Annotated in this window: 215 protein-coding genes, 1 tRNA gene and 1 other RNA gene (2 of these 217 cut by a window edge); 143 read left to right on the top strand and 74 right to left on the bottom strand. The window is 62.7% G+C overall.

Annotation, left to right across the window (positions count from 1 at the left end; genetic code table 11):
• The 5 genes from AC6I97_RS22080 to AC6I97_RS22060 all read left to right on the top strand — a co-directional run.
• On the top strand, positions 1–1157 hold the 3' portion of the coding sequence (locus AC6I97_RS22080; RefSeq protein WP_497946793.1) for a hypothetical protein. 238 nt of this gene lie to the left of the window's left edge; the window shows 1157 of its 1395 coding nt (coding positions 239–1395); the start codon falls outside the window, past its left edge; the stop codon is at positions 1155–1157.
• Positions 1158–1234: 77 nt separating this feature from the next.
• Positions 1235–1921 (top strand): TrmH family RNA methyltransferase, encoded by a 687-nt coding sequence (locus AC6I97_RS22075; RefSeq protein ID WP_497946792.1) that lies wholly within the window; start codon positions 1235–1237, stop codon positions 1919–1921.
• A 132-nt stretch (positions 1922–2053) separates the two neighbouring features.
• Positions 2054–2986, top strand: a complete 933-nt coding sequence (locus AC6I97_RS22070) for a putative endonuclease domain-containing protein (RefSeq protein ID WP_497946791.1) — start codon at positions 2054–2056, stop codon at positions 2984–2986.
• Positions 2987–3164: 178 nt separating this feature from the next.
• Positions 3165–4184 carry a class II fructose-bisphosphate aldolase gene (gene fbaA / locus AC6I97_RS22065; protein ID WP_224166240.1) on the top strand — a complete coding sequence of 340 codons (1020 nt, stop codon included), beginning with the start codon at positions 3165–3167 and terminating at the stop codon, positions 4182–4184.
• Complete coding sequence (locus AC6I97_RS22060) at positions 4184–4606, top strand: DUF3151 domain-containing protein (protein ID WP_224094027.1); 423 nt, start codon at positions 4184–4186, stop codon at positions 4604–4606. The genes fbaA and AC6I97_RS22060 overlap by 1 nt, the downstream gene beginning before the upstream one ends.
• A gap of 170 nt (positions 4607–4776) precedes the next feature.
• On the opposite strand, the gene AC6I97_RS22055 is transcribed toward AC6I97_RS22060, so the two are convergent.
• Positions 4777–6066, bottom strand: coding sequence for a DDE-type integrase/transposase/recombinase (locus tag AC6I97_RS22055; RefSeq protein ID WP_497943955.1), 1290 nt, complete (start codon positions 6064–6066; stop codon positions 4777–4779).
• 369 nt (positions 6067–6435) lie between these two features.
• Complete coding sequence (locus AC6I97_RS22050) at positions 6436–7068, bottom strand: uracil-DNA glycosylase family protein (RefSeq protein ID WP_224094028.1); 633 nt, start codon at positions 7066–7068, stop codon at positions 6436–6438.
• Positions 7069–7452: 384 nt separating this feature from the next.
• Here AC6I97_RS22050 and AC6I97_RS22045 point away from each other — a divergent pair, with 384 nt between their 5' ends.
• The 7 genes from AC6I97_RS22045 to AC6I97_RS22015 all read left to right on the top strand — a co-directional run bounded on the left by AC6I97_RS22045 (position 7453) and on the right by AC6I97_RS22015 (position 13663).
• A complete protein-coding gene (locus AC6I97_RS22045; RefSeq protein ID WP_224094029.1) occupies positions 7453–8070 on the top strand; it encodes a SipW-dependent-type signal peptide-containing protein in 618 nt (205 codons plus the stop codon).
• 3 nt (positions 8071–8073) lie between these two features.
• Positions 8074–8733 (top strand): SipW-dependent-type signal peptide-containing protein, encoded by a 660-nt coding sequence (locus tag AC6I97_RS22040; RefSeq protein WP_497946790.1) that lies wholly within the window; start codon positions 8074–8076, stop codon positions 8731–8733.
• Positions 8730–9269, top strand: a complete 540-nt coding sequence (locus AC6I97_RS22035; RefSeq protein ID WP_224094031.1) for a signal peptidase I — start codon at positions 8730–8732, stop codon at positions 9267–9269. Before AC6I97_RS22040 ends, AC6I97_RS22035 begins: the two co-directional genes overlap by 4 nt.
• Positions 9256–9942 (top strand): hypothetical protein, encoded by a 687-nt coding sequence (locus tag AC6I97_RS22030; protein WP_497946789.1) that lies wholly within the window; start codon positions 9256–9258, stop codon positions 9940–9942. The genes AC6I97_RS22035 and AC6I97_RS22030 overlap by 14 nt, the downstream gene beginning before the upstream one ends.
• Positions 9939–10472, top strand: a complete 534-nt coding sequence (locus AC6I97_RS22025) for a hypothetical protein (RefSeq protein ID WP_224166244.1) — start codon at positions 9939–9941, stop codon at positions 10470–10472. Before AC6I97_RS22030 ends, AC6I97_RS22025 begins: the two co-directional genes overlap by 4 nt.
• Positions 10473–10698: 226 nt before the next feature.
• Entirely contained in the window at positions 10699–11988 is a 1290-nt protein-coding gene (locus tag AC6I97_RS22020; RefSeq protein WP_224094034.1) for an adenylosuccinate synthase, read from the top strand.
• Positions 11989–12268: 280 nt separating this feature from the next.
• A complete protein-coding gene (locus tag AC6I97_RS22015; RefSeq protein WP_309930241.1) occupies positions 12269–13663 on the top strand; it encodes an MFS transporter in 1395 nt (464 codons plus the stop codon).
• On the opposite strand, the gene AC6I97_RS22010 is transcribed toward AC6I97_RS22015, so the two are convergent.
• Both AC6I97_RS22010 and AC6I97_RS22005 read right to left on the bottom strand, forming a co-directional pair.
• Entirely contained in the window at positions 13660–14091 is a 432-nt protein-coding gene (locus tag AC6I97_RS22010) for a YybH family protein (protein ID WP_309929942.1), read from the bottom strand. The genes AC6I97_RS22015 and AC6I97_RS22010 overlap by 4 nt on opposite strands.
• Positions 14092–14287: 196 nt before the next feature.
• Positions 14288–15565, bottom strand: a complete 1278-nt coding sequence (locus tag AC6I97_RS22005) for an MFS transporter (RefSeq protein WP_309929944.1) — start codon at positions 15563–15565, stop codon at positions 14288–14290.
• Between the two features lie 98 nt (positions 15566–15663).
• Here AC6I97_RS22005 and AC6I97_RS22000 point away from each other — a divergent pair, with 98 nt between their 5' ends.
• From AC6I97_RS22000 to AC6I97_RS21985, 4 genes are all read left to right on the top strand, one after another.
• Positions 15664–16236, top strand: coding sequence for a TetR/AcrR family transcriptional regulator (locus AC6I97_RS22000; protein WP_309929946.1), 573 nt, complete (start codon positions 15664–15666; stop codon positions 16234–16236).
• A 51-nt stretch (positions 16237–16287) separates the two neighbouring features.
• Positions 16288–17211 carry an NADP-dependent oxidoreductase gene (locus AC6I97_RS21995; RefSeq protein WP_497946788.1) on the top strand — a complete coding sequence of 308 codons (924 nt, stop codon included), beginning with the start codon at positions 16288–16290 and terminating at the stop codon, positions 17209–17211.
• Between the two features lie 91 nt (positions 17212–17302).
• Positions 17303–18598, top strand: a complete 1296-nt coding sequence (locus AC6I97_RS21990; protein WP_497946787.1) for a C-glycoside deglycosidase beta subunit domain-containing protein — start codon at positions 17303–17305, stop codon at positions 18596–18598.
• A gap of 25 nt (positions 18599–18623) precedes the next feature.
• A complete protein-coding gene (locus tag AC6I97_RS21985; RefSeq protein ID WP_497946786.1) occupies positions 18624–20099 on the top strand; it encodes a C-glycoside deglycosidase beta subunit domain-containing protein in 1476 nt (491 codons plus the stop codon).
• A 42-nt stretch (positions 20100–20141) separates the two neighbouring features.
• On the opposite strand, the gene AC6I97_RS21980 is transcribed toward AC6I97_RS21985, so the two are convergent.
• Positions 20142–21083 (bottom strand): LysR family transcriptional regulator, encoded by a 942-nt coding sequence (locus AC6I97_RS21980; RefSeq protein WP_224094042.1) that lies wholly within the window; start codon positions 21081–21083, stop codon positions 20142–20144.
• A gap of 257 nt (positions 21084–21340) precedes the next feature.
• Here AC6I97_RS21980 and AC6I97_RS21975 point away from each other — a divergent pair, with 257 nt between their 5' ends.
• From AC6I97_RS21975 to AC6I97_RS21920, 12 genes are read left to right on the top strand one after another with little or no spacing between them, the layout of a single operon-like run.
• Positions 21341–22627, top strand: a complete 1287-nt coding sequence (locus tag AC6I97_RS21975; protein WP_224094043.1) for an ABC transporter substrate-binding protein — start codon at positions 21341–21343, stop codon at positions 22625–22627.
• Between the two features lie 58 nt (positions 22628–22685).
• Entirely contained in the window at positions 22686–23645 is a 960-nt protein-coding gene (locus tag AC6I97_RS21970) for a carbohydrate ABC transporter permease (protein WP_497946785.1), read from the top strand.
• A 2-nt stretch (positions 23646–23647) separates the two neighbouring features.
• Positions 23648–24484 (top strand): carbohydrate ABC transporter permease, encoded by an 837-nt coding sequence (locus AC6I97_RS21965; protein WP_224094046.1) that lies wholly within the window; start codon positions 23648–23650, stop codon positions 24482–24484.
• Between the two features lie 58 nt (positions 24485–24542).
• The gene (locus AC6I97_RS21960) at positions 24543–25319 is read left to right on the top strand and encodes a TIM barrel protein (RefSeq protein WP_224094047.1); all 777 of its coding nucleotides are present in this window, start codon (positions 24543–24545) and stop codon (positions 25317–25319) included.
• Entirely contained in the window at positions 25316–26911 is a 1596-nt protein-coding gene (gene carA, locus AC6I97_RS21955) for a c-glycoside 3-oxidase CarA (RefSeq protein ID WP_497946784.1), read from the top strand. Before AC6I97_RS21960 ends, carA begins: the two co-directional genes overlap by 4 nt.
• 52 nt (positions 26912–26963) lie before the next feature.
• The gene (locus AC6I97_RS21950; RefSeq protein ID WP_224094049.1) at positions 26964–27359 is read left to right on the top strand and encodes a C-glycoside deglycosidase beta subunit domain-containing protein; all 396 of its coding nucleotides are present in this window, start codon (positions 26964–26966) and stop codon (positions 27357–27359) included.
• The gene (locus AC6I97_RS21945; RefSeq protein WP_224166253.1) at positions 27356–28459 is read left to right on the top strand and encodes a sugar phosphate isomerase/epimerase family protein; all 1104 of its coding nucleotides are present in this window, start codon (positions 27356–27358) and stop codon (positions 28457–28459) included. Before AC6I97_RS21950 ends, AC6I97_RS21945 begins: the two co-directional genes overlap by 4 nt.
• Before the next feature lie 18 nt (positions 28460–28477).
• Positions 28478–29503, top strand: coding sequence for a sugar phosphate isomerase/epimerase family protein (locus AC6I97_RS21940; protein WP_497946783.1), 1026 nt, complete (start codon positions 28478–28480; stop codon positions 29501–29503).
• 10 nt (positions 29504–29513) lie between these two features.
• Complete coding sequence (locus tag AC6I97_RS21935) at positions 29514–30284, top strand: nuclear transport factor 2 family protein (RefSeq protein WP_224094053.1); 771 nt, start codon at positions 29514–29516, stop codon at positions 30282–30284.
• A gap of 8 nt (positions 30285–30292) precedes the next feature.
• Positions 30293–30691: a C-glycoside deglycosidase beta subunit domain-containing protein gene (locus AC6I97_RS21930; RefSeq protein ID WP_497946782.1), complete on the top strand. Its 399-nt coding sequence runs from the start codon at positions 30293–30295 to the stop codon at positions 30689–30691.
• Positions 30688–31872, top strand: a complete 1185-nt coding sequence (locus AC6I97_RS21925; RefSeq protein ID WP_497946781.1) for a Gfo/Idh/MocA family protein — start codon at positions 30688–30690, stop codon at positions 31870–31872. The genes AC6I97_RS21930 and AC6I97_RS21925 overlap by 4 nt, the downstream gene beginning before the upstream one ends.
• 27 nt (positions 31873–31899) lie before the next feature.
• Positions 31900–32904 (top strand): sugar phosphate isomerase/epimerase family protein, encoded by a 1005-nt coding sequence (locus AC6I97_RS21920; RefSeq protein WP_497946780.1) that lies wholly within the window; start codon positions 31900–31902, stop codon positions 32902–32904.
• 89 nt (positions 32905–32993) lie between these two features.
• On the opposite strand, the gene AC6I97_RS21915 is transcribed toward AC6I97_RS21920, so the two are convergent.
• Entirely contained in the window at positions 32994–34574 is a 1581-nt protein-coding gene (locus AC6I97_RS21915) for a sensor histidine kinase (RefSeq protein ID WP_497946779.1), read from the bottom strand.
• A gap of 251 nt (positions 34575–34825) precedes the next feature.
• On the opposite strand from AC6I97_RS21915, the gene AC6I97_RS21910 reads away from it, so the two are divergent.
• Together AC6I97_RS21910 and AC6I97_RS21905 are read left to right on the top strand one after the other, a co-directional pair.
• Positions 34826–35287 carry a helix-turn-helix domain-containing protein gene (locus tag AC6I97_RS21910; protein WP_497946778.1) on the top strand — a complete coding sequence of 154 codons (462 nt, stop codon included), beginning with the start codon at positions 34826–34828 and terminating at the stop codon, positions 35285–35287.
• A gap of 37 nt (positions 35288–35324) precedes the next feature.
• Positions 35325–35963 (top strand): PIN domain-containing protein, encoded by a 639-nt coding sequence (locus AC6I97_RS21905; protein WP_497946777.1) that lies wholly within the window; start codon positions 35325–35327, stop codon positions 35961–35963.
• Between the two features lie 36 nt (positions 35964–35999).
• Here the strand turns inward: AC6I97_RS21905 and AC6I97_RS21900 are convergent, their stop codons facing one another.
• Positions 36000–37070: an apurinic/apyrimidinic endonuclease family protein gene (locus AC6I97_RS21900; RefSeq protein WP_497946776.1), complete on the bottom strand. Its 1071-nt coding sequence runs from the start codon at positions 37068–37070 to the stop codon at positions 36000–36002.
• A gap of 66 nt (positions 37071–37136) precedes the next feature.
• Between AC6I97_RS21900 and AC6I97_RS21895 the strand changes: the two genes are divergently transcribed.
• Positions 37137–37565 (top strand): hypothetical protein, encoded by a 429-nt coding sequence (locus tag AC6I97_RS21895; protein ID WP_497946775.1) that lies wholly within the window; start codon positions 37137–37139, stop codon positions 37563–37565.
• A gap of 52 nt (positions 37566–37617) precedes the next feature.
• Here AC6I97_RS21895 and AC6I97_RS21890 read toward each other — a convergent pair whose 3' ends face one another.
• Both AC6I97_RS21890 and AC6I97_RS21885 read right to left on the bottom strand, forming a co-directional pair.
• Positions 37618–38490 carry a ThuA domain-containing protein gene (locus tag AC6I97_RS21890; protein ID WP_497946774.1) on the bottom strand — a complete coding sequence of 291 codons (873 nt, stop codon included), beginning with the start codon at positions 38488–38490 and terminating at the stop codon, positions 37618–37620.
• Positions 38491–38579: 89 nt separating this feature from the next.
• Entirely contained in the window at positions 38580–39845 is a 1266-nt protein-coding gene (locus AC6I97_RS21885) for an ROK family protein (protein ID WP_224094069.1), read from the bottom strand.
• Positions 39846–39950: 105 nt separating this feature from the next.
• On the opposite strand from AC6I97_RS21885, the gene AC6I97_RS21880 reads away from it, so the two are divergent.
• The 12 genes from AC6I97_RS21880 to AC6I97_RS21825 all read left to right on the top strand — a co-directional run bounded on the left by AC6I97_RS21880 (position 39951) and on the right by AC6I97_RS21825 (position 53288).
• Positions 39951–41009 (top strand): Gfo/Idh/MocA family protein, encoded by a 1059-nt coding sequence (locus AC6I97_RS21880; RefSeq protein ID WP_497946773.1) that lies wholly within the window; start codon positions 39951–39953, stop codon positions 41007–41009.
• Positions 41006–41788: a hypothetical protein gene (locus tag AC6I97_RS21875; protein ID WP_497946772.1), complete on the top strand. Its 783-nt coding sequence runs from the start codon at positions 41006–41008 to the stop codon at positions 41786–41788. The genes AC6I97_RS21880 and AC6I97_RS21875 overlap by 4 nt, the downstream gene beginning before the upstream one ends.
• Positions 41789–41886: 98 nt before the next feature.
• A complete protein-coding gene (locus AC6I97_RS21870; RefSeq protein ID WP_224094074.1) occupies positions 41887–42903 on the top strand; it encodes a VOC family protein in 1017 nt (338 codons plus the stop codon).
• Between the two features lie 133 nt (positions 42904–43036).
• Complete coding sequence (locus tag AC6I97_RS21865; RefSeq protein WP_497946771.1) at positions 43037–44038, top strand: fumarylacetoacetate hydrolase family protein; 1002 nt, start codon at positions 43037–43039, stop codon at positions 44036–44038.
• Positions 44039–44051: 13 nt separating this feature from the next.
• Positions 44052–45044: a cyclase family protein gene (locus AC6I97_RS21860; RefSeq protein ID WP_497946770.1), complete on the top strand. Its 993-nt coding sequence runs from the start codon at positions 44052–44054 to the stop codon at positions 45042–45044.
• A 29-nt stretch (positions 45045–45073) separates the two neighbouring features.
• On the top strand, positions 45074–46210 hold the full coding sequence (locus tag AC6I97_RS21855) for an FAD-dependent monooxygenase (RefSeq protein ID WP_497946769.1): 1137 nt from the start codon (positions 45074–45076) through the stop codon (positions 46208–46210).
• Entirely contained in the window at positions 46207–47211 is a 1005-nt protein-coding gene (locus AC6I97_RS21850; protein WP_497946768.1) for an amidohydrolase family protein, read from the top strand. Before AC6I97_RS21855 ends, AC6I97_RS21850 begins: the two co-directional genes overlap by 4 nt.
• On the top strand, positions 47208–48173 hold the full coding sequence (locus AC6I97_RS21845; RefSeq protein WP_497946767.1) for a fumarylacetoacetate hydrolase family protein: 966 nt from the start codon (positions 47208–47210) through the stop codon (positions 48171–48173). Before AC6I97_RS21850 ends, AC6I97_RS21845 begins: the two co-directional genes overlap by 4 nt.
• Before the next feature lie 150 nt (positions 48174–48323).
• Positions 48324–49820 carry an MDR family MFS transporter gene (locus tag AC6I97_RS21840; protein ID WP_497946766.1) on the top strand — a complete coding sequence of 499 codons (1497 nt, stop codon included), beginning with the start codon at positions 48324–48326 and terminating at the stop codon, positions 49818–49820.
• A 20-nt stretch (positions 49821–49840) separates the two neighbouring features.
• Positions 49841–51457, top strand: coding sequence for a GMC oxidoreductase (locus tag AC6I97_RS21835; RefSeq protein WP_497946765.1), 1617 nt, complete (start codon positions 49841–49843; stop codon positions 51455–51457).
• A gap of 191 nt (positions 51458–51648) precedes the next feature.
• Positions 51649–52023, top strand: a complete 375-nt coding sequence (locus AC6I97_RS21830) for a MarR family transcriptional regulator (RefSeq protein ID WP_224095110.1) — start codon at positions 51649–51651, stop codon at positions 52021–52023.
• The gene (locus tag AC6I97_RS21825; RefSeq protein ID WP_497946764.1) at positions 52020–53288 is read left to right on the top strand and encodes an MFS transporter; all 1269 of its coding nucleotides are present in this window, start codon (positions 52020–52022) and stop codon (positions 53286–53288) included. The genes AC6I97_RS21830 and AC6I97_RS21825 overlap by 4 nt, the downstream gene beginning before the upstream one ends.
• 55 nt (positions 53289–53343) lie before the next feature.
• On the opposite strand, the gene AC6I97_RS21820 is transcribed toward AC6I97_RS21825, so the two are convergent.
• Positions 53344–53931 (bottom strand): GntR family transcriptional regulator, encoded by a 588-nt coding sequence (locus tag AC6I97_RS21820; protein WP_263422280.1) that lies wholly within the window; start codon positions 53929–53931, stop codon positions 53344–53346.
• A 229-nt stretch (positions 53932–54160) separates the two neighbouring features.
• Here AC6I97_RS21820 and AC6I97_RS21815 point away from each other — a divergent pair, with 229 nt between their 5' ends.
• The 10 genes from AC6I97_RS21815 to AC6I97_RS21770 all read left to right on the top strand — a co-directional run bounded on the left by AC6I97_RS21815 (position 54161) and on the right by AC6I97_RS21770 (position 63422).
• Complete coding sequence (locus tag AC6I97_RS21815; RefSeq protein ID WP_497946763.1) at positions 54161–55114, top strand: succinylglutamate desuccinylase/aspartoacylase family protein; 954 nt, start codon at positions 54161–54163, stop codon at positions 55112–55114.
• A gap of 3 nt (positions 55115–55117) precedes the next feature.
• Positions 55118–56275: an N-methyl-L-tryptophan oxidase gene (gene solA, locus AC6I97_RS21810; RefSeq protein WP_497946762.1), complete on the top strand. Its 1158-nt coding sequence runs from the start codon at positions 55118–55120 to the stop codon at positions 56273–56275.
• A 107-nt stretch (positions 56276–56382) separates the two neighbouring features.
• Positions 56383–57306, top strand: a complete 924-nt coding sequence (locus tag AC6I97_RS21805; protein ID WP_497946761.1) for an ABC transporter substrate-binding protein — start codon at positions 56383–56385, stop codon at positions 57304–57306.
• Between the two features lie 11 nt (positions 57307–57317).
• Positions 57318–58250 carry an amino acid ABC transporter permease gene (locus tag AC6I97_RS21800; RefSeq protein WP_224166279.1) on the top strand — a complete coding sequence of 311 codons (933 nt, stop codon included), beginning with the start codon at positions 57318–57320 and terminating at the stop codon, positions 58248–58250.
• Positions 58247–59014 (top strand): amino acid ABC transporter ATP-binding protein, encoded by a 768-nt coding sequence (locus tag AC6I97_RS21795; protein WP_497946760.1) that lies wholly within the window; start codon positions 58247–58249, stop codon positions 59012–59014. Before AC6I97_RS21800 ends, AC6I97_RS21795 begins: the two co-directional genes overlap by 4 nt.
• 1 nt (position 59015) lies before the next feature.
• Positions 59016–60194, top strand: a complete 1179-nt coding sequence (locus AC6I97_RS21790; RefSeq protein WP_497946759.1) for an FAD-dependent oxidoreductase — start codon at positions 59016–59018, stop codon at positions 60192–60194.
• A gap of 13 nt (positions 60195–60207) precedes the next feature.
• Positions 60208–60720, top strand: coding sequence for a RidA family protein (locus AC6I97_RS21785; RefSeq protein WP_497946758.1), 513 nt, complete (start codon positions 60208–60210; stop codon positions 60718–60720).
• A 24-nt stretch (positions 60721–60744) separates the two neighbouring features.
• Complete coding sequence (locus AC6I97_RS21780; protein WP_497946757.1) at positions 60745–61086, top strand: hypothetical protein; 342 nt, start codon at positions 60745–60747, stop codon at positions 61084–61086.
• A 67-nt stretch (positions 61087–61153) separates the two neighbouring features.
• The gene (locus AC6I97_RS21775; protein WP_497946756.1) at positions 61154–61888 is read left to right on the top strand and encodes an SDR family NAD(P)-dependent oxidoreductase; all 735 of its coding nucleotides are present in this window, start codon (positions 61154–61156) and stop codon (positions 61886–61888) included.
• A gap of 73 nt (positions 61889–61961) precedes the next feature.
• Entirely contained in the window at positions 61962–63422 is a 1461-nt protein-coding gene (locus AC6I97_RS21770; protein WP_497946755.1) for an NAD-dependent succinate-semialdehyde dehydrogenase, read from the top strand.
• A 51-nt stretch (positions 63423–63473) separates the two neighbouring features.
• On the opposite strand, the gene AC6I97_RS21765 is transcribed toward AC6I97_RS21770, so the two are convergent.
• The 5 genes from AC6I97_RS21765 to AC6I97_RS21745 all read right to left on the bottom strand — a co-directional run bounded on the left by AC6I97_RS21765 (position 63474) and on the right by AC6I97_RS21745 (position 69196).
• On the bottom strand, positions 63474–64823 hold the full coding sequence (locus tag AC6I97_RS21765) for an MFS transporter (RefSeq protein WP_497946754.1): 1350 nt from the start codon (positions 64821–64823) through the stop codon (positions 63474–63476).
• Between the two features lie 307 nt (positions 64824–65130).
• Complete coding sequence (locus AC6I97_RS21760) at positions 65131–66090, bottom strand: carbohydrate kinase family protein (RefSeq protein ID WP_497946753.1); 960 nt, start codon at positions 66088–66090, stop codon at positions 65131–65133.
• Positions 66091–66227: 137 nt separating this feature from the next.
• Positions 66228–67022: an ATP-binding cassette domain-containing protein gene (locus AC6I97_RS21755; RefSeq protein ID WP_224166288.1), complete on the bottom strand. Its 795-nt coding sequence runs from the start codon at positions 67020–67022 to the stop codon at positions 66228–66230.
• Complete coding sequence (locus AC6I97_RS21750; protein ID WP_416418043.1) at positions 67019–68065, bottom strand: ABC transporter permease; 1047 nt, start codon at positions 68063–68065, stop codon at positions 67019–67021. Before AC6I97_RS21750 ends, AC6I97_RS21755 begins: the two co-directional genes overlap by 4 nt.
• Positions 68066–68083: 18 nt before the next feature.
• A complete protein-coding gene (locus AC6I97_RS21745; RefSeq protein ID WP_224094087.1) occupies positions 68084–69196 on the bottom strand; it encodes a substrate-binding domain-containing protein in 1113 nt (370 codons plus the stop codon).
• Positions 69197–69373: 177 nt separating this feature from the next.
• Here AC6I97_RS21745 and AC6I97_RS21740 point away from each other — a divergent pair, with 177 nt between their 5' ends.
• The 6 genes from AC6I97_RS21740 (at position 69374) to AC6I97_RS21715 (ending at position 74617) form a co-directional block, all read left to right on the top strand.
• Positions 69374–70372, top strand: a complete 999-nt coding sequence (locus AC6I97_RS21740) for a LacI family DNA-binding transcriptional regulator (RefSeq protein WP_497946752.1) — start codon at positions 69374–69376, stop codon at positions 70370–70372.
• Between the two features lie 33 nt (positions 70373–70405).
• On the top strand, positions 70406–70699 hold the full coding sequence (locus AC6I97_RS21735; RefSeq protein ID WP_497946751.1) for a putative quinol monooxygenase: 294 nt from the start codon (positions 70406–70408) through the stop codon (positions 70697–70699).
• Between the two features lie 30 nt (positions 70700–70729).
• A complete protein-coding gene (locus tag AC6I97_RS21730) occupies positions 70730–71854 on the top strand; it encodes an App1 family protein phosphatidate phosphatase (protein ID WP_497946750.1) in 1125 nt (374 codons plus the stop codon).
• A 67-nt stretch (positions 71855–71921) separates the two neighbouring features.
• Entirely contained in the window at positions 71922–73583 is a 1662-nt protein-coding gene (locus tag AC6I97_RS21725; RefSeq protein ID WP_497946749.1) for a helix-turn-helix transcriptional regulator, read from the top strand.
• Positions 73584–73659: 76 nt separating this feature from the next.
• Positions 73660–74208, top strand: coding sequence for a hypothetical protein (locus AC6I97_RS21720; RefSeq protein ID WP_497946748.1), 549 nt, complete (start codon positions 73660–73662; stop codon positions 74206–74208).
• Positions 74209–74239: 31 nt separating this feature from the next.
• Entirely contained in the window at positions 74240–74617 is a 378-nt protein-coding gene (locus tag AC6I97_RS21715; protein ID WP_497946747.1) for a cupin domain-containing protein, read from the top strand.
• A gap of 7 nt (positions 74618–74624) precedes the next feature.
• Here the strand turns inward: AC6I97_RS21715 and AC6I97_RS21710 are convergent, their stop codons facing one another.
• From AC6I97_RS21710 to AC6I97_RS21700, 3 genes are all read right to left on the bottom strand, one after another.
• Entirely contained in the window at positions 74625–75056 is a 432-nt protein-coding gene (locus AC6I97_RS21710; RefSeq protein ID WP_497946746.1) for an SRPBCC family protein, read from the bottom strand.
• 31 nt (positions 75057–75087) lie between these two features.
• Entirely contained in the window at positions 75088–75516 is a 429-nt protein-coding gene (locus AC6I97_RS21705) for a hypothetical protein (protein ID WP_497946745.1), read from the bottom strand.
• A gap of 68 nt (positions 75517–75584) precedes the next feature.
• A complete protein-coding gene (locus AC6I97_RS21700; protein WP_497946744.1) occupies positions 75585–76682 on the bottom strand; it encodes a LacI family DNA-binding transcriptional regulator in 1098 nt (365 codons plus the stop codon).
• A gap of 181 nt (positions 76683–76863) precedes the next feature.
• On the opposite strand from AC6I97_RS21700, the gene AC6I97_RS21695 reads away from it, so the two are divergent.
• The 5 genes from AC6I97_RS21695 to AC6I97_RS21675 all read left to right on the top strand — a co-directional run bounded on the left by AC6I97_RS21695 (position 76864) and on the right by AC6I97_RS21675 (position 81626).
• The gene (locus tag AC6I97_RS21695; RefSeq protein WP_224166297.1) at positions 76864–77730 is read left to right on the top strand and encodes an ABC transporter substrate-binding protein; all 867 of its coding nucleotides are present in this window, start codon (positions 76864–76866) and stop codon (positions 77728–77730) included.
• A gap of 91 nt (positions 77731–77821) precedes the next feature.
• Positions 77822–78610 (top strand): amino acid ABC transporter permease, encoded by a 789-nt coding sequence (locus AC6I97_RS21690; protein WP_224166298.1) that lies wholly within the window; start codon positions 77822–77824, stop codon positions 78608–78610.
• Entirely contained in the window at positions 78607–79404 is a 798-nt protein-coding gene (locus tag AC6I97_RS21685) for an amino acid ABC transporter ATP-binding protein (protein ID WP_497946743.1), read from the top strand. Before AC6I97_RS21690 ends, AC6I97_RS21685 begins: the two co-directional genes overlap by 4 nt.
• Complete coding sequence (locus AC6I97_RS21680; protein WP_497946742.1) at positions 79404–80465, top strand: Gfo/Idh/MocA family protein; 1062 nt, start codon at positions 79404–79406, stop codon at positions 80463–80465. The genes AC6I97_RS21685 and AC6I97_RS21680 overlap by 1 nt, the downstream gene beginning before the upstream one ends.
• A gap of 48 nt (positions 80466–80513) precedes the next feature.
• Positions 80514–81626: an NAD(P)/FAD-dependent oxidoreductase gene (locus AC6I97_RS21675; RefSeq protein ID WP_224166300.1), complete on the top strand. Its 1113-nt coding sequence runs from the start codon at positions 80514–80516 to the stop codon at positions 81624–81626.
• Between the two features lie 112 nt (positions 81627–81738).
• On the opposite strand, the gene AC6I97_RS21670 is transcribed toward AC6I97_RS21675, so the two are convergent.
• Entirely contained in the window at positions 81739–82344 is a 606-nt protein-coding gene (locus AC6I97_RS21670; RefSeq protein WP_224094101.1) for a TasA family protein, read from the bottom strand.
• Between the two features lie 250 nt (positions 82345–82594).
• On the opposite strand from AC6I97_RS21670, the gene AC6I97_RS21665 reads away from it, so the two are divergent.
• The 10 genes from AC6I97_RS21665 to AC6I97_RS21620 all read left to right on the top strand — a co-directional run bounded on the left by AC6I97_RS21665 (position 82595) and on the right by AC6I97_RS21620 (position 91175).
• The gene (locus tag AC6I97_RS21665) at positions 82595–83035 is read left to right on the top strand and encodes an iron chaperone (protein WP_224094103.1); all 441 of its coding nucleotides are present in this window, start codon (positions 82595–82597) and stop codon (positions 83033–83035) included.
• Between the two features lie 639 nt (positions 83036–83674).
• A complete protein-coding gene (locus tag AC6I97_RS21660) occupies positions 83675–84229 on the top strand; it encodes an RNA polymerase sigma factor (RefSeq protein WP_224167447.1) in 555 nt (184 codons plus the stop codon).
• Complete coding sequence (locus tag AC6I97_RS21655) at positions 84226–85074, top strand: hypothetical protein (protein WP_497946741.1); 849 nt, start codon at positions 84226–84228, stop codon at positions 85072–85074. Before AC6I97_RS21660 ends, AC6I97_RS21655 begins: the two co-directional genes overlap by 4 nt.
• Before the next feature lie 9 nt (positions 85075–85083).
• The gene (locus tag AC6I97_RS21650; protein WP_224166302.1) at positions 85084–85509 is read left to right on the top strand and encodes a CoA-binding protein; all 426 of its coding nucleotides are present in this window, start codon (positions 85084–85086) and stop codon (positions 85507–85509) included.
• 96 nt (positions 85510–85605) lie between these two features.
• Positions 85606–86499 carry a polysaccharide deacetylase family protein gene (locus tag AC6I97_RS21645; RefSeq protein ID WP_497946740.1) on the top strand — a complete coding sequence of 298 codons (894 nt, stop codon included), beginning with the start codon at positions 85606–85608 and terminating at the stop codon, positions 86497–86499.
• A gap of 20 nt (positions 86500–86519) precedes the next feature.
• Positions 86520–86930: an MmcQ/YjbR family DNA-binding protein gene (locus AC6I97_RS21640; protein ID WP_497946739.1), complete on the top strand. Its 411-nt coding sequence runs from the start codon at positions 86520–86522 to the stop codon at positions 86928–86930.
• A gap of 116 nt (positions 86931–87046) precedes the next feature.
• A complete protein-coding gene (locus tag AC6I97_RS21635) occupies positions 87047–87673 on the top strand; it encodes a hypothetical protein (protein ID WP_497946738.1) in 627 nt (208 codons plus the stop codon).
• A 177-nt stretch (positions 87674–87850) separates the two neighbouring features.
• Positions 87851–89260, top strand: coding sequence for an N-acetylglucosamine/diacetylchitobiose ABC transporter substrate-binding protein (gene ngcE / locus AC6I97_RS21630; RefSeq protein ID WP_497946737.1), 1410 nt, complete (start codon positions 87851–87853; stop codon positions 89258–89260).
• Positions 89257–90282, top strand: a complete 1026-nt coding sequence (locus tag AC6I97_RS21625) for a carbohydrate ABC transporter permease (protein ID WP_497946736.1) — start codon at positions 89257–89259, stop codon at positions 90280–90282. The genes ngcE and AC6I97_RS21625 overlap by 4 nt, the downstream gene beginning before the upstream one ends.
• Positions 90282–91175, top strand: a complete 894-nt coding sequence (locus tag AC6I97_RS21620; protein WP_216922004.1) for a carbohydrate ABC transporter permease — start codon at positions 90282–90284, stop codon at positions 91173–91175. The genes AC6I97_RS21625 and AC6I97_RS21620 overlap by 1 nt, the downstream gene beginning before the upstream one ends.
• Positions 91176–91268: 93 nt before the next feature.
• Here the strand turns inward: AC6I97_RS21620 and AC6I97_RS21615 are convergent, their stop codons facing one another.
• From AC6I97_RS21615 to AC6I97_RS21590, 6 genes are all read right to left on the bottom strand, one after another.
• A complete protein-coding gene (locus AC6I97_RS21615; protein WP_497946735.1) occupies positions 91269–91793 on the bottom strand; it encodes a flavin reductase family protein in 525 nt (174 codons plus the stop codon).
• Between the two features lies 1 nt (position 91794).
• A complete protein-coding gene (locus AC6I97_RS21610) occupies positions 91795–92166 on the bottom strand; it encodes a cupin domain-containing protein (RefSeq protein WP_224166308.1) in 372 nt (123 codons plus the stop codon).
• A 2-nt stretch (positions 92167–92168) separates the two neighbouring features.
• Positions 92169–93656, bottom strand: coding sequence for a 4-hydroxyphenylacetate 3-hydroxylase family protein (locus tag AC6I97_RS21605; RefSeq protein WP_497946734.1), 1488 nt, complete (start codon positions 93654–93656; stop codon positions 92169–92171).
• Positions 93653–94339 carry a DUF2848 family protein gene (locus AC6I97_RS21600; protein ID WP_497946733.1) on the bottom strand — a complete coding sequence of 229 codons (687 nt, stop codon included), beginning with the start codon at positions 94337–94339 and terminating at the stop codon, positions 93653–93655. Before AC6I97_RS21600 ends, AC6I97_RS21605 begins: the two co-directional genes overlap by 4 nt.
• A 51-nt stretch (positions 94340–94390) precedes the next feature.
• Positions 94391–95185, bottom strand: a complete 795-nt coding sequence (locus AC6I97_RS21595; RefSeq protein WP_497946732.1) for a carbon-nitrogen family hydrolase — start codon at positions 95183–95185, stop codon at positions 94391–94393.
• 88 nt (positions 95186–95273) lie between these two features.
• Positions 95274–96614, bottom strand: coding sequence for an MFS transporter (locus AC6I97_RS21590; protein WP_497946731.1), 1341 nt, complete (start codon positions 96612–96614; stop codon positions 95274–95276).
• A gap of 220 nt (positions 96615–96834) precedes the next feature.
• On the opposite strand from AC6I97_RS21590, the gene AC6I97_RS21585 reads away from it, so the two are divergent.
• On the top strand, positions 96835–97476 hold the full coding sequence (locus tag AC6I97_RS21585) for a GntR family transcriptional regulator (RefSeq protein WP_497946730.1): 642 nt from the start codon (positions 96835–96837) through the stop codon (positions 97474–97476).
• Positions 97477–97493: 17 nt separating this feature from the next.
• Here the strand turns inward: AC6I97_RS21585 and AC6I97_RS21580 are convergent, their stop codons facing one another.
• Positions 97494–97787: a DUF503 domain-containing protein gene (locus AC6I97_RS21580; protein ID WP_224094124.1), complete on the bottom strand. Its 294-nt coding sequence runs from the start codon at positions 97785–97787 to the stop codon at positions 97494–97496.
• A 129-nt stretch (positions 97788–97916) separates the two neighbouring features.
• Between AC6I97_RS21580 and AC6I97_RS21575 the strand changes: the two genes are divergently transcribed.
• Genes AC6I97_RS21575 through AC6I97_RS21560 form a run of 4 tightly spaced genes read left to right on the top strand, consistent with a single transcriptional unit; the run spans position 97917 to position 101515 of the window.
• Positions 97917–98351, top strand: a complete 435-nt coding sequence (locus AC6I97_RS21575; RefSeq protein ID WP_497946729.1) for a SipW-dependent-type signal peptide-containing protein — start codon at positions 97917–97919, stop codon at positions 98349–98351.
• A gap of 34 nt (positions 98352–98385) precedes the next feature.
• On the top strand, positions 98386–99564 hold the full coding sequence (locus tag AC6I97_RS21570) for a GGDEF domain-containing protein (RefSeq protein ID WP_497946728.1): 1179 nt from the start codon (positions 98386–98388) through the stop codon (positions 99562–99564).
• Positions 99561–100064, top strand: a complete 504-nt coding sequence (locus tag AC6I97_RS21565; protein WP_224094126.1) for a hypothetical protein — start codon at positions 99561–99563, stop codon at positions 100062–100064. Before AC6I97_RS21570 ends, AC6I97_RS21565 begins: the two co-directional genes overlap by 4 nt.
• Complete coding sequence (locus tag AC6I97_RS21560) at positions 100061–101515, top strand: putative bifunctional diguanylate cyclase/phosphodiesterase (RefSeq protein ID WP_497946727.1); 1455 nt, start codon at positions 100061–100063, stop codon at positions 101513–101515. Before AC6I97_RS21565 ends, AC6I97_RS21560 begins: the two co-directional genes overlap by 4 nt.
• Before the next feature lie 82 nt (positions 101516–101597).
• Here the strand turns inward: AC6I97_RS21560 and purL are convergent, their stop codons facing one another.
• The 3 genes from purL to purS are packed head-to-tail and all read right to left on the bottom strand — an operon-like array spanning position 101598 to position 104930.
• Positions 101598–103907, bottom strand: a complete 2310-nt coding sequence (purL, locus tag AC6I97_RS21555) for a phosphoribosylformylglycinamidine synthase subunit PurL (protein WP_224094127.1) — start codon at positions 103905–103907, stop codon at positions 101598–101600.
• Positions 103904–104677 (bottom strand): phosphoribosylformylglycinamidine synthase subunit PurQ, encoded by a 774-nt coding sequence (gene purQ / locus AC6I97_RS21550; protein WP_224166317.1) that lies wholly within the window; start codon positions 104675–104677, stop codon positions 103904–103906. The genes purL and purQ overlap by 4 nt, the downstream gene beginning before the upstream one ends.
• A 1-nt stretch (position 104678) precedes the next feature.
• Complete coding sequence (purS, locus tag AC6I97_RS21545; protein WP_011773385.1) at positions 104679–104930, bottom strand: phosphoribosylformylglycinamidine synthase subunit PurS; 252 nt, start codon at positions 104928–104930, stop codon at positions 104679–104681.
• Between the two features lie 256 nt (positions 104931–105186).
• Between purS and AC6I97_RS21540 the strand changes: the two genes are divergently transcribed.
• The 3 genes from AC6I97_RS21540 (at position 105187) to AC6I97_RS21530 (ending at position 107284) form a co-directional block, all read left to right on the top strand.
• Positions 105187–105372: a hypothetical protein gene (locus AC6I97_RS21540; protein WP_497946726.1), complete on the top strand. Its 186-nt coding sequence runs from the start codon at positions 105187–105189 to the stop codon at positions 105370–105372.
• Between the two features lie 124 nt (positions 105373–105496).
• On the top strand, positions 105497–105787 hold the full coding sequence (locus AC6I97_RS21535) for a DUF1540 domain-containing protein (RefSeq protein ID WP_223935708.1): 291 nt from the start codon (positions 105497–105499) through the stop codon (positions 105785–105787).
• A gap of 207 nt (positions 105788–105994) precedes the next feature.
• On the top strand, positions 105995–107284 hold the full coding sequence (locus tag AC6I97_RS21530; protein ID WP_497943955.1) for a DDE-type integrase/transposase/recombinase: 1290 nt from the start codon (positions 105995–105997) through the stop codon (positions 107282–107284).
• A 97-nt stretch (positions 107285–107381) separates the two neighbouring features.
• Here AC6I97_RS21530 and AC6I97_RS21525 read toward each other — a convergent pair whose 3' ends face one another.
• A complete protein-coding gene (locus tag AC6I97_RS21525) occupies positions 107382–108320 on the bottom strand; it encodes a phosphoglycerate dehydrogenase (protein ID WP_497946725.1) in 939 nt (312 codons plus the stop codon).
• 261 nt (positions 108321–108581) lie between these two features.
• Between AC6I97_RS21525 and AC6I97_RS21520 the strand changes: the two genes are divergently transcribed.
• Both AC6I97_RS21520 and AC6I97_RS21515 read left to right on the top strand, forming a co-directional pair.
• Positions 108582–111506 carry an exo-alpha-sialidase gene (locus AC6I97_RS21520; RefSeq protein WP_497946724.1) on the top strand — a complete coding sequence of 975 codons (2925 nt, stop codon included), beginning with the start codon at positions 108582–108584 and terminating at the stop codon, positions 111504–111506.
• A 259-nt stretch (positions 111507–111765) separates the two neighbouring features.
• Positions 111766–114933: a S8 family serine peptidase gene (locus tag AC6I97_RS21515; protein ID WP_497946723.1), complete on the top strand. Its 3168-nt coding sequence runs from the start codon at positions 111766–111768 to the stop codon at positions 114931–114933.
• Between the two features lie 68 nt (positions 114934–115001).
• Here AC6I97_RS21515 and AC6I97_RS21510 read toward each other — a convergent pair whose 3' ends face one another.
• Genes AC6I97_RS21510 through AC6I97_RS21495 form a run of 4 tightly spaced genes read right to left on the bottom strand, consistent with a single transcriptional unit; the run spans position 115002 to position 117251 of the window.
• A complete protein-coding gene (locus AC6I97_RS21510; protein WP_497946722.1) occupies positions 115002–115391 on the bottom strand; it encodes a serine protease inhibitor in 390 nt (129 codons plus the stop codon).
• 57 nt (positions 115392–115448) lie between these two features.
• The gene (locus AC6I97_RS21505) at positions 115449–116393 is read right to left on the bottom strand and encodes a 3-methyladenine DNA glycosylase (protein WP_497946721.1); all 945 of its coding nucleotides are present in this window, start codon (positions 116391–116393) and stop codon (positions 115449–115451) included.
• Positions 116350–116964 carry an SSI family serine proteinase inhibitor gene (locus AC6I97_RS21500; RefSeq protein ID WP_497946720.1) on the bottom strand — a complete coding sequence of 205 codons (615 nt, stop codon included), beginning with the start codon at positions 116962–116964 and terminating at the stop codon, positions 116350–116352. Before AC6I97_RS21500 ends, AC6I97_RS21505 begins: the two co-directional genes overlap by 44 nt.
• 20 nt (positions 116965–116984) lie before the next feature.
• The gene (locus AC6I97_RS21495) at positions 116985–117251 is read right to left on the bottom strand and encodes a helix-turn-helix domain-containing protein (protein ID WP_223947860.1); all 267 of its coding nucleotides are present in this window, start codon (positions 117249–117251) and stop codon (positions 116985–116987) included.
• Positions 117252–117316: 65 nt separating this feature from the next.
• Between AC6I97_RS21495 and map the strand changes: the two genes are divergently transcribed.
• Positions 117317–118087, top strand: a complete 771-nt coding sequence (map, locus tag AC6I97_RS21490) for a type I methionyl aminopeptidase (protein ID WP_497946719.1) — start codon at positions 117317–117319, stop codon at positions 118085–118087.
• Between the two features lie 28 nt (positions 118088–118115).
• Here the strand turns inward: map and AC6I97_RS21485 are convergent, their stop codons facing one another.
• Positions 118116–118604, bottom strand: coding sequence for a MarR family winged helix-turn-helix transcriptional regulator (locus AC6I97_RS21485; RefSeq protein ID WP_497946718.1), 489 nt, complete (start codon positions 118602–118604; stop codon positions 118116–118118).
• Between the two features lie 86 nt (positions 118605–118690).
• Here AC6I97_RS21485 and AC6I97_RS21480 point away from each other — a divergent pair, with 86 nt between their 5' ends.
• The 4 genes from AC6I97_RS21480 to AC6I97_RS21465 all read left to right on the top strand — a co-directional run bounded on the left by AC6I97_RS21480 (position 118691) and on the right by AC6I97_RS21465 (position 120055).
• Entirely contained in the window at positions 118691–118915 is a 225-nt protein-coding gene (locus AC6I97_RS21480) for a hypothetical protein (RefSeq protein WP_224094137.1), read from the top strand.
• A gap of 120 nt (positions 118916–119035) precedes the next feature.
• Positions 119036–119266, top strand: a complete 231-nt coding sequence (locus AC6I97_RS21475) for a hypothetical protein (protein WP_224094138.1) — start codon at positions 119036–119038, stop codon at positions 119264–119266.
• A 253-nt stretch (positions 119267–119519) separates the two neighbouring features.
• On the top strand, positions 119520–119879 hold the full coding sequence (locus AC6I97_RS21470; protein ID WP_497946717.1) for a LapA family protein: 360 nt from the start codon (positions 119520–119522) through the stop codon (positions 119877–119879).
• Complete coding sequence (locus tag AC6I97_RS21465; RefSeq protein WP_497946716.1) at positions 119876–120055, top strand: hypothetical protein; 180 nt, start codon at positions 119876–119878, stop codon at positions 120053–120055. The genes AC6I97_RS21470 and AC6I97_RS21465 overlap by 4 nt, the downstream gene beginning before the upstream one ends.
• A 101-nt stretch (positions 120056–120156) precedes the next feature.
• On the opposite strand, the gene AC6I97_RS21460 is transcribed toward AC6I97_RS21465, so the two are convergent.
• From AC6I97_RS21460 to AC6I97_RS21450, 3 genes are all read right to left on the bottom strand, one after another.
• Complete coding sequence (locus tag AC6I97_RS21460; protein WP_224094141.1) at positions 120157–120456, bottom strand: DUF4193 domain-containing protein; 300 nt, start codon at positions 120454–120456, stop codon at positions 120157–120159.
• Positions 120457–120612: 156 nt separating this feature from the next.
• Positions 120613–123111, bottom strand: a complete 2499-nt coding sequence (locus AC6I97_RS21455; RefSeq protein WP_497946715.1) for a beta-glucosidase family protein — start codon at positions 123109–123111, stop codon at positions 120613–120615.
• Between the two features lies 1 nt (position 123112).
• Positions 123113–124384, bottom strand: coding sequence for an MFS transporter (locus AC6I97_RS21450; protein ID WP_497946714.1), 1272 nt, complete (start codon positions 124382–124384; stop codon positions 123113–123115).
• 135 nt (positions 124385–124519) lie between these two features.
• Between AC6I97_RS21450 and AC6I97_RS21445 the strand changes: the two genes are divergently transcribed.
• Positions 124520–125134 (top strand): TetR/AcrR family transcriptional regulator, encoded by a 615-nt coding sequence (locus AC6I97_RS21445; protein ID WP_497946713.1) that lies wholly within the window; start codon positions 124520–124522, stop codon positions 125132–125134.
• Between the two features lie 238 nt (positions 125135–125372).
• Here the strand turns inward: AC6I97_RS21445 and AC6I97_RS21440 are convergent, their stop codons facing one another.
• Positions 125373–125996 carry a TetR/AcrR family transcriptional regulator gene (locus tag AC6I97_RS21440; protein ID WP_497946712.1) on the bottom strand — a complete coding sequence of 208 codons (624 nt, stop codon included), beginning with the start codon at positions 125994–125996 and terminating at the stop codon, positions 125373–125375.
• A 138-nt stretch (positions 125997–126134) separates the two neighbouring features.
• On the opposite strand from AC6I97_RS21440, the gene AC6I97_RS21435 reads away from it, so the two are divergent.
• The 5 genes from AC6I97_RS21435 (at position 126135) to AC6I97_RS21415 (ending at position 131423) form a co-directional block, all read left to right on the top strand.
• The gene (locus tag AC6I97_RS21435; protein WP_497946711.1) at positions 126135–126950 is read left to right on the top strand and encodes an oxidoreductase; all 816 of its coding nucleotides are present in this window, start codon (positions 126135–126137) and stop codon (positions 126948–126950) included.
• A gap of 58 nt (positions 126951–127008) precedes the next feature.
• Positions 127009–127911, top strand: coding sequence for an alpha/beta fold hydrolase (locus AC6I97_RS21430; RefSeq protein ID WP_497946710.1), 903 nt, complete (start codon positions 127009–127011; stop codon positions 127909–127911).
• Positions 127912–127918: 7 nt separating this feature from the next.
• On the top strand, positions 127919–128932 hold the full coding sequence (locus tag AC6I97_RS21425) for an NAD(P)/FAD-dependent oxidoreductase (protein ID WP_497946709.1): 1014 nt from the start codon (positions 127919–127921) through the stop codon (positions 128930–128932).
• A 163-nt stretch (positions 128933–129095) separates the two neighbouring features.
• Complete coding sequence (locus AC6I97_RS21420; protein ID WP_497946708.1) at positions 129096–130181, top strand: NAD(P)H-binding protein; 1086 nt, start codon at positions 129096–129098, stop codon at positions 130179–130181.
• Positions 130182–130193: 12 nt separating this feature from the next.
• Entirely contained in the window at positions 130194–131423 is a 1230-nt protein-coding gene (locus AC6I97_RS21415) for an FAD-dependent monooxygenase (RefSeq protein ID WP_497946707.1), read from the top strand.
• A 249-nt stretch (positions 131424–131672) separates the two neighbouring features.
• On the opposite strand, the gene AC6I97_RS21410 is transcribed toward AC6I97_RS21415, so the two are convergent.
• Positions 131673–133019 (bottom strand): aspartate kinase, encoded by a 1347-nt coding sequence (locus AC6I97_RS21410; protein ID WP_223935722.1) that lies wholly within the window; start codon positions 133017–133019, stop codon positions 131673–131675.
• A 199-nt stretch (positions 133020–133218) separates the two neighbouring features.
• Between AC6I97_RS21410 and AC6I97_RS21405 the strand changes: the two genes are divergently transcribed.
• Positions 133219–134343: a hypothetical protein gene (locus AC6I97_RS21405; protein ID WP_224166331.1), complete on the top strand. Its 1125-nt coding sequence runs from the start codon at positions 133219–133221 to the stop codon at positions 134341–134343.
• Here AC6I97_RS21405 and recR read toward each other — a convergent pair.
• The 6 genes from recR to AC6I97_RS21375 form a co-directional block, all read right to left on the bottom strand.
• Positions 134297–134896, bottom strand: coding sequence for a recombination mediator RecR (recR, locus tag AC6I97_RS21400; protein ID WP_216921891.1), 600 nt, complete (start codon positions 134894–134896; stop codon positions 134297–134299). The genes AC6I97_RS21405 and recR overlap by 47 nt on opposite strands.
• A gap of 33 nt (positions 134897–134929) precedes the next feature.
• A complete protein-coding gene (locus AC6I97_RS21395; RefSeq protein ID WP_497946706.1) occupies positions 134930–138028 on the bottom strand; it encodes a DNA polymerase III subunit gamma and tau in 3099 nt (1032 codons plus the stop codon).
• A 34-nt stretch (positions 138029–138062) separates the two neighbouring features.
• Positions 138063–138159, bottom strand: an RNA gene (gene ffs, locus AC6I97_RS21390) — signal recognition particle sRNA small type.
• Positions 138160–138256: 97 nt separating this feature from the next.
• Positions 138257–138922: a M15 family metallopeptidase gene (locus AC6I97_RS21385; RefSeq protein ID WP_497946705.1), complete on the bottom strand. Its 666-nt coding sequence runs from the start codon at positions 138920–138922 to the stop codon at positions 138257–138259.
• Between the two features lie 126 nt (positions 138923–139048).
• On the bottom strand, positions 139049–139963 hold the full coding sequence (locus AC6I97_RS21380) for a hypothetical protein (RefSeq protein ID WP_309930173.1): 915 nt from the start codon (positions 139961–139963) through the stop codon (positions 139049–139051).
• 9 nt (positions 139964–139972) lie between these two features.
• Positions 139973–140323 (bottom strand): YqfO family protein, encoded by a 351-nt coding sequence (locus AC6I97_RS21375; RefSeq protein WP_309930175.1) that lies wholly within the window; start codon positions 140321–140323, stop codon positions 139973–139975.
• Positions 140324–140629: 306 nt separating this feature from the next.
• On the opposite strand from AC6I97_RS21375, the gene AC6I97_RS21370 reads away from it, so the two are divergent.
• Positions 140630–140714, top strand: a tRNA-Ser gene (locus AC6I97_RS21370).
• A gap of 72 nt (positions 140715–140786) precedes the next feature.
• On the opposite strand, the gene AC6I97_RS21365 is transcribed toward AC6I97_RS21370, so the two are convergent.
• Positions 140787–141686: a LysR substrate-binding domain-containing protein gene (locus AC6I97_RS21365; RefSeq protein ID WP_497946704.1), complete on the bottom strand. Its 900-nt coding sequence runs from the start codon at positions 141684–141686 to the stop codon at positions 140787–140789.
• A 123-nt stretch (positions 141687–141809) separates the two neighbouring features.
• On the opposite strand from AC6I97_RS21365, the gene AC6I97_RS21360 reads away from it, so the two are divergent.
• The gene (locus tag AC6I97_RS21360) at positions 141810–145271 is read left to right on the top strand and encodes a bifunctional proline dehydrogenase/L-glutamate gamma-semialdehyde dehydrogenase (RefSeq protein ID WP_497946703.1); all 3462 of its coding nucleotides are present in this window, start codon (positions 141810–141812) and stop codon (positions 145269–145271) included.
• A gap of 83 nt (positions 145272–145354) precedes the next feature.
• Here AC6I97_RS21360 and AC6I97_RS21355 read toward each other — a convergent pair whose 3' ends face one another.
• From AC6I97_RS21355 to AC6I97_RS21330, 6 genes are all read right to left on the bottom strand, one after another.
• Entirely contained in the window at positions 145355–146476 is a 1122-nt protein-coding gene (locus AC6I97_RS21355) for an ABC transporter ATP-binding protein (protein ID WP_497946702.1), read from the bottom strand.
• 7 nt (positions 146477–146483) lie between these two features.
• Positions 146484–147311 carry an ABC transporter permease gene (locus AC6I97_RS21350; RefSeq protein ID WP_224094166.1) on the bottom strand — a complete coding sequence of 276 codons (828 nt, stop codon included), beginning with the start codon at positions 147309–147311 and terminating at the stop codon, positions 146484–146486.
• On the bottom strand, positions 147298–148185 hold the full coding sequence (locus tag AC6I97_RS21345) for an ABC transporter permease (RefSeq protein WP_497946701.1): 888 nt from the start codon (positions 148183–148185) through the stop codon (positions 147298–147300). The genes AC6I97_RS21350 and AC6I97_RS21345 overlap by 14 nt, the downstream gene beginning before the upstream one ends.
• A gap of 1 nt (position 148186) precedes the next feature.
• On the bottom strand, positions 148187–149281 hold the full coding sequence (locus AC6I97_RS21340) for an extracellular solute-binding protein (RefSeq protein ID WP_224094170.1): 1095 nt from the start codon (positions 149279–149281) through the stop codon (positions 148187–148189).
• A 317-nt stretch (positions 149282–149598) separates the two neighbouring features.
• On the bottom strand, positions 149599–150510 hold the full coding sequence (locus AC6I97_RS21335; protein WP_497946700.1) for an oxygenase MpaB family protein: 912 nt from the start codon (positions 150508–150510) through the stop codon (positions 149599–149601).
• 100 nt (positions 150511–150610) lie between these two features.
• Positions 150611–152050, bottom strand: a complete 1440-nt coding sequence (locus tag AC6I97_RS21330) for an MFS transporter (RefSeq protein WP_497946699.1) — start codon at positions 152048–152050, stop codon at positions 150611–150613.
• Between the two features lie 96 nt (positions 152051–152146).
• Here AC6I97_RS21330 and AC6I97_RS21325 point away from each other — a divergent pair, with 96 nt between their 5' ends.
• The 4 genes from AC6I97_RS21325 (at position 152147) to AC6I97_RS21310 (ending at position 155955) form a co-directional block, all read left to right on the top strand.
• The gene (locus AC6I97_RS21325; protein ID WP_224094175.1) at positions 152147–152524 is read left to right on the top strand and encodes a MarR family winged helix-turn-helix transcriptional regulator; all 378 of its coding nucleotides are present in this window, start codon (positions 152147–152149) and stop codon (positions 152522–152524) included.
• A 197-nt stretch (positions 152525–152721) separates the two neighbouring features.
• Entirely contained in the window at positions 152722–154278 is a 1557-nt protein-coding gene (locus tag AC6I97_RS21320) for a M23 family metallopeptidase (RefSeq protein ID WP_497946698.1), read from the top strand.
• 100 nt (positions 154279–154378) lie between these two features.
• A complete protein-coding gene (locus AC6I97_RS21315) occupies positions 154379–154861 on the top strand; it encodes a glutathione peroxidase (RefSeq protein WP_224094177.1) in 483 nt (160 codons plus the stop codon).
• A 140-nt stretch (positions 154862–155001) separates the two neighbouring features.
• On the top strand, positions 155002–155955 hold the full coding sequence (locus tag AC6I97_RS21310) for a phosphodiesterase (protein WP_497946697.1): 954 nt from the start codon (positions 155002–155004) through the stop codon (positions 155953–155955).
• Positions 155956–155965: 10 nt separating this feature from the next.
• Here AC6I97_RS21310 and AC6I97_RS21305 read toward each other — a convergent pair whose 3' ends face one another.
• Both AC6I97_RS21305 and AC6I97_RS21300 read right to left on the bottom strand, forming a co-directional pair.
• Positions 155966–157555: a stealth family protein gene (locus AC6I97_RS21305; RefSeq protein ID WP_396133557.1), complete on the bottom strand. Its 1590-nt coding sequence runs from the start codon at positions 157553–157555 to the stop codon at positions 155966–155968.
• Between the two features lie 47 nt (positions 157556–157602).
• A complete protein-coding gene (locus tag AC6I97_RS21300; RefSeq protein WP_224166344.1) occupies positions 157603–158523 on the bottom strand; it encodes a Cof-type HAD-IIB family hydrolase in 921 nt (306 codons plus the stop codon).
• 136 nt (positions 158524–158659) lie between these two features.
• Between AC6I97_RS21300 and AC6I97_RS21295 the strand changes: the two genes are divergently transcribed.
• Both AC6I97_RS21295 and AC6I97_RS21290 read left to right on the top strand, forming a co-directional pair.
• Positions 158660–158959: a type II toxin-antitoxin system VapB family antitoxin gene (locus AC6I97_RS21295; protein ID WP_062069994.1), complete on the top strand. Its 300-nt coding sequence runs from the start codon at positions 158660–158662 to the stop codon at positions 158957–158959.
• A 22-nt stretch (positions 158960–158981) separates the two neighbouring features.
• A complete protein-coding gene (locus AC6I97_RS21290) occupies positions 158982–159626 on the top strand; it encodes a LytR C-terminal domain-containing protein (protein WP_224166345.1) in 645 nt (214 codons plus the stop codon).
• Between the two features lie 16 nt (positions 159627–159642).
• On the opposite strand, the gene AC6I97_RS21285 is transcribed toward AC6I97_RS21290, so the two are convergent.
• Together AC6I97_RS21285 and AC6I97_RS21280 are read right to left on the bottom strand one after the other, a co-directional pair.
• The gene (locus tag AC6I97_RS21285; protein ID WP_224094180.1) at positions 159643–160314 is read right to left on the bottom strand and encodes a TetR/AcrR family transcriptional regulator; all 672 of its coding nucleotides are present in this window, start codon (positions 160312–160314) and stop codon (positions 159643–159645) included.
• A gap of 183 nt (positions 160315–160497) precedes the next feature.
• A complete protein-coding gene (locus tag AC6I97_RS21280) occupies positions 160498–161910 on the bottom strand; it encodes an MFS transporter (RefSeq protein WP_224166347.1) in 1413 nt (470 codons plus the stop codon).
• Between the two features lie 532 nt (positions 161911–162442).
• Between AC6I97_RS21280 and AC6I97_RS21275 the strand changes: the two genes are divergently transcribed.
• From AC6I97_RS21275 to arfA, 6 genes are all read left to right on the top strand, one after another.
• A complete protein-coding gene (locus AC6I97_RS21275; RefSeq protein WP_497946696.1) occupies positions 162443–162994 on the top strand; it encodes a hypothetical protein in 552 nt (183 codons plus the stop codon).
• A 209-nt stretch (positions 162995–163203) separates the two neighbouring features.
• Complete coding sequence (locus tag AC6I97_RS21270; protein WP_497946695.1) at positions 163204–164202, top strand: LacI family DNA-binding transcriptional regulator; 999 nt, start codon at positions 163204–163206, stop codon at positions 164200–164202.
• A 182-nt stretch (positions 164203–164384) separates the two neighbouring features.
• Positions 164385–165719 (top strand): extracellular solute-binding protein, encoded by a 1335-nt coding sequence (locus AC6I97_RS21265; protein ID WP_497946694.1) that lies wholly within the window; start codon positions 164385–164387, stop codon positions 165717–165719.
• A gap of 37 nt (positions 165720–165756) precedes the next feature.
• The gene (locus AC6I97_RS21260) at positions 165757–166704 is read left to right on the top strand and encodes a carbohydrate ABC transporter permease (protein ID WP_497946693.1); all 948 of its coding nucleotides are present in this window, start codon (positions 165757–165759) and stop codon (positions 166702–166704) included.
• 2 nt (positions 166705–166706) lie between these two features.
• Positions 166707–167603: a carbohydrate ABC transporter permease gene (locus tag AC6I97_RS21255; RefSeq protein ID WP_497946692.1), complete on the top strand. Its 897-nt coding sequence runs from the start codon at positions 166707–166709 to the stop codon at positions 167601–167603.
• Between the two features lie 48 nt (positions 167604–167651).
• On the top strand, positions 167652–169190 hold the full coding sequence (gene arfA, locus AC6I97_RS21250; protein WP_497946691.1) for an arabinosylfuranosidase ArfA: 1539 nt from the start codon (positions 167652–167654) through the stop codon (positions 169188–169190).
• A gap of 76 nt (positions 169191–169266) precedes the next feature.
• Here the strand turns inward: arfA and AC6I97_RS21245 are convergent, their stop codons facing one another.
• Positions 169267–169965: a DsbA family oxidoreductase gene (locus tag AC6I97_RS21245; RefSeq protein WP_497946690.1), complete on the bottom strand. Its 699-nt coding sequence runs from the start codon at positions 169963–169965 to the stop codon at positions 169267–169269.
• Positions 169966–170184: 219 nt separating this feature from the next.
• Here AC6I97_RS21245 and AC6I97_RS21240 point away from each other — a divergent pair, with 219 nt between their 5' ends.
• Positions 170185–171267 carry a glycosyltransferase family 4 protein gene (locus AC6I97_RS21240; protein WP_497946689.1) on the top strand — a complete coding sequence of 361 codons (1083 nt, stop codon included), beginning with the start codon at positions 170185–170187 and terminating at the stop codon, positions 171265–171267.
• Between the two features lie 40 nt (positions 171268–171307).
• A complete protein-coding gene (locus AC6I97_RS21235; RefSeq protein WP_497946688.1) occupies positions 171308–173443 on the top strand; it encodes an amylo-alpha-1,6-glucosidase in 2136 nt (711 codons plus the stop codon).
• Positions 173444–173492: 49 nt separating this feature from the next.
• Here the strand turns inward: AC6I97_RS21235 and AC6I97_RS21230 are convergent, their stop codons facing one another.
• The 5 genes from AC6I97_RS21230 to AC6I97_RS21210 all read right to left on the bottom strand — a co-directional run bounded on the left by AC6I97_RS21230 (position 173493) and on the right by AC6I97_RS21210 (position 177618).
• A complete protein-coding gene (locus tag AC6I97_RS21230; protein WP_224094193.1) occupies positions 173493–174023 on the bottom strand; it encodes a GNAT family N-acetyltransferase in 531 nt (176 codons plus the stop codon).
• Positions 174024–174108: 85 nt separating this feature from the next.
• Positions 174109–174501 (bottom strand): universal stress protein, encoded by a 393-nt coding sequence (locus tag AC6I97_RS21225; protein WP_224094195.1) that lies wholly within the window; start codon positions 174499–174501, stop codon positions 174109–174111.
• Positions 174498–176108: a tripartite tricarboxylate transporter permease gene (locus AC6I97_RS21220; RefSeq protein WP_224094196.1), complete on the bottom strand. Its 1611-nt coding sequence runs from the start codon at positions 176106–176108 to the stop codon at positions 174498–174500. Before AC6I97_RS21220 ends, AC6I97_RS21225 begins: the two co-directional genes overlap by 4 nt.
• On the bottom strand, positions 176108–176611 hold the full coding sequence (locus tag AC6I97_RS21215; protein WP_224166358.1) for a tripartite tricarboxylate transporter TctB family protein: 504 nt from the start codon (positions 176609–176611) through the stop codon (positions 176108–176110). Before AC6I97_RS21215 ends, AC6I97_RS21220 begins: the two co-directional genes overlap by 1 nt.
• Complete coding sequence (locus tag AC6I97_RS21210; RefSeq protein ID WP_224094198.1) at positions 176608–177618, bottom strand: Bug family tripartite tricarboxylate transporter substrate binding protein; 1011 nt, start codon at positions 177616–177618, stop codon at positions 176608–176610. Before AC6I97_RS21210 ends, AC6I97_RS21215 begins: the two co-directional genes overlap by 4 nt.
• A gap of 283 nt (positions 177619–177901) precedes the next feature.
• Between AC6I97_RS21210 and AC6I97_RS21205 the strand changes: the two genes are divergently transcribed.
• The 3 genes from AC6I97_RS21205 (at position 177902) to AC6I97_RS21195 (ending at position 180680) form a co-directional block, all read left to right on the top strand.
• Positions 177902–179497, top strand: coding sequence for a sensor histidine kinase (locus AC6I97_RS21205; protein ID WP_497947261.1), 1596 nt, complete (start codon positions 177902–177904; stop codon positions 179495–179497).
• Positions 179494–180162, top strand: a complete 669-nt coding sequence (locus AC6I97_RS21200) for a response regulator (RefSeq protein WP_497946687.1) — start codon at positions 179494–179496, stop codon at positions 180160–180162. The genes AC6I97_RS21205 and AC6I97_RS21200 overlap by 4 nt, the downstream gene beginning before the upstream one ends.
• Before the next feature lie 92 nt (positions 180163–180254).
• A complete protein-coding gene (locus AC6I97_RS21195; RefSeq protein ID WP_497947259.1) occupies positions 180255–180680 on the top strand; it encodes a ChaB family protein in 426 nt (141 codons plus the stop codon).
• An 89-nt stretch (positions 180681–180769) separates the two neighbouring features.
• On the opposite strand, the gene AC6I97_RS21190 is transcribed toward AC6I97_RS21195, so the two are convergent.
• Together AC6I97_RS21190 and AC6I97_RS21185 are read right to left on the bottom strand one after the other, a co-directional pair.
• Complete coding sequence (locus AC6I97_RS21190; protein WP_497946686.1) at positions 180770–181801, bottom strand: LLM class flavin-dependent oxidoreductase; 1032 nt, start codon at positions 181799–181801, stop codon at positions 180770–180772.
• A gap of 317 nt (positions 181802–182118) precedes the next feature.
• Positions 182119–182781, bottom strand: a complete 663-nt coding sequence (locus AC6I97_RS21185; RefSeq protein WP_224166361.1) for a TetR/AcrR family transcriptional regulator — start codon at positions 182779–182781, stop codon at positions 182119–182121.
• Positions 182782–182912: 131 nt separating this feature from the next.
• Between AC6I97_RS21185 and AC6I97_RS21180 the strand changes: the two genes are divergently transcribed.
• From AC6I97_RS21180 to AC6I97_RS21135, 10 genes are all read left to right on the top strand, one after another.
• On the top strand, positions 182913–183137 hold the full coding sequence (locus AC6I97_RS21180; RefSeq protein WP_224166362.1) for a hypothetical protein: 225 nt from the start codon (positions 182913–182915) through the stop codon (positions 183135–183137).
• 30 nt (positions 183138–183167) lie between these two features.
• The gene (locus AC6I97_RS21175; RefSeq protein ID WP_224166363.1) at positions 183168–184964 is read left to right on the top strand and encodes a sigma-54-dependent Fis family transcriptional regulator; all 1797 of its coding nucleotides are present in this window, start codon (positions 183168–183170) and stop codon (positions 184962–184964) included.
• A gap of 265 nt (positions 184965–185229) precedes the next feature.
• Positions 185230–186177, top strand: coding sequence for a C-terminal binding protein (locus AC6I97_RS21170; protein WP_224166364.1), 948 nt, complete (start codon positions 185230–185232; stop codon positions 186175–186177).
• 53 nt (positions 186178–186230) lie between these two features.
• On the top strand, positions 186231–187526 hold the full coding sequence (locus AC6I97_RS21165) for an aspartate aminotransferase family protein (RefSeq protein ID WP_497946685.1): 1296 nt from the start codon (positions 186231–186233) through the stop codon (positions 187524–187526).
• A 2-nt stretch (positions 187527–187528) separates the two neighbouring features.
• Positions 187529–188428, top strand: coding sequence for a fumarylacetoacetate hydrolase family protein (locus AC6I97_RS21160; protein ID WP_497946683.1), 900 nt, complete (start codon positions 187529–187531; stop codon positions 188426–188428).
• Between the two features lie 34 nt (positions 188429–188462).
• Positions 188463–190553 carry a hydantoinase/oxoprolinase family protein gene (locus AC6I97_RS21155; protein ID WP_497946682.1) on the top strand — a complete coding sequence of 697 codons (2091 nt, stop codon included), beginning with the start codon at positions 188463–188465 and terminating at the stop codon, positions 190551–190553.
• 2 nt (positions 190554–190555) lie between these two features.
• Positions 190556–192316, top strand: coding sequence for a hydantoinase B/oxoprolinase family protein (locus AC6I97_RS21150; RefSeq protein ID WP_309926645.1), 1761 nt, complete (start codon positions 190556–190558; stop codon positions 192314–192316).
• A gap of 102 nt (positions 192317–192418) precedes the next feature.
• The gene (locus AC6I97_RS21145) at positions 192419–193552 is read left to right on the top strand and encodes a Gfo/Idh/MocA family protein (protein ID WP_309926642.1); all 1134 of its coding nucleotides are present in this window, start codon (positions 192419–192421) and stop codon (positions 193550–193552) included.
• A gap of 184 nt (positions 193553–193736) precedes the next feature.
• Positions 193737–195698, top strand: coding sequence for a 3D-(3,5/4)-trihydroxycyclohexane-1,2-dione acylhydrolase (decyclizing) (gene iolD, locus AC6I97_RS21140; protein WP_309926640.1), 1962 nt, complete (start codon positions 193737–193739; stop codon positions 195696–195698).
• 78 nt (positions 195699–195776) lie between these two features.
• Complete coding sequence (locus tag AC6I97_RS21135) at positions 195777–197132, top strand: NAD-dependent succinate-semialdehyde dehydrogenase (protein ID WP_497946680.1); 1356 nt, start codon at positions 195777–195779, stop codon at positions 197130–197132.
• An 87-nt stretch (positions 197133–197219) separates the two neighbouring features.
• Here AC6I97_RS21135 and AC6I97_RS21130 read toward each other — a convergent pair whose 3' ends face one another.
• The gene (locus AC6I97_RS21130) at positions 197220–199016 is read right to left on the bottom strand and encodes a flavin-containing monooxygenase (RefSeq protein WP_497946679.1); all 1797 of its coding nucleotides are present in this window, start codon (positions 199014–199016) and stop codon (positions 197220–197222) included.
• A gap of 73 nt (positions 199017–199089) precedes the next feature.
• Positions 199090–199839: a glucose 1-dehydrogenase gene (locus AC6I97_RS21125; RefSeq protein WP_224094213.1), complete on the bottom strand. Its 750-nt coding sequence runs from the start codon at positions 199837–199839 to the stop codon at positions 199090–199092.
• A 238-nt stretch (positions 199840–200077) separates the two neighbouring features.
• Between AC6I97_RS21125 and AC6I97_RS21120 the strand changes: the two genes are divergently transcribed.
• The 4 genes from AC6I97_RS21120 (at position 200078) to AC6I97_RS21105 (ending at position 205642) form a co-directional block, all read left to right on the top strand.
• Positions 200078–200515, top strand: coding sequence for an SDR family oxidoreductase (locus tag AC6I97_RS21120; RefSeq protein WP_224094214.1), 438 nt, complete (start codon positions 200078–200080; stop codon positions 200513–200515).
• Positions 200516–200575: 60 nt separating this feature from the next.
• Complete coding sequence (locus tag AC6I97_RS21115) at positions 200576–202105, top strand: aldehyde dehydrogenase family protein (protein WP_497946678.1); 1530 nt, start codon at positions 200576–200578, stop codon at positions 202103–202105.
• 36 nt (positions 202106–202141) lie between these two features.
• A complete protein-coding gene (locus tag AC6I97_RS21110; RefSeq protein ID WP_497946676.1) occupies positions 202142–203971 on the top strand; it encodes a sigma-54-dependent Fis family transcriptional regulator in 1830 nt (609 codons plus the stop codon).
• 198 nt (positions 203972–204169) lie between these two features.
• Positions 204170–205642 (top strand): APC family permease, encoded by a 1473-nt coding sequence (locus AC6I97_RS21105; RefSeq protein ID WP_497946675.1) that lies wholly within the window; start codon positions 204170–204172, stop codon positions 205640–205642.
• An 88-nt stretch (positions 205643–205730) separates the two neighbouring features.
• Here the strand turns inward: AC6I97_RS21105 and AC6I97_RS21100 are convergent, their stop codons facing one another.
• A complete protein-coding gene (locus AC6I97_RS21100) occupies positions 205731–206915 on the bottom strand; it encodes a Gfo/Idh/MocA family protein (protein ID WP_497946674.1) in 1185 nt (394 codons plus the stop codon).
• Between the two features lie 186 nt (positions 206916–207101).
• Between AC6I97_RS21100 and AC6I97_RS21095 the strand changes: the two genes are divergently transcribed.
• The 14 genes from AC6I97_RS21095 to AC6I97_RS21030 all read left to right on the top strand — a co-directional run bounded on the left by AC6I97_RS21095 (position 207102) and on the right by AC6I97_RS21030 (position 222876).
• Positions 207102–207869, top strand: coding sequence for an SDR family NAD(P)-dependent oxidoreductase (locus AC6I97_RS21095; RefSeq protein WP_224094219.1), 768 nt, complete (start codon positions 207102–207104; stop codon positions 207867–207869).
• Positions 207870–207922: 53 nt separating this feature from the next.
• Positions 207923–209680, top strand: coding sequence for an IlvD/Edd family dehydratase (locus AC6I97_RS21090; RefSeq protein ID WP_224094220.1), 1758 nt, complete (start codon positions 207923–207925; stop codon positions 209678–209680).
• A 71-nt stretch (positions 209681–209751) separates the two neighbouring features.
• Positions 209752–210765: a D-2-hydroxyacid dehydrogenase gene (locus tag AC6I97_RS21085; protein WP_224094221.1), complete on the top strand. Its 1014-nt coding sequence runs from the start codon at positions 209752–209754 to the stop codon at positions 210763–210765.
• A 32-nt stretch (positions 210766–210797) separates the two neighbouring features.
• The gene (locus tag AC6I97_RS21080; protein ID WP_224094222.1) at positions 210798–212255 is read left to right on the top strand and encodes an APC family permease; all 1458 of its coding nucleotides are present in this window, start codon (positions 210798–210800) and stop codon (positions 212253–212255) included.
• 29 nt (positions 212256–212284) lie between these two features.
• Complete coding sequence (locus AC6I97_RS21075; RefSeq protein WP_224094223.1) at positions 212285–213295, top strand: Gfo/Idh/MocA family oxidoreductase; 1011 nt, start codon at positions 212285–212287, stop codon at positions 213293–213295.
• A gap of 314 nt (positions 213296–213609) precedes the next feature.
• Entirely contained in the window at positions 213610–214494 is an 885-nt protein-coding gene (locus AC6I97_RS21070) for an ATP-binding cassette domain-containing protein (RefSeq protein WP_224094224.1), read from the top strand.
• Complete coding sequence (locus AC6I97_RS21065) at positions 214491–215489, top strand: ABC transporter permease (RefSeq protein ID WP_224094225.1); 999 nt, start codon at positions 214491–214493, stop codon at positions 215487–215489. Before AC6I97_RS21070 ends, AC6I97_RS21065 begins: the two co-directional genes overlap by 4 nt.
• A gap of 66 nt (positions 215490–215555) precedes the next feature.
• Entirely contained in the window at positions 215556–216524 is a 969-nt protein-coding gene (locus AC6I97_RS21060; RefSeq protein WP_497946673.1) for a sugar ABC transporter substrate-binding protein, read from the top strand.
• 126 nt (positions 216525–216650) lie between these two features.
• The gene (locus AC6I97_RS21055) at positions 216651–219587 is read left to right on the top strand and encodes an FAD-binding and (Fe-S)-binding domain-containing protein (RefSeq protein ID WP_497946672.1); all 2937 of its coding nucleotides are present in this window, start codon (positions 216651–216653) and stop codon (positions 219585–219587) included.
• A 1-nt stretch (position 219588) separates the two neighbouring features.
• Positions 219589–219783 (top strand): hypothetical protein, encoded by a 195-nt coding sequence (locus tag AC6I97_RS21050; protein WP_224166381.1) that lies wholly within the window; start codon positions 219589–219591, stop codon positions 219781–219783.
• 97 nt (positions 219784–219880) lie between these two features.
• The gene (locus AC6I97_RS21045; RefSeq protein ID WP_224166382.1) at positions 219881–220078 is read left to right on the top strand and encodes a hypothetical protein; all 198 of its coding nucleotides are present in this window, start codon (positions 219881–219883) and stop codon (positions 220076–220078) included.
• Between the two features lie 107 nt (positions 220079–220185).
• Positions 220186–220623: a carboxyltransferase domain-containing protein gene (locus tag AC6I97_RS21040; RefSeq protein ID WP_224166383.1), complete on the top strand. Its 438-nt coding sequence runs from the start codon at positions 220186–220188 to the stop codon at positions 220621–220623.
• A gap of 37 nt (positions 220624–220660) precedes the next feature.
• Positions 220661–221326, top strand: a complete 666-nt coding sequence (locus AC6I97_RS21035; RefSeq protein WP_497946667.1) for a TetR/AcrR family transcriptional regulator — start codon at positions 220661–220663, stop codon at positions 221324–221326.
• Positions 221327–221412: 86 nt separating this feature from the next.
• Entirely contained in the window at positions 221413–222876 is a 1464-nt protein-coding gene (locus AC6I97_RS21030) for an APC family permease (RefSeq protein WP_224094235.1), read from the top strand.
• A 60-nt stretch (positions 222877–222936) separates the two neighbouring features.
• On the opposite strand, the gene AC6I97_RS21025 is transcribed toward AC6I97_RS21030, so the two are convergent.
• The 6 genes in view from AC6I97_RS21025 to AC6I97_RS21000 are tightly spaced (at most 18 nt apart) and all read right to left on the bottom strand, a layout consistent with a single transcriptional unit that may run on beyond the window.
• Positions 222937–223413: a heme-degrading domain-containing protein gene (locus AC6I97_RS21025; RefSeq protein ID WP_497946666.1), complete on the bottom strand. Its 477-nt coding sequence runs from the start codon at positions 223411–223413 to the stop codon at positions 222937–222939.
• Positions 223410–224444, bottom strand: coding sequence for a Gfo/Idh/MocA family protein (locus tag AC6I97_RS21020; RefSeq protein WP_497946664.1), 1035 nt, complete (start codon positions 224442–224444; stop codon positions 223410–223412). Before AC6I97_RS21020 ends, AC6I97_RS21025 begins: the two co-directional genes overlap by 4 nt.
• 4 nt (positions 224445–224448) lie before the next feature.
• Positions 224449–225348: a TolB family protein gene (locus tag AC6I97_RS21015; protein ID WP_497946663.1), complete on the bottom strand. Its 900-nt coding sequence runs from the start codon at positions 225346–225348 to the stop codon at positions 224449–224451.
• A gap of 12 nt (positions 225349–225360) precedes the next feature.
• The gene (locus AC6I97_RS21010; protein ID WP_497946662.1) at positions 225361–226362 is read right to left on the bottom strand and encodes a sugar phosphate isomerase/epimerase family protein; all 1002 of its coding nucleotides are present in this window, start codon (positions 226360–226362) and stop codon (positions 225361–225363) included.
• A 1-nt stretch (position 226363) separates the two neighbouring features.
• The gene (locus AC6I97_RS21005; protein WP_224166389.1) at positions 226364–227572 is read right to left on the bottom strand and encodes a Gfo/Idh/MocA family protein; all 1209 of its coding nucleotides are present in this window, start codon (positions 227570–227572) and stop codon (positions 226364–226366) included.
• Positions 227573–227590: 18 nt separating this feature from the next.
• Positions 227591–228710, bottom strand: the 3' portion of a protein-coding gene (locus AC6I97_RS21000; protein ID WP_497946661.1) for a Gfo/Idh/MocA family protein. The gene runs 20 nt beyond the window's last position; the window shows 1120 of its 1140 coding nt (coding positions 21–1140); its start codon lies off the right edge, out of view — the gene reads right to left on this strand; the stop codon is at positions 227591–227593.

Genomic DNA, 228710 nt, shown 5'->3' with positions numbered 1-228710 from the left:
TCCCAACCGAGCAGGGCCACCCTGACGGCGAGTTCGCCGAAACGGTGCACCGCTACCCACAGGCGCAGCAGGGTCAGCCCGGTTTCCCGCCGCCGGGCAGCGGATACCCTGGCCAGCCCGGATACCCGGACCAGCAAGCCAGCGGCCAGCCTGGCTACCCCGGTCAGCCCGGCTACCCGGACCAGCAAGCCAGCGGCCAGCCCGGCTACCCTGGTCAGCCCGGCTACCCGGACCAGCAAGCCAGCGGCCAGCCCGGCTACCCTGGTCAGCCCGGCGGACCCAGCCAGGGCCCGGGCGACCACAACAAGAAGGCGCTGTTCCTGATCCTCGGCGGGATCGCCGTCGTCGTGATCATTGCGCTGGTGGTCGTGTTCGCATGGTTGATTCCTTCGGTGACCAAACCTGTGGCCGTGGAGACGCCCGTGCCTTCCACCAGCGCCTCGGACGGAGCGTCCGACGCAGCGGCCGAGCCGTCCAATGACCCGTCCGACGAGCCTTCAGCCGACGCAACCGCCTCCTCGGAGATTCCGGAGGGTGCCATCCCGCTGCCCAGCGTGTGGGAAGACTTCGCCGGCCCAACCAATGTCCCCGCCGACGGCGACCCGCTGTTCAGCAAGTGGGTCACGGGCGAATCGTCCTTCCAGTACCTGGCCGAGTGGACCCACGACGAATCCTTCGGGATCACCAAGGACCCCACCACCGGTGAGGAGATCCAAAAGAAGGCCCAAGGCACGGTGGAGGCGGACGGCGACGGCATTGCCCTCGCTTACGCGTTCTTCGCCGAGTCCGACGAAGGCAAGTTCGGCAAGGATCCGAAAGAGATCAAGGCTGCGATCGAAGATATTGAGGCCCGCTACAAGGGCATGACGGCCACAGAGCTGCCCCAGAACCTGGTGGGCCACAAGTGCGCCTCGGATTTCAAGACCTCGATGCCCGAGATCCGCGAATTCCGTCGTGGCGCCGCCGTGGTCATCGGCTTCACCTGCACCAATGCGCGTGGGGAAGAAATCCAGGCAGTCAACCTGTTCTCGGTAACACCGTGGGGAACTCCGCAGATGCTGGGCGTTAGCGGGCACAAGACCTACTGGGATGCCCACCCTGGTCTGATGGAGCAGCTGGCCAACTCGTACCGCATCAACAAGTGGAAGATGGTCTAGGCGCCCGGGCCAAGAGGCGAAGAGGCAAAGAGACGCCGGGCAAAGAGGCACAGACCGGGCAGGGCTAAAGTTGAGGGGTGACTGACCTTCCCCCCAACACGGCCCTGCCCACTTCCGAGGTTCCCGCAGCGGACGGCGAGGCTGAAGCGAAACCGGAGGTCGGCGTCGGGCCGTGGGAAGGCGAGTGGCCGGTTGGCGAGCACTGGGATCCGGACCTGTTGAGGGATGGTGACCGCCGCAACGTGGTGGATCAATACAGGTACTGGAAGCACGAGGCGATCGTCGCGGACCTGGATTCCAAGCGGCACGAATTCCACATCGCGATCGAGAACTGGCAGCACGACCTCAATATCGGAACGGTTGTGCGCACAGCCAACGCGTTCCTCGCCAAAGAGGTCCACATCATTGGTCGACGCCGGTGGAACCGTCGCGGGGCCATGGTCACCGACCGCTACCAGCACGTCCGCCACCACCCCACTGTCGAGGACTTTGTCCAGTGGGCGCAGGGGGAGGGGCTTGCCGTGATCGGCATCGATATCTTCCCGGATTCCGTGCCGCTGGAGACCTACGACCTCCCGGAGAAGTGCGTCCTTGTGTTTGGCCAGGAAGGCCCGGGCCTCACACCCGAGGTCCATGAGGCCGCTGTTGCTACGTTGTCCATTGAGCAGTTCGGCTCCACGCGTTCCATGAATGCTGCATCGGCTGCGGCGATCGCGATGCACGCGTGGGTCCGCCGGCACGTGTTCCAGCAGCCGGTCTCGTAGCCTCCCGCCGAGATGGCATTTGATGACAATCCAAGCGCCGCGGATTGTCATCAAATGCCATCTCGCGGAGCGCGTGGGTAGCCAGCCTGTGGATAACCTCCCGGAGGCCGCTCAGGGGAGCCAAAATGGGGCATGCGCAGGGCGACACTTCCGGAACATCTGACCACGGGTTCCTTCTCTGTGCGTGCATCGGACAAAGCCGGCGTTACGCGGTCCCGGACACGTGCCAAGGACTTATTGGTGGTTTCCCGGGGAGTCCGTATGCCGGCCGGGTCCGAGGCTTCCGGGTCATTCGCCTTGAGGGCTTACACGGACCTGGACGATTCCTCCATCCTGGTTTCCTTGTCCGCCGCCCGGATCTGGGGTGTCCCCCTGCCAGGCAACCGCAGCGGGGATTGGCGCATTCATCTGGCCCGGCGTAGGGGGTTCAGTTTTCCGCGGCGGGTCAACGTGGCCGGACACCTCCTCACGCTTCTTCCGGAAGAAGTGGTCGAGTACGACGGCGTCAGGCTCACCTCGCCGGCGCGGACGTGGTTGGACTTGGCCGCGTTGCTGCCCTTGGAGGACCTGGTTGTGGCCGGTGACCACCTTGTGTGTTCGCATGGCCCCGATTTCCCGGTGCCCAAGGAAGCCCTGTGCAGCATCGAGGATCTGACGGAGATCGTCCGCCGCCATCCAGGCATGCGTGGCGTACGGACGGCCCGCGCAGCACTGGAACTCATCCGGGTGGGGGCGGATTCTGCCCCGGAGACGCTGATGCGCCTGGTCTTGGTCAATGCGAACCTGCCGGAACCCACACTCAACCACGTTGTCCGCGATGCCCTTGGCCGGCCAGTGCTGTGGCCGGATGCCGCCTACCGCGGGTTCAAGGTCTCCCTTCAATACGACGGCCAACATCATGGCGGCGCGGACCAGCACCTTAGGGACATCGAGCGCCAGGAAAGGTCCCTCGCGCATGGCTGGCTGGAGGTCCGGATCTCCAAGCACGACCTCCAAGGCGACAGACCCGCCGTCGTGCATAAGGTACGCCGTGCATTGGAGAGCCGTGGCTGGCGCGCGAGATGACACTTAATGCCAATGTCAGCGCGCAGGATTGTCATTAAATGCCAACTCGGCGGAAGTGTTAAGAGCCCCAGTGACCCGAAACACGGCGTCCCGGCGGATATCGCTAGGATGGGAGCTAGCCGTAAGCGGTCTACTCCAGGGTTACCAACCCACAGACGAATTCAGCATAGGAGTCACCATGCCCATTGCAACCCCAGAGATTTACTCCGAGATGATCGACCGCGCAAAGGCTGGCGGATTCGCTTTCCCCGCGGTCAACGTGACGTCGTCGCAGACTCTGAACGCTGCGATCCGCGGTTTCGCCGAGGCCGAATCCGACGGCATCATCCAGGTTTCCACCGGTGGCGCAGCCTACTGGTCCGGCGCTTCGGTCAAGGACATGGTTGCCGGTTCCCTCGGTTTCGCCGCGTTCGCCCGCGAAGTTGCCAAGAACTACAACGTCAACATCGCCCTGCACACGGACCACTGCCCGCAGGACAAGCTCGCAGACTTCGTTCTTCCGCTGCTCTCGGCTTCCGAGGAAGCCGTCAAGGCCGGCAAGGACCCCATCTTCAACTCGCACATGTGGGACGGCTCGCACGAGACCCTCTCCGAGAACCTGCGCATCGGCCGCGAACTGCTTGAGCGCGCAGCTGCCGCGAAGATCATCCTCGAGGTCGAAATCGGCACCGTCGGTGGCGAAGAAGACGGCGTTGAGAACGAAATCAACGAGAAGCTCTACACCACCACCGAAGACGCTCTCGCTACCATCGAGGCCCTGGGTGCCGGCGAAAACGGCCGTTACCTGACCGCCCTGACCTTCGGCAACGTGCACGGCGTATACAAGCCGGGCAACGTCAAGCTCCGCCCCGAGCTGCTCAAGCAGATCCAGTCCGAGGTTGGCGCCAAGATCGGCAAGGATAACCCGTTCGACCTCGTGTTCCACGGCGGCTCGGGCTCCACCGAGCAGGAAATTGCTGACGCCGTTTCCTACGGTGTGATCAAGATGAACATCGACACCGACACCCAGTACGCGTTCACCCGCCCGGTTGCCGGCCACATGTTCTCCAACTACGACGGCGTCCTGAAGGTCGACGGCGAAATGGGCAACAAGAAGACCTACGACCCCCGCGTCTGGGGCGCTTCCGCCGAAGCCGGCATGGCCGCGCGCATCGTTGAAGCAGCCCAGCAGCTCGGATCGGTCGGCAAGACTTTCTAATGTCCGACGAATTCCGCAAGAACCTGATGGGGCCGGAGCCCACGCTCCTGCCCGCCGAAACCGAGATTTACCAGCACCTGGCTCTCGGCAAGGAAGCGCTGGACCTCGTGGAGAAAAACCCCACGTCGTCTCTTCTGTGGGCAATCCTCGCTGAGGAAGCCTGGGCTGAGGGCCGCACCATCGACTCCTACGCTTACGCCCGCGTGGGCTATCACCGGGGACTGGACTCGCTGCGCCGCAACGGTTGGCGCGGCGTCGGACCGATCCCGTGGGAGCACGAGCCCAACCAGGGCTTCCTGCGCGCGCTCTACGCACTGGGTCGTGCCGCAGCTGCAATTGGCGAGGCCGAAGAGCCGGAGCGGATCGAGAAGTTCCTGAACGACTCAGACCCGAAGGCCAAGGCAGCGATCGAGGCCAGCTAACGCCTGCGCTACTAAAGCAAACGACGACGGCGGCCCTCACCGAAAAGGTGAGGGTCGCCGTCGTCGTTACCCACCCAAGTAAGTCGCATTTGTGCGCGTTTTAAGCCTTTGTGATGTCTCAGGACTTCGTAGACACTTCATGTCTCATGACACTGTGGACACTTCATGTCTCAGGACTTCGTGGACACTTCGTGGTTGAGCGGTTTCCGGCGGTCTTTTAGTGGCGGGTATTTGGTTCGTTTGCTTCGTGTGCCTCGAGGGTCAGCAGCGACTCCTGAGGGTTTGCCGTTGCCGACGTAGAGCGTGCCTTTGACGGGGATGGGGTGCGTGATGATCTCGGTGCCGTGGGCATCGAAGAACATCACCGTGGTGCTGTCGTAGATGATGTGCACGGCGGTGCCGGCTAGTTCCTTGCCCATGTTGAAGGCCGTCCCGAACACGGTGACACGGCCGCCCTTGGTGACGCGGCGTTGTTCGCTTTGACGTTGCTCATGGATGGTCACCGCAGGCTCGGGCAGGGCGGGAGCAGGAGTCTTCGGGGTCGCGTGCCAGGCTTCCTCCGGGGTCTGTTTCCCTGGCAGTGCCTGGTGTTCGCGTTCGGTGTTGTAGTACTGGTCGAAGGTGTCGATCTGGGCTTGCAGGATGGCCATGGTCGTGGCCGGTGGCTGCTTACGCAGGTAGCGGTGCAGGGTGAAGTGGAAGCGTTCGTTCTTGCCTTGGGTGGTCGGCTTCCCAGGTTTGCCGGTGATGGGTTCGACCCCATGGGATTTGAGGTATTCCACGAGCGCTCCGGTGCGTCCGCGGCGGGTTGGATTCAGCGCTGCACCGTTGTCGGAGAGGAATTTCTCCGGCACGCCGTGACGTTCGATGGCCAGGGACACGACGGCGATGGCGGCCTCGCTCGTTTCCCCGGTCGCGACCAGAGATGCCAAGGCCAAGCGGGAGTGGTCATCGATGAGTTGAAAGATCGCCACCTTCTTCCCGTTCGCGAGCGGCCACTCGGTTGCGTCGATCTGCCAGCATGCGTTCGGCTGCGGGTAGACGAACCGTTTCTGAGCGTTGTGTGGCTTCTTCCGCGGCTCGGGGATGACGACACCGGCGCGGCTGAAGATCCTGGCCACGGTCGCTCTGGATGGTGGCGCGAAGCCTTTGCGGGACAGGGTCGCGATCACCGACAAAGGGCCGTGATCGTAGCCTCCTTTTTCCAACGCTGCCCGTGTGGCCAAGAGGAGTTCGATCATCGCCGGGGCCGTCGCCGTGGGGCTCGTGAACGGAACTGGCCGCTTCGTTGCCAAGGCCTCCACCGGGCCCGCAATTTCGGCTTCTGCCCGGACTTTGTAAAACCAAGCCCGTGAGACCCCGTGCTTCTTGCAGAACTTGCTGACTTCACCCCGAGGGGCATCAGTCGGCCACAACGCGACTGCTTGACGGACGCTCAACTTCGGTGCGGGTTTGCTCATGAAACCGAGCAAACCCGCACCGAGTGTCTACGAAGTCCTGAGACACACTGTCCACGAAGTCATGAGACATAAGTGTCCATTAAGTCTTGAGACTTCACACGCGTTTTAAGCCTTCTAAACGCGCACAAATGCGACTCAGTTGGGTGCGAAGCGCGGGCGGCCCAGGGGAACCACCAGCGGCGTGTGCGGGGACCTGCGCAGCATGCTGGTCGGCTAACGCCTTCACCTTCCCAACACAAAGCACCCCAACGACGACGGCGGCCCTCACCAAAAGGTGGGGGCCGCCGTCGTTAGTGCGTAGTGGGGCCTGCTTTGCGTGCCTGGGCGTGTCCCAAGGGCGCAGAGCGGGCCCCGCAACGAAGGGGGAGACTAAGCCTTGCGCGGGATGCCCGTGCGCGCCATGGCCTCGGCGTAGGCGCCATGGATAGCGTCAAGGTATTCCTGCTGGCGGGCGGGTGTGCCTGCGAAGGAGCGGCCACCAAGGGAACGGACCTTGAAGGTCTTGAAGCCGCGGCGGGCGATGCTGGCAGGGGCGGCCTTCATCAGTTGGTCGGCAAGGCGGTGTGCCTCATTGCCGTGTGCCACAAGGGCTGAAGTACGCGGCAGGATCGCGAGCAAGCGAAGGAGTGGCTTGAGGCCTTCGGTGATGTTGGCCGGCGTCAGCTTGCCCGGTTCCTCGTTGGGCTCGATCCAGGGGTACGCGTTCCACGGCATCATGAGTTCGGGGCGGAGACCCAGCTGCCACTGCATGCCGAGCATCCGGGTGGTTGCTTCTTCGTCACCGGGGGTGATGAAACCCTCGCCCGTGTTGGTGCGCTGGTTGGAGAAAAGGCTGACGATGCGGCAGTCATCCATGCTGTGGGCGGGGTCGATGTAGAGGACCTCGCTGCCTGGCTTCTGTTCCTTCAGGGAATCGCACAGACCGTTGACCTCGGCGATGTGGGGTTCGTAGCGGCGGTTCCAGAGGAGTTCTTCGGGTGATTCAGTCGCCAGGTCTTGCATCAGGGGTTTGGTCTCCTAGGTGTTACTGCGCGCACCTTTCCAAGGGGCCGCGGGCATGCCGCTGCCGAACCTCAAAGGGTGCTGTTGGGGGCTAACTAACCTTACCGGACTATGAGCGCGGGAGCACCCTGTTTCGGCGCGCCCCCAAATGAGACGCGGCGTGTTGCCCGGCAGCGTGGCGAACGTCTCGACGACGGGAGGCGGATTCCGGGGCGTTGTCGAGCTTGAACATTAACCCATCTGTGCAGGTCAGGGTCGTTGACTTTGACCTGCACAGATGATGGGTTGGGGCTAATGGTTTTGGGGGACCCTTTCTGGAACCTCCGACGCCAGGTACGAGTCTTCGATCGAGCATCATTCGCATCATCTACCTCGGGGGTAAACGTGGTTGCAACAACAGAAGCGTCACCAGAATCAGGGCAGCGTCCCGGCAAGGCTCCAAAAGTCCGCGCGATCCTGGCGGGTGGTTTGGTCCTCGGAATTGGTGCGGCGATCACATTGGCCGCGTGGAACGACTCCGAATTCGCCAAAGGCACGTTTACGGCGGGCGCCTTCAATCTTCAGGGCAGCACGGATGGAACGGCGTTTGGCGAGAATCCTGTGACGGGCCCGGCAACTCTTGGCTTTACGGCAAGCCCCACCAATCTCTCGCCCGGAGACGTGGTCACCGCACCATTCGCCGTCCGCTTGGATGCTGCGTCCAGCTACGACGCCACTGTCACTGTCTCAACCAAAGCATCCACCGGTTCCCTGGCTGGCCTGACATATTCGCTCACCCAATCAGATGACTTCGGCTGTACTGAACCCGTCACGGCAACTTTGGTGACGGCCGGCCAAACGTTGGGTACGACGCCGGGCAGCATCACTTTCGCGCTTGCGCAGGGAGCGGGCACGGATCCTGGGGCGCCAGTAAATCTATGCTTCACGATTACCGCCGATGCGGGCCTTGTCCAATCCCAAACCGGCACAACCACGTGGGAATTCGCCGCCCAATCGCAGTGATCCATGGGCTATCGACGAGCAAAGACCAAGCGCGGTGTGGTCCTTCTTCGCATCCGTGCACTGCTTGCGGGAGGCCTGGCATTGGGACTTGGCAGCTCCGTGACCCTGGCTTCGTGGACGGACAGTGACTTCGCAAGCAGTTCATTCGGCGCAAGCGTCTTCCAGACTGAATCCAATGTCACCAGCCCTTATGACGCCTTGGGGACATGGAGCACCAACGACGTTTCACCCGGTGCCACTTTGGTGTTCAATGCCACCGCGATGAGCCCCGGCACGGTGTTCTATGCGCCGTTCGCTATCAGGACCAAAGCAAAGTCCGTGGCGGGGGAAGTGGTGCTCGGGATTCCCGTGGTGACCAGCAGCGGGACTGGAACAGCGGATCTGGGTGCGGCGCTGCGGTATCGGGTCGTGCGGTCAACCACGTGCCAGGCGTCGTCGTTCACTGGGAGCCCCGATTTCGTGGTTGGCAGCGACGGCGTCAAACCCTTGACCATGGGCCAGGCAGTCGGCGTCGTCAATCCGCTGGCGGCGGCCACTGCGACCCTGCCGGGGGAAGCCACGCACTTCTGCTTTGAAGTGTCGCTTCCGGCGGGGGCAAACAATGCGCTGCAGGGCCAGACAGCAACCGCGACCTGGCAGTTCACTGCCACCTCAAGCTCATGAGCCGGCCTGGCCGGTTTGAGCGCCGCTTGCGGGAGACGCTGCTGAACCTCGCTGCCGCGGGCGGCGCTGTCTGCCTTATCGCAGTGGTTCTCGCGGTGGCGTTCAACATCACCCTGATCCTGTTCAAAACCGGCTCCATGTCTCCCACTATCCCCGCAGGTTCGCTGGCCGTGGTCCGCGAGATTCCGGCTGCCGAGATCAAAACAGGTGACGTTGTTACGGTGGACCGGCCCGGAAAGCTGCCCATCACGCACAGGATCCAGAGCGTTGGGCCTGCGGAGGGAACTGCCCGCACTATCACCATGAAAGGCGACGCCAACGCCGAGGCTGATCCGGCGCCCTACGTCGTGGAGCGGGTCCGGATTGTGCTCTGGTCCGTCCCCGGTCTGGCGTATCCCTTGGCTGCAGCGGCCAACCCGGTGGTGTTGGGCGCAACCACGGTCTGCGTAGCGGCGCTGGTGAGTTGGGTGCTGTGGCCTCGAAACGGATCCCGGCGCGGCCAGCGCCGCAAAAGAGGGCAACATGCTGCTGCCTAGGTTGGGGGCCCTTACCGGGCTGCTCGCTCTCCTGTTGTGTGCTGCCGTACCAGCCAGCGCCCAGGAAGGACCTTCCGGTTGGTTGGAGCTCGACGCCGGTCCGACCGGGGAGGTGCACCGTCTCACCCCTGGTGGGACAGCGGATTGGGCGGTGGACGTGCATGCGCGGGGTGAGGGCGCCGGTTTGCTGGAAGTGTGGATCCAGCCGACCGAAACTGCAGGCCCGGATAGTGAATCCAGGGGGCTCCGCGACTACCTCAGCGTGCAATTGCGCTCCTGTGAACAGCCATGGAACGGCGCCATGTGCGCGAGCGGTGAACGGAGCTTGCTTGAGCCCACGGTCCTGCATCTCGCCGAGGGCTTGAGGATCGACCTCATGAAGGATGGCAGCACCTGGTCCAACGGGTCGCACATCCTTGTGAGCGCGGCGCTCGCGGAGGACGTTCCCGCAGAGTTCCAAGGTGGCCGCACACAGATTGTGCTGGGCGTTCTTGGTTCGGGTGACGCGGCTGGAGATCCCGTCCCCGGTGCGGTCACCGCACGTCCGGGCGGGCCGCCGTCGACCATTGGCTTGGCCGATACCGGTGCCAGGCTGGGTGGCGCAGCGATGCTGGGCCTGCTTGCGGTAGCCACAGGCTTCGCTCTTGCCCGCTTGCGGGGTGCTCAGGCATGAAGAAGCGGCCCGGTCGGCTCGGTTCCGTGGCAGTAGCCTTGTCCCTGCTGATCTTCCCGTCCCTGCTCATCTCCGCCTCAAGCCCGCCGCCCATGACCGATGCGTCCTGGCAGCGGAGCGAATTCGGCAGGGGCAGCTTTGGGACCATCACGATTCCCCCGGCTACGTTGAATGGGCCTTGCGAATATCACCCGACGCTCCTTGGCGCCGGCGCTTACGTCAGGGTCTTTTGGAAACCCCCGGCCACATACCCAAACCTGACGGACGCCGTCATTGATGTTCACCTGATCACGGCAGGATCCACCGTGACCACACTTCAGGGATATCCGGGAACTGCGAATACCACTGGCTCTTCAGCCGGCTACACCACGGACATTCCGGCCACACTCCTCGGCGGCATTCTTGGATTCAACACGCAGTTTCAAGTGGATATCTACATCTCAGCGGCCGGGTGGAAGTCCACGCCCGTGTCGGTCAGGGCCAATGCAGGCCTGGTCGCCGGCATCGGAGGATCCTGCACCAATCTCTGAATGGTCATCCCGGGTACTCCAAAACTTGGGCAAAACGTCCTCGGAAGGCTTCTTGACGCCAGAGTTTGAAGCCCCATCGGCTAAACTTGGCTGGTAAGAGCCCCGAAACTCTTGCGTACGCCGCCGCCCGCGGCAGGCTGCACCGGTAGGTCGGGGCATTCTCATGTACGGCGTCGAGTCCTGGCCATCCGGCTTGGTCTCGCCCGAAAGAATGGGGGAGGATCCCATGCCCGCTATCGTGATCGTCGGAGCCCAGTGGGGCGACGAAGGCAAAGGCAAAGCTACCGATCTGCTCGGTGGCCGTGTTGACTACGTGGTCAAGCCCAACGGCGGTAACAACGCCGGGCACACCGTGGTGGTTGGCGGTGAGAAGTATGAGCTGAAGCTCCTTCCCGCGGGCATTCTGAGCCCCAATGCCATTCCCATTATTGGCAACGGCTGTGTGGTGAACCTCGAGGCACTCTTCCAGGAAATTGACGGCCTTGAGGCCCGTGGCGCGGACACGTCCCGCCTGCGCGTTTCGGCCAACGCACACCTTGTGGCTCCATACCACCAGGTCCTGGACAAGGTCACGGAGCGCTTCCTCGGCAGCCGTGCCATCGGTACCACGGGTCGTGGCATTGGGCCGGCTTACATGGACAAGGTTGCCCGCCTGGGCATCCGCGTCCAGGACGTGTTCGACGAATCCATCCTCCGCCAGAAGGTGGAAGGTTCGCTGCGCCAGAAGAATGAACTCCTGGTCAAGGTCTACAACCGCCGCGACATCGTGGTGGATGAGATCGTTGAGTACTTCCTCTCCTTCGCTGAGCGCCTGCGCCCGCTGGTTATCGACAGCACGCTGGAGCTGAACAACGCGTTGGACGAGGGCAAGGTTGTACTCATGGAAGGTGGCCAGGCCACGTTCCTGGACGTTGACCACGGCACGTACCCGTTCGTCACCTCATCCAACCCGACGGCGGGCGGTGCTTCCGTTGGTTCGGGCATTGGTCCCACGCGGATTTCCCGTTCCATCGGCATCATCAAGGCCTACACCACACGCGTTGGTGCCGGCCCGTTCCCCACGGAACTCTTCGACGAGATGGGTGTGTACCTGCAGAAGACGGGTGGCGAATTCGGTGTGAACACCGGCCGTCCCCGCCGCTGCGGTTGGTACGACGCCGTGTTGGCCCGCCATGCTTCCCGCGTCAACGGCTTCACTGACTACTTCGTGACCAAGCTGGACGTCCTCACGGGCATCGAGCAGATCCCGGTTTGCGTTGCCTACGATGTTGACGGTGTCCGCCATGATGAAATGCCGATGACGCAGACCGAGTTCCACCACGCAGTTCCGATCTTCGAGTACTTCGACGGCTGGACCGAGGACATCACCGGCGCCCGCACGCTCGAAGACCTTCCGGAGAACGCCCGCAACTACGTGCTGGCCTTGGAAAAACTCTCCGGCACGCGCTTCTCGGCCATCGGCGTCGGCCCTGACCGGGACCAGACCATCGTGGTTCACGATCTGATCAACGACTAGATTTTTCTGAATTTACGACGACGGCGGGTCACCCCTGGTTCCACGTTGGAGCCAGCGGATGGCCCGCCGTCGTTATTGCCAGCCCTCCGCTGATCGACGGAGGGCGTTCCGGTTCGTGCCCCGGGACTATTTCGGCGGCCCTCGCGGTTACGCCATTCGGGGCCGAAAGCTATGTTCGCGAACACGCCGAGATGACGACGGGACGGGATAAGTGACTACAGAAACTACTGCCGACGGAGTCGGGTTCCGTTCCGGCCGGGGACCCATCCTCATTGCCCTAATGCTCTCGACCGGGCTGGTGGCCATTGATGCGACGATAGTTGCCACGGCGGTGCCGTCGATTGTGGATGACATCGGCGGTTTCACGTCTTTTCCCTGGCTCTTTTCGGCCTACCTGTTGGCGCAGGCCGTCTCCGTGCCCGTCTACGCCAAACTATCTGACGTGGTAGGCCGCAAGCCGATCATCCTCAGCGGGATCGGCCTGTTCCTCCTGGGTTCCATCTTGTGCGGGCTGGCTTGGAGCATGCCCGCCCTCATCGCTTTCCGTGTGCTTCAGGGCCTGGGCGCCGGAGCCGTGCAGCCGGTGTCGATCACTATCGCCGGGGATATTTACACACTCGCTGAGCGGGCGAAAGTCCAAGGCTACCTCGCGAGCGTCTGGGCCGTTTCTTCCGTGGTGGGACCGACGCTGGGTGGCATTTTTTCCTCGCTTGGCATCTGGCGCTGGATCTTCTTCATCAACATCCCGCTGTGTCTTCTGGCCGGATGGATGCTGGTCCGCACATTCCACGAGAACGTCGAGCGGACGAAACACCGGGTCGATTACCTGGGAGCAGGGCTCCTGACGGTCGCGTTGAGCCTGCTCATCCTGGGAGCGCTTGAGGGCGGCCAAGCCTGGCCTTGGAACTCCTCCATAAGCATCACGGTCTTTGCCGTCGGGGCCTTGGTGTTCGTCGCCTTCCTCTTCGTTGAAAGGAAGGCGGCTGAGCCTGTCCTCCCACCGTGGGTTGTTTCCCGCCGGCTACTGGTGACGACGGCGTTGATCTCCTTTGGCGTCGGCGCAGCCATGCTTGGTCTCACCTCATACGTCCCAACGTTCCTTGAAGGAGCGCTGGCGACTTCCCCGGTGTTTGCCGGACTCGCTTTGGCAGCCTTGACGATCGGCTGGCCAATCAGCGCGTCCCAGGCTGGCCGGTTCTACCTCCGGATCGGGTTCCGAAGGACGGCTTTGATCGGTATTTCCGTGACGGTCATCGGCGCTGCCGTGCTTGCCCTCACCGCCTCATCACCCAACGTGTTGTTGGTGGCCGTGGCCTGCTTCATTGTTGGCCTGGGACTCGGGTTGGTCGCGACGCCGAGCCTGATCGCGGCGCAGGCGAGCGTTGAATGGAACGAACGCGGGGTAGTTACCGGCACGAATCTTTTTGCCCGTTCCATCGGTAGTTCGATTGGTGTGGCCGTTTACGGTGCGATCGCCAATGCCATTTACGCAGGCGGCCCCAGCGGCGGCCCCGATCCGCAAACAACGGTGTCCGCTTCCACCGCTGTCTTCCTGGCCGTGCTGGTGAGTGCCGTGCTTACGGTCATTGCCGTCGTCGCCATGCCCTCCAAGGCGGACAGTTCCATCACGGCCCAGACAGCTGCCAAGACCGTCGTTGCGCCCTCGCAGGATTAGGACCGGCCGCTGGGCACCGTGTCTTCCGGGCTGACGAAGTCGGTGTGTTCGTGGATGACTTTCCATTCACCGTCCTCGCGTCGGAAGACGCTGGTGGCTCGAAGAGCGAACGGGCGGGGAGCGCTTCCGTCAATTGTGCCGGTGAAGCGGACTATGGCGGCGGTGTACGCCATGTCTCCCACGACGTCGAACGCCATAACGTCCAACGTGACGTCTCGGCCTCCTGCAAGCCGGGCTGCTACCCGCCGAAATGTCGGTTCCAGCTGGGTCCACCCTGCGGTGGAGACGCCCACTGCTCCAAACAGGCTTACTGGCTCCCGGTGGGACCACATTTCAATGCGGCGCGAGGGGTCCCCAGTGACAAGAGCGGCCTCCGCAGCATGCAGGGCAGGTTCAGCCCATGCAAGGAATTCCTCCCGGGGATCCATGGTTCCTCCTCCACAAGGGCGGGTTTCTCACAGCGTCCTCCCTGAGCAACGGCGAGTCAACGGAAACGGCCAGTCAACGGAAACGGACGGTCAACGGACGTGAAGCATCCGGTGTGGAACGCTCGACGGCGGCAGGCGGCGTTGCGCTGATGAGCGGCCGCCCGCCGTCGTACTCCCACAAAGTCGGCGGCAGGTATTAATCCGGCCGGCTGCTGGCCGTCACTGTGGATCGCGCCGGGGCAGGCTTGGGAGTGGACTCAGACTTCAACAGCACCGCTTGGATGACGATGCCCACGGCAGCGAAGGCAGAGAGGGTCACTCCGTATGCAAGCAAAGTTGGCACGAGGCCCCACACGGGTGCGAGTTGGCCGGCGATGATCACTGGCAGACTGAAGGCAAGGTAGGCGGCCGCGTAAATGCTGGCGAATACGCCGGCGCGCTGATGCGGCTGAATGTGCGGTGCGATCAGCCGGATCTGTCCACCGAACGATCCGCCGAACCCAATTCCGCCCAGTACTGCCCCAATCCAGACCGCGGGCAGCCAGGTTGCATTGATTCCGAAGAGGACCGCCAGGATCCCGAGCAGAATGAAGGAGACCCCGGCCAGTGAGCTGTGTCGGGCGGGATGGCGGCCAAATGCAAAGGTTGCCACCGCGGCTGAGAACGGGCCAAGGAAAGCGGTGAAACCCGCCACCAGGCCACCGTCCAGCGCAAAGTGGAGCCGGAGCAGCACTGGCGAGAGGCCAAGGAAGAAGGCTGGAAACATCCACCCGGCGATGTGAAGGGGGAGGCCTGCGGCGAACTCTCGGCGTATTTTGCCGGGAATGCTCAGGCGCGGGGTGAGGGAACGGACTGCACCTGGGCGTTTCACTGCCGTCTCGGAGGTGAAGCTGACAAAGACGATGCCGAGGATCATTACGCCGGTGAGAATGGCGAAAATGAGCAGGTTGGCGTCCGCTGTGAACTGAACCGCGGCGCCCGTTATGAGGGCTCCAATGCCAAGACCACCAGCCACCGACGCGCCCGCAAGGCCGCCAGCGAGCTTCTTAAGGTGGGACGGTGCCTGCTCGGCGATGGCTGCGTTGAATGCGCCGGTCGCAATGCCAGTGGCGATTCCTTGGAGGGCCCGGGCGATGATTACCCAGGTAATGGTGGATGCAACCATGAAGGCGATCATGGCACTCAGCTCGGTGTAGAGCGCAAGCAGCATGACGGGGCGCCTGCCAAGGTGATCCGAAAGTGAGCCTCCCACCAGCAGCGCTGCCAACAGGCCTATTGCGTAGATGGCGAAGGCAAGGCTAAGGGTGCCGGCCGAAAAGCCCCACTCCTGTTGGCGGAGCGAGAGCAATGGCGTGGGTGCCCCGGCCGCGAAAAAGAATGCGGCGAAGACCAACGCAAGCCCGGGGAAAGCCGCTTTGGCTGGAAAAGTGCGGGGCGGCCGCGAAGGGCGGGATGGCGACAATGTACGGGACAAGTGAAGACTCCTTAGACAGAACGGTCTAATGCCAGTTAGACAGGTCTGTGCAATAAAGTCAAGAACTTTTAGACAGATCTGTCTGATATGCTTTGTGCATGGCCTCCACCAAGCTTCCGGCTCGGCAGCGTCTCCTCGATGCCGCAGACAAGTTGTTTTATGCCGAGGGTGTCCACACCGTTGGCATTGACCGCCTCATCGAAGAGGCAGGCGTAGCCAAGGGCTCGCTCTTCTACAATTTTTCGGGCAAGGACGATCTTGTTGCCGCCTACCTGGAGGGCCGCGACCGTCAACGGCGCGAACGCATAGCCAGGCATCAGGCCGGGCTTGACGAGCCCACGGCGAAATTGCTGGCCATCTTTGACTCCCTTCACGAAGCGGTGACCTCGCCCGGATACAAAGGTTGTCCGTTTGCCAATGCCAACGCAGAAGCCCTTCCGGGAAGCGTCGAGGCTGAAGCCCTGAAAACGTTTCGCGGTTGGCTTTCCGACGCAATCCTCTCGCTCTGCGAAGAGGCTCGGTTTGCCGATCCGGCAGATGTCGCAGCGCGCATCCGCCTGCTCTATGACGGGGCGGTCTCTAATTCGCACCTGGACGCCCAGCCGGGGGCTGTCCGGTTGGCCAAGGAGCTGGCTTCCATGGTTCTGGAAAACGCACCCCGCGCCCTCTGACATTGGGCTCCGATAGGAATAGGCTCGCGGAGCAGGCAGTTGTCGCTAACCATGAAGGCAATTACCTATAGCGAGTACGGAAACCCGGACGTCCTGGAGCTGACTGATCAGCCGATGCCCAAAGTGGGTCCAGGTATGGTCCTGGTGAAGGTGAAGGCGGCGTCGGTAAATCCGGTCGACTGGAAGATCATGGCCGGCTACTTGGACTCCTTCATGGACCTTCAGTTCCCGGCCATTCCGGGCTGGGACGTGGCGGGCGTTGTGGAATCGGTGGGAATTGACGCCCCACAATTTCAGCCCGGGGATGAGGTCATTGCCTATGGCCGCAAGGACTACGTTCACGGCGGAAGTTTTGCTGAATACATTGCGCTCCCGGAGCGGCTTCTCGCCAGGAAGCCGGACTCCCTGGATTGGAACGAGTCGGCCGGACTTCCTTTGGCCGGGCTCACAGCTTTCCAGGTACTCAATCGTCTCGGGCTCAAAACAGGCGAGACGGTTTTGATCCATGGCGGTTCTGGCGGGGTCGGATCCCTCGGTGTTCAGATCGCCGCGGCGCTCGGCGCGAGGGTAATCGCGACAGCGTCCCCAAAGAACCACGACTTTCTCCGCTCGCTTGGCGCGGAACCTGTTGCGTACGGTGAAGGGCTTGTCGGGAGGGTGCGGGCCTTGCAGCCTGATGGTGTTGATGTCGTGGCGGACTTTGTGGGTGGAAACCTCGAGGCGACCCTGAAGGTCCTGTCCGAAGGAGGCCGGCATGCATCCATTGCAGACAGTGAGGTGGAGGCGCATGGTGGAACCTGGATGTGGGTGAATCCCGTCGGTGCCGAACTGCAGCAGCTCGCTGACCTGGTAGATGAACATGGGATCCGGGTAGAGGTGGCGGAGACGCTTCCCTTAGCCAAGGCTGCGGATGCCTTCCGGCTCAACATGGAGGGACATACACGCGGCAAGATCGTAGTAAGAGTGGGGTCTTAGTCCGCGAGTTCAGTTTGATCCAAGCTTACTTATGTTCAATTCATACCTAAGTAGGTTATGCTCTTCCTATCCCACCTAGGAAAGAGCAAAGATGCTTCTTGAACGAGACCTCCTTCAAGCCACTGGCTTCCGCAATGTCCACGAAGGTGACCGCGTTACTGGATTTCAGTTCAGGGTGCGCATGCCTTCCTATCGCGGCATGGCGGCCTCCCTCATCGACGGCATCTCCGTCAGGGTAGGAAACCATGTGGACGTACCTGCCGAGGTCCCGCTCTGGACCCTGGGCGGGAAGACATACACCCTCCGTGAACTCTGGGCGAGCGAAGGGGTGCGCTGGCAGCTGGAAGAAGCCGCAACGGTGACTGTGCCCTTGGAGGGAGGGCTCCCGCAAGGGGTCCATGATGTGCACATCGAGTTGAAGCTCCGCATGTCCTACATCCCGATCGAGCATCAGCCAACTGTGCACCGCGCTTCCCGGCACATCACACTGGCGCCGGAAGGCGGCGGAGGCGGCGTGTTCCAATATGGCGTATCCCTCTACAGCTTCATGCATGACTACGGAACGGTCCTGGACCTTGAAACCGCCTTGGCGGCGGTGGCAGATATCGGCGCCACCGGCGTCGAGATTTTGGGGGAGGGCCATGTGCCCAACTATCCGGAGCCCACGGCCGCCTGGATTGACCAGTGGTTCGCCTTGCTGGAGAAGTACTCGCTCGAGCCGACCAATTACGGCTCGTGGATCGATACGCGGCTACACCCCGGCCGGCACATGACTGCCCAGGAGGGTGCCGCCGCGTTGCAGCGTGACCTGAGGCTGGCCAACCGTCTGGGCTTTGGTTTCGTCCGTCCCAAGATCGGAGTTGTCTCCAGCGACCTGATCCCGGACCCCATCTGGACCGGGTCCGTGGAGCGTTCCCTGGATCTTGCCCATGAACTGGGGGTGGTTATCTGCCCCGAAATCCACTCGCCCACGCCCATCAAGCACCCGGTGGTGGACGATTACATTGCCCTCATCGAACGCACGGGAACCAAGAACTTTGGCCTGTTGATCGACACTGGAATCTTCCAGGACCGGCCCATCCCGTTGCGGGAGGGTGAGACCAGGGAAACCAGGCCTGCCTTCCTCGACGGCATCGGAGTGGATCCGGCAGACTTTGCCGACGTCGCGCAGTACGTCGTGTTTGTCCAAGCCAAGTTCCACGACATCGATGAACACCTGGAAGACCAGCAGATTCCGTGGCGTCCCGTCCTCAAGGCCCTGAACGACGCTGGATACAACGGCTACTTGTCCAGCGAGTACGAGGGCGAGAGGACCCCTTGGCGCTCCATTGAGCAGGTTCGCCGCCAGCATTCGCTGATCCGCAAGATCGCATCCGAACTCGCCTGACCACCCAAAGTAAGAGAAGAAACAAATGCCCAACGGACTGATTCAAGAAGACAGCCTGCGAGCCCACCCCGAAGGCCTCGCTTTGTCGCTGACCCTTCCCTGGTACCGGAGCCTCTGGCTCTCATCCGTCTCCACCATGAAGCTGACAGTGGACGGTGAGGAGGTTCCGCAGCAGGACCTCTCCTTCGAGCTTGGCGGAAAGACGTACGCCCTGGCGGAACTTCCGGCGCAAGCTGAAACCCTGTGGTTCCTGCAGGAGCACCCGCGGCTTATTGCGCGTCGGCCGGTACCTGTGGAACCGGGGGAGCAGCACACCATCCGAATCTTCGGTGAGCTGCGCCTTCCATACATGCAGATCGCGGCTGGACAGGATGGCGGGCCGGGTATGTACGTGCCCAACTTCGTCAGCCAGGCCCTTGAGCTGACAGTCGTGGACCGCGACGCACCCGCGCCTGAAACCACGACGCCGGTCACGCCACCACCGCCGAAAGCGGACGAGGATCCGTTCTCCTTGGGCTTGACCCTCTACTCGGCAAGTGCGGAGTTCCGGGCAGGATGGTACGACTTCGATGGGTTGCTGAACAGGGTGGCGGAGCTCGGAATCGGACCCGGCATCGAAATTGTCGCTTCCCAGGTGCTGCCCACTTACCCCACAGTGAGCGATGACTTCGCCAAGTCCTGGCATGCAGCCTTCGACAAACACGGTTTCGAGGCCAGCTCCTTCGGTGCCAACCTGGACATGGGCCGCCGTCGGGACCGCGATATGACCCCGGACGAAGAATACGAATTTACGGAGACGCTCTTCCGCGGGGCAAAGAAGCTGGGATTCCCGCTGGTCCGGATCCAGAGTGCCAAGCCGGAGCTGCTGCGCCGCCTACTCCCTCTTGCCGAACAATTGGAGCTCAAGCTGGCGTACGAGATACATGCTCCCTTGGGTCCGAATTCCCCCGAGATCATGAAAGTCCGGGACGTTTACGACGAATTGGATTCTCCTTTGCTGGGCTTCGTGGCCGATTTCTCGTCCACCATGCACAGCATGTCTCCAACATTGTTGCGGGCCGTTTCGCGGGCCGGACTCGATGAAGAAGCGCTGGAGCGCCTGCAGGCCATCTGGTCCACGGATGCCTCAATGCGGGAGCGCCAGGAAGAGTTCATCGGGTACCTCCGGAGCCGGGACTTTGATCCCGCCCGGCTCGGCTCCTTCGCGCACCTCGCTTTCAATATGCACGGACATGTCAGCCCGGGCGATTGGGCGGACATCATGCCGCAGATCATGCACGTGCACGCGAAGTTCTACGACATCGACGACGGCAACGAACCCGCCATCGATTACCCGGAACTCGTCCGCGTGTTCGTGGAAGGCGGGTACCGGGGGTATTGGTCCAGTGAATGGGAAGGGCATGCCTTCGCCGAGTTGGGTGAGGTGGATCCCTTACTGCTGGTTCGGAAGCAGCATGACCTCATCAGGCGCAGCATGCGTGCCGCGGTGGCCAAGGTCTGACGCACGAGCTCCCTGCAGCCCGGCCGGTTCTCCGGCCGGGCTCTACGCTTTGGGCTCGGTTTCGGCAGCGACGATCGCGGCGGCTTCTTCGAAGAGGCCGCGCATCCAAATGTGCTCGGAGTCGGCGTTGTGGACCGGATGCCACCACAGGGCGTTGACCAACGGTGTTGCCGGAAACGGCAGCGGCAGGATCCGGACGCCGCCCAAGCGACGGGCAATGGGGGCAAGGGCTGCCTGGATGAGCCCGATCCTGTTTGTTCCTGCGACGAAGTGGGGGAGTGCCTGGAAACTCTCCACCACTACTTCCACGCGCGGCTCAATGCCCAACTGCTGAATTTGGCGCTCGGCGGACGTGAATGCTGAGCGCGACTGATAGGTCATGACCCACGGCAAGTTGGCGATGTTGTCCATGGAGACCTCCTCGCCCACTTCCTGGTTGGTTTCTGAAACCACGGCAAGCCAATCGTCGCGCCACAAATCCACGAACGGGAGGCCCGTGAGGATCCCGTGGGGAATCACCATGCCGTCTGCCGCCCTCAAGCGGTTGGCAGCGTCCTCGACCACCACGGGATTGTGAAGCATGAACCGGAAGCGGACTCCCGGGGCACGCTCCGCTGCGAGTTCCGAAACAACCCGCCCAACCGTGGTGAAACCGTAGTCCGATCCATAGATGGAAAACTCCCGCGCCGATTCATTGGGTTCCCAGCTGGCTTGGCTCTCGAAGACGCGGCGGGCGGCGTCGAGGGCCAATGTGGTGTGCTCGGCCAGCCTTAGGGCGAACGGAGTTAGCTCGTAGGTGTTCCCCCGGCGGGCAAGGATCGGATCGCCAAAGTGGTTCCTGAGGCGGGCCAATGAAGCACTCAAGGCTGGCTGGCTCAAATGGAGGCGCTCGGCCGCACGGGTCACGCTGCGTTCGGTAATGAGGGCATCCAGGGACGTCAGCAGGTTGAGGTCGAGCCTGGAAAGCAGGGCGTGGTCCGTCACGACGGCAATCCTTTGAGTCGGGGCCTTGGGAAACAGAAGGCGTAGCAGGACCAGTGTATCCACGGCCCTGATGACGTTTCCGCTGTGGTCCTGAAGCGCCTCACAGAGATACGAGGGTCATGCCTTTACCCGAAACAGCCGTACTTATGTGCGGCATCCGAAATACTTATGTGTCTTTCTGGCAAATGCCGTGCATACTGATGAGTGACGGGGGTCACGGCGCTCCCGATAAGACAAAGAAGTCAGAAAGGCTGAAAATGACACAGCACCGCTTTCGAGGACTGAAGCTCGGCGTTCTCGTCATCCCAACCGCTGCTGCACTTGCACTGACAGGCTGCTCAGGCTCTACCACCGCCGGCAGCGCGGGAGGTTCCAAGGAGTTCTCCTTGACGTTCGCTACCTCCAACACCATTGAGAGCCCGTTCCAGAAGCTTGGCGAGCAGTACATGGCAGCGCACCCGGACGTGAAGATCACGTTCAATGCGCAGCCGAACGATTCCTACGACCAGACCGTCCGCACACAACTGCAAGCCGGCAACGCCTCGGACGTCATTGTGACGTCGCCCGGATCGGGAACAGGCCGAAGCATCCTTCCGCTGGTCGATGCAAACTTCCTGGAACCCCTGGATGATTCGGCCAAGAAGTTGGTTCCAGTGGGCAGTGAAGCCTTGTTCGGCAAGGATGGCAAGGTCTACGGGCAGGCTGCCGAAATGACCGTCGTCGGGCTGGTGACCAACGAGACCGCAGCCAAGGCCTCCGGTGTCTCCGATTTCCCCAGCGACTTCTCGTCCTTGGAAAAGCAGTGCTCCTCGCTGAGTTCTTCCGGCAAGTCATTCTTTGCCCTGGCCGGCTCAGCCGCACCCAACACCGGCCTGATGGCCATGTCCCTGGCGGCCTCCCGGGTTTACGCTGAGGATCCCAAGTGGAACGAAAAGCGTGTGAGTAAGGAAACCACCTTCGCCGACTCCCAAGGCTGGAAGGACGCGCTGCAGGCCGTCGTCAAGCTCAACGAAGCAGGTTGCTTCCAGAAGGGCGCAGCGGGCGCCGGCTTCGACGCCATCACCAAGGGCCTCGCGAGTGGCTCTTCCCTTGCCGGCTTCATCCCTGCTCCTTCGTGGAAGCAGCTCAAGACGGCAGCGGCTAATTCCGACTTTGCAGTCCGCGCGCTTCCGTCCGAGCAGAGCTCCGACAAGGGCTTCGTTTACGCCAGCGCGAACTACTCCTTCTCCATCAATGCCGCTTCCAAGAACAAGGATGCTGCCAAGGCCTTCCTTGATTGGGCTGCCGAACCTGAGCAGACCAAGGCGTTCGCGGAGATTGATGGCGCACTTCCCGTTAGCGGTTTGGACAGCTACGACTACGCATCCGGCGCTTACAAGAACGTCGGGGACCTCATCAAGGACGGCAAGTACGGTCCGCTTCCCAACAGCCAGTGGCCGAACTCCTCTGTCTACGATGCCCTCGCAACGGGTGTTCAGGGTCTCCTGACAGGCCAGAAGTCGGTTGACCAGGTGCTGCAGGCCATGGATGCGGCCTGGGGCTAAGACCAGATAAGAACCCCACCGAAGTTCCGACGACTCAAAGGGACGAGCAAGGATTACCATGACTGCGACGATGCAATCGAAAACCGAAGCAGCTGACGCTTCCCGGCGAGGCAGGCGAAACCCGGGAGCGGCCCGAAAGGTCCGTTCCCGGGGTGGGTCCCTGCAGTTCGGCCACTGGTGGTGGGCGCTCCCCGGGATCGCCCTCGTCATCGCCATCCACTACGTAGCCACCGGAATTGGCGGCTACTTCGCCTTCACCAACTGGACCGGTATCGGCTCCTTCAAAGTGGTTGGCCTGGCAAACTTCGAGGCAATCTTCAAGGATCCGACCAAGCTCGGGGCCTTGCTTAATACCCTCTTCCTGGCCTTTTCCTCCGTATTTATCAGCAACGTTGCCGGCCTCTTCATCGCCTTGGGCCTGAACCGGGTAATAAAGACACGGTACGTACTGCGTACGTTGTTCTTCATGCCCGTGGTCCTCAGCCCGCTGGCAACGGCCTACATCTGGAAGTACATCTTCGATTTCGACGGTCCCATCAATGTCTTCCTCGCCTCGATCGGCGCTGGTGACCTGGCCAAGCCGTGGTTGGCGGACCCGCAATGGGCCATCTGGACAGTACTGATTGTCCTGGTCTGGGGCAGCACCGGTTTCGCCATGGTGATCTTCATGGCAGGCCTGGCGGGCGTTCGCGTAGAAATCGAGGAGGCCGCAGCCATCGACGGCGCCAACATGTGGCAGCGCTTCTGGAACGTCACCCTTCCAGCTATCCGTCCGGCCGTAGCCATCGCATCAACCCTGGGCATTGTTCAGGGGCTCAGGGTCTTCGACCCCATCATGGCGCTCACCGGCGGAGGCCCGGCAGGCGCCACGGAAACCCTTGCCACGCAGGTCTACAAGCAGGCATTTGCGCTCGGCAACTTCGGCGGCGGCGCCGCCCTGGCCCTGGTGCTGGCCGTCATCATCCTGTTCTTCGCCGTAATCCAGCAGCGGCTGACGCGATCGAACCCCGAGGACTAACAATGTTCCGCTACACAAAACTCACCGTTCTCCGCGAAATCGGTCTGTGGGCATTGGCCCTCCTCTTTCTTTCCCCGTTCTACTTCCTGGTGACCACTGCACTGAAGTCCGATGGTGAGATCTACACGACCTCGCCGCTGGCACCGCCGTCGAGCCCTGACTTCAGCAACTTCACCGCCGTCCTGACGGCCCAAGGCAATTCAAATGTGGTGCTTGGCCTGGTGAACAGTGTCATCATCACCACCGGCAGCATCCTTGGCTTGATCGCCCTTGGGTCCATCACTGGGTACGTCATTTCACGGTCAACCCGCCGTTGGAGCAAGGGCGCCTACTACCTGTTCCTGATCGCCATCATCCTGCCAGGCCAGTTGGGGGCGGTTCCCCTGTACATGGGCGCGCGTTCCCTGGGTCTTACGGGCTCGGCCTGGGGCCTGATCGTCCTATACACGGGCATGCTCCTGCCCCTGTCCATCTTCCTGTACTCCAACTTCTTCCGCGGCCTGGGTACGGATTACGAAGAAGCAGCCACCATTGACGGCGCCAGCAAAACGCAGGTGTTCTCCAAAGTAGTTTTCCCGATGATGGCTCCGGCCACGGGCACTGTGACCATCTTCGCCGGACTGATCGTGTGGAACGACTTCTTCACTTCGCTGATCTTCCTGGGTGGCTCCAGCAACCAGACGCTGCCTGTGGCGATGTACTACTTCATCGGCTCCCTGGTCTCGCAGTGGAACTCCATCTTCGCAATCGTGATCGTGTCCATGATTCCCATCCTCGCGTTGTTCCTCTTCGCCCAGAAGCGCTTCATCCAAGGCTTCTCCGGCGGCCTGAAGGGCTAACGGACGCCGTCCACCACCCCATGTTTTAGAAAACACCCCTTACTTCCAGGAGATAACCATGTTTAAACTTGCGCCGAATATCGACCTTTTGTTCGCTGAAGCAGGCGAAAGTGCCGCTGATCGTGTGCGTGCGGCGGCAGCGGCGGGATTCGATGCCGTTGAGATGTGGGGTCCAACGGGCAAGGACATCCCCGCGCTCAAGGCCGCATTGGAGGAGACCGGAGTGCAGCTCACCGCCCAGCTGGCGGAGCCGCGGATGCAGTTCATGATCCCTCCCAAAAACCACGAACCCTTTTACGAGGGGCTCGATGCCGGCGTCGAGGTTGCGCGCCAGCTTGGCTGCCCACGCATTGTGGTTGGAAGCGGAACAGGCTTTGGCGGCCGCAAGCGACAGGACCAACTCGATGAGCTCATCGAGATCTTCACCAAGGGCGTGAACCACATCCAGGGGTCCGGCATCACCTTGGTCCTGGAGCCCGTCAACGTGCGCGTGGACCATCCCGGGGCCCTCCTGGACCGGACGTCGGAGGCAGTCTACATCGCGCGCGGCGTGAATTCGCCCGGGTTCGGAGTCCTGTACGACCTCTACCACTCCACCGTTGAAGGCGAGGATGTGGCCGCGGAACTGGCCAATGCGGGCGACCTCATCAAATACGTTCAAATCGCGGACGCGCCGGGCCGTGGCGAGCCGGGTTCCGGTTCGATCGATTGGAACGCGCGGCTGGGAGACCTGGAGGCCAGCGGTTACAGCGGGCCGATCGGACTCGAATACTACCCAACCATCGATTCCGCGAAGTCCGTCCGACGCATCCAGGAATTGGTGGCCGCCCGGTGAGTCAGCGGTCCTACCCCCCGGCGGTTGACGTTGTAATCGTCGGCAGCGGTCCTACGGCGTCCGCCTATGCGCGAATCCTGAGCGAGGAAGCGCCTGAGGCCACCATCGCAATGTTCGAGGTGGGCCCAACCGTCAGCAATCCTCCGGGCGCACATGTGAAGAACATCGCTGATGAGCATGTTCGCGCCGCCGCGCAGCTTGCTTCCGAAGGCCCGGGCGCGGGCGCGGCGACCGTGAACTCGCCAGGTGCCGTGAAAAGCGGCGAACGCAGGGCGCGGCCAGGAACCTACTTGCTCAGTGAGGGCTATGCCTTCCCCGGCGAGGACGGCATGCCCGTTGCCGCAATGTCCAGCAACGTCGGTGGTATGGGGGCGCACTGGACTGCGGCGTGCCCCCGCCCTTCAGGCAAGGAGCGCATCAGCTTCATTCAGGACATGGACGGATTGCTGGACGACGCCGAGCGTCTCCTGGGCGTCACGACCCACGCCTTTGACGGCGCTCCCTTCTCGGATCTCGTCCGCGGGCGGTTGGCGGCTGTTGTCGACGAGGGACGTGAGCCCGCCCTGCGCGTCCAGCCCATGCCCCTTGCGGTCCACCGCGAAGCCGACGGCCGACTCATGTGGTCAGGTGCCGACGTCGTCATGGGCGAGGCAACCCGGCAGAATCCGCGCTTTGAACTCTTCGACGAGTCGCTGGTCACCAAAGTAATGCTCGACGGCGGCAGGGTTGCGGGCGTCGAAGTCCAGGACCGCCGGACTGGCGGGAGCCATACGGTCGCGGCGCGCTTCGTGGTGGTTGCGGCGGATGCGCTGCGGACCCCTCAGCTGCTCTGGGCTTCGGGTATCCGGCCGAAGGCACTGGGCCGCTACCTCAATGATCAACCGCAGGTGGTATTTGCCAGTCGACTGGAAGGCGTCACGGCCCCAGCGCAGGAGGAAGCGCCGCGGGAGGAAGCGGCGCCGGAGGAAGCGGCGCAAGGCCGCGGCGGGCTCACGCAGCAAAGCGGCGTGGCCTGGGTTCCGTACACCGATGATGTCCCTTTCCACGGCCAGATTATGCAGTTGGATGCCTCGCCGGTGCCATTGGCTGACGACGATCCCGTGGTGCCCGGTTCGATCGTTGGCCTGGGGCTGTTCTGCGCCAAGGATCTACAGCGCGAGGATCGCGTGGCCTTTGATGATGACGTCCGGGACGCTTACGGAATGCCGGCCATGCGCATCCATTACCGCCTGACGGCGCGCGATCATGAGGTGATCGAGCGGGCAAAGGCGGAGATTGTGCGGCTTGGGAAGGCAGTGGGACGTCCCTTGGACGAACGTCCCTTCGCGCTGCCACCGGGCGCATCACTGCACTATCAGGGCTCGACGCGCATGGGCCGTGCAGACGACGGGGAAAGTGTTTGCTCTCCGGATAGCGAAGTCTGGGGAGCCGCGGGGCTTTTCGTTGCCGGCAACGGGGTTATTCCTACTGCGACGGCCTGTAATCCAACGCTGACCGCTGTCGCCCTTGCCGTGCGTGGAGCCCGCAAAATCGCAGAAGAGCTGGACAACTCTTTACTTATGTCAGAATCAGACAATAGAATTACTAAATAAGGAAGAAGTCGCTGCGGAAGCCTCAAGCCCCGCAGCAAGACAAGGAGATCCCATGATTGCCGACCGCATGATCGAGCAGGGAACGCTCACCACTGAAGGCGACCGAACCGCCGTCGAAGTCCGTATCCCGTGGTACCGGGCCCTGCCGGGTTCCTGCATTGCCGGGGCCGCGCTCACCATCGACGGTGTGGCCGCTCCCGAGGAGTCGTTGCGCTGGACCATGAACAACCGCACCTTCAGCTTTGGCGAGCTGGTGGAGGAGACGGATGAGTGGTGGTTTCCGCTGGATTCGGCAGTTCTTTCTGGCGAGCTGCCCCTGACGGATCCGGAGGCGGACCACGAAGTACGGGTGGACCTCAAGCTCTACATCCCCTACATCACCACTGACCACGGCGTGTTGCACATCGAAGAGAACGACACCAAGACCATGAAGGTAGGACAGCGATGACCGGCCTCGGCACTCCCATTCAGGGCGTTACCCTTTACAGCTTCACCCGCGCTTTCCATAGCCGGCAGTACGACCTTGACGGCCTGATCCGCAAGGTAGCTGCAGAGGGTTTTGGGCCAGGTCTTGAAATCATTGGATTCTCAAGCCTGCGGGGCTTCCCGGACCGGATCGATGACTCGTTCGTAGGCCGCTTCCGTGATCTCGTTTCCGAAGTGGAACTGCTTCCCACCTCACTGGCCGTCAACGTTGACACGGGCATCCGCAGGGACCGCCTCATGAACCACGACGAGCTTGTGGAGTACATGCGCAAGCAAATCGAGGTCGCCTCCAGGCTGGGCTTCCCGATCGCCCGCGTCCAAATCTCCCTGACGCCCGATGCCATGGAAAGCCTGTTGCCGGTGGCCGAAAAGTACGGTGTCACCCTGGCGCTTGAAGTCCACGCACACCAGCACGGTGCCCACGAACTGATCCTTGCGTTGCGCGACCGCTTCGACAAGTTGGGCTCCCCGCTCCTTGGCTTCACGGCCGACTGGGGTGCCACGGTCAGCGGCTTCGCGCCGTCGCTCCTTGAGGCCTACCGGCGCCGGGGCGCCTCCGAAGAGCTGCTCCAGCAGGTTGTGGCCATGTGGAACGGCTTCTACGCAGAAGGCCCACCCACCACCGAGAAGGCCCACGGCGAACGTTTCGGAGCCTTCATTGGCCTGGCCGCCCGCAACGGTCGTCCGGACCTGGGCATCGACTTCGCGATCAATGGAACCGGCCTCTTTGGCCCGGCCCCCATTGATACCTGGCTGGAAATCATGCCGTTCGTCCGCCACGTGCACGGCAAGTTCTTCGGCATCGACGAGAACGGCGAGGAACCTTCCGTTCCCGTCCGCGACCTCGTCCGCCTGCTCGTCGAGAACGGCTACTCCGGCGCGATTTCCAGCGAATACGAGGGGTGGCACTGGAACAACTGGCAGGACCCCTTCGAGATCATCCGTGGCGAACAGGCCATCCAGCGTTCAGCCGCTGCCAACGCCGGTTCGAGGATCATCACGGATCCTGCCGAAGCCCGCAGCATCCTCAACAGCCACCTCACCCAGCCGGTCCTCGGCTGATAAGAACGGATAACCACCATGTCTACAGGCATCGCAGGCTCGGGCATCGAGCTTGGCATCACCCTCTACTCACTGACCTCTGAATTTGCAGCAGGCCTTTACACTCCCGAGACGCTCATCAAGGCCGTGGCCGACGAAGGGCTCGGTCCCGGCGTCGAATTCAATATCGCGCAGATGCTGCGCACCTACCCTGATGTCGACGACGACTTCGTCAAGCTCTGGCGCGACAGCATGGACAGGTACGGGCTGACCCCCAGCGCTGTGGGAACCAACCTGGACATGGGCCGCCGCAAGGACCGGGACATGACTCCCGACGAGGAATTCGACTTCTTTGCGCGTCAGCTGAAGACCGCGAACACGCTCGGCTTCCACAGGATCGTCATCCGTTCGGCAGGCAAGGAACTGCTGCGCCGACTGCTGCCCCTCGCTGAGAAGTACGACCAGAAGCTCGGCTACGAAATCCACGCACCCCAGGGTCCGAACGATCCCAAGATCCTCCAGATCCGGGAGATGTACGACGAACTCGGCAGCGACCGCCTTGGTTTCACGGCTGACTTCAGTTCGACCATGCACAGCCTGTCGCCCACGCTGTTCCGGACGCTCACGCAAATGGGGCTGCCGGAAGAGCACTTCGCAGTCATGCAGGACATCTGGCGAAAGCCGCTGCCGATGCAGGAACGCAACCAGGAATTCGAGGACTACCTCCGCTCCAACAACTTCGATCCCGCAAACCTGGGGCCGTTCACCCGCCTGGCGTTCAACATGCATGGCCTGGTGGCACCCGAGGAATGGCTGGACATCATGCCGCAAATGTTCCACGTGCACGCCAAGTTCTACGACATTGACGAGAACGGCAATGAGCCGGCCATGGACATTCCGCGCATTGTCCGCCAGTTCGTCAAGGGCGGCTACAGAGGCTTCCTGTCCAGCGAATGGGAGGGCCACGCCTTTGCCGACCTCGGCGAATCGGACCCGATCGACCTTGTCAAGAAGCAGCACGCACTCATGCGGCGCGCCATTGAAGACTCCGTAGTACCGGCCTAGGGAGGCATCCATGCCAGCAATCGATACGGACCTCAGCGCGGAGATCCAGCAGCTCCGGATGGAACTGCAGGAAGCCCGGCGCTTGGCACGCCGCGCGAACGACCGCGGCGAGATCGAGAACCTCTTCAACCGCTACATGTACCTGCACAACGCATTCCAGGACGAGCAGATCATTCCCCTGTGGGTAAAGCCGGGAACTCCCGGAATCCGCGCCAGGTACACCAACGCGGGCCAGTACACGGACTACGAAAGTGTCATCCGCTACCACCGGAACCGCCCGAATCCCGTAGGAAAGCTGATCCTGCACTACACCACAACCCCGGTCATCGAAGTCGCGGGCGACGGCGAAACCGCCAAGGGCGTATGGATCATGACCGGCAACGAATCCGGGCTGACGGATCCCGAGGTGGCAAAGGAAAGTCCGGACTACATGTACTCGCCAGGCGAAGTACAAGGCAAGAAGGTCTGGGCCCACTGGGTTTGGTGCAAGTACGCCGTGGACTTCCTCCGCCAGGACGGTGAATGGAAGATCTGGAAGTTCCGCTGCTACGAACTCCTGCGGGCGCCCTTCGAAGAAAACTGGATCAGCTTCGCGGAAAAGAACCAGCACGCCTTCGCCCTGGACCTTATGTACTTCGGCGACGACGGCAAACCCGTTTTCATGCCGCCTGCGGACGAGCCGGTGCCAGCCGAGTACCACCCGTACAACCCATCGGCCAGGCAGACACTGGAGCCGCAGCCGCCCATACCCCACCCAACCTTCACCGAGACTTTTGAGTAAGGATCATCATGGCAACCCACAACTCCCTTTTCCAGGACGCTGACGTCCGCCGGCACCCCGAGGGTATCTCTGTCTCCGTGCAGTTGCCTTGGTACCGCAGCTTGTGGCTCTCCGCCGTCGACGACGTCGCAGCCACGGTCAACGGCGTGGAAATCCCCAAGTCTGCGCTGCGGTTCGAGCTGCAGGGACACTCATATTCGATCGAGGAACTCCCGGACCAGTGGGAGACCCTTTGGTTCGTCGCTGACAAGCCGGACATCATCATCCCCATGGATCGCGTGCCCGACTCCGGTGAGGAGATCGACGTCGAGGTTACCCTCACCCTGCGCCTGCTTTACATGCAGATCGCACCCATGCACTACGTGGGCAACCGCGTGGCGGTAGAGCGCAAGGTTGTGCTCGCATGACAAGCCTGCGGGTGGCCATGATCGGGTACGGGTTCATGGGAGCAGCCCACTCACAAGGCTGGCGAACGGCTCCCCGGGTTTTCGACCTTCCGGCCGACGCCGAGATGGCCGTGATCGTGGGCCGTGATGCCGCCGCCGTAGCAAAAGCCGCCAGTAAATGGGGCTGGGCCGAATCGGCAACGGACTGGCGCGAGGTCATCGCGCGCGACGACATCGACGTCGTGGACATCGTGACGCCCGGCGATTCACATGCGGAGATCGCCATTGCCGCGTTGGATGCAGGCAAGCATGTCCTGTGCGAGAAGCCCCTGGCCAACACCGTGGCCGAAGCAGAGACGATGGCTGCGGCTGCTGACCGTGCCGCTGCGCGGGGTGTGAAGGCCATGGTGGGTTTCACGTACCGTCGGGTTCCGGCCGTGACGTTCCTGCGTCAGCTCATCGCCGAGGGCGTGGTGGGCCGGATCGCGCACGTCCGTGCCTCGTACCGCCAGGACTGGCTGGTGGATCCGGACATGCCGTTGGCATGGCGGCTCCAGAAAGAGCACGCGGGTTCCGGCGCGTTGGGGGACATCGGAGCCCACGCCATTGACTTGGTGGAGTTCGTCACCGGCATGGACGTGGAACAGGTATCCGGTGTGCTGGACACGATCGTCAAACAGAGGCCGCTGCTTGGCAGCGGATCGGGGCTCTCCGGAAAGGCCGCTGCCGGCTACGGGCAAGTCACCGTGGATGACATCGCCATCTTCACGGGCCGCTTGGCGTCCGGGGCGCTTGCCTCCTTCGAGGCCACGCGTTTTGCGACCGGGCGAAAGAATGCGCTCGCGATTGAGATTTCCGGGGACAAGGGTGCTTTGGCTTTCGACCTCGAAGACCTGAACAGCATCCAGTTCTACGATCGGACCGCCCCTGCCGACCAGCAGGGATTCCGGAAGATTCTGGTCACCGAACCCGTGCACCCCTACGTGGCAGCCTGGTGGCCGGCCGGACACATGTTGGGCTACGAGCATGGCTTCTCACACCAGGTCAAGGACCTGGTGGAGGGCATTGTCCGGAACACGGACCCGCACCCCACATTTGCCGATGGCCTGCGGGTCCAGCGTGTACTGGACGCCGTGGAACGCAGCTCCAACAACGATTCTGCATGGACCCGCGTCGCCGCCGACGTTCCGGTCCAGGCGTAGGTCCCAGGCGTAGGAAGGACGAAAGACATGGCACGACCAATCACCCTGTTCACTGGGCAGTGGGCGGATTTGCCGTTCGAAGAGGTCGCCCGGCTCGCTGGAGAGTGGGGCTATGACGGGCTTGAAATCGCGTGCTGGGGCGACCACCTTGACCCGTGGCGATGGGACGACGACGCCTACGTCCAGGACAAGCTCGACATCCTGGAACGCAATGGCCTGAAGGTATGGACCATCGCCAACCATCTCAAGGGACAAGCGGTCTGCGACGATCCAATCGACCAGCGGCACCGGGACATCCTCCCGGATGTCGTGTGGGGCGACGGTGATCCTGAAGGCGTGCGACGCCGTGCTGCCGAGGAAATGAAGAACACGGCCCGGCTGGCCGCCAAGCTTGGCGTCAAGACGGTCACGGGTTTTACGGGCTCGTCTATTTGGAAGTACGTGGCCATGTTCCCGCCGGCCAGTGAAAAGATGATCGACGCCGGATACCAGGACTTCGCGGACAGGTGGAACCCCATCCTGGACGTCTTCGACGAGGTGGGTGTTCGCTTCGCCCATGAAGTGCATCCGTCCGAGATCGCCTACGACTACTGGACCACGCAGAGGACCTTGGAGGCGATCGGCCACCGGGAGTCCTTCGGCCTGAACTGGGACCCCAGCCACATGGTCTGGCAGGACATCGACCCCGTCGGATTCCTTTGGGACTTCCGCGATCGCGTCTACCACGTGCACTGCAAGGACACGAAGAAGCGCCTCGGCAACGGCCGGAATGGCCGGCTGTCCTCGCACCTGCCCTGGGCCGATCCTCGTCGGGGTTGGGATTTCATCTCAACAGGCCACGGAGATGTTCCCTGGGAGGACGCCTTCCGGATGCTGAACGCCATTGATTACAAAGGCCCGTTGTCCGTCGAATGGGAAGACGCCGGAATGGATCGCCTGGTCGGTGCCCCCGAGGCGCTGGGCTTCGTCAGGAAGCTCTCCTCCTATGAGCAGTCCGCTGCGGCTTTCGACGCCGCTTTCAGCACCAAGTAAGGGACCACCATGCGGTCGCGTGTGTGGCCGCGCAGCCCCAGGCAGGAGTGTGACCGTAAGGATCCCGGTGCGCGTATCACCGTGTTCACCTAGTGGGAGACGTTCAGGGTGACGGTGGTTCCCTTGCCCGGCCTGCTTTCCAGGTTTATTTTTCCGCCGTGTGCTTCAACGATGGCTTTGCTGATTGATAGTCCCAGGCCGGCGCCGGGGATGGCGGTCTTCATGGCTTGGTCGGATCGGAAGAATTTGGTGAATGCCTGCCGTTGTTCTTCTGCAGTCATGCCGATGCCTTGGTCGCTGATGGAACAGATGAATCCGCCGTTCTGCCTTCTCAGGGAAACCGTGACTTCACTGCCGTGCGGTGAGAATTTGATGGCGTTCGAGAGCAGTTGCTCGATGGCCCTGGTGAACTGCCCGGGATCAACCTCAGCCTCGAGGTCGGCGTCGATGTCGTCATGGATGATGATGCCCTTGGCCGATGCTTCCTGCTGTGCCGATCGGGCCGCTGCGCCCATCAAGTCGGAGAGGTTGGCCGGCCGGCGACGGATCTCAAGGTCCTCGGACGCCACCAGCAGGAGGTCGTTTATCAGGGTCAGCAGGCGTTGGGCGTTTCGCTCGATCACCTGTAGGTACCCCGGGTTCGGGTCATTTCCCAGAAGCTCAAGGAAGCCGAGCATGGATGTCAGAGGGGTTCGAAGTTCGTGGGAGACGGTTGCCACGAACTTGTCCTTCGATTCAAGCGCGGATACCAGCGTCGTGACGTCGGTGAAGGCCAGAACCGAACCCTTCAGCTGGCCATCGTCGTCATGAAATTGTCTTGCCGCGACCGAGAAGACCAGCTGCTCGTCTTCCTGGCCCACACGGATCAGCTTGTTGGTAAAACTGCGCCCGGACAGGGCAAGCCCTGCTGGGCTATCGGACAGTTGCGTTATGTCATCCGTAGCAGTGAATGGGTTGTGGCCGGGAATCTGTTGGGCGGCTTTCCGGTCCGCGCGAAGACGGTGATTGGTAAGGATGTCGTTGCCGCCGGCGTCGATCGCCCACACGCCGACGTTCACCGTTTCCAGGACGGCATCAAGAAGTTGCTGATGGTCCTGTGTGGCCTTGTGCAGGCGGACAAGCTCCCTGTCCTTCAGGTCTTGCATGTTCCTGTGCTTGACTACGACACCTGCCACCAGATGGGCTGTCACGGCGAACCCGGCCAGGATGACAGGAACAACAATCATCCGGATGAGTTCGGTTTGCTCCACCACGTGTCCAAGCACGTACGGGGAGGCGATGATTCCGCAGAAGGGACCGGCGATAGCCAGGACAAGGCGTGTCCGGCTCGCGCTTAGGGAAAGCCAAATGACCGGGAACACTATGAGCAGCGTTACGACACTCAGGACGGGGCCGCCGACCTCGCGGGTGAGTGCCAGAACGACGAAATCCACTAACGGTATGAGCACAAAAGTCCCGGGCGGAAGCCGGTTCCAGGGAACAGCAAGGCAGGCAACGAGCATCAGCAGATGAACCACCAGCATGAGCTGAAAGGCAGTGTCAGTCATCGTTTCGGGACTGAAAAGAATGGCGAAGACGACGATCAGGCCCATGGCCAGCGTCACCGGCAGTTGGCACAGGGCGACGGCCCTGCGTCGGCCGATTCTGTCGAAGAAGTCATCCAATGGCATAAAAACGGACGTGTCCTGCATAATCGCTAGCCCTCTCCCCAGAAGCCGCCCACAAGTACAGGCTTGATGTCGATAGCCACAGCATAGTCAGGAGATGTAGCGGCGGAAGCGGAAGTGCAGGATTCAGCGTGTAAACCGCTGCTTCAACCCGATGAAACTGCATGGCTAGGTGGTTCCCCCTTTCTTGCACTTATAAGTGCAAGTGGCTTAGTGTTAGGGAATATTAGGGAATGTACGCCGAGGGAGGCGAAATGTCCGCCTTATTGGATCGGACCGAGAAAACCGTCGTAACCACGACTAAGCAGGAGAGCGAACAAGCACGCCAGCTCACCGAAAGATTACGTTCTACCGCAACCCGGAAGTCAGTCAGATTTGCCGTAGAGGATACCGCGGGCGAGTCCGCACAGGTACCGCCGGAGCTTGCTGCTCTCCTTCGTAAGGTTGTCGAGGTGATCGGACGCGGTGGAACAGTAACCATCGGGACCCTGCCCAAGGAACTGACGACTACTACAGCCGCAAAGATGCTCGGCGTCTCGCGCCCCACGCTCATGCAGCTTGTGCGTAACAACGAATTGCCCTCCCACAAGGTTGGTTCGCATACGCGCATTCTCGCTGAGGACGTTCAGAAATACGTAGAAGCCAGGGCTAAAGTGCGCAGGCAAGGCCTTGATGAGCTTCGAGCATTCGAGGACGAGCTTGACCTGGAGGACTAAGCCGGAAGGGTGACCGTCGAGACTGTAGGGTTCAGTTATGAGCCCGGCGGTCACCATCGTCCTTCTGGACGCCAACATCCTCTACTCCAGAACCCTCCGTGATTGGATAGCCCTTCTTCAGATTGAAGCACCCGGCCTCTTCAGCGTGTCTTGGACGGAGGACATCATGGCTGAGACTCTCTACAACCTTCGTAAGAAGCATCCTTTATGGGCTGATGAGCAGATTGGCGGCATGCGCCGTCGGCTGGAGAAGACTTTCACCGGTGGGCAGATCGCCGGTTATGAGATCGACGCCACCTTGCACTATCCCGATGTTTGCGATGCCCACGTTCACGCAGCCGCCGTTCACGGTGGGGTCGATATTGTTGTCACTGCCAACGCAAAAGACTTTCCGGACAGCGACGATCTTCCATATGAGATCTACCATCCCGACGATTTCTTGGTCCTGGTAGATGACGGAGCGCCTACCGCCGTTCGATCAGTGACCGAGCAGCAGCTTGTCTACTTCCATGGAAGAGCTTCTGCTGGTGATGGTGTGGATCTGCCACATCGGCTCAAAAATGCTGATGCGCCGGAGTTTGCCACCCGCGTCCGGAAACATTTGCAGCGTATAAACATGAGCATTCTGAGTGCGTCGGATGCTGGTGAGGACTTAGTCAAAGCCCAAGGTCGCTAGAAGCACAGTCCGGAACGACTGGAGTTCCGTGTCCGTTCAGGATTCGGCCAGTGTATTGAGGCTGGTCATGAGATCGCGGTTCGCAGTCAGGGCGGCGTTCGCGGTCGCGGTGGCCGCGCCTGTGCCCAACGCGTCCTTGGCAAGCTCCAGATGCCGTCTGGTCATGACCGTGGGATCGTCCTGAAGCCATTCGTGACCTCCCCATTCGCTGGTGAGCGTGCCCGCAAAGCCTTCCTCACCCAGGAGCCGGCCGAGTTGCTGAAGCGGCCGGGACACCCGCCCGTCAGTATCCTGGAGGTCCCAGAATTTCAGGTGGAACGCGCCTACGAGCGGCAGGATTCCCTTGAGTTCCGATGCGTCACTGCGTCCAAAACGGATCACCAGGTTCATGAAGAGGGTGTGGATCGCGGGTGGAACCACATCTGAGCGCAGTGCCGTAACGACGGCGTCGTGGGTCGCCGGGTCTTTCCAATCGGTCTCCAGCCGTGCAAGTAGGTCCGCTGCCATACCGGCCTTTGCCAGTTCCTCTAGATAGGTCACCGGGAGCGCAGGCATCAACATGCTGATGTCCACCAGGACCCGGATCCGATCGTCGTCCAGGGACGAGATGTGGTCCAGGGCAGGCAGCACCTGGGGATTCCGCGGGTGCTGTTGGCCTTGGATTTCCTCGAAGAGAACAAGATCGAGGTCGTGCAGCAGTGGTTGGACCAGTTTGAGCAGTTCCGGTCCGGCCTGTCCGATCGGGAGCCGGACCCCTGTTGCCCCCACGCGCTGGGCTGCCTTGAGTTGGGGTACCAGGAACTCCAGCCGCTGGGCGGTGGTGCGGCGTACCGTCGTCGTCAAGTAGTCATCTAGACTGCAGCCGACGATGCTCACGCTGCCACCCGCTGCTTCCATGGCGCTGCGGAAGGCGCCGACTTCCTGGTCCTGTGGGGCAGGAAACGTCCGCCACAACAGCCCGGGTTCCAGTTCCACAACTGTGGCGATCCCTGCTTTGGCAATGCCGGTGACGATCTCGGCGCTGGTCTTTTCGGATGCGATGATTTCCGGCGTCCAGTTGAAGGCGCTGGCAGCCAACGTCCATCCCGAAGATAAGAGGGTTTCCATGGGGAGTCTTTCCATATAAGTATCTTAATGACAAACTTATGTCACTTTCAGACAAAGGAGCTTGTGATGTTGAAGAACGCCCTGCGCGAGGATGCCTTGAGCTTTGGTCCGGATGGATTTGAGCTTCGGTTGGGCCTTCCATGGATTCGTTCAATGCCGCTGTCCTCTATCCGGGGCCTTTCCGTCTCCGTGGATGGCTGGTCTCCGGCGGAAGGGGAGTTGCGGGTCAGGTTGGGTCAACGGGCCATCCCCGCGGATGCCTTGGCGGGAGAGTCTTGTTGGTGGTTCATTCAGGACCGCCTGGTGATCCTGTTCCCGGTCAACCGGTTCCGTGATCGCAGTGGCAACGTGCGGAAAGTGTCCGTGGACTTCGAGTTGATCGTTCCGTACCTGCGTGGTGGGGCAGATGGGCCGCTGGTCCTGCCCTTCCACTTGGAAGCGATGTTGCAGGCCTCGCAGGTGGTCCCGCGGGGAGTCTCGCTCGACGTCGCCTAGAAAGCGGATTTACGGGCGGGATGTGCAGGCTGGCACACCCCGCCGTTTCGTGTCACTTCTGCGTGGCGGGTTCTCCGGCCTCCACCCACTCCGTGAACATCTTGCGGACCATGGGTTCCAACGTTGTGGGCCACCAATCCCCGCCCTCCACGGCTTGTCCCAGGTCCTCGGGGGTTGGAACAGTGACTTCGCCTGTGGCTGCCCATTCCGCGCTGCGTGGGAAGAGTGCTCGGAAGGCGGGGTGGCTCATCGCCTGTACATTGTGGCCGATACCTATGGAGACGGAGCGGCCCGCACCGTATTCCACGGCCCACGCCACCGGATGCTCATCGCCCATGCCCGGCATGCTCCGCCACTGCGCGGGCACCTGCGTGTAGCGCAATGGGTTGTCCCAGCCCTTGAGCAGGATGGTCTTCCTGACGCCTTCGGGCCATTTAAGTCCCACGTAAAGGTCGTCGTTGTAATGCGGGAACTCGCTGGGCCACCCTTCCGTGATGGGGTGCGCTTCTGCGGTGTGGATAAGAAAATCGTTGTTGGGTGCCCGGCGCGAGGTATCCTCGCGCATCACACCGCCCAGAAGGCGTTCATACTCGGGATCCCAGCCCACCCCGCCGGCCAGCGTTGGATGGTAGGCAATGAGGCCTTTGCCGCCAGCCACGAAATCGAACAGGGCTTGTTCTGCCGCATGGCCAAACCGCTCCTCCGGCACGTCGCGCCAAGGATCATGGCGGCCGTAGTAATTCAGCACGACGAGGTCGTAGGGCTTGAGGGTGCCGGCCGTTGCTCCGCGGAATTCTTCGGTGACGCGCACCTCGAAACGGCCGGTTTCTTCCAATGCTGCCTTGAGCGCCGGGGTGGTCTGACGCCAGTCGTGGTGGACGTCGGTCATGCCGGTAATGATCAGCGTCTTAATGGTTCCGGGCATTCGTGGGACACTCCTTCGTGACTCGACTTATGATCCGAAGATACATGCTTAAGTCGGAATCAGGAAGAAGTTTTTCCGCCGTAAGTTGCCTAGCTCAACGTCAGGGTTTTGATTGGGCCTGGCTTACCTTGGGCAAACCAGCGCGGGAACGTGGCCTCAAAGAGTTGTTCGCGCGCCAGCTCAGCGCCGCCCCGCAGGGGTTCGCGTTCGTCGTTCACGGACAGAAGGATCCGCAGGTCCCTGGTGGCCAGTGGCAGGGACAGTTCGTAAACGCGTTGCCGCACTTCAGCGAGGTACACCTCGCCGGCGGATGCCATGGCCCCGCCGATCACAATGATCCCTGGGTTGAACATGTTGACCAGGGCTGCGATTGATTCACCCACAACCCGTGCCGAGCGCTGAAGCAGGCGCACTGCCAGCGCATCACCGCTGATGGCCGCCAGTGCGATGCCCTCGGGCGAGAGGGGCTGCCCCTTCTCGACGGATGTGGCAAGTGGGCCCGTGGCGCCTTCCTTGATGGCAAGTTCCGCATCACGGATCAATGCCCAGCCTCCGGCGACGGCTTCCAGGCAGCCGACCTTTCCGCACCGGCAGAGTGCGTCCGAGTCCGGCACCCGCACATGCCCGATGTCGCCGGCCGCACCGTTGGCACCCCGGTGAATTCGTCCCTGCGAGAGGAGTCCGGCGCCGATGCCCGACCCTATCTTGCAGTAGATGAGGTCGGCGTATGCGTCGCGCCTGCGCGCCCGTTCACCCAAGGCGAGCAGGTTGACGTCGTTGTCCACCCAGACCGGAGCATCAAAGCGTTCCTCGAAGGGGGTGCGGATGTCCGAACCGTTCCAGCCGGGCATGATCGGCGGCGCCACCGGCTGTCCGCTCTCGAAGTCAACGGGGCCGGGAACGCCCACAACCACAGACCAGACAGGCAGTTCCGCGGCGCTTCCAAGGAGGTCATCCAGGAGCTCCATGGCGGCCTTCAAGGTCTCCGCCGGTCCGCGCGCAATGTCCCACTCGCGGTGCCTCTGGTCGATGATGTCTCCGTCCAGCTCCGCGTAGCCCACCCTGATGTGCAGGGCGCCGAGGGCGCACACGATGATCCGTCCTTGCTCTGAGCGGAAGCGGAGCGTCCTGGGTGCGCGTCCTCCCGACGAAGCGCCGAACTCGCCGTCCCCGAGGAAGCCCATCTGGATCGCCTGGTCCACCCGTTGCGTCACCACGCCCCGGCCCAGGCCGGTAAGGCGGCCAATTTCGGGACGGGTTGTTGCTTCCCCCGTGCGCACAAGGTTGACGATGCGGAGCAAGCTCGTGACTTCGTCTGTCTGCGCACCGAACCGGAGTGTGGAATCTGTGGTCATAACTCAAAATTGTCCCACAAGAAGGTCACTAATGTGCGGAATTTGGTGCACTATAGCCAGAACTGAATGAACTTAGGAATGATGCTGACAAAAGGAGCACGCGTCATGACATGGAAAGTGGGTTTCCTGGGCGCCGGGCCTGGCGTCGCGGCCCTTCATCTGCCAACGTTGGGCCGCTTGGACGATAAATTCCGGGTGGCTCACGTTGCGGATGCCGGCAGCGGGCGTGCACGAACACTGGCTGAACCCCTGCATGCCAGCTGGTCAGCCGGGGACGGGGAGCTGCTGGCCGACCCGGACGTCGAGGTTGTGGCTATCTGCAGTCCGCCGGCGGAACATCAACGCCAGATCATCGCGGCGGTTGGGGCGGGCAAGAAAGCCATCTTCTGCGAAAAGCCTTTGGCCACCACCAAGGAGGCGGCGGAAGGTGTTGTGGCTGCCTGCCGCGCCGCCGGCACCGTCTTGATGGTCGGAACCAATCACGCCTACGATCCCGGGTGGCTGCTGGCACGTCACCTGCTTGAGGAGGAGCAGGAGGCGCCTGAGTCCATTGCGGTCACGCTGGCACTGCCGCCGAACGGCCGCTACCATCAGCTGGTCTCGGAGTATGCTTCCTCCCAGGCCCAGGCCCAGGCCCAGTCCCCGGCCCGGGAGCGGCCCGACACCGCAAATCCTGGCGTTGCCGCCCACATCGTGAAGCAGCTGCTGACCGGCCTTGCCGTCCACGACCTTCCCGCGCTCCGGCATTTCGCGGCGGACATCGAGGAAGTGCAATACGCCCGGTTCGTTCCGCCGATCGGATACGCGGTGGGGTATAAAGCCAGCGGCGTCAACGTCCAGTTGGCCCTGACCATGCTGCCCGCGGGCCCGGATGTCCTCTGGAGGGTCACGTTTTCCTCGCCGGAGCAGCGGTTGGATCTTGAGTACCCGCCTCCTTTCGTCCATGCAGGCAGCGGTCGTGTCATTGTGGCGCGGGCCGATGGGTCCAGGATGGAGCATCCGTCAGTGGAGCAGGATGGCTATGAGGCGGAGTGGCTGCACTTCGTGCACCTCCTCGAAGGCACCATTGCTGTGGACTACGACCAGATCCTGGCAGATGCCCTGTACCCGCTGGAGCTGGCCGATGCGGTCTTCGCCACCATGACCACAGGAGACGTGCAGTGAGTGGGGCTCCAGCCGTTGTGGCCACGGCGCGGAATTACCGGGCCGCCGTCGCAGAGCTTCGCGGGAGTGCACGTCACAGTGATCTCGTGCCGGGCGCCGTGGTGGTTATTCCCGGTGGAGGTCCGTGGTGGACATTGCTGTTGGAAGCGCAGGCAGCGGGGGCGGCGGCCGTCGTCGTCTCCAATCCTGGGCGCGTTCCTCCCGAGGCGGGGTCTGCGCTGTCGGCTGACGCTGTCACTCTTCCCGTGGTTGTGGAGAGGCCGTACGCGCGGGCGGACATCCTTGCCGATGCCCTCGACGCGCGCGCCGGAAGTGGTCCGACGATGGTGACGGTGGAATGCGCAGCGCCCGCTCCGGACGTGGGGGCGACCTTGCGTGACGGGTTGCGGTGGGCCGCTGTGCTGGCAGGTGGGCCGCTCAGCTACTGCGGCGGTGGGGACGGCACCTTCCTCCTCGAAGCAGCCGGTGTGTCCGGCCCGGTTCCTGTGACCGCCGGGGTGCGGCTGTTGACAGGGGACGCGTGTGATCCGCTGCTTCGGGTGATGGCCTTGGGGGAGGTCCGCTCGGAGATTGAGTCTGGAAGGGTTGGAGCGGCCGTTCGCCTTGAGACGGCCACCTTCAACGGGACAATCCAGGCTCCACTGCGGTACGAAACGCCGGCGCGCCTGGCACTCCGCAGGGCCTTGGATTCCTGCCGTTCGGGCGAGCGGCCCGACGATCTGGAACACCTCCTCAGCGATCACGACCTCGCTGCGCATCTCCTCGAACCGCATAAGTAACACTGATCTTCGGCATAGGTAATATCCCCTTCCCTGATGCGCTGCAGGGGCCAGAGACTTGATGTGGGCAGATTTACAGACCACTGAAAGGATCGAAGATGATCAAGCTTCTCTCCCACCTCTCCTACGTAGCAATTACCACTCCCGACGTCGAAGCCTCCGTTGATTTTTACGTCAACCAGGTGGGGCTCAAGGTTGTGGACCGCGTTGACGGCGCCGTCTACCTCCGGTGCTGGGGTGACTACTACCGCTACAGCGTGGTTGTTGTTCCGGGCGACGAGCCGGCACTGGTAACCATGGCATGGCGGACGTCCAGCGCCGAGGCACTGGACGAAGCGGTGCGACGCATCGAAGCGGCAGGGGTCAACGGCGAATGGACGGATATCCATGGCATTGGCCGTGGCTACCGCTTCGTGGGGCCGTGGGGCCACAGCATGACACTGCACTGGGACGTTACGCGATACCAGGGTGAGGGCCAGGATCTTTCAATCTACCCGGACCGCCCGGCGCGCCGCAGCAAGGTGGCAGGCGCACCCCGCCAGCTTGACCACGTGACCATCGCAACCAGTGACGTGGACGGGTTCGCCAAGTGGTACAACGATGTTCTTGGCTTCCGCATCATGGCCCGGACCGTCCTGGACGAGGCCCCCATCTCGGTGTTCTCCGTGCTGACCACCAACGAGAAGTCCCACGACCTCGGCGTGGTCCTGGACGGCTCCACGCGCGCTGGACGCATCAACCACTACGCCTTCTGGGTGGATACCCGCGAAGAACTCCTGATCGCCGCGGACACCCTGATGGAAAACGGCATTCCGATCGAATATGGCCCCTCCATCCATGGCATCGGCGAGCAGAACTTCCTCTACTACCGGGAGCCGTCATCCCTTCGCATCGAGCTCAATACGGGCGGCTACCGCAACTACGTTCCCGACTGGGAGCCGAACACGTGGACCCCGTCCATTGGTTCGAACAACATGTACCGGAACGGCGCCATGCCGATGTCCATGACGGAGTCCTTCCCTCCGGCAGACGGCCCCAGCGCCACCGAAGAGGGCGTTCCGGACGAGATCAAGGAAGCCCTGTTCAACCCCTACGCCCGCCAGGGCCAGGGCTAGAACCTTACGGTTATCACCGGCATGGGCATCCATGCCGGTGATAACCGCTATAACCACAAACTGATTTACTTATGTCGAATTCCGACATTAAATGAAAGTGGACCGAGGACGGTCCACGAGGGGAGTTACGTTCATGACGACGACGTCAGGCCAGTTGGAAGCACCGTTCGCACTCGCGCGTTACCGGGCCGGGGACGAGGTACGGCTGGGGCTCATTGCCGGTGACCGGATCCGGCCGCTGGGTCCCCAGGAGCTGGGTGCCCCCGGTCTCAACGCCTTCCTGGCCACGCCTGACTGGGACCGCCTGGAAAAGCTTGCCCAAGGCGAGGGTCCCTGGCTTCCGCTGGAAAGCGTTGTTCTCACGGCTCCTGTGGAACCCAGGCAAGTGCTGCAAACGGGTGCCAACTACAGGACGCACGTGATCGACCTCGTCGTCGCGGGCTTGGACAAGAACGACCCCCGCACACCGGAGGAAGCCCGCGAATGGGCCGGCAAGATGATGGACGACCGCCAGGCAAACGGTGAGCCCTATTTCTTCATCGGCCTTCCTGCGTGTGTTGTTGGTGACGACGTGCCGCTGGTTCTCCCAAGCTACAGCGAGAAGCACGACTGGGAGTTGGAGCTGGCTGTGGTCATTGGAAAAGAGGCCTTCAGGGTTGGCCGCGAAGAAGCGATGCAGCACGTTGCCGGGTACACGGTGGTCAATGACATCACTACGCGGGACCTGGTTTTCCGACGCGACATGAAGGAAATTGGCACGGACTGGTACCGCGGCAAGAACGCGCCTGGGTTCCTCCCGACAGGCCCGTTCCTTGTACCGGCGCAATTCGTGGATCCTGCCAAGCTGAAAGTACGGCTCGAACTCAATGGTGATGTCATGCAGGACGCAACTACCGATGACCTCCTCTTTGATATCCCGGCACTGGTCTCTGCCGCTTCGCAGAATATGCCGCTCCTGCCGGGGGACCTCCTGCTGACAGGAAGCCCGGCGGGCAACGGTGCCCACTGGGGAAGGCTGCTCCGGGACGGCGATGTCATGACAGGAAGTATCCAGGGCCTTGGAACGCAGGTAGTGCGCTGCGTCGCCGAGCCAGTCGCCGAGCCAGTCGCCGGCCAAGCAGCCGGGCAAGCCTAGGGTGGGCGGGGCAATGAACCTGGATAATCCCGACCTGCTGGATCGCACCGACCCCGAAGGTGAAATCTCCCGCCGTGGCAAGGCCTACCGGAACTGGGGGCGGTGGGGCGAAGACGATGTCCTCGGCACGCTGAACTTCATCGACGCTGCAAAGCGGAAACAAGCGGCCGCATTGGTGCGGGACGGCGACGTCACCTCGCTATCGCAGCCCTTCGATATGAATGGGCCACAAAAAGGCTGGCGTCGGCGTACCAACCCGGTGCACACCATGCTGGACACCGGAACGGATGCCGAGCGGGGCACGCAGGGCTTTCCCCACGGATTGGGCGGCGCGGATGATGTCATTTCCATGCCGCTTCAGTGCTCCACCCAATGGGACGGACTAGGTCACATCTTTGACCACGGTGCCGCCTGGAACGGGCGAAGGGCCGGCGACGTCGTCACGAGCGACGGCGATCTTGTCACCGGAATCGAGCACGCGGCGGCAGCTCCTGTTTCCCGTGGTGTCCTGCTGGATCTAGGCCGTCACCTGCATCCGGAAACGGGCGAGCTGCCGGACGGCTACGCCATCTCCACGGCAGATCTGGAGTCCTGCATCGAAGCCCAGGGAGCCAGCAGTGTTGTTGGCACGGGCGACATCGTGCTGGTGAGGACCGGACAGTTGACCCGCGCGAAGCGGGATGGCTGGGGCGATTATGCCGGAGGCCCAGCGCCTGGACTTTCCTTGACGACGGCCGGCTGGCTGCACAGAACCGAGATCGCGGCCATCGCCACTGACACGTGGGGCTTCGAAGTCCGTCCGAATGAGTTTGATGTTCCGGCCTTCCAACCACTTCACCAGGTGGTCATTCCCAACATGGGACTCACGGTAGGTGAGTTGTGGGACCTGGACGGCCTCGCGGAGAAGTGTCGTGAACGCGGCCGCTACGAATTCCTCCTGGTCGCGGCTCCTTTGCCGATTACAGGTGCCGTTGGTTCGCCCATCAATCCCATCGCGATCCTCTAATCAACCCGATAACAACCCAAGGGGTAATCATGACAGCAGTCCAGAAGGTAGCGATCGCCGGCAGCGGTGTTGCTGCCATGGCGGCCGCCATCCAGCTCGCAAAGGCGGGGGTCGCCGTCGACGTTTTTGAAGTAAAGCCGGAACTGAGTGCCCTGGGCTCGGGCATCACGCTGCAGGGCAATGCACTGCGCGTCTTCGACTCCCTGGGTGTCTGGGAAGACGTGCGTAAAAAGGGTATGGCTTTCGAAGGGCTGACCTTGCGGGCTCCCGGACCCGATGCGCCCGTCATCGCCCAACTCCCCGAGGTGAAGACAGGGGGACCGGACTACCCCGCGTGCATGGGAATGTACCGTCCGGACCTCGCCGGCATCCTGCTGAAGCACGCCGAAAAAGCCGGAGCGAAGGTCACCTTCGGAGCCAAGGTCACCGGATTTGATGTCCGTGATGACCAGAACGTGGAGGTCTTCGTCAACGAGGCCCCTGCGGGTAGCTACGACCTCCTGATTGGTGCGGACGGAGTTAATTCCTCTGTTCGGGGACTCATGGGCATCGACACCGCCCCCGAAACCACTGGTATGGGCATCTGGCGTGCCTTCGTCTCCCGCCCCAAGGAAGTGGAACACAGTGAGCTCTACTATGGCGGACCGGTATACATTGCCGGATACACGCCCACGGGCGAGGACACTATGTACGCGTTCCTGGTCGAGAAGGCGCAAGACCGTTTCGGGGTTTCTGATGAGGAAGCCGTAAACATCATGCGCGGGGAGTCCATGGCCTACGGCGGCCCGTGGGCTTCCATCCGCGAAGATCTGGGTTCGGCTGCGAAAGTCAACTACACGTGGTTCACCAAGCACCTGGTGCCCGGCCGCTGGAACCGGGGCCCGGTGGTGATCATCGGCGATGCCGCCCACAGCTGCCCGCCCACCATCGCGCAGGGTGCAGCACAAGCGCTCGAAGACGCTGTGGTTTTGGCTGAATTGCTGATTGGCTCGGATGCCCTCAATGACAAGCTCTGGGACAGCTTCCACGAGCGTCGGGTTCCGCGCGTCCAGGCTGTGGTGGATGCATCCGTTCAGCTGGGCCAGTGGCAGATCGAGGGTAAGAAGGATGCAGACGCCCCGGGCTTGCTTTTCGGCATTGCGCAGAAAATGGCGGTGCCGGCATGACGATCGATGTTCACGCCCATGTGCTCCTGCCCTCTCTTCAGGCTGAGGTTGAACGGCGTGCCCCTGAGGCCTTCAAAGCCGCGGCGGACCTGGAGGCGCGACGCAACGGACCCGAAAGTCTTGCTGCTTCCGGACGCATGATCGGCGAACGGTTCCCTCGGCTCACAGATGTGAAGGCCCGCCTGGCTGCCATGGATGCGCAAGGGGTGGACCATCAGTGGGTCAGTGCGTCCCCGAACCATTTCTATCCCTGGGCCGAAGAAGGTCTCGCCGTGTGGACCGCCACAGAGGCCAACCGCCTGGTTGCGGAGCACGTCGCCCAGGCACCGGAGCGGCTGACCGGCCTGGGTCTGGTGCCGCTGCAGCATCCGGAACGCATTGTGGAATGCGTGGATGACGCCATCCTCGGCAGGGGTCTTGCCGGCATCGAAATTTCCTCGTTTGCCGGCGACGTCGAGTTGTCCGATGAACGGCTGGAACCCTTGTGGTCGCGGGTGGAGGAGTTGGGTGTTGTGGTCTTCCTGCACCCTTTCGGCTGCAGCCTGGATGAGCGCCTGGATAAGTTCTACTTGTCCAACACCGTGGGCCAGCCAGCCGAAAACGCTGTAGCACTTTCGCACGTGATCTTCTCGGGAGTGCTGGACCGTCACCCCGGCCTGAAAATCCTCGCTGCCCACGGCGGTGGATATCTCCCCACGGCCATCGGCCGTTCCGACCACGCTTGGCGGGTACGTCCGGAAGCCCACGGTTGCAGTCATGAGCCATCGAGCTATTTGCGACGGATCTGGTTCGATACTGTGGTCCACGATCCATCGGCATTGCGCCACCTCGTGGAAGTCGCGGGGCCCTCCCAGGTCCTCATGGGTAGCGATTTCCCGTTCGATATGGGCCCGGAAGACCCTGTCGCCGAGGTCTGCGCCGCAGGGCTGCCGGATGATGTGATTGACAGGATCCTTTCCGGCAATGCCGAGGCATTGTTGGCGCAGCGGGTGCGGGCATGAAGATTGCGCGCTGGCAGGACGGCGCCGAAGTTGGCGAGGGCTTCATCATTGGGGACAAAGCAGTACCGTTTCCCAATGGCCTGCGGGTTGCCGAGGTCCTGGCCCGCGGTCTGGCAGGCGCCCGTGAACTGTTCGGTCGGGTGAACCACGACGGCGGACGGCCGCTGGACGCTGTCCAGCTCCTTGCGCCGTTGGTTCCGGCGGCGATCAGGGATTTCGTTGCCTTCGAGGAACATGTTGAAGGCGTCAGTGCTTCCGTTGACGGCAAGAGCGAAGTGGTGCCTGAGTGGTACGAGGCGCCAACGTTCTATTTCACGAATCCCCACACGGTGTTGGGGCCTGGTGAGCCTGTCATTCCGCCGGTGACGCAGCGACTCGACTTCGAACTGGAGATCGCTGCCGTGATTGGTGGCCCCGGAGGCGCCAACCTTTCCGGCGATGGGGCAGCCGAAGCTATTTTCGGCTACACAATCATGAACGACTGGTCCGCGAGGGACATCCAGTCGAGGGAAATGAAGGTCCGTCTGGGCCCTGCCAAGGGAAAGGACTTTGGCACCAGCCTTGGGCCGTGGATCGTCACGGCAGATGAGTTGGAACCGTACGTGGACGCTGATGGGTTCCTGGCACTGAGGGCAGAGGTCTTCGTCAATGGTGAACGGGTGGGGGAGGACCTGGTCTCCAATATGGGGTGGACCTTCCCCGAGCTCGTCTCCTACGCCTCGAGGAACTCGAGGGTGGTTTTTGCCGATGTCCTGGGCTCCGGCACCGTCGGCAATGGTGGGTGCCTGGGTGAACTATGGGGTCGCCGCGGCGAACTTAACCCTGCACCGCTCACTGCTGGTGACGAAGTGCGCATGGTGGTGGAAGGCATTGGTGAGTTGACAGGTATGGTGGGTGCCGCCGTCGAGGGCCCTCTTGTGCCTCGAGCGAGGAACCGAAACCGCGCCCGCTCCAGAGTCTAAGAAGAACAATCTTTTGTTGCTTTTAGACCAAAGTGTGATCTAAAATGAAAGTGGCGTCGGGATCCCCACCAGGATCCGTTCTCGGCAGTGAGGATGCTGCCGAGGCACAAACCGTCGCGTCGACAGCCCGATCGTTCGGGCAGAAACCCCATGCCACTTTCTACTTTGAGACTTCGGTTCCTCGTCGCCTCCCTTCTGAGCGTGTCCTTCCTGGGGGCACTGGACCACACGGTGGTCTCAACTTCACTTGCCACCATCGCCGGGGAACTCGGCGCCCTGGAGCTTATGAGCTGGGTTGTGGTGGGATACACGCTCGCCAGTACCGTCCTGTTGCCCGTGCTGGGAAAACTCGGGGACGTGCTCGGGCCGCGACGCGTCTTTCTCGCTTCCCTGGTGATCTTCCTGCTCGCATCCCTGGCCTGCGGATTCGCCCAGGACATCACCTGGCTGGTTGCATCCCGGGTGATTCAGGGAATGAGTTCAGCCGGGCTGCAGCTCATGTCGCAGACCATTGTTGCCAAGGTGACCACACCGCGTGAGCGTCCGCGATACCTGGCGGCCATCGGGGCGGCGTTTCCAATTGCGATCCTGGTAGGGCCCGTCCTCGGCGGAGCGATCACAGACTACTGGGGCTGGTCCTGGGTTTTCTGGATCAACATCCCCGTGGGCGTTGTTGCCTTGGTTTTGGCCTTTGTTGCGGTTCCCCGACTTGAGCGGGGCCAGATTCCGAGGCACTACGATGTGGCCGGTGCATGCGCCTTCACGCTGGGCCTGGTCTTCCTGGTCCTCGGCGTCACATGGACCGCCGAACGAAGCCTTGGTGCACAGGCCATCAGCGCCCTGGCCGTCAGTGTGGTGGCTTTGATGGCCTTCTTCATCATCGAGCGCCGCGCCCCCGAGCCAATCGTCCCTTTGCGGTTCTTCGCCAACAGGACCATAGCCGCCGGCACCGCGCTCTCCGCGATTATCGGCGTCGGGCTTTTCTCCATCACCGCGTACCTGCCCACCTATTTCCAGATGGCCTACCGGATCAGCGTCACAGTATCCGGGCTGGTGCCCATAGCCACGGTCCTGGGCATGCTGGTCAGCAACCTCCTCACCGGATGGCTTGCCAGCCGCACCGGCCGCTATCGGATCTTTCCCATTATTGGGACGTGCATGGGGGCGGCAGGGCTGTTTGTCATGGCCTGGCTGCCGATCGGACTTCCCCTGTGGGTGCCGATGATCGTCATGGGCTTCGTTGGAATGGGGACCGGATCGTTCATGAGCCTCATTGTTGCGGTAGTGCAAAGCGCCGCACCAGCCAACCAGACCGGAAGCATCACAGCAACGGTCAACCTCGTGCGGCAGGTTGGCTCCACCGTAGCCACTGCCATTATTGGCGGAACCATTGGTTCAGGCGTCGCAGCGCTGCTCCCCGCAGGAATGGACGCCGCAAACCTCACGCCCCACGCCGTTCACCAGGCTCCGCCTGAAACCCAGGACGTTGTCGCGGGAATCTATGGGGCTGTGTTCTCTCCGATCTTCCTCGCGCTCGCCGTTACCTATGCCATTGGGATCATCGCCGCCGTCCTGCTACCGCAAGGACGCTTGGCGGACGAACCACAAACCACCCGCCCAGAAGTCTCCGAAACCCTTTCGGCCTGACCTTGCACCAAGGAGAAACAATGTCCAAGAATCCGACCATTGCCATTGTTGGCAGCGGGCCGATCGGCTCAACGTACGCACGGTTGCTGGTTGAAGGCACCCCCGACGCCCACGTGATCATGTTTGAAGCCGGCCCGCAGTTGACCGGCCGGCCAGGCGAAAGCGTCCGCAACATTGCCGACCCCGATCAGAAGGCCAGGGCACGGGAGATGTCGCAGGGGCCGCAGTCCGGCGCGTTCCGGGAGTCGTTGGGTATTCCTGCCGGGACCGTGACTGAAGGCATGTTCACCGCCCGCCAAGGTACCCACCTCCTTGATTTCGGCGGACCGGGGTCGGCCCACGCCCAAACTTTCCCGGCCGCAGCGGCGGCGACCAACGTCGGTGGGCAGGGGGCGCACTGGACGTGCGCAACGCCGTCGCCGGCTTTTAGTGAGAAGATCCCGTTCATCGCCGACGACGAGTGGGAGAACCTCATCACCTCGGCGAAGGGCCTCCTCCATGTGCAGAGCGCAGCGTTCGCCGATTCGGGAGTCGGGGCCGCCATTCGGTCGCTCCTGGAAGAAGAGTTCGCCGGCGAGCTGCCGGAGGGTTATGGGGTGGGTACCCTGCCCGTCGCGGGCGATCCCCAGCCTGACGGTTCCATGCGATGGGCAGGTGCCGATGTTGTCCTCGGTCCACTCATCGATCCCGGGTCTCCGTTGTCCGGGCGCTTCGAACTCCGTGATCTCACCCTGGTACGCCGGGTGGAAACGGAGGGAAAACGGGCCACCGGTGTCACTGTGGAAAACCTTCGCACGGGAGAAACCACTTTTGTCCCGGCAGACGTAGTCGTGGTGGCCGCGGATGCTTTCCGGTCGCCGCAATTGCTGTGGGCTTCCGGCGTTCGGCCTGCCGCGCTGGGCCACTACCTCACGGAACATCCGGTGGTCATCTCCACAGTCGCCCTTGATCCGGAGAAGATGGAACGGTTTGCGAGCGAATCGGATCTGGAGGCCGAACTTGCACGGCGCGCCCAGAACCCAGCCGATCCCGTGGCTGCCGTCAACCGGATCCCCTTCTCGGAACCGGAGCATCCCTTCTCCGTCCAGGTCATGTATTCCGAAACGACACCGTTCCCCATGGCCCCTGATGCTCCTTACGCACGGAACCGCTGGGGCTACGTAAATATGGGCTATGGCATGCGCAAGCACCCGCGTTTTGAGGACGGCGTGACTTTTGACGACAACGAGCTGGACTATCGCGGTTTCCCGAACATGACCATCAGCTACGCCCTCACCGAGAGGGAGCACGTTGAAATCGAAGATGCCACCGCACGGCTGCTCCGGGCGGGCAAGGCGCTGGGGGTCTTCGTAGCAGAACCGCGGCTCATGCCAAACGGCTCCAGCCTCCACTACCAGGGGACCATGCGTATGGGCGCATCCGACGACGGTACGTCCGTTGCGGACCCATGGTCACGTGTATGGGGCTACGGAAATTTGGTGGTCGGTGGGAACGCGCTGATTCCGACGGCTACTGCCATGAACCCGACCCTGATGAGCGTGGCCATCGCAGTGCGCGGCGCCCGGAAGCTGGTGGAGGAGTTGGCCGCCGCCCCGGGCTCGTCGGTCAACGAAGAGGTGGTCCATAGCAGGGCGTGACTGTGGCATTGGCCTGATCACATTCCGTGGACAGGCCGCCGGGGGAGGATCATAATAGTTAGCGGAGCTAATTAGCACTGCTAACTATTATGCCAAACCTCAGGAGGCGTCTCCCTGTGAGCGCAGCTATCGACGACGGACCGGCGGAGATTCAAGCCGACGTCCTTGCCATTGATCTTCGAACCGCAGTGATGCGAACATCACGCAGGCTGCGAATCGAAGCGACCGGCGAGGTGATTACCCCTGGGCAGTACACGGTGCTCGCCCACCTCAACTCCGGTTCGCAGACGTTACGGGAACTGGCCGAGCTGGAGCACGTCCAGGCACCGTCGATGACCCGGATCGTGAACGCCCTGTCCGGGCAAGGTTTCGTGTCCCGGCAGGCCAACCCCGAAGACGGCCGGCAGGTCCACATCAGCATTACTCCGGCGGGCCAGGAAGTCCTGGCCGAGGCCCGCAGCCAGCGGACTGCCTGGCTGGCCCAGCGCGTAGCGGGACTCAGTGCGGAGGATCGGCTGACGCTCAGCCGGGCCGCGCGCATCATGCAGGAGATGAGCGCCAAGTGAGTGCCATGTTCCGTGCCCTCGAGAGCCCCAATTACCGGCTTTGGGCTGGTGGTGCGCTGGTGTCCAACGTCGGTACCTGGATGCAGCGGGTGGCACAGGACTGGCTGGTCCTGACGGTCCTCACGAATCACTCCGGAACCGCAGTGGGCATCACCACGGCGCTGCAATTCCTGCCCATGCTCCTTCTTGGGCCGTATGCGGGCGTCCTGGCCGACCGCTACCGCAAGCGCGTGATCCTCCTCTGGACCCAGACGGCCATGGGAATCTGCGGGCTGATCGTTGGCCTTCTGGTGGTAACGGGCGTGGCCCAGTTGTGGCACGTCTACCTCGCCGCCCTTGCCCTGGGACTGGCTGCCGCAATCGACGGACCGGCCCGGCAGGCGTTCGTGTCGGAACTTGTTGGCCCGGAGAAGCTCTCCAACGCCGTGGCGCTGAACTCTGCATCCTTCAACAGCGCCAGGCTGACCGGCCCTGCCATCGCCGGGGTGCTCATTGCATGGATCGGCACGGGTCCGGTGTTCCTTCTCAACGCAGCGAGCTTTGTGGCCGTCATCGTTTCCCTCTCCCGGGTTAAGGCCGCCGAGCTGGAGCCGGCAACGCCGGTGGCCCGCGGCAAGCACCAATTAACCGAAGGCCTGCAGTACGTGCGCCAACGCCCTGACCTGGTCCTCATTTTGCTGATGGTGGGGCTGTTGGGTGCCTTTGGCATGAACTTCCAAGTGACGAACTCCTTGATGTCCACGGCGGAGTTTGGCATGGGACCTGAAGAATTCGGCCTTCTTGGCTCCATCATGGCCGTGGGTACCCTCGCCGGTGCCCTGCTTGCGGCCCGCCGCTCGGGTCCACGACTGCGCTTCATGCTCGGGGGCGCGCTGTGCCTCGGTGTCTTCACCCTACTGGCCAGCATCTCGCCAACTTTCTGGATCTACGCGGCCGTCCTCGTCCCGGTGGGACTTGCTTCCATCACGTTCCTCAACAGCTGCAACACCACCATCCAACTGTCGGTCGAGCCCCAATTCCGGGGACGCGTCCTCGCGCTGTACTTGGCCATCCTGCAAGGCGGCACGGCAATCGGAGCACCCCTCATGGGCTGGATCGGCACAGAGTTCGGTGCCCGATGGGCCGTGGCTGTTGGTGGCGCAGCAGTCCTTGTCACCGGCGTTGCTGCAGTGATCTTGGTCAGCCGGCGTAGCCAGCGCACCATCCGCGAGCAGGTGCGCCGTGCATGGCTGCGGAGGCGGGCGACCCAAGCGTCGTCCAGCTAGCGGACCTCAAGCTGCCTCTTGTGAACCATGAGAGGCCGTTCGCTGTATCCAGATATCAGATCTGGTAGTAGTGCTCTTCGAGACCCTTGATGAGCAGTTCGGGCTCTCCGCTCATTGCCGCGTCGACCAGCAGGAGATGCCTGTCCGCCTGGCTGTCGGCGGTACCAACGCCGCGCCGCATTATCGGCACCATCATGACCGCGAGAAGCGACTCCAGACTCTGCCATGCCTCCACCAGTTTGGTCTTTGGCTGCTGATTCATCAGCGTTCCATGGAACTCACGGTCCAACCTCATGAGATCGTCTACGTCCTCCGGCAGACGAAGCCCCCGCATGCGCTCGGCGATGCGCCTTAGCTCTTTCTCAACCTCCACGGGCGGGGGAAGTACCGCGTGCATGGCCGCCCGCCCTTCGAGCGCTGCGAAGACTTCCCCGATCTCGGCGATGTCGCCATCGCTGAAGTATCGAACCCTATTACCCGAACCCGGCGAGAATTCGACCAGCCCGGTTGCGGCAAGGCGCGTCAGGGCCTCGCGGACTGTCCCGCGGCTTACGGACAGATCTTCGGCGAGCCTCTTTTCCACAAGATGCCGGCCAGGGTCGAGGGTCCCCAGGATGATTTCCCTCCTGATTCGGTGCGCCACTTGATCCACGAGTGTTGTTCGCTCCGCAACCCGAGGCGCGAGCGTTCTCGCGAGAGACGTCCTTGCTGGCTCGGAGGAAGGTTGACTCTCCATTGCGCTCACACCCCTATCGGCTAATGGCAGCCACCCGCACTTTGGAGTGGGCCTTGACACTAGATCACCAAACGATAGTATCAAACAATCATGTCGGACACGATTGTCCGACAGTTCGGTCGGATAGGACACCCAAATGCATGGTGGCTTCGGAAGCCAAGAGCCCGTGATTCGCGGCCACTTCCACATCCCTGCTCTCCCTGGCGGCGGTTTGGATGTGCCGTACATCGAGATCCATGGCCGGGAGACCGGGCCTCGGCTGACGGTTCTCGCAGGGGTCCATGGCTGTGAGTACGCGGCCATGGCTGCCCTGCGGGAGTTCGTTTCGGGGGTCAATCCTGCGGAACTGAGGGGGATCATCACCGCGGTTCCCGTGGTCAACGTCCCGGCTTACATGGGCCGAACGCCCTTCATCGTTCCAGTGGATGGCAAGAATCTGAACAGGTGCTTCCCCGGCGACCCGAAGGGCAGCTTTTCGGACGTGCTGGCACACCATGTGTTCGAGCGCTTCATCCGGGGAGCCGACTACGTCATAGACCTGCATTCCGGAGATCTGCCGGAAGCTATTGAGCCGGTAGTTATTTACGACGAGTCACCCGTTGGTGAGGCTGCGCGGCGGATCGCGGTGGCGTACGGGACCGAGCATGTGATCAGGCAGCCTGCCGATGCGCGGGTCACAACCGGCACCACGAGTTCTGCTGCCGCAGATGCCGGTATTCCGGCGATCACCGCTGAGGCAGGAGGCAGCGGGATCATCGACCCCAAGGCTGTCGCCATTCATGTCAGGGGCCTGCGGAATGTGGCTGCGACCCTGGGAATGCTCCCCTATGACGTAGAGCAGACCCGTGGCCAGACCGAGCACCAGCAAGGGTGGAGTTGGATTCGCTCGCCGGTGCGTGGTTGGTGGCAACCGACCGTCGAACTTGGCAAGCCTGTCTCCAAGGGCGGGCTTCTTGGACAGGTCAGTGACCTTTTCGGCGACGTCATCCACGAAGTAAGGGCGAATCAAGCCGGGATACCCATGATCATCACCACGAGTCCCGCGATCGCCGCTGACGGACTCGTGATGGTCCTAACCCAGGAGGTTTAAGAAATGAGCACCACCAAGAAGAGAGTGGCCGTCATCGGGCTCGGAACCGCGGGCAGCATGTCCGCTTGGCGCCTGGCTTCACAGGGCGTGGATGTAGTCGGGTACGAGCAGTTCGGAATTGCCCATGACCGTAGCGCCCATGCGGGCGAATCCCGTATCTTCCGCACCGCCTACTTCGAAGACCCTGAATACGTGCCACTGCTTCGAACTGCCAAGGCACTCTGGCAACAACTCGAGGGTGAAACAGGCACCAATCTGCTCACACTTGCCGGCAATCTCATGCTGGGGGAGTCCTCATCGCAGATGGCCAACGTCAGCAACTCCATCGATAAGTTCGGGGTCGACGCCTCCATCATTCCGCTCGACGAGGCACGCACCCGCTGGCCGCACCATCCGTTCCACGAGGGTGACGCCGTGGTCCTTGACCGTGAAGCAGGTTATCTTCGCCCTGAGCTTGCGGTGCTGAAGGCCGCCTACCGGGCCAAGTCGCTGGGCGCCCAACTACGCACCTACACCCCGGTCGAAGGGGTGGAAGTCAAAAACGGCGGGGTCTGGGTCAGCGCCCATGGACGAAACGAGCGATACGACCACGTTGTAGTCACTACCGGCCCCTGGGCGGCGAAGCTGCTTCCGGAACTCGCGCCACTCCTGCAGGTTCGCAAGGCGGTATCAGCGTGGTTCGTCACGAAGGAACGCGGGGCATTTGATCCGGCCAACTTCCCATGCTTCATACGCACAACGCCTGAAGAGTTCTATGGACTGCCGGCGATGGACGGAAACGGGCTGAAACTAGGCCTGTCCGGCACCGTCAACCGTCTGGTGGCTGACCCCGACGCCCTCGACCGGACAGTCCCCGTCGACGAAATAACGGCATTCAGGCAACTCGTCGCCGATTCCTTCCCGGCACTCTATCCAGATCCTGTCCGGGTCGCCGCCTACATGGAGGGCTACACCCAGGACGGCCACGGGATCGTTGGGCGGCTTGGTAGTGAGGACCGCATTACCGTCCTCACGGGCCTGTCCGGGCATGGGTTCAAGCTTGCACCTGCGCTCGGCGAAATCGCCGCGGACTACGCCCTTCAAGGCGCCAGTGACAACACGATCCCGCTCATAAGCCCTGACCGGTTCCTTGCGGTCCAGACCTCGACGGCGAACCCGTGAGGTGACGCAAGGCTCCGTCCCGTTCATTACCGCGTCCAGCGGGCACCACTGCACGCCTTTCCTGTAACCCCACCATCCCAACCCAAAGAAATTCCAAGGAAAACACGATGAAGACACGAAACAAGGTCCACGCCGCTGTGGCCGCACTGGCCCTCCTTATTGGCTTGAGCGCATGCGGCAACGCCGCCAGTAGTGAACCTTCGGCCAGCCCCACCGAACTTGGCCTGAGGGACATCTCGGAGGGTGTCCAGCCAGATCCGAAGGCTGTGAGCCTCCTGCCGAAGTCCTACAAGGACAAGGGCGAGCTCACGGTGGCCGCGGACCTGCACTACCCGCCGACCGTCTTCCTTGCCGAAGACAACAAAACCCCGATCGGCCTCAACCCGGACATCACCCGGCTTATTGCCAAGAAGCTTGGCGTAAAGGTGAAGTTCGAGGACACGAAGTTCGACACCATCATTCCGGGCCTTGACGGCGGACGCTTCGACTTCACGGTTTCGACCATGGCCAAGACCGAGGACCGGCTCAAGGTCGTGGACATGATCGACTACTTCAAGGCTGGCAGCTCCATCGGGGTGACCGCCGGAAACCCGCAGAAACTCACGAACGAGACCCTATGTGGGAAGAACATCGCCGTCACCCAGGGTTCCACCGGCCAACTGTTGCGCCTTCCGGCCCTGAACGAGATGACCTGCACCTCCAAGGGACAGCCCGCGATCAACGCTGTGACGCTGCCCAACATCCAGGAAGCCCTGGTACAGCTGCACTCCAAGCGGATCGACGGCATCCTCTACGACACCACGGCACTCGCCTGGGCACAGACGCAGCAGCCGGGCTCCTTCCAGATGCTAACCCCTCCCCTCAACGTCGGGGGAACCGGCATCACGGCAGTTGCGCTGAAGAAGGGCTCGCCGCTGACCCCGGCAATCCAGGCAGCAGTCCAATCGATCCTCGGGGACCCGGAGTACAAAGAGGCGCTCAAAACCTGGGGCCTCGAGTTTGGGGCCATCACCGACGCCAAGCTGAACTAGCAGGTGCCTGAATGACAACGGCAATCGACAAAGGAAACAAAGCTGCCATGGGAAGCATTGATGCAGCCCTCAAGCCACGGCTCCGGCTTCGGACCCGCTCCGAATATGCAGGGTGGATCCTTAGCATCCTCGTCGGCGTCGGGATTCTCACCTCCGTCCTGACAAACTCCAACTTCAAGTGGGAGATCGTTGGGAAGTACTTCTTCGCTGAGACGATCCTGCGCGGGCTCATGCTCACGATCTTCCTCACGGTTGCGAGCATGGCACTGGGAACCTTGCTCGGGCTTGCCCTTGCGATCATGCGGGCTTCGCATGTGAAGCCGGTCTCCATGACAGCCGGACTCTACATCACATTGTTCCGGGGTACCCCGGTCTTGGTGCAGCTGATCTTCTGGTTCAATATCTCCGCCCTTTACCCCAACCTGAGCATCGGGATCCCGTTCACTGACATCAGCACTGTCATCGACGTCAACACGATCATGGGCCCGATCACCGCAGCACTCGTGGGCCTTACCCTCAACCAGGCTGCCTACATGGCCGAGATCATCCGCGGCGGCTTCTCCGCGGTTGGCAAGGGCCAGCTCGAGGCCGCCGACTCGCTCGGAATGAGCGCATCCATGAGGATGCGCAAGGTCATCATCCCTCAGGCCATGCCGTCCATCATTCCGGCAACCGGCAATCAGTTCATCGGAATGTTCAAGGAAACGTCGTTGGTCAGCGTCCTCGGCGTGGCCGAGCTTTTGCAGAGCACCCAGTTGATCTACGCCCGCACCTTTGAGACCATCCCGCTGCTCATCGTGGCCAGCCTCTGGTACCTGGTCATGACCCTGCTGCTGAGCTACCCGCAGTCCAAGCTCGAACAGAAGTACTCCCGCGCAACCGCCCGGCTTCCCCGGAAGTCGAAACCCGCTGTCCTGACAGACCCGGAAGGTATCGCCCGATGAACACCGACGGCACTATCCTCGCCCAGAAAATCCGAAAGTCCTTTGGGCCCAAGACAGTCCTGAAGGACATCGACCTGGAGATCGCCAGCGGAGAGATCTGCTGCATCATCGGCCCCAGCGGCTCGGGAAAGTCCACTATCCTTCGCTGCATCAACGGTCTTGAGATCGTGGACTCCGGTGTCCTGAAGGTCAACGGCGAGGACTTCGGCTACTACGAAACCGATAAGGCCTACCACGCCCTGCCAGCGAAGAAGCTGGCCCAGCAGCGCACCAGGGTTGGAATGGTCTTCCAGTCCTTCAACCTGTTTCCGAACATGACCGCCCGGGAGAACGTCATGTCCGGACCGGTCCTGGTCAAGCGCGCGGACAAGAAGGAATCAGCCAAACGAGCCCAGGAACTATTGACAAGTGTCGGGCTCGGCGCGTTTGGTGACCGATACCCGGCCGAGCTCTCCGGTGGGCAGCAGCAACGCGTGGCGATCGCACGGTCCCTGGCCATGGACCCGGAGATCATGCTCTTTGATGAACCAACATCTGCACTGGACCCCGAAAAGGTCGGAGAAGTCCTGACAGTCATGAAAGAGCTGGCCAAGAAGGGCATGACCATGGTGGTGGTCACCCACGAGATGGGCTTCGCCCGCGAAGTGGCCGACTCCCTGATCTTCATGGACGACGGCTACGTCGTCGAACGCGGCGACGCCCGGGAAGTCCTCGCCAACCCGCAAGAGTCCCGCACCCAGTCCTTCCTCGAGAAAGTGCTCTGAAATGACAGATGGAAAATTGGCCGTCATCGGCCTCGGCACCATTGGCAGTATGGCCCTCTGGCAGGCCTCCCGGCTGTCCGATTCGGTGGTCGGCTTCGAAGCGCAGCTCCCTGCCCACGGACGCAGCGCCGTTGGCGGCGACACCCGCCTGTTCCGAATGCTCAACCTAAATCCGGGCTTCAACCCCATCCTGCACAGCTCCCAACGGCTCTGGGCCGAGCTTGAGGACGAAACCGGACAGGACATCCTTTTGCGCTGCGGTGGAATCTACATTGGCACGGCGAATGGCCCGTACATTCCACAGCTGCTCGAGTCGGCGCGGGTGACCGGAGTCGCGCACCAGATTCTCTCCCATGCCGAGATGGCCGAGCGGTACCCGCAGCACAACCTGCGTGCGGACGATATCGCTGTATTCGACCCCAACGGTGGCGCTCTAAGGACGGACCGGGCCGTCACGGCTGCGATCTCCGCAGCCGAGGCCAACGGTGCCAGAGTACTAACCAACACCCCGGTAGACGGGATCCGGGAAACCGTAGACGGCGTTGTGGTGACCTCCGGGGACAAGTCCTGGACGTTCGAGAATGTCATCGTCGCGTCCGGCGGCTGGTCACAGAAGCTCATGCCGGAGTCGCTCCAGGCACACACCCAACCCAACAGGGTCTTCCTCACGTGGTTCGTCGCGAAAAATCCCGCACTCTTCTCTCCAGAACGGTTCCCCGTCTTCGTGCGGCTCTCCGGAGACCGATCCATGTATGGTGCACCCGCAGTTGACGGGGTCACCGTCAAGGCAACGCTGAATTTCCGGCCAACGCCTACACGGAACCCGGATGCGGTTCCCAGGGAACTTACTCCGGCAGAGGTTGCGGAGACGACCGAGACGGTGAGTGAGTTCTTCCCCGGTCTGTATCCAAACATCGTCCGCTCGGATGCGTTCCCGGACCTCTTCACTACCGACCGAAACCCGCTGCTCGGGCGTTTGGACGCCGGTAGCCGGGTCTACTGCGCCACCGGGTTCTCCGGCGGGGGCTTCAAAATGGCCGCTGGATATGGCGAGATCGCCGCCCGGGAGGCACTCGGATTACAGACGTTCGACGGCCTGGATTTCGTACGTCCGGAACGGTTCATGAGCGTCCACAGTATGCAGGTTTCCCCGGCCGGACAGTCCTCTTCCCACAGCTAGTGAAAGCGTCGATATGAGTCTTCCCTTTACCCCGGCTGATTCTCGCATCGGGCTGGTCGCCAATGGCGTGTCCGGCTCGCCATATGACCGGTTGCGTGCTTTCGGCTTGAAATTGCCCAGCCTCGCTCACAACCCGTACTACCTTCAACACCGCTCGGTGGACTCCAGCATTTACATCTCAGGCCAACTGCCGTACAAAGACGGCGAACTTCTGGGCACCGGCATCGTCGGCCGCGAGGTTGAGCTTGAAACAGCCCAGGAGCTTGCCCGCCATGCAGCGCTCAACGCACTTGCTGCCGCCGTCCAAGCAGTGGGCGACCTGGACAAGGTCCGCATCGTGCAGATGCTTGTCTTTGTGGCCAGTACACCGGACTTCGGCCTGCAGTCGCAGGTCGCCAATGCAGCCAGTGACTTGCTCATCGGGGTGCTGGGTGAAAACGGACGGCACGCCCGTACTGCGATCGGTGTTGCCGGCCTGCCGCGCAGGAGCCCGGTCGAGATCCAGATGGTCTGCACGGAGGCATAGGACATGAAGAATAAGGAACACAGCGTGAACCGCATTCAGCAAGCTCTAGGGACGCTCGTAGATCGGATCGATACGCCCTCACCAATCGTGCTGTCCGACGTGATGCAGGACAACATCGACCGGATGCAGGCGTTCGCAACCCAGCAGAACCTCGACGTCAGACCACACGTCAAAACCCACAACGAGTACAACGGCTTCCTTCCTCTGCCCGGGGACGGATTCCATCCCCGCGTCGGGAGCGTGCTACCCGTGGTGCCAAACCACGTCTGCCCGGTGGTGGTCAATTTCGAGGAGTACATCGTCACCGACAGCACCGGAGCGCCACTGGAACGGTGGCCGGTGGACGCGCGCGGATTCCTCAATTAACCGCTGGGGGACGGGCCTTCGCCCCCAACCCACATCGAACAATCAACCTCACGATGGAGTGACTGACTTGAGATTAGACAAAACCACTGTCGTGGTGACAGGAGCCAGCAGTGGAATCGGTGAGGCGGTGAGTTCGCACTTCCGTCGCGAAGGTGCCCGTCTGCTGCTCACCGGCCGCAGGGAGCACCTCGATACCGCGCACACCGATGACCTGTACGTCCCGGGGGACCTTAACGACGAAGCCTTTGTCGAAAGCCTCGCCCGCCAGGCCGCCGAAGCGTTCGGCACGGTCGACGTCGTCGTCATTAACCACGGCTTGCAAGTCACCGGCCCGCTGACGGAGATGGACCATGACGATGCGAAGAATGTGCTCCACAGCAACCTGCTCAGCGCCTTCCTGGTAATGAAGCACTTCGCGCCACTGATGCCCGCGGCGGGAGGCTCCTTCGTCTTGGTCAGTTCACGGCTGGGCATGGTCGGAATGCCTGGCCAGGTCCTGTATTCCGCGGCCAAGGGCGGCCTGATCATGCTCGCCAAGGGCGCCGCGATCGAGTGGGCTCCACGGAACATCCGCGTCAACGTTGTCGCTCCGGGGCTAACCATTACTCCGGTCATCGAAGCATCAATCCAGCGCAGGCCCGACCCCGAGGCCTATCGCCGCCAGCGCGAGGGCCAAATTCCGCTCCAACGCCTCGCCACCCCCGAGGAGATCGCCGACGCCATCCTCTTCCTCGCATCCAAGGAAGCGTCCTACATCACCGGAGCGACGCTCCCGGTAGACGGCGGATACACCGCCTTCTAGGCCCCCCGCAGGGCCCGGCATCAGTCGGGCCCTGCGCCCCTTCCCAACAACGTCTGAAAGTGGAGCAATGCCCATGAGTACTGGAACGACTCTGAACCTCATTGAAACCCGGCTGCTAATCGGCGGGGAATGGATATCATCCGGCACAGGAGCCACGCTGCCGGTCATCAACCCCGCCACCGGCGAAACGGTGGCGCACGTTTCTGACGGCTCTATCCAGGACGGTGCGTTGGCACTGGATGCCGCCTGCGCTGCCCAGGATGCTTGGGCAGCAACACCGGCAAGGGACCGTGCCGACATCCTCGCGCGCACGTATCAGGGCATAGTCGCCCGCCGCGACGATTTCGCCCGCTTGATCGTGGACGAGATGGGCAAGCCCTGGGCCGAAGCCCAAGCCGAAGTAGACTACGGCGCAGGGTTCTTCCGCTGGTTCGCAGAATCCGCCGGACGGATCCACACCGAAGGCCAGTTCGGCGTCGAACCTGGCTCCAGTTACCACATGGCAGTGTCCAAACGCCCGGTCGGCCCCTCCCTGCTGATCACCCCGTGGAACTTCCCACTGGCCATGGGCGCCCGCAAGATCGCCCCGGCCTTGGCCGCTGGCTGCACCACCATCCTCAAGCCTGCCGCCCAAACCCCGCTTACCTCCCTGCTGCTTGCCCAGGTCCTCCAGGAAGCAGGTGTGCCCGCCGGTGTGGTGAACGTCGTCGTGACGAGCAACTCCCGCGATCTGATCAGCGCCATCATGAATGACGAACGGATCCGAAAAATCTCCTTCACCGGCTCCACCGAAGTCGGCCGGGTACTCCTGGCCCAAGCCGCGCAGAACGTCGTGAACACCTCCATGGAACTTGGCGGGAACGCACCACTGATCGTTTTCGACGACGCGGACCTCGATACTGCGATCGAAGGGGCCTACCTCGCCAAGCTCCGCAACGGTGGTCAGTCCTGCGTCGCAGCCAACCGGATCTATGTCCAGGCCGGCATTGCTCCCAAGTTCACCAAAGGCTTCACGGAGCGCCTCGCCGCCGTCAACGTCGGCAACGGCCACGAACCCGGCACCGGTCTAGGGCCACTGATCGATCACAAGCAACGCGCCGCCGTCCACAATCTCGTCGTGGACGCCCTCGCCAAGGGCGCAACCTGCCTCACTGGGGGCCAGATCATCGACGGCCCCGGCTACTACTACCAGCCCACCGTCCTAACCAACATTCCCGCCGACGCCAGCATCAGGGAAGAAGAAATCTTCGGCCCCGTCGCAGCGATCTACACCTTCGACACCGAAGAAGAAGCCGTCGTGGAAGCGAATGCCACTCCCTACGGCCTGGCTTCGTACATCTTCACCCAGGACCTGACCAGGGCACTGCGCGTTGCGGACGCGATTGATGCCGGCATGACAGGCATCAACCGTGGGCTCATCAGCAACCCGGCCGCACCGTTCGGCGGGACCAAACAATCAGGCCTCGGCCGTGAAGGGGGCATTGAAGGCCTTGAGGCCTACCAGGAAACCAAATACACCGGCATCCAACTCTGACCTGATCCGGGCCGCGTTGGCGGAGAAACCCTGCTTCCGGCGAAGCCAAGGCTAGCGGACCTCAAGGTCCTCGAGAGTCTTTCCCTTGGTGTCCGAAGACAACAGGGTGGCCAGCGCCGAGACGAGGCAGATGCCCAGAGTGGTCAGGCCGATGACCATGGGGATGTTCGCTGATCCGGGAGGAGCCATGGCCGTGAACAGGCTGGGGAAGAACGAGGCGATCATGAGGCCGATGTTTTGCGAGACTGCGAAGCCTGTCACCCGCATCCGCATGGGGAACTGCTCCTGGAAGAACGTGGCGAAGGTGGCGTTCCACATCTGGAACAGGATGCCCTGGACGATGACAACGCAGACGAAGATCAGCGGCAGGCTACCCTGTTCGATCGCCCACAGGTACACCATGGTCAACAAGCCACCGGCTATGCCGCCTGCAACCATGAGTGTCCGCCGGCCAATCCGGTCTGACAGTGCCCCGAACAAAGGGATAGTCAGCACTGCGGCCACGTTTGCTGCCATGGTTACCCAGAGGAATTCGCTGCTTGAGAAGCCGTTGCCATAGCTCTTCTGGGTGGCGAACGATACGCCGAAGATCAGGGTGGCCATGCCGATGACGTTCGTGAACGTCATTGCAACGCAGCGGACCAGGACCCACGGGTGGGTGCGCAGGAGGTCTGCGAGGGGGAACCGGCGTTTGGTGCCGGGCTCTTCCGACTGCGCCAGGTATGCGGGCGGCTCCTGCACGCGGCGGCGGATAATGTAGCCGGCCAAAATCACGACGGCGCTGAGGAGGAAGGGCAGCCGCCAGCCCCAGGAATGGAACTGGTCATCCGGCAACAGGGCGGCGAGCGGAATGAGGACAGCCGTGGCGAGGATGGATCCCACCTGCGTGCCCTGAAGGCTGAAGCTCGCGAAGAAGCCGCGCCTGGCATCGGGGGAGTGCTCTACGATCATCGCGCTGGCACCCCCGAGTTCGCCAGCAACGGCGAAGCCCTGGATCAAACGCAGGATTACCAGGAGGACGGGCGCCAGAAGCCCCACCTGGCCGTAGGTTGGCAGGAGTCCTACCGCGAAAGTAGCGAACCCCATGAGCAGCATTGCAAAGACCAGGACCTTCTTGCGCCCATGCCTGTCACCGTAAGCACCCAGGACCACTGCGCCAAGCGGGCGGGACACGTATCCCACGGCATAGGTGGCCAGGGAAGCGATGATGCCTACGGTGGGGTTCTCCGTGGGGAAAAAGATCGTTGGGAAAAGCAGCGTCGCGGCCAGGGAATAGAGCGCGAAGTCGTAGTACTCCAGCGCGCTTCCGATCCAGCCGCTCATTGCCGCTTTCTTCGGGTCCTTCCGGCCGATGGCCTCGTCCTGGGTGGAAGGGGTATCCCTCCGGTGCGTGACGGTCATTCGCTGAACTCCTTTGTCGTCGTTGGCAAGGAACAAAAACTCTTCCAATCCAGGACTGAACAATGCGGTGCTCATTCAGCATGGTGAAGGTTACATGTGGATCGACTTGAGTCTTGAATCGATTCATTAATCATACGATGTGACCTGCGATACGTCAAAGGTCCCTGTGAGGGGAAACGCACGACGGCGGCAGGTCGCCACGGTTCCCAGGGAACCGCTGGTTCCTCGGAACCGAAAGGGCGACCAGCCGCCGTCGTGATTCAGCCGTTTGATCGAAGAGTCAGGCCTATCGGGAGAATGACCGTGGTTACCGCGAAACAGAAAGCCTTGCGCTGGATGACATGTCCAGCCGTGCCTGCAGTTCCGAAACGGTGGGTGGGTTGGCTCCGGAGCGGCTGACCGTGATTGCTGCGGCCATCGAGGCAGTTCTTCCGATGGTTTCCAGTGCTCCCGGCGCAAATCCCTCTTCGCCCTCTGCCAAAAGGCCGAAGATGAGTGCGGACATATAGGAGTCGCCGGCGCCGATGGTGTCGGCAACCTCGGTTTTCACGGAAGGGATGCTGAACTTCGCACTCTCCGTGGCGAGGAGGGCGCCGTCAGCGCCGAGGGTGATGACGGCAAGGCGCGCACCATGTGCGAGCAGGCGGGACGTGACCTCGTCCGGAGACGATGTCGGGTAGAGCCAGTGGGCATCTTCGTCGCTGAGCTTTACGACGTCCGTGAGCGGGAGCAGGTCCTCGAAGACTCTCTTCGCTTCAGCATGGCTGCCAAGCAGGGCAGGGCGGATATTGGGGTCATACGTGACAAGGCACGACTTGTGTCCTTGCTCAAGAAGGGAGCGGACGGTGGAGGCTCCCGGGGCCAGGAAAGTGGCGATGGAGCCGGTGTGAAGGACTTTCGGGATCATGGCGGGCGCCACTGGAGCCAGCTCCCAGGCGATATCGAACTCGTAGCTGGCCGAGCCATCTGCCGCCAACGTGGCAGTAGCGGTGGCTGTGCGTTCAAGGGACGTTGAACCCGGAAGGAGCCGGACGCCTGCGCTCTGGAGATGGTTGGTGATGGCGTTCCCGTGGTCGTCTTCGCCGATTGCTGTGAGCAACCCCGTGGATACGCCGAGCCGGCCAAGGCCATAGGCGACATTCGCCGGGGATCCTCCTGGATAGCTGATGGTTCCTTCCGGGGTATTAACGATGTCGATCAGGGCTTCGCCGATCACAACAACATCCAGCTGGTCTTGGGCGGAGGGGCCGGGGGGAGGCTTGTGCATCTGGGTTCTTTCGTCGGTGCCGGCTGGTCGGCCGGGTGTGGATCCGTCCGCGGACCTGTGGGCAGGTCCGCGGACGGAGAAGGGGGTTCCGCTGGAGCGGATTGTGCGGTGCTGGAACGGAAGGTGGGCGGCGCCCGTCAGGCTTTGGCCGCACCTGTCATGATGGCGACGGCGTCGGTCATGGTGTGGGATTGCGGGGTGATGGTGGCCGCGCATTTGCCCAGGCGCTGGATGTGGATGCGGTCGGCGACATCGAACACGTGGGGCATGTTGTGGCTGATCAGGATGACAGGCAGGCCGCGGTCGCGGAGGTCGCGGACCAACTGCAGTACCTGGTTGGATTCACGGACGCCCAGTGCCGCCGTCGGTTCGTCAAGGACGACCACCTTGGATCCGAAGGCCGCGGCGCGGGCGACGGCGACTGCCTGGCGCTGGCCGCCGGAAAGGTTCTCTACCGGCACGGTGACGTCCTGCAGGGTGGAAATGCCCAGCCGGGTGAGTTCTTCCTTGGCCTTCCTGCGCATGCCCTTGGTGTCGAGGATCCGGAACAGGCTTCCCAGGGGCCCGGGAAGGCGTTCTTCACGGCCGAGGAACAGGTTCGAGGCGACATCCAGGGCCGGCGAGACGGCCAGGTTTTGGTAGACCGTTTCAATGCCGTGGAGCCGGGCGTCCTGTGGCCGTTTGAAGTGCACCTGCTGACCGGACACGAAGATTTCTCCTGTGTCCGGAACTTCGGCGCCGGTAAGGCATTTGATGAGCGTGGACTTGCCGGCACCGTTATCGCCGATGATGGCCAGGACTTCGCCGGGGTAGAGGTCAAGGTTGACACCGTCGAGGCCAACCACCCGGCCGAAGGTCTTCACGAGGTTCCTGGCTTTAAGGATGGGCTCGCGGGTTTCGGTCTGTGAGGCTGCAAATTCAGTCATGGTCATGACTTGACCTTTCGGATCCACTGATCGACGGACACGGCAATGATGATCAGGATGCCCACCGCGAGGGTCTGGTAGAGGACATCCAGGCCGGCCAGGGAGAGTCCGTTGCGGAAGACGCCCACGATCAGCGCCCCGAGCAGCGAACCCCAGATGGAGCCGCGGCCACCGAAGAGGCTGGTTCCGCCAATTACGACGGCGGTGATGGAGTCAAGGTTCAGATCGACGCCGGCGTTGGGGCTTGCGGCGTTGGTACGGCCGATCTGGATCCATGCGCCGACGGCAAGGACTGCGCCCGCGGCAAGGTAGACGCTCATGAGGACGCGGTTGACGGGAATACCGGCAAGGCGGGCTGCTTCCTTGTCATCTCCGACGGCGTAGACGTGCCGTCCCCAGGCGGTTTTGCCCAGGATGAAGGCGACGGCGATGTACAGCAGGAGCATCATGACGACGCCGGTGGAGATGCGGACCGGCCCGATCGGGAAGGTGCTTCCCAGCCAGGTGAGCACACCCGGCATCGCGGATCCGCGGACGGTGCTGCCGCCGGAGTAGAGCAGGGTCAGGGCGATGAAGATGTTCAGGGTTCCCAGCGTGACGATGAACGGCGGGAGCCGGAATCGTGTCACGAGGAAACCGTTCAGGGCGCCTGCAGCAAGTCCCACGATCAGCCCGGCGATGAGGGCCAGGGGACCCGGGACTCCGCTGCCGACGGCCATCTGCGCGATCACCATCGAGGACAGGATCATGACCGCGCCGACGGAGAGGTCGATTCCGGCGGTCAGGATGATGAGGGTCTGGGCGATGGCCAGGGTTCCGACGACGGCGACCTGCTGGGTGATCAGGGAAAGGTTCTCCACCCGCAGGAAGCGGTCGTTGAGGAGTCCGAAGACCACCACCGCGATCAGCAGGACAATGGCCGGGCTGAGGGCGGGGTAGCGGTGGAGGATGTTGCGGATTCTGCTGAGCGGCGTTTGGCGGTCAAGGAATTCCTCGGCCAGGTCAGCGTGCCCGGCGCTCGGGGGGCCGGCGGTCTGTTGCTGGGTCACTTTAGCTTGCTCCTGAACTTACTTGCCCCAGCAGATCTGGGAAGCGTCGGTGGTGGTGATGCTCTTCACGCCGTCCACGGGCTTGTCCGTGACGAGCTCCACTCCGGTGTTGAAGAAGTCCAGGCCCTCGGAGTTGGCGGGCTTCTTGCCGGTCTTTGCGAGGTCGACAATGGCCTTGACGCCAAGCTCGGCCATCTTCACCGGGTACTGCTGTGCCGTGGCGCCGATGACGCCGGACTTGACGTTGTTCACGCCTGAGCAGCCGCCGTCAACGGAGACGATCAGGGCGTCTTTTTCCTTGCCCGCGGATTTCAGTGCTTCGAAGGCACCGGCAGCTGCAGGCTCGTTGATCGTGTAGACGACGTTGATGTTGGGGTTCTTGGCCAGCAGGGTTTCCATGGCAGTACGTCCGCCGTCTTCGGCGCCCTGGGAAGCCTGGCTGCCGACGATTTCGTACTCGCCGCCCTTGCCGCCGGTGTACTTGCCCGTTTTGGCTTCGTCGCCGTTCTTCTTCTTGTCGGCGGTGTCGATGCCCATGCCGGTCAGGAAGCCCTGGTCACGGTTATAGTCAACGGACACAACCTTGTCATCGAAGAGGTCCACAAGTGCGATCACAGCTTTCTTGCCCGCCAGCTGCTGGGCAGTCCACTTGCCGATCAGCTCGCCGGCGGCAAAGTTGTCCGTGGCAAACGTGATGTCAGCGGCGTCGGCGGGGTCCGGCGGGGTATCCAGGGCAATGACGAACAAGCCGGCGTCCTTGGCCTTCTTCAGGGCATCCACGACGGACGGGCCGTTGGGGGTGATGAGAATTCCCTTATCGCCCTTGGAGATCGCGTTTTCGATGGCCTGGATCTGGGTGTCTTCGTCACCATCGGCCTTGCCTGCAGCAAGCTTGAGATCAACGCCGTCAGCTTCGGCAGCCTTCTTGGCGCCATCCTGCATCGACACAAAGAACGGATTGGACGTGGTCTTCACGATCAGCGAAACGCCGATCTTTTCATTGCTGCCCGCGCTGGACGAAGGCGAGGAGCCGCCGCCGCAGGCAGTCAGGCTTAGCGCGCCCAGCGTCAGTACTGCACCAGCGGCAAGAAGGCGGGTCTTTGCCGACCTCGAAGCTTTGGAACTCAACATTGAAACTCCTGTTTTTTGTGGCTGCTCATGGCGAGTGATTCCCCCATGACAACGTTGTCAGCTAACATGTAACCAAGCTCACACAATGCAGTCAAGTGTTAATTGAAGTTGAGGAGTGTTTCTTTGACAACGGTGTCTAATCGTTACCAACCCGATCCTGCGCGCAGGCCGCCCACGATGAAAAACGTCGCTGACCTTGCCGGGGTAGGCATCAAGACGGTCTCAAGGGTGGTCAACGACGAACCAGGCGTTTCGGAGGAAACCCGCCAGCGGGTCCTGCGGGCAACGGAGCAACTTCAATACCACCTGGACATCACCGCCGGCAGCCTAAAGCGATCCGGCCGCAAGACCCAATCCATCGGATTGTTGCTTCCGAGCGTGTCCAACCCCTTCAGCGGCGAGATCCACCGCGCCATGGAAGATGCCCTTGGCGAGCGGGGGATCGCAGTCTTCGCCTCAAGCCTGGATGACGATCCGGACCGCGAACGGAAGCTGATTTCGGCCTTCCTGGGGCGTCGGGTGGATGGACTTGTTCTCACCACCATCGCCAAGAGCCAGGCGTACATGATTCCGGAACACTCCCGTGACCTGCCGTTGGTGTTCATCGACCGCGAGCCCGTGGGCATCGAGGCGGATGCAGTAGTCACCGATAACGAAGTGGGAGCCGCGACGGCAGCCGCGCATCTCATCAAGCATGGCCACACCAAGTTGGCCTATCTTGGGGACCGCACCGATATCCAGACCGCCGTGAAACGGCGGACAGGGTTCCTGAACGAGATCAGCAGGTCCGGCATCGCGACCTCCACGGTTGCGGTCCGCGAGAATCTTCACGACGAGGAAACGGCCCTCCGGGCTGCACAGGAACTGCTCACTTCCAAGAACCCTCCCACGGCGATTTTCTCCAGTCAGAACCTGGTGACATTCGGTGCCATGCGGGCGCTGAAAACCCTCCGGTTGCACCACAAGGTCGCCTTGGTCGGATTTGACGACTTCACCCTGGCCGACATGATGGAGCCCGGAGTCACCGTCATTGCCCAGCACCCTGAACGGATCGGAAAGCTCGCTGCCGAGCGGATCCTTGCAAGGATCGACGGCGACAACCGCCCGCCGCAGACGTATGTCGTCCCGACGGAACTCATTCCCAGGGGTTCGGGCGAAATATTGCCCCCGAACTAACCAACAACCATTCAATCGACCAAAGGACCGGACATGACCAAAACCTTGTACGCGGAATTCACCGTCAAGGAAGGCAGCGAAAACAGGGTCGCTGAAATGATGGCAGAACTCGCAGGGCACGTCCGGCAAGAACCGGGCAACGTCACGTTCCTGCCGTACACGCGCGAAACCAATCCGCGGGAATATTTCGTGTTCGAGGTCTACCGCGACGAGGAAGCCTTCCAGGAGCACATCACCGCAGACTACGGCCGAAAATTCAACGCGGAACTGGCCGAACACATTGAAGGCGACGGCTCCGTCCTTACTTGGCTTAACGCCGTATCGTAGCCTTCCGCCCGGGCATGCCAGACTGGACGCATGTTTCGCCGTCCTGAGAAACCGCGCATTTTGTCCAAGAGCGACGACGCCCAGCCCCTTTCGCCCGGAATCGACAAGGGCCGTCATCTCGCGGTCAGGCTCGACGACGCGTGGCTGAGGTTCCAGACGCGCCTCGCCATCCGGCGGGGTCGGGTGGAAACCGTCATCCCGTACACCGGATACGGCACAACTTCCTGGGTCCGGGTGCTGGCACGGGTTGTCCGTAGTGACCCGAGGGACGCCGCCGGCCATGCCAACCCCTTGCAGGAGAGCATGCGCGGCTGGCGGAACTTCATCAGTGCACCCGTTGCACACGCCTCCGTACAGGTAACGATTGCCGGCACCGTCCACGACGTCGAAGCCGATCGTGGAGGCGTCGTCGATGTCCGCATTGAGGCAGCCCTGGATCCTGGCTGGCACACGATCACCCTGCAATCGGGGAGTTCCGGAATTGTTGAGGCTCCGGTGGAAATCGTGGCGGATGACGCAGACTTCGGTGTGGTCTCCGATATTGACGACACAGTGATGGTGACAGCCCTTCCCCGGCCCTTCCTGGCAGCCTGGAATACTTTCGTGCTCAATGAGCATGCGAGGACACCTACGCCGGGAATGGCCGTCCTCTACGAGAGGATCGCCAGGACGGCGCCGACGGCGCCCGTGCTGTACCTGTCCACCGGGGCCTGGAATGTGGCGCCCACGTTGTCACGGTTCCTGTCCCGCAATCTCTACCCTGCGGGGCCGAAGCTCCTGACTGACTGGGGCCCCACCCCGGACCGCTGGTTCCGCAGCGGCAGGGAGCACAAGCGCACGTCCCTGGAACGCCTCGCAGAGGAGTTCCCCCACATCAAGTGGCTGCTTGTAGGCGACGACGGACAGCACGACGAAGCCATCTATTCCGAGTTCGCACATCACCACCCGCAGAACGTCAGGGCGATCGCCATCCGGCAGCTCTCAGTAGGCGAGGCGGTGCTCGCCGGCGGCAGGTCGAAGTCCGGGGGACAACCTACGCCGGGAATCCCTTGGATCTATGCCCCGGACGGTGCCGGGATGTCCGCGCAGCTGGAGGAACTGGGCATCATCCATAGCAGCGTGCGCTCAGCGGACGAGCCGGAGAAGGGCGACTGAACGGCGGCTGCGGGCCGGGACCCCGCAGGGCTGTTGGTGCAGCCACCACCAAGAGCAGAATGAACACATGGTCAATGCCTCGGTGTCTGAAGGCCTGGCTGCGGGTGATCACTTCCTCGCTGCTTCCGACTGGAATGCAGCCGCAGAGGCTTTCGAGTCCGTGCTGGCGCTCCAGGATGATCCTGCAGCGCACGATGGATTGGGGCGCGCGCTGTGGTGGCTTCGCGACGTTGATCGCTCCATTGCGGAGCGCACAGCTGCTTACGCCGGTTTTCGTCGGCTGGGCCAGGACTCTCCGGCATTTCGTACGGCTTTGTGGTTGGCCCGCGAATACGCGGATGCCTTGGGTAGCGAGGCGGTCAGCCGGGGTTGGCTGGCACGGGCGGAGGGCCTTGCGTTCCGCTTGCCGGAAGGCGTCGAACGGGGCTGGATGGCGCTGACGCGCGGTTTGCTACGGGCCGACCCAGCCTCTGCGGGTGATGATGCCAGGACTGCGCTTGAGTTGGCGCGCAAGTGGAATGACCCGGACCTTGAGGCCGTGGCCCTCGCCCTCCAGGGCCTCGGGACGATAGCCTCCGGGAACGTGCTGGAAGGCATGACGCTGGTTGATGAGGCCATGGTCGTGGCAACCGCCGGGGAAGTTCACGATCAGATGATCTTCGGCGACGTGTGCTGCATTGTGACGCGCGCCAGCGAAGAAGCCTGCGATACATCTCGACTCAGCCAGTGGAATAAGACCGTCCTGCGCTTCATGCAAAGTACAGGCCATCCGGCATTGCTGGAATTCTGCGGTACGTGTTGCGCGGAGATATTCCTTGCCGCCGGTGACATCGCGAGCGCCGAGGGCTGGCTCACCAGGACGCTGGATGAATTGGACCAAGGCGGTCATCGTGCGCGTTGTGTGCACCCCGCTGCCAAGCTGGCGGAACTGCGACTCCTGCAGGGCCGGGTGGAGGAGGCAAGCCGATTGCTCGCTGGCTTCGAGGATCGGCCGGACGCGCTTCGCGCGGCGGCAGCAGTCAGGCTTGCGGCGGGCGACACTGCAGTTGCCGCAGCGCTGCTGCATCGCCGGATCCACCACGTCGGAGGTGGGCTGCTCACGGTGCCGCTACTGGCGTTGCTGACCGAGGTCCAGCTGACACAAGGTGACGTCGGCCAAGCCCGAGCGACGGCCGAACGCCTTGATGAAGTCGCAGCCCGGACGCAATGGCCCCGGTCACTTGCGGCATCGCACCTCGCCGCTGGTCGCGTCGCAGCCGCCCTGGGGGACGTTGCCTCGGCACGTGAACGGCTGGACGCAGCAATTTCGATTTTTGCTGAGCTCAACATGCCCCTTGAGGCCGCGAGCGCCCATCTATCGCTGGCCGGAGCCCTGCGTGAGACGGACCCTGAAGTGGCTGTTCACGAGGCGGGAGCGGCACTCGCGGCGTTCGACGACGCGGGTGCCGGCGGCATGGCAGACAAGGCAGCAGCGCTTCTTCGCGCCCTTGGCGGCCCCGCCCGCACGGGGCCGAAGGCGCTGGGGCTGTTATCGCGGCGCGAACGCGAAGTGCTCAGCTTACTTGCCGAGGCCCTGACCAACAGCGAGATCGCTGATCGCCTGTTCATCAGCGCGAAGACCGCCGAGCACCACGTCAGCAGCATCCTCGCCAAGCTGCAATTGCGCAGCCGGGGCGAAGCGGCAGCATTCGTCCTGCGTCAATCCCCCAAAGACCAGGGCCTTAAATAGGGGATGCTCCCCATCCTTTCCTGCCGCCGTCGCCGCATGCTTTGACTATCCGCAAAAAGCCAACGGGAGGTGCGGAATGAAGCAGCAACGAACAGCAGGCAACGTCCTCGATCGTGAAATCGCCGTGACAGTCCATCAACATGCCACTGTCCCGCCGGACATCGTTTTCGACGTCCTCGCTGATCTGCCCCATCACATGATGTGGGGAGGGGCCGAGGCATCCACGCTTCTGTCCATGCAGGCCCCTCCGGGGCAGGCAACTGCCGGAACGGAGTTTACTTCCACGGCTGAGGACCGAATCTGCCGGATGAGGGATTCGTCTGTGGTCACGGAGGCGCTTCGGCCCTGGATGTTTGAACGGGTCACGGAGTCCGCTCTGGAGTCAAAAAAGCATGGGACAAAGGCTGCTTGGCTCCTGGTCCACCGTTACGAAATTGAAGCGGCTTCGGAACAGAGCGACGTCACCTATACCTGCCGGCTGGTGCGGGCCAGTGGGCTGCCGGGTCTGCTGGCCATGTTTGGGTTTCCTGTTCTCAGGTCACTCGCTGTGCGTGAGTGGGCGCGGGCAAGCAGGGAAGGATTGGGCCGGCTCATCGCTGCGGCAGAAACCACGGCGCGGGCCTGAACCCGCGCTATCACAAAGAAGGAGCAAGGAAATGGCAAAGCTATCGATTGATGACCAGAGCGCCCGCGTTGAGCGCATGACCGGCTACGCGGGCCGATACCGGGAGGCGGACGGATACACCATCGCCTTTGAAACGTTCGAAGAGGGAGGCGACTTCACGCCGTTCTACAAGGGGCTGCCGGATGACCGGTGCCAAAGCCACCACTGGGGATACGTGGTCAAGGGCCGGCTCACCATGCACTTGCCTGATGGCGACGAGATCGTCGAAGCCGGCGAAGCGTACTACACGCCGCCCGGGCACACTGATGAGCTTGATCCAGGGACCATTCTGGTGGAGTTCAGTCCTACTGAGGAACTCGCCCGCACCTTGGCTGTCGTCGAGCAGAACCTGCAATCGGAAGTTGGCTAGGCCGCCTTCAGGACTCCAGCACGCGCTTCAGGTTCTGGACAAAGACCTTGTTTCGCCGGGGAACCATGTATGCCATCACCGGGGTCATGAGCACCTTGACCCCGCTTGGTTGCATCTCCACGCCTCGAGTGAAGCGGGCGCCTTCCACGGCCGGCTCCACCGTATAAGTGATGCGTGGCTGCAGTCCGGCGAAGTTGGCTCTGTATTGCAAGCGTGAGCCGTGCCTGACGTCCAACGCTGTGAAAGTTCCGTCGGTCTTGCCCATGAAGGGTTTGAACTTCAGCGGGTAGGTCCTGCCAACGATTGGAACAGGGTCGGTTTGGCCAGGCACGCTGGCAATGTCAACGTGCCAGCTCGGTTCGTTGCGAAGGTCCGCCACATATTGGAAGACCTCCTCCGGTGTCCGGGCTATGACAACGCTCTCTGCGGATTTGATCATGACTAGGTGGCGCCTTTCGCTTCCAACTTCTTCAGGCCCATTCGCAGGGAGCTTGCCACTGGCGCACCCCGGTCACGACGATCATGAAGGTGGCCAATCGCCCCATCAAACTGGTGGGCCTGCGGTTCCACGTGATGTGAATGCGTGAACCGCCAGACTCATTGGGTGTGATTCGCGCGCTCACGTAGCTTCCAGGTGCGCAGAAATTACTCTCCTGGACCGTCCACTTCACTTCGTCGGGGTTTGCCCAGTCGTAGTGTTCCTTGGCCCAGATCACGCCACCGGGAGCTTTGCTTCCTTCTCTGATGTCCGCGAAGGTCTCACCCACCTGGTAAACCTCGTACATGGGAGGGTAAATACCTGGCCAGATCTCCGGCCGACGCGGGCTAAAGTCCAGCAATGCCTCCCGTACCTTCCCCGGCGGGACGACGGTATCCAGATCCACTTCCACTTTTGGCATGTCAGCTTCCTCACCTGATGCTTCCAGTGTGGTCGTTTCTCTTGGGCGTGCAAGAGGTTTGGCAGGGGCTAGCCGCCCGTCTGGCTCAGCACCCCGACGTCCTTCGGCGAACCGACTGAGCCGCGGCGCACGAGTCGCGCCTCCAACGGCGGTCCAGCGGGCGAGGAAGATTTTCTGCCCTCAATCTGCCGGATCAACGCAGTGGCGGCAGCCATTCCCATGTCGTAGACGGGCTGCGCAATGACTGTGAGCGGGGGAGTGGTGAGACGGGTCCAGGCAAAATCGTCGTACATGATGAGGGACACATCCGAGGGGATGGAGAGGCCCGATTCCTGGATGGCCTCCACAACGCTCAAGGCGATGAGGCCGTCGGAGGCAATGATGGCAGTGGCAGCATCCGGCCCCTGGAGCAGGTCACGGGTGATTCGCATGATGGACTCCGCATCGCCGGCATTGAGCCGGACCAGGTCTACCGGCTGGCCGAGGCCTTCCTCCTCGAAGGCGCGGCGGATTCCCTCAAGGCGGTCCGAGATCTGCGAGGAATCCAGCGGCATCCCCGCCACGTAGGGCCCGTCTGTCCGAACGGTTGAGACGAACGCGATGCGTCGGTGGCCTGCTTCGATGAGGTACTTGGTGGACTCGTAGGAGATGGCGCCCATGTCCACGGCGAAGGTCTCGACGTCGAGTCCTTCGGCGGCGCGGTCCAGCAGGACCAAGGGCCGGCCAGAGTCGCGGACTTCCTTCAAATGTGAGGTTTCCACTGATGAAGCGGGAGCAACGATGAGCCCATCAACCCGCTTGTCCAGAAGCACTTGGACGGCGTCCACCTCGGCGGCCCGTTCTTCGTCGGTGTTGATGAGGATGACGTTGTAACCGCTCTTCTTCGCCGTGTCGGTGATGCCTCTGGTGGCCAGGCCGAAGTGCGGGTTTTCGATATCGCCCACCACTACGCCAATGGTGTTGGATTTGCCCGTGTTCATGCTGCGCGCAAGCTCATTTGGGCGATAGCCAAGCGCCTCGGCTGCTGCGAGGACCCGTTCCCGAACGTCCTCGCTGACGGCGCCATAGTTGCCCAGTGCGCGCGCGGCTTGGGCCTTGGAGACTTGGGCGGCTTTGGCGACGTCGGCAACTGTCACGTCCCGCCGTCGGGATCCGTCAGTACTCATGTTCACCTTTCAGAAGTGGTGTTGACGCGGCTTGTGACTTCCGCTACATTTTCAATCAATCGATGTGAGTCCGGTCTCAATCCTAAGGGCTGAGACCGGACTCAACAAGACCTCACATCGAGTTAGACCCCAAAAGCGGCCCAGACAGCACCGCTGGCCCTCCCCACGATTGGACAACGCTGTGATCAAACTGAACTTCCGCCCGGCAGCGCTCGCAGCAGCAGCCTTGGCGGCCATCCTCGCCCTCTCCGGCTGTGGTGGATCCTCCGCCGGGACCTCGAGCTCGGCTGAGAACCCCTACGGCCTGATCGAACCCGGCACCATCCGCGTCGCGAGCCTGGGCGACTCGAAGCCCTACACGTTCACGGACAGCTCAGGCAACTTCACCGGCTTCGATGTGGAGCTCTTCAAGGACGTGGCCCACCGTGCCGGCGTGGACAAGGTTGTCTTCACCGGACAGGACTTCTCCGGCCTGCTCGCAGCAGTAGCCAATGGCCAGTTCGACGTCGGCGTCGCGGCCATTGGCATCACGGACAAGCGCAAGGAAACCGTTGACTTCTCCGACGGCTACCTGGCCGGCTACCTAACGGTCATCACCACCAAGACGTCAGGTATCAAGGACGTCAACGGCCTGTCCGGCAAGCGCCTGGGCGTCGTCCAGGGCACGCTCCAGGAAGCCTACGCGGTCAAGAACTTTACCTCCGCACAGCTGGTCCGCTTCCCCGACAACAACACCGCAATCTCCGCCGTCAACAGCGGCGCAGTGGACGCCCACTTCCTGGACTACGAGGCAGCCAAGGCGTACCAGGAGCAGTTCGGACTGGTCAGTGCAGCTGACATCCCGTCCTTCGACGCCCCGGCAGGCTTTGCCATTGCCAAGAACAAGCCCGCCTTCAAGGAAGCCCTGAACAAGGGTCTTGCCGCGGCCATGGAAGACGGCACCTGGAAGAAGCTCTACCAGAAGTGGTTCCCGGGCTCGCCGATGCCCGAGCAATACCTGCCCAAGGCCGAGCAGACCTCCAGCCCGTCACCAACGGCTGCAAAGTAACGCAACCGGAAACCCACCAACATTGCCGGGCGGGCCAAACCCCAAAGCCCGCCCGGCAATCCGAAAACCAACAAACGTCTGAGAGCACTCAATGGATTGGCTCAATACCATCAGCCGCACGTTCTTCGATGTCGATTCAATGATCGAAGTACTGCCCCAACTCCTGGGAGTTGGACTCCTCAACACCCTGATCATCTCCATCGCAGCAACCATCCTCGGCGTAGTGATGGGCATGGTGGTGGCGGTCATGGGGATCTCGCGGTCAAAGTGGCTGCGTATCCCGGCGCGGGTCTACACAGACCTGTTCCGTGGACTGCCCGCGATCCTCACTATCCTCCTGATCGGGCAGGGCTTTGCCCGCTTCAGCCAGTCGGTGTTTGGACCCTCGCCATATCCCTTGGGAATCATTGCGTTGAGTCTGATCGCCAGCGCCTACATCGGAGAAATCTTCCGTGCAGGCATCCAGAGCGTGGACAAAGGCCAAGGCGAGGCATGCCGGGCCCTGGGCATGAGCTACTCCAAGTCCATGGCACTGGTAGTGGTGCCACAGGGCGTCCGCCGGGTGCTGCCTGCGCTGGTAAACCAGTTCATTGCGATCGTCAAAGACTCCTCATTGGTTTACTTCCTGGGCCTGCTGGTCAGCGAACGTGAACTGTTCCGTGTGGGCCAGGATGCCGCAGTACTCTCAGGCAATCTCTCGCCGCTGGTCATGGCAGGCATCTTCTACTTGGTGATCACCGTGCCACTGACCCACCTGGTCAACTACTTCGATAACAAGTTCCGCACCGGTCGCCGCCGTCCCACAGCCCCAACCAGCGGGCTGAAGGAAGTCAAGGAACTCGATGCGGCATCGCCGCTCATCACCGGGAGCAACACGTGAACCTCACAAGCAGCAGCAACACAGCCAGTGCCAGCACAAACAAAACCACCCCGGACATCGAAAAGTTCCACGGCTCCAGCCTGGAACTGCGGAACCTGACCATGGCCTATGGCGACGTCGAAGTACTCCGCAACGTCAGCCTGAATGTGGCTCCAGGCACCACCACGTGCATCATCGGTCCGTCCGGTTCCGGCAAGTCCACCCTCCTGCGGGGCGTCAACCGCCTGCACGAACCCAAGAGCGGGGACGTGCTTCTCGCAGGCGAAAGCGCCCTCAAAGTCAAGCCGGACATCCTTCGCGCCCGCATCGGCATGGTGTTCCAGCACTTCAACCTCTTCCCTGACCACACAGCCCTGGAAAATGTGGCGTTGGCTCTATGGAGCGTCAAGGGAATGTCCAAGAAGGAGGCACGGGAACGCGCCCAGCGCCGACTCGCCGAAGTGGGCCTCGCCGAACGCGCCGACCACCGGCCCCGCGACCTCTCCGGCGGTCAGCAGCAGCGCGTCGCCATTGCCCGTGCGCTTGCCATGGAACCCGAAGTCATGCTCTTCGACGAAGCCACCAGCGCGCTGGACCCGGAACTCGTCAAGGGTGTCCTGAACCTCATGGCAGGCCTCGGCCGCCGCGGCATGACCATGCTGGTGGTGACACACGAGATGGGCTTTGCCCGCAAGGTTGCTGATCAAGTGGTCTTCATGGATGAGGGCGAAGTGGTGGAAGTGGGCACGCCCGCTGAGCTCTTCGACAACCCGCGCAGCGAACGCCTGCAGCGCTTCCTTTCGGAAGTCCTGTGATGGGCGGGAATCCTGTGATTGCCCAAGGAACAGCGGCACCGATCCGGACCGCCGTCGTCGGGTTTGGCGTCTCAGGCAAGGTCTTCCATGCCCCGCTGATTGCAGCGGATCCGAACTATTCACTGGACGTCATCGTGACGGCGGACCCGGAGCGCGCCCGCGAGGCCGCCCGCCTCTACCCGCAAGCGAGGATACTGCCCACTCCGGAACACATGTTCGCGCTTGCCAGCGAGCTCGATCTTGTGGTGCTGGGAACGCCGCCGCTCACCCACCTCCAGCTTGGTGCCACGGCGATCGCCTGCGGCCTGAACGTTGTGGTGGACAAACCTTTCGTCACCAGCGTCGCCCACGGTGAGGAACTGGCCACACGCGCGTCCGACGCCGGTGTGCAGCTCACTGTCTTCCAGAACCGCCGGTGGGACGCCGACTTCCTGACGTTGCGCAAACTGCTGCAGGAAGGGGCGCTGGGTGAAGTACGGACTTTTGAGTCACGTTTTGAATGGTGGCGGCCTGAAGGCTTCGGAAACTGGCGCGATACATCAACCCTGGCCGAGGGCGGTGGCATCCTCCATGACCTGGGCGCCCACTTGATCGACCAGGCCATCACGCTGTTCGGACCAGTGGAGGAGAGCTACGGCGAAACCGCAAACCATGGCCCCCACCCCGGCGCGGCAGACACGGAAGCCTTCGTCACCCTGCTCCACGAGTCCGGCGTTCGATCCCGGCTGTGGATGAACGGCATGGCGGCCCAGGTTGGCCCGCGGTTCCACGTCCTCGGATCAAAAGCCGGGTACACCAAGTGGGGACTCGACAGCCAGGAACCCGCGCTCGCAGCCGGTGTTACGCCGTCGGAGGCTTCCTATGGCGTTGAACCCCAGGAGTCTTGGGGGCTTCTGGGAGTTGACGGTTCAGCCACACCCGTACCTGCAGAAAAGGGCGCCTACCCGCAGTTCTACGCGGAACTGGCAGCTTGCCTCCGTGGCCAAGGGCGGCTTCCCGTAGCTCCGGCCGAGGCGCTGGAAACCCTCAAAATCATCGAAAGCATCCACGCCTTCGCCTAAGTGCAAGAGCGTCCCAAGCATCCACAAGCACGAAAGAAAGGGAGAACTATGTCCTCCACCAAGCACGTCGCCGTCATCGGGGGCGGCATCCTGGGCGTTTCCACCGCCGTTCACCTGCTCCGCGGGGGAGCTTCCGTGACGCTCCTGACCGAGCAGGGCCTGGCCAGCGAGGCCACCGGCCGTTCACTGTCCTGGCTTAATTCAGCCGGCGAAAGGTCCACCCCTTACCACCAGCTGCGGCTTGCCGGCGTAGACCGGTACCGGACACTGTTCGCGGCCGACCCCACCCGCGAGTGGCTGCAGTTCGGCGGAGGCCTCATGTGGAACGCTGCCGGCCAGCGTGACGTGACCGAAGAGCGCCATGCTTACGAACAGTCGATTGGCTACGACTCCAAACTTCTCGCCCCTGAAGAGATCGCATCGGTGACGCCCGGCATCGACGCCAGCGCTGTTCCCGAGAACGCCATTTTCAACCCGGGAGAGGGCTGGGTCAGCCTGCCGGACCTGGTCAACTTCCTGATGGAGGAGTTCCACAGCCTCGGCGGCCAGCTCGTCCTCAACGCGGGCAAAGTCCAAGTGACGCTCGACGGCGGCCGGGCCAACGGCGTCGAGACTGCTTCCGGCGAGACCTATCCAGCCGATGCCGTCCTCGTGGCATGCGGCGCAGCAACACCCGCCGTCGTGAAGCCGCTTGGTGTGGAAATCCCCAATGGTTCCCCGGTGTCCATGCTGGTGGTCACCAAGCCCGTGGAGCATCAGGTGAAGGCAGTGATGAATACGCCACGTGCCGCCGTCCGTCCCAACCCGGGTAACACTTTCGCCCTGGACCACGACTGGTACGAAGACCGGATCACCGAACACGCCGACGGCTCCTTCAGCATCCCGGACGAGGTTGTCCAGGAACTGGCCGACGAAGCTTCCAAGCTGATTGCAGGCAACCCGGAACTTAAGCCTGCGTCCTGGAAGATCGGCTACAAGCCCATCCCCGGCGACGGTGAGCCCGTCTTCGGTGAACTGGGCCAAGTGCCCGGCTGCTTTGTAGCGTTCACGCACTCGGGTGCCACATTGGGACTCATTGCAGGTGAACTGCTGTCCGGAGAGATCCTGACAGGCAGGAAGCACCCCATGCTGGCAACATTCCGGCCGGGCCGTTTCTCCTAGCGGTTACCCCTTCAATAGGCCGCATTAACAATGGCCAACGGCCCCGATACGCCATCTGCATAAGCGTGTCGGGGCCGTTGGAGTTTGTGGGGGTGGTGCTGCTGGGGTGGTGTTACTTGGTGGTTTCGGTGCGTTGGGTGCCGGTGAAGGCGAAGGCGATGGTGCTGGTGGCGCCTTGGAAGGTGTCGTTCGCGGTGGTGGGGAACGCGGTGGTGACTTTGAGGTAGTCGGTTTTGGCCGGGGCCAGGGCGGTCAGGTTGTTCAGGACCTTGTTCGCGGTGATCACCGGGGCGGCGGCCATGACGGTGGTTTTGGTGCCGGTGCAGGTGTAGGGGGCTGCGGCGCCGGTCCAGGCGACGGAGCAGTTCTCGATGGTCAGCTGCAGGCCGTTGGTGACGTCGGTGGTGAGCAGTGAGGCGGTGGCGCCGGCGGAGGTGGTGAGGGTGACGTTGTTCAGGTCCGAGTTGCCGGTGTTGGCCAGGGTGACGAGCTTTTCGACTTTGTCTCCGGGCAGCAGGCCCGCGACGGGGACGTTGAGGGTGTTGTTCGCTCCGGTGCCCAGGGCGATGGTGACGGTGCCGGCGGTGACTTGCTGGCTGGCCGAGGTGGAGGACGTGAACGCGCCGTAGGTTCCCATGCCGGCGACGGCGGCTGCGGTGCCGAGCAGTGCGACGGAAGCGAGGACCTTGCCGGAGGTGGTCTTGAGGCTGATGGCCATGGGAATCAGTGTCCTTTCGGGAGGCCACCGCTGCCGGCCGGCCGTTTCGTGTGCCGGCCCTGATTGGCTGACAAGAACCACTGTGCCGGGCCCGGATCAAGAACCACTCCTGCAATCCATCAACACTTGCTCAGGAAAAGATCAATGAAGTGCAGTCCTGAAGTCGAGCAGTTTCGAAGAAGCCCGGCGAACGGCGACGGACCTATCGTTGAAATATCCGAAAGATTTCCAGCAGCGAGAGGGGCCTGCCATGACGGAGACCGGAACTACCAAGTCCTACGACGGATTCTCCGAGGATGAACGCGCCGCCATGAAGGAGCGCGCGCAAGAACTCAAAAAGACCAGGAAGGCTTCCAAAGCCGACGGCGAGAGCGACGTCCTGGCCAAAATAGCCGAGATGCCACCAGCGGACAAGGCCATTGCGCAGCGACTCCATGCGCTCATCAGGGAGCACGCGCCGGAGCTTTCCCCTAAGACCTGGTACGGAATGCCGGCGTATGCCAAAGACGGGAAGAACATCGTTTTCTTCAAGAGCGCCGACAAGTTCAAGAGCAGGTATGCCACTCTCGGCTTCGAAGAGAGTGCGATGCTCGATGACGGCAACATGTGGCCAACATCGTATGCCCTGACTGAACTCACCCCGGAGCTTGAAACAACGATCGTCGAGCTCATCAAGAGGGCGGTCGGCTAGCGGAGCGGAACCGGCGACGACGGCGGCGGTCACCCTGGAAGGTGACGGCCGCCGTCGTACGTGTTCAGGTCCTGAAGGGGCCTAACTTGGCGGCTGATCCGGTTGGTGTGTTGGATCCGGATGTGGCGGAACGGGACCAGGATCCGGAACCGGAAGCGGCCCGGGCGTCGGATTTGGATCCGGAATAGGGCTGGGCGGGAACGGGGTAGTGGGATCCGGTGGTGGCTGGACCGGCCCCGGTTCCGGCGGGAACGGCTCAGGTTCGTGAGTCGGAGGAAGCGTCATCATCTCTCCTTTGGAACTCGGAATTGGTCCTTCCCAGACTAGTGATTATGTGTGCAGAGTCCAGAGCTCACTGGTGGCGTTGACGGGCCGCAAAAAAGTTTTCAAAAAAGTTCGTACCTCGCGTAACCCTTTGGCGTACCCCGACGATTACGTCTTTGAAAGGGCCGGGCTGGAATTTGTCCCCCATCATGTTCCAGCCCGGTTCTTCTCTTTCCTGATGAGATTTTGAGGGACATGATGGGCCATCCTTGGGGTGGCCCGGTTGAGCAGATACCCTTGGTGGGTTGCCGTCGAGCCAAGGCGGACGACCCTGCTCCAAACCCGGACCTGCCGCCGATCGAAAGTCCCTTTACTGTGACCGACGCATTGACCGACGAAGCGCTTCACGCGCTCAAGGGCAATAACGCGGAATTGTTCAGCGCCGTCTACCAGGCGTACGCCGGACCGGTTCTCGGCTACCTGACCGCTAAAGGCGTGTCGGATCCCGAGGCCATCACACAGGACGTGTTCCTTGCTGTCCTGCCCCGATTGGATGAGATCCGGGGAGGAGCAGGCGGATTACGGACCTTTGTTTTTTCCGTGGCCCACGCCCGCATGGTAGATGAGCATCGGAAGCAAAGCAGGGCCCCGGAACACCACCAGTTCGAGCCGGAGCGCGATACCCGCGAATCGGGTTCTGCAGAATCAGAGGCCATGGGCCTCCTGGCCCCTCACGAGGTCATGAAGCTCCTGGATTACCTCGGGGACGACCAACGCGACGTGCTGGCCCTGCGGATCGTGGCAGGCCTGACCGTGGAGCAGGTGGCCGTCACCATGGGGAAATCCGCCGGCGCGGTGAAGCAACTGCAGCGCAGGGCTTTGATGACGCTCCGTGAGCATTCGGCAGTAAAGGAATACGTGTCCTCATGACATACAGGGATATGGAACGCGAAGGTATCGTCGACGAGCTCCTGCTCGACGCCGGGCTCACTGACGCGCCCGACCTGCGCCAGGCCCTGCTCTCCATGCGTTCCTTCGCGACCCTCCCGGCACCTGCCCCGAACGCGGCGCTGGCCGCGATGCTAGCCGGACCCCATGATGAAGTCAGCAAGCGCCGTTTGCGAAACAAGCACCGCACGGCTGTGGTGGGCGTTGCCGTGGTTGCGGCTATGGGGCTCGGCGTGAGTGGTGTGGCTGCGGCCAGTTCCGGTTTCACCCGTACACCCACCTTCGTTGATGAGCTGCTGGGCAATTTCGCTCCGAAACCTTCGGCCGCAGCGCCCGCGCCTGACGCTCCAAAGGTCAGCACCGAACCAGCGCCCTCAGTGGATCCCGCAGCCCTCCCGCCAGCCACCGAATCACCTGCGGTGCCGCAGGCTCCCGATTCTGCCGGACCGTCAGACCAGGCCTCTTTGCAGCCAGCGACCGGAGTGCGGCCAGCGCCTGGAGCGCAGGCAGAACCTGGGGCGCGGCCGGCCGACGTCGCGAACGTCCCGGCTTCGGGCGCGGGCGGCGAGTTGCCCCGTACGGGCCAAGCGAAGCCTGCGGAAGCAGAGCCTCGGGAGATAAGCCTTGACGAGGGAAACCTTGGGCAGGCCGGGCTCCCCGACGTTGTTGAACCAACCGCCGCGCCGACTGCAACTGCCAAGCCCGCCCCGGCCCACGGTAATAAACCAAGCCAGGCACTCCCATCGCTGGGCGGGAAGCCGTCTCACGAAGAGTTCCAGGCCTTCATGGAGAAGCTGAAGCAGTGGTTGAGGGGCGCGGGACACTAAGCTTGCCTCATGATGCATGTCAACGATCCGGCCGTAGTGGAACGATTGATGCGAACAAAAGGATGCTGGGCAATAGTAGGGCTTAGCAACAATGAGTGGCGCTCCGCATACGACGTCTCCCTGTACGTTCGGGACCGCATGGGCATGGAGATCATCCCCGTGAACCTCAAGGGCGAGGACGTCCATGGTGAAAAGGGATACAAGTCCCTTATGGATATTCCTGCGGAGAAACACCCCATTGACGTCGTTGACTGCTTCGTCAACTCCCAGCGGGTGGGCGCTGTTATTGATCAGGCAATTGCCATCGGTGCCAAGGCTGTGTGGCTGCAGCTGGGCGTTTTTGACGACGACGCCGTGCAGCGCGCCCGGGATGCGGGCCTGGACGTCGTGGTCAATTCCTGCCCGGCACGCGAAGGCTGGCATTACGGCCTGTAATCGCCGGGTCGAATCCTTTGCTAATCTGCAGCTGACTCATTCTTTTAGCCTTGGGGGACGGCCATGTGTGGCGACCATTCAGCGGTGCCCATTTCCATGCCAGTTTCCCAACCAGCCCGGCGGGCCGTTCTGGGGGTATTCGGTGCTTCGCTCGTTGCCGGTTTGAGTGCCTGCGCTGCACCCGAAACCACAACCGCGCAAAGCACAGTCCCTCAAAGCACGACGCCGGAGCTGCCGCACGGTTCCGCGTCGGCGTCGCCCGAGGTGGCGGGCCCGAACGGCGGGTTGTCGGTCGGGGGTGAGGTGCCGCCGTCGTCCAGTGCAGCTCCAACCCCAACGCCCGCCGCCACAAAACGGATCCGGCGGACGTTCATTCCCGATTACCAGCTTCCGCCGATTGTTGGCGGCCTTGCGCCCGTGATCACCAAGATCGAGACCAAACACCCGGTAGTGTTCCTGACGATCGACGACGGCAATATCAAGACCCCGGAATCGGTCAAGCTCATGGCTGACTACGACTATCCGGCTTCGCTGTTCCTGACCAGGGACACCATCGCGGACAACCCCGCATTCTTCAACGCGTTCAAGGCGCAAGGCAGCCTGGTGGAGAACCACACCGTCACGCACAACATCAACATGGTGCGGCAGTGGGGGTACCAGCAGCAGCTGAACGACATCGTGGGCATGCAGGACTACGCGCTTCAGCATTATGGCCGGCGTCCCACGCTGTTCCGGCCCCCGGGCGGAGCCTACTCCAACGTCATGCGCCAGGCGGTTGCGGCCGCTGGAATGAAGGCGATCGTCACGTGGGAGGCCAAGGCGAACGCCGGAAAAATGGACTACCAGGTTGGTAACTCCCTGCGTCCCGGCGACATCGTGCTGATGCATTTCCGTGCCGAGTTCGCCGCGGACCTCGCTGCGTTCCGTGCTGCGCAGTTGGCTGCGGGCTTGGAAGTGGTGCTGCTGGAGGACTTCCTGGGCGTGGCATAGGGCCGGGTATGCTCACCTCCATGGATGTTTCCCAGCTCCGCCGGATCTGCCTGGGTTTTCCCGGTGCCTTTGAAGACTTCCCCTTCGGACCTGAAACGTCCGTGTTCAAGGTGCGGGCCGCCGTCGCGGGTGGAGCGCGGCACGAGGCCAAGATGTTCGCGCTTTCCGCCATGGATCCTGAAAATTGGTCCGTGAGCCTGAAGTGCGAGCCCGCGTTGGCAGAGCAACTCCGCGCAGCGCATCCCGAGATCACGGGTGCCTGGCATATGAACAAGACCCATTGGAACGGCGTCCGGCTGGATGGAGCCCTTCCCGATGACATGATCCGGGACATGGTGGAGGACTCCTATGACCTGGTGGTGGCTACGCTAAGCCGCAAGCAGCAGGAACAGCTCGGCTGGGCGCGGCTCGCCAACGGCACTGGTCTCTGAGGCCGGACTGCGCCGGCTCTGACACGGCCCCGCACCCTCTCCCCACGCCGCTGACATGGGGCTAGATTGATAGTGCAAGCCAACGGGCGCAGCTGGGGCTGGTCAGGAGCGGGTTGATGCTGGATCAGGGAACTTTGGATCACTTATGGAACTTTGGCGACCCGGCAGCGTCCGAAGCCAGGTTTCGTGCAGCCATGCTGGAGGAAATCTACGACGCCGATGAGCGGGCCGAGCTTGCAACCCAGCTTGGGCGGGCCATCGGTCTGCAGGGCCGGTGGGAGGAAGCTGATGCACTCCTTGACGGAATCGACGGCGACGAACCCACCGTGGGCGTGCGGGTGCTCCTGGAGCGCGGCCGGGTTTTGAACGCCGGCGGGCACCCAGCGATGGCGGTGCCGCTGCTGGAGCAGGCGGCGGAGTTGGCTGACCACCTCGGTGAGGAATTCCTGGCTGTGGACGCACTGCACATGCTCTCCATTGCGGACACCGCCCACGCGGAAGCCTGGATGCGGAGCGCCCTGGAATACGCGTCCACGGCCCACCATGAGCGAACCAAGCGATGGATGATTGCTTTGCACACAAGTCTTGGTTGGTTTCTGCACGGTAACGGGCGCTTCACCGAGGCCCTGGTGGAGTTCCAATTGGCCGAACAATGGGCGGAAAGACTGGGAATTGAGCGGCAAAAGCTGCTCGCGCGGGAAGCGATTACCGAGTGTGGAAAAGCCCTTGCGGAGGGTCCGTAGAAAGATCACGCTTTGACAAATGTTGATCGAAACTACCGAGAAATATTGATTTTCGATCATTCGTGGTGAAGTATGTCACACGAAGGTTGGCGCTGCAGAGTGGCCAACCCAGACTGTCCGACTTTCCGGCCGCCTGCCGCAACAGTCGACATTACGAGTCACTGGAGGGTTACGAAAATGAACGTTCAGCACCAGTCCCTTGGCCGCCGCGGATTCCTCCGCGGGGCACTCGCAGCTGCGGTGCTCGTCCCCATGGGGGGATCCATTGCGTCCTGCGCAGCAGGTGGTGGCGGTACCACTACCGGCCCCACGGGCACTGTCTCCGACACCAACCCCTTTGGCATGGCGGACAAGTCCACCGTTGACGCCGTGATCTTCAAGGGCGGCTATGGCATCGACTACGTGGAGTTCGCCGGCAAGGCCTTCGAAAAGGCCCACTCGGGTTCCACCGTCAAGATTGCACCGTCCACCGATATCGCGCAGGAGCTCCAGCCGCGCTTCGTCGGTGGCAACCCACCGGACTTGATTGATAACTCCGGTGCCAAATCCATTGGTTTCAGCACCATCCTGGCCCAGCTCGAGGACCTCACCAGCGTGGTGGAGGCGAAGAACCTTGAGGGCAAGGTCATCAAGGACACCCTCTATGGCGGAGTGCTGGCTCCGGGAACCTTCGAGGGCAAGCTGGCCGCGCTGAACTACGTTCTTACCGTGTTTGCCATGTGGTACTCCGACTCCCTGCTTAAGGAAAACGGCTGGACCGTCCCCAAGACCTGGGACGAAATGTACGCGCTCGGCGAGCAGGCAAAGGCCAAAGGCAAGTACCTGTTCGTCTGGGGCAAGGAAGCCGCCTCCTATTATCTCTGGATGATGATGGAGTCTGCTATCAAGGAGGGCGGCGACGAAGTTCGCCTGGCGTTGGAGAACCTCAAGGCAGACTGCTGGTCGCACCCGGCCGTCCAGTCGGTCTTCACGGCTTTGGACAAGATCGTCAAGGCTGGGTACTTCAAGCCCGGCGGTTCGGGCACCCAGTTCACAGCTGCGCAGGCGCAGTGGAGCAACGCCCAGGAGGCCGTGTTCTACCCGTCCGGTTCGTGGATCGAAAACGAGATGAAGGACCAGACCAAGGCGAACTTCAAGATGACAGGCGCTCCTGTCCCGACTGTGAGCGCCAGTCCTAAGATGCCGTACAGCGCGCTGCACAGCGCTGCCGGTGAGCCGTTCATCGTTCCATCCCAAGGCAAGAACGTCGCCGGCGGCAAGGAGATGCTCCGCGTCATGCTCTCCAAGGAAGCCGCCACCAACTTCGCCAAGACCAAGCTCGCCCCCACTATCGTCAAGGACACTGTTCCGGCCGATGGCTTCGGGTCGACTGCCCTGGTCTCGCAGACGAAGTTGTTGGACGATGCGGGCAAGGACATTTTCACCTGGAACTTCATTGACCTGTATGGCATGAACAAAGACCACCTCGTGGTCATGAACACCTTCCTCGACGGCAAGTCCGACGTTGCGACGCTGACCTCCGGCCTCCAGAACATCACCGACAAGGTCCGCAACGACAGCTCGGTCAAGAAGATTGAAGTGAAGTGACCGTAGTGAAAACCAAGCAGAGCCGGAACGACGAGGGCCTGGCCGCCGTCGTTCCGGCCGTGGCCCCACCGGTTGTGGTGAGGCGCCGGCGCAAGCCGCTGACGTGGGACAAGGCCAGCTTCTTCGCGGTGTTCCTTGGCCTGCCGCTGGCGATCTATCTCTTGTTCGTGATCTGGCCGTTCATCCAGGCCTTCGGATATTCCTTGACGGACTGGTCGGGTTTTTCGCCCACACAGAACTTCATCGGCTTTGAGAACTACGCCAGGATCTTCTCGGACGACATCTTCATGAAGGCGATGGGGAACAACATTCTCCTGGTCATCGTGCTGCCTATCGTCACCATCATCCTGAGCCTGGTCCTCGCAACCATGGTCACCGTGGGTGGGAGCAGCAAGGGCCAGATCAAGGGGCTGCGCAATTCCAGCTTCTACCGCGTTGTTTCGTTCTTCCCGTACACGATTCCTGCCATCGCGATCGGCATCATGTGGGGCCAGATTTATGATCCGTCCGGGGGTCTGCTCAACGGGATCCTGACCAGCATGGGCCTTGACCAGTTCAAGGACTTCGCGTGGCTGGGCGATAAGAACACAGCCATGACCGCCACCATGTTCGTGATTGTGTGGGGCTTTGTTGGCTTCTACATGGTCCTTTTCGTGGCCGGCATCAAGGGCATTCCTGCTGAGCTGTTCGAGGCCGCCAGGATCGACGGCGCGGGAAGGCTCCGCACCGCCGTGTCCATCACCATCCCCCTGATCAGGGACAACATCCAGACCGCCTATATCTACATGGGCATCCTGGCGCTCGATGCGTTCGTCTACATGGCGGCGCTGAACTCCGGCGGTGGTCCGGACAACTCGACGCTCGTGATGGCACAGCAATTGTTCTTCACGGCTTTCAGCAAGGGCCAATTCGGATTGGCCAGTGCCATGGGCGTTGTCCTGGCCGTGGCCACCCTGATCTTCTCCGGCCTGGTGTTCGTGGTTAACCGGCTCACTGGTGGCGACAAGGACGTGAGCATCTAATGACAACAAAAGTCTCAACCCCTGAAATGAAGTCGCTGCATTTCCAGCCGCGCAAACCCGCCACTACTCCCGGGGACAAACTGGTGGGCGCTGTTTCACACACTGCGCTGACCATTTGGTCGCTCATCGTGATCCTGCCGTTGTTGTGGACGTTCATGTCCTCCTTCAAGACATCCAGCGAGATCTTCGCCTCTCCGTTCGCTTTGCCCTCGCAGTGGCGGTTCGACAACTATGTGAAGGCCTGGAGTGAGGCCGGGATCGGGAGCTATTTCCTGAACTCCGTGGTTGTGGTGGGCTCGGCACTGGTGATCGTCATGGTGCTCGGTGCAATGTGCGCCTACGTCCTGGCGAGGTACACATTCCCGGGCAGCCGGGCGATCTACTACCTCATGCTGGCCGGCCTGACGTTCCCGATCTTCCTTGCCATGGTCCCGCTGTTCTTCGTGCTGAAGAACATCGGACTGCTGAACACCCTGCCGGGCCTGATCATTGTGTACGTAGGGTTCGCCCTGCCGTTCACAGTGTTCTTCCTGTTCTCCTTCTTCAAGTCCCTGCCGCACGAAATCACCGAAGCAGCAGCACTCGACGGAGCAGGGGAGTGGCGGACCTTCTTCCAGGTCATGCTGCCGATGGCCAAGCCGGGCCTCGCCTCGGTTGCCATCTTCAACTTCCTGGGCCTGTGGAACCAGTTCCTCATCCCTGTATCCATCAATGCTGCAGGGCCGCGTGTTCTCTCGCAGGGCCTCGCGGCTTTCGCCGGCCAGATGGGGTACGCCGTGGACTTCGGGGCACTCTTCGCCGCCGTCACTGTCACGGTGGTTCCTGTGCTGATTGTGTACGTCATCTTCCAGCGTCAACTGCAGGGTTCGGTCTCGCAGGGCACTTCGAAATAGCACACGCCTGCCAAAAGCAACGCGGGGTCACTTACGGCCCATCCCAAGGGGATTTATGGGCCGTAAGTGACCCCGCGTTGCTTTAAGAGGGGGTTAGAACATCCAGGGGATCTCCGCGTGGCCGAAGTCGGAGAACGAGCCGAAGCGGCCCGCCTTGAACGCGAGAACCTCGCCGTCCCGGTCCCGGCACGTGGTGACCTGGCCGAAGAAGACCTGGTGATCTCCGACGTCGTACTGCTGCACAACGGTGCAATCAGCCTGGGCGAGGGCGCCCTTGATGACGGGAAGTCCATTCTCGGTCATGTCGAATTCGCCCTCGCCGAAACGGTCGCCGCCCCGCACCGCAAAGCGTCGCGCCATCGACTCCTGCTTGGCCCCAAGGATCGAGACGGCGAACTTGCCACTCTCGATCAACGCCTCACCGGTCCGCGTGCCGAAGTTCAGCGAGATCATGAGGATAGGCGGTTCCAGGCTGATGGAGGTCAACGAGCTGATGGTCATTCCGTACAGCTCATCCTCGTGCTTGGTGGTGACCACGGCGACTCCCGTGAGGAAGCGGCCCATTGCGCGGCGCATTCCCATGGCATCGGGAACAGTGAAGAGCGGTGCGAGGCTCATGTCAGTTGCTCCGCTCGGCTGGTACGGAATCCGTGTAGTACCGGACCTCGAACATCTTGGCCCCGGTCTCGGAAACCCACGGACCGTGTTCCATGCCCGGCGGGCGGGTGGCCCAGTCGCCGGCTTTGAAGGTCTTGCCCAGGCGCTGGTCCACGAACGAGCCCTCGAAGATGAAGACCTCTTCCCAGAAATCGTGCGTCAGGACGCCGTTGGGTGAGGTGTCCGTCCCGGGTTCGAACTTGAGGATGCGCGTGACGCTGTCATTGTCCGAATCCCGGGCAAGGATGGCCTCCGACAAGCCCTCAATGTGCGGGTTGCAGGGTGCGAAATCCACCGAGGAGGTGGGGGTGAACTCGAATTCGGGCTTTGCCATGGCTATTCTCCTTCCAAGCCGTTGACGCCGCCGTCTACTGGGCCGTTGATGCCGTAAGAACCAAGGTACTTGTCCAGCTCGGCCACCAGGGCGTCGTAGCCGTAGTTCCGGTAGGTGTAGGCACCGCGGACCACGAACGGGGCGCCCGCGTAGAACATTTCGTACTGCTGGTGGCGTCCGGCGAACTCGGAACCGATGATGTCCCAGGCCAACTTGAACAGCTTCACGCGCTCTTCGCTGGCAACACCGGGGGACTGCACATAGCGTTCCATGTCCGGACGGGTCACACTGCTGGTCATGTCCGCGACGCTGGACGGCAGTTGCAGCACGCCACCACCAACCAGATCGCGAAGGATCGAAATCACCCGCGGGTAAGTCTCGGACTGAAGACCCATGGCCCCGTAAAGTGCGCTCTTCCCGGGAACCACCATGCCGGCGTCGTCAACCGTTGCCGTGTATTCGGCCGCAAGGACCGCCGATTCAACCGACTGCACGATCGCGGCGAGCTCGCCAAGCTTCTCCTGCACGCCGGGGATCTTGTCCGTGCCGTTCACCTGGGTGACCTTGCGTGCAACAGAAGCAATGAACTTCAGCTTGGTGGAGAACCGGATCTGGGCCTGCCAGTTTCCCAACGCGTGGGCACCGGTGTCGAAGAACTGGCGGCGGAGGGTATCGATGTTCCGGTTGATGAACACGCGGTCCCAGGGGATGAGGACGTCATCGAAGACCACAAGTGCGTCCGGCTCGTCGTAGTGGCTGGTCAGCGGGTAGTCGAAGTCGCTGGTGGCTGCCGGCGCGAACGGACGGCGGCAATATAGCTTCAACCCGTCAGTCGCCACCGGAACGGCGAAGCTGACGGCAAAGTCCACGTCATCCGGACCCAGCGGCTTGATGCAGGTGACAAACACTTCGTCCGCAATGGCCGCGCCAGTGGCGAGCATCTGCGAACCCCGGACAATGATGCCTTCCTCGGTTTCACGCACGACGCCGACCTGCAGGTATTCGCCTTCCCAACCGGACGCAGTGGTTGCGCGGGAGACCTGCGGCGGAATGATCGCGTAGGAAAGGTACAGGTTTTCGGAAAGGATCTTCTTGTAGTACCGCTCCACGTTGCCGGCGAAGTCGCGCTCGTCATTCTTGAACACGTCCGCGTGCGAGCCGAAGGCGGCGAAGAAGGTACCCACGTGGTCGGGGCTGCGGCCTACCCAGCCATGGGTATGCTTGGCCCACTGTTCAATGGCGTGACGGCGGAGGACGAGCTCTTCCTGGGTGCGCGGGGCAGCGAACGTGCGGTTCGCGGGTCCATTGATTTCTTCCGAGTGGAACTGCATGCCGTTGCTGGGATCGGCTGCGATGTCGAACAGCTCGGCAATGGTCCGGGCGACCTTCGCGAACGCCGGGTGTTCCAGGACGTTGCCAACTACCTCGCCATCGAGGATCACCGTCCGGCCATCGTTCAGGGACTTCAGGTATTGCTTTCCGGTTCTCATCGAAGTGAGCCTTTCTTGATTTTGTAGTTGTGTTCGATTCTCGTCCCATCCGGGAGCGAGAGCTCTACTTTCCAGGAAGTTCCGTCAACGAACTTCCCCTTCAGCAGTGGCAGAGTGCCACCCAGGCACATGAAGTCAGAGTCACCGATGTCCGTCCGCGCCAGGAGCTTTTCGACGACGTCCGCCGGCTTGCGCAGGCCCGCCAACGAACCCTCTTGGTACAGTTCGCCGTCCACCCACGAGCGGGCAGTGCACTGGTCAAGGTCCAGGTCCTCGAGTGAAGGGACTTCGATGACCTCGGAAGCGATGGGCTTGGGGCATGCCCTTTTGGAATCGCCAATGTCCTGGGCTTCGATGTCCCTGTCCGTGTGGTCGGAACCGATGCCGAGGTAGTACTTTCCGTCGTGGCGAATATAGAGTGGCTCAATTTCGCCGGAGGTCAGGTTGTTGCTGGTGTCGTGTTCGCCTGATGTATCGAACAGGTGCGAGTCCATCCGGTAGAACATGGGCACTTCCGGCGGTGGAGCCACGCCAATGGCTGCCAGCTCGTCGATGTGATGCTGCACGGCCTTGGGATCCCGGCCGGTATAGCCGGCCACTACTGCGTGGAAGTCCGAGACCGTGATTGTCTTGTCCGTGCCCACCACCCTGAAGGTGAGTGGGACTTGCCGTGTTGTTTCCATTACGTCTCCTTGAATGCTGCCTGAATCGTGGTGTTTCGGCTTGGCCAAAGGTCAAACGGCAAGGGCGTCGTAGGCCGCGAGCCGATCACCAATGACCGGGAACTCGGTGCGTACTGCCTTGACCTGATCGGGATCGATGTCCACCATGAGCACTGATTCCCCGGCGCCGGCTTCGGCGAGTACGTTGCCGGCCGGGTCCACCACCCGGCTGTGTCCTCCAAGCTCCACGCCTTCCTGGTTGCCTGCGGCGTTGCAGGCAATGACGAAGATTTGGTGTTCCAGCGCCCTGGCGGTTGTGAGCAGGCGCCAGTGTTCGCGACGCGCTGCGGGCCAGGCTGCAGGGACGATGACGATTTCCGCACCCCGGGTGCTCAGCTCCATCCACAAGCCCGGGAACCGGAGGTCATAGCAGGTGATCCCGGCCGTTGCTCCGAAGGGCAACTCCACCACAGGCAGGGAGGATCCGGCGGTGAGGAGGCTGGCTTCCTTGGACTTGTAACCAAAGACGTGGATCTTCCGGTACGTGTGCAGGATTTTCCCGTCCGGTCCCAGCAGGATGGACGTGTTGCTGAGCCGGCCGTCCCCGCCGGCCTCGATGATGCTCCCGACGTGAAGGTACACACCAAGATCTGCGGCAACCCGTGAACACATGGACACCGTGGGACCAGAGAGGGTCTCGGCCAGTGCTTCGTACTCATCGAAGTGGAAGTATCCGGCACTCCATAGTTCGGGCAGGACGATCAGCTCGGCACCGTCGATGCCGCGAAGAATCGCTTCAACGCGATCTATCCGCTGCCCACGGGATTCCGAATCCGGACTGGCCACCTGGACGAGTGCGACTTTCATGGTTGGTTCCTTACTTTCGTGTTTCGAGTTGGCACTTCGCGCCAATGTTTTGGGCAAACACTGTTATGAAGTGCCATCTCGCGGGGGACTATTTCTGTTCGTCCAGGTCGCTGAGACGCAGGCCCTTGGTTTCCTTGGCGAACATGACCGAGACCATGGAGATTAGGCCCATCGCTGCGAGGTAGATGCCGATTGCGTAGCCAGTGCCGAAGGCGCTGTAGAGAGCCAGGGCAATGATGGGGGACAGGGATCCGGCGATCAGCGAGGCGAGGTTGTACGCAACCGAGGTGCCGCTGTACCGGACATCCGTGGGGAACAACTCGGAGAAGAACGCACCGATCACGGCACTGTAGGCGGCGAAGATCAACAGACCGCCGACGGCGGCGGCAATAATGCCCCAGACTTGGCCTGTGTTAAGCAGTGCGAAGAACGCGAACGCCCAGATGACTGTGGCGATCGAAGCGCCGATCATGATCGGCTTCCGGCCCACTTTGTCCGCATAGAGCGCCAGGATGGGGATGGCGACGACCGCGACGCCCTGGCCGATCATGACGGCGGTGAGGCCTGTCTGCCGCTGCAAGCCCATGATTTGGGTGACGTAGGTGATGATGAACAGCGAGTAGATGTAGAAGCCTGCGTTTTCACCCATGCGGCTGCCGGTGGCGATGAGCAGTTGGCGCCAGTTGCGGCGGAACAGAACGGCCAGGGGCAATTTCCGTTCCTTGATGGCTTCTGCCGCGCGCTTCAGCTGTGCTTCCTTGAACAGCGGAGTCTCCTGAACGTAGAGACGCAGGACCAGGCCAATGATCACCAGGAGGGCGGACAGTCCGAAGGCGAGGCGCCAGCCCCAGGCGAGGAATTCACTTTCGGGCATGGTGGCGGCGAGGATTGCCAGCACACCTGCAGCCATGAGGTTGCCCAGCGGCGGACCCATGTTTGGCCAGGATGCCCAGAATGCACGCCGTGCGCTGTCATTGCTGTGCTCGGAAACGAGGAGAACGGCCCCGCCCCATTCGCCGCCCAGTGCGAATCCCTGAATCAGGCGCAACAGCAAGAGCAGCAACGGTGCTGCGACGCCGATGGCTGCATAAGAAGGGATGAACGCAATAAGTGTGGTGGCTACGCCCATGAGCATGAGGCTGGCTACCAGGGTGGCACGGCGGCCATGCTTATCGCCCAGGTGCCCCAGGACGACGGCGCCCAGCGGGCGGGCAAGGAAGCCGGCGGCGAATGTTCCCAGCGCCAGCATGGTTCCCACGAGGGGGTCACCGGTAGGGAAAGAGAGCTTGTTGAAAACCAATGCGGCGGCGGTGCCGTAGAGAAAGAAGTCGTACCATTCGACGGCCGTGCCGGCCAGGCTCGAAGCAGCGACCACGGGCAGGCTGGAGTGCTTCTGCTGCCTCAGTTCTGCTTTCTTCAAATCGGTCATTGTGGGGATCCTTTTGCGGTTGGGAGCGGCCGGGGCTTCCGGGGAAGCGAGGCCGGTCCCAGGAAATTGAGGGGTTCCAAATGGGTGAGCGGAGTCACTGAACAACACTGTAGACTAGTTGTATACAACCCGTCTATATTTGACGAAGAAGTTTTTTCGAGAGCGTCCGGGCCGGTCCTGAATGCAACTCGTATACTGGGCTTCGCGAGAAAGGCTCTCCATGATCCAGATGACCCCCACTGCTCAATCACAGCCCGAAGTGGCTTATCAGTGGATGAAAAGCTATATCGCTGCCCTGCCGCGGGATGAGGAGACCTTCCTCAATGAGGCGGTTCTCGCAAAATCCACCGGTACGTCGCGCACACCGGTCCGTGAGGCATTGTTGCGCCTCGAAGCCGAGGGGTTCGTCAAACGGATTCCACACAAAGGCGCCTACGTTCCGCCAATCTCGGACCCCGACGTCCGGGCAATCCTTCAGGCCCGCTCCGTGGTGGAGAAGTGGGCCGTCTCAGCACTGGACAGCATGCCGGATGGGCAGATCGACGCGTTCCAACGCATCATCGACCAGCAGCGCGAAGCGAAGGAGAACCCCGCCCGGTTCATTGAGTTGGACACAGAATTCCACACGCTCATGGTGCGTGCGGGAGGAAATCCAATCCTGGCCGATTTCTACGCTTCCCTTCGTCAGCGGCAACTCAGGATTGGTGTCCGCGCTGTCACGCAGGGGACAGACCGTGCCGGGGACGTGCTCCGCGAGCATCAGCTGATTGTGGATGCCTTGCGCACCCGGAGCCTGGACGCCGCACATCAAGCAATCGATGCCCATCTGGACTCAACGCGGCTGGCGGTCATCGGCTACTAACCCCTGGGTTTGGACGCCTAGTCTTCGCTGTGCAGCTCCCGTTGCCTTGCGCTCAGCAGCTCAAGCTCGGGCCGGGCAGCGACAAAGCGTTCAACGGCGTCGAGCACTTCCTTGAGGTGCGCGCGGTCAGGCGCCACGAGCGCCGCACCCAGCAAGGTCCGGCGATATTGGTCCTGCAGTCCGGTCTCGGCTGCGGACACTTCGAAGCGGCGTTTGAGTTCAGCAATGACGGGCCGCACGAGCGAGCGCTTCTCCTTGAGGCTATGGACATCGCCCAGGAGCACATCGAATTCAATCCAACCGATCCACATGGTTCATTATGGGCACGTCTCCGGCCCGGAATCCTGAGCCAATCTTGAGGAAATGCCGCACCGGGATTGATCCAGCCCGATCAGACTGGAACCAGAGCAGGGCCGGAAGCAGCTAAGGGGGCGGGCGGCATGAGCAAGAACCATACCTGGCGCGCACTCGCGGGCGTAACCGCCGTCGCTGTTTCCATGATGGCCGGTCCCACCGCAGCCCTTGCCGCATTCTCTGACACCAGGAATGCCACGCCGCAGTACTCGGCCATGCGTCTCCTTGCCCCGACCAGCGCGGACGTGGTGATGACCTGCTCGGCGAACGGTGCCAAGGTCGCCGTGGACGTGATTTCCTTCGCGGAAGTTCCTGGCGCGAACTATCACGAGATCAAGCTGTACAGCCCCTCCGGGACTTTGGAATTCACCGGCGACCTTAGCAAGAATGCCGGAAAGTCCTATAGGTCCGGAATTCAGCCCCTGGGCAGTTGGACCTACGAGATCCGCGGGTATTACAAGGTTCCCGGCTCGACCAACACATGGAAAGGCTCCGCTTTGACAGGAACCCTGACATGTTAGAAATTGGCGTGGGACCAAGCGGCAGGAGCGAACAATGGTGCTCGACTCGTTTTCGGTGAGGATAGCCCTCGGAGTGGTCACCTTGACGCTCTTCGCGCTGTTCCTCGCCTCGTACCGGCGCACCCGGTCACCCTACGCGGGCTGGTGGAGCCTGGCCCTGCTGCAGTTCATGCTGGGAAACACCGCGTTCCTCCTGAACGGAACACCGGCCCAGCACTGGGCCAACCCTTCCGGCAACGTCCTGGTGGTGGCCGGAGCGTTCAGCGTCTGGGCGGGTGCCCGTACGCTGCGGGACCTTAAAGCGGCACCGTGGCAACTCGCCGTCGCTCCCGTCGTCACCGCGGTGGCCTCCGTCCAGGAAAGTCCCGGCTCCAACGTGTGGTCCGGCGGCTTCGTGTACCTGGCCATGATGACCCTGGGCATCGCACTGGCGGCCCGTGACTTGTGGTTCATCAAGGCGACCCACTCGCAAGTGCACAAAGCACTCTCCCTGGCCGCCGGACTTCTGGCGATCTACTACCTGGGCCGTTGGTTGGTCTACGCACTCGAAGGCCCCGACAGCGCAACATTCCGTATCTATTTTGGTCCTGCGCCCTCGGGCCTGGTGTCCTTGGTGCTGCTGGTGACGGTGTCCTTCAGTATGACCACATTAAGCAGCGACCAACTGATCAAGGGCCTGAAGGAACGGGCCACCAAGGACCACCTGACAGGTCTCCTCAACCGGGGAGCCTTCCTGGACCTCGCATCCACCGAACTCAAACGACTGCGCGCCAATGATTCCGGTGCCGCAATAGTCCTGGCTGACCTGGACCACTTCAAGCTGGTCAACGACGCTCATGGGCACCGGGCAGGTGACGTCGCATTGAAGGCTTTCGCCGAAGCCTGCACGTCCTCGGTCAGGTCAACGGACCTCATCGGCCGGTATGGCGGCGAAGAATTTGTTCTCTTCCTTCCCGGAGCCACGCAGGAGCGGGCCCAAAGCATTGCGGTCGAGATCAGCCGCCGTATGGCTTCCACCCAGGTTCCGGAGGGCGTGTCCTTCCCCACCATCAGCTACGGAGTCACGGCAAGCACCCCCGCTGCCCCAGACCTCACCTCCATGATCGAGGTGGCAGACGCAGCCCTGTACAGCGCCAAAGCACAGGGAAGAAACCGGATTGTAGGAGCAGACCGCCTCCAGGCGGCCACTATCGCTGACGAGGCACGATCATGACAATCAATGAACTCACCACCCGGATCCAGATCCAGCACAACCAGGAACTGAGTGCCTTCCGGCACGACATCACCAGTGCTCCGTACCAGGCTGGAACACCCGCAGCCTTGAACGTGGCCCGGCGTTCCGTGCGGATGCAACCCGTCCAGTCCGTAGGCGATGACAGCGCAAACCTGACCATTGTGGCCGACGTAGAGGGCCTTGCATGGTTCACCGCAGATAAAGGGCTCCTGGGCAGTTGCATTACGGTCTCCATCGCCGGCCATCGGCGAAACACCGGAACGCGTGTACCTCTTCCGCTGGCCGAATGCGATGCGTGGATCGAAGCCATCCTGGGAGGTTCCTGGATTACGCACGTGTACCGGGCCGGGACTCCCATTGAAGGAGACGGCAGGCTCGATGTCGCCTCGTACCGGCTCTTCCTCGACGAACGCCGCAACCCTGTTGCCAAACCGAAAGCCGTAGCTGACGACACCCTGCGTCGCATGGAAGCGTCGTGAACGCAGCCCAGCCCAGCACAGCCCAACCCAGCGGAATCCAGCCCAGCCGCTCCTTCCCGGCCGACATTGACGCCCGGATCGCGAAACTGGAGCGGCACATCAGGGCGCTGATGGAGGAGCTCCACCAAGCACGCCACGAGCAGCGGCGCGAAGTCTTCACGGACGCCCTCACGGGGCTTGGCAACCGTGTGGCTTTGATGGATGCCTTCGTTGAAGCGCAGGAGGCTGCTGCCGGGGGTGCGCCCCCAGCCGCACTCCTCCTCGTAACCCTGGATGGCTTCAAGGGACTCAAGAAGTCCGCTGGCTATGCTTCCGCAGACCAGATTCTGGTCACGGTCGGGATGCGGATCCGCTCGGCGGTCCGGGAGAACGACGTCGTTACCCGCCTGGGTGGCGACGAATTCGCCGTGCTGTTGCCCGCCACGCCGCAAAACCGGGCGGCCGCCGTCGGAAACCGTATCCTTGCGGCTCTGGAACCCAACATCGACCTCGGGAACAGCAGTGTCCGCTGCGGTGCCAGCATGGGCCTTCGGATTGCAGAGCCGCACCATAGCGTCGAGGACCTTCTCCAGGAGGCCGATATGGCGATGGAGGAATCCAAGAGCGAGGGCCGGAACAAGCTCAAGTTGTTCGATCCCTCCACGCTTCATGCCCGGCAACTCCAGCGCCAGATTGTGGGGGAGCTCCGGGAAGCCATCCGCTCGGACCAGCTGGTCCTCTTCTACCAGCCGATCGTTGAGCTGGCCACTGGCCGGATTGAGGGCACCGAGGCCTTGGTCCGCTGGAACCACCCTGTGCGTGGGCTGATCATGCCGGACCACTTCATCCCCGTTGCAGAGGCCACAGGCTTGATCGCAGAGTTGGGCCGGTGGGTCCTCCGGGCAGCCGTGGAGCAACTGCGTCAGTGGCGGGACAACCCGGCCACGGCACAACACCATTTCACGATGCGAATCAATGTCTCTGCTGCGGACCTGCAAAGCCTGGAGTTCGTGGACGACGTGCGGGACGCGCTGGTCAAAACGGGTCTGCCACCGGAATCACTGGTTTTGGAGCTCACGGAGAGCGCCGTCATCCAAAACAATGAGCTGGACCGTTACACCTTGGCGAGCCTGCACCGCCTGGGTGTTGGGCTGGAGATCGACGACTTCGGGACGGGCTACTCGTCCATGGGATATCTCCGAAAACTTCCGGTGGACCGCGTGAAAGTGGACCGGCAGTTCGTCCAAGGGCTCGGTAAGGATTCGACGCAACTTGGCTTCCTCGCCGCGATCCAACAGGTTATCCGCTCGTGCGGCCTTGAGGGCATCTGGGAGGGAGTCGAAACGGCGGAAGAGGCCGAAGCGCTTCGAAGCATCGGGTGCACGAGTGGCCAAGGCTATTACTTCGGCCGCCCTCTGCCCGGGCCGGAATTCACGGCCCAGCTCTCCCGCCAACAGACCTGGCCCGCTTAAACAGCAACGCGGGGTCACTTACGGCCCATCCCGAGGGGATTTATGGGCTGTAAGTGACCCCGCGTTGCTTGAGCGAGGAGGCTTAGCCGAAGTACTTCGGCAAGGTGGCCTCGTGTGCTTCACGGAGGGCGTCCAAGGACAGCTCGTCCACGCCGTTGATCTCCAGCTTTCCACCGGCAGCGTCAACCACGCCGATCCGGAGGTGGGCGAAGCCGCGGGCGGTGCACATGTCCTTGAAGCGGACTTCCTCGGAGCGTGGCACCGAGACGATTGCACGGGCCTGCGACTCGGAGAAGAGGGCGGTGAACAGGTCCACGCCGTCGCGCTCCATAAGTTCCTCAAGGGCGATGCGGGCGCCCACGCCATAGCGCAGCGAGGACTCAACCAGTGCGGCAGCGAGGCCACCCTCGGAGAGGTCGTGTGCTGCATCCACCATGCCGTCGCGGGAAGCGTTGATCAGGATCTCGCCCAACGCACGCTCAGCTGCGAGGTCCACCTTCGGCGGCAGGCCACCGAGGTGTCCGCGGAGGTTGGACCATTCCGAACCGTCCAGCTCTGCTGCGGTGGTGCCGAGCAGGTAGATGGCCTGGCCGTCCTCGCGCCAGCCCGACGGCGTGCGGCGGGCGACGTCGTCGAGCTTGCCCAGGACTGCCACCACAGGGGAGGGGTGGATGGGCGTGGTGCCGGTCTGGTTGTACAGCGAGACGTTGCCGCCTGTCACCGGGATGCCGAGCTCCATGCAGGCGTCTGACAAACCACGGATGGCCTCGGCGAGCTGCCACATGACGTCCGGGTCCTCGGGGGAGCCGAAGTTCAGGCAGTCGCTGACGGCCATCGGAACAGCGCCGGAGGTGGCGACGTTGCGGTAGGCCTCAGCCAGAGCCAGCTGTGCACCCTGGTACGGCTCAAGGTAGGTGTAGCGGCCGTTGGCGTCGGTTGCCAGGGCAACGCCCAGGCCGGTTTCCTCGTCAACGCGGACCACTCCGGCGTCGTCAGGGAAAGCCATGGCGGTGTTGCCGCCCACGTAGCGGTCGTACTGGTTGGTGATCCAGTCCTTGCTGCACATGTTCGGCGAAGCGACCAGTTCAGTAACGGCAGCAGCCAGTTCCGACGGAGCGGAAGGACGGTTGGCGTCCTCAACGGAACCGGTGAAGGAGTTCGCCTGGACCGAGTCCTGCCATTCCGGGCGTGCGAACGGGCGGTCATAGACCGGGCCGTCGTGCGCAACGGTGCGGGGATCGACGTCGACGATTACTTCGCCTTCCCAAGTGATGATGAGGCGACCGGTATCGGTGACCTCACCCAACCAGGAGTACTCCACAGCCCACTTGTCCATCACAGCTTCGAACGCTTCGATGTTCTCCGGGGTGACCACGGCCATCATGCGTTCCTGCGACTCGGACATGAGGATCTCGCCCGGAGTCAGCGTGGGGTCGCGCAACAGGACGGAGGTCAGTTCAACCTCCATGCCACCGTCGCCGTTGGAGGCGAGCTCGGACGTGGCACAGGAAATACCTGCGGCGCCGAGGTCCTGGATGCCTTCAACCAGCGAGCCCTTGAAGAGCTCAAGGCAGCACTCGATGAGGACCTTCTCCGCGAAGGGGTCGCCCACCTGGACGGCGGGGCGCTTGGAGGGCTTGGTGTCATCGAAGGACTCCGAGGCCAGCACCGAAGCGCCGCCGATGCCGTCGCCACCCGTGCGGGCACCGAACAGAACAACCTTGTTGCCCTTGCCGGAGGCGTTGGCGAGGCGGATGTCCTCGTGGCGCATGACGCCCACCGCGAGTGCGTTCACCAGCGGGTTGCCCTGGTAGACGGAGTCGAAGACCATTTCGCCGCCGATGTTCGGCAGGCCGAGGCAGTTGCCGTAGCCGCCGATGCCTGCCACGGCACCGTGCATGACGCGGGCAGTGTCCGGGTGGTCGATCGCGCCGAAACGCAGCGGGTCCATTACGGCGACGGGGCGTGCGCCCATGGAGATGATGTCGCGGACGATGCCGCCGATGCCGGTAGCGGCACCCTGGTAAGGCTCAACGAACGACGGCGAGTTGTGGGACTCGATCTTGAACGTCACGGCCCAGCCGTCGCCCAGGTTGGTGACGCCGGCGTTCTCGCCGATGCCCACCAGCATGTCCTTCTTCATTTCCTCGGTGACCTTCTCGCCGAACTGGCGGAGGTGGTTCTTGGAGGACTTGTAGGAGCAGTGCTCGCTCCACATGACGGAGTACATGGCCAGTTCGGCGCCGGTGGGGCGGCGGCCCAGGACCTTGACGATCTCGTCGAATTCGTTCTTCTTCAGGCCCAGCTCGGCCCACGGGAGTTCCGTGTCCGGGGTCTTGGCAGCGTGCTCAACAGTATCGATGTTGAACTTCTTAGTGGTTTCCGTGGTCACTTGTCGCCTCCCACAATCTTGTTCAAAACGGAGGTGAAGAAGCCCAGGCCGTCAGTGTCGGAACCGCCGATTCCGTCAAGCGACTCGGGTCCGAAACCGACCTCGACCGCGTGCTCGGGGTGCGGCATGAGGCCAACTACGTTGCCGGCGGCGTTGGAGATGCCCGCGATGTCGCGGCGGGAGCCGTTCGGGTTGAAGCCAACGTAGCGGAACACCACGCGGCCCTCAGCCTCAAGGGCGTCAAGGGTCTTCTCGTCAGCGATGTACTGGCCGTCCTGGTTCTTCAGCGGCACAGTGATTTCCTGGCCGTTCTGGTAGTCCAGGGTCCAGGCAGTATTGGCGTTCTCCACGCGCAGCACCTGGTCCCGGCAGATGAACTTCAGGTGGTCGTTCTTGATCATGGAACCGGGCAGCAAGTGCGATTCGGTCAGGATCTGGAAGCCGTTGCAAATACCCAGCACGGGGAGCTTTGCGTCGGAGTTCGCGGCGTCGATGATCTTCGTCATCAGCGGCGCGAAACGCGAAATAGCGCCGGCGCGGAGGTAGTCACCATAGGAGAAACCACCGGGGATGATGACCGCATCAACATCTCCGAGTTCGGTGTCTGCATGCCAGAGCGGAACCGCCGTGGCGCCTGCAAGCCGCACTGCACGGGCGGCGTCGCGGTCGTCAAGGGTGCCGGGGAAGGTCACAACGCCGATCTTGGCGCCGGCGAGCCGGGGCTCGGCGGCGACGGCCACGGCCTCGCCAATCAGGGGGATCGAAGTCATATCAGGCCTCGACGACCTCGACGTTGACAACATCCTCGATCACCGGGTTGGACAGGAGGGTCTCAGCGGCCTCACGGGCCTGGGCCAGGATAGCGTCGGTCACCTCGCCGTCGACTGTCAGTTCGAAACGCTTGCCCTGACGGACTGCGCTGAAGCTGTTGAAGCCGAGGCGGGGCAATGCACCCACGATGGCTTTCCCCTGGGGGTCCAGAATCTCGGGCTTGGGCATGACGTCAACGACGATCCGGGGCATCCGGTAACTCCTGTGCGTGAGTTGGGTGAACCTTAAATAAGGCTGCCGCGGAGGTTGCCGTCTCACGCCGTTCAACTGGGTTTCTACAGCGTGGGGGCGCTCCGCGAGCTTGCACACCCATCTTACCGGGACCGGCGCGCATACCCTATTCAGCCGGATTCCGCGAGGAGCCCCCGCCGACCCCCACCAAATTGGGGGCAATGAAAGCCCGACGGCGGCACTCGTCGGGCGTGGCGCCCGTCACTAGGATTGGGGCATGGCGGAGAAACCGAGGTCGATGGTGCTGGGCGTCGTAGCCGCAGCTGTTTTTGCGGGTCTGGGGCGGATGGTCATCCAGAAAATCAAGGCTGACAGGGCGGCGAGGGAACACCACGTGACGGCGCCGTTGGATAAGGAAACGCGCGCGAGGATCAGCGACGCCCTGCGCGCTCCGAACAAATAGCGGCGGTATTAGCGCATGTACAAATGCGCTATTCCAGCGGGTTAAATCCGGCAAAGACGGCGTAGTTTGGGGACTACACGTGGGGCGAGGCCCCCGTTGGATCCGGATCCAACCAGGAGGAACAATGACCGAACACATTGCCGAAGTATCCGCCTGTAGCGTTGGCAGCTGCGGCTTCAACCACGACGGATGCACTGCTTTTGGAATCACCATTGGTGGAAGCCAGGACCACGCATCCTGCGCCACATTCATCGACACCAACGCCATGGGTGGCCTTCCCAAGGTCCTTGCCCACGTGGGTGCTTGCCAGCGGTCCGAATGCATTCACAACAACAACCTCATGTGCGAAGCCCACGACGTCAAAGTTGGTCCCGGCCGCGAGGCTGCGGACTGCCTGACTTACGAGCACGCCTGACCTTACTCTCGCGAAGTGGGTCCGTCCTCCCGGGGGCGGGCCCACTTTTTCGTGCCCGCCCCGCCCAACTAGGTCGCAGCTGAGCGCGTTTTGACGGCTCTAAACGCGTGTGAAGTCTCAAGACTTAATGGACACTTATGTCTCATGACTTCGTGGACAGTGTGTCTCAGGACTTCGTAGACACTCGGTGCGGGTTTGCTCGGTTTCATGAGCAAACCCGCACCGAAGTTGAGCGTCCGTCAAGCAGTCGCGTTGTGGCCGACTGATGCCCCTCGGGGTGAAGTCAGCAAGTTCTGCAAGAAGCACGGGGTCTCACGGGCTTGGTTTTACAAAGTCCGGGCAGAAGCCGAAATTGCGGGCCCGGTGGAGGCCTTGGCAACGAAGCGGCCAGTTCCGTTCACGAGCCCCACGGCGACGGCCCCGGCGATGATCGAACTCCTCTTGGCCACACGGGCAGCGTTGGAAAAAGGAGGCTACGATCACGGCCCTTTGTCGGTGATCGCGACCCTGTCCCGCAAAGGCTTCGCGCCACCATCCAGAGCGACCGTGGCCAGGATCTTCAGCCGCGCCGGTGTCGTCATCCCCGAGCCGCGGAAGAAGCCACACAACGCTCAGAAACGGTTCGTCTACCCGCAGCCGAACGCATGCTGGCAGATCGACGCAACCGAGTGGCCGCTCGCGAACGGGAAGAAGGTGGCGATCTTTCAACTCATCGATGACCACTCCCGCTTGGCCTTGGCATCTCTGGTCGCGACCGGGGAAACGAGCGAGGCCGCCATCGCCGTCGTGTCCCTGGCCATCGAACGTCACGGCGTGCCGGAGAAATTCCTCTCCGACAACGGTGCAGCGCTGAATCCAACCCGCCGCGGACGCACCGGAGCGCTCGTGGAATACCTCAAATCCCATGGGGTCGAACCCATCACCGGCAAACCTGGGAAGCCGACCACCCAAGGCAAGAACGAACGCTTCCACTTCACCCTGCACCGCTACCTGCGTAAGCAGCCACCGGCCACGACCATGGCCATCCTGCAAGCCCAGATCGACACCTTCGACCAGTACTACAACACCGAACGCGAACACCAGGCACTGCCAGGGAAACAGACCCCGGAGGAAGCCTGGCACGCGACCCCGAAGACTCCTGCTCCCGCCCTGCCCGAGCCTGCGGTGACCATCCATGAGCAACGTCAAAGCGAACAACGCCGCGTCACCAAGGGCGGCCGTGTCACCGTGTTCGGGACGGCCTTCAACATGGGCAAGGAACTAGCCGGCACCGCCGTGCACATCATCTACGACAGCACCACGGTGATGTTCTTCGATGCCCACGGCACCGAGATCATCACGCACCCCATCCCCGTCAAAGGCACGCTCTACGTCGGCAACGGCAAACCCTCAGGAGTCGCTGCTGACCCTCGAGGCACACGAAGCAAACGAACCAAATACCCGCCACTAAAAGACCGCCGGAAACCGCTCAACCACGAAGTGTCCACGAAGTCCTGAGACATGAAGTGTCCACAGTGTCATGAGACATGAAGTGTCTACGAAGTCCTGAGACATCACAACGGCTCTAAACGCGCTCTAATGCGACTCAGTTGGGTCAGCGGTCCACGAGGTTGGTCAAGGCCCGGCCCTCCCCAAGGGCTGAGATGTTGGCCAGCACCAGTTGGCTTGAGCCTTTGGGGCGGTTGCCTGCCACGTGCGGGGTGATGATCAGGTTTGGGGTGCTCCAGAGCTTGGAGTCTGCGGGCAGGGGCTCCTCCTTGGTGACGTCCAGTGCAGCCGCCCGGAGGCGACCCTCGTGCAGCGCGGCTACGAGGGCATCCTCATCGACGGTGGCCCCGCGGCCCACGTTCACGAAAATGGCGGACTCGGGCAGTGCGCGCAGGAGGTCGTCGTTCAGGGCGTTGGTGGTCTCGGGGGTGGCCGGGAGGATGGATACGAGGACGTCGGTGGTTCGAAGGACGTCCGCAAGTTCCCCTGCCGCAGCGACAGGGAAGCCGTAGCGCTCACCCCGCGAACCCGCAACGCCCGTGACGTTTGCGCCCAGGGCGGCCAGCATGGGAGCGAGTCGTCCGGCGATGGAGCCGAACCCCCAAATGGTGACGTTCGCGCCGTCGAGCGTGTAGAGCTGCTCCGTGTCTGGACTGGACTGCGCTGCGTTGTAGGCGCGGTCCCACGTCGCGGACTTCTGGGCGTCGAGGAGCTGATCGAGCCGGCGCACCGTCGCCAGGATGAGGGCAAGGGCATGCTCGGCCACGGGGCCGTCGTGGAGTGATCGCCCCGAAGTAATGGCCACATTGTCCGCAAATCCTGCTGCCAGCACGGAATCCGGCCCTGCGGCGAGGGTCTGGACGAGTTTAAGCCGGCTCAAACGCTGGGCTGCGTCGGCCAGGTTCGCCGAGGTGTTCTGCCAAACAACCAGGACCTCGGCGTCGAGGTGCTCGTCCGGAATGGGCTGGTCGACGCGGTACACGAACACATGGTGGGCGGAGCCGGACAGGTCCAGGGTCACGGTATTGGGGACGAGGATTTTCACTGCAGCTCCATCGCTAGAAGGTAATGCCGGTACGTCCACGAGGTTAGCCCGACATGGGGCCGCGGGGCTTCCCCGGCTTCATCCCTAGCAATGTGACGACCAACACCTTATGGTTGTAGGACGTTCGACGTGGCACGTAATACGAGGTATATCGCTGCATCGATTCGATCCCGCACACCGCGAGATGGCAGATAGCGCCAATGTTTGAGCCAAACATTGGCGCGAAATGCCATCTCGGCGCAGCTTCGAAAGGACACAAAATTGCTCGCACGCATCGCAGCCACTGGAGCCCTGAGCCTGGCCCTCCTGGCCAGCCTCGGTCTTCCGGCCACGGCAGCCCCGATTCCACCGAACAACCCCACAGCCGCCCCTGGCAGTTTCGCCGAAGCAAATCTCGCCGCTGATCGCACAGCCGCGAACTTCTTCTACCGGATTCCTGCACTCACCTACTTGGGCAATAACGTGGTCCTGGCTGCATGGGATGGCCGTCCTGGCTCAGCCGCCGATGCTCCCAACCCGAACTCGATCGTGCAACGCCGCAGCACGGACGGCGGCCAGACGTGGGGCCCTGTGCAGGTCATTGCGGCCGGACACGCCGCCGATGCCAGCGGCCCGAAGTACGGCTACAGCGACCCCTCGTACATCTACGACGCCGAGGCAGGCAAAGTCTTTGCCTTCTTCGTCTATTCCAAGGACCAAGGCTTCGGCGGCAGCCAGTTCGGCAACGACGACGCAGACCGGACCGTGATCTCCTCGGCGGTTATCGAGTCCTCTGATGGCGGCGTTACGTGGAGCCAGCCACGGCTCATCACCAACGTCACCAAGCCCGGGACCAGCAAGAGCAACCCCGTGGCTGGCGATGTACGTTCCAACTTCGCCTCTTCGGGCGAGGGCATCCAGCTCAAATACGGGCCACACAAGGGCCGCCTCATCCAGCAGTACGCCGGCGATGTCCGCCAGGCCGACGGCACCAACAAGATCCAGGCATACAGCGTCTACTCGGACGATCATGGCGTGACCTGGCACAAGGGTGCCAACGTGGGTGACCGCATGGACGAAAACAAAACCGTTGAACTCTCCGACGGCAGAGTCCTGCTGAACTCCCGCGACAACGCCAACCAGGGCTACCGCAAGGTGGCAATCTCCACGGATGGTGGTGCCACTTACGGTCCGGTCACCCAGGACACTGAGCTGCCGGATCCAGCCAACAACGGCGCCATCGCCAGGATGTTCCCGAATGCGGAGCAGGGTTCGGCGGACGCCAGGAAGCTGATCTTCACCAACGCAAATTCCAAGACCGGCCGCGAGAACGTCTCTGCCCGGGTATCGTGCGACGACGGCGCCACCTGGCCGGGCGTCCGAACCATTCGTTCCGGCTTCTCCGCCTACTCCACGGTGACCCGCATGGAGGACGGCAAGTTCGGCGTCCTCTACGAGGGCAACTACACGGACAACATGCCCTTCGCAAAGTTCGACGACGCCTGGCTGAACTATGTCTGCGCACCGCTTTCCGTCCCTGCCGTCACCACCGCTCCCGGTGCAACCCAGCAAGTCGCCGTGACGGTCACCAATCAGGAGGCCACCACGATCTCCGGCGCCAACGCCACCGTCTACACGCCGAGCGGCTGGTCGGCCACCACGGTGCCGGTTCCCGACGTCGCGCCTGGTGCTTCGGTGACCGTCAACGTAGCGCTGACCGCTCCGGCGAACGCCAGTGGTCCGCAGAACCTTAACGCAGCATTCACGACGGCGGACGGCAGGGTTTCGCAGTTCACTTTCACGGCGACCGTGCCTGTGGCCCCGCAAGTGGGGCTCACCATCGCAGGCTCTGCGCCTGCGCGTGACGTTGTGGCCAGCCCGTATCAGGCTGGGGAGGCACTCAGCTACTCCTTCACTGTGAAGAGCACGTCCAACGTCACGGCAAACGCCGTACCTGTTTCGGGGAGCTTCGACTCCGGCTTCCTGCCACCTGCTGCACCCAACTGCCGGTTCAACAACCTGGCCGCCGGCGCCAGCTACAACTGCACTACCGCCAAGCATGTGCTGACTGCCGAGGACATCGAGCGCGGCTACTTCGTGCCCGAGGCGAGCTTCACCATTACAGCCAGTTCGACGCCGTCGCTCACCAAAACAGTTCCGTTCACCGGCGCTGCGGTGGCCCTGCGTGACGGCCTGGTGGCGGCCGACATCAGCGGGACACGTACCGACGTCGGGCGTGACCTCGCAGCCCAGCCCTACGCAGCAGGCGACCTTTTCCCTTACGCGTTCACGGTGAAAAACACGGGTCCGCTCGTGGAGAACGTGGTGCCCACCGCCGGCAACTTCAGCCCCTTCGTCCCTGAGGGGCCCGGCAATTGCCGTTACCTCACTCTGCCGGCCGGGCAGAGCTACCAGTGCGCCACGCCGCGCCACACCGTGACCGCTGAGGAAGCCGACCAGGGCTTCTTCGTTCCAACCACCAGCTGGCAAGTCAGCTCGGCGGGCCAGAGCACAAGAAACTACGGGATCGACGGTGGCGAGGTGGACTTGAAAGTCCGGGAACCGAAGCTTGAAGGAACGGTTTCCGCGGTCTGGGAAGACGCCGACGGTGACCGCTTCGCCAGCGCAGGCGATCCTGTGACTTACACCTACACCGTGGGCAACGCCGGCAATGTGGCGCTGACGGGCCTTGAGGCAAAAGGGTCTGGAATCACTGAAACTGCCCTGCCCATTGGCGGCACGGCGACGGCCACGCGCGTCCATGTGCTTACTGCCGGGGACATCGCAGCCGGAAGCCTCGCCGCCGTAACTTTCGATGCGACGGCGCACAACGGCACCAAGGAAGTGGCCGCCACTGCCGAAGGCGACGCGCTGGCCCTCAACGTCCAGCCCGCAAAGCCGGACACCGAGCCCGCGCTGAGCGTCCAGGACTTCGATGGCCAAACGGCATCGTTTGATCTGGGCACGGGGGAGAAGTATCGCAATGGCCAGAAAGTGACTTTGAAGGGCCTGGAATACGGGCAGTGGTACTACGTATATCTGAACAAGCACAGTTACCGGCTCGGATGGATCTTTCCCACCACGGATAACACCGTGGAATTCATTCTTCCATCGGATGTAAATAATGGCCGCGACGATGTTGTGGTCCTGGGTAAGGACGGTACGCAGGTCTCGTTTGATCGCCTGCAGGTGACGCCAAAGGGCTAGCGGCAGCGCCTGGGCAAAACAGCGGACCACAGAAAGTTTCCTGCGGTCCGCTGTTTGCCGTCATATGACCTGAATTTGGTGCGGCGACAAGACAAATTTCCCGAAATGTGCTGTATGTCATATTTTGCTCTCAGTCTGTACTCTGTGACTCGACTGGTTGCGCATTTTTGACAAGACCTGTCACGAACGCAGCGATTCAAATGTTGACAGACCCAGGCGATGGAGCCCGGGCCTCACTCAGTGAAAGGTGCCAGCACTCGTGAAATCACAAGGAAAGAGCTTCGTCAGAAGCGGGGGGCTTCGAAAGGCAGCGGCTCTCGCCGTGGGCTTGCCATTGCTGCTCTCTTCCATGGCGTTGCCGGCCCAGGCAGCTCCCTCCCCGGAGACCGTGTCCGGGAATCCGGCAGGCGTGGCCAAGAAGAACCTTGACCCCAGCGCCTACAAGGACGGTCGCTACATGGTTGTCCTGGCAGAAAAGCCTGCGGCTACATACGACGGCGGTACGCCGGGTTTTGCGCCCACCAAGCCGGAAGAGGGCAAGAAGCTCGATTCCGGCAGCGTCGAGGTGAAGGAATACCAGGAACACCTGCAGCAGGCGCAGCAGGACGTTGCGCAGCAGGAAAACGTCACCATCGAACGTGACTTCACCACCGCCGTCAACGGTTTCAGCGCCAACCTGACGGCAGAGCAGGCCATCAACCTCGCCAAGGACCCCAAGGTCCTGATGGTCGCACCGGACACTCAATACGCACCTGACTACTCCACCACCGATTTCCTGAAACTCAGCGGGCCCAACGGCACCTGGGCAACGCAATACGGAGGCCAGGAGAACGCCGGAAAGGGCACTGTTGTTGGTGTCATCGACACCGGATACACCCCCTCCAATCCCTTTTTCGCAGGCGATCCGGTCGGTCTGCTGGTCGGCGACCCCCAGGTGGGCGTCCCTTACCGGACCGCTGACGGCAAGATCGCGATGCTGAAGGCAGACGGCGATACCTTCATCGGCGAATGCCAGCCCGGTACGGACACCGGCGCCAGCTACGACGGCAGTGCCTGCAACTCCAAAGTCCTCAGCACCCACTACTTCGCGGATGGCTTCCTGGGAAGTGTTCCCCCGGAAAACCGTGCCCCCGAGGAAGTCATCTCGCCCGTAGACGTGGACAGCCACGGCACCCACACCGCAAGCACAGCGGCAGGTAACGGCAACGTCGACGCCGTGGTGGACGGCCGCAGCTTCGGTATCACCAGCGGCATCGCACCCGCCGCCAAACTCTCCATCTACAAGGTCTGCTGGGAAGACACAGATCCCACGACGGGCGGCTGCTACGGCTCCGCATCTGTTGACGCAATCGAACAGGCCATCCTGGACGGCGTGGATGTGCTGAACTACTCCATCTCCGGTTCCACCACGACCACTACCGATCCCGTATCGCTGGCTTTCCTGTCTGCTGCGTCGGCCGGGATTTTCGTGGCAACCTCTGCCGGGAACTCCGGACCAACGGCCAGCACCGTCAATCACGGAGCACCCTGGTTGACCACTGTGGCTGCGACCTCTTTCTCGCAGGAACTTCAGGGCACCGTTGAATTCTCCGATGGCAGCAAATTCCGCGGAGCGAGCATCATGAACCATGAGGTGAGCGGGGCCGGCGTCGTGCTTTCCACCAACGCTGCAAGCGGTGAGGGCAACGCAGCGCTGTGTGCTCCCGGCTCGCTGGATCCGGCCAAGGTGACCGGCAAGGTTGTTGTCTGTGACCGTGGTGTGGTTGACCGCACCGCCAAGAGCGCGGAGGTCCTCCGGGCCGGTGGCGTCGGAATGATCCTGGTGAACCTGGTGGAATCATCGTTGGACACGGACAAGCATGCTGTTCCAACTGTCCATGTGAATCCTCCTGCCACGCAGGCCATCAAGGACAAGGTGACGGCCAATCCCGCCATCACTGTGTCCCTGCTGGACCACGACACCACAGGCCTGCCCCTTGAGGCGCAGCCGCAGATCGCCGGATTCTCGTCCCGCGGTCCCTTGCTGGCAACGGATTCAGACCTTCTGAAGCCCGACGTATCAGCACCCGGCGTCGCTATCCTCGCTGGCGTGTCACCCATCGGAACCGGTGGAGACAACTTTGGTTTCCTGTCAGGAACGTCCATGGCTTCCCCGCACGTGGCCGGTTTCGGCGCCCTGATCCTGGCCAAGAACCCGAAGTGGTCCCCGGCAACCGTGAAGTCGGCCATGATGACCACGGCCGGTCCGGTGAAACTGGCCAACGGCGCCATCAACAAAGACGTCTTCGCTACCGGCGCGGGGCAGGTGGACCCGGCCAAGGTCCTCAGCCCAGGCTTGGTTTACGACGCCACGATCGAGGACTATCTCAAATTCGTTCAGGGCACGGGCATGGACCTCGGTATTGAGGGACTGGGTACAACGCAGCCGCGGGACATGAACGTCCCCTCGTTTGCGCTGGGCAACCTCGCCGGCAAGATCGAGGTCACGCGTACAGTTACCGCCCTGACGCCCGGCCTCTACCGCGCCTCCGTCAACGTTCCCGGTGTCAATGTCAAGGTCACCCCATCCGTGCTGAACTTTGGCGCTGCGGGTGAAAAGAAGACGTTCAAGGTGCAGTTCGAGAACAACAATGCAGCCTTGGGCAAGTTCGCCATGGGTTCACTCACCTGGCAGGGCGCAAACAAGACCGTCACCTCGCCCATTGCCGTCCGTCCGCAGTCAGTCATCGCGGATAAGGCCATGGCGTTCACGGGAACTGGCCCCAACGGCTCGGCGGCCATCAACATCGTCTCCGGCACCAATGCACCGGTGGGAGTCACGGTTGATGGGCTTTCCAAGGCGGATTCCTCAGCAATTGAACTGGTTCCGGGACCCTTTGCCGGTGAGACCAACGCCTCGAACTTCGTCAAGAAGGTGACGGTGGGGGAGAACAGCGCCTTGGCCAAGTTCTCCGTCATATCCTCGGACGAAGCCGCGGACTTCGACATGCTCGTCCTGACCCCGTCGGGCCAGCAGCTCCCGTCCGCGACCGCCTCGGCCAGCGAATCCGTCACCGTGGCCGATCCCGAGCCAGGCGACTACTACGTTTTCGCCAACCTTTACGCGAGCCCCAACAACCAGCCCACCAAGGCAACAGTTGATGCCGCGGTCCTGGGGGCCAACGAGGGCAACGCCACGGTGACGCCCAACCCGATCCGACTCGCCAACGGCAAGGCCGGCACCATCTCGCTGAACTGGACCAACCTTACGCCGGGCTCCTACATTGGACGCCTGACGTTCGAGGGCACCAGCGAACCCAGCTTCGTCACGGTAGTGGTGGGTCCTGCCGGTGCCGCGGTTGTTCCGGATAACGAGAACCCAACGAAGGGAAAGCAGGACACGAAGATCCGCGCAGACGAGCCAACGCAAAGCAATAACGCAAGCTAGCTCGTCGAAATCACAGCAGTGGCCGGTGGATGATCCCGCCGGCCACTGCTGTTTCGTCCGGGGTGTACCTAGATGGCGCCGGTTGACGCTCCCGCGCCGCCCAGGAGTGGTGCCATGGCCCGCCAGCGTGCGATCTCGCAGCCATCGGTCCGGCTGAGCTTGCTGTGGACCTTCCGCCCACGGAACCAACCTGTCACAAGGGCCACCTGCGGGCCCCCGTACTGTTGCGTGCAGATCCGGTCCGGACGCGGAACCGGGAAGAACACTTCCTCACCAAACTGCTCAACGGCGGCAAGGGCTGCCGCTGCGTCCGGCAGGTTCGAGTCGATCGAGCCCGGCTCCGGAGACAGAATGCCCTTCGCGGACCGCAGATAGAACTCAGTAGGCGCGGCGCCAGGTGCCTCTGTCAGCGTGACGGAGAGGTCGACGTCGTACTCGCTGTTGTCGGGAGAAACCATGGTTTCCTTTCGCTGGTGGCGGCGGGTGCTTGGGCAGGGAGTCCCGCGAGACGTTCCCTAAAGCAGCGGTTCGATTGCCTGAAGCACGCGGGCCCGCAGCGTCTGGGATTCGGCTGCAAAAGCCCGCTGGTACTCAACGTACTCGGCCTTGCCCTGCGGTGTCTCGATCCTGATGGGCGGGTAGCCCCATTCTTCGAGGTCGTAAGGGGAAGCCTGCATGTCCATGGTCCGGATCCGCCACGAAAGTTCGAAGCAGTCCATCACCAGCTCGGTGGGCAGCGTCGGAGTCAGTTTGTAGGCCCATTTGTACAGGTCCATGTTGGCGTGCAGGCAGCCCGGTTGTTCCATGGTGCGCTGGTTCCCGCGTGTGGGCGTGAGCTCGTTGAGCGGGACGGCGTCCGGTGTGTAGAAGCGGAAGGCATCGAAGTGGGAACAGCGGATACGGTTCTGCTCCACCACGGTGTCAGTGCCCTCCGCGCCAAGCCGCAGTTTCAAGTACTCGTGCCGCAACTCGAATTTCTCCTGCCGGTACACCATGGCCCACTCATGGAGGCCAAAGCAGCCGAACTGACCCGGGCGCTTCGCGGTGCCGCTGAGGAAGATGCCGGCGAAACTGACGGCCTCGGCGCGTTGGGCCATGAAACTTTCCCTGTCAAAGGTGACGGCGGGCGTACCTGGCGGCAGTCCAACGGCGGCGAGGTCGCCGTCGTCGAGCACGCGGTAGAACTTCCAGTCGGCGCGCTCAAGGACGCGCTCGCCGCTCAGCACTACGCCGTGGCCGGGATGCCAGCGCAGCAATTGACCGGGTTTCTGGGTGTAATACGTGAAGAGGAAGTCCTCCACGGGGTGTTTCTTTCCTGCCGACCGGCGGGCCAAATATGGGTCCGCGTAGCGTGCGACACGTGCATGATGTGCTGCCTCCATCCCGAGCCACTGCTCTTGGGGGAGGTGCTGCGGCCTAAGCTGCTCCACCGCGGGAACCGATGATGGCGCTGGCTGCATCCCACAAGGCGATCTGGCATCCGTCGGTACGGCTGTAGGAGACATGGACTTCCACGCCGTCAACGGCGCCAGTCACCTTGGCTGTTTGCGGGCCGCCGTACTGCTGCGTGCAGTCTTGGTCGGTCTTGATCGGGGCAGGGCCCAGGAGCGAAGGATTGTTCTTCAGTGCCGTGCAGGCCGCATTCGCGGTGGGGTGTTTGCTTTCGGCTGCCGGGGCGCCGTTTATGCAGACGAGCGTATAGTTCTGCGGTGCTGCATCGGCGGCCTCCAGCACGATGATGGAGAGTTCAGCGTTTCCCTGTCCCGGCGTGGGCGTGGTTCCGGGCAAGCTGGGGTCCGGTGTTGTGTCTTCGGGGCCGAGCGTTGTGGGCACCTGGGTTGGCGCTGGGTTGGCTTGTGTGGCGCTCGGAGATGCGCCGCTTGGACTGACGGACGACGACGGCGAGGGGGCAGCGCTGCTCGACCCACCCGGGGCGGGGGTACCCGAGCAGCCGGCCAGGCCAGCGAGGGCCAGGACGGCAATGAGGGGCCGAACAGCTTGTAGGGGCCGGACTAAGTGGTGCGGGCGCATTGAATCTCCTTGGTGCCGTTTTATGCCGGAGCGGCAATGCTTTCGGGCTGGCTGATCCCTGCCCACACCTCATCAAGGGACAGCCCGAGGACGTCTGCTATCGCTGCGATGGTCTGGAAGGCCGGGGTTGCCACACGTCCGGACTCGATCTTCCGGAGTGTCTCCGGCGAAACCTGGGCCTCGAGCGCAATTTCCAGCATGGAGCGCCCTCCCCGGGCGCGACGCAACATGGCGCCGAGACGCTGTCCGCGCTCGACCTCTTCAGCTGTGAGTGGCAATCTGACCATGGCTCCAATTCTAATACCGGGATAATATGGCCGGGATAGTTATTGGTTGAATGGGAGGGCGCCGCATGATCGAGATTCTGAACCGCACTGAACTGCATCGGGCGAAGGAGGCTGGAGCACTGGTTGCCGAGATCCTTCAGGCAATGAAAAGCCGCAGTGCAGTGGGCGTCAATCTCCTGGAGATCGATCAGTGGGCCCAAGCCATGATCGCGGAGGCGGGGGCCCAGTCGTGCTACGTAGACTATTCGCCCTCCTTTGGGCGCGGTCCTTTTGGGCACTACATCTGCACGTCCGTCAACGACGCCGTCCTCCATGGACTGCCTCATGACTACGCGCTTGCTGACGGCGACCTGGTGTCCCTGGACATCGCTGTTTCCAAGAATGGGGTCGCTGCAGACTCCGCTATCAGCTTCACGGTGGGCGAGTCAAAGCCCTTGGAGAGCTTGGCAATGATCGACGCAACTGAGCGGGCGTTGAGTGCAGGGATAGCAGCGGCCGGTCCTGGCGCCCGCATCGGTGATATCTCCCATGCCATAGGCTCGGTCCTCAGCGAAGCCGGATACCCGATCAATACCCAGTTCGGTGGTCACGGCATCGGATCGACGATGCACCAGGACCCGCACATCGCCAATACCGGGAGGCCGGGCCGTGGTTACAAATTGCGCCCGGGACTACTGCTGGCGCTGGAGCCATGGGTCATGGCGGACACCGCCGAGCTCGTTACCGATGACGACGGGTGGACGCTGAGAAGCGCAACAGGTTGCCGCACAGCCCACAGCGAGCACACGATAGCCATCACCGACGGCGGGGCTGAGATTCTAACCTTGGCGCGCTGAGTGGGTCTCGGGTGCCGCTGCGCTGGTCTCAGGTGCCGCTGCGCTGGGTTGCCGCGATCAGGCCGGTCATAGCCTGGTGGAGTTCGGCCACCTCCTCGCGGCTGAGCTGCAGGCGCTCCCGGATTGCACCAGGAACCGCCGTTGCCTTATCCCGAAGCGCTGCTCCCTTTTCCGTCAGCTTGACGGCAAGCGCGCGCTCGTTGCCAGGCACGCGCTCGCGCGTAATCAGCTGTGCTTCCTCAAGTCGGCGCAGGAGTGGGGACAAGGTGGCGGGCTCGTGGAGGAGGCTGTCGCTAATGTCCTTTAGCGTCCTGGGGCTCCGCTCCCAGAGTGCAAGCATCACAAGGTACTGCGGATGCGTCAGCCCGAGCTGTTCGAGGATGGGCTTGTAGATGCCCACAACGCTCCGCGAGGCAACCGTCAACGCGAAGCACAGTTGGCGTTCCAAAAGGAGGTCGTCAGTCTCGCTGGCCTGGCTTGACTCATTGGTCAGGCTCGTCTCCTTGGTCTGGGTCATGGCGGCCTTCCCTTCCGATTAGTTAGTGCACTAATTGTTAGCGTACTATGAACTTGTTCAACCGTCTAAAAGAGGAGTCGATCCGCGTGGCAAAGGAATCCTTTACCCAGAAGTTCATGCGCGCTACGGGAAAGCTGAGGGTCATCTTTGGCCCCGCACACAGCAGCTCCATCGATCACGAAATGACCGAGGCCAACCGCAGGCTCCTGGCCCAACGCGAGGCGGAGACGCAGCAATGGGAAACCCTTCGCCGTCCGGACGGCAGCACGTATGTGGTTCCCCGTAATCCAGACGATAAGTCGCTGCGCTAAGCCTTTTCGCCCGCCGCGATTCCGCGCCTTTTCCGGCCTGCGGGCGTAAAATTGGCGTACTGGTACGGCATGCGCCGTCCTGCCGCTTTTCTCTCTCCCGTTGAAAGGAGGTGGAAGAACATGGGACGCAAGTTGGAAAACTTTCAGCACGTGACCGAGCGGCTGCAGTCCGTATTCGGACCAGCAACCCATGGGGACACGGATGCCCCTGTTGTGCATAAACACGACGACTTCGAAACGGCTTCCGAGGAAGACTTGAAGACCTTCGACATTGAGACCGATTCCGAAGGCCATCACTACGCTGTCCGGAACAACGATCCAGGGCCAACTTCAACCGACTACAGCGTGTGACCACCGGTAACTGTGACCATTCGTAGCTGCGACAGGCAGTAACAACGGCACCCAATACCGAAGGACCGGACCGCGAACTCCGGTCCTTCCTTGTGTAGGGCAGGCCTTGAGTAGGGTGGGCTTCCTGCCGGCCGGGCTTGCTTCCCGGGATCCTGCCCGGGCCACTGTTGAGCCACTTATAAGCATGCTTATTATATGAGTGCATGGACATGTGATGGGCACGCATACGTTCTGGGAAATGAGGGGGCTGTCAATGAGCGCTCAAGATGATGCCGCAATGGCCCGGGGAGGCTCTGGACGGGCCGATCACCCGCAGCGACGGGTCGCGCCGGGCAATTCCCGGCCCACACGAACAGCAGCAATCTGGGTGGCAGTAGCTGTGGGCCTGGTGGTGTTGGTCCTGTTGATCGTCTTCTTCGTCCAGAACCAGGACATGGTCACTGTTCGCTTCTTCGGATTGGAAGGAGTCCTCGCCCTCGGCACCACGCTGTTCATCGCAGCTGTTGGAGGAGGCGTGCTGGTGGCGCTGGCCGGGGGTGCGCGGATTCTTCAGCTCAGGGTGAGCAATCACCGGCGCCAGAAGATGATCGGCGGACAAGGAGGCGGACTATGACGGACACTCCGCTGGAGGACGACAAGTCGCCGGACCGGCCTGATCCAGAGGGTGGCAGGGAGGCTGCCGGTCTCCTTGGTGACGCTCTTTCCCCGGTGGTCGCCCCTGAATACACCGATGAGGAGCGACTGTCCGAACCCGATAAGCAGGGCGGGCAGGAAGCGGGCGACAAGTAATTAAGTGCGGAAGGACCGGAGCATGTGCTCCGGTCCTTCCGCAATTAATCCCGACGGCGGCACTCCCTGACGATTCATGTTCCGCCGGGGTGGTGGTCGTCTTAGCCTTCGCAGTCAGTGCAGTAGGCGACGCCATCCTTTTCGCGGGCAATCTGCGAACGGTGGCGGACCAGGAAGCATGAGTTACAAGTGAACTCGTCGCTTGCCTGGGGGATGACCTGGATGATGAGTTCTTCAGCGACGATTTCGCCGCCGGGACCGTTGGCGTCCAGGCCGTCGGTTTCGTCGAGTTCAAGAACCACGCTCTTGGCCGTGGGGGCGCTGGCGGACTGGAGCGCCTGGAGGGACTGCTCCTGGTTCTCTTTTACATCGGTACGGAGTTCGTCGTAGTCGGCTGCCACTTTTTGATGCCTCTTCGTGTTAGGGGGTTACCGGGTATGCAACGTACAGCATGCCATGAAAATTCCATACCATACCCCAGATACGGCGCTTGTGGCGAAAACCACGTGCGTGGCGGCCCAAAAAGGCCGCCACGCCGCGCCAATTGCCCTCTATTATTACCGCACCTCGATGTCCAGAGTCTGGAAGCTGTCCGCAACATGGCGACCCACCAGCAGGCGGAAGCTTCCACGCTCGAACTGCCAGCCGCCGTCGTAATGCGCAAAAGCCTTTGCCGGGATGCGGACTTCAACGCTGTCAGTCCCCGCCGGAGCAAGGTGCGTTCCGGCGTAGCCGGCCAACCAACGGACCGGTCGTTCCACCGCGGAACCGGTGCGCTCAAGGTAGACCTGAACCACTTCACGTCCCGTACGCGTTCCGGTGTTCTTCACCGGGACGTGCACAACCACGTCGTTGCCGGCCGTGACCGACTGTGGTGCGTGGGCGGTGCCGAACTCGAAGGTCGTGTACCCGAGCCCGAAGCCGAAAGGCAGCGCCGGAGCAGGGCCCCCTTCGCCTTGCTGCTTGAGCCACGCCCGGTAGCCCACATGAATTCCCTCGGAGTAGACCACCTTGCCGTCCACGGGAGTGGTGTTCAGGACCGGAACATCCTCTAGGGCTGCCGGCCACGTGGTGGGGAGCCGACCGCCAGGTTCCTCTGCGCCCAGCAGGATGTCTGCAATCGCGTTGCCGAACTCCTGGCCACCGAACCAGCCCAGCAGCACCGCGTTGACGTTCTTGAGCCACGGCATCACCACAGGTGAACCCGAATTCACCACCACCACAGTGCGTGGGTTGGCGGCGGCGACGGCTTGTACGAGTTCGTTCTGGAACCCCGGAAGGTCCAGGTCCTTTCGGTCAAAGCCCTCGGATTCGATGGCCGCATTGGTTCCGACGACCACCACAGCTACATCTGAAGCCCGGGCGGCTTCCACCGCGGCGTCGATTTCCGCCTGAGGATCCGCCACCACGGTTTCTTCGCCCAGCAGGATTGCCGTGAACGGGATGATCTGTTCCTTGGGCAGGCGGTATTCGGCTTCGATACGCACCAGCTGGCCGGCTGCGGTCTCAACTGCGTGAACAGTCTTGGGCGGATCGAAAAGCGCGGCACCCAGGACATCGGTGTCGTCCTGGATTTCGTCGTTGAAGACTTCGGCTCCATCCAATGAGAGGCGGATGTGCCCTACTGTGCCCACTCCGAGGTGGTGGACACCTGCGGAATCGGCCGTCCAGTCGGTCTCCATCCGGATGATCGCGGCGCCTTCCGGGATGCCGATGCCGAACCAGATCAAGTGTGACGCCAGGCGGTCTTCGCCCGAGAGCTCCGTGCCGTCTTCTGCGAGGAACGTCACGCGGATCCCAGGGACATTGGAGACCGGATTGTGCAGTGAAGTCCGGGGGAACGCCTGAAGGCCCTCGGCCACCTTCGCGCCGCGCGCATAGGTGACTTTGACGTCGTCGGGCAGTGCTTTGCGCAGCCCCTCCAAGGGCGAGACGGTGTACTTGGGCATCACCGTGGCGCTCCCGCCGCCTTGGGTGCGGGCCTCTTCAGCGTTATGGCCTATCACGGCCACGCTCTTGAGCGTCGCGGCATCCAACGGAAGGATGCTTCCCTCGTTACGGACCAGCACTGCGCCACGGACGGCAACTTCACGCGCGACGGCGGCCCCGTCCAGTTTGGCGGGGAGCCCGGTGACAGCGGGTTCGAAGCCTTCGAGTGAGCCGACGCGGGCAGCGAGTCGCAGGATGCGGGTAACCTTTTCCAGAATGGCCTCGCGGCTGACGCGGCCATCCTCGACGGCGGCCAGAAGTTTGGGGCCCCAGTGGCCTACCGGCCCGGGCATTTCCAGATCCTGGTGCGCGTTTGCGGCATCAACGGAACGCACTCCCGTCCAGTCGGAAACCACCACCCCGTCGAAGCCCCATTCTGTGGAGAGCGGGGTTTCCAACAGCTTGTTTTCGCTCGCCGTGGTGCCGTTGATGGAGTTGTAGGAGCTCATGACCAGCCAGGCCCGGGCCTCCGTGATGGCGTCTTCGAACGCTGCCAGATAAAGCTCGCGCAACGGGCGCTCGTCCACCACGGAATCTGCGGTGAATCGCTCCGTCTCGGCCTCGTTGGCCAGGTAGTGCTTGGGGGTCGCCCCTACACCCATGGACTGCACGCCGGCAACGTATCCGGCGGCCATGGTTGCCGTCAGCCGCGGGTCCTCGCTCATGCACTCGAAATGACGTCCACCAAGGGGCGAACGGTGAAGGTTGATGGTTGGGCCGAGCACGGCGTGGACGCCCTTGCGGCGGGCCTCCTGCCCGAGAACCTGTCCGTAGCGACGTGCGGTTTCCACGCTCCATGTCGCGGACAGGGCGGACGACGACGGGAGGGAGATTGAGTCGTGGCGCTCGTCGAAGTCTTCGCCGCGGACGCCTGCCGGACCATCGGACATGACGATGCGGCTGAGGCCGATTTCCGGGATGGCGTGGGTGGACCAGACGTCCGCTCCCGTCAGCAGTTGGATCTGCTGCTCCAGGGAGAGGCTCTGTGCGAGTTCCCGGATGCGCTCTTCGGCGTCCGGCGATCCGGTCTGCGGGGCCGTGACAGCGGCCGACAATGTGGGGTTCATTTTATTTGACTCCTTTGATACGGGTTACGAGGACGGCACCGACGATGCCGATCACAGCGCCACCGAGGAACAATGCGGGGTAACCCCCAATGGCAATGACAGGGAAGGCAACGGCGGGTACGAGCGACTGCGGGAGGGCCTGTGCGATGTTGAAGACACCGAAGGTCTTGGCGTTCTCGGTCTGGCTGCCGGGGAGCAGGTCGGCGATGAGGGCGACGTCCACTGCGCTGAAGACTCCGAGCCCGAGGCCCAGGATGGCTTGGCCTGCCAGGACCTGACCGGTGTCGGTGCTGGTAGCGATGACGATCAGCCCCACCATCATCACCAGGGCGGAGATGATCACCATGCCCTTGCGCTTGCCGACGCGGTCGCTGATCCAACCGCCTGCGAGGCTGGTGATGACAGTGCCGGCAGAGCTCACCAGTGTCGCTTGGAACACGAGGCTGGTGACCTGGGATTCTGCAACGTGGAGGTGGTCCGCGAAGAAGTACGGCAAGTACAGGAGCCCTGCGCAGTAGCCCATGTAGACCATGAACTTGGTGAGCCAGGCCCAGCCAAGGCCCGGGTAGGTGCGCGGGTTGAAGTAGAACGAACCCAGGATCTCTTTGAGGTTCAGTGGCGCCGGCTTCTCGGTGAGGACGCGGTCCTTGAACGTGAAGGCGAAAGCGATTGCGACGGCGGTTCCCACGACGCCGGGGACCACGGCCATCTGCAAGGCGTTGTCGAACATTTGCGCGAAGAACGCAGCGGCCACGAGCCCGATTGGCAAGGTCATGCCGATCAGCCCGGAGAGGCGCCCGCGCTCGGAGGGGGCTGCTTGGTCGGGGAGCGTGGCTACGAGGGCGGCCAGTGCCGCGTTGAAGCCCAGCTGTGCTAAGACCCAGGCGATGAGGACCGTGCCGACATCTGCGGCCGACCCCAGCAGGAAGAGTGATGCCAGCCCGAGCAGTGAGCCGCCGACGATCCAGGGCTTGCGCATTCCGAAGCGGGAGGTTGTGCGGTCGCTCAGGCGTCCGAAGAGCGGGTTGGCCAGCAGGGCTATCGTGGCGCCGACGCCTGCCACCACGCTCAGTGCTCCGGCGCGGGTGTCCGGGGTGGTGATTTCCGAGACCTTGATGGCCAAAACCACCAGCGCGGGGGCCAGCACGGCCATCCAAAGACCTGCGCTGGCGATTGGCATGCCGATGACGTAGGCGCGGGGAGCGCGGGCCGCTTCGACGACTGCGGCTTCGGTGCCGGCCGCCGGCGCCTGTTGTTTGAGGTTGAGGGCCACATTGCCTCCTGATGAACGGGTGACCCACCGTTGGGTCTCGAGAAAGACTTTAGCGACAAAAATCGAGTGTGACTAGATTTTTGAGAGATAAATCTAGGATGACTCGATTTTTGATGCGTGAAATAGACTGACTCAATGTCAACTTCCAAGGCCCGCGGGCAATACGCGAAGGGTGCGGAACGCCGCGAACAGATCATCCAAACGGCGACGGACGTCTTTGCGACCGAAGGTTTCGAAGGGACTGCTCTTAAGCGCGTGGCGGAACTCGTGGGGGTCAAGGAAGCCACCCTCTTCCACTACTTCAAGGGCAAGCAGGAACTCCTCACTGCAGTCCTGGCGGAGCGTGACCGGCGGTCCATGTCAGTGGTCGGGCAAGAGGAAGCGGGGCTTGGCCTCATGGCGCCGATCGCCGAGCGGAACCGGCACGAGCCAGGGCTGACCACCCTGTACGCTGTCGCGTCGGCCACAGCCAATGATCCCGGACATGACTCCCACGGCTACTTCAAAGAGCGTTACGAGGACTTGGTGCAAGGCCTTACTGAAGACATCGCCCGCCGGCAGCAAGCCGGTGAAGTCCGGAGCGACGTTGACGCGGTCCTTCTCTCCAGGTTGGTTGTCGCGGCGTTCGATGGCCTGCAGTTGCAGTGGCTCTATGACAAAGACGTGGACATGGCTGATGGGCTCAGGCAGCTTATTGACGTCCTGCTGGCGCCGGTGCAGCGCGGCAAAGGTGAACGCGGCAACGGCTAACGCAAGGAAGGACCGGGGCGTCAGTGTACCGGATCGAAGGCGAGGGCGGCCGCGACCGGAACATTTCGCGGCGGATCCTCCGGCAGGTCAGGGCTGGCCCCGAGTCGCCGTATGATCTCCGGGGCCATCATTTCCTGCCATCGCAACTGCTTTTCGTAGTGCCTGGCGCGCAATGACGGCGTGTCCCCGGGAGCATCCGCAGATCCGGCTTGCGTTCAGCCGCTCGGCTGCGCCCTCCTCAGCGGCGGCTCACGCGTGGCAACAACGCGAACGCGCTCTCGGCAATCCGGGTCAAGCGGTCGGGACTGTGGCCGTACGCACCGACGACATCTGTCCCGCGGATCACGGTTAGCACGAGGAATGCCAGATCTTCAGCATCGGCATCCGGGTCGATGTCTCCGTTGCGCTGCGCCGCGCGCACACACTCGGCCACCGCCGTCACGAGCATAGAGAAACATTCGGCAGCAATGCGCTGCACCTCGGCGTCTGAGGCGCCGATCTCCAGAGCCATCTTGCCCGCGAAGCACGCAGCCGCCGCCCGGTCGGAAGCTGGGGGCACATCGTCGGCTAGAGGCACCCCGTGGACGGCGCGGAGCAGGTAGCTGTGGAGCCGTTCGAGTGCGCCCTCGTCCGGGCCGGCGAGAACCTTCGCCGGAACGTTTCCCAACCGGTTGAAGTATCCGGCCATCGCTTGCACCAGCACACCGTGTTTACCGTCGAAAGCGGCATAGAGACTGCCGCGGCCCAGCCCGGTGGCTGCGCTGATGTCGTCCACGCTCGTGCCGTTGTAGCCCGACTCGCGAAATTGCCGCTCGGCGGCATGGAGAACGTGGTCGCGGTCGAAGGTTCGTGGTCTCGCCATACATACAAGATAGAGCCGAAAGGTCGTAATTGACAAATCAGTACAGAACCACCTAGCGTTGTTGACTGTTCAGTACACAAATGTCTGACTCCCCATATCTGGCGCGGCGAAGTCACGCCTATAGCCGAAGGAACCAACATGCAGACAGCTTCCCCGGTGGCCCTCGTGACGGGCGCTTCCTCAGGAATCGGGCGGGCAGCAGCTCGCGCCCTCGTAGACGCCGGCTTCTCAGTGGTCGGTACGAGCCGCAACGCCGCGAACGCCCGCCCGCTTGCCGGGGTGTCGTTCCTCGATCTCGATGTAGCCAGCGACGAATCGGTCCATTCCCTGGTCGAGAAGGTGATCGAGCGGTTTGGTCGGATCGACGTCCTGGTCAACAACGCAGGCGTGGGCGCAGTCGGCGCCGGCGAGGAAAGCTCGATCAACCAGACCAAGGAGGTCTTCGACATCAACGTCTTCGGCTTGATGCGGATGACAAACGCCGTGCTGCCCCACATGCGGGCCAAGGGCAGTGGCCGTGTGGTCAACGTCTCCTCGGTACTCGGTCTGATCCCAGCCCCCTTCATGGCCATCTATGCCGCCACCAAGCATGCAGTCGAGGGCTACTCGGAGTCCGTCGACCACGAGCTTCGCGAGCACGGCGTCCGGGTGCTGCTGGTCGAGCCGGCCTTTACAAGCACGGGTTTCGAGGCGAGCAGCCTGGCACCGGACTCACCCTTGCCGGTCTACTCCGCACAGCGGGAGGTCTCCCGAGACGTACTGGCCACCGCCTTACGTACCGCCGATGACCCCGATGTTGTCGCAAAAGTGATCGTCGCTGCCGCCACGGACTCCAAGCCCACACCCAGGTACACCGCCGGCTCGATGGCCGGACGCGTCAGCGTCCTGCGCCGGTTCGTGCCCTCGCGCACCTTCGACAAACAGATCCGCAAGCTCAACCAACTGGCCGGCTGACGCCGAGGCCAGCACCAGCATCTCTCGTCCGCCCAACCTCGAAACAGGCTCAACACGCATGGACTTCGAACACGTCACTTTCGACTTGCCGCATGGCACTTTTCACGCTCTGCAGGGCGGTGACCCCACAGGTCAACCAACGATCTTCCTGCACGGATTCCCGGACCACCCGCCAACGGCGAAGGCGTTCCTCGCCGAACTCGGCCGCCAGGGTCGCTACGTCCTCGCGCCCTGGCTTCGCGGTTACGCCCCGTCCCCGACCGCGGGTCCATTCGATTTCGCATCCCTCACCGGCGACGTGGTCGCGCTGATCGAGCAGTGGTCTCCCCAGCGCCAGGTGGACCTCATTGGCCACGACTGGGGCGCCTTCATCACGTACGACACCACCGTCACCGCGCCGGAGCGCATCAAACGCGCAGTCACGCTCGCTATCCCCCACCCCCTCACATTCATCGGCCGGCCCCGCCCCGCCCAACTCCGCCGGAGCTGGTACATGGCCTTCTTCCAGCTTCCCGGAAGCGGCATGATCGCCCGAGCCCGCGACTTCGCCCTCATCGACCGCCTCTGGCGTCAATGGTCACCAAACCTGACCCTCGACCCGGCTCTCCAAGCGGAGCTACACGAGCACCTCGGAGCGAGCTTTCCCGCGCCCCTCAAGTACTACCGGGAGATGACCCGCCTGGGCATGCTGAAGGCTGCACGCCGCCTCTCCCACCCCATCACGGTGCCCCTGCTGCACATCCACGGCGCAGACGACGACTGCATCCTCCCCCCGAACGTCGACGACCGGCATCGATACGCCGCACCGCACGTGCGCGACATCGTCCCCAACCTCGGCCACTTCCTGCACATCGAAGCCCCCGAAGCGATCGCGGAACGGATCACGACATGGGTGGCAAGTGGCTCACCTGACCCTCGCCGCGAAACCAACCCAATGGCCGTCCAGAACCCGAAAGGCTGACCAAACCATGACTGAGACGACTCCTCCATTCACGAGTGACGAACTGGCCGAAGGCACTATCGACACGGTGGTGATCGGAGGCGGCGCCGCAGGACTGAACGGCGCTCTGATCCTCGCCCGCTCCCGCCGCTCGGTCGTCGTGATCGACAGCGGCTACCCCCGCAACGCGCCAGCCGAAGCCGTGCACGGCCTCCTCGCCCTGGACAGCACCCCGCCGTCCGAGATCCTTCGACGAGGACTTGAGCACGTGCGCCACTACGGCGGACGCATCGTCCTCGGCACGGTAGTCTCGGCCGAGCCTGCCGCCCCCTCAGCTGACGGGGATTTGCGGTTCACCATCACCCTCGCCGACGGCCGCAGCATCACCGCCCGCCGCATCCTCGTGGCCACCGGCCTCACCGACGTTCTGCCGGACGTGCCCGGGCTCGCCGAGCACTGGGGGCACAGCGTGCTGCACTGCCCGTACTGCCACGGCTGGGAGGTCCGCGACGAACCCATCGGTATCCTCGCCACCGGCCCGGTCTCCATCGCCCACGCGTATCTGTACCGTCAGCTGACCGCGGACCTGACCTACTTCACGCACGGCACCGACCTGGACGAGGACAACCGCGCCCGCTTCGCCGCCCGCGGCATCCGCGTCATCGACACCCCGGTCACCGAGATCGTCAACGACGACGACGGCGCCCTCGCCGGCGTGCGCCTCACCGACGGCCAGGTCATTGCCCGCCGCGTCATCGCAGTCCTCGCGCAGCTGCAGATCCGCGCCCAAGGCCTGGAAGGTCTGCACCTGCCCGTGCAGGACCTGCCGAACAAGGGCCGCAGTTTCGCCTCCGGCACGGCCGGCATCACCGAAGTGCCGGGTGTGTGGGTGGCCGGCAACGCCACCGATCTGACCGCCCAGGTCGGGGCCTCCGCCGCGGCCGGCGCACTGGCCGGGGCCGACATCAACAGGATGCTGGCCATAGCGGATACCGACGCGGCACTGCACGCGGCTGGACCGATTCCGACACCCTATGTCTGAACGCGCCGGCGTCGAAACCCACCATTGATCTGGAACACGTCGCCCGACCGGAGATCGCCACGCCGACCTGGATCCGCGCGTACTCCAGCCCCTTCCCGACCCGGCGCAGTCCCGCGGTGTCATCGCGTTTCCCCGGCAGGGCCCTCAGCCCGGTCTTCCGCCGATGGACGCAATCGACGCCAGCGCGCACCTGAACCCATCCTCTGACTACAACTCACCCAACCTGATGGAGAACACACAAATGACGGAACGCAATCCCATTCTGATCACCGGCGCCGGCGGACAGGTCGGCGGCGTGAGCAGGTTGATGGTCGACATGCTGCTCGAACAGGGCCACCCGGTGCGCGCGTTCGTGCGACGGGACGACCAACGGGCCCAGTCGCTGCGCGAGGCCGGGGCCGACGTCTTCGTCGGCGACCTGCTCAAACCCGCGGACGTGGCCGCAGCGCTGAAGGGTGTCAAGCGCATTTACTTCAGCATGACCCCGCAGCCAAACTACGCTGACGCCCTCACTTTGATGGCCGCGGCGGCGCGAGCCCAGGGCAACATCGAGGCCTTCGTGCACTTGTCCAACTACGAGCAGTCATACATGACGCTCGAGAAGATGACCGCACCGGAAGAGGAGCGGCGTTCCTGGCTCGGCGGACTGGTCACGGACTGGTCACCGCAGCAGCGGGCGCACTGGATCTGCGAGCGGGTGCTGGAATGGTCCGGCCTCCCGACCATCAACGTGCGCTCGACCCTGTTCGCCGAGAACCCCCATCTGACCTGGATGCTGCTGGGCCCGCTGAGCAAGGGTGAGCTGCGCCTGCCCTTCGGCAACCAGCGGCTCGCACCCATTGCCGTTCACGACTTGGCAGAGGTGTCCGTGAAGATGCTGCTCGACCCCGCACCGCACATCTCGAAGTCCTACGAACTCACCGGCCCGGAGCTGAAGGACATGCACGGTTTCGCTGAGGACTACGCAGCCGCGCTGGGACGCCAGATCGTCTACATCCCTGAGGAGCTGGAGGCTTGGAATGAGGCCTTCATGGACGAGACCGTCCTGCAGGAGTCCCTGGGCGATCCGGCTACGGCCCGGCACGTGGCTGAGCACCTGGGGATCCAGACCCGGCTGATCGCCAGCGGTCGATACGACGTCCTCTCCGACCAGCTGGAAACCCTGCTCGGGCGCCCACCGCGGACCCTGCGATGGGCACTGCAGAACAACACCAACCTGCGCCAGCTGGCGTCTGTCCCGAGCCACTGAGCGCCCAATCCCATGGACAAGAACATGACAAAACGACAGCGGGCCCTGGTGGTCGGCCTCGGGATCAGCGGGACCGCCTCCGCGCTGCGACTTCATCGCGCGGGCTGGGACGTGGTGGTGCTGGAGAAGGCCCCCGAGCGGCGCCGCGGCGGATACTTCATCGCCCTGTTCGGAACCGGGCTCGCCGCCGCCGAACGACTGGGCATCGCCGATGCCGTGCCGAATCGCGTCGCTCCGGAAGCCGTGAGCTACGAAGTCGACCGCACGGACCGGCGCCGCCGCGGTCTAAGCTACGCCGACGTGTTCGGTGGATCTCGACTCGTATTGCGGGGCGACATTGAAGACGCGGCCTTCACCGCCCTGCCCGACGAAGTGGAGATCCGGTACTCGACCGTGCCGATCGCGCTGGACCAGTACATCGACGGGGTGGATGTAGAGATCCGCAACCTGACGACGGAGACGACGATCGTCGAACGGTTCGACCTGGTGGTGGGGGCAGACGGACTGCGCTCGACGGTGCGCCGGCTTGCGTTCGAACCCGAGCAGAGCCCGATCCGTCCACTGAACTACATGATCGCCGCGTACAGCCTGCCCGAGGCGGTACCCGGCTACCGTCAACAAGACGGACTGATCCTGGCCGAGCAGGGTCGATCAGCGTGGGTGTTCCCGTTCGCTGACCGCCCGCCGACGGTGCTGCTCTCCTACCGCACCGACGACGTGGACGCCGAGTTCACCCGGCCAGCCATCGACTCGCTGCGCGCCGCTTACGGCCCCGAGCCCACCGGCTCCACGCTCGGTTGGCTGCTCGACCAGTTCGAGAAGGCCCCCGATCACCTGTTCGACTCCGCCGAGCAGGTGCACCTCGACCACTGGCACCGCGGCCGAGTCGTGCTCGTCGGCGACGCCGCGTGGTGCCTGACCGTTTACTCCGGCATGGGGGCATCCACCGGCCTGGCCGGGGCCGACCTGCTCGGCACCATGCTCGAACGCCACCCGCACGACGTGCCACGGGCCCTTCAGGACTGGGAGGACCACCTGCGCCCGTTCGTCGACCACCACCTCGGCAGCGGTGTGAGCATGCGCAGCTTCTTCACCCCAGGCAACCGCGCCGAATTGCTGCTTCGGTCCGCGATGATCCGCCTCGCCCGCCTGCCGATCGCCGGCCGGCTGCTCGCCAAGATAAGGACCAACAGCGCGGGCGTACGGATGAAAAGTCTGGATATCGCCGCCGCTGCAGCGTAACTGGAGTTCCTCGAATACGAGCGGGAGAACGAGGTCGTGATTGTGGTTGCTGCCGCGCCGTCTGGTCGCCGCTTCGGCAATCCCGTGTGGTTATATCGTCGAGCCGTCAGGCAGGACCACCTAGAGAGACATATGCCCGCCAACAGCACTTGTTGATCACGGGCATACTGCCACCCAAAGAAGGCTCCGTCCCAAGTGGGGACGGAGCCTTCTCAGAAGAGCCGGTCGCTGACCGGTAAAGTGGCGGCCCTAGCGCCCTGTGCCGCCGTAAACGGTAGCTTCGGCATCGCCGTCGAGCTCGAAAGCGGCGTGGATGGCGCGGACGGCGTCGTCCAGCTTGTCAGCGCTGGTGACTACGGAGATGCGGATTTCCGAGGTGGAGATCATGTCGATGTTGATGCCGGCGTCGGAGAGGGCCTTGAAGAACGTGGCCGAAACGCCGGGGTGTGAACGCATTCCCGCGCCGATCAGGGACAGCTTGCCAACGTGCTCGTTGTACTCGATGCTCTCGAAGCCGATTTGGCCTTCAGCTGCACGAAGGGCGGCCAGGGCGTCGGCGCCTTCGACGATTGGGAGCGTGAACGAGATATCAGTGCGGCCCGTGCCGTGGGTGGACACGTTCTGCACGATCATGTCGATGTTCGAGTGCGCGTCCGCGATCACCTGGAAGATCGCAGCGGCCTTGCCCGGAATGTCCGGCACGCCTACAACGGTGACCTTGGCTTCGGACCGGTCGTGTGCAACGCCGGAGATGATTGGCTGCTCCAAGGCAACTCCCTCTTGAATCGTGAACTTTTCATCGGCGCCCGGGATGACCCACGTGCCTTCGTGCTGGCTGAATGACGAACGGACGTGCAGCGGCACGCCGAAACGGCGGGCGTACTCCACGCACCGCAGGTGCAGGATCTTGGCGCCGGAAGCAGCAAGTTCCAGCATTTCCTCGCTGGAGATGCGGTCGATCTTCTGGGCCGATGACACAACACGGGGATCGGCCGTGTAGATGCCGTCCACGTCGGTGTAAATTTCGCACACATCGGCTTCGAGCGCTGCAGCCAAGGCAACAGCCGTCGTGTCCGAGCCGCCACGACCCAGCGTTGTGATCTCGTTGGTGCTGCGGCTCATGCCCTGGAAGCCCGCCACGATCGCAATGTGTCCTTTGTCCAGGGCGGTGCGGATGCGGTGCGGGTCCACATCAATAATCCGGGCCTTGCCGTGGATGCCGTCGGTAATCATGCCTGCCTGGGAGCCCGTGAAGGACTGGGCGGAGGCGCCAAACTTGTTGATGGCCATGGCAAGCAGTGCCATGGAAATTCGCTCTCCGGCGGAAAGGAGCATGTCCATTTCGCGGGCAGGAGCGGAGTCCGTGACCTGGCCCGCGAGGTCCAGGAGTTCATCTGTGGTGTCTCCCATGGCGGAAACAACAACCACAACCTCGTTGCCGGCCTTCTGCGCATCCACAACACGCTGAGCGACCCGCTTGATGCCATCAGCATCGGCAACCGAGGAACCGCCGAACTTCTGAACGATCAGCTGCTTGGTAATGGCAGCTCCGTCGGAGAGCTCTTCGATCTTCACTTCGGTAGTGGGCATAGTCATGCGCGCACCCTCACTGCATCAATAGGGTTCGAACGAGGCATGCCAAATTCGAAATTGGGACACGCCTGCGTAGCTTATTCGGCCAGTTTATCGCCGTGTTGTGTCCCCGCAGGAATTGTGACCACATGGCGGCCACGCAGTCAGTTTCGGCAGCAGGCCCCCGGGCGTACGATCCCTCTTATGAGCATTGCGTGGTGCCATGGCCAGGGTTCCTGAGCCACCGGACGATCCCGGGCCGGCGCGCAGCGAATCGGAATACGAAGTGATCGGCGGCGGCGTTATCGACGACCGGTTTCCGCGGCGTGACGGAACCGCGGGGAGTGAACACAGGCTGGACCACCAACCTGGGATCGCCGACATTCTTGGAGCCGCTGTGCGGGAGGCCTGGGATGACTGCCGCATGTCCTTGCAATCCTGGTGGTTCTGGTTGGCCTGCGCGTCCGGGCTCCTGCTGGCCTGGGCGACGGCCGCAGCTGTGGTGGCCTTCGGCGAAGCCAATGGATGGTTTGAATCCAGCCTCCCAAGCGCCACGTACATACTGATGGCCGGATTGATGGCAGTCGTTTCTGCTGTCCTCGGGGCAGTATGGGGCTTCCATCAAAAGGCTCGAACATTCCTTGGCGGGCTGTTCGCCGGAGTCTTCCGCGGGGCGGTCTTCGCGGTGCCGTCCGGCATCCTGCTGCTCACGGTGGGCACGGCCGTTGGCGGGCCGATCGCCTTGGCGGGTGCCGGCGTCGTGGTTGTTGTCCTTGAGATTGTGTTGTTTGGACTCATAGGCGCAGGTGCCCGCGCCTGCTCGGGCCGAACGGCGGCAGGTGTTGCCTTGGCTGCGGCGCTGGTGGCGTTCCTGTGCCTGGGCAATGTAGCGGCTACCATCGCGTTGATTCCATGGACGACTGTGATGGACCAGGCGTCGGTGCCCGTCAACGTGGAGCGGGACGACACCGGACGGATCACAGCATACGAGTGTGTTGGGCGTCTCCGGCCCGTGGAAGTGGCGCATACAGAGCGGGTGGCTTGGCTGGCAGCGTCCAATCCGATCCTGCTCTTCGGTAGCGTCGCCGCGGAGGCGCTCCCCAAGGAGCATGAACTGGCATGGGTGTTGTCCGGCTTGCAGTGGGCCGCCGATGGACCGGGCCGTGATTTTCCCTGTATCGGAGGGGAATCGAGTGATCAGCTGGCACCTTCGGTGCCCGTCGCCCTCACTGGCCTCGTGATTCAGGCAGTGGTTGCTGCCTTGGTGCTCTTGCCGGGACGCTGGTTGTCCACGCGCCGCCTTACGTCAGCGCGTTCCGGCGGCCCTCAAACGCCCGGCCAAGCGTGACTTCGTCGGCGTACTCAAGGTCCCCACCCACTGGCAGGCCGGAAGCCAACCGCGTGACGGTGATCCCGATCGATTTGAGCATGCGGGCCAAATAGGTAGCAGTGGCCTCACCCTCAAGGTTGGGATCCGTAGCGATGATGATTTCCTGGATGGCGCCGTCGTTGAGGCGTGTGAGGAGCTCGCGGATCCGCAACTGCTCCGGGCCAATGCCCGCGATGGGATTGATAGCTCCACCCAGCACGTGATACCGGCCACGGAACGAACGGGTGCGCTCCACAGCAAGAACGTCCTTGGACTCCTCAACCACGCAAATGACCGACGGATCCCGCCTCGGATCGCGACAGATGTTGCACATTTCCTGCTCGGTGACGTTGCCACACACCGTGCAGAACTTAACCCGTTCCTTCACCGTGGTGATGGCCGTAACGAGCCGCTTCATGTCCTCGGGATCGGCCTCAAGGATGTGGAACGCCAGGCGCTGTGCCGATTTCGGGCCCACACCGGGAAGCCGGCCGAGCTCGTCAATCAGCTCTTGAACTGCACCTTCGTACAAAATGTCCTCGTTTGTTTGGTATCGATGCTGTCATCAGCGGGGTTGCAGGGGAGAACCGTCCAAGGCGCGCTCTTCGATCAGCTTTCCGCCCAGAATACGCTCCACGGCAGCACGCCCAAAGACCCTCGATTCCTCGATGGTTTCGTCCTCCGGGCTGGGGATATCCTCCGGCGCCAACTCCGGCCTGGCTTGGGTCCGCACGGGCGCCTGCACCCGTCCGGCTTGGGCTTCGGGACTATTGGTCAAGCGCTGGTACAGGCTCTGACGAGCCGAAGGACCGCTCGACGGCGCGCCCTCCTCAAGCGTCGCGACGGAGCCGCCCGCATGCTGGGTTTCCGTGGCTGTGGTGGGCCACGCAGCAGGCGCCGGGGCGGACGCCTGGACTGGCATGGTGCCGGGCCAACCCGACGCCGGAGAGACGTCCCATCCCGACGCGCCGTTTTGCCCGCCGCTGGTCGGGTGGCCGTAGCTCGGGGCTGCCGAGGCTGCCGCCTCCGCCGGTGTTTCAAGGGCTGTGCCGCCGTTCGTCGGGACCTGCGCCGCCGCCGGTTCGTAGTCGCGGACCTTCGACACGTCAGTATCAGCCTCGATGGGAGTCTGTTGCTTGGCACCCACATTGGATTCGGTGCCCACCACCCATGTACCCGGCGCTTGTTCCACTGCCCTGGACCAAGGGTCGACGGAACCCACCGTTTCTGAGGATTTAGGAGCTGTGTTGGCGGCCGATCGAGGGGCTTCCTGCGCAGGTGTTGGCTGCGATGGCGCTGACGGAATCCCCCGTGCAGGGGAAGCTGGTGCCTGCGAAGCAGGTGTCGGTGACGCCGGTGCCGGAGGGGTGTCCGGACCGGAAAAGGCGCGGGACGGTTCCCAATCCATCGGAGGTTCTTCGTCCAACGGCGGCGCATCTTCGTCGAGGGGAGGCCCCCAATCATCGTCGGCGTAGGAGTAGTCCCCAGCCGGCGCCGTGGGTTCTGCGGGAGCCGCGGGCGCCGTGGGTTCGGGTGGAGCCGCCGGCGACGCCGGTGTCGTCGGTTCTGCGGGAGCCGGGGCATCCGCAATTGGCGCTGCTGCCTCCGGCCTGGCCGGAGCCGGCGCCGCTGCCACGGGGGCAGCCGGTGCCAAGCCCCAGGCAGAGTCGACCGATGAAACTGCGCTAGGCACCTGCGCTGGTACCCGTTCCTGGGATGGCACTGGTACCTGGACTGCTACTGGATCCGGGGCTGCCGACGGCGATGCGGCGCCAGGCGAAGCCGGAACCTCCCGGCTAGTAGGTGCTTTTGGGTTTGGCTCAGAGCTCGCTGAGCTGTTGTCGCCAGCCACTGCGACGATCTGGCAGTCGATGCCGATGGTCTTGTGGATTGCCTGGCGAAGGTTCTCGGAGTGATCTGCGCGCCCAAAGGCCCCAGCGAGCCCAGCGGTGGTGAAGGCGAGTGTCAGCACCTGGCCATCGAACTGGGCCACCTGGGCATTCGGTTCCACCAAGGCCCACGTGCTGCGCTTGATCTTGGTCAGGGTCTGCAGGACCTCCGGCCAAGCGCGACGGAGGGCTTCGACGTCTCCGCCAGCGGCAGGAGCCGGCTGTGATGTCGGGGCCGGCTGGGAAGCGGGTGCGGTCTGCGGGGCGGGTGCACTTTGCGGAGCCGGTTGTACGGCGGGAGGGCCCGTGGCAGCGGCTGGCTTCGTCGAGGGAGCATTCTGGACGGGACGCTGTGTAGGCGTCGGCTCGTCCACCGGCCAGTCGTTCGTTGAAACGCGCGGAGCGGAGAGTGGCTCCCGCGACACAGGCGTTGACGACGTTTCCTGCACAGGTGCAGGTGCGGGTGCCTGAACTGGTGCGGGCGGCTGAACTGGTACGGTAACGGGCGCCTGTGGAGGGGCAGCCTGGGCAACTGACGCAGCCGCCGGTGAAGAAGCCGTGGCGGAAGGCGCGCCAGAAGCGGCAGCCGGGATCCCGGCGTCGCCGGCGTAATTCAGGCGACGCTCCACGCGATCGATCCGGGCTGCAATGCCGCGTTCTGTCTGCTCGGAGCTGGGCAGCAGGATGCGCGCACAGAGAAGTTCCAAGTGCAGCCGCGGGGAGGTGGCTCCGGTCATTTCCGTGAGCGCTGTGTTGGTGACATCCGCCGCGCGGGAGAGCTCCGCGGCACCCAGGTTGGTAGCTTGGTTGCGCATCCGGGCAATCTGGTCCTCGGGCACGCCGCGGAGGATGGCCTGTGCGCTTTCGGGCATTGCCTGGACGATGATGAGGTCCCGGAAGCGTTCCAGGAGGTCTTCCACGAAGCGCCGGGGATCGTGCCCGGTCTGGATGACGCGGTCGACGGCGCGGAAGACCGTTGAGGCATCAGCGGCTGCGACGGCGTCCACGACGTCGTCCAGCAAGGAAGCGTGCGTGTAGCCGAGAAGCGCAACGGCGAGTTCGTAGTCCAGGCCGTTGGGTCCGGCGCCCGCCATGAGCTGGTCCAGCACGGACAAGGTATCGCGGACGGAACCGCCGCCGGCACGGATGACGAGCGAAAGCACGCCTGGAGCCACGGGAACGTTCTCCTGGTGGCACAGCAGCTCAAGGTACTTGATGAGAGGCTCGGGCGGCACCAGCCGGAAGGGGTAGTGGTGCGTGCGGGAACGGATGGTGCCGATGACTTTATCCGGCTCCGTAGTGGCAAAGATGAACTTGATGTGTTCCGGCGGCTCTTCGACGATCTTCAGGAGCGCATTGAAGCCAGCCGACGTGACCATGTGGGCTTCGTCGATGATGAAGATCTTGTAGCGGTCCCGCACCGGGGCGAACGTTGCGCGCTCGCGGAGATCTCGGGCGTCGTCCACGCCACCATGGCTGGCGGCGTCGATCTCGATGACGTCCAGTGAGCCGGAGCCGCCGCGCGCGAGCTCGATACAACTGGGGCACTTGCCGCAAGGCGTGTCAGTGGGGCCTTCGGCGCAGTTCAGGCAGCGTGCAAGGATGCGCGCGGACGTGGTCTTGCCGCAGCCGCGGGGGCCGGAGAAGAGGTAGGCGTGGTTCACGCGGTTCTTCCGCAGGGCCGTCATCAGGGGCTCGGTGACGTGTTCCTGCCCGATAACGTCCGCGAAAGAGTCCGGGCGATACCTTCGATACAGGGCAGTTGTAACAGTCACAAGTGAAACCTACCTATAGGGACTGACATTTTAAATAAGAGACCCCTCATGCACCCGCCAGAGCCCATCTACCCTTGCTACCTTCCGGTCCTGGGGGAGTTCAACAGGATGACGCCACATGAGGGGCCGTCGACAAGCTTACCTGAACTTGGTTATTGGTTCGAATCGGCGCAGGGGGCTGTGGAAAACGCTCGACGGCGGGTGGCTCCCGCCCGATTCCGGCGGGAGTTAAGGCAGGTAGTCAGGCGCGTCCTCCAGCCCGAAATATCGCTCCAGCGTGGTAATTCCCTTGGATTTCATGTCTGTGGCGATCGCCACGCCGACGAACCGCAGATGCCACGGCTCATATTCATAGCCTGTGATGTCCTGCGCCCCGGCCGGGTACCTGATGATGAACCCGTATTTCCAGCCGTCCGTGGCCGCGAAACGACCCACCGGTGTATCGGCGAAGCAAGCTTGCAGAGCACATATGCCGCTGGCGTTTCCGATGTCCATGGCCAGGCCGGTCTGGTGTTCGCTGTAGCCGGCGCGTGCAGCCAAGGTATCTGCGGTCTCCTGGCCGTATTGCGCGACGTAGTCGGCATAGAGACTCTGTTGTTGCGAGTAAGAGCGGTATCCGCTGGTGGCCCGGATGTTGACCCCTGACGCTTTGGCTGCCTTCACGAACGAGTTGTATGCGGTTGCAGCCTCCGGGCGCAGCCGTTCAGTTGAAACCCGCGTAAGTGACGACGGGACATAGCTCGGCGGATTCAGCATCCGGTGTTTGTTAACCACAACCTGCAGACTGTTGGCCGAGTCGATGTCGTATTGGACCGCGACGGCAGCCTGCGGGGACAGGAGCCCCAAGGACAGCAGTGTCGCAGCGATCCCCAACCAGAATTGACGCAGCTTCATGTGGTCCTCCAAGTCATGTGCGTCCGGTCAAGTGTGTCCAGCGATGGGGTGACTGTACTCCCGGTCCGGAGGTCCGACAATCTTGACTTTCAAGTCCTGTCAGCTCTTCAATCCAAGGACGGTTCTTCAGTCCAAAAGTGGTTCCCCGGGATTTAAGAATGGTCCGCTGCGGCGCCGGACATCGAAGACTTCCCACGCCTGGGGTATCAGATCGAACGCTACGTCGCACATGCGCCGGAGTTGTTCCATTCCTTCGGCCTGGAACGCATCGTCTTCGGCGAGGCTGCTTGCGACGTCGTAACCGCTTCTTTCGGCGGTTGTCCACTCCAGCCCGTGGGAGTAGCCGCTACAGAACTGCCAGGCATAGATCAGCCCGGGAGGCAGGCTGCTGCTCGAACGCAACTCCTTGAGGATCGCTGTCTCCGTACGGTTCTTGGTGGCATACCCCCAGCTTCCATCGCCTTTCCGCCGAAACATTGGGGGCAGCCGCAAGGCTTCAGCCGATGAGTTCAGCGCCCGGCGGAGGCCGTCAAAGTAATCCGCCGCGACCTCGTGCCGTTCCGGATGGAACTCCCGAAGGTAGGAGTCCCAGAACGCGGCGGCGTTGAACACTTCCCGGGACACGAGTACCAGGCCCCGCCGCGCGCGTTCATCGGAGCTTTCCGGCAGAAGCGCCCACAGCACTGTGGCAGTGCACTCCATGATGGTGCGTACCAATGCGTACGGTGCATGGGTCTGGGTGCGGAAATAGATGTTTCCGTCGGGCGCCTCGATGAACAAGAGGCGGCGGAGCGCCTGCAGATTATCCATGGCGGCCACGAGGGACTGGGTCAGCAGGTGGCTGACGCTGCGGGAGGAACTGAAAAGGTCATCCAACTGGTGAAGGGGCGAACCGTTCTCGACGCCGCCAACGTCCATTCTTCGATCGCAGAGCGGCTCCAAGGCCTGGAGGCGTTCAAAGATTCTTTCCGCGGCCCGGCTTTCTTCGTCTGACCCGTCCAGCGAACCGGCAGAGTCGGGAGGTATTTGCCTATCGTCCACGGAGCGATCCTAGCTCTCCGGCAGATGCGGCGGGGAAGGTCGCCACCCGTTCACGGGCCACGTCATGAAAGCCGGCTCCTCGTAGGGGTGGGCCGCTCGCAGAGCCAGCACGACGGCGTCGAGCACGTCCTCCTCAACCACGCACTCAACCCGCGTTTCCGGCACTTGCTCGCTGGTTCCGACGTCGCCGATGAACGGCTGGGCGCCCGGCAGGGGAGTGAAATGGCCAGTGCCCGGCGAGGTGAACGAGCAATGCGAGTAGTCGCCGATCCGTCCTGCACCAGCGTCCCCGATTGCCTTCAGGACGGCGGGAGTGTGGGTCTCGGGAACGTAAACAACTAGGGCGTGGAGCTGCGTCATGGGAACATCCTGTCAGTAACAACGGCTACAAAGCGGCCCACACCATTGCATATCTGCGGGTCACAGCGGACCATGGGTATGTACACCGATTGGGGCAATCTCAAGATTGTGAGCTGCGGGGCCTGGGGGCGAGGGGCCGGACCCGGCAGCTCAACGGTGATACCGCAAGAATGGGCGCGTTGGGGGCGTCCATTTTTCCGTTAAGGCGAACAATGCTTTTTGGACGTGCGGCGAGGGCGAAATCGTCCGATTACACGATGCCGAAATTCTCAGGTACAGTAGTATCTGCTTTCGATTCGGAAGCAAGGAGAATTCGCCTAGCGGCCTATGGCGCACGCCTGGAACGCGTGTTGGGTTAACGCCCTCGGGGGTTCAAATCCCCCATTCTCCGCGTTTGGCCCCGGTCCCCAGGACCGGGGCCTTTTGCGTTCCCGGAATCCGGCCCTCCTGGGAGTGGGCTGCGCTACTGTTGCCCAGCGGCCACCCGCTCCAGTACTTCGCGGCATGCAAGAATCGCGGGATGGATCCGCCCGGCCGTCCTGGTGGACGTGAAGACGGTCCGCTGTGGCAGGCCAGGGAGGTCCAGTAGTTGGACGGGGCGGGTCCGACCTGTCCAGACGAGGTCCGGCATGAGGGCAACGGCGTTTCCCGATTCAATGAGGCGGATCTGCGCTTGGAGGTCGGCCGTTTCGTATCGGACGTCCGGTTCGAAGCCGGCGGACCGGCAGGCCTGTTCGGCCCAGTGCCGGGAGGCGGCGCCGCGGGGCTCCATGACCCAGGGCATGTCAGCGGTGTCGGCCAGTGAGGTCACACGTTCCCCGCCCAGTCCTACCGGGGGAGTGGCCAGCCGGATGGCGTCGCTGGTCAGCGTTGCCCGGTCCAGCCCAGGATGATGGGGCGCGGCGTGTCCGGGATATTGCTCCGCGACCACGATGTCGAAGTCGCGCGCCCAGGTTTCATAGAGGGCCGTCTCGGGTTCGCGCTGGGTCATTTCGACGCGCACTTCCGGATACTCCTGGCGCATGATGCTGAGGAAGTCAGGCAGCAACGCGAGTGCAGCCGACTGGAACACGGCCAGCCGGACGGTTCCCGTGACTGTGGACAGGGAGGCCGCGAGCTCGGTTTCCGCCCGTTCCAGTGTCTCCAGGAGGGCGGCGGTGTGGGCAACCAGGATCTCCGCCTGAGGTGTCAGCTGCACCCGGCGGCCGGCCTTGCGGAGCAGTTCGACGCCCGCTTCCTTCTCCAGCAGGGTCAGTTGCTGGGACACGGAAGAGGGACTGTACTGCATGGCATCGGCCACCTCGGCGAGCGTTCCGCGGATCTTCAATTCGTGCAGCAAACGCAGCCTGCGGACGTCCAGCAAGGCGGCCTCCAAAGGATCGGAATGGGTAATGAATATTCGTCAGAAAAGATCGCTTTTCCTAACGTGATTGTAGATCCATACTGATGGAAACAAACAAACTTCTCCGTCCCAGAAGGAGCCCCAATGACCAGCACCCTCCCGGTTGCCGCCGCCCCGCGCATCCAGGATTCCGGGCAGTTCGATGCTTTGGCACAGGAAGCCATCGCGTTGGTCCGCCACTGGCTGACCGAAGCCAGCAAGATTCCCGTGGATGTGTCCGCCCAGCGCCTCGCCGGCGTCCTGAAGGATCCGAATGGCCTTGACTTCACGGTCGGATTCGTCGACGGCGTCATCCGCCCCGAGGACCTGTCCGTCGCCGCCCGGAAACTCGCCGAGCTGGCTCCCAAGGTTCCTGCGTTCCTTCCCTGGTACATGCGCAGTGCGGTCCGTGTGGGCGGCGTCATGGCTCCGATCATGCCCCAGGTGGTCATTCCGATCGCGCGCCGGGTGCTCCGTGAAATGGTGGGCCACCTGATCGTCGATGCCACGGATGCCAAGCTCGGTCCGGCCATCGCGAAGATCCGCCAGGACGGCGTGCACCTGAACGTGAACCTGTTGGGTGAGGCAGTCCTGGGTGAGCACGAAGCGCAGCGCCGCCTGGAAGGCACGCTGAAGCTCCTGGCCCGCGACGACGTTGACTACGTCTCGATCAAGGAATCTTCCACCGTGGCACCGCACTCCCCATGGGCCTTCGACGAAGCCGTCGATCACGTGGTGGAGAAGCTCACCCCGCTCTACCGCCTCGCAGCGTCCTTCCCCAAGCCCAAGTTCATCAACCTGGACATGGAGGAATACAAGGACCTCAGCATGACCATCGCGGTGTTCAAGCGCATCCTGGACATGCCGGAGTTCAAGAACCTCGAGGCCGGCATCGTCCTGCAGGCCTACCTCCCTGACGCCCTCGGTGCCATGCAGGAACTACAGGAATGGGCCGCTGCACGCCGCGCCCAGGGCGGCGCGCCCATCAAGGTCCGCGTGGTCAAGGGTGCCAACCTTCCCATGGAGCAGGTAGAAGCTTCCCTGCACGATTGGCCGCTGGCCACCTGGGGCAGCAAGCAGGACTCGGACACCAGCTACAAGAACGTCATCAACTACGCCCTCACACCGGAGCACATCGACGCCGTCCGGATTGGCGTCGCGGGACACAACCTCTTCGACGTCGCGTTTGCCTGGCTGCTGGCCAAGCAGCGTGGCGTCACCGAAGGCATCGAGTTCGAAATGCTCCTGGGCATGGCAACGGGCCAGGCCACGGCCGTCCGCAAGGACGTCGGCAGCCTCCTGCTGTACACACCGGTGGTCCACCCTGGCGAGTTCGACGTCGCCATCGCCTACCTGATCCGCCGCCTCGAAGAGGGCGCCAGCCAGGAAAACTTCATGTCCGCGGTCTTCGAACTCAGCGAGAATGAGGCTTTGTTCAAGCGCGAGCAGCAGCGCTTCCTGAACTCCCTGGCCAACATGAAGGACGAGGTCCCGGGCCCCAACCGCAAGCAGGACCGCCGCTTGCCAGCCGAGCCTGCCCCGCTGGAGGGCTTCCGCAACACTCCGGATACGGACCCGGCACTTCCGGCAAACCGCGCCTGGGGCCGTGACATCCTCAAGCGCATCCCCGGCTCCACCGCGGGCAACAAGATCGTCGAATCCACCAAGGTTTCCGCCGCCGCCGAACTGGACCGCATCATCGCCACCGCCGTGGAGGCCGGCAAGGCCTGGGGTGCCCGGCCCGCTGCCGAGCGGGCAGCGATCCTGCACCGCGCCGGCGACGTCCTTGAAGCCCGCCGCGCAGAGTTGCTGGAGGTCATGGCTTCAGAAACCGGCAAGACCATTGACCAAGGCGACCCCGAGGTCAGCGAAGCGATCGACTTCGCGCACTACTACGCCGAGCGCGCCAAGGACCTGGAAAAGGTCGACGGCGCCACGTTCGTCCCAGCGAACCTGACCGTAGTGACACCGCCGTGGAACTTCCCGGTGGCGATCCCCGCAGGCTCGACGCTCGCGGCACTCGCCTCAGGTTCCGCCGTCGTGATCAAGCCGGCAAAGCAGGCCCGCCGCTCCGGTTCGGTCATGGTGGACGCGCTCTGGGAAGCCGGCGTGCCGCGCGAAGTGCTGGCACTGGTCCAGCTTGAAGAGCGTGAACTCGGCACCCAGCTGGTCTCGCACCCGAGCGTGGACCGCGTCATCCTCACCGGCGGCTACGAAACCGCTGAGCTGTTCCGCTCCTTCCGCCAGGACCTGCCACTGCTCGCGGAAACGTCCGGCAAGAACGCCATCATCGTCACCCCGAGCGCTGACCTGGACCTCGCAGCCAAGGATGTCGTGTACTCGGCCTTCGGCCACGCCGGCCAGAAGTGCTCCGCCGCGTCCCTGGTGATCCTGGTTGGCTCCGTGGCCAAGTCCAAGCGGTTCCACAACCAGCTCATCGACGCCGCCCGCTCCCTGACCGTCGGCTACCCGGAAAATGCCACCTCGCAGATGGGGCCGATCATCGAGCCGGCCAACGGCAAGCTCCTGAACGCCCTGACCACCCTGGGTGACGGCGAAACCTGGGCCATCAAGCCTGAGCCCCTGGACGAAACCGGTCGGCTCTGGTCCCCGGGCATCCGCTCTGGCGTCAAGCGTGGCTCGTACTTCCACCTCACCGAGTTCTTCGGCCCGGTCCTTGGCGTGATGACCGCGGAGACCCTTGAGGAAGCCATCGCCATCCAGAACGAGATCGAGTACGGCCTCACGGCTGGCCTGCACTCCCTGGACTCCGCTGAAATGGGCGTCTGGCTGGACACCATCCAGGCCGGAAACCTCTACGTCAACCGTGGTATCACCGGTGCGATCGTCCAGCGCCAGCCGTTCGGCGGCTGGAAGAAGTCGGCCGTTGGCGCCGGAACCAAGGCCGGCGGACCGAACTACCTCATCGGCCTGGGCAGTTGGCTCCCCGCCGAAGCCACGGCAAAGCGCGGCACCGTGCTCCAGGGGGCAGCCGCCCAGATCCTCACGGCTGCCAAGTCCGCTGACGTCACTGCCGAGGAACTCCACACCCTTCAGCAGGCACTCTTCAGCGACGCCGCCGCCTGGGAATCCGAGTTCGGCACCCGCAAGGATGTCTCCGCCCTCTCCGCGGAGCGCAACGTGTTCCGCTACCATCCGATCCCGGTCACGGTCCGCCTGTCCGAAGGCGAGCGGCTCGCGGAACTGCTCCGCGTAGTAGCAGCCGGCGCAGTGGCGGGATCGACCCTCAAGGTGAGCTCCGCCGTCGTACTTCCCGACGCTGTGGTGAATGTGTTCGCGAACCTGGGCGTCAGCGTCCGGGTCGAGGACGACGCCGCGTGGCTGGCCCGTGCGGCAAAGTTCGACGCCGGCCGCATCCGCCTGATCGGTGGCGACTTCGCCGCGCTGAGCGCAGCCATGGGTGGCCGCCCGGACGTGGCCGTCTACCACGGTGCAGTGACCCAGGCCGGCCGCATCGAGATGCTCCCGTTCCTGCGCGAGCAGGCCGTGTCCATCACCGCGCACCGCTTCGGCACCCCGAACCACCTCTCGGACCACCTGATCTAATCCGACCAAGACACGCCGGAGTTGCATAAACAGCCAGGCAGGACGTCCTTAACGACGTCCTGCCTGGCTGTCTTCGTTGCTCCTTAGGATTCCAGGACCAGCAACTGGGCCTTGTCCGGCTCCCAGCCAACCCAAAGACTGTCCGTTGCCGACCGCGTGCCGGACTCCGGGCTCATCTCCCGCAGCATCAATTCATGGCCTCCAGCAGTGAGCCGATGACGGACGGTGGCGCCAAGATTGGTGGACGATGTAATAACAGCTCCGCAGCCCCCATCCACAGGCGGCGTTGAACTGAGCTTCAGGTGTTCCGGGCGGATCGATACTGCGTAGTCCGCACCCATAGCGCCCTGGTCCCTCACGCGTGCGATTCCCAAACCACCCAAATCCACGGTGGCCTCCTTGCCGTTGCGCTCCAGTACTGTGCACGGAATCAGGTTGGTGTCGCCAAGGAAGCCGGCAACCCAGTCGGTAAGGGGGTGGTTGTAGACCTCGTCCGGCGGTCCCGATTGGACAATCCGGCCGTCTTTCATCACCACGATCCTGTCCGACATTGCCATTGCTTCTTCCTGGTCGTGGGTAACGAACAGTACGGAGATGCCCAGGCTCTTCTGAAGGGTTTTGATCTCCTCCTGCATCTGTTCGCGGAGCCGCTTGTCCAGCGCTGCCATGGGCTCATCCAGGAGAAGTGCCGCGGGGTTGAATACCAGGGCCCGGGCGAGCGCAACGCGCTGCTGCTGGCCTCCGGACAGCTGCCGTGGCTTGCGGTCACCCAAGGCGCCAAGCCCCACACGCTTGAGTGCTTCGTTGGCCCGCTGGCGCCGTTCCGACGCCGGCACCTTTCTCATGCGGAGCGCGAATTCCACGTTTTCGAGGGCGGTCATGTGCGGGAAGAGGGCGTAATTCTGGAAAACGACGCCCAGGTTCCGGTCCCTTGGAGGGAGCGTGTCTACGGGCTGCCCGTCAATCATGACGGAGCCGGAGGTATGTTCTTCGAACCCGGCCACCATCATCATGGTGGTGGTTTTGCCCGATCCGCTGGGCCCGAGGAGGGTGACAAATTCGCCGGGCTGGACTGTCAGGTCCAACTGGTCGACGGCGACAAACCCACCATAGCTTTTGCGGACCTGCCTGAGCTCAAGAAGTCCCTTCGTTTGCGAAGCTGCGTCTGGAGGGGTGGCGGTGGAAGTCATTGATGCGGTCATCATTGTTCCTTTACGTTTGGGCGGACACTGCCAGGGGCACCATCCGGGAGATCGATCGGCGCTTGAGGACGAACATGACCTGCAGGAGCAGCCCGATGGTCGCAACTGTTACCAACAGCGCGGAGGAGACGGCGATCTTGGGGGTCAGGTTGAACTGGATGTCGGTGAACATCTTCACCGGCAAGGTGGTGGCGCTGGGGGACTGCATGAACAGCGACATCACGGTTTCATCGATCGATACCGAGAAGGCGAATAGTGCTCCTGAGACCAGGCCCGGGAGGATAACGGGGAGGTACACATGCCGGAACACGGACAGCGTCCCCGCGCCCAGGCTTTGGGCCGACCGCACCAGGGCAGGGTTGAGCCCGGCAAGGCTGGCACGCGTTGTGAGGTACACGTAGGGCGTGGCGATGACGGCGTGCGCCAGGCCGATGGGAATGATGCTGCCCACCATGCCAACCGAGATGAAGAACTGGTAGAAGGCAAGGGCAAGCACCACGGTGGGCACGATCATGGGGGCCAGTATCAGTCCCATCACAGCCGATTTCCCGGGAAACGTGCGGCCATGAAGGGCGATGGCCGCCGTAGAACCAATAGCTACACCGATCACCACGGCAATACCCGCTGACTGGAGGCTGGCGGCCAATGCCGACGTCCATGCGGTGTCGGCGAAGAAGCCGGCCACAGCAGCGAAGGACAAACCTTCGGGTGGGAACGTGATGTAGCGGCTGTCATTGAGCGCCACGGGAACCACGATGAGGGTCGGAATCACCAGGAACAGGAAGACCGGCAAAGAAAGCAGGGGTATCAAACGGTGTTGTGGATTAGTTGTCTTCATGGTGCCCTCCGGCCTTGAGGACCCGCTGGTAGACCGCCACGAGGATACTGACCAAAGCTGTGAGGATCACGGCCAGGGCTGCGGCGCCTGGGAAGTCGGTCAACTGCCGGGCGTAGTAGTCGATCTGGTTGGCGATCATCATGTCGCCTGGCCCACCCATGACCACGGGTGTGATGAAGAAGCCTGTGCTCATGATGAAGACCAGGAGGCCGGCTGCCGAGACGCCCGGAGTGCTAAGCGGAAGGGTGATGTGACGGAACACGGATCCTTCCCTGGCGCCGAGCGACCGCGCCGCCAATCCAAGGCGGTCGTCGATGGACATCAGTGAAGAAAAGATCGGAAAGACCGCGTAGGGCAGCAGGCAGTGAACCATGCCGACGATCACCGCGAATCGGTTATGGAGCAACTCGATCGGTGCGTCCGTCAGGCCAATGCCTTGCAGGAAGGCATTGATGATGCCGTTGTCCTGCAGGAGCACCGCCCACGCGAAGTTCTTCACCAGGATGCCGGTCCAGAAGGGCAACAAGACGACGGCGAAGAGGACTACCCGCAGGATGTTCCCGGAACGCCAGAGGACAAGGGCAATGACATAGCCAAGTCCAACGGTCACCAGGGTGGATGCCAGGCTGATGGTAAGCGTGTTCGCCAGCGAACGCAGTACCAGGGGATCCTCAAGTACCCGCTGATAGGCGTTACCGGAAAAGCTTGAGCCAACCAGCTTCCCGAGCGGGGTGAGGAACAGTACGACGTCGAATGCAAGAACAGGTGCCAGCAGCAGCCACCATCCGCTCCTTCTCCGGCGCGGCTTCGCTTCATCCGGCGTCGGAGTCCCGCGGCCTTTCGCCTGGATTCTTTGAGAAGTTATGGCGCTCATGTCAGCTGGCCTGCCACAGCTTGAACTGCTGCTCGGTCTTCTTCAGGTTCTGGGACCACCACTTGTCATCCCGGATGAGGATCTTGTCCGCAAGCAGTGGACTGGTGGGAAGTGTGTCCGCCACTTCCTTGGGCAGCTTGGACAGCGCAGGCGTGTTCGCCAGGGTCAAGTTGGTAACCGTGTCGAAGGCAGCTCCGGCTTCGGCGTCGTTGGACATGAAGTTCATGAGTTTGAAAGCGGCTTCCTTGTTCTTTGCGCCCTTGGGGACCACAAAATAGTCGCCGGCCAGCACCGCGTTCTCGGCGGAGAAGTTCAGCTTGGCCCCGTCCTTGCGCGCAGCGTTGACCCGGTTGTTGAAGCTCGTTGACAGTGCGACTTCTCCTGACGTGAGCTGCTGGATGGGTTCCTGGTTGGCCGAGTGATAAAGAAGACGATCTTTTCCGGGATGGTGGCCCAAGACCCGCAGAGCCCGGTCAACGTCAAGGGGGTAGATCTTGTCGAACGGCACGCCGTCAGCCAGCAGGGCGGCTTCCAGCACGGAGCTGTCGGATAGCTGGTTATAGACGGAGCGCTTGCCGTTGTACTTGTCCTGGTCGAAGAATTGCGCCCAATCCTTGGGCGCCTGCGCATCCGGAATGGCGTTCTGGTCCCATGCCATGACGAAAAGGAAGCTCAGGTACTTGATGCCATACTCCGCCTTGGCGTAGCCGGGAAGACCCTTGTCGCTGATGATGTCGTAGTCGAACTTTTCCAGCAGTCCTTCGGCAACGGCCGTTTCATACTCCGGTGCTGTGATTTCCACCAGGTCCCACTGCACATCGCCGGACTGCACCTGCGCTTTGAGGGAAGCCAGGCTCGTGTTGGCCAAGAGAGTCGGTTGGATACCTGTCTGTTTCGAAAAGGGATCCAGGATGGTCTGCGTGAACTGGTCGTTGTAGGAACCACCGTAGGAAGTGACCGTGACGGTCTTGTTGGCGGCGGCACTTTCGGCTGGCTTGGAACTGCACCCGGATAGTGCCAGTCCGGCAAACGGCGTCAGTGCCGCTGCCTTGAGGATCTGCCTGCGGTCAAAAACGTGGGAACGGAAATCTGTCATGGCTCGCATTGCCTCTCATGTACGCCAACGTCCAGGCTCGCTTCAGGGAGACGGGCCATGGGGGGAGACGGGCGTGTGCTGGGGTTACATCGTGAAGAAGGCTCCCGAAGCTTGGGGGCGGCGGGTTGCGCACGCCCTTCATCAAAGCATTCGAAAGTCAGGTACACCGGCCGTCGTTCGGCCGTTTGGGGTGCCGTAACTGTAACTGTGAGGTTGCTCACTAGTCAACGGTTGTATTGCATTAAGAAACAATCGATCGAAAAAAGAAGCCCGCAGCTGTGTGCGGGCCTCTTTTGGGCTACCTTCGAGGGCGGGTCTCAAACCGCATATCCCAGCCTTTGCAGCCGCCGCCGAGCTGCGAGTTCGCTGGGCCCGTGTGAACCCAGGGCCAGCCGGACCATGGACAGAACAACACGGGCGGCGGTGATGGCAGGCAAGGGGATCGGACCCAAGCGGGCGGGTCGCAGACCCAGCATGTTCCGGTACTTGGGTTCAAGGCTTGCGACGGCGGCAGTGAACAGGATCCGGTAGCCCGGCTGAAGCAACGGGCTCAGGGGCGGGCGGCGTATGAAGGCAATGGTTTCTGCCAGCCGCTCATCCGAGCGCAAGATCCCGGAGCCATACCAGGCTTCCAGTTCCTGGCGCACCTGGGCTTCGGTGACCGGTGGATCTTCCACTCCCATGAGCCGGCCAGCCTGGGCCCATTCGCGGACGTAGGCATCCGGGCCGCCGGGTATCGGGCGGCCCCAGATGCGGTTGGCCCTGAGGAAGGAATCCGCATAGGTGACGTGGACCCAGCGGAGGAGTTCGGGATCATTGGCGGAATAATGGCGGTGGGCGCCAGTTCCGTCCACGTAGCTTCCCTGGACATGTTCGTGGATTTTCCGGACACGGTAGGTTGCTGCCTCAGCGGCTTCTTTGGAGCCATACGTGACGGTGAAGATCCAGCGCACGGTACTGGCCAGCCGCCCCAGCGGATCTTCCTTGAAACCGGAGTGTTCGTAGACACCCGCAAGCGCGCCGGGGTGCAAGGACTGCATCAGCAGGACCCTGATTCCGGCCACGATGGTGGCCATGGAGCCATGCACAGCCCAGACGGCCGAGCCGGGAAGGTGATATCCGGCGTCGTTCCCTTCTGCAAGGCGCGGCACCCACTCAGGTGGGGTTCCGGATGTTCCCGTGAACGTGCGTTGCAGGTCGTATCTGTACTCGGTGAGGTAATTCCTCATGCATCCCATGAGACCGCTCTTCGCGGAACCTGTACAGGGCAATTTGTGTACAGGTCCGGCCCCCATGGCAACACCATGGGGGCCGGAGGGTTCGCGCGGACTAAACGCGGGCGCGGCGCCTTGACGGTGCTGCTGCCACCAGGAGGGCCGCGATGGCGACGGCGGCACTCAGGATCAGGCCCGGACGGTACTGTTCCAGCATGGCTTGGGCGCTGACGGTTCCGGCCGCCTGTCCGTGCCCGCTCACCAAAGCGGTGGTGACTGCCAGGACCAGTGCGGCTCCCACCTGCGTGCTGGTCTGGATCAAACCGGCAGCCAGGCCTTGCTCGGAGTCCTTGATGCCGGTTGTGGCCTGGACGTTGATGGACGGGAAGGCCAGGGCGAAGCCGATGCCCAGCAGGATCACCGAGGGCAGGATGTCCAGGGCGTAGTTGGGCGTGGTGCCCACCCGGAGGAACAGGATGTAGCCCAATCCAAGGGCTGTGAGGCCCGTGAGGATCAGCTGCGTGGCGCCGAATTTCTCGATCAGCCGGTCAGCAAAGGGTGCGCTGGTGGCCACCAGCAGTCCGGCGGGCAGCAGGGCCAAAGCCATGCCCAAAGGCGTCCAACCGAGCACCGACTGCAGGAACATGGTGACGATGAACTGGAAGCTCAGGTAAGAACCGAAAAGCCCCACTGCGCTGAGGTTGGCCCTGGCCACCCAGCCTTCCTTGAGGATGCCGAAGCGGATCAGCGGGTGCTTCACCTTGTTCTCGATCACAGCGAAGGCTGCAAGCACGGCTGCAGAGATTGCGAATCCGGCGATAGTTGCCACAGATCCCCAGCCCTGCTCAGGTGCCGAAACCAACGTGTAGACGAGGCCGAGCATGCCCAGCGCGAGCGTCACCGCACCCCAGATGTCATGCCCGCTGTTTTCAGCAGACGGCTTGTCTTTCGGAATGAACTTCATGCCCAGCAGGACCACGGCGACGGCGATCGGCACGGACACCAGGAACGTCCACCGCCAGCTCAGGCTGGTCATCAGGCCTCCGACCACAAGGCCCAGCGAGAAGCCGCTGGCGCCGAACGTGGTGAAGATGGACAGGGCCTTGTTGCGCTCGCGGCCCTCGGCAAAGTTGGTGGTGATGATGGAGAAACCTGTTGGCGCGGTGAACGCTGCGGCCAGGCCCTTCACGAAGCGCGTAGCGATCAGGATTGCGGGATCGTCCACCAGGCCACCCAGCAGTGAGGCTGCGGCGAACACCGCCAGAGCGATGAGGAATATACGACGACGGCCCAACAGGTCCGCGAGCCGGCCGCCCAGGAGCAGGAGGCTTCCGTACCCCAGGACGTAGGCGGACACGATCCACTGGAGCGAATCGGTTCCGAGGTTGAGTTCCTGTCCGATCGAAGGCAGGGCCACGCCAACCATGGAAACATCCAGCCCGTCCAGGGCGAGGACGGTGCACACAACCATCAGCAGGAGCCACTGGGCGCGCGTCCAACGGACGGCTGAAAGCACGGGTTCGGCGGATCTTTGAAGGGTGGTGGGTGATGTCATGCATCCAAGCTATATGACGCGTCATTGAATGACAAGGAATATGACGCGGAATATTATGACGTGGATTCTAAAGGCGGGATGGACTAGAATCAGGGCATGGCAACGACGCGTGATCGCCAGCTTGTTGAGCAGTGGCGCAGCATTCAGGACTCCTACTTCCGTACCGCAGGAGCCATTGACCGCGCCCTGGAAGCCAAGTTCGACATCGGCCTGAATGAATTCGAAATTCTGGACCTCGTCGCCGAAAGCACGGACGCCGCTTGCCGTATGAAGGCCTTGGGGGAGCGCACGCCGATGACCCAAAGCGCTGTGTCCAAGGTGGTGGACAGGCTCGAAAAAGCAGGCCTGGTCTCCCGCCAAACGTGTGCCGATGATCGTCGCTCCCTGTATCTGGAGCTCACAGACGCCGGCCGCGCCCTGCATGAATCTGCTGCGGTGGAACACCGTGCACTGCTCAAGGAAAACCTCGGGTAGGGAGTCATCCCCGAACCTCAAGATCACTTGAGCAAAAACTGAGGAAACCCTGCGCTTTACTAGGGCCGGAAAGCCTTTATTTTCATATTGATTCCCGCAACAATGGTGCTTGCACGCCAGGCTGGGGTTTGGTGCCGCTGGCTTTGGGGAGTGTTCTTGTGGGCAAGCATAGTGAATCTGACCGATACGTAGACTTGGTGCGCACCGACGGTTTTCGTCGAATGCTCATCGCCGGAATCCTGGCAGCCGCAGCCTTTTTCGCTTTTGGTTTCCAACCCCTAAATTCCGTTTCTACCGGCTCTGTGGATGGTTCTGTGGCGCAGGGCGTCGTTGGACCTTTCTCGCTTGGCAGCCTTGTGCCGCCCGAAGCCGAAACCACAGTGATCGACACCATGCCCGAGCCGCCGACCCAAGAGGCCGGCACGCCCATGGTTTACTTCGACCGCGCACTTGTCCGGACCGTGGCCAAGGACGGATCATCCGGCCTGACCGTTGCTTCGTCCGGCTTGTCGCGTCCACCAGCCGGCAGCCTTTACGCGCCGCTTGAAGTCTTGAATCCGAGTTCTCCATACGGCTACCGCTACAGCCCCATCACTGGGCTGCCCGGCGAGTTCCACTGGGGCCAGGATTACGCCGCCGCATGCGGAACGCGCGTCTACGCCGCCGACGCCGGGGTTGTCAGGGCCGTCGGTTGGCACCTTTGGGGTGGCGGCAACCGTGTTGAAATCGAACACGGCAACGGCCTGGTCACAACCTACAACCACCTTCAAGCGATTGGTGTGACGCAGGGCCAGTCCGTGCGCGTTGGAGAAGTCATCGCCGAGGTAGGGACCACCGGATGGTCCACTGGGTGCCACCTGCACTTTGAGACGATCGTGAACGGCCTGCACACCAACCCCAACGGCTGGATCTATCTGCCCCTCCGGCAGATCGATCCGCTGCAGAACATCACCATGGTGAACTACCAGCCTGGAGTTGGAACGGGCGTCTCTGCCTCGCCGCAGTGGGCCGTCCCGGTGTCGGATAGCACCAACCGGGCCGTCATCGGTGGCGACGACGAAGAGGCCGTTGCTCCGCCGGTGACCACACAGCCGAGCACGTCGAGCACTACGCCGCCCGCCACTTCGGGCACTACGCCGCCTGCCACGCAAACGCCACCATCCACGCAGACGCCACCGGCCACCTCGACGCCGACGCAGACTGTCACACCAACTCCCACGGCTACGGCAACGCCTACGGCTACAGCGACGCCAAGTCCGACGGCGACCTCCACACCGACGCCCACGGCTACATCCACAACGCCGACGTCCACCACAACGACGCCCGGCACGACGACTACAGCACCCAGCACGTCGCCTGCGGTCCCCAACACGGCCACCGCACCCGCCGTCGTCGAGCCCGTGGCGCCCGTCGCTTCAGCGGCACCCGCTGATCCGGCTCCCGCTCCGGTAGCCCCTGCGCCGGAACCCGTGGCTGTTGCACCGGCACCCGTAGTGGTTGAGCCAGCGCCTGTGGTTGTCGCACCCGAGCCCGTAGTGGTTGCTCCCGCTCCGGTTGCGGTGACTCAAACCGTGGAGCCCGTGGCTCCCGTTCCGGCGGCTCCTGTTCAGGCGCCCAGCCCTGTGGCTGTGCTTCCATCAACGCCTCCGGCAGTGGTGCTTCCGCCTGGATATATCCTCGTTGGCCCGGACATGGTCCAGCGGCCGGACGGTGTAATCGTGCCGTTGTCTTCGCTCATCCTTCCCACGTCATAAGCCGGCGAGTGTAGGTACCCCTACGTTTCATGGCTTGGGCAGCTCCCCGTAAGCTCGATCGCGGCAATCCCGCCAGACGACGTCGTCAGGAAGCGATCACATGAGAACTCTTTACAGCATTCCCCTCACCTTCAACGATGGCTCTGAAGCAGACTTCGGACGCTTTGAAGGAAAAGCCGTCCTGGTGGTGAATGTGGCTTCCAAATGCGGCTACACCCGCCAGTACGCCGGCCTTGAGGAGCTCTACGGAAAGTACCGCGAGGAGGGCCTTGAAGTCCTTGGCGTCCCTTGCAACCAATTCGGTGGCCAGGAGCCCGGAGCCGACGAGGAAATCGCGGAATTCTGCGAACGCAACTTTGGCGTCTCGTTCCCGCTCACCAGCAAGGCCAACGTGCTGGGTAAAGAGCAGCATCCGCTATTCGCCGAGCTGACCCGGGACGAGTCCGGGCAGCCGGTCAAGGTCAAGTGGAACTTTGAGAAGTTCGTCATAAACCGTGACGGCGAGCTTGTTGCAAGGTTTCCCTCAAGCGTGGAACCTGACGCGCAGGAATTGGTTGACGCGCTTGAAAAGGCCTTGTCATAAGCATCAATACCTTCGAAGGGAGAAAGTAATTTTCCAACATTCCGCCGGCAGTTAGCCTGTTGTTGGCTTGTTGTCTGGTTGGATTGGCAGTACTGGAATGACACGGGGGACACCGTCTCCCACCAAACGCTAAGGCAGCTATGGAGCTCATCGAGGCCGAGTACCCCAAACCAGGTCATGTGCTTTTGCACTTGAGTGATCTTCACCTGGTGGCCGGTCCAGGCACGCTCCACGGTTCTGTGGACAGCGCTGCAAGGCTCCAGGAGATCTGCGATCAGATCATTGCCTCCAGGATCAAGCCAGAGGCCATCATTTTCACTGGAGACCTTGCGGACAAGGGCGAGTTCCAAGCCTACAAACGTCTCCGGGAAATGATTGAGCCGGTGTGCGATGCGCTCGGAGCGAAGGCCATTTGGGCGATGGGCAACCACGACAACCGCGCCAACTTCCGCTCGGCCTTCCTGGACGCCTCCGTAGCGAGCCGGCCGGAGGACCCTGTGGACCGCAGCTACTTCGTCAACGGGCTCCGGATCATTACCCTGGACACCACGGTCCCCGGATACCACTATGGCGAGTTGTCCGAATCGCAGCTTCAGTGGCTGGCAGCAGAGTTGGCCACCCCCGCCCCGGACGGCACTATCCTCGCCCTGCATCACCCGCCGGTCCCGTGCGTCCAGGACCTCGCAGTGTTGGTGGAGTTGCGCGGCCAAGCCGCCCTGGCCGCCGTCGTCCGCAATTCCGATGTCCGTACCATCCTGGCCGGTCACCTGCATTACTCCACGACGGCGGGCTTCGCCGGCATCCCGGTATCAGTCGCCTCGGCGACGTGCTACACGCAGGACCTCGGCGTGCGCGCCGGAGGACAGCGGGGCCGGGACGGTGCCCAGTCCTACAACATGGTCCACGTCTACGAACACACGATCGTGCATTCGGTGGTTCCCATGTCCGGTGGCGTAACTGTTGGCGAGCCGGTGGACGCTGCCGAAGTGCAGCGCCGCCTCTCGGAAGCCGGCATCCGGATTCCGAGCCGTTCGCGGCGGGTACCAGTCCCGGTGTCGCAGGAACTCGTCTCCCAGTCGAACAACCGGGACTGACCCAGGCTTTCTATTTCTCCCAGGGGGCTTTGACGGGGAAGTATTTCTCCAGGAAGTCGGTTACCAGCTCCGCACGTTCGTCCGCTTCAACCTCCGGGAAGCTGCCATCGTTGAGGCAGAAGAGATCCATGTGCCGTTTGGCCAGCAGCTTTGGAAGGTAGTGCAGTCCGGACCACTGCGTTGTATCGACGTAGCGGACCTTGGCGTTGGTCTGGGTCACGGCCTTGCCGGTGAGCAGCGCGTAGTAGTGGTAGAACGAGTTGGTTACTGAGATGTTGTCCGCAGCGCGGAAGCGGCTGGCCGCGGTCTTGGAGAACTCAGCCGGGAATTCGTGCTCCATCTGGGCCACCACGCTCCGGCGCAGGGGAGCGGCCGTGTGTTCCAGGTGCCTGGTGGTGATCCGTCCGAAGCGTTCCCACAGCAGCTTGCGGTTGACGCGTGCAGCGTTTTCGAAGCCACTGCGTTCGGCATCGTTCTCGCCGAGCCCGATCCGGGTGTCAGCCTCGATGAACTTGGTGATTCCGCCGGGCGTGAAGAACATGTCCGGGCCCACGGGCCTGCCGAAGAACATGTCGTCGTTGGAGTAGAGGAAGTGTTCGGACAATCCCTCGATGTGGTGCAGCTGGCACTCCACTGCTTGCGAGTTGTGGGTGGGCAGTACTGACGGATCGGCGAAGAACTCTTCGCTGCGCACGATCGTGACCGAGGGGTGGTCGGCAAGCCATGCCGGGGTGGGCGAATCGGTGGCAATGAAGATCCGGCGCACCCACGGTGCGAACATGTGGACCGAGCGCAGTGCATACTTCAGCTCGTTGATCTGCCGGAAGCGTGCCTCATGGTCGTCGCCCTCGCCGAGGACAGCACCAGCCTGCTGGGCGCGTCTCCTGGCGATGTATTCGGGGTCGCTGCCATCCACCCACGAGAAGACGATGTCGATGTCGAAGTCGATGTCGCTGGCATGGTCCGCGAACATGTTCTCGATGGTCGGCCAAGTGAGGCCATGGCGCTGCACGGTACCGCGAACGGCGTCCTGGCGCAGCATGGTGCGCCGGGTCAGGGAATTCTCCACGGGGAGTTCAAGGTGGTCGCCTTCGAACCTCCACAGTTCCAGCTGGACACCGAGGGCAGGGCCGTACCAAAGGCCGCCGCCGAGTTCCACCCTGGGCCGGTACAGGCGGAAGATCCGTGCCTTCCGGTTGGCCGAGAGTTCGCCATCTGCAACCAGCACAGAGGTTTTCTTCTTGGCATCGACAGTCATGGAGTAGAACGGCTCATTGCGGAAGGCAGCAACCAGTGCCTCGCGAACGTCCTTGCGCGACTCCCAGTCGACGGCGATGACCGGCCTTTCGTCGTTGCCGCGCACCAGGATGAAGTCCACGCCGGCGGCGTCCAACGCGGCGCGGATGGCCAGCAGGTCAGCAACCATTGCCTGTTGGGGCGTGAGGTCACCGTTAAGGAGGGCGTACCGCCCGCGGTGACGGACGACGTCGGACCTGTGCTTCAGGTGGGCAACGACGGCAGGTGAGACCGCCTCGGCGATCGCATCTTCCTCTACGGTGGGGCTGCCGTGGTAAATCGGATCGACCTGTGCTTGCGTGATGGCTTTTCTCCGTACTGTTGTGAGTCGTTTCTGGGGAATGCGGGAGTCTAGATGGCGAGGGCCTCGCGCCAGCTGCGCAGGAAGGCTCCGCCGGCGTCGTCGTGAATGACGTCGTCCGCCAGCTCGAGGTCGGCGGCGGTAAGAATGGTGTAAGGCTTCACCGGAACGCCGTCTGCGGGCCGGACGTCCACGTGCTTCACATCGTGGTCGTTGTGGTGAAGCCAGTCTGCCATGGCGTAGTCCGTACGGGAATCACCCACGGTGCGCCAGGAGAGCGGGGTGATTCCCTGGGCGGCCAACATTTCCACTGCCCGGCTGGCGCCAAGGTCCTTGCCCAAGCGGACGGATTCGATGTCCGTGGAAATAATGGTGGGGTCCAGGCGGTAGTCCACCGTGTCATCGGACTCCGGGGCGTGGTGGTCCAGGATGGCTGCGTTGAGGCCGTGGCGGCCCATGATGTTCAGGGCATCTGCGTCGAAGAGTTTCTGCTCGGCCAGGTAATCTTCGCTGGCCACGTCAAGGTGCTGCTCAACGGAGACCATGGCGCGCTTGGTCTCATCGAAGAACATGTGCGCGGAGTAGTCCTCGGCGACGAGCCTGCGGATGTCATCCCCGTAGGCCTTGGGCACGGCGAGCTCGTGGTCCACGTGGATGGGTCCGGGGCCGGCAGCTGTGTAGCTGAACCAGACGGCGCCCTTCTCGCAGATGGCGTGGATGATGGTACCGGCCGGCATGCCGGCCTCGATCATCGGCCCCATGACCTGTTCGCTGATGAAGGCGTCCGAGCGGCCCGTGTTGAAGATGACGGGGATGCCGGCCGAAGCCAGCGCCACGAGGTCCGCGATGATATCCGGCTTGACGTCACGCGTTACAGGGCTGGCGATGGGGCCGTCGACGTCCAGCAGCAGCGCGAGGGCTGGGGCCGTGTGGGCAGCGGTCCGGTCGGTACCTTGGAGCGATTGAGTCATGCCCCTATTCTGTCAGTCCCCGAGGTGTGCATCACAGCTATGACGCCTGACGTCGGATAGTCACCGTTTGGCCACAACCTGCGTGTGCCGGGGGTCACAAGTTCCGTTAGCGCAGCATCTTCCATAGGCTTGCAGGGTGATCTTCAAAGCTGTGGGCGAGGGACGCCCGTACCCTGACCATGGATATTCCGCGCCGCGTGACTGGGCTGCCCTTCCACCGCGGCCCGTTCGCCTCGATGAACTTGTTACCACCAAGCGCACCCTGGATCTGGAGGCATTGCTCGCAGAAGATTCAACATTTTTTGGGGATTTGTTCCCGCACGTGGTCCAGTACCAGGGCGTTCTGTACCTCGAAGATGGGCTCCATCGGGCAGTCCGGACCGCGCTCCACCAGAGGACGGCCATTCACGCACGCGTATTGGTAATCGATGGCTAGGCAGGGCAAGCGTCCCAAAGATGTGACGCAGTTGCACGGCCACCATGTGGTGACCGGCCCTGAGCTTCGCGCCACGTTCGCCGAGGACGCCCGTGCCCAACGCAGCCGCTTCCGGCGCCGCGTCTTTCACGCCATTGTCCTTGTCCTGCTGGTAGGCGTCATAGCAGCCGGAGCAGTTGGTGCCTGGGCCATCATGAATGGTGTCATCAGGATTCCCACGGCGATCGCCAGCAAAGCGCCAACCAGCCTGTGCCCCACCACTACATTCGACTACGTGCCGAACGAAACCGTGAACATCAACGTCTTCAATGCCACCTCGCGGGCAGGGCTGGCTAATACTGTCGCCGACGAGTTCACAGCACGGGGGTACAAGGTCCTTTCGGTGGACAACAGCGACACCGCGTACTCGGGAATCGGGGTGGTGGTCTCGGGAGTCAAGGGCCAGGCAGCCGCATTCAACGTCCAGCGGAATTTGGCCGGAACGGATTACTTCCAGGACAACCGCGAAGACGAATCAGTGGACGTGGTCCTCACCCGGGGCTTTCAGGGCTTGGTTGAACCGCAACTCGTGGACCAGACTCCGGGCAAACTCAGCTGTCCGCGCGAGGACCTGAGGATCGCGGACAACTCCCGGTGGCCGATCATCCCCACCCGCCCCGCGCAGTAGGTCGCAGGCCTGGTAGTTAGAGCGTCAGTGCATCCAGGCGGACGGGCTTGCCCGCTTCGTCGAACTTCGCTCCCGCGCCCAGTTGGATGAATCGAACCGTTTGCGCCGTCTGGGGCTCGACGTCGGAGGCTGGGGCAGGCGGGGGTGTCTCGCCGTCGGGCGTTCGGTTGCGTCGTGCGGCACTGGCAGACAGTGTGCCGTGAATGAGCCGCGCCAACTGGGCGACATCAGTGTCCGGGAGGTAGCCCTGCTGGACGCCGTCAGTGAGGATGTCCTGGAGGAGGACGTTGAGCTCGCCCACGTGGTCCGCGAGCTTCGCGAACGAGGCCGGGGAAAGAACGGCGGCCATCGCTGGGCCTGGCGGTAGGTGGCGGCGGCTGAGGTCCTCCACCTGGGCGCGGACGTAGAGGGCCAGCCTGTCCACTGGGTTTTCAAGGGCTGCCAGCGAATCCCGAAGGTCCACGATGAAGCGCTCGGTTTCATCCAGCGCGTACGCGATGAGCAACTGCTCCATGTCTGCGTAGTAGTTGTAAACGGCGGTGCGGCCAACGCCTGCGTGGCGCGCGACGTCGGTCATGGTGAGGCCGGGCAGCCCGTGGGTGAAGAGGAGTTCACCGAAGGCGGTCAGAATACGGCGTTGGGTCTCGGCGCGTTGGGCAGCGTTCGTGGCGGCCGTGATCCTGGGCATATAGACACTTTACAGTGATGTGTCACCAAGTCCTGCCAGCTTGTGTACGTGTATCCCTAACTAGGGGGCCGGGTCTGAATGGACGGTAGGCGTGCCTACAGCTGTGCTGTAGGCACGCCTACCCAACCAGGAAAAGAATGATGGCTCCTAGCTTCTGCTCCAGGTCACCGCGCAGTCCAAGTGTCAGTGGGAGAAGTCTGCTGAGATCTCGGCGAGGGTGCGCCCCTTGGTCTCAGGCGCGAGCCATTGCGAGAGGGCTGCGCCGAGTAATGCGACGGCGGCGGCTACGACCATGGTTGCGCCCATGCCGATGTTGGCGATCGCCCAGGGCAGGGCGAAGGTGCCGAGTGCGGCTCCGATGCGGCTGAAGGACGCGGCGAAGCCCATGCCGACGCCACGCAGGTGGCCGGGGAATACCTCGGCCGGATAGACCTGGGTCATTGTGGTGTAGCCGGCATTGAAGAAGGAGAAGGCGAGAAACAGGACGAGCACGAGGATTGCTGGTGCGTCCGCCCAGACTCCGATGACCAGCAGGATGCCCGCGCAGAGCCACTGCCCGGGCACAGTGAGGATTCGGCGACCGAGCTTGTCAATCAGAAGTACGCTGGTGACAACGCCCGCGACCGCAAGTGCGGACAGGCCGACTCCACCGGCCCAGCCGCCGCCGAAGCCGAATTGGTTGAGCACCTCGTCGGCGAAGGTCGCGATTGCGAAGTACGGAGTGACCGCGCAGAACCAAAAACCTGCAGTGAATACGGTGGCGCGCCAGTTCTGCCTCGAGAACAGCATTCCGAAGGAGGCGTTCTTGATTTTGGTCCCGCTCTTCGCGGCTTCGGCCTCCTGGATCATCCTCAGATCCATCTCTCCGGTGATGCTGTCGTGCATCTGGGGCGATTCGACGTATCTGCGTGCGATCGCGAGTGCTTCCTGATGCCGACCCTTCGTAATAAGCCAGCTCGGCGATTCGGGGAGGCCCATGCGGGCGAGGAACAGGACGAGTGCGAGTATCGTGCTCGTGCCGAGTACCAGGCGCCAGGGGGTGCCGGCGTCGTGCAGGAGCGTGCCGATGATGAATGCCATCATGAAACCGACGTACCAGGCGACCAGGGTCAGCCCGAGCAATCGCCCGCGGAGCTTCGGAGGGGAGAACTCTGATAGCAACGGCCCGCCGATTGAGTATTCGCCACCGATCGCGACGCCCATGAGGAACCGGATGGCGGCAAGCTGGATCACGGCCCCGTCCCCGGAGGTTATGAAGAACTGGGCCGCCGAGGCGAACAGGAACAGGCCCATGTCCACGAGGAACATGGGTTTGCGTCCGAACTTGTCAGTGGCCCAGCCGGCCAGCGGGGAGCCGACAAAGATACCAACCAGCGGACCTGCGGCGATCATGCCCAGCGATAGTGCGTCGAGCTGGAGATCTGACCGCATGAGTCCGGTGACGGGGCCAATAATTCCGAGAATGTAGCCGTCGAGGAACATCCCGCCGATGAAGACCGCGACAAGCCGCACCATGAAGCGGCGTTTGAACTTGGAGCTGGTCTCTTTTGGTATGGGGGTGTCGACGGAGGCCGTCGTCCTGGTCGGATGGATCATTGAGATTTGTTCCCTTCTGGTTCAGCGCAGACCGCTGACGGCACCAGAGCGCCGTTGCTTAGATGCTCGGACAGCCGCAGCCCTTAGCGCCCGGTGGACCGATGCCGGCTGGCTCGATGCCAGCCGGTACGGCCGCAGGACGCGAGATGATTTCGGCGTCGTCATGTATCACTGCTCTTCGAGACGGATATGCCAAGGCCGTCGTTACCGGCACCCTCGCGCCGACCCATCGGGACCAAAAACCTGGAGTCGAGGTCGGCGACGTGTGACATATGACTCATATATCAGAAAACTCTAAGGGCGCGACCCGTCCCGGTCAAGAGCCTGAGAGGTTAATTCGTTGTATCCGTTAACTCACCGCGGTCTGCATGAATCGGGGCAGGGTCCGGACCGCCGTCATACGAGTTGGGGGGTGCGTAGCGGACCGCCTGCGGAGAATCTTTGCGGAGGACAGGGCCGTCACTGGGCCCCATTGACTGGGGTGGGTTCGGCGCGGCAGGCTGTGTTGACATCCAGGGCAAGGGGGAGCACGGTGAAGTACTCGCCGTACATGGTCACCGTGGTGGCTGTGCTCGGGTTCGCCCTCGCCGGGTGCCAGCCGGCCGCCCGGCCGCCCGCAGTGGGGTCGTCCGAATCCGTGCCCGGCCCGTCGTCGTCCGAGCTCGTGGCCACCATCAAGGCTGCGGTCGAGGATCGAAACGGCACAGTCCTCGACACTCCCCCCGCCCCGCGCCTTGCCGAGGGGCGGATGACGGCGGCCTACCGGTCCAAGCGCGACCGCGACCTCGAAGTGGTGGCTCGGTCAAAGGCCGGATTCAAGTCAATGGGCTTCTGGTACACGTCCTTTTCGACGAAGGTAACGGTGGAGTCGGTCGAGGTGACCGGTTCGGAGGCAAGCGTCCGGTTCAAGGAATTGACCGAGGAGCACCAATCCTCGACAGCGAATGGGCCGAGCAGCGTCCCATCGGGCTACTCGCTGCCGCAGATCGCGACATTCCGGGTATCTGGGGACGGCTGGCAGCTGGACAGCATCGCCCCTACCGTGCATGGGGGCGGCCTACCGATGTCCGTCGTTGACGGATGAGAACTGCCCGCAGGCTGAACGCTGAGCGGGCGGCTGAAGGAGTGCCGCGTTGACCCGCACCAGTCATCCCCGAGCTGGCCATTTACGATGTGTGCTCATAGCAAATCGGTTGTGACCGTCGTTGGAACCCGCCCGTCCCCGGCGCATGAGGTATACGCAGACTCGCGTAACATCGTGTGAACCGGACACTAAATTCATGAGGGGGACTGTTGCGGGCAACGGTCAAGGATGTGGCGCGCCGCGCGGGAGTATCGCCGAAAACCGTCTCGAACGTCATGAACGGAATCGTGCCGGTCAGCGCTCCAACGCGGCTCAGGGTTGAGCAAGCAATGCAGGAGCTCGACTACGTGCCCAACCTTTCCGCGCGCGGACTCCGCAACGGCCGCTCGGGTGTAATCGCGCTGGCCTTGCCGGATCTGGCCACCCCGTTCTCGGCTGAGATAGCCCAGAACATTGTGGAAGTAGCCCATGAGCAGGGCTGGAGCGTCCAGATCGAGGAAACAGGTTCGGATCCGCAGCGCGAGCATGAGCTGATGACCCGTGCGCGCTCCAACCTCATTGACGGCCTGATTCTCAACCCTGTGGTGCTGGATGAAAGTGCCGTGAAGGTTGGGGTGGCTTTGCCTCCTGTGGTCCTGTTGGGCGAAGTGACCCAGGAGCTTGCGGACCGGGTTTACGTGGACAGTTTCGCGGCGGCGCGCGATATGACGCTTGCCCTGGCCAAGCCCGGACGCCGGCGCATCGCCGTGCTGGGTATCAACAAGACCAGGCAGTCTGCCACCTCGATCCAACGGAGACAGGGTTACGAGGCTGCGCTTGCGGAGTTGGGGATTCCGCTGGATGAATCCTTGCTGATCTCCTGCGGTCAATGGACTCCTGGCTCCGCCGCCGAATCCCTGATGCATTACCTGGAATCCAACCCGCTGCCTGAGGCGTTGTTCTGCTTCACGGATTCGCTGGCCATTGGCGCCCTCAATGCGCTGTGGAAGAAGGGCGCCCGTGTTCCTGACGATATAGCGGTGGCTGGTTTCGACGACGTCATGGATGGGCGCTACGCGGTTCCCTCCCTGACCACGGTGTCTTTCGATAAACGAACCATCGCCACCGAAGCCCTGCGCCTCCTCACCGAGCGAATGGCGGACAGGGGCCAGGGGCAACGTGTTGTCACCGTTGACTACAGCATTGTGGAGCGGGACAGCAGCCGCTGAAGAGGCCTTCCACAATAAACTGTTCGCGCTAACAATTTTCTCTTGCCTCCACTATTACAACGATGTAATGTGAGAGCCGCGTCACCCCCGGGCCACCCTTTACCCGGCAGTGGGGATGCACCGAAGCCGGATTTTGCGCAGCAGTTGTGTCCTTTTCAGCCACCCTTCCAAAGGAGTTACGGGTGAAGCAGTTTGAATCATTGACCGGGAAACAGTTGTCCCGGAGACAGTTATTGACTGGATCGGCCCTCCTCGGCGGCGGGCTTCTGGCCACCAGCCTCACAGGCTGCGGAGGCGCGGCCCAAGCCGGCGAAGTCAGGGAGATCGGCTTCTGGCATCTCTTGTCCGGCGGCGACGGTACCAAGATGCAAGCGATGATCGCCAATGCCAACCAAGCCAATTCCGGCTTCAAGGTCCACCCCACCGTGTTGGCATGGGGCCCGCCCTATTACACCAAGCTGGCCATGGCATCTGCCGGGGGCCGGCCTCCAGAGGTAGCCATTATGCACGCCAGCCGAGTCCCGGGATATGCCCCGGGCGGCCTCATAGAGCCCTGGGATCTGGGGCTGCTGGCGGAGAACGGCATCACACCGGAGAACTTCGCGCCGCGCATCTGGGAAAAGGGCCAGCAAGGCGGAAAAGTCTTCTCCTTGGCGCTGGACTCCCACCCGTTCATCATGTTCTATAACACGGACATAGCCGGCAAAGCGGGGCTCCTGGAAAGCAACGGCCTCTTGCAGGAGGTCAGTTCGCCCGATGAGTTCAAGGCCATGGCACTGGAGATGCAAAAAGTCACCAAGGCCCACGGATTGTCCTTTGGCTACCTGAACCTGGGCTCGCAGATGTGGCGGCTGTTCTACACGCTCTACAAGCAGCACGGAGCGGAAATTGTCCTCACGCCCGGCCGGCAGATGGAGGCGGATAGGGACGCTGCCATAGAGTCACTGGAATTCATGGCCTCGCTCTTCGACGACACCATCGCGGCCAGGAGCGTCGACATCAACACCGGCATTGCAGAATTCGTCCGTGGCGATTCGGGAATGCTCTTCAGTGGAGGCTGGGAACTGCCCACCATGAAGAAAGCAAAATTGCCGTTTGACGCCGTCACCATCCCCACTCTTTATGGGACACCCGCCTCTTACGCCGATTCGCATTCCTTCGTCCTCCCGCGGCAGCTCGCCGTCGATGAAGTGAAACGGAAGGATGCGTACAAGTTCGTCAGTGACGTTCTGAAGGGTTCGCTGTTGTGGGCTGAGGCAGGCCATATCCCTGCGTTCCAGCCGGTGGTTCAATCGCCAGCCTACGGGGAGCTCACGCCTCAGATCCACTACGCCAACGCGGCGGACATCATCAACTACGATCCCGACTCCTGGTTCAGCGGCTCGGGGTCGGATTGGCAGACCTACTTTGCCGAGCACATCCAGAACGTGCTTCTGGGTCGGGACAAAGCAAGCACAGGGTGGGATGGATTCGTGGCCCGCACCAACGACCTTCTTTCCCGACCCAATCCGGTCTGACCGGCATCAGCGCACCGAGCGACAAAAGGAGTCCTTCATGAGTTCCTCTACACTGTCCCGGCAGACCAGCCAACCACGGACAACACCGAGCCCAGGCACCAAGGCCGGGCCATCTCTGCGAAGAAGCAGGGACACCCTGAACGGGTGGGCATTTGCAGCGCCCTTCCTGACGTTCTTCCTCGTATTCCTCATTTGGCCTATTCTGTACGGCTTCTACATGAGCCTCACGGGCAAATCCCTGACAGGCGCCAACGACACCCTCATCGGTTTTGCCAACTACGCCGAAGCCTTTGCCGATGCCGGCATGTGGCGTTCACTGGGCAACACGTTGTACTTCACGGTCATCAGCACAGTTCCCCTGGTGCTGGTTGCGTTGGTGATGGCGGCTCTCTTGAACATCGGCCTTCCAGCCCAGTGGCTGTGGCGGCTGTCCTACTTTGCCCCGTTCCTGTTGGCCTCCACGGTTGTGTCCTTGTTCTTCGTCTGGATGTACAACCCGCAGATAGGCCTGATCAACGATTTCCTCTCAAAGTTCGGCATAGCAAAAGTGGGGTGGCTTAATGATCCCAATGTGGCCATGTGGTCAATCGTGATCGCGACACTCTGGTGGACTGTTGGCTTCAACTTCCTGCTCTACCTGGCGGCAATGCAGAACATCCCCGTCCAGCACTATGAAGCAGCGTCACTGGACGGTGCCGGCGCGTGGAGGCAATTCTTCTCCATCACGCTGCCGCAGCTCACGCCCACCACCGTGATGATTGTGTTGCTCCAGATCCTGGCTTCCCTGAAGGTCTTTGACCAGATTTACCAGATGACCGGCGGGGGTCCGAGCGGATCTACCCGTCCCGTGGTCCAGTACATCTTCGAAACCGGGTTCACCGGATACAGGCTGGGATATTCCGCAGCTATCTCCTACATCTTCTTCGGACTGATCGTGCTGGTTTCCGCGCTGCAGTTCGTCATCACCCGCCGCAGGAGCGTATAGCCATGGCAACCACCACCCTCACCCGTTCGACCCCAGCCAGCGGTAGCCGCCAAGTCATACGGCAGCCGCGCAAAAAGCTGACAGTGGGCAAGATCGCGGCAGTCACGGCGGCCGCCTTAATTGCGGTCCTCTGGCTGATTCCGTTCGCTTGGGCCACGGTTACTGCATTCAAGTCCGAAGCGGATGCGTCAGCGTCCAAGGTCAGCTGGTTCCCGCCGTCGGGCTTTACCTTTGACGCTTTCGTCAATGTGTTCCAGGCAGGGAACATCCCGCTCTGGACGTGGAACTCGCTCTACACTTCCGCGGCCATCACGGCAATCACACTGGTGATCTCGGCTCTCATTGCTTACGCACTCTCAAGGATCGAGTTCAAAGGCAAGAAGGTCCTGATGGTCGTGATCATCGCAGCCATCATTGTCCCGCCACCCGTGCTGATGATTCCGCTCTTTTACCAAATGCTTGCGTTCAAAATGATCGATACCTCGTGGGCCATCATCCTGCCGCAGGTGATTCACCCCGCCATGGTGTTCGTACTCAAGAAGTTCTTCGACCAGATCCCGCATGAACTTGAAGAAGCGGCAGTGATGGACGGTGCCAGCCGTCTCCGGATCTTCGTGCAGATCATTCTGCCGTTGTCCCGGCCCATCCTGGCCGCCGTCGCGATCTTCGTGTTCATCGGTGCGTGGAACAACTTCCTCTGGCCGTTCATCTCCACCAACGACGACTCCCTGCTGACCCTCCCGGTGGGCCTGCAAACCATCAAGAGCGCCTACGGCGTCCAGTACGCGCAGAACATGGCGTCTGCCTTGCTGGCAGCTTTGCCGCTCATCGTTGTCTTCCTGTTCTTCCAACGCCAGATCATCAAGGGCGTCGCGACGACGGGACTCGCCGGAACCTGATCCGGCACCTTCGCCACCAACTGTTTCAGAACACAACCAAGGAGATAAATGTCCCGCGCACGCATCACCCTCGATCGAGATTTCACCATCGGCGAGGTACCCAGGCGCCTCTTCGGCTCCTTCGTGGAGCACATGGGCCGCTGTGTCTACAGCGGCATCTACGAACCCGGCCACCCTGAGGCCGACGAGAACGGCTTCCGGCAGGACGTCCTGAAGCTGGTCAAGGAACTAGGTGCAACTGTCATCCGGTACCCCGGCGGCAACTTCGTCTCCGGCTATAACTGGGAAGACGGCATCGGCCCGCGCGAAACCCGGCCCCGCCGCCTGGACGGAGCCTGGCACACCGTTGAAACGAATGCTTTCGGCCTGCACGAGTTCGTGGACTGGTCCAAGCAGGCCGGCACGGAAATCATGGAAGCCATCAACCTGGGCACCAGGGGAGTGGATGCTGCCCGCGAGATCGTCGAGTACGCCAACCACCCTGGTGGCAGCTACTGGTCCGATCTCCGCGCCAAGAACGGCCACAAGGACCCGTTCGATATCAAGCTGTGGTGCCTGGGCAACGAAATGGACGGTCCTTGGCAGATCGGCCACAAGACCGCCGAGGAGTATGGGCGGCTTGCCCAGGAAGCGGCCAAGGCCATGCGCTTCGTGGACCCGGACATTGAATTGGTGGCCTGCGGCAGTTCCAACTCCCGGATGCCTACGTTCGGTGCCTGGGAGCAGACGGTCCTTACCCACACCTACGACGAAGTGGATTACGTTTCCCTCCACGCCTACTACTTCGAAGAAGAAGGCGACGTCGGCAGCTTCCTGGCGTCCGCCGTCGATACTGACTACTTCATCGAGTCAGTGATCGCCACCGCGGACGCCGTTCGGGCGAAGGGCAAGCACAAGAAGCACATCAGCCTGTCCTTCGACGAATGGAACGTCTGGTACCAGCGTGGGCGGGACACCGAGGACCAGTTGAGCAACATCGTCAAGGCCCCGTGGCGCGAGCACCCCCGCGTCATCGAGGACAAGTACAACGTGACGGATGCAGTGGTGGTGGGGACCCTGCTCAACTCGCTGCTCCGCCACGGCGACCGCGTCAAGATCGCCAACCAGGCGCAGCTTGTCAACGTGATCGCACCGATCCTCTCGGAAGAGAACGGGCCGGCGTGGAAGCAGACCATCTTCCACCCGTTCGCCCGGATGGCCGAGCTTGCCAAGGGCCAGATCCTGCGGCTTTCCGTGGACTCGGACAAATACGAGAATGCGCGGTTCGGCGGCACGGACCTTGTGGATGTCAGCGCCACGTGGAACGAGGAAACGGGGCGCGTTGCGCTGTTCTTCGCCAACCGCGGGCTGGAAGAAGCGGCCGACGTCGAGGCAGCCCTTCGAGGTTTCGACGCGCGCCAGGTGCTCCGCGCCGAAGTCCTGGAGATCCCCGAGGGCGGTGACAGGTTCACCATCAACACGCAGGACCAACAGGGCCGGGTCGGCCTGAAGCCGCTGGAAGGCGTCAAAGCGACTGGTTCGGAACTCCGGCTGACGCTGCCCGCATTGTCCTGGGCCGTCGTCGAGCTTGAGGTTGTGAAAAACTAGCCGCTTAGAAACAACGCGGGGTCACTTAGGGCCCATGTTGGCAGCCAACATGGGCCCTAAGTGACCCCGCGTTGCGTTAAATGCTGCAGCCGTCAGGGCCGCAGGCTTCGGCGTCGGATGCGCCCACGGGGATCAGGGGATTGGCTTCCTGCCACGCCTGGTTCAGCGCCTCGCTGAAGAGCTCCGCCGGCTGGGCTCCGGAGATGCCGTACTTGCGGTCGATCACGAAGAACGGAACACCGGTGACGCCGATGGCGCGGGCTTCATTGATGTCCTCGTTGACGGCGTCCGAATATTTGTCGGTCGTGAACAGCTCTGCGACCTCGTTGGCCGGCAGTTCCAGAGCGGCGCCAAGTTTCGTGAGGTACTCCTGGTTGCCGATGTCCTCACCGTGCTCAAAGTGATCGCTGAGCAACTGTTCCTTGGCGGCATCCTGGCGGCCATGGGCGGCGGCGAGGTGGATGAGGCGGTGGGCCGTGAAGCTGTTGGCAACTACTACCTTGTCGAAGTGATAGTCCAGGCCCTCGCCCTTGGCGGTCTCCGTGACGTGGGCGAACATCTGCTTGACCTGCTCGGGAGCCAGGCCCTTGCGTTTGCTCAGGTAGTCCAATTCCGTGCCGTCATAGTGCCCGGGGATTGAGGGGTCCAGCTGGTAGCTCTTCCACTCGATGTCTACGGAATCACGGTGGGGGAACTGTGCCAGGGCAGTCTCAAAGCGGCGCTTGCCGATGTAGCACCAGGGACACGCGACGTCAGACCAGATCTCAATCTTCATGCTGTGGTCAACTTCGAGGGCCTCGCGCGCATTCCGGAAAAGTCTGTTATTTTCGTCACCCATTGCCGGGGCTGGCGTGCCCAGCCTAATGTGTGAAGCAGGTTATGCAGTCAGCCGGTGGGGCGCTCTTCGTCCCGAAGAATCGCGTGTGTCTGGGGCCGCGATGAACACGAGGTTGAACCCCGTGTGCGGGTTCGCATATTTGTGGAGGCCTTCAGCATGCGCGTTGGACTCATCGTTGGACCATGGTTCACAGTGCCCCCGGAACGGTATGGCGGCACGGAACGGGTTGTGGATGCCTTGGCCCGCGCCTTATCCGATGCAGGGCATGACGTACTCCTGGCGGCGGCGTCTGACAGCACCTGCCCCGTTCCGCTGCTGCGGGGCTTCGGGCCCAGCGAGCCTGAAGAGCTGGGGCTGACGCTCAGCGAGTTACACCACGTCATCAAGGCTTATGCCGGCATGAAGGACGTGGACATCATTCACGACCACACCCTTGCCGGACCTCTCTACGCCCACCGGCCGCCGGGTGTTCCCGTGGTGACCACCGTCCATGGCCCGCTGACACCGAGGTATGCAGGGCTCTACCGGGATATGGCCCAGGACACCGCGATCATTGGCATTTCGCATGATCAATGCAGCCGCATCTCCGACCTTCAAATTTCGGCCGTCATCCACCATGGCCTGGATCTGTCCACCGTTTCCGTCGGAGACGGCACCGGCGGATATGCATGCTTTGTCGGACGCATGTGCCCGGACAAGGGCCTGCTGGAGGCGGTGGCCGTTGCCCGTGAGGCCGGGGTGCCGCTTCGCATCGCTGCCAAGATGCATGCCAAGGATGAGCAGGACTACTTCCACGACGTCGTGGAGCCGGTCCTTGGTTCCCAGGAAGAATTCCTGGGCGAACTCTCAGACCCGGAGAAGTACGAACTGATGGGCGGAGCGATGGCCATGATCAACCCCATCCAATGGCATGAACCGTTCGGGCTGGTCATGATCGAGTCGCTGGCCACCGGAACACCCGTACTGTCCACTCCGATGGGCGCGGCACCGGAAATAGTCCGGCATGGCGTCACAGGATATCTGGCGCAGACCAATGAACTCGCAGGGTTTGTACAGGACGTGCAAGAGCTTAGCCGTGCAGAGTGCCGGCGTACCGTGGATGTGTATTTCAATGCAGCACGGATGGCGGCGGACCATCTGCAGCTTTATGCCACGGTCATCGAAGAATTCAAGGCCGGAGGCCTTCCCGGCAACGGCAAGTTGCAAGACAATCAGAGGCAAGCCCCCATCAACCTGTGATCGATAAGCAGGACATTTCCCGAGGAAGGCTTCGTGGGCCATGACTGCTTGGAACGCTGATACGGAGGCAGGCGCTTCCGAGCTGGGTGCCGTGACCGTCGTCGAAGGTTCATCCTTTTGCATCTCCTCGCATTCCGGTGACATCCACGGCGGCGGCTCCCAGGGCACCTACTACCAGGACACCCGGATCGTCTCCCGCTGGATCCTGAGGATCAACGGAGCCCTCCGAGAGCCCCTGGTCACCACCAACCGCACCGCCTTCCAAGCCGAATACGTTGGCCGGGCGTGCTCCAGCGATGGTCGTTTTGACAGTCCCCTGGTGGTCCAGCACCACCGGCACGTGGGCGCTGGCCTGCGCGATGACCTCACCATCCGGAACTACTCGGGCCAGCCGGCGCCGTGCGAAATCGAGTTGCTCATCGACGCCGACCTCGCCGACCTTTTCGATGTCAAAGGTGGCCGGGCAAGCAGGGCAGGAGCCACTGAGAAAACGGCCCGCAAAAAGGAACTGCATATCGAGGCCGTGCACGCGAACGGGGAACGTCGCGGCGTGGCGTTCCGGGCTTCGGGAGCCAAAGCGAACCCGGAAGGACTGACATTCCATGTCACCATCCCGGCCCGCAGCCAATGGAGCACCAGCGTCATTGCCATTCCCCTGATCAATGGAAAGGGGCCGGACGAGCCGTTTACGGAAACCACCGCCCTGCATCACACGATTGGCGTCCGCCGGCATATGGCCTGGGCGGAGCACGTTCCCCGGATCGCCGTCACGGACAGGAACGTGGAGGAAGTCCTTGAACGAAGCCAGAGCGATCTTGGTTCGTTGCGGATCTTCGACCACGAGCACCCTGGGCGTGCTGCCGTTGCAGCAGGGGCGCCCTGGTTCATGGCGCTCTTTGGACGCGACTCGATCATGGCGTCCTACATGTCACTCATGGTGGACCCAGGACTCGCGGCCGGCTCGCTGCAAACACTGGCCGGGCTTCAAGGCAGCAAAGTGGACGTCGACTCCGAGGAAGAACCCGGCCGCATGCCCCACGAGGTGAGGCTGGGAGTCACGGCCGGACTCTCCTTGGGCGGAACCGCCTACTACGGAACGATCGATGCAACTCCGCTCTTCGTCATGCTGCTTGGCGAACTCAGCCGGTGGGGTCTGGGGTCGGACATCATCGATTCCCTCCTTCCCCACGCAGACCGTGCTATCTCCTGGATGGAAAAATACGGCGACCGGGATGGCGACGGGTTCATCGAATACCAACGCCCCAACACCCACGGCCTGATCAATCAAGGGTGGAAGGACTCCTGGGACGGCATCAACTTCGCCGACGGCACGATCGCTGAAACACCCATCGCCCTATGTGAGGTCCAGGCTTACGCCTATGGAGCCTACGTTGGGCGTTCGCTGCTGGCGCGCGCCGCGGGCGATACCGCCGTCGAACGCCGTTGCGCGGACCAGGCGGAAGCGCTCAAGGAGGCATTCAACGAGTCTTTCTGGCTGCCGGACAAAGGCTATTTCGCCCTTGCCCTGGATAAGGACAAGAAACCCGTGGATTCCTGCACGTCCAACATGGGCCACTGTTTGTGGACGGGCATTGTGGACGAGGACAAGGCTGCACTTGTGGCCGAGCGGCTGATGTCACCTGAAATGTTCACGGGCTGGGGGATCCGCACCCTTGGTTCGGACATGGGCGCTTACAACCCTGTCAGCTACCACAACGGCTCGGTCTGGCCGCACGATACCGCGGTCGTGGCCACCGGACTCATGCGCTATGGCTTCGTGAAGGAAGCCAGCCGCGTGGCGAGCGGACTGTTCGACGCCGCGGAGCACTTCGGCGGTCAGCTTCCGGAACTTTTCTGCGGCTTTGACCGCTCGGACTTTCCGGAGCCGGTGCCCTATCCGACGGCGTGTTCCCCCCAGGCGTGGGCGGCTGCGGCCCCTATTCAGCTGGCTCGCATACTCCTGCGGTTCGACCCCGATTTCACCAGGAAAGTGCTCCACCTGGCGCCTATCCTCCCGGACTCGTTTGGGGAGTTCAAGGCAGAAAACGTGCTGCTGGGGCGCTCGCGGATCACGATCCAGGCGTCCTCGGGAAACGGCACGGTGACGGGACTGCCAGCCGGCCTGCAGCTGCGCTCCGACCCCCGGCCGCCACTGGCTGGTGACTTGTTCGGCTAACTGCCCGGGTGCTGGGTATTGCCCGGCTGCTGGCTAGAACGGGTGCTGGCTAGAGCGTGTGCTCCATGACGAAGTCATGTTCCACGGTGTCGCCCAGTTTGAAGGACTTGGTGCCCACCCTCTGGAAACCGCTCTTTTCATAGAAGCGGATCGCCTTGGCGTTTTCACTGTTCACGCCAAGCCAGACTCCTGCCGCACCCCTTTCCGCAGCGTCCGCGACTGAGGCCTTCATGAGGCGGGATGCGGCTCCCTGGCCGTGGTGGTCCGGGTGGACGTAGCACTTGCTGAGTTCCGTGGAGGGGAGCGCCGAGAGCACAGAGGCTACATCCGGGTCGCTAGCAGGCTTGGCAATCAGCATGGTGTACCCGTTGAGCTGACCGTCGTCGTCGAGCACCAAAACCGTGATGTGCGGATCGGCGAGGTAATCCAGGAAGTTCGCCTCGGCGAGCGTCTTCTCGAGATGGGCCTGGATGTCAGCTGGTGAGGCGCCGGGCGGGCACGCCAGCGGGAAGGTGACGGCCGCAAGCTCGGCCAGCTTGCCGGCGTCGTCAGTTGTTGCTGTGCGGATGGTCTCGGCCACGTGGTCCCCCTTGGAGTTGTGTATAGCTAATGCCCCTAAGAACGAATCTTAAGGGCATTAGCCGGCACAATCTTCTGGTTTACGCTTAGTCTGCTTTCACGGCGAGCACAGGACAGTCCGCCTCCAGCAGGATCCTCTGCGAGACACTGCCCATAATCAGCTTGCCAACCGGGCTGCGGCGGCGGAGGCCAATCACAATCAGCTCCGCGTTGTGCTCGTCGGCCGCATCCAGTACCTCAGCAGCGGCATCATGGCCACGGACGGGCTGCTTGATGATGTGCTCGATGCCTTGGAGGGCAAGGCGTTCCTCGATGGTCTGGATCTCCGGTTCCTGGGCGTACCTGTTATCCACCAAGGCGTCCCCTTTGGAAGAGTTGATCACCAACAGGGTGTCGTTGTTTTTCTTCGCTTCGGCAATGGCTTGGGTCAATGCGGCTTCGCCCTCGGGCGTGGGGACGTAGCCCACCACGATGGTCATGGCTTCTCCTTGTTGTGGTGGCTGTTGTGGTGGATCCGGGTACTGTTTTCGTCAGCTTGGATGGCGGCGTCCTCCTTGAGGAGCACTTCGCTGGGGTGGGCCGGGACCACGCTGGCTGGCACCGGACGGTTGCGGCGGACCAGCTTGAAGAGCAGCGGCCAGAGGATAACGATAGCCACGATGATGTAGACGACGACGGCGATCGGCTCGCTCCACAGCCCGGCGGGGTCACCGGCGAACAGCTGGAGAGTCCTGCGCAGCTGGCCTTCGATGCGCGGACCGAGGATGACGCCCAGGATCAGGGGCAATACAGGTAGCCCGAAGCGCCGCATCATGAATCCCAAGGCTCCGAGCACCAGCAGGATCACCAGGTCGAACGCCTGCAGGTTCACCGAGTAGGCGCCCAACGTTGCGAAGAAGAGAATGCCGGCGTAGAGGTAGGGCCTGGGAAGCTGCAGCAGTTTTGCCCACAGGGGTGCCAGTGGCAGGTTGATGAGCAGGAGCAGCAGGTTGCCGATGAAGAGGCTGGCGATGAGCGCCCACACCAGGGGACCTTGGCTGGAGAACAGCTGCGGGCCGGGCTGGATGCCGTACGAGGTGAACGCTGCGAGCATGACGGCAGCTGTGGCGTTGGTGGGCAATCCGAGGGCAAGCATTGGGGTCAGGGTTCCGGCGGCTGCAGCGTTATTGGCTGCTTCCGGGCCCGCGACGCCTTCGATGGCTCCCTTGCCAAACTCCTCCGGATGCTTTGTCAGCCGTTTCTCGGTGACATAGGAGAGGAACGTGGGGATCTCGGCACCACCGGCGGGAAGTGCACCAAACGGGAAGCCGAAGGCCGTGCCACGCAACCAGGGTTTCCAGGAGCGGGCCCAGTCCTTCTTGCCCATCCAGGGCCGTCCGACAGGAATGATGTGAAGCGGTGAACGCCGCAAGTGCGCGGCGACCCACAATGCTTCACCCACGGCGAAGATGGCCACTGCCACCACCACGATATCCAGGCCGTCGGCCAGCATCGGCTGGCCGAATGTCAGGCGGCGCTGGCCGGTAACGGAGTCAATGCCCACCAAACCGATGGCCAGCCCCAGTCCCAAGGAGGCAAAGCCCCTGAGCCGGGAGGAACCCAGGACTGCGGTGACGGCCAGCAAGGCGAGGATCATGATGGCGAAGTAACTCGGTGCGCCCAGGCTCACGGCGAACTGAACCACCAACGGTGCAAGTCCTGCCAGCAGCGCCGTACCGATGGTGCCGGCAATAAAGGAACCAATGGCCGCAGTCGCGAGCGCTTGGGCTGCCCGCCCGGCTTTCGCCATCTTGTTGCCTTCGATGGCCGTGACAACAGACGAAGACTCGCCGGGCGTGTTCAGCAGGATGGAGGTTGTTGAGCCGCCATACATGCCGCCGTAATAGATGCCGGCGAACATAATGAAGGCGCTGGTGGGCTCAAGGGCGGCCGTAACCGGAAGCAGCAGTGCCACAGTCATGGCCGGGCCGAGCCCTGGCAGAACGCCAACGGCCGTTCCCAGGAGCACGCCGATCATTGCGTACAGAAGGTTCAGGGGGGTGAGGGCGGTGGCGAAACCGTCCATCAAAGAGGACCAGACGTCCATCAGAGGATTCCTTCCAGGAGTCCGGCCGGCAGTGCAATGCCAAGGCCAAGGTAGAAGCCGTAGAAGGTGGCCAGGGCCAGCGCAACGGAGATGATGCCGTCGCGGACATAGTGCCGGCTGCCAAGTGCCAGCACGCTGCCCCAGAACAGGACAGTGCCGGAGATGACCCAGCCCGCCCAGTCGATGAGCAGGATATTCAGGATGAAGGCTCCTGCAAGGGGGAGCACGGTCTTCCAGTCGGCGGGGTGTGCGAGGTCAATGTCCTCGCCGCCTTCCACTTCTCCTTTGCCGCCACGCAGTACGTTGATGGCCAGCAAAATTGCGCAGACCACCAGAAGACCGGCAACGATGAAGGGAACCGCCTTGGGCCCTACGGGGTCCGACTTCGAATACGGGGTTACCAGGCCGTTGGCGTCAAGGAAGACAAGGACGCCTACCGCGCCGAGCAGGAGGGCTACCCCCAGCTCGGCGCGGCCTTTCAGGCCTGTTGCTATAGTGCTCACGCCAAGCCAAGCTTGGTGAGCACGTCCGCCACCCGCTTGTCCTGGTCCGTAAGGAACTTCTGGAACTCGTCACCGGTGATGAAGGCGTCGGTCCAGCTGTGGGTCTTCAGGGCCTCTTTCCAGCCAGCGGATTCGTGCATCTTCTCCAGGGCGGCAATCAGCGACTTCTTGTCATCCTCGCTGATGCCCGGAGGGGCCACCATTCCACGCCAGTTGGTGAAGACCAGATCGATGTTGGACTCCTTCAGGGTGGGAGCGTCAACACCTTCCAAACGCTTCTCGCCACTGGTGGCCAGGACGCGAACTTCACCGGACTTGATCTGCTGCAGGTACTCGCCTGCACCGGAAGCCGCGAATCCAAGCTTGTTGCCCAGGATGGCCGGAAGAAGATCTCCACCGCCGTCGTATGCCACATAGTTGACCTTCGTGGCGTCAATTCCAACTGCGCCCGCCAACTGCATGGGCAGGAGGTGATCAGGACCACCAGGCGAGGAACCGCCACCCACGGAGATGGATCCGGGATCTGCCTTCCAGGCCTTCACGAGGTCATCGATGGTCTTGTACGGGGAGTCCTTGCTGACCATGATGGCGCCGGGCTCTTCAATGAGCCGTGCCAGCGGGGTGGTTTCGGTCAGCTTCGACTCGGACTTGTTGGTGTAGCTGGCACCCACAACGCCCAGGCCCATGAGCATGGCGAGGTCCCCGTTGCCCTTTTCGTTGACCACCCGGGCCAGGCCCACGGTGCCGCCTGCACCTGCGAGGTTGAAGACCTCCGTGTTGTTGGCGATCTTCTCGTCGTCGAGGACCTTGGCGGCGGCCCGTGCCGTGGTGTCGTAACCGCCACCGGGAGTATTGGGAACCATGATCTGGAGGCCGGTGATGGGTCCGGCTGCAGCGCCGGAGCTGGACGAAGCAGTGGAGCTCTTACCTGTGGCGCCGCAACCGGTAGCCATCAGGGCGATGCCGGCGGCAACGGCGGCGATTCGCAATGCGCGGATCTGGCGCATGGTGTTCCTCTTCTCAGTATGGAAATTCTGTGCAGGGCGCTCAGCGTTGTGCCCCGTGAATTGATGCTAGGTCCCGGCGTGACGGTGATCACTCTTGTGTTCGCAGTGATCTTTAAGTTCATTGCGTTCACGCCTTTGCCTTCTTATGGCACCCGGCCCCGCTGGTGCTCAGCGTGCTTAGGGTATAGTTCCGATACGCCAAGGCGGACTACTTTTGAAGCTGTTAGCGGCCCTTGCATAGTGGAATCACCAAAGGATCCAAACAGTGACTCGAAGAAGAGGAATGTCCTTGGCCGGGCAGTACCTTGTGCTGCAGTTGTTGATCGTCCTGGCGGTCCTGGTCGCTGTAGTAGCTATCTCCCTGGCCCAATCTGCTGCTGCTTTCGAACGCACCGAAGGACGCCGGGCCTTGTCCGCGGCAGAGGCCTTGGGCAACAACCCCACGGTGCGTGCCCTTTTGCCCACTGCCGAACCCCGAAACGGCTCCTCCCTCCCGGCCGTGGCCGAATCGATTCGGACTGTCTCGGGTTCCTCCCACGTGGCACTCGCAAAGTTGGACGGCACAGTGGTGACCTCCTCGGATCCCAGCCAGCTGGGCAAGCAGCTTCTGCTCGGTGACAGCAGGGTCAAGGAAGGCCGGGCATGGACCGGAGTCCTTGCCGGCAATGAAGGCAAAGTTCTCTCAGCACACGTACCGGTGCTCGACGACTCCGGAACCATGATCGGCATCGCCTCCATCAGCAGGAACTATCCGTCCGCCCTTGAACGGCTGGAAGACGTGGTGCCCAACCTCCTCACCTACCTGGGCGTTGCGAGTGTCCTGGGCGTGGCCGGTTCCCTCCTGCTCTCCCGTCGCGTCAAACGGCAAACCCTTGGAATGGAGCCCCGCGAGATCACCGGGCTCGTGGAAAACCGTGAAGCGATGCTGCAAGGCCTGAAAGAAGGGGTGGTTGCCCTTGATCCTCACGAGCGGATTACCGTGGCAAATGAGAGCGCCCGCCAGCTCCTGGGACTGCCCGCAGACTGTGTGGGCCGGAAACTCGCCTCACTTCACGTGGACCGTGCGCTGAAAGTGGTACTCACCCGGGAACAATCGGACCCGGACCAGTTGGTGCTCGTGGGGGACCGCTTGGTGGTCATGAACAGGGTGGCCCTCCGCTCCCGCGGGCGCGACATCGGATCGGTGACAACTCTGAGGGACCGTACTGAGTTGTCATCCTTGGAGCGCGAACTCGGTGCCACCAGAACCGTGACGGACACTTTGCGTGCCCAAGCCCACGAGTTCGCCAACCAACTCCACGTCATTTCCGGCCTGATCCAAATTGGCGAATACGATTCCGTGGTGCAGTTCGTCAACGGCGCCACCGTGGACCGAACCCGGCTTAACGACGAAGTGACCAGCCGCATCCAGGACCCTGCGCTCGCAGCCCTCCTGATAGCCAAAGCCAGTTTGGCCACCGAGCGCGGCGTGGAACTGCAGATCGACCCGCAGTCCGGGCTCCCGCGCGTCAACGAGGAACTGTCCCGGGACCTCACCACCGTGGTGGGCAACCTGGTGGATAACGCGTTCGACGCCGTTACCGGGCTGGTTGGGGCGGCGGTGAGTGTGTTGGTGGTCAACTCAGCGGACGGTGTTTCAGTCACCGTCCGGGACAACGGTCCAGGTGTGCCCTCCGACGCCGCTGAGGACATTTTCCGGCAGGGCTTTTCCACGAAGGAGCCAGGACCTGGCGATGCCCGTGGTTTCGGCCTGGCGCTCTCGCGGGTGATCTGCCGTCGGTCCGGTGGCGACCTGACAGTAGCCAACGACCATGGGGCAGTTTTCACCGCACGATTCAACAAGCACGATTCGGATTTCGAAGGGGCAGCGCAGCCGTGATCAAAGTACTGATTGTCGATGACGATTTCATGGTGGCCAAGGTCCACGCCGGTTTCATCCAGCGGACGCCTGGGTTCGGCGTCGTGGGTGTAGCGCACACCGGCGCCCAGGCCATCCTTGAGACGCAGCGGCTCCAACCGGACCTTGTGCTGTTGGATATCCATCTCCCGGACATCAACGGGCTGGACCTGATGCATCAGCTCCGGGACGTTGCCCCGGACCTCGACGTGCTGGTGATCAGCGCGGCCCGTGAAACCGAGACGGTGCGCAAGGCACTACGCGGCGGCATTGTCCATTACCTTATTAAGCCTTTTTCGCAGGCTGATCTTCAGGAGCGCCTGCAGCACTACCTGAATGCCTACCAAGGGTTGGACGCCTCCAAGGACGTGGCTGAGCAATCGGATGTGAACAGGGTGTTTGGGCTCGGTGCGTCCGAGCGGACGTTGCCCAAGGGCTGCAGTGTAGAGACGCTTGAGTTGGTGGAAGCTGCGCTGAAATCGGCTCCCGGCGATGTCTCCGCTGCCGAAGTTGCCGAGCAATTGGGGACCTCCCGGGTGAGTGCGCGCCGTTACCTTGAGTACCTCCACGATGAAGGTGCGTTGGAAGTCAGGCTCAAGTACGGCGTCGGGCGTCCCGAAAGAAGGTATGTGCTGAAGGGGAGGTGACGAGCGCGGCCCCGGCAGCCTGGCTCAGGTATCAATTGATAAACTGGATGCACGTCCACGATCAGGTTTTCTGACAAAGGAGCGTGAGTACTATGCCCAAGACCGGCAAGAACGATCATGCCCGCGAAGACGAACTCCCATCCACTCTGCAGCGCTCCGAGCAGAAGGCCCAGGATACTTTCGCCAAGACCTACGACTCCGCCATGGAGACCTACGACAACGATGAGGGCCGGGCAGCCCGCACCGCTTATGCGGCGGTGAAGCACAGCTACGAGAAAGTCGGCGACCACTGGGAGGCGAAGGAGGAACGGGGTCCTTCTGACCAGCACGCGGCAGAAGGCATTGAATCAACGAAACCTACCGCCGGGGGAGTGGACGCCAACGCCTCCAAGGAACATCTCTATCAACGTGCCCAGGAACTGGACGTCAAGGGCCGTTCGAGAATGAGCAAGGACGAGCTGGTCGAAGCTCTGCAGAAAGCCAACGACGCCGCGACCCGGAAAGCGCGGGGCGGCTAGTCTTCGCCCGAGAATTGCTGGCTAACCATGGCTCTACACCAGAATTCGGCCCGGAAACGGTCATCGCACCTCGTCATCCGGGCACCTCGTCATCCGGCGGCTTTCCACCCCAATGCGGGCCCCAGGTTTGCTGCGATGTCGGTGAGGATCTGCACGTAGTCCTCATGTTCAAAGCTGAACGGCAGTGCGAAAGCTACCTCGTCGACTTCCCGGAACCCAGCATGGGCGTACAGCTGCTCGGCGATTTCAGCGCTGGTGCCGATCACATCCGGGGCGAACAGCATGCCCTTCGGCCCTTGGGGCGCCCGCGTCCGGGGAGTGCGTTCATCAACGTAGCGCTGGTACTTTTCACGCTGGGCATCCGAAGCAGAATCGGTGGGGATCACCACCAAGCCCTGTGAGACCCGGGGGGTGTTTCCGGACGCTGCGGCTGCCTGCCGGTACGCACGGATCTGCGTCTGTTGGACCCTGGCAAAGTCAGGTTCCTGGTTCTCATCCGGGAAAATCACGCTGCTGGACAGAAGATTGAAGCCGTTTGCCCCGGCCCAGACGGCCGACTTCATGCGGCCCGCGCCGTACCAAAGGCGGCTTCTCAGCCCGGGAGAGTGTGGCTCCACACGGTTGGAGAATTCCTCCACAACGCCTTGCTTGCCGGAGAACTCCCGAACCTTTTCGCCGGCGACCAAGCGGGCAAAGCGCTCCACGCGGCTATAGGAGAAGTCCTCTGTTTCTGAGGAATCCGGGAACAGCTCATGCTTCACGGTGTCGTAGTGCATGGGTTCGCCCACGCTCAGCCCTGGATTGATCCGTCCCCCGGCGAGCAGATCCACGGTGGCCAAGTCCTCCGCGAGGCGCAAAGGATTTTCCCAACCCAGCGGGGTGACCGCGGTACCGAGCTCGATCCTGGACGTACGCTGGCTGGCGGCGGCCATCACCGCGACAGGGGAGGAGATCCCGAACTGCAAATGACGGTGCCTCAGCCACGCACTGTCGAACCCCAACTGCTCACCGAGCTCGATGATCTCCAACGTTGAACGGTGCCCTGCAGCCGGATCGGCGGGGTCGAAAAGGCCGATAGTGAGAAATCCAAGCTTGCGGAGGGGGAGTTCGGGGCTTGGCATGGACTTCCTTCGCGATCGATCGGCAGTTACTGCCCAGAATAGATCCCGGTACCGGAGACGACGGCGGGACGTTACCTTTTGTGATGGGCTCGCTGAGGGTGCGTGCGCGGCAGGCCTGCGAAGACCTTTAGACCCACAGGCGGAGCCCCGCCGGAAGTCATCGGCCGTTCCGGGCTTCTGGACGAGTTCGAGTAGGGGTTGGAGCTCGGCTCGGCGCCGGGTTTGAAATGCGGTAGCAGGCGATTGAATGTGCGGGGCCGGGTGTGGGCATGGTATCCCCTGGCGGCTCATATGAACTAAATCGCCGCAACCAGAGGCTAAGCGGTTGGGGACTCGAAGTCCACAGCCAGAATCGCCCGGGACAAGGTGACGGCACGGTCCGCCAACTCTTCAAGCTCGGCGTCGGTGCAGTCGCGGGGGGCCCAGCGGGTGGCGCCCTCAAGCAGGGTCATGACCACCCTGACATGCTCCTCGGCGTCGGGGCAGCCTATATCGCGTGCCGCGGCCACATACATCTGTTCATGGAGCGTGACCCAGTTATCGACTTGGGCGCGCAGCTCCTTGGGGAGAACTCCGGCCATCCTGTCTGTCGCAACCAGGAGGTCCCACAGGTTACTTTCCGGCAATCGCACCTGCCGCGTGAAGTGGAGTTTGACCATAGCGTCCCAAAATTCGTCCGCGTTGCGGGCCGGCTCTATGGCTTCGAGCAAGGCTACGCCGAAACGGTGGAAATGCCAGCGGAGCGATTCGGCAACGATTTCGTCCCTGCCGTCAGGGAAGTGCGAGTAGAGGCTGGGCGGCTTGATGTTGACGGCGTTGGCGATGGTCCGCATCGAGACGGAGTTGAAACCGTTGGCGATGGCGAGCTGCAGGAAGGCCTCAAGGATGTTCTGGCGGCCCGCCTTCTGTCCCGTCCAGTTCCATTCCTTCAGTTGCGATTCGAAGGCGCGGGAGGCGGCTTCGTAGGACTTCACGCTCATAATTCGCCATCCTAACACTCGTTAGGTAAATTGCCTTCAGCACTTCCCTAACGTCTGTTAGTTAGGTAGTCTGGAAGTGGCGCGGAGCACATGCACCCACCATCCCAATTCGTTTGAGCGGAGAGCAAGCAATGGTCACCGAAAACACGAGCCTGGGGGCCACTCGCAATAGCAACGTCATCCTCGGAAGCGGGCTTTCCGGAATGGTTGCCGCGTACATCGGCGCACGGGCGCTGGAGGACAACGCGTCACTGAACGAGAACTGGAGCGCACTGCAGGCATTCCGTCCAATTCTGCCGCGGCGGCACCCACGAAAGATCAAGCCAGGCGGCACCGGCCCGGCACTGGCATCCTGACCCGCATATACAAAGGGAGAACCTGCCCCAATGTCTGCAGAAGTACTGTCACCGTGGCCGAATGAAACCCCACGTGAAACCAACCGCGTCCGCGAGCTCTTCCTGATGCAACCCCACGCTGACCTCAGCGGTATCCGCCCCATCATCGCCCGCTCCTGGTACCGCAGCCGCGCTGCCGGCGTCGATGCATTCGCCGACCGCGGATTCTTTGACGAGGGACGGGTGGACGAGTACACCATCGCAGCGGCCGGCCCTCATTTGCAGAAACTGGATGAAGTGGCTGCCGACCTTGGCGGTTACGTCAACATCACGGCCCCGAACGGAGTGCTGGTCAAGGCCAATTTCCTGCGGGATGACGGGTTCCCCGCCGGGTACTCCCTGCTGGAGGAGAGCTGCGGAAGCAACGGCGAAGGCCTGGCATTGGAAGAAGGGCGTGGGGTCTGGCTGGCCCCGGAAGAACACTTCCGTGAGGACATGCGGGGCAACTGGTGTTTCGCATCTTTGGTTCGGGATCCGTTCCATAACCGCGTTCGGGCGGTCATCGGGCTGACGCTTCCTGCCAACCGGGTCAGCACCCTGGAACCTTCCTCCACGCTGCTCATGCTCGAAGGCGTTGCCTCACGGATCGAGCGCGACATTGAGGTGCGGACCTCGTCCAGGGAGCGGGCTCTCCTCAGCGAGTACCTCAGGATCTCGCGCCGCAGGGGCAACCGGGCCGTTATCGCCGTCGACGGCAAGAACTCGCTCCAGAACGCTTCGGCGACAGCGACGTTGGTGGACGGCGATTTCTCCATCGTCTCGGGCTACGCCAAAGCCGTGATGTCCTCCGGCCGGGAGATGAATTGTGAAGTCATGCTCGAGGGCCCGGGACATTCTACGTTGGAAATTTCACCAGTGACGCTGTCTGCTGCAAACGTCGGAGCCATTGTTGTTGTTCGACCCCACGCTCCCGCCAAAAGTCGCACCGTCGCTTCCGGCAGCGCCCCGCTCCTCCTGGCATCATCGCCGGAAGGGACCGCTGAACGATTGCTGAAGCACGTGGATGGCACCAGCACGGAGTTCAAACGCACACTCAACCTGGCGCGTAAAGCCGTAGACCAGGACAGGTCCGTGGTGATGATCGGTGAGCTGGGCAGCGGGAAGCTGCGTCTGGCCGGTGCCATTGCATCGCTGCGTGGTGGACAGATGGTTGTCGACGCCCGCAACGGAGACCTCAGGAACGCCACCTTTAACGATGTCCTGCACAGGGTGGCCACCGAGCTTCCCGCGACGCTGATCGTGGAGCATGCCGATGAGCTCTCCCAGAACGAAGCCAGTGAGATTGCCCGCAACCTTCGCGGCAACTCCGCAACCAGGATCATCTTCACCGTTACGCGTCCCACGGATGCGACGTTGCTGTTGTCCGAGGCATTCGATGTTCTCGAGATCTCAGTGGCACCCCTGCGCAACCGGCGGGAAGACATCCCGCAACTGGCCAACGCCATAGCGCAAGAGCTGGGGGAGCGGCGCCTGTCCCGGAGGCTCGTCACCACCCTCACCCACGCCGACTGGCCACGCAACATCGACCAGCTCCGCGCCGTCGTCTCCAACGCCGTCGAACGTGCGGAAGGCGCCGAGGTAACAGTGGACGACCTGCCACAAGGGTTCCACCGCGCCCTGACAAAGGGCAGGCTCTCCCGCCTTGAGGATGCAGAATTGAGCGAGCTGCGCACTGCGCTGCAGGAAGCAAAAGGTAACCGCAGCCTGGCAGCGGAGACCTTGCAGATCGGGCGCTCCACACTCTACCGGCGCATGGATTATTTCCGCAGCCGCGGCTTCGACCTCTGACGCCACGCAGGGAGCAGCAGCCGACCTCCAAAGGGGGCCGGCTGCTCCGCGCTGCCCAGGTGGCGAAAGGCCCGACGACGAGTGGCCCCTTGTGCTGCCCGGCTCTCCCCAGTCGGTGGAACACGGTGTCCCACTGTGGTGTCTCGATATGGCACGGACGGCCGCCCCGATATCGCGTTGTACTGGAAATCACCCGACACCGGCACCCGTCCCAAGGAGTGTCCGGCAGCGACCGAGGGTACGAACACGAACAGGACGACTGACTATGACCCGCGATGCCCAGGGAACCATTCTTGTGGCCCCCCACCATTTCCCGGACCTGGCCCGTGAGCACGCGCTCGCGGAGGAGTTCGGTTACACACTCAACCCCGCGGCAGACACCGACGCCTTCCGTGCAGGGCTTCCCGAAGCCGACATTGTGATGATCACGCCCTACGCCAAGCTCACTGCCGCCGACTTCCCGCTGATGGGCAAGTGCCGGGCAGTGATCAGGTACGGAATCGGCTACGACAACATCGACGTCGCCGCGGCAACTGAAGCGGGCATCCCGGTCTCTATCGTTCCCGGCACCGCGTCGGAGGAAGTCGCCTCCCATGCCTTCGCGATGGGCCTGGCGCTGGCGCGCCGGCTGCCTGCCGGAAACGACGCCATTGACAACCTTGGCTGGGCCGGAACCATCGGCTACGACACCCCTGTCCTGTCCGAGCTTGAGGTCGGCGTCCTGGGCATGGGCCGCATCGGGCAGCATGTGGCCCGCATGTACTCGGCTGTAGGAGCCCGCGTCCGTGCCTATGACCCCTTTGTCACGGAGAGTTTCGTGGAGATGACCGGGCTGCAAGACATCCTGGAGAATTCCGATGTCGTTTCCCTCCATCTGCCGCTGAACGATGAAACGGCGAACCTCATCTCCACCGACGCGCTCGCGAAAATGCGCAAAGGCACAGTGATCGTCAACGTGTCCCGCGGCGGCCTCATCGATGAAGCCGCGCTCGCCTCGGCGCTGACCTCGGGTCACATTGCAGGCGCCGGAATCGACACCTTCGCCCAGGAGCCGCTCGGGGCTGATCACCCCCTGCGCACGGCACCCAACGCCATCCTCACGCCGCACATCGCATGGCGTTCCAACCGGTCAACGGGTGCGTTGCAGGACGGTGCCGTAGAGCGGGTACGCCTCGCGCTGACCGGCCAGCCGCTCATCGACCTCGTGAACTGAGAAGACCCGTCACCTGAAAAGACTTGTGAATCAAAAGACTGGAGAAACCCGACTTGGCTACCACCAACCATTTGGAAGACCTCGCTGCGTTGCAGAACCCCGCAGAGGATCCACACCTGCGCCGTGGGCCGCGCGGCTTCCCGCTGCTGCCTGGCGGCTACGGCCGGTCAACGTACTACACCGGCGCTCCGAGCCCCTACGCCATCAAGGGCGAGGGCTACCGGGTGTGGGACGACCGCGGCCGTGAACTGATCGACGCGAACAACAACTTCACCTCCCTGATCCACGGCAACGCCCACCCGGAAATCACCGAAGCCGCCACCAAGGCCCTCACCACCGGTGCCAGCTGGGGCATCCCGAACCTCTACGAATGGGAACTCGCCGAACTCCTGCTCGGCCGCCTTCCCGAGCTGGACCAGGTCCGTTTCGCGAACTCGGGCACCGAAGCCGTCATGTCCGCGATCCGCATCGCCCGTGCCAGCACCGGCCGTGAGCGCGTTATAGTCACCAAGGGCGGTTACCACGGAACGTCAGAGGTTGCCCTGGTTCCGGGCGGACCCTCCTACCAGCGCGGCGTGACCCGCGGCGTGATCGACGACGTCACAGCGGTGCCGCTGAACGACGTCGAATTCCTGCGCCAAGCGGTTGAATCCGCTCCGGACGCCTACGCCGCCATCATCCTGGACCTGCTGCCCAACCGCGCCGGCCTCCTCACGATTAACGAGGAATTCGTCCGGACCGCCAGGGAACTCGCCACCCGCTACGGCATTGTGCTGATCATCGACGAGGTCATCAGCCTCCGCCTCGGCTACAACGGCTTCAGCGGTGAATACGGTGTTTCCCCGGACCTGCTGACCACGGGAAAGCTCATCGGCGGCGGATTCCCCGTCGGAGCGGTCTGCGGGAAGGCCGAGCTCATGGCCGAAGTGGACCCCACCCGCCCGGGCAGCCTTCCCCACGGCGGCACGTTCTCCGGCAACCCGGTCAGCATGGCCGCCGGATCCGTGGCCCTTCGCCTCTACACCGAAGATGAGGTCAAGCGCCTGAACCAGTTGGGCGACACCGCCCGCGAAACGGTCAACGCCAGGATCGCCGACGCCGGCTGGGAGATCCGTGGCAGCGGCTCGCTCCTCCGCGCGGTTCCGGCCGGAGCGGAGAAGGTGGACGAGCACACCCAGCACAAGCTGTGGTGGGCCTCCTACGAGCGCGGACTGCTGGGTTCTCCGGCCAACCTGCTGTCCCTGTCCACGCCTATGGACGAAAAGGTGGTCGACGACATCGCTGATCGCCTGGCCGACGCCGTACTGGCGGTCGCCTCGGACGCTCCCACCACGGAAGGCGCAAACTAACCATGAAGATCGTTTCCTACGAACACGAATCCGGTATCCGCGGCGGCGTCCTGATCGATGACGCCGTCTACGACCTGGAACTGCTGCTGCAGGGTTCCAGCCAGGCAGTGCACGGAGCCACCACCACCGTCCGGGAATTCCTGGAACTCTACGGCGACCGGCTTCAGGCCGTCTCGGCCGAGGTCAGCGCACTGGCCGGCCAGGACCCGGAAGCCCACGTGGGTGTCCGGGCCGATATCCGGCTGACAACACCTGTGCCCAATCCCTCCAAGGTGCTCTGCATCGGCCTGAACTACAAGGACCACGTTGCCGAGACCGGCCGCGCGTTCCCGGAGTACCCGGACGTCTTCGCCAAGTTCGCCTCCACCATGGTTGGGCCCGAGGACGAGATCGGCGGTGCGAAGGTCAGCGAGAACCTCGACTTTGAAGGTGAACTCGCTGTGGTGATCGGGCGCAAGGCCAGCGAGGTCCCCGAAGAAGAAGCATTGAACTACGTTGCCGGGCTTGCACCGCTGAACGATGTCACCGCCCGGGACCTGCAGTACCGCGGCACCCAGTGGCTGGCAGGCAAGGCCGTTGACGGGTCAACCCCGTGGGGCCCTGCACTGGTCACCTTGGACGAAGTGGGCGATCCCCAGAACCTGGACCTCGCCACCCGCGTGAACGGCATCGAAGTGCAGCGCTCCAACACGAGTTACCAGATCTTCCCGATCGCCCGCATCGTTTCCTATCTTTCAAGTTTCCTCACCTTGGAACCAGGCGACGTCATTGCCACGGGAACCCCGCAGGGCATCGGTGCCAAGCGGAACCCGCCTGTCTGGCTGGAACCGGGCGACACGGTGGAAATCGAGATCGACAAGGTTGGACTCCTCCGCAACACCGTTGGCAAACCCCAGCTCTAATCCCTTGCAAGCCCTACGAAAGTAATGAAGACCCATGAGTGAAGTACAGACACAACCAGGTGAGGCCCGGTACCGCATTGCCGTCGACACCGGCGGTACCTTTACCGACGTCGTGGTCGGTTCCAACAGCGGCGACATGGCGGTCGGCAAGGCGCTGACCACCTACGACCGCGTGTTCACCGGCTTCGAAGCGTCGGTCCGCCGCGCTGCCGAGTCCGTTGGCTGGAGCGGTGACGACGTGCTGCGCAATGCAGACGTCATTGTCTACGGCACCACCCACGCCACCAACGCAGTGCTCACCGGCAAGGTAGCCAGGACAGCGCTGCTGACCACAGACGGTTTTGCCGACACCCTTTTGCTCCGCGAAGGTGGCCGTCGTGACGCCTTCGACTCGAAAGCCGCGTACCCGCCGCCCTACATTCCCCGCTACCTGACCTTCCAGATCACTGAACGCATCTCCTCCGAGGGCGACATCCTGGTGGCGCTGGACGAAGAGCAGGTACGGGAAGTCCTGGGTTCCTTCAAGGAACAGGGCATTGAAGCTGTGGCCGTCTCTTTCCTGTGGTCGATCATCAACGATGCCCACGAGAAGCGCGTTGCCGAGCTGATCCAGGAGATCCTGCCCGGCGTTCCGTACACGCTCTCCAACGCGGCAAACCCCACCATCCGTGAATACCGCCGCTCCTCGGCAGCCTCGATCGATGCTTCCCTGAAGCCATTGATGGCCGACCACCTGGGCAAGCTCCGCTCCGACCTCCAGAAGTACGGCTTCGCCGGCGACCTGCTGGTGGTTACCTCCGAGGGTGCCGTCCTCGACGTCGCCGATGTACTGGACCGCCCGGTACTGCTGCTGAACTCCGGCCCGTCCATGGCTCCACTGGTTGGCGCGGCGGCGGCTCCGGACCACGACACAGTGGTTGTCTGCGACATGGGCGGCACCACCTTCGATGTGTCCCTGGTCGAGAATGGCGTGGTCCGCCACACCCGTGAAGCCTGGCTGGGCGAGCCGTTCGTCGGGCACCTCACTGGCCTGTCCTCCGTGGCAGTCTCGAGCATCGGCGCCGGTGGCGGCAGCATCGCCTGGATCGACGGCGGTGGCCTCCTTCGCGTAGGCCCGCAGAGTGCGCGCAGCACCCCCGGCCCGGCAGCCTACGGCCGCGGCGGCGAAGAGCCGACTGTCACCGACGCCTGTGTGGCCCTTGGCTATCTCGACACAGAAGGCTTTGAAGGTGGGTTCACCTTGAACCGCGAGGCCGCCATTAAGGCCATCGATACCCGCATTGCCGGTCCCTTGAAGATGGACACTCTTCAGGCCGCCCAAGCCATCCTTGATGTCTCCGCCAACCACATGGCTACCGCCATCCGCCAGTCTGCTCTCGAACAGGGCGTTGACCCCCGGGGTGCGCTCATTGTTGCTGGAGGTGGCGCAGGCGCCATGGTCGCAGCGATCATCGGCAGGCTCCTGGAAGCCGACACCGTCCTGATCCCGGCTACCGCCGGCGTCCTGGCCGCCTACGGCGCCCACCGCGCACCGATCGCTACCGAGTTCCTCTCGCCGCTGCACAACGACACCCGCAGTTTCGACGCCGGTTCGGCCTCCCGGGCAGTCGAGGACCTGACGGCCAAGGCTGAAGTCTTCGTGAAGCGGTTCGACGGCGTGGGCGAAGCACCCAAGGTCACATACTTCGTGGACGCCCGTTACCCCGGGCAGGCCTGGGACCTCCGCGTCTACCTCGACGCCGCCCCGGACACCTCCGGCGATGCGGCAGGCATCATCGAGCGCGCCTTCCACGAGGAGCACGACCGCCGCAACGGCACCCACGATCCGGACAGCCGCGTGGAGATCATCACCTGGGGTGTCCGCGTGGAAATCCCCCGGTCGGAGCACACCAAGTCCGAAAGTGAACTCAGCCGCACCGCGGAAATCCACCGCACGGACAGCATTGTTTTTGGCGGCAAACCCTTCAGCACCCAGCGCTACCGCGGCGTGACGCTCGCCCCGCGCGACAAGATCGTAGGACCGGCCGTCATCGATCAGCCCACCACCACCATCGTCGTGCCGCCGGAGTGGGACGCCACGCTCGATGAACGATCCAACATCTACCTCACCCGTAAGGAGGCGTAACCGTGACCCGCGAATTCGATCCCGTAAAGCTCTCGGTCCTTGCCAACGCATTCGACGGCATTGTCCGCGAGATGACCAGCGGCCTGCTCCGCTCCGCCCGCTCATCCGTCATCAACACGGCCCGCGACTTCTCCTGTGCCGTGCTGACCGCGGACAACCAGCTGCTCGCTGCCGCCGAAGGTGTGCCCGTGCACGTCTTCGGTGCCGGCCCCCTGGGCGAAGACATGGTTGAGCTGCACAAAGACATCAAGGAAGGCGACGCGTTCCTGCACAACGACCCCTACATGGGTAACTCGCACGCTGCAGACCACGTGATCCTGGTACCCATCTTCATCCAGGGACGCCACCTCTTCACCGCCGTGACCAAGGCCCACCAGGCCGACTGCGGCAACTCGCTTCCCACCACGTTCTTTGCCACCGCGCGGGACGTCTACGAGGAAGGCGCACTGATCTTCCCCTGCGTGCGGATCCAGCGCGACTACACGGACATCGACGACATCATCCGCATGTGCCGGTCCCGCATCCGTGTTCCCGACCAGTGGTACGGCGACTACCTGGCATCCGTCGGAGCCTCGCGCATCGCCGAGCGCCGCATCCACGAACTCGCTGAAAAGTTCGGCGTGGATGACCTGGTGGACTTCGTGGACGCCTGGTTCGACTACTCCGAGCGCCTGACGGCCAGCGCGATCGAGAAGCTGCCCGAATACGTCCTCCACGGCACCTCCACCCACGATCCCTTCCCCGGCACAGGCCCGGACGGCGTGCATTTGCAGGCAACCCTCGAGGTGAAGCCAAAGCAGGGCAAGGTTGTGATCGACCTCCGCGACAACCCGGACAACCTGCCTAACGGACTGAACCTCACCAAGGCAACGGCCACCGGCGCCGCGCTGGCCGGGATCCTTTCCGGCATCCCGGAGAACCTGCCGAGCAACGCCGGAACCTTCCGCCGCGTGGAGGTGCTGCTGCGTGACGGCTGTGCCGTGGGTGTTCCCAAGCACCCCTACTCCTGCTCGTCGGGCACCACCAACCTCGCCGACCGAGTGGTCAACATCGTCCAGGCCGCTTTCTCCCAGATCGACGACGGTTACGGCACCGCCGAGGGCGCAGCCGGACAGGCGCCTGCCAAGTCGGTCATCTCCGGGACGGACGAACGCAACGGCAACCCCTACGTCAACCAGATCCTGGTAGGCGGCGTCGGTGGTCCGGCCACCCCGTACGTTGATGGTTGGCCCACCTACCAGCGACCCGTGTGCGGGGCCCTCCTGTACCACGACAGCGTGGAAGTGGACGAGCAGCGTTACCCGATTCTGGTCCACGAACGCACCCTGGTGGCCGACTCCGGCGGTGCCGGCCGCCAGCGCGGCGGACTCGCCACGCGTGTCACTATGGAACCCCGCGGCGAGAGTGTCACCCTCACCTACGGCATCGAAGGCAAGATCAATCCGCCCAAGGGTGTCCGTGGCGGCCACGATGGCGCCGAGCCCTCAGCCTGGGTGGAAGACCTCAAGACCGGCGAACGCCACGAAATCCCCGTGGTGGGCCGCTACGACCTGCAGTCGGGCGAGAAGGTCGTCTCCATCACCCCCGGCGGTGGTGGCTACGGCGACCCGCTGGAACGCGACGTCCTGGCAGTGCTCGACGACTATCGCGAATCACGCGTGACCCTCGAAGCCGCGGCCGCACACTACGGCGTGGTCATCACCGACGGCGCCGTCGACGAAGCAGCAACGGCCCAGACCCGCCAGGTACGCCTGGCCGGCTAGCACCGAGCTATCGCAACTAGCACCGGCCTATCGCAACTCATCCCGGGGCGAGGTATATTCCTCGCCCCGGGATGTTCCAACAATCATTAAACGGAGATTCACATGGAACCCATTCGAGTCGGCATCATCGGCGTCGGAAACGTCCTCAACCAATACCTGGACAAGATCGGCGTCCACCCCGACGTCCAGATCGTGGCGCTCGCGGATGTGAACGCCGAGGCAGTCAGGAAGCGCGCTGCCGAGTACGACGTTCCCAAGGCTCTCACCCCGGACGAGCTACTGGCAGATCAGGACGTAGAGTTGGTCCTCAACCTCACGCCGCCCAAGCTCCATGCACCAGTCACGCTCCAGGCGATCGCTGCCGGCAAGCACGTCCTTTCCGAAAAACCCTTCGCAACCTCCCTTGAGGAAGCGAAGCAGATTCTGGACGCAGCACGGGAAGCCGGCGTCAAGGTAGGTTCCGCGCCCACCACGTTCCTGGGTTCCGGCATGCAGACCAGCCGCAAGCTCATTGACGACGGCTGGATCGGCGAGCCGGTGGCAGCCTTCGCCTCGTTCGCCTGCCGCGGCTATGAGCACTGGCACCCGAACGTGGACCCTTTCTACAGCCCCGGCGCAGGCCCCATGCTGGACATCGGGCCGTACCTGATCACCAACCTTGTGAACTTCTTCGGCCCGGTGAAGCGGGTTTCCGCGACCACGCCCCGTTCGTCCGAGACTCGTCCGCGCCCGGGCAAAGAGGGTGAAGTCATCCGGATCCAGACCCCCACGCACGTCACGGGCACCCTCGACTTCGAGTCCGGCGCTGCTGCCACCGTGATTGTCAGCTGGGACATCTGGAACCACAACCTGCCGCACCTGGAGATCTACGGCACCGGCGGCTCCCTGGCCGCGCCGAACCCGGACCACTTCTCCGGCGCTCCCGTGCTGCGCCGCGGCGAGCCGGGCGACCTCGCGCTGGACATGACCCCTCCCGGCGGTGGCGACTGGCGCGAAACGCCCATCACCCACCGTGACGACGCCTACCGCGGCATCGGCCTGGCCGAATTCGGCTACGCCATCCGCAACGGCGTGGAGCCCCGGACGGGGGGCGACTTCGCCTACCACGTGCTTGAGGTCCTCCTCGCCTTCGAGGCATCTTCGGAGCAGGGCAAGCACATAGAGATCGAAAGCACTTGTGAGCGGCCCCGGCCGCTGCCCTCCGTGGGTCCGCAGGAGCCTTACCGCTTCGACTAAGACAACAACTAAACAGCAGCCGACGGCGGTACCTACGTGCCGCCGTCGGCTGCTGTTTTTGCGTGTCCGGGCAGGTGGGCTGCGTCCCAAACTGGGACACAACTTTGCTTCCCCGCGGTGAAAACCTGATGTTCGGGCGAATCGGTTTGCAAGTGCCGACGCACCTACGAATTTAGGAGAACGCATGACTAGCACAGCCGCTGCTGATCTCGGCACCGAGGTCAATATCGCAGCCGATAAAAAGGCCGTCCGCCGCCGCACTGTCGCACAAGCGATCGTCGAGTATTTGCAGGTCCAGTACAGCGAACTGGACGGCGAGAAACGGCGCCTGATCGCCGGCATGTACGGCATCTTCGGCCATGGCAACTCCGTGGGCCTGGCCCAAGGCATCGATGAATACGGTGTGGACTTCCCGCACTACCAAGGAAAAAACGAGCAGTCCATGGTCCACGCGGCCATCGGCTTCGCCAAGGCTTCCAACCGAGCGGCCACGCTGGCCTGCACCGCTTCAGCCGGACCGGGATCCACCAACATGATCTCCGGTGCCGCGACGGCCACCACCAACCGCCTCCCCGTGTTGCTGTTTCCTGCGGACATCATCAACAACCGGTTCGGCGACCCCGTGCTGCAGCAGATCGAACACCCCGTTGAGCGCGACGTGTCCGCCAACGACTGCTTCCGTCCCGTCAGCCGGTACTTCGACCGGATCACCCACCCGGCCCAGCTGCTGTCCACCCTCCCCGAGGCCATGCGCGTCCTCACCGATCCTGTGGAAACCGGCGCCGTGGTGGTTTGCCTGCCGCAGGACATCCAGGGCGCCGAATTCGACTTCCCGGAGTCCTTCTTCACCCCGCGTGTCTGGCACATCCGCCGGCGTCCCGCCGTCGAGGATGAGCTCCGCGACGCCGCAGAAATCATCCGCAACGCCAAGCGTCCGCTGCTGATCGCCGGTGGCGGCGTCCGCTACTCCAAGGCACAGGAAGAACTGGCACGCTTCAGCGCCGAGTTCGGCATCCCGGTGTCCGAGACCTACGCCGGCAAGGGCAGCGGACCCATCACCGACCTTAACCTCGGGGCATTGGGTGTGACCGGAACTGTGGGCGCCAACGAGATTGCCGACGGTGCGGATGTTGTGGTCACCGTGGGCTCCCGCCTGCAGGACTTCATCACGGCCTCGCACTCGCTGTTCCAGAACCCGGACGTGAAGTTCGTGAACCTCAACGTGGGTTCGTTCGACGCCCACAAGATGGGCTCGTTCCCCGTCATCGGTGACGCCAGGCTTAACCTGGCCGCCCTGCGCGAGCGGCTCGCCGCCGTCGGGTACTCGACGTCGGACGAGTTCCGCAGCGACGTGGCGGACGCACGCAAGGCCACGCTGGAAGTTCGCAAGCACGATCTCCAGGATTTCGCCGGTGAACTGATGAGCCAGGCACAGGTGATCGACGTGCTCAACAGGCGCACCACCAACGAGGACGCCCTGATTTTGGGCTCCGGCGGCGTGGTTGAAGGCATCCACAAGGCGTGGGATCCCTCCAACGGCACCGAAATTCACTTTGAATACGCCAACTCCTGCATGGGCCATGAGATCCCGGCCGGCCTCGGCTACCGTTTGGCCCGTCCCGATGCGCCGGGCGAGGTATATGTCCTGATCGGTGACGGTACCTACTTCATGCAGCCAACCGAACTGGTCACGGCTGTCCAGGAACGCAAGAAGATCATCACCATCGTCATCGACAACCGCGGACACCAGTGCATCTGGCCCCTTCAGGTTGCCAAGGGCGGTCCGGGCCGCGAATTCGGCACCCAGTACCGGGAACGCAGCAAAGAGTCCGGCCGACTGGACGGGGCCATCCTCGACTTCGACATCGCCGCCAACGCGGCCAGCATGGGTTGTGCTGCCTGGTCCACGACGACGATCGAGGAGTTCTCGGCCGCCCTCACCGAGGCGAAGGAAGTCGAAGGTCCTGCTGTGATCGTGGCCCGTGTGGAGCCGTGGCGCTATCTTTCCGGCAACGGCGCCTTCTGGGACGTTGGAGCTCCGATGACCTCGGAGCGACCCGACACCCTGGAGGGTATCGCCAAGCACCTCAAGGGCCGTGAGCGTCAGCGCTTCTACGCTGCCACCACCGCACCTGAAACGCGCTAAGCGCACCGGGCGGGACCGCTCCATCCAGCGGTCCCGCCCGTCTCTTTTACGGGATTTATTGACCAAGGAGCATTCATCATGAGCGCATTTGCCGTTACTGATCCGGCCACCGGAACCATTCACGCCGAGTACCCCGCAGCCACCGACGCAGAAGTCGAGGCCGGACTCAGCGCAGCCCAGAAGACCTACCAGGACTGGTCACGCACCACTACGGTCGCCGAACGCGCGGCCATGGCCAAGCGCCTCGCGGACCTGTTCGTTGCGCGCAAGGACAAGCTTGCCGCCATCATCAACCGCGAAATGGGCAAGCCGCTGCAGCAGGCCGTAGGCGAAGCGGAGTTCTCCGGCTCCATCGCTTCGGCCTTCGCTGAAAACGCTGAAGAATGGCTGGCCGATGAGGAACTCGAGGTTGCTGACGGGCTGAGGAGCTTCTTCCGTTACCAGGGCCTCGGCGTGATCCTGGGCATCATGCCGTGGAACTACCCCTACTATCAGGTGGCACGGTTCGCGATTCCAAATATCATCCTGGGCAACACGGTGATCGTCCGCCACGCCAGCCAGTGCCCGGAGTCGGCGTTGGCCCTGGAGGAACTCTTCCGCGATGCAGGCTTCCCGGAGGGTGCCTACGTCAACCTCTTTGCCACGCACCAGCAGATCTCGGACATCATTGCCGATGACCGTGTGCAGGGTGTCTCGCTCACCGGTTCCGAGCAGGTGGGAGCGATCGTCGCTGAGCAGGCCGGACGCGCGTTGAAGAAGTGCGTCCTCGAGCTTGGTGGAGCCGACGTGTTCCTGGTTCTGGACACTGACGACGTGGACCTCGCGGTGAAGAAGGCCGTCATGGGCCGCATGGGCAATACGGGGCAGTCGTGCAACGGTTCCAAGAGGATCGTGGTGCTGGACAAGTACTTCGACGAGTTCTCGGAGAAGTTCAAGGCCGCCATTGCTGGCCAGTCCTACGAGAACGGCGATTTCGGCCCGATGTCCTCCGATTCAGCCACCAAGTTCCTGGCTTCACAGGTGAAGGGTGCGCTGGACCAGGGCGCCGAAATCCTGGTGGGCAACAATGAGCCAAAGGGCAACGTGTTTACCCCGACGGTGATCACCAACATCACCCCGTCCATGGACGTCTACAGCGAGGAACTGTTCGGTCCCGTTGCACAGCTCTACAAGGTAAGCACCGACGATGAAGCGATCAAGCTCGCGAATTCCTCGCCGTATGGCCTTGGTTCCGTGGTGATTTGCGACGACGTCGACCGCGCCGAGCGCGTCGGCAATCAGCTCGACGTCGGCATGGTGTTCGTAGGTGCCTACGACCTCAGCGGTGCGGATGTGCCGTTCGGCGGCGTCAAGAAGTCCGGTTACGGCCGGGAACTGGGCAAGGTGGGCATGCTGGAGTTCGCCAACAAGAAGCTGTTCCGCTTCGCCAAGTAGTTTTCAGCGCACAAGTTTCAGCGCAGCACAAAGGAGGCCGGATCATCGCGGACCGGCCTCCTTCCTGGCTTTAAGCAGCAAGCCGCCTTATTGCTCCTGCTCTGTGTACGGCATAGTGCCAGCCTCCATCGCTGCCAGCTGCAGCGCAAGCAGTTTGGAGTAGAACCTGCCGTCGCCGATGCCGAGGGAAACCATGAACCACAGCTGGTCCACCGCGGTTCGCCGCCACAACCGGCCATATTCGCGGTCCGCCCCCACCTTGGCGAACTCTCCGACCCGGTCAGCGATGTCATCACCGAGGACCTGGCGGACCACCGATGGAGCACCTTGGTAACCAGTAGCGAATACAACGAGGTCAGCCTCCAGGCTGCGGTCCCCGTCCAGCAGGACCCCGCTGGAGCTGAGGCCCTCCACGCTGCCGTGACGCAACTTGATGGTTCCATCGATGATCAGTTCGGAAGCGCCGGCGTTGTAGTAATAGCCGGTTCCGTTAAGGCCAAAGATCAACCCCAAGACTCCTTGTCCGTCCGGGCCGTCGCTCAGTTCGAAGCCGGCTTCAATCAGGCCGTCCAACAGTTCCCGGTCCATCGCCTTGACCAGCTCAACATGTTTAGGTCCGTGTGCGGGGAGTGCTCCGAAAGGCGTTGAAGCGTTGATGAGGTCGGCTTCTTCGGTGCTGTATTTTCCGCTGACGTGGTTCGCATGCATCACCTTGTGGAAAGTGGAGGTGTTCATGACAAAGGTTCCGGACCGCTGGATCATGGTGACGTCGACGCCGTGCTCGGCCAGATCCTGTGCGATGTCGTGCCCGCTGACGCCGGAGCCGACAACCACGGCACGCTTTCCCTGCCATTCTGCATGGCCCCTGTAGTCCACGGCGTGCATGACGGTGCCTTCGAACTCCGATCGTCCGGGTACCTCCGGAATGTTTGGTGCAGCGTTCATCCCGGTGGCGAAAACCAGGTGCCTGGGGTTGATCCTGCGCTGCTTCCCTTGCCGGTTGAGGTCGACGATCCACCGCCGGGATGGTTCATCGAACTCCGCGCCGTCTACTGTGGTGCCGGTCCAGACGGCCAAATCCAGGAGTGTCGCGTAGCTCTCCAGGAAGTCTCCCAACTTGTCCTTGGGAGTGAAGCGGGGCCACGTCGATGGGAATGGAAGATACGGCAAATGGTCGGAAGCCAGCGGAGTGTGGAGCGCCAGCGAACTGTACCGTTTACGCCAGTTGTCCCCAACGCGCTCGTTCGGTTCCAGAACCAAGGCGGGAATCCCAAGGGCCCTCAGGCGTGCTGCCAGCATGAGCCCGTTGTGCCCTGCGCCGAGGATGACAACGTCAGGCTCCTGCTGGGTGAACTCGGGGTCGAGTCCGTCCTGCCAGCCAACGCGGTTCCGGACCGGCCCGTGGGTTTTTCCGCTCGGTCGGGCGTCGAGATGGCACTCGGGGTGGCTGTCCACGGCGTCGAGGGCCAACACGAGGGTCGCCGCGAGCCAGGTTCCGTCGTCGTCCTGCTGCACCAAGCGGACGTGGCCGAACCCGTTGCCTGCGCTGTTCCTGAACTGCAGGAAAGCGGAGATGGCGCCGGGAGTTCCCTCCTCGACAACCACCGATGCGTTGCCCGGCCGCACCTGGATCGACGTCGGCCGGTCTGCTGCGGGAACGGTGAGGCAGGTGGAGATCTCCTGGTGTCCGATTGCATTGCGGAAATCCCAGGACAGGGCCAGGAGGTCACGGACAACGCCGTCGGGCAGGAAAAGGTCCGCAGCGGCGGCGACGTCCTGCGAGGACAAAGCATTCGTGAGCTGTCCCACCCATTCATGCACGATCATGCGGGGTGTTGTGGTGGAGCCCGGCTCCATTGCCGGGGCTATGGCTACATCAGTCATGAGTGCCGATTCCTTTGTGTGTGTCATGTGTATGGTCTCTTTCACTGTGGCGTCCGTAGACGAGCCGCCCTCATTACTGCGCGGTGTATCCGCCGTCGATCAGCAGGTCCGCCCCGGTGATGTAGCTGGCTTCGTCGCTTGCCAGGTACAGGACGCCATAGCTCACCTCTATGGGCTGGGCGGCCCGCTTCATGGGGGTAGCGTTGCTGAACTCCTTGTTGGACTCCTCGCCCTCTTCCTCAGCCATGGGCGTCATCACAAGTCCCGGCGAAACGGAATTGATACGCACGCCACGGTGCGCGTATTCCATGGCAGCGGCACGGGTCATCATCTTCACGGCCCCTTTCGAGGCCTGGTAGGAGAAGCCTCCGGGGTTGCCGACGGTGCCATTGATGGAGCACGTGTTGACGATTGCGCCGCCGCCGCTTCGCTCAATCGCAGGTGCACCATGCTTAAGGCCAAGAAAGACGCCCTGTTGGTTGATCGCGGTGGTCTTGGACCAGCCGTCCAGGCCTTCATCTTCGACAGACTTCATGGTTCCGACGATTCCGGCGTTGTTGATCAGGATGTCGACGCGCCCCCACCGCTCTTCCGCTGCCGCTACTACGGATTTCCATTCGTCTTCGGAAGCAACGTTCAGATGCAGGTAATGGACATCGTGCCCGGAGTTTCGGAGATCATTGGCTACTGCCTCGCCGACGTCGTCCAGCATGTCGGTGACGAGTACCGAAGCGCCTTCTTGTGCGAAGAGGCGTGCGTGGGACTCGCCCTGTCCTCTGGCGCCGCCAGTGATGATGGTTACCTTGCCTTGCACACGGCCCATGAGTCTCTCCTTTGGTTTGGATGATGTGAAGTGCTTCACGCTTGGGAAGACGTTACTGCTGCCACTTGACGGGATTTGTGTCAGAAAGAGACATTTTCGCCTCAGGATCCGGGCAGGGCATGGCGACAGTGCGCGCTCTGGCGGGCGAGGGGCAAATGTCGTTGCGGCAGACATTGATGAAGCCGGGCTGGATCGACTGGAAAGAGAGAACGTGCAAATCTCCACCCATCGTTGTGACATGAGCAAACCTGCTGACGTGGAGCGGCTCGTTGCCACGGCAGAAGAGACATTCTGGGGCTCGGTCAACTCGATGGTGGCCGAACCCGACATCGCCGCATATTCCGCATCTAAAGGAGCGGTGCTGATGCTCACTAAATCCGTGGCGGTCGAATACGCCAAGGACAACATCAGGGCTAACTGCCTGTGCCCCGGCGGCGTCCGTACTCCCATGGTTGCCGGTTTTTTCGACGAGGAGTTCCTCAAGGACGAACAAGCCCAGCGCGCCTACCAGCCGCTCGGCCTGATCAGCCCGGAGGAAGTAGCGGACGTCGCAGTGTTCCTGGTTTCGGACGAATCACGAAAGATGACGGGTTCTGCCGTCATGGTCGATGCGGGCTATAGGCCATCTGAACAGATGTCCCACCTTGGGACAGTAGGCGCTGCCCTGGCTGCGTAATCTCGACAGAACCATCCCGCCCGTCGGGGCGCAAACAATCCATAGAGGAGCAATCACGCGATGACCATTGACCAGCAACAGGCCTTCGCAGCCCGGATGACGGAACAACGACGCAGCCGCCACACAACAGTTCCCCACGTCATCGCGGGACAGGAATATTTTGAAGGCGCGCTCCTGCAGCGGGAAGACCCCAGCAACCCCAGCTCGGTGGTCAGTGCCTGCCACGACGCACCGGATGAACTCGTCAAGCTGGCTGTTCAGTCGAGCCGTGATGCCCAGCGTGAATGGTCCCGGGTTCCGGCCGCACAGCGCATTGAACACGTTCGTCGGGCCATTCCCTTCATTGAGGAGCGCCTCGAGGAGTGGGCGGTCCGGGTGGCCCTTGAGATCGGCAAGCCCTACGCGGGTGCAAGGGCCGAAGGCGCAGAAGTTCTTGAAATCCTCCGGCAGTACGCCGATTACGCGTCGGCTCCAGGAGCCTTTGAGGATCAACGCGAAGACGACCCGTCCGGACTGGCCAACGAATCCGTGCTTCGGCCCTACGGCGTGTTCGGCGTCATCACACCGTTCAACTACCCGATTGTCCAGGCTGCAGGTCCAGCCATTGCTGCGCTGATCGCGGGCAACGGAGTGGTGGTCAAGACATCGCATGATGGTCCGTGGTCCGGGCACGCCGTATATGAGCTCTGCGAGGCAATGGGACTCCCTCGGGGGTTGGTGAACGTGGTCCACGGAGGCGACAGTCCCGGACGGGCGTTGGTCGCCTCGGACATCGACGGCATCTGCTTCACGGGTTCGGTGGTCGTAGGGAAGTCGATCCTGGGGGACTTCGCCTCCGGGCCGTATCCCCGCCCCGTCATTGCCGAAATGGGCGGCAAGAATCCGGTAATTGTCACTGATACGGCTGATTTGGAGCAGGCCGCCGACGGCATCGTCTTCTCGGCATTCGACCTCAGTGGGCAAAAGTGCAGCGCGCTGTCCCGGGTGTTGGTTACCCCTTCCGCCCACGACAAACTGGTGGAGCTCGTAGGGGAGAGAGTCAGGGACCTGAAGGCCGGCGACCCTGTGGATGCAGGTGTGTTCGCGGGTCCCGTTGTTTCTGCCGAGGCCGTGGATCGCTACGCCGGACTGCTGGCAACGGCCCGCGGTGAAGAATTCCACGTGGAGACCGGCAAGGCCCAGGATGGCGGCTACTTTGTTCCGGCCACTGTGGTCTCCGGAGTGCCCGCAACTCATCACTTGGCCACCAAGGAGCACTTCCTGCCCTTCCTGACCATCAGCAAGGTGCCCACTTTCGAAGCGGCCTTGGCGGCCGCCAACAACACAGAAATGGGTCTGACGGCGGGAATCTACACCGGTGACGAGGCAGAAGCGCGGGAGTTCCTTGACCGTGTCGAGGCCGGCTGTGTGGACGTGAACGTCCCGGGCCATGCCACGACCGGGTGGTGGCCGGGACCGCAGACCTTTGGCGGTTGGAAGGCGAGCGGTACGACCGGGAAACAGACACTCGGGAAGTGGTACTTCCAGCTGTTCGGCCGCCAGCAGGCGCGGAAACTTCCCGCTCACCTGCAGCACCTGCTCCAGCACTGACATCAGCCCAGCCACTATCGGGAAAGCAGGCACGGCATGGCTTCGAAGGACGTTTCATGGCTCCCTACGGCTTCTTCGCTGCGCGTGGGCGGGACGCCCAACGCGGAAATTCAGTCGCTCAGGGAACGTTTCCTGACAGAACCCGGAGCGACGGACCTGAGCAGTCTGAGGCCGGTCATTGCCAGATCCTGGCAGCGGAGCCTGGCCTGCAATGTAACGGCCACCTCGCCGTTTCTGCAGGCTGCTGTCCACCAGGCCGACGAGCAGTTGCTCGCTGCTGCCGAACCCGTCCTGACCGAACTCGAACGTCTGTGCAGCGACTCCGGGGGGCTGGTGGTGCTTACTGACGCAGAAGGCACATTGGCCGTCTTTCGCGGAGATGCCACAGAACGTCGAAAGGCGGAGCTGTTGTTTCCGAGCCTGGGAGCGCAGATGGCCGAGGACCTGATTGGAACCAACTCCGACGGAACTGTCCTTGAGGAAGGCGAAGCAGTACAGGTCTGGGGCGCCGAACACTTCAATGAGGCGCTCCAGAACAGTTACTGCACGTCTGCTCCCATCCGTGATCCGATACGCCGCTCCGTCAGGGGTGTCCTGGGCTTGATGTTGCCCGAGAAGCTGGCACGCAACACGGACCCCGGCTCTGTTCTCCTGACCGTCCATGGGGCGGCCGCGGACATCACCAGGAGGCTGGCGGAACGACTCGCGGCGCGGGAGCAGGCGCTGATGTCCGAATACCTGAAGGAGATCCGGAAACGCGGAGCAGATGCTGTGGTGGCGATGGATGAACGCACCACCATCGCAAGCCGGAGTGCCCTGCGCATGCTGGATCCCAGCGATTTCGCGGTACTCGCGGCCCTGGCGCGGGAAGCCGAACAGCGGGACGGCCTGTCCCAGCACCGCCTGAATGTCAGCACTGGCAGGGAGGTGCAGCTTCACATCCGTCCCATGGATTTCCGCGAATCAGGCTCTGGCGGAGCGTCCGTGATGCGCGTCCAGGTGCCGTCCGTCTCGCTAGGTGTGCGGGCGGCGCCAACTGCCCGTGAACCCCAAGCGCAGTTCGACGGGATGGTTGGAACCAGCCGGGCCTTCAAGAGGGCCCTTGGTGCTGCGGCTGCAGCCGTGAGCAGGCGGATGCCTGCTCACATCATCGGCGAACAAGGAAGCGGTAAGCGAACTTTGGCGGAGGCCATGGCCGGTCGCCTGTCGAGGGAGACGCGAGTATTCGACTTTACCCAAAGGCCTGCCCGGGCCACTGTTGACGACGTTGATGCTGCCCTTGAGCAAGGGGCGGCGGTTATCCTCCACAGGGCAGACAAGTGCCCGCCGCATTTCCTGGACGACTTGGGAGGTCTGCTCCACGTCCTGGAGCAACCCCAACTTATCCTGACTGCCGGCGCCGTCGGCGATGATCTCCTGCCGGTGCTGTCTGCGTTGAGAGGCATTGAGGTTGGCATGCCACCTCTTCGTGACCGGCGTGAGGATATCGTCGGGCTGGCGTCGCATCTGCTAAGGAGAGCGGTCGGCAGGGAGGTCCGAATGTCACCGAAGTTGCGGGATGCACTGGTGGCCGCGGACTGGCCGGGCAACGTGCGGCAACTCCGCGACCTGGTTGAATCCGCTGCCTCACGGTCCCTCAGCGGAGAACTGCACCTGTCGGATCTCAACGCAGTGCAGCTGCGTGGACTCGGCACCATGCCGCTTACCCGTTTGGAAGAAGCGGAGCTTCAGCAGATCAGGGCCGCGCTCGCCGAGGCATCAGGTAACCGCGTTCGGGCCGCCTCACTGCTGGGGATCGGAAGGTCCACGCTTTACCGCAAGATCGAGTCATATGAAGCCAAGGGGTTCGATCTGGCGCTGGGCTGATGTCCCTATCTGACGGTTGCGTGGTCCGGAATGCATCATCCTGGCACAGTTCCAGTGCCGTTCGAAGATCACAATCTAGGAACTGACCCGAATCCGGTTGAATCTACCCTCTGGTCATAGCAGCACGGCCAATCGGCCGCTCTTTCACCCAACACAGCGCGAGTCAACGGTGACTCCACTCCTCCGAGGAGAAAACACGTGAAACAAGAACTCCCCGTCCAACGCGAAGCAGCGGACGAACCAGAAGTCAGTGAAACCCGATCGTCGACATACCAGCTCAGGGGCCGGATGGGAACCACCGGACTCCTCTTCACAGTGCTGGCCTTCACGGCTCCCCTGGGCGTCGTCTTCGGCTTTGTCTCTGTGAACATCTCCTTTGGGATAGGAGTCCCGATCGCTTTCGTCGCGGTCGCTGTCCTGATGGCACTCTTTGCCATGGGATTCACTGGAATGACCAAGGCAATACCGCGGCCTGGAGCTTTTTACACCTACATCCGCGAGGGTTTGGGCCGTCCCTTCGGCTTGGGGGGATCTTTCCTTGCACTGGTCACCTACGGCTTCAACGTGACATCCTGCATTGTTGTTTCCGGCATTGCCGTGAACAACCTGCTTGGTGCTTTCGTCGATGGCGTGTCAACGCCGTGGTGGCTGTGGAGCATGGTGATGTTCGGCATCGCTTGGGTGCTGAGCTACTTCAACGTGGAGCTCTCCGCCAAGGTCCTCTCAGTCATCCTGGCCGTCGAAGTCCTTTCGGTAGCTGTCTTTGACATCGTCATCATTTCCAACGGAGGACCAGAGGGCCCGTCCTTCGAACCTTGGAACCCCTCCAACCTCTTCACCCCAAACATCGGCGTCCTCCTGTTGTTCAGCATCGGAGTGTTTAACGGGTTTGAAGCCACGGCCATCTACAGGGATGAGGTCAAGAAGCCGGCCATCACCATTCCCCGGGCCACCTTCCTGGCCGTTGCCTTCCTGGGAATCTTCTACGCTGTTTCAGCCTTTGCCCTCATCCTGTCAGCAGGAACATCACAGGCAGTGGCGGTCGCTGGGGCGGACCCCACGGCCATGATGCCAGACGCGCTACTGCGTTACTTCGGAGCCTTCGCCAACCAGATCATCGCCATCCTTCTGGTCACCAGCTTCTTTGCCTCAGGCCTGTCCCTCCAGAACATCCTTTCCCGTTACACCCACTCCCTTGCCGTCGATGGCATCTTTCCGAGGTCCATCGCGGCAGTGCACCTCAAGCATGGGTCTCCGCACCGCGCCGCTGTGACAGTTGGGGCCGTTCTCCTGCTTGTCCTGCTGGTCCTGGTCCTCTCGGGCGGCGACGAGAATTCCCTGTATGCCGCGGCGGCCGGCGTTGCGTTCTATGGGATGCTGCTTTTGCTCTGCCTGACGGCCATTGCGGTCATAGTGTATTTTCGCAGGAACAAGTCCTCGATGTCGTTCTGGCGGACGCTGATCGCCCCGATCGTGGCGCTGGCAGGGATTGGGTTCGCTTTGTTGACAGCTTCCTTCAATATGGAGCTGTTAGTGGCCGGGGATCCGCTCCTGCTGACGGTTCTGCTTCTGATCCCCTACGCGTCGATAGTCGCCGGCATCTTCCTGGCGCTGGTCCTCAGAAGCCGGAAGCCGGATACGTACGTTCGGATTGGACGCGCTCTGGACTAAGGCCGCCCGCCCTAAATAGGCTCGAAAAACGTAAGCACAAAAGGAGGCCGGATCATGGCGATCCGGCCTCCTTTCGTGCCCCAGGGGCTTAGGCTCCGTAGGTCGTGTTTCCGGAGACTTCCGGAATCTCCACCCAGTCACCGGAACCGGCGCTCTTCAGCGAGGCATCCACCAGTTCGGATGCCGACCACCCGTCAGCCACCGAGGGTCCCAGCTGCTTCCCTTCGGCCACCGAACGCAGGAACAGCGCGGCCTCGATGGTCTTGAGGTCGTTGAACCCGATGCCCGGACCGGGACCCGGCTGGAAGCGCCCGAATTCGCCGTAGGACGGCGGGGTCATGATGGTCCGGTATCCACTGCGGTCCGTGGCGAGTTCCAACTGGTTCATCCGTTCGAAGTTCCAGCGCAGCGAGCCCTCCGTGCCATACACCTCGATGATGTATTCGGCGTGCGGGCCAATGGCTACACGGGTGGATTCGAACACGCCGATGGCGCCGCCTTCAAAACGGGCCAGCATGGCGGTATAGTCCTCGTTCTCCACCTCGCGGGTCACGTCCGAGGCCTTGCCCATGTCGAAGGAGTTGGAGGAGTTGCCGGCGGGCAGCGGGCGGTCCTTGATGAATGTTTCGGTGACGGCGTTGAGCGACGTGATCCGGCCCACCAGGAACTGTGCAAGGTCAAAACCGTGACTCAGCACATCGCCCAGGACACCGGAGCCCGCCCGAGCCTGCTCGTAACGCCACGTGAACACCTGCGTGGGGTCGGAGGCATAGCCGGTGAGCAGGCGGATCTGCACGTTGGTGATACGGCCGAGAGCGCCGGAGCGGATAAGCCGCCTGGCTTCTGCCACCGCAGGCGCATGCCGGTAATTGAAGCCCACCGAGGTGATCAGCCCAGCGGCTTCTGCGCCCTGGGCAATTTCGCGGGATTCCTGGGCGCTCCGGCCCATGGGCTTCTCGATCCAGAAATGCTTGCCAGCCTCGATGGTGGCCAAGGCGATTTCGTGGTGCAGGAAGTTCGGGGAACAGATCGAAACGACGTCAACGTCCGGGTTCTCGAGCACCTTGCGGTAGTCCGTGGCCGTTTCCTTGTAACCGAGCGCGTCCTCGGCGTGGTGACGGCCGGCGTCGTCGGGGTCTGCGGCGATCACAAGCTCAGGGTGGCGCGGCAGTTCAGGGAAGAACTGCTTGGTGGCGAGGTAGGCGCGGGAATGCAGGCGCCCCATCCACCCCACCGAGATGAGGCCAACGCCAATGCGGTTCTGGTCTTTCAAAGTGGACTCCTTAGTTTTGCCGCTCTCCGGCGGTGCTGTGCCGCACAGAAAGGCGGCATCTGCGCATCAGCCTATGGAGGCAAGGTGTTTGTGCTGTGTCTCAATCTGAGACATCCGGCGAGGGCCTACGGCTGTTTGAGTAGAACGTATAGTCCAGCAACGCCAACCAAGAGGAGCCCGTCGACGATGATGGACCGCAACAAACGGATTCGGACGGAACCCCTGCGGGTGCTCGTCACGGGCGCAACGTCCGGCGTCGGAGAAGCGACCGCAAAACTCTTCGCAGCGCGGGGCGCGCGGGTCGCACTCATAGGGCGTCGCGCCGGCGAGCTGCAACGGGTTGCGGACGCGATCGACGGCGTTGCGCACCGGGTGGTCGCCGACGTCGCTGACGCCGAATCAGTCCGGAACGGCGTCCGGGGAGCGATCCACTCCCTCGGTGGCCTCGACGTGGCCGTCAACGCCGCCGGGGTTGCCGGTTACGCGCCCCTGGAGGACCTGGACGAGCACCGCTGGAGCGAGGTGCTGGACACCAACCTCTCCGGCACGTTTTACGTTGCCCGGGAAGCGGGCCTTCATATGCGCAGAGCCGGGGGAGGGGCAATCGTCAACGTCGCCTCGGATCTCGCAACCATGGGCGTAGCCGGGCTGGCCCATTACTGCGCAGCCAAGGCCGGCGTCGTGGGGCTTACCAAGGCGCTCGCCGTGGAGTTGGCGCCCCATGTCCGCGTCAATGCTGTCTGCCCTGGTCCGATTGATACGCCCATGCTGCGCTCGGGCCTGGAGTCCGAACCGGACCCCGTCCTGGCCCTCCAGCAGAAGGAAAGCACCGTCCCGCTGAACCGCCTCGCCGATCCGGAAGAAGTGGCAGCGGCTATCTACTTCCTGGCGGTTGACGGCACCTTCGCCACCGGCACCAGCATGGCGTTCGACGGCGGCACTTCCGCCGCGTAGCTGCCTCACCCACGACCTCATAAAGACAAACAAGCCAAGGAGCTTTGAAGGATATGTCCGAGTTGAACTACAACGATCTCCGCAGCGCACGCTGGTTCGCGCCGCACGACCTCACCGGATTCGTGCACCGCACCGCCATCCAGGCCGAAGGCTTCTCGCGCTTCGCCATCAAGGACCGTCCAGTGATCGGCATTGCCAACTCCTGGTCCGAACTGGTCAACTGCAACATCCACTTCAAGCTGCTTGCCGAGGCCGTGAAGCGTGGCGTCCTGATGGCCGGGGGATTGCCGCTGGAGTTTCCCACCATCTCCTTGGGCGAGAGCCTGATGAAGCCCTCGGCCATGCAGTTCCGCAACCTGATGGCCATGGACGTTGAGGAATCCATCCGGGCCTACCCGCTGGACGCGATCGTGTTGCTCGGTGGCTGTGACAAGACCGTTCCGGCCCAGCTCATGGGCGCGGCCAGCGCCGACATCCCGACCATCATGCTTACGGGTGGCCCGCAGGAGCCGGCGCACTTCCGGGGCAAGCAATTGGGCGTCGGCACGGACACGTGGAAGTACGCAGACGAACTGCGGGCGGGCAAGATCACCGAGGCGGACTTCGACGAACTCGAGTCCGCTGCCAAGCCCTCCGCCGGCCACTGCAGCGAGATGGGTACGGCTTCCACTATGACGTCCCTCGTGGAGGCGTTGGGCATGTGCCTTCCCGGCACTGCGTCCATTCCCGCCGTCGATTCACGCCGCGGGCAGGCAGCGGAAGCCACCGGACGCCGGGCGGTGGAAATGGCGTTGTCAGGTCCGAAGCCCAGCGAGATCCTGACCAAGGAAGCGTTCGATAACGCCATCACGTTGCTCATGGCCGTGGGTGGCTCGACTAACGCAGTGGTTCACCTTTTGGCGTTGGCCCGCAGGGTTGGCTACGAACTGGAGTTGGACCGCTTCCACGAAATTTCGCAGCGGACGCCGCGGATCGTTAATGTCCGTCCTTCCGGCGAGTACCTGGTGCAGCAACTGTTCCAGGTCGGTGGGATTCCCACTGTGCTAAAAGCGTTGGACCCGTTGCTGAACAGGAATGCCGTCACGGTCACCGGCCAGTCCCTCGAAAAGGGCTACAGCTCGGCACCCGAGCCGGACGGCGTCGTCGTGAGCACGCTCGAGGCGCCCTTCGACGCCTCAGGCGGCATCGCCGTCGTCCGTGGTTCCCTGGCCCCCAACGGTGCGGTGATCAAGCGGAGCGCAGCCTCCAAGGACCTGCTGCAGCATAAGGGATCGGCAGTTGTCTTTGACGACATTTACGATCTCGGACGACGGATAGACGACCCGGACCTGGACATCACCGAGGACTCGGTCCTGGTGCTCCGCAACAGCGGCCCCGTGGGTGCGCCTGGTATGCCGGAATGGGGCATGCTTCCCATTCCGGAGAAGCTGCTGCGCAGGGGAATCCGCGACATTGTGCGCATCTCCGATGCGCGAATGAGTGGCACGGCCTTCGGCACCACAGTCCTGCATGTTTCGCCGGAGGCTGCGGTGGGCGGCCCGCTGGCCATTGTCCGCGATGGCGATCCGATTGTGCTGGACGTGGAAAACCAGCGCCTTGACCTCGATATTCCTGAGGAAGAGATCGAGGCCCGGCTCGCTGAGCTCAAGCTGCCCGAGCCGAAGTACCGCCGTGGCTACGGACGGCTCTTTATCGACCACGTCAACCAGGCACATGAAGGTTGCGACTTCGACTTCCTCAAGGGCCTGCCGGACGAGGAGCCCCAGCGGCTGCCCTACGGCCTGATGAGCGGTTGGCAGGGCGGCTGGTAGGCCGCGGCGAGCCCTAAGCACGGATGGTGGGGCCGTTCCCGTCTGGGAGCGGCCCCTTGAAAGGAGAAGGTGTGTCACGACCCAAAGTAATTGCAATTGTCCAGGAGGGCCGCCCGGTTCCTCCCGTGGAACGTCTGGAGGCCGAAGCCGAAGTGGTGGTGGTCCGGACGGCGGATGAGTTCCGGGCAGCGCTGCCGGGAACGGAGATCCTGTTCCTCAACGATTTCCGGACCAAACTCCTGCGCGAAGTGGGCCCCGGGGACTTGCGCTGGATCCACACCTCCAGCATTGGCGTGGACAGTCTCATGACCGAGGAGATCATCAACAGCGACATCGTGGTCAGCAACTCCCGTGGAGTGTGTGAACGCCCCATCGCTGAATGGGTCCTGGGCGTGCTGTTGATGTTCACCAAGGACCTGCGCCGCACCATCGAGTTACAGCAGGCACGGACTTGGCAGCACCGCGAGACCGAACCGCTTTTGGGCCGCAAGGTGCTGGTGGTCGGTCCGGGCCCGGTGGGGCGCGAAACTGTGCTGCTGTTGCGGGCAGCGGGCATGGACGTGACCGTCGTCGGCAGGTCTGCCCGTGAGGATTCCCAACTGGGCGCGATCGCCTCCTTTGACGAACTGGACGTGCTCCTCGGAGAAGCCCAGGACGTTGTGCTGACCGTGCCACTCACCGAGGAGACCCGCGGTCTGTTCAACGCTGACCGCTTTGACAAAATGCGTCCGGGTGCCCGCTTGGTCAATGTTGGCCGTGGAGCGGTTGTGGTGGAGCAGGACCTCCTTGATGCCATCGATGCGGGCCACTTGGGTGCAGCGGCCTTGGATGTCTTCGAGAACGAGCCGCTGGCGGCCGAAAATCCGCTGTGGAGCCGCAACAATATCCTGGTCTCGCCCCACGCATCCGGAGACCTGATCGGATGGCGTGGCCGGGTTGTGGACTGCTTCGAGAGGAACCTGCAGCGGTGGAAAGCGGACCAGCCGCTGAACGACATTGTTGACCTGAAGAAGTTGGGCGGAACCGCTCCAAAGCCCGTGTCTCAGGCTGGTACAGTACTCCCACAATCCGCGTCGGTAGTGTGATTCAGCACTCTAAATTTCGCGACGAGGATTACATGTCTAGCTCAACAAAAGGGAAGCTGATAACGCCTACCCAGACCCAGGAACACAAGCTCAGCGGCAACATGGGGGTCGGCGAGCTCGTGATGAACGTGCTCGCGTTCTCCTCCCCCCTGACCACCGTTGCGGGCACCTTACCCGTGATGCTTCTTTTCAGTGGCCACACTGCTCCGGGGATTTATCTCCTGGTCACTCTGATGCTGCTGATTTTCTCGGTGGGGTTCGTCAAGATGAGCCGGAGCGTCGAAGCTCCCGGCGGCTTCTACTCCTTCGTCACGGCAGGCCTGGGCAAGCCGGCCGGCTTGGGCGGGGCGCTCCTGGCCTTGGTTGGGTATGTGTTCATCGGCTTCTTTGCTCCGTCACTGTTCGCCCTCACGCTGCAGAACTTCGTGGTCAATACCCTGGGCGGTCCGGATATCCCGTGGTACTGGTACGGCCTGGGCATCATTGTCGTCACCACGTTGCTGGCCTACAACCGGATCGATCTCTCCGCGAAGGTGCTGACGGTGGTCATGCTGCTCGAGTCGACCGTCGTCATCATCTTCGATGTCGCGGCGTTCGTCTCAGGTGACGTCTCACAAGGCGTCGGTTTTTCGATGCCGTCGATTACCGACGCCGGGTTGGGCCTCGCGCTGCTGTTTGCCGTTGGGAACTTCTTCGGTTTCGAAGCGACGGTCATCTACCGCGACGAGGTCAAGAGCCCGGACAGGACCATCCCCAGGGCAACCTACCTGGCCGTGGTGGGCATCGGCCTGTTCTACGCGGTGGCTGCGTGGGCTTACACCGCGTTCCTGGGAGCGGACAACGTCCAGGAAGCGGCCAAGGCCAACACCGTGAACTTGTTCAACGACGGCGCCACGGCGCTGGTGGGCAAGATCTTCGCTGACATCGGGGTAGTCCTGCTCATCACCTCGATCCTGGCCTCGATGCTCTCGATCCAGAACATCGCGGCCCGTTACAGTTTCTCGCTGGCCGCTGATGGGGCACTCCCCAAGGCTTTGGGTCGGGTGCATCCGCGGCACAAGTCCCCCTACGTTTCAGCAGTAGGCGTTGGCTTGCTCTGGGCCGTGGCCACGGTGGTGTTCACTGTGGTGGGGGTTGCTCCTGAAGCCCTCTACCCGATCGCCAGCGGAAGCGGCACTTTCTCCGTCCTGCTCCTGATGTTCATCACGAGCTTCGCCGTCCTGGTTTACTTTGTCCGCCGCCGCAGTTTCGCTCCTGAATCTGTGTGGAAGACGATTGTGGCGCCCATCGTCAGCGTGATCTTCCTTGGCTTGATTACCTACCTGGCCATCGCGAATTATCCGGAACTGATCGGCGGATCGGCCGTTATGACTGCCATCTTCATGACCTTCACGTTCGCGCTGTTCTTCGGCGGGATTGTTTATGCCTACTTCCTGCGCTCAAAGCGTCCGGATGTTTATGCCAGATTGGGCCGGCAAAAGATCGACTAAAACATCACTTCAACATCTGGAGACCTGCAATGACGCAACAGATCAGAGTTGGCCTGTTCGGGACCGGCAGGATCGGTCAAGTGCATGCCATGAGCCTGGCAACCCTGGAAGAAGCGACGTTGGCCTGGGTGTGCGACCCCTTTATAGAGGGTGCCAAGCGAACAGCCGCCGAATATGGTGGGCGTGTGAGTGACGACCCGGAAGAGGTTTTTGCCTCCGGGGAGGTCGATGCCGTTATCGTGGCGTCTCCCACGGCCACTCACGTGGACCTCATGGAGCAGTCGATCGACGCCGGGATCCCGGTTCTGTGCGAGAAGCCGATCGACCTGGAAATTGCGCGGGTTGATGCACTCCGGGCCAAGGCGGCTGCTACGGATATCCCGATCGCCCTGGGCTTCAACAAGCGCTTTGACAGGCATTTCGTGGAGCTCAGGCGGCGTGTGGGGGCTGGCGAGATCGGAGTCTTGGAGCAACTGGTCATCACCAGTCGCGATCCCGGGGAGCCGCCGGCGGCCTATCTGCCCCAGTCCGGCGGGATCTTCCGGGACATGACTATTCACGATCTGGACATGGCCCGCTACTTCATTCCGGACATCGTGGAGGTGTCGGCCACAGGCGCGAACGTCTTCAGTGACGGCATCCTGCAGGCGGGCGACTTCGATTCGACGGTGGTGACCTTGCGGGGTTCGAAAGATGAGCTTGTGACCATCTTCAACTCGCGGCATTCCGCATATGGCTATGACCAGCGCATCGAGGCCTTCGGATCCGCGGGCTTGCTTCAGGTGGCCAACAAGAACGACAGCCTGGTCCGGCACTGGGGTGCCAGGACGGTGGAGGGGATGGGGCCGTACCAGAGCTTCTTCCTGGAGCGCTACGCGGAGGCGTACCGGCTTGAAGTCGCAGAGTTCCTGCGCGCTGTCCGCGGGCTTCCCTCGCGGAGTCCTGGCTTCGAGGACGGCCGTGCTGCCCTGATCCTGGCTGACGCGGCAGAGAAGTCCGCCCGGACAGGTGCTGCGATAGCCGTGGAGCTGTCAGCGTAGCCCTTTGACTGCCCGGCCCGGGCACGGATTATTTCGCAACAATCCGTGCCGGGCCGGGCTTTGTTTTTTAAGGGAAGGGAATTGTGTCCCGCGGCAACAATTCACGTCAGGTTGGTGTTTCAAAGTGGCACATCTCCCGCATTCTCCAATCCGCCAAAGTTCAAGTAAGTGAAACAGTGTGGCGAAGGTCACGCAGTTGCGGGACTTTCTTCGAATTGCCCCGGATTCTGCAAAGTCAAACAACGTTGTTTGATGGCCCATCGCTAAAGGTGTTTCACCGGTTCATTTGCATGGCCCTATCAAACGAGGATGAGATGACCGACGCACCACCGGCGACAGCTCCACTGGTCGCCCTTAAGGACATACACAAGACATTCGGGGCGGTGTCCGCATTGCGCGGAGTCAGCATCGATGTCATGCCCGGCGAAACCTTCGCTCTTCTTGGAGACAACGCCGCCGGCAAATCCACGCTCATGAAAGTGCTGACGGGCGTCTACCAGCCCGACCGTGGCGCGATCGAGCTGGACGGAAAGAAAACCGAGTTTCCCACGCCATCTGCATCCCGGGACCAAGGTGTCGAGATGGTCTACCAGGACTTCGCCCTGGCCGACAATCTCGATGTCCGGACCAACATCTTCTTGGGCCGCGAGCCCCAGAAGAACATCCTGGGTCCCCTGTTGAGGATCATCGACAGGAAGAAAATGGAAGCGGAAACCAAGCGCGTGCTGGAACGCCTGGACATCCCCATCAACCCGCGCCTCAAGGTCAAGCGGCTCTCCGGCGGCCAGCGGCAGGCCGTGGCAATCGGCCGGGCATTGGCCTTCGATGCCCGCTTGATCATCATGGACGAGCCCACCGCAAACCTCTCGGTGGCCAAGGTGGACAAGCTTATTGAAGTAACCCAGCGGCTCAAGGACCTGGGCATCGCGGTCATCATCATTACGCACCGCCTGGACGAAGCCTTCGCCGTCGCGGACCGCTTCGCCGTCATGCGCCAGGGGCAGGTAGTGGGACGTTTCCGCGTGGGAGATGTCTCCGAAGCCCAAGTGGCCCACCTGATTTCGCACGGCACCTTGGACGACTACGTCGACACCGGCAGCGGCATTCCGGAGGAGCGCCGCAAAATCGGAAGCACATCAGCAATGGAAACCGTGGATGCACTGGCCGCGCGCGGTACTACCACCGGGAGCGACTCATGAGCATCACCATGGACAACATCAAGACCAAGTTGGGGCCAGCCGACCTCAAGGAAGGCCTGACCGCCACCAAGGTCAAGCGATTCATTGGCGATTACGGAATCATCATCCTGTTCGTGGTGATCCTCGTCTTCCTCGCCGCGGCGGCACCGAACTTCCTGACCCTCAACAACATCGTGAACGTCGTCAGGCAGTCATCCATCATCGGACTGATCGCGCTGGGAATGACCTTCATCATGATCACGGCAGGTATCGACCTGTCTGTGGGCTCCGTTGTTGGCCTTGCCGGCATGACCTTCGCCCTGCTTGCCCCTGCCAGTGGAGGCGCCTTCTGGCTTCCGCTGATCGCCGGCCTGGGCGTCGGCCTCCTGGTGGGCTTCCTCAGTGCAGCCATGGTGGTTTGGGGAGCCATCCTCCCCTTCCTTGCGACCTTGGCCACCATGGCCATAGCCCGTACGGCGGCACTGGTGATCACTGACGGGCAGGTTGTCTCCGGCCTGAGCGGACCAGCCGAGTGGCTGGGATCCGGTTTCCTCGGCCCCATTCCGGTTCCCGTGATCATCTTCCTGGTGGCTGCCGTCATCTGCGAATTTGTGCTCAGCCGAACCAAGTTCGGCTCCCACGTCTACGCCGTAGGTGGCAACGAGGAATCGGCCAAGAAGGTTGGCATCTCAACCAGCCGCGTGCTGTTCACCGTTTACCTCATCGGCGGCGTCACTGCTGCCCTTGGCGGACTCGTCCTAACAGCCCGTCTGGACGGGGCCGCACCCGTGGCCGGTACCGGTTACGAGCTCCAGGTGATTGCCGCCGTCGTGATTGGCGGAACGAGCCTCTTTGGCGGCGTCGGCACCATCCGCGGGACCGTCATCGGCGTGCTCCTGCTGGGCGTGGTGATGAACGGCATGAACCTGATGGGCGTTTCCTCCTACTTCCAGCAAGGCGTGCAGGGCGTGATCCTGGTACTCGCCGTCCTGCTGAACCGCTGGAAGTCCGACTGACCCAGCAACAAACAATGCATCACAACAATCTCCAAGCGCACAGACAAACCACTGAAAGGAACAACCATGGGTATGCGACGTAAGATCGCCGCGGCGGTCGCCATGATGGCAGCGGGGGCACTCACCCTCACCGGCTGCGCAGGAAGCAGCAACGCAACCAGCAGCGGCGGAGCGGCCAAGACCTACAACATCGGCGTTGTGGTCCTTGACCTGCAGGACCCGGACCTGGCCCACATGACGGACGCCATGAAGAAGACGGCGGACGAGAAGGGCGTCAAGCTCAACATCACCGACTCCAAAAAGGATGTCGGCAGCGAACTGAACCAGGTTGAGGACCTCCTCACCCGCCAGGTGGATGCGGTCATCATGCAGCCGCTGGACGGCGATGCCAGCCAGAACGCGGCAAAGAGGGTCATTGCGGCCAACATTCCGCTGTTCATCTTGTCCACCGAGTTCGCCGACGGATCGGACGTCGGCTACAAGAGCTACATCGGCGTGGATGACACCGTGGCCGGCCAGATGCAGGCCGAATACCTCAACAAGCTGATGCCCAACGGCGGCAACCTCGTGTTCGCGGCAGGCATCTACGGTGCATCGTGGACGGACCGCCGCAAGTCCGGCTTCGACAAGACCATCAATAAGAACTTCAAGATCGTGGCCGAATTCCAGGCCAAGGGCAGCCGGGATGACGCCAAGCGCAACATGGAGGACACCCTTCAGCGCTTCCCGTCCGGCCAGATTGACGCGGTTGTGGCCAACAACGACGAAATGGCCATCGGTGCGGCTTCCGCCATTGCCGATGCGGGACGCACGGCCGAGTTCAAGGCCGTAGTGGGCGTCGACGGCACCGAACCCGCGCTCCAGGACATCAAGGCCGGCACCATGTCCGCAACGGTCCGTCAGGACTCCGCGGGCCAGGGCGTCAAGGCCGTTGAGGTAGTGACCGACTTCCTAAACGGAGGAAACGTGGACAACCGCTACACACTGCCGTTCACGCTCATCACCAAGGACAACCTGTCTGAGTTCCTGAAGTAACCACTTCCGGACGACAGTACGGGCACAGCGGATCTCTCCGCTGTGCCCGTACTGTTTTGGCACACTCCGCCGGGTTCCAGCCTGCCTAGAATTCCAGCGGACCACTACGAATTGGAGAAGGCGAACATGCCCCATGGTGACGACGGAGACACGAAAGTAGAGCAGCTGCTTGTCGCGTTGCGCGGACAGGGCATCGAGGTGGATGACTCTCCGCGACGGCGCTCCGAGTACTCCTACGATGCGTCCAACTATCGTGTCCGTCCTGCCGCCGTCGTCTTTCCCGCAAGCGTCGACGACGTCAGGGCCATCTTGCGCGAATGTTCGGCATCCGGCGTTCCCATCACCCCGCGCGGCGGCGGAACGTCCATGGCGGGCAACGCGATCGGTGAATCGTTGGTGGTCGACCTTTCGCGAGGCTTGACCTCCGTAGGAGAGGTCGACGGCGGTACGGCGGCGGTCTGGGCGGACGCCGGCGTGGTCCTTGGCGAGCTGCGCTCCTACGCCGAGAAAGCGAGTGGCGGAGAGCTGACCTTCGCCCCGGACCCATCTTCGATGACGCGGGCCACGGTGGGCGGCTCCATCGGCAACGACGCCTGCGGCAACCACTCAGTGGCCTACGGACGAATGACACAGCATGTGCTGGAATTGGAGCTCGTCACGGCGGACGGCGCCCACCTGCATGCCGGACGGGACTTCCTGCGGGCCGTTGACGCAGTTGACCAGCACTCCGTCACCCGGGCGGAGGAAATTCTCGAAGGATTGAAGGCGTTGACCCAGGCCAACCTCGCCCCACTGCGGGTCGAACTGGGAAACATTCCCCGGCAGGTTTCCGGTTACCACTTGGGACACCTCCTGCCCGAGAACAACCTGGACATCGCCGGGGCCCTGGCAGGCAGCGAAGGCACGTGCGCCATTGTGGTGCGGGCAAAGGTGGGACTGGTCCCGAAGCCCCGCACCACGGCGCTCCTGTGTCTCGGATACGCGAATACCATCGACTCGGCCCGTGATGTGATGACCATCCTCGCTGCCAAGCCGAGTGCCATCGAGGGGCTGGATGGATCGATCGTGGACATCATGCGCCACCGACGGGGTGCCGCCAGCGTCGACTCACTCCCGCAGGGCAAGGCCTTCCTGATGGTTGAGTTCCCCGGGGACACCATGGAACAGGCGGCCTCCGATTGCGAACAGCTGCTGGAGAAACTCAAAGCAGACGGCCGGGTTGTGGACCACGCCCTTGTCACGGAGCCCCAGGAGCGCGCCAAACTCTGGCGGGTGCGGGAAGACGGTGCGGGACTCTCATCCCGGCGGATCGATGGTGTCCAGACCTGGCCCGGCTGGGAAGACTCGGCGGTCGCCCCGGAGCGTTTGGCCGACTACCTCGCGGAGTTGCTGCCCCTCGTGGAGAAATACGATTACACAGCCTTCATGTACGGGCATTTCGGTGCGGGCTGCGTGCACATGCGACTGGACTATGACCTCCGAAGCGACACTGGCCGGGAGTCGTTTGAGAACTTCACCCGCGAAGCAGCGGCACTCGTGGTGGCCCACGGCGGCTCGCTTTCCGGGGAACACGGCGACGGCCGGGCACGCAGCGAACTGTTGGACGTGATGTATTCGCCCGCGATGGTGGACATCTTCAGGGCGTTTAAACACCTCTGGGATCCTGTCGGAATCTTGAACCCGGGAATCATCGTGGACCCCGAGCCCTTCGCTGCTTCGCTGGCTCTTGACGGCGTGCCCCAGCCGGGTCCTGCGCACGGTGAGCCGGCCGCGATGGCTGGTGCCGCCGTCGTACCTTCTTCAGCTGGCCGCAGCCTGCTGCCGGTGGTGAGCCCGTTCGTCGGCAATACGCATGCATGCATTGGTGTTGGGCGCTGCCGGGCAACCGCGGGCGGCTTCATGTGCCCCAGCTACCGAGCCACCAAAGACGAGAAAGACTCGACCCGCGGCCGTGCCCGCGTCCTGCAGGAACTGACGCGGACCAACGGCACCAGCCACGGAGGTTGGTCCAGTCCGGAAGTCAGGGAAGCCCTTGACCTGTGCCTGTCCTGCAAGGCTTGCTCGGCGGACTGTCCCACGGGCGTGGATATCGCTGAAGCCAAGTCGCAGCTGGTGGATGAGCACTACCGCGGCAAAATCCGGCCGTTCACGCACTATTCGATCGGTTGGCTGCCGCGGTGGCTGCCACTGTTGACGCGTATTGCGCCCATCGCCAACGCGGGGACCCGTTTCCGTCCGTTCCGTTGGGTGGGCGAAAAGTTGGGCGTCAGCGCACGACGACGGCTCCCGGCCTTCGCGGCGTCCGGCCTCATCCGGAGGCGGGTGGGCGAGGCAGGCTTCACCGACAAAGCCGACGTCCTGCTGTTCATCGACAGCTTCACCCGCGCCTTCCGGCCTGAAGTGGTCCCGGCAGCAGCTCGGGTGCTGCGGGACTCGGGCAGTTCCGTGGGTTGCACCCCGGACGCCTGTTGCGGGCTGACGTGGATCTCCACCGGCCAACGCGAGGGAGCACGACGGCGGCTGGCGAGGCTGATCAACAAACTCGATGACGGCACGGAGCGGGACATCGTGGTCCTGGAACCCAGCTGCGCGGCCACTATCCGTGACGAAGGTCCCAAGATGGTGGGCGGTGCTGCGGCCGGGCGCGTGGCTGCCCGGGTCCGATCGTTCTCCGTGGCTGTCGATGAGGCTATTAAACGTGGCTGGAAGCCGTCCGCCGTTCCGCCCAAAACCGCTGTCCTGCAAACCCACTGCCATGAGCATGCAGTCTTCGGTTCAGGTGCTCAGAAACGCGTCTTGGAGGCGTGGGGAGTGCCCAACCTCGTCGAATCGTCGTCGTGCTGTGGAGTGGCCGGTAACTTTGGTTTCGAGGCCGAGCACTTCGATATGTCCATGAAGGTGGCGGAACACTCCATTGTCCCGGCGCTGGATTGTGGTGAGGGGCTGGTCCTCACGGATGGGTTCAGTTGTGCCATGCAGGTCTCGCAGATCGATCCGGAACGCTTCAGTAAGCACCTGGCAATTGCCTTGGATCCGCTGAGTGCGCGATGGACGGAGGATTAGGGTGGCATACGTCGGTATTTTCCTCATCCTGGTGGCGGCAGGGCTGCGCTTGGCGGGGAGGCATCTTGGCGCCTCACAGGAAGCGCATTCAACGGCCAGCTTCCGCGGGGTGCATGCGGTTCCTTTGGGAGCCGCCGCGTTCCTGGTGGCCGCAAGCGGCATTTTCATCTTCGCTGTGGGCATCAACCTGGAGTGATAAGCCCGTGTCCCAAACTGACACGGTTGGCACAGGCCCCCGGGACGGATGCTTGAAGGGACCCAATAGCCCCATTACTTTTTGAGAGTTGATCTCGATGATGAACAGGAAGCTCGCACAAGGACGGCACGTCGAATGGCTGCGGGCATCGGCACACTTCAACGAAACCGATCTTGGCGAACGGACTGACCTTCAGCTGAAGCGCTCGGGGAAACTCGTTCACCGACTCCTCCAGGACATGGCGGAAGGCCGCGACATCCGCGATGCCTCGCCGTGGCCGACACCGGGCGCCTAGCCCCCAAGCCGCGGTCCGTAGCGTTTGTTCCTGGCACTGGTCCAAGCGCTACGGCCCGCTTCCTTTCACGCCAGGAGGCAGAGTTGGCCAGTCTTGGATTGGCGGGCATGGCGGCTTCGTCCCAAACCGGGTACGGGACGTGGGAGGACTCCCCAGCCAGCTACGAGTTGCCCGTGGCATTTGGCGGTGCTGCAGGTCCGGACCTGGCGACAGCCTGCCTGCTGCTCGATATGCCGGCGCGAACTTTGATCAGGAGGCTTTGCCGGACCAAACACACCGTCAGGTCCTTCGCAGCGCCTGCGGCCTCTGCCGTGATCGAGGTTCCCTGGGGGAGGGACTGGCACCAAATGGCCTACGCGGGGCGGCGGATCAAAGCCGTGCCCCAAGGTTCCCTCACACTCTCGGCGGTTGGCGTGACTCTCACCAGCTGCGATGCGTACACGGATGATCTCGTGGTGGGCCGGGTCCGGGAGTGTTTTGCTGACTGCCTTATAGGGAGAGGCGACTCTGTGTGGCTAAGGTCTTCTCAACCTAACGACTGTTAGTTAGACTCATTCCGTTACGACCCTTCTTGAGGATGAAATGAGTCCATCTCCGCGTGAGCAGGCGAACGCTGCTGTACGGGAATTCCTGTCCAAACGCGACTGGTCGGCACAGACGCCCGCCAGGAAGCGGATCCTCGTGGCTTTCCTCCGGCTGGCCGCCACCAACGGTTACAACTCAGTGAGCATGCGGACGCTGGGCCGCGAACTTGGGCTGAAGGCGCCAAGTCTCTATTCGACTTTTCCGCAGGGCAGGGAGCAGATCGTGGCCGAATCGCTCCTCTGGTTCACCCACGGATTCGCCCGCGACCTTCTCAAAGCGGTGCAGGAAACCCCGTGCGCGGGTGACTACTGGGCAGCCCTTGTCCGTTTCCACGTCACCCAGCAATTGAGCCGGCCCGAGGCAGATCTCTGGAACCTACTGGTTGCCTCGGATAGGGTGGCGGGGTTCCTGGGTGATGACCTCCGTGAAGAGCTGGCCTTTTGGCAGATCCTGCACCAGGAGATGTACGCCGCTGCGGCCGAAGAAATGGGACTCGCGGTCACGCGGCAAGCCATCCAGGCTATTTTTACGCTGCTCGACGGCTCCGCGCGTTGGTCTGCATGGGATGGCAGCCAGGCTCAGCTTGAAAGCGTAGTGGACCACGGGGTGGCCCTGTCCCGTTCCTTGCTTGAAGTCGGCGCCGGGACCCGCGCCGGCGCGTAGCCGGCGCTGTCCCAACATGGCACACCACCCTTCTGTGCCCTGTCGATACTGTGATTCAGAACTCAATATTCGGTGATGAGGATTACATGAATAACACCACCCTTGACGCACCACAGGTGGCGCGTCAGACAAGTCAAAACCGGCTCAGCGGCAACATGGGAGTCGGAGAACTCGTCATGAACGTGCTGGCCTTTTCGTCACCCTTGGCCACGGTGGCCGGCACCCTTCCGGTCCTGCTGATGTTCAGCGGGCAGACAGCGCCTGCCATCTATCTGCTGGTTACGCTCATGCTGCTTATCTTCTCCGTGGGATTCGTCAAGATGAGCCGGAGTGTCCAAGGTGCTGGCGGTTTCTACTCCTTTGTCACGGCGGGCCTGGGCAAGCCGGCAGGTCTTGGTGGCGCCTTCCTCGCGCTGTTTGGGTACATCTTTATCGGCTTTTTCGCGCCATCATTCTTCGGGGTGACGCTTCAGGGGTTTGTGGTTAATACCCTCGGCGGGCCGGACATACCGTGGTACTGGTATGCGCTGGCCATTACGGCCGTAACCACCGTGCTGGCGTACAACCGCATCGACTTGTCGGCCAAGCTGCTCACTATCGTCATGCTGCTTGAAGTGGCAATCATCGTGGTGTTTGACGTCGTTTCGTTCTCGGCCAACGGACTAGGGGCAGTGCAGAGTGCAGGGTTCGCCCTGCCGTCCATCACCGACGCAACCCTTGGCCTGGCACTGCTTTTCGCCGTTGGCAACTTCTTCGGGTTCGAAGCCACCGTTATTTACCGGGACGAGGTCAAGAACCCGGACAAGACCATCTCTCGCGCCACGTATTTGGCCGTGGCAGGCATCGGCATCTTCTATGCAGTGGCAGCGTGGGCCTTCATCGCCTTCTTCGGTGCGGATAAGATCCAGGCCGAGGCTGAGAACAACACGGTGAATCTCTTCAATGATGCACTCGTCGGCCTCGCGGGCAGGATCTTTGCCGATATCGCCGTCATCCTGCTCATCACATCGGTGCTCGCGTGCATGCTGTCCATCCAGAACATCGCAGCCAGGTACAGCTTCGCCCTCGCTTCAGACCACGCGCTGCCCAGATTCCTGGGCAGGGTCCATCCGAAGCACAAGTCGCCGTACGTTTCGGCGTTGGCTGTGGGCCTCATTTGGGCCGCGGCCACCGTGCTCTTCACTGTTTTGGGTGTTGCACCGGAAGCCTTGTATCCCATAGCCAGTGGAAGCGGCACCTTCGCTGTGCTGCTCTTGATGTTCATCACCAGCTTCGCCGTTCTGGTGTACTTCATCCGCCGCCGTGGCTTGGCTCCGGAATCAATCTGGAAGACGGTCATCGCACCTATCATCAGCGTTCTGTTCCTTGGTGCCATCACCTTTCTGGCAATCGCCAACTACCCGGAACTCATCGGTGGATCGGCGGTCCTGACCGTCATCTTCATGACTTTCACCTTCGCGCTTTTCTTCGGCGGAATCGTCTACGCCTTCTTCCTGCGGACAAAGCGTCCCGACATCTACGCCCGCTTGGGGCGCCAGAGGATCGACTAAGCCGGAACGGGCGGGCCCGGCAGCGACAAGAACTGATCGGGCAGCTTCGCCGAGCTTGCCCTAAACCGCCACCGTCTTCAGGTAACTCCGGATGCCATCAACCACCAGTTGGTGGTCCTCATCTGAGCTCAGCCCGGACACCGTGACAGCCCCGATCACGCCAGCGCCCCGCACGCGGATGGGGAACGAGCCACCGGCGAGCGTGTAATCCTCATGGGCAAGCCAGCCACCTCCCAAAGGGCTGTGGGTGCGGGCTGAGAATTGTTCAGTCAGCAGGGCAGTGCTGTGCTCGAACCGCAGCACGGAGGCGGACTTCCGGCGGATCCACTCCTCCTGGTCGGCTGTGGCTCCGGGCAGGACGCAACGGAAGAGCACAAGGTTGTGCCGGCGGATATCAATAGCCACTCCGAATTCCGAGGCGATCGCGTGGTTGGCGATCAGTGAGCCGAGCCGCCAGGCGTCGTGGTGGTCAAAGCTTGCGAACACCAGCTCTTCTTCCTGCTGGCGCAACTCCACAAGGCGGGCAGATTCAGTCATTTCTTTGCACCTTCTTCTGAAACAACGGTGTCGGCGTCGTAGCGGAGCCCGATCTGTCGGCGGATCTCGTCCATAGCCGCCATGATCGCCACGGTCTCACCCGGCGGCAGGATGCTTCCAGCAGACTCACCGGCACGAATAAGGCGTTCCATCTCAGCTGCCTGGAACTGCATTCCCCGGCTCTTCACGGGCTGGTCGTAGCGCTCCACAAGGGTGCCATCAACCCCAAAGACAGTAAACGGAACCGGGTTGTACCAGGTGTGCTCGATGTCGATCCAGCCCTCTGTTCCGATGACCATGGCCCGGTTGGCGCTGGCGGCGTCGAGTTCACAGTCAACCAGGGCCTGCCGGCCACCAGAGTACTCAAAGATGGCTGCGGTCTGCCGGTCAACACCGGTCGCCGTCATGGAAGCGCTGGCGCGAATGGTTTCCGGAGCACCCAGGATGTCGAAGGCAAAGGAGATCGGGTAGATGCCCAGATCCAGCAGCGCCCCACCGCCAAGGGCGGGATCGTTCAACCGGTGCGCAGGGTCCTTGGGCAGGCTCTGGTTGTGGCTGGCCACTACCTTCCGGACCTCGCCGATGGCGCCTTCGTGGAGGAGTTCGCGGATGCGGACCATGTGCGGAAGGAAGCGTGTCCACATGGCTTCCAAGGCCACAAGGCCTTTGGATTCGGCCAGGTCCACGATCTCCTGGGCTTCGCGGGCATTCATCGTGAAGGCCTTCTCCACCAGTACGTGCTTTCCGGCGTTCAGGGCCAAGAGCGCGTTGCCGTGATGGAACGGGTGCGGCGTAGCGATGTAGACCACGTCAACCATCGGGTCCGCCACCAAGTCCTCATAGCTGCCGTGGGCGGTCATCACCCCATGCAGCTCAGCGAAGGCTTTGCTCGATTCCAATGAACGCGAGCCAACGGCCTGCACAGTAAAGCCGTTTTCGTTCAAGTCCTGCATCTGGAGACCGGCAATAAATCCTGTGCCGAGGATGCCCCAGCGGATCGTTCCATCGGAAGTGCCATTGCTGAGGGTCACGTGCTTAGTCCTTCGTCGAGTCAGAAAGCGGGTAGGCCACATACGCAAAACGCCGGGAGTCCGGCGACCAGCTGTTGACGTTGAGGGTACCTTGGCCGCCGAAAAGTGGCCATGAATGGAGGGCAGTGGTCCAGTCCTCGGTCGAAACAAGCACGACGGCGACCGGCAGGTCCGCGGGGTGTCCTACGGTTCCGCTGGGGAACCGGATGTAACTGCCGTACCGGCCATCGGGGGAGAGATGGGGAAACCAGTCCACTGATTCGGATTCTAGGAGCCGCTCAAAGCCAGTGCCGTCCACGCGAATCCGGGCGAGCTGCGCGTGGCCCTGCGTGGACGTAAAGGATTCTGTGTTCAGGTAAAGCCATTTCCCGTCGGGCGAATATTCAGGGCCGTCGCAGTGGGCCGAGCCGACATCAAAGCGGCCGACATCAACGCTGGCGGGAGCACCGCCGTCGGACGCTATGGTCATCAGCCTGCCTGGCTGTGTGAAGTCTCCAGCTTCGATGCCCACGTACGCCAACTGCGCACCGTCGGGGCTGACGCCATGGAGGAAATGGAAGAAGCCGTCGTCCTCGGTGATGCGCGTCGCCGGTCCGCCGGCCAGTAAAGCACGGTAGATGTGGCCGTCGTTCGCGGAGACAAAGATGCCCTGGCCGTCAGGTGCCAGGACGTGATCGTTGTTCAGGTCCGGGACGCCGGTGAGCAAGATCGGCTCCAAGGAGCCCGTGTTCAGATCAAGACGCCACAGCTTCCCATCCCCGTTGAAGATGAGTGAGCTTCCGTCCAGGGTCCAGTTGGGTGCTTCAAACAACACGTCGTCCGAGCTGTAGAGCAGCTCAGCCTGACCGTTGACCGACGCGATCCACACCTCGCAGCGCTGGCCGGATTGAAGGGTGCGGATCACGTCGGTCCTTTCTTATTCCTTGCTGCTGAAGGCGGCGTCGAAGGAGGTCTGGGAGGCGGGGAAGTCGTATTTCTTCAGGGCGGCGAGGGCTTCGGGGGCGCCGTGCAGGCGGTCCATTCCGGCGTCTTCCCATTCGACGGAAATGGGTCCGTCGTAGCCGATGGCGGCGAGGGCCCGGAAGGAGGATTCCCAGGGCACGTCGCCGCGTCCGGCGGAGACGAAGTCCCAGCCCCGGCGGGGGTCGCCCCAGGGCAAATGTGAGCCCAAGACGGTGTTCCGGCCAGTGGGCCGGAGCTTGGTGTCCTTGCAGTCCACGTGGTAGATCCGGTCCTTGAAGTCCCAGATAAAGGAGACAGGGTCAATGCCTTGCCACATGAAGTGTGAGGGATCCCAGTTCAGGCCGAACGCGGGCCGGTGTCCGATCGCTTCGAGGGTGCGGACGGTGGTCCAGTAGTCGTAGGCGATCTCGGAGGGGTGCACTTCGTGGGCGAAGCGGACACCGCATTCATCGAAGACGTCCAAGATGGGGTTCCAGCGGTCGGCGAAGTCTTGGTAGCCGGCGTCGATGACCTTTTCGGGGACGGGCGGGAACATGGCGACGTACTGCCAGATGGAGGAACCGGTGAACCCGACGACGGTGTTCACTCCCAGCGCGCGAGCCAGGCGGGCGGTGTGTTTCATTTCTTCGGCGGCGCGTTGGCGGACGCCTTCGGGTTCACCGTCACCCCACACGCGCGATCCGACGATTGCTTCGTGGCGGAAGTCGATGGGGTCATCGCAGACGGCTTGGCCTTTGAGGTGGTTGGAGATGGCCCAAACCTTGAGGTTGTACTTTTCCAGGATGGCGAGTTTGGACTCGACGTAGCCGGGTTCGTCCCAGCGCCAGGCGTCCAGGTGGTCTCCGGAGACGGCGATTTCCAGACCGTCGTAGCCCCAGCCTGAGGCAAGGCGGGCGACTTCCTCGAAGGGGAGGTCGGCCCACTGGCCGGTGAACAGGGTGTACGGGCGGGGCATGTCAGGCTCCTTCAGTAGTGGTGCTGTTTGGCTTCGGGGAAAGTTGGATCAGTGAGCTTTTGGCTGCGGCCGATTCTTCGATCGCCGCGAGGACGTGCTGGACGTTCAGGCCTTCTTCGAACGACGGCGAGGGCTGGCTTCCGTCCCGAATGGCCAGCAGGAAGTCCCGGATCTGGTGCGTGAAAGTGTGTTCCCAACCGATGATGTGACCCTGCGGCCACCATGCGCCCATGTAGGGGTGTTCGGGTTCGTTGACCAGGATCCGGCGGAAGCCCTGCTCCCGGACAGGGACCGTGGCATCAAGGAAGCCGAGCTCGTTCAGGTTCTCGAGGTCGAACAGGATGGTGCCTTTGTCGCCGTAGATTTCGAGCCTGAGGGAGTTCTTCTGGCCGGTCGCTACCCGGCTGACTTCCACCGAGGCGATTGCCCCGGAGGCGAGGGTCAGCGTGGCCCAGGCTGCGTCGTCGACCGTGACATCTTCCGGGCCATTTGGCCCGGGGCGGCGGTCCACGAAGGTGTGCAGGCGGCCCGTGACCTCGGTGACGGCGTCACCCAGGAGGAACAGGACTTGGTCGATGGCGTGCGAGGCGATGTCGCCCAGCGCCCCGGAGCCGGCGGTTTCCTTCCGGAGCCGCCAGGTCATCGGGGACTCGGCATCGGAGAGCCAGTCCTGCAGGTAGGCGGCCCGGACGTGGCGGACCGTGCCGAGCCGGCCTTCGGCGATCAGTTCTTTAGCGAGCGCCAAAGCGGGGACCCGGCGGTAGTTGAAACCGATCATCGACTGCACGCCCTTCTCACGGGCGGCTGCGGCGGCAGTGGTCATGGCTTCCGCCTCCGCGATCGTGTTCGCCAAAGGCTTTTCCACGAGGACGTGCTTGCCGGCCTGAAGGGCGGCGATGGCGATTTCGGCGTGCATCCAGCCCGGGGCGCAGATATCGACGATGTGGATGTCGTCCCGGGCAATGACGGATCGCCAGTCGGTGGCGGACTCGGTCCAACCGTACTTTGCTGCGGCTTCAGCGACGGCATCGGCGTCCCGGCCGACGAGGACTTTTTGCTCGATGGCCGGGACGTCGAAGAAGCTGGCCACGTTCCGCCACGCGTTCGAGTGGGCCTTCCCCATGAAGGCGTAGCCGATGGCGGCCACCCCCAATGTGCGGGTAGGTTGCGGGTTGCCCTGGCTCTGGTCAGTGTGGGCGGGGGTGCTCATGGTGTGGTTCCTCGTTACTTACGGAGTTGCGGTTGCCTGGAGAGTTGCGGTTTCCGGCGCCCAGTCCTCCGGGACTGGTTCGGAGGCGGGCGCGTTGCTGGTGACGTCCACGAAAGAGCCGGATTCCACGGATTCGGAAATCGAGACCATGGTGTCCAGCACGTGGTAGGCCAGTTCGCCGGTGGCGCGGTGCGGGGCGCCTGAGCGGAGGGCACGGGCCATGTCCAGCACGCCCAGGCCGCGGCCGTTGGCCGGTCCTGTGGAGGGAATGATCTCGGGCTCTTCCGCGCCGGGGCGCCAGAGCTTGAGGTCGCCGTCGAAATAGTTCGGGTCAGGCAGCGAGAGCGTGGCCTCCGAGCCGGTGATTTCCACGAAACCCATTCGCTGGCGCGGCGATTCGAAGGAGAACACGCTGTGCGAGGATGCGCCGCTTTCGAACTGCGCCATCGCGGAGACATGCGTGGGGACCTCGACGGCGAATTCCTCCCCGGCCTTCGGACCGGAACCGATCACGCGGGTCGCCTTGGCGGACGAGCCGACGGCGGCCACCCTGCGGACCGAGCCGAAGGTCTGGATCAGTGCGGTGAGGTAATAAGGGCCCATGTCGAACAGCGGGCCGGCGCCGTGCTGGAACAAGAAGGCCGGGTTCGGGTGCCAGGATTCAGGGCCCGGCGTCTGGAAAGTGGTCATCCCGGTCAACGGCGTGCCGATATCACCGCGCTCGATGATGCGGCGGGCGGTCTGCAACCCGGCGCCGAGGAACGTGTCCGGGGCCGTGCCCAGGCGCATCCCCGCGGCGTCGGCGGCTTTGAGCAGGCCAAGTCCGGATTCACGGTCCAGCGAGAACGGCTTCTCGGTCCAGACATGCTTGCCGGCAGTGACCGCGGCCGTTGCAACCTCGACGTGCGCTGCCGGGATGGTCAGGTTCACGATGATTTCGACGTCGGGATGGTTCAGTGCCTTGTCTACCCCGCCCCACTCGGCGATCCCGTATTCCCTGGCCCGCGCTTCGGCAGCCTCTTCGAAGAGGTCCGCGATCACCAGGACCTTCAGATCCGGGAAGGTGGTGAGGTTGTCAAGGTATTGCTTGCTGATGTTGCCCGCACCGATCACGGCGACACCGACGGGCCCCTTCCGG

This window comes from Arthrobacter sp. TmtSoilC48 (assembly GCF_059739425.1).
The sequence above is the reverse complement of the archived record's forward strand: the minus strand, read 5'-3'. Positions and strand labels throughout refer to the sequence as shown.

Excerpts from the sequence above, each read along its gene's own strand:
- AC6I97_RS22070 (WP_497946791.1), top strand. The coding sequence starts at position 2,054 with ATGCGCAGGGCGACACTTCCGGAACATCTGACCACGGGTTCCTTCTCT.
- fbaA (WP_224166240.1), top strand. The coding sequence starts at position 3,165 with ATGCCCATTGCAACCCCAGAGATTTACTCCGAGATGATCGACCGCGCA.
- AC6I97_RS22060 (WP_224094027.1), top strand. The coding sequence starts at position 4,184 with ATGTCCGACGAATTCCGCAAGAACCTGATGGGGCCGGAGCCCACGCTC.
- AC6I97_RS22055 (WP_497943955.1), bottom strand. The coding sequence starts at position 6,066 with ATGAGCAAACCCGCACCGAAGTTGAGCGTCCGTCAAGCAGTCGCGTTG.
- AC6I97_RS22050 (WP_224094028.1), bottom strand. The coding sequence starts at position 7,068 with ATGCAAGACCTGGCGACTGAATCACCCGAAGAACTCCTCTGGAACCGC.
- AC6I97_RS22040 (WP_497946790.1), top strand. The coding sequence starts at position 8,074 with ATGGGCTATCGACGAGCAAAGACCAAGCGCGGTGTGGTCCTTCTTCGC.
- AC6I97_RS22035 (WP_224094031.1), top strand. The coding sequence starts at position 8,730 with ATGAGCCGGCCTGGCCGGTTTGAGCGCCGCTTGCGGGAGACGCTGCTG.
- AC6I97_RS22030 (WP_497946789.1), top strand. The coding sequence starts at position 9,256 with ATGCTGCTGCCTAGGTTGGGGGCCCTTACCGGGCTGCTCGCTCTCCTG.
- AC6I97_RS22025 (WP_224166244.1), top strand. The coding sequence starts at position 9,939 with ATGAAGAAGCGGCCCGGTCGGCTCGGTTCCGTGGCAGTAGCCTTGTCC.
- AC6I97_RS22020 (WP_224094034.1), top strand. The coding sequence starts at position 10,699 with ATGCCCGCTATCGTGATCGTCGGAGCCCAGTGGGGCGACGAAGGCAAA.
- AC6I97_RS22015 (WP_309930241.1), top strand. The coding sequence starts at position 12,269 with ATGCTCTCGACCGGGCTGGTGGCCATTGATGCGACGATAGTTGCCACG.
- AC6I97_RS22010 (WP_309929942.1), bottom strand. The coding sequence starts at position 14,091 with ATGGATCCCCGGGAGGAATTCCTTGCATGGGCTGAACCTGCCCTGCAT.
- AC6I97_RS22000 (WP_309929946.1), top strand. The coding sequence starts at position 15,664 with ATGGCCTCCACCAAGCTTCCGGCTCGGCAGCGTCTCCTCGATGCCGCA.
- AC6I97_RS21995 (WP_497946788.1), top strand. The coding sequence starts at position 16,288 with ATGAAGGCAATTACCTATAGCGAGTACGGAAACCCGGACGTCCTGGAG.
- AC6I97_RS21990 (WP_497946787.1), top strand. The coding sequence starts at position 17,303 with ATGCTTCTTGAACGAGACCTCCTTCAAGCCACTGGCTTCCGCAATGTC.
- AC6I97_RS21985 (WP_497946786.1), top strand. The coding sequence starts at position 18,624 with ATGCCCAACGGACTGATTCAAGAAGACAGCCTGCGAGCCCACCCCGAA.
- AC6I97_RS21975 (WP_224094043.1), top strand. The coding sequence starts at position 21,341 with ATGACACAGCACCGCTTTCGAGGACTGAAGCTCGGCGTTCTCGTCATC.
- AC6I97_RS21970 (WP_497946785.1), top strand. The coding sequence starts at position 22,686 with ATGACTGCGACGATGCAATCGAAAACCGAAGCAGCTGACGCTTCCCGG.
- AC6I97_RS21965 (WP_224094046.1), top strand. The coding sequence starts at position 23,648 with ATGTTCCGCTACACAAAACTCACCGTTCTCCGCGAAATCGGTCTGTGG.
- AC6I97_RS21960 (WP_224094047.1), top strand. The coding sequence starts at position 24,543 with ATGTTTAAACTTGCGCCGAATATCGACCTTTTGTTCGCTGAAGCAGGC.
- AC6I97_RS21950 (WP_224094049.1), top strand. The coding sequence starts at position 26,964 with ATGATTGCCGACCGCATGATCGAGCAGGGAACGCTCACCACTGAAGGC.
- AC6I97_RS21945 (WP_224166253.1), top strand. The coding sequence starts at position 27,356 with ATGACCGGCCTCGGCACTCCCATTCAGGGCGTTACCCTTTACAGCTTC.
- AC6I97_RS21940 (WP_497946783.1), top strand. The coding sequence starts at position 28,478 with ATGTCTACAGGCATCGCAGGCTCGGGCATCGAGCTTGGCATCACCCTC.
- AC6I97_RS21935 (WP_224094053.1), top strand. The coding sequence starts at position 29,514 with ATGCCAGCAATCGATACGGACCTCAGCGCGGAGATCCAGCAGCTCCGG.
- AC6I97_RS21930 (WP_497946782.1), top strand. The coding sequence starts at position 30,293 with ATGGCAACCCACAACTCCCTTTTCCAGGACGCTGACGTCCGCCGGCAC.
- AC6I97_RS21925 (WP_497946781.1), top strand. The coding sequence starts at position 30,688 with ATGACAAGCCTGCGGGTGGCCATGATCGGGTACGGGTTCATGGGAGCA.
- AC6I97_RS21920 (WP_497946780.1), top strand. The coding sequence starts at position 31,900 with ATGGCACGACCAATCACCCTGTTCACTGGGCAGTGGGCGGATTTGCCG.
- AC6I97_RS21915 (WP_497946779.1), bottom strand. The coding sequence starts at position 34,574 with ATGCCATTGGATGACTTCTTCGACAGAATCGGCCGACGCAGGGCCGTC.
- AC6I97_RS21910 (WP_497946778.1), top strand. The coding sequence starts at position 34,826 with ATGTCCGCCTTATTGGATCGGACCGAGAAAACCGTCGTAACCACGACT.
- AC6I97_RS21905 (WP_497946777.1), top strand. The coding sequence starts at position 35,325 with ATGAGCCCGGCGGTCACCATCGTCCTTCTGGACGCCAACATCCTCTAC.
- AC6I97_RS21900 (WP_497946776.1), bottom strand. The coding sequence starts at position 37,070 with ATGGAAACCCTCTTATCTTCGGGATGGACGTTGGCTGCCAGCGCCTTC.
- AC6I97_RS21895 (WP_497946775.1), top strand. The coding sequence starts at position 37,137 with ATGTTGAAGAACGCCCTGCGCGAGGATGCCTTGAGCTTTGGTCCGGAT.
- AC6I97_RS21890 (WP_497946774.1), bottom strand. The coding sequence starts at position 38,490 with ATGCCCGGAACCATTAAGACGCTGATCATTACCGGCATGACCGACGTC.
- AC6I97_RS21885 (WP_224094069.1), bottom strand. The coding sequence starts at position 39,845 with ATGACCACAGATTCCACACTCCGGTTCGGTGCGCAGACAGACGAAGTC.
- AC6I97_RS21880 (WP_497946773.1), top strand. The coding sequence starts at position 39,951 with ATGACATGGAAAGTGGGTTTCCTGGGCGCCGGGCCTGGCGTCGCGGCC.
- AC6I97_RS21870 (WP_224094074.1), top strand. The coding sequence starts at position 41,887 with ATGATCAAGCTTCTCTCCCACCTCTCCTACGTAGCAATTACCACTCCC.
- AC6I97_RS21865 (WP_497946771.1), top strand. The coding sequence starts at position 43,037 with ATGACGACGACGTCAGGCCAGTTGGAAGCACCGTTCGCACTCGCGCGT.
- AC6I97_RS21860 (WP_497946770.1), top strand. The coding sequence starts at position 44,052 with ATGAACCTGGATAATCCCGACCTGCTGGATCGCACCGACCCCGAAGGT.
- AC6I97_RS21855 (WP_497946769.1), top strand. The coding sequence starts at position 45,074 with ATGACAGCAGTCCAGAAGGTAGCGATCGCCGGCAGCGGTGTTGCTGCC.
- AC6I97_RS21850 (WP_497946768.1), top strand. The coding sequence starts at position 46,207 with ATGACGATCGATGTTCACGCCCATGTGCTCCTGCCCTCTCTTCAGGCT.
- AC6I97_RS21845 (WP_497946767.1), top strand. The coding sequence starts at position 47,208 with ATGAAGATTGCGCGCTGGCAGGACGGCGCCGAAGTTGGCGAGGGCTTC.
- AC6I97_RS21840 (WP_497946766.1), top strand. The coding sequence starts at position 48,324 with ATGCCACTTTCTACTTTGAGACTTCGGTTCCTCGTCGCCTCCCTTCTG.
- AC6I97_RS21835 (WP_497946765.1), top strand. The coding sequence starts at position 49,841 with ATGTCCAAGAATCCGACCATTGCCATTGTTGGCAGCGGGCCGATCGGC.
- AC6I97_RS21830 (WP_224095110.1), top strand. The coding sequence starts at position 51,649 with ATGCGAACATCACGCAGGCTGCGAATCGAAGCGACCGGCGAGGTGATT.
- AC6I97_RS21815 (WP_497946763.1), top strand. The coding sequence starts at position 54,161 with ATGCATGGTGGCTTCGGAAGCCAAGAGCCCGTGATTCGCGGCCACTTC.
- solA (WP_497946762.1), top strand. The coding sequence starts at position 55,118 with ATGAGCACCACCAAGAAGAGAGTGGCCGTCATCGGGCTCGGAACCGCG.
- AC6I97_RS21805 (WP_497946761.1), top strand. The coding sequence starts at position 56,383 with ATGAAGACACGAAACAAGGTCCACGCCGCTGTGGCCGCACTGGCCCTC.
- AC6I97_RS21800 (WP_224166279.1), top strand. The coding sequence starts at position 57,318 with ATGACAACGGCAATCGACAAAGGAAACAAAGCTGCCATGGGAAGCATT.
- AC6I97_RS21795 (WP_497946760.1), top strand. The coding sequence starts at position 58,247 with ATGAACACCGACGGCACTATCCTCGCCCAGAAAATCCGAAAGTCCTTT.
- AC6I97_RS21790 (WP_497946759.1), top strand. The coding sequence starts at position 59,016 with ATGACAGATGGAAAATTGGCCGTCATCGGCCTCGGCACCATTGGCAGT.
- AC6I97_RS21785 (WP_497946758.1), top strand. The coding sequence starts at position 60,208 with ATGAGTCTTCCCTTTACCCCGGCTGATTCTCGCATCGGGCTGGTCGCC.
- AC6I97_RS21770 (WP_497946755.1), top strand. The coding sequence starts at position 61,962 with ATGAGTACTGGAACGACTCTGAACCTCATTGAAACCCGGCTGCTAATC.
- AC6I97_RS21765 (WP_497946754.1), bottom strand. The coding sequence starts at position 64,823 with ATGACCGTCACGCACCGGAGGGATACCCCTTCCACCCAGGACGAGGCC.
- AC6I97_RS21760 (WP_497946753.1), bottom strand. The coding sequence starts at position 66,090 with ATGCACAAGCCTCCCCCCGGCCCCTCCGCCCAAGACCAGCTGGATGTT.
- AC6I97_RS21755 (WP_224166288.1), bottom strand. The coding sequence starts at position 67,022 with ATGACCATGACTGAATTTGCAGCCTCACAGACCGAAACCCGCGAGCCC.
- AC6I97_RS21745 (WP_224094087.1), bottom strand. The coding sequence starts at position 69,196 with ATGTTGAGTTCCAAAGCTTCGAGGTCGGCAAAGACCCGCCTTCTTGCC.
- AC6I97_RS21740 (WP_497946752.1), top strand. The coding sequence starts at position 69,374 with ATGAAAAACGTCGCTGACCTTGCCGGGGTAGGCATCAAGACGGTCTCA.
- AC6I97_RS21735 (WP_497946751.1), top strand. The coding sequence starts at position 70,406 with ATGACCAAAACCTTGTACGCGGAATTCACCGTCAAGGAAGGCAGCGAA.
- AC6I97_RS21730 (WP_497946750.1), top strand. The coding sequence starts at position 70,730 with ATGTTTCGCCGTCCTGAGAAACCGCGCATTTTGTCCAAGAGCGACGAC.
- AC6I97_RS21725 (WP_497946749.1), top strand. The coding sequence starts at position 71,922 with ATGGTCAATGCCTCGGTGTCTGAAGGCCTGGCTGCGGGTGATCACTTC.
- AC6I97_RS21720 (WP_497946748.1), top strand. The coding sequence starts at position 73,660 with ATGAAGCAGCAACGAACAGCAGGCAACGTCCTCGATCGTGAAATCGCC.
- AC6I97_RS21715 (WP_497946747.1), top strand. The coding sequence starts at position 74,240 with ATGGCAAAGCTATCGATTGATGACCAGAGCGCCCGCGTTGAGCGCATG.
- AC6I97_RS21710 (WP_497946746.1), bottom strand. The coding sequence starts at position 75,056 with ATGATCAAATCCGCAGAGAGCGTTGTCATAGCCCGGACACCGGAGGAG.
- AC6I97_RS21705 (WP_497946745.1), bottom strand. The coding sequence starts at position 75,516 with ATGCCAAAAGTGGAAGTGGATCTGGATACCGTCGTCCCGCCGGGGAAG.
- AC6I97_RS21700 (WP_497946744.1), bottom strand. The coding sequence starts at position 76,682 with ATGAGTACTGACGGATCCCGACGGCGGGACGTGACAGTTGCCGACGTC.
- AC6I97_RS21690 (WP_224166298.1), top strand. The coding sequence starts at position 77,822 with ATGGATTGGCTCAATACCATCAGCCGCACGTTCTTCGATGTCGATTCA.
- AC6I97_RS21680 (WP_497946742.1), top strand. The coding sequence starts at position 79,404 with ATGGGCGGGAATCCTGTGATTGCCCAAGGAACAGCGGCACCGATCCGG.
- AC6I97_RS21675 (WP_224166300.1), top strand. The coding sequence starts at position 80,514 with ATGTCCTCCACCAAGCACGTCGCCGTCATCGGGGGCGGCATCCTGGGC.
- AC6I97_RS21670 (WP_224094101.1), bottom strand. The coding sequence starts at position 82,344 with ATGGCCATCAGCCTCAAGACCACCTCCGGCAAGGTCCTCGCTTCCGTC.
- AC6I97_RS21665 (WP_224094103.1), top strand. The coding sequence starts at position 82,595 with ATGACGGAGACCGGAACTACCAAGTCCTACGACGGATTCTCCGAGGAT.
- AC6I97_RS21655 (WP_497946741.1), top strand. The coding sequence starts at position 84,226 with ATGACATACAGGGATATGGAACGCGAAGGTATCGTCGACGAGCTCCTG.
- AC6I97_RS21650 (WP_224166302.1), top strand. The coding sequence starts at position 85,084 with ATGATGCATGTCAACGATCCGGCCGTAGTGGAACGATTGATGCGAACA.
- AC6I97_RS21645 (WP_497946740.1), top strand. The coding sequence starts at position 85,606 with ATGCCAGTTTCCCAACCAGCCCGGCGGGCCGTTCTGGGGGTATTCGGT.
- AC6I97_RS21640 (WP_497946739.1), top strand. The coding sequence starts at position 86,520 with ATGGATGTTTCCCAGCTCCGCCGGATCTGCCTGGGTTTTCCCGGTGCC.
- AC6I97_RS21635 (WP_497946738.1), top strand. The coding sequence starts at position 87,047 with ATGCTGGATCAGGGAACTTTGGATCACTTATGGAACTTTGGCGACCCG.
- ngcE (WP_497946737.1), top strand. The coding sequence starts at position 87,851 with ATGAACGTTCAGCACCAGTCCCTTGGCCGCCGCGGATTCCTCCGCGGG.
- AC6I97_RS21620 (WP_216922004.1), top strand. The coding sequence starts at position 90,282 with ATGACAACAAAAGTCTCAACCCCTGAAATGAAGTCGCTGCATTTCCAG.
- AC6I97_RS21615 (WP_497946735.1), bottom strand. The coding sequence starts at position 91,793 with ATGAGCCTCGCACCGCTCTTCACTGTTCCCGATGCCATGGGAATGCGC.
- AC6I97_RS21610 (WP_224166308.1), bottom strand. The coding sequence starts at position 92,166 with ATGGCAAAGCCCGAATTCGAGTTCACCCCCACCTCCTCGGTGGATTTC.
- AC6I97_RS21605 (WP_497946734.1), bottom strand. The coding sequence starts at position 93,656 with ATGAGAACCGGAAAGCAATACCTGAAGTCCCTGAACGATGGCCGGACG.
- AC6I97_RS21600 (WP_497946733.1), bottom strand. The coding sequence starts at position 94,339 with ATGGAAACAACACGGCAAGTCCCACTCACCTTCAGGGTGGTGGGCACG.
- AC6I97_RS21595 (WP_497946732.1), bottom strand. The coding sequence starts at position 95,185 with ATGAAAGTCGCACTCGTCCAGGTGGCCAGTCCGGATTCGGAATCCCGT.
- AC6I97_RS21590 (WP_497946731.1), bottom strand. The coding sequence starts at position 96,614 with ATGACCGATTTGAAGAAAGCAGAACTGAGGCAGCAGAAGCACTCCAGC.
- AC6I97_RS21585 (WP_497946730.1), top strand. The coding sequence starts at position 96,835 with ATGATCCAGATGACCCCCACTGCTCAATCACAGCCCGAAGTGGCTTAT.
- AC6I97_RS21580 (WP_224094124.1), bottom strand. The coding sequence starts at position 97,787 with ATGTGGATCGGTTGGATTGAATTCGATGTGCTCCTGGGCGATGTCCAT.
- AC6I97_RS21575 (WP_497946729.1), top strand. The coding sequence starts at position 97,917 with ATGAGCAAGAACCATACCTGGCGCGCACTCGCGGGCGTAACCGCCGTC.
- AC6I97_RS21570 (WP_497946728.1), top strand. The coding sequence starts at position 98,386 with ATGGTGCTCGACTCGTTTTCGGTGAGGATAGCCCTCGGAGTGGTCACC.
- AC6I97_RS21565 (WP_224094126.1), top strand. The coding sequence starts at position 99,561 with ATGACAATCAATGAACTCACCACCCGGATCCAGATCCAGCACAACCAG.
- purQ (WP_224166317.1), bottom strand. The coding sequence starts at position 104,677 with ATGACTTCGATCCCCCTGATTGGCGAGGCCGTGGCCGTCGCCGCCGAG.
- purS (WP_011773385.1), bottom strand. The coding sequence starts at position 104,930 with ATGCCCCGGATCGTCGTTGACGTCATGCCCAAGCCCGAGATTCTGGAC.
- AC6I97_RS21540 (WP_497946726.1), top strand. The coding sequence starts at position 105,187 with ATGGCGGAGAAACCGAGGTCGATGGTGCTGGGCGTCGTAGCCGCAGCT.
- AC6I97_RS21535 (WP_223935708.1), top strand. The coding sequence starts at position 105,497 with ATGACCGAACACATTGCCGAAGTATCCGCCTGTAGCGTTGGCAGCTGC.
- AC6I97_RS21530 (WP_497943955.1), top strand. The coding sequence starts at position 105,995 with ATGAGCAAACCCGCACCGAAGTTGAGCGTCCGTCAAGCAGTCGCGTTG.
- AC6I97_RS21510 (WP_497946722.1), bottom strand. The coding sequence starts at position 115,391 with ATGGTTTCTCCCGACAACAGCGAGTACGACGTCGACCTCTCCGTCACG.
- AC6I97_RS21505 (WP_497946721.1), bottom strand. The coding sequence starts at position 116,393 with ATGCAGCCAGCGCCATCATCGGTTCCCGCGGTGGAGCAGCTTAGGCCG.
- AC6I97_RS21500 (WP_497946720.1), bottom strand. The coding sequence starts at position 116,964 with ATGCGCCCGCACCACTTAGTCCGGCCCCTACAAGCTGTTCGGCCCCTC.
- AC6I97_RS21495 (WP_223947860.1), bottom strand. The coding sequence starts at position 117,251 with ATGGTCAGATTGCCACTCACAGCTGAAGAGGTCGAGCGCGGACAGCGT.
- map (WP_497946719.1), top strand. The coding sequence starts at position 117,317 with ATGATCGAGATTCTGAACCGCACTGAACTGCATCGGGCGAAGGAGGCT.
- AC6I97_RS21485 (WP_497946718.1), bottom strand. The coding sequence starts at position 118,604 with ATGACCCAGACCAAGGAGACGAGCCTGACCAATGAGTCAAGCCAGGCC.
- AC6I97_RS21475 (WP_224094138.1), top strand. The coding sequence starts at position 119,036 with ATGGGACGCAAGTTGGAAAACTTTCAGCACGTGACCGAGCGGCTGCAG.
- AC6I97_RS21470 (WP_497946717.1), top strand. The coding sequence starts at position 119,520 with ATGAGCGCTCAAGATGATGCCGCAATGGCCCGGGGAGGCTCTGGACGG.
- AC6I97_RS21465 (WP_497946716.1), top strand. The coding sequence starts at position 119,876 with ATGACGGACACTCCGCTGGAGGACGACAAGTCGCCGGACCGGCCTGAT.
- AC6I97_RS21455 (WP_497946715.1), bottom strand. The coding sequence starts at position 123,111 with ATGAACCCCACATTGTCGGCCGCTGTCACGGCCCCGCAGACCGGATCG.
- AC6I97_RS21445 (WP_497946713.1), top strand. The coding sequence starts at position 124,520 with ATGTCAACTTCCAAGGCCCGCGGGCAATACGCGAAGGGTGCGGAACGC.
- AC6I97_RS21440 (WP_497946712.1), bottom strand. The coding sequence starts at position 125,996 with ATGGCGAGACCACGAACCTTCGACCGCGACCACGTTCTCCATGCCGCC.
- AC6I97_RS21435 (WP_497946711.1), top strand. The coding sequence starts at position 126,135 with ATGCAGACAGCTTCCCCGGTGGCCCTCGTGACGGGCGCTTCCTCAGGA.
- AC6I97_RS21430 (WP_497946710.1), top strand. The coding sequence starts at position 127,009 with ATGGACTTCGAACACGTCACTTTCGACTTGCCGCATGGCACTTTTCAC.
- AC6I97_RS21425 (WP_497946709.1), top strand. The coding sequence starts at position 127,919 with ATGACTGAGACGACTCCTCCATTCACGAGTGACGAACTGGCCGAAGGC.
- AC6I97_RS21420 (WP_497946708.1), top strand. The coding sequence starts at position 129,096 with ATGGACGCAATCGACGCCAGCGCGCACCTGAACCCATCCTCTGACTAC.
- AC6I97_RS21415 (WP_497946707.1), top strand. The coding sequence starts at position 130,194 with ATGGACAAGAACATGACAAAACGACAGCGGGCCCTGGTGGTCGGCCTC.
- AC6I97_RS21410 (WP_223935722.1), bottom strand. The coding sequence starts at position 133,019 with ATGACTATGCCCACTACCGAAGTGAAGATCGAAGAGCTCTCCGACGGA.
- AC6I97_RS21405 (WP_224166331.1), top strand. The coding sequence starts at position 133,219 with ATGGCCAGGGTTCCTGAGCCACCGGACGATCCCGGGCCGGCGCGCAGC.
- AC6I97_RS21385 (WP_497946705.1), bottom strand. The coding sequence starts at position 138,922 with ATGAAGCTGCGTCAATTCTGGTTGGGGATCGCTGCGACACTGCTGTCC.
- AC6I97_RS21375 (WP_309930175.1), bottom strand. The coding sequence starts at position 140,323 with ATGACGCAGCTCCACGCCCTAGTTGTTTACGTTCCCGAGACCCACACT.
- AC6I97_RS21360 (WP_497946703.1), top strand. The coding sequence starts at position 141,810 with ATGACCAGCACCCTCCCGGTTGCCGCCGCCCCGCGCATCCAGGATTCC.
- AC6I97_RS21355 (WP_497946702.1), bottom strand. The coding sequence starts at position 146,476 with ATGATGACCGCATCAATGACTTCCACCGCCACCCCTCCAGACGCAGCT.
- AC6I97_RS21350 (WP_224094166.1), bottom strand. The coding sequence starts at position 147,311 with ATGAAGACAACTAATCCACAACACCGTTTGATACCCCTGCTTTCTTTG.
- AC6I97_RS21345 (WP_497946701.1), bottom strand. The coding sequence starts at position 148,185 with ATGAGCGCCATAACTTCTCAAAGAATCCAGGCGAAAGGCCGCGGGACT.
- AC6I97_RS21340 (WP_224094170.1), bottom strand. The coding sequence starts at position 149,281 with ATGACAGATTTCCGTTCCCACGTTTTTGACCGCAGGCAGATCCTCAAG.
- AC6I97_RS21335 (WP_497946700.1), bottom strand. The coding sequence starts at position 150,510 with ATGAGGAATTACCTCACCGAGTACAGATACGACCTGCAACGCACGTTC.
- AC6I97_RS21330 (WP_497946699.1), bottom strand. The coding sequence starts at position 152,050 with ATGACATCACCCACCACCCTTCAAAGATCCGCCGAACCCGTGCTTTCA.
- AC6I97_RS21325 (WP_224094175.1), top strand. The coding sequence starts at position 152,147 with ATGGCAACGACGCGTGATCGCCAGCTTGTTGAGCAGTGGCGCAGCATT.
- AC6I97_RS21315 (WP_224094177.1), top strand. The coding sequence starts at position 154,379 with ATGAGAACTCTTTACAGCATTCCCCTCACCTTCAACGATGGCTCTGAA.
- AC6I97_RS21310 (WP_497946697.1), top strand. The coding sequence starts at position 155,002 with ATGGAGCTCATCGAGGCCGAGTACCCCAAACCAGGTCATGTGCTTTTG.
- AC6I97_RS21300 (WP_224166344.1), bottom strand. The coding sequence starts at position 158,523 with ATGACTCAATCGCTCCAAGGTACCGACCGGACCGCTGCCCACACGGCC.
- AC6I97_RS21285 (WP_224094180.1), bottom strand. The coding sequence starts at position 160,314 with ATGCCCAGGATCACGGCCGCCACGAACGCTGCCCAACGCGCCGAGACC.
- AC6I97_RS21280 (WP_224166347.1), bottom strand. The coding sequence starts at position 161,910 with ATGATCCATCCGACCAGGACGACGGCCTCCGTCGACACCCCCATACCA.
- AC6I97_RS21260 (WP_497946693.1), top strand. The coding sequence starts at position 165,757 with ATGAGTTCCTCTACACTGTCCCGGCAGACCAGCCAACCACGGACAACA.
- AC6I97_RS21255 (WP_497946692.1), top strand. The coding sequence starts at position 166,707 with ATGGCAACCACCACCCTCACCCGTTCGACCCCAGCCAGCGGTAGCCGC.
- arfA (WP_497946691.1), top strand. The coding sequence starts at position 167,652 with ATGTCCCGCGCACGCATCACCCTCGATCGAGATTTCACCATCGGCGAG.
- AC6I97_RS21245 (WP_497946690.1), bottom strand. The coding sequence starts at position 169,965 with ATGAAGATTGAGATCTGGTCTGACGTCGCGTGTCCCTGGTGCTACATC.
- AC6I97_RS21240 (WP_497946689.1), top strand. The coding sequence starts at position 170,185 with ATGCGCGTTGGACTCATCGTTGGACCATGGTTCACAGTGCCCCCGGAA.
- AC6I97_RS21235 (WP_497946688.1), top strand. The coding sequence starts at position 171,308 with ATGACTGCTTGGAACGCTGATACGGAGGCAGGCGCTTCCGAGCTGGGT.
- AC6I97_RS21225 (WP_224094195.1), bottom strand. The coding sequence starts at position 174,501 with ATGACCATCGTGGTGGGCTACGTCCCCACGCCCGAGGGCGAAGCCGCA.
- AC6I97_RS21220 (WP_224094196.1), bottom strand. The coding sequence starts at position 176,108 with ATGGACGTCTGGTCCTCTTTGATGGACGGTTTCGCCACCGCCCTCACC.
- AC6I97_RS21210 (WP_224094198.1), bottom strand. The coding sequence starts at position 177,618 with ATGCGCCAGATCCGCGCATTGCGAATCGCCGCCGTTGCCGCCGGCATC.
- AC6I97_RS21205 (WP_497947261.1), top strand. The coding sequence starts at position 177,902 with ATGTCCTTGGCCGGGCAGTACCTTGTGCTGCAGTTGTTGATCGTCCTG.
- AC6I97_RS21195 (WP_497947259.1), top strand. The coding sequence starts at position 180,255 with ATGCCCAAGACCGGCAAGAACGATCATGCCCGCGAAGACGAACTCCCA.
- AC6I97_RS21190 (WP_497946686.1), bottom strand. The coding sequence starts at position 181,801 with ATGCCAAGCCCCGAACTCCCCCTCCGCAAGCTTGGATTTCTCACTATC.
- AC6I97_RS21185 (WP_224166361.1), bottom strand. The coding sequence starts at position 182,781 with ATGAGCGTGAAGTCCTACGAAGCCGCCTCCCGCGCCTTCGAATCGCAA.
- AC6I97_RS21180 (WP_224166362.1), top strand. The coding sequence starts at position 182,913 with ATGGTCACCGAAAACACGAGCCTGGGGGCCACTCGCAATAGCAACGTC.
- AC6I97_RS21175 (WP_224166363.1), top strand. The coding sequence starts at position 183,168 with ATGTCTGCAGAAGTACTGTCACCGTGGCCGAATGAAACCCCACGTGAA.
- AC6I97_RS21170 (WP_224166364.1), top strand. The coding sequence starts at position 185,230 with ATGACCCGCGATGCCCAGGGAACCATTCTTGTGGCCCCCCACCATTTC.
- AC6I97_RS21160 (WP_497946683.1), top strand. The coding sequence starts at position 187,529 with ATGAAGATCGTTTCCTACGAACACGAATCCGGTATCCGCGGCGGCGTC.
- AC6I97_RS21155 (WP_497946682.1), top strand. The coding sequence starts at position 188,463 with ATGAGTGAAGTACAGACACAACCAGGTGAGGCCCGGTACCGCATTGCC.
- AC6I97_RS21145 (WP_309926642.1), top strand. The coding sequence starts at position 192,419 with ATGGAACCCATTCGAGTCGGCATCATCGGCGTCGGAAACGTCCTCAAC.
- iolD (WP_309926640.1), top strand. The coding sequence starts at position 193,737 with ATGACTAGCACAGCCGCTGCTGATCTCGGCACCGAGGTCAATATCGCA.
- AC6I97_RS21135 (WP_497946680.1), top strand. The coding sequence starts at position 195,777 with ATGAGCGCATTTGCCGTTACTGATCCGGCCACCGGAACCATTCACGCC.
- AC6I97_RS21130 (WP_497946679.1), bottom strand. The coding sequence starts at position 199,016 with ATGACTGATGTAGCCATAGCCCCGGCAATGGAGCCGGGCTCCACCACA.
- AC6I97_RS21125 (WP_224094213.1), bottom strand. The coding sequence starts at position 199,839 with ATGGGCCGTGTGCAAGGCAAGGTAACCATCATCACTGGCGGCGCCAGA.
- AC6I97_RS21120 (WP_224094214.1), top strand. The coding sequence starts at position 200,078 with ATGAGCAAACCTGCTGACGTGGAGCGGCTCGTTGCCACGGCAGAAGAG.
- AC6I97_RS21115 (WP_497946678.1), top strand. The coding sequence starts at position 200,576 with ATGACCATTGACCAGCAACAGGCCTTCGCAGCCCGGATGACGGAACAA.
- AC6I97_RS21110 (WP_497946676.1), top strand. The coding sequence starts at position 202,142 with ATGGCTTCGAAGGACGTTTCATGGCTCCCTACGGCTTCTTCGCTGCGC.
- AC6I97_RS21095 (WP_224094219.1), top strand. The coding sequence starts at position 207,102 with ATGATGGACCGCAACAAACGGATTCGGACGGAACCCCTGCGGGTGCTC.
- AC6I97_RS21090 (WP_224094220.1), top strand. The coding sequence starts at position 207,923 with ATGTCCGAGTTGAACTACAACGATCTCCGCAGCGCACGCTGGTTCGCG.
- AC6I97_RS21080 (WP_224094222.1), top strand. The coding sequence starts at position 210,798 with ATGTCTAGCTCAACAAAAGGGAAGCTGATAACGCCTACCCAGACCCAG.
- AC6I97_RS21075 (WP_224094223.1), top strand. The coding sequence starts at position 212,285 with ATGACGCAACAGATCAGAGTTGGCCTGTTCGGGACCGGCAGGATCGGT.
- AC6I97_RS21070 (WP_224094224.1), top strand. The coding sequence starts at position 213,610 with ATGACCGACGCACCACCGGCGACAGCTCCACTGGTCGCCCTTAAGGAC.
- AC6I97_RS21065 (WP_224094225.1), top strand. The coding sequence starts at position 214,491 with ATGAGCATCACCATGGACAACATCAAGACCAAGTTGGGGCCAGCCGAC.
- AC6I97_RS21060 (WP_497946673.1), top strand. The coding sequence starts at position 215,556 with ATGGGTATGCGACGTAAGATCGCCGCGGCGGTCGCCATGATGGCAGCG.
- AC6I97_RS21055 (WP_497946672.1), top strand. The coding sequence starts at position 216,651 with ATGCCCCATGGTGACGACGGAGACACGAAAGTAGAGCAGCTGCTTGTC.
- AC6I97_RS21045 (WP_224166382.1), top strand. The coding sequence starts at position 219,881 with ATGATGAACAGGAAGCTCGCACAAGGACGGCACGTCGAATGGCTGCGG.
- AC6I97_RS21040 (WP_224166383.1), top strand. The coding sequence starts at position 220,186 with ATGGCGGCTTCGTCCCAAACCGGGTACGGGACGTGGGAGGACTCCCCA.
- AC6I97_RS21035 (WP_497946667.1), top strand. The coding sequence starts at position 220,661 with ATGAGTCCATCTCCGCGTGAGCAGGCGAACGCTGCTGTACGGGAATTC.
- AC6I97_RS21030 (WP_224094235.1), top strand. The coding sequence starts at position 221,413 with ATGAATAACACCACCCTTGACGCACCACAGGTGGCGCGTCAGACAAGT.
- AC6I97_RS21025 (WP_497946666.1), bottom strand. The coding sequence starts at position 223,413 with ATGACTGAATCTGCCCGCCTTGTGGAGTTGCGCCAGCAGGAAGAAGAG.
- AC6I97_RS21010 (WP_497946662.1), bottom strand. The coding sequence starts at position 226,362 with ATGCCCCGCCCGTACACCCTGTTCACCGGCCAGTGGGCCGACCTCCCC.
- AC6I97_RS21005 (WP_224166389.1), bottom strand. The coding sequence starts at position 227,572 with ATGAGCACCCCCGCCCACACTGACCAGAGCCAGGGCAACCCGCAACCT.